We start from the raw sequence: 224,305 nt of genomic DNA, 5'->3' as shown, positions 1-224,305 counted from the left end.
GACGACGGACGAGGACGGCCGTCCGGACGTACGGATCGTGATGCTGCACGGCGCGGACGCCGACGGCTGGTCCTTCGCGACCCACGCCACGAGCCGCAAGGGCCGGGCCCTGAGCGCCCACCCGTACGCGGCCCTGGCCTTCTACTGGCCGGTGCTGGGACGGCAGGTGCGGGTGCGGGGCCCGGTGACGTCGGCACCCTCGCAGGAGAGCCAGGCGGACCTGCACGCCCGCTCGACCGGGGCCCTGGCGGCGGCGCTCACCGGGCGGCAGAGCGCGGAGCTGTCCTCGCTGGAGGAGCTGCGGCAGGCGTCGGAGTCGGCCTGGGAGCGGGCCCTGCAGAACCCGACGGAGCCGTCCGAGACCTGGACGCTGTACCGCCTCCAGCCGGAGGAGGTGGAGTTCTTCCAGGGGGACGCGGCGCGCAGACACGTACGCCTGACCTACCGCCGTACCGCGGCGTCGAACGCTTCGGGGTGGTCGCGGCAGTTGCTGTGGCCCTGAACGGCGACAGGCGGTCTCACCCCCCGAACTCCCACACCGCGAAGTCCGCCACGCCCCGGTAGCCGATCCGCTGGTAGAGCCCGTTGCTGGTCGGGTTCGCGAGGTCGGTGAAGAGGAGGATCTCCTCCGTCCCGGACTCCCGGGCCACCCGGCTCACCTCGCCGGTGACCGCGCCCGCGTAGCCACGGCCGCGCAGGTGCGCCGGGGTGTACACCGCCTGCACCCGCACCTGTCCGGCCGCCTCCGGTGTCACCCCGGCCATGGAGACGGGGGTGCCGTCGGGGGTCTCCCAGAGGGTGAGGCCGCCGTGGGCGAGGCGGGCGTCGGTCCACTCGCCCGCGTCCTGTACGGCGGGCAGGCCGACCGCCGCCATGAACTCGCCGTACCAGCGCATCAGCAGGTCCCGGTCCGCCGGCCCGGCCACCCTGGGGCTTCCTTCGGGCAGCCGCTCCGGCGCGGTCAACTCCGCCAGCCGGTAGAGCCGTTGACGCTGGTGGATCTTGCCCGCCGTGCCGGTGCGCCGCTGCCAGGCCGTCGCGAACGCGGCCGCCGTGTCCCGTTCGGCAGAGATACCGGAGACGCCGGAGACCGGATGGCCGAGGTCCACCAGCCGGGCCGCCAGCGCGTCGGCCTCCGCCGTGCCGAGCGGGGTGGCGTTGACCGGGAAGGGCGGGGTGTGCAGGAGCGTCGCCCGGACCCCGCCGTTCTCGTCCCGCAGGGTCGCGAAGAGCGGTGGCTCCTCGCTGTACGCCCGCAGCCCCCGCCTGCGCAGCGCGTCCGTCACCGTCAGCTGCACCGTGTGCAGGGCCGGCCGGGAGCGCAGGAAGTCGCCGGCGTGGGTGAGGAACTCGTCCAGGTCGTGGGTCAGGTGCCAGGCGTCCGGATGCATCCCCCCATGGTTCCGCTCAACCGCCCGGCCCGAACACCGGTTTTCCCTCCCGGAACGTCACCCGCAGGGGCATCCCGGCCACCATGTCCCGGCACTCCACCAGCTCCGTCATCATCCGCGGCCCCTCCGCCAGGTCCACCACCGCGGCCACGTACGGGGTGCGGTCGCCGAAGGGCGGGAGGTCGTTGCGGTGGACCGTGGACCAGGTGTAGAGGGTCGCCCGGCCGCTCGCCTCCTCCCAGATCACCTCCTCGCTCCAGCAGTGCGGGCAGAACTCGCGGGGGTAGTGGTGGGCCCGGCCGCAGGCACCGCAGCGGCGGATCAGCAATCGCCCCTCCGCCGCCGCGTCCCAGTACGTCCGTGTGAAGGCGTCCACCTCCGGTACGTCGAACCTCGCCGCCCCCATCAGAACCACCCCAGCGCGCTGTCCACCGACCACGTCTGCCACGCCATCCCGAACAGCCCCACCACCGAGATGAGCGCCATCATCGAGTTCTGCCCCTGCTCCGCCCAGTCGTGGATCATGAGGGTGAGGTAGACGAGGTTCAGCAGCAGACCGCCCACCAGGGCGACCGGGGTCAGGAAGCCGGCGACCAGGCCCAGACCCAGCGCCAGCTCCGCGTAGAGCACGACGTAGGCCATGACCCGCGGCCTCGGCTTCACCACGACCGCGAACCCCGAACGGACCGCGTTCCAGCGGTGCTTCTCCGCCACGTCCGCCGCCCAGGCGATTCCGCTGCCCTCGAACCACGTCTTCTTGTCCTTGTGCCGCCAGCTCTCCAGCCACCACAGGCCAAGACCTATGCGCAGCACCGCGAGCCACTCCGCGCCGTCGAGCCAGATCGCATCCATGGATCTGACGGTACGTCAGATGGCAGGGAAAGCCGAGGGGGCCGCCGTCGATTGGCTGTGCGTTCGCCGTGGGGCTATGGGCGCCCTGTGAATCACCCGCAGATTGTTGACGATTTTGTCGACGCCAAATTACGTTCACCGACGCAAGGCAAGAGTCGGCGATACGAGAGGGCAACATGGCCGAGCACAGGGCAGTAAGGCGCAGGACTGTAGTCATGGGCATCGGCGCCACGGCCGGTGTCGCGGCAGTGGGCGGTATCGCCCTCAGCGCGCAGGCGTCGAGCGACTCGGCGTCCTCGGGGGCGGCCGCGGACTCGCTGGTCTTCGACCCGGACGGCTACACCAAGCTGACGACGACGGTCACGGACACCGACGGCACCGACCACGCGGTCACGTACCACTTCTGGAAGGCGATCACCTACGTCGCCCATCCGGTCGACAAGACCTACCAGAGCCTCAACGTCAGCGTCCCCGTCGAGATCGACGGCACCGCCGTGGACGCCTCCGACGCCCCGATCCTGTTCGCGAACTCCGTCGGCGGGTACATGCCCTCCTCGGTGGCCGACGCGACCGGGATCGGCGGCGCGGGCATGGCCGGTGGCGGAGCGCCGGGAGGCACGCCCTCCGGCAGCGCCGCGCCGAGCGCCTCCGCCCCGGGCGCGAACGGCAACACCAACGCCACCGGCGGCGCCCTGAACAGCAACCAGCTCCTGGCCCTGGCCGCCGGCTACGTCGTCGTCGAGCCCGGCGCCCGCGGCCGTACCCTCAAGAACTCCGGTGGCGAGTACTACGGCACCGCTCCGGCCGTGATCGTCGACCTCAAGGCGGCCGTGCGGTACGTGCGGTTCAACAAGGGCCGCATCCCCGGCGACGTCGACCGGATCGTCTCGGCGGGCACCAGCGCGGGTGGCGCCGTGTCCGCGCTGCTCGGCGCGTCCGGCGACAGCCCGCTGTACGACAAGTACCTCAAGGAACTGGGCGCGGCCGACGCCGGCGACGCGATCTTCGCGACCGGCGCCTGGTGCCCGATCACCGACCTCGACCACGCCGACGGCGCCTACGAGTGGAACTGGGGCACGAACGTCACCCAGTCCACCGGCAAGGTCGTCGACCAGAGCGTCTCCAAGGACCTGATCTCCCAGTTCGCCGAGTACCAGGCCTCTCTCCACCTCAAGGGCCTGAACGGCTTCGGTCCGCTCACCGCCCGCAACCTGGACGACTACCTCGTGCAGCAGTACCTGGAGCCCTCGGCCACCAGGTACCTCACGGACCTGTCCGACTCCGACCGCGCGACCTACCTCGCCGCGAACACCTTCATCACCTGGAAGAACGGCAGGGCCACCTTCACCTGGGCCGACTTCCTCACCCACGTGGGCGCCCGCAAGAAGACCACCCCGGCCTTCGACGCCTTCGACCTGTCGGCGGGCGAGAACAACGAGTTCGGCGCCGGGACGACCGAGGCCCGCCACTTCACGTCGTACAGCCTGAAGCACGACACCACCGGTTCCGCCGGCACGCGCCTCGACAGCGACATCCCCGAGAAGCTGCGGCTGATGAACCCGATGCCCTTCCTGGCCGGGAAGGCCAACCCCGGCCGCTCGAAGCACTGGTGGATCCGCCTCGGCACCAAGGACTCGGACACCTCGCTGACCGTGTCCGCCAACCTCGCGGCGGCCGCCGCCGGCCTCGGCGACGAGGTCAATCACCTCTACTACTGGGACCAGGGCCACGGCGCCAACACCGACCCCGGCGACTTCATCAAGTGGATCGCCAAGGTCACCGGGTACCGGAAGGCCCGGTAGACCGGAAGGCCCCATAGACCGGCTGGACCGGCAGCAGACCGCGGTGTCCGTCTCCCGTCATGCTTCGGACACCGCCCCGCCGCGACGCCTGGCCCCTGCGCACCGGGGCCGGGCGTCGCGGTGTGCGCGCACCACCTCACCCACCACCTCGCGCACCACTTCCGACCATCCGAGACGACTACGACACCTGTCCCACCCACATCTCCCACCGATGTGATCAATCCGCAACCAATTCCGGTCTTGACCGAGACCCATCAACGGAGTGGGTGATTACGCTCGCGCTCATGGCCGTCTCCCGCCCCACCCCCGCGCATCTCTCCGCGACCCCCGCCGACCGTCCCGTGTACGTCATCGGCGCCGGCCCCGGCGGACTGGCCGCCGCGTACGCGCTGCGGGCGCGGGGCATACGGGCCGTGGTACTGGAGAAGGCCGACGAGGTGGGCGCCTCCTGGCGGCGCCACTACGACCGGCTCCATCTGCACACCACCCGCCGGCTGTCCGCCCTGCCGGGGCTCGCGATGCCGCGGAGGTTCGGCCGCTGGGTGTCCCGGGACAACGTGGTGCGGTACCTGGAGAAGTACACCGAGCACCACGAACTGGAGATCGTCACCGGTGTGGAGGTGTTCCGCGTCGAGCGGTCGGCGGACGGGCAGGGCTGGCTGCTGCACGCCTCCGGCGGGCGGGAACTGACCGGCAGCGCGGTGGTCGTCGCCACCGGCTTCAACCACACCCCGCGCGTGCCCGAGTGGCCCGGCCGCGACTCCTACACGGGCGAGCTCGTGCACGCCTCTGAGTACCGCAACCCCGCCCCCTACGCCGGCCGCGACGTCCTCGTCGTCGGCGTCGGCAACACCGGCGCCGAGATCGCCGTGGACCTGGTGGAGGGCGGGGCCTCCCGCGTACGGCTGTCCGTCCGCACCGCCCCGCACATCGTGCGCCGGTCGACCGCAGGCTGGGCCGCCCAGTACACCGGCGTGCTGGTACGACACCTGCCAGTGCCCGTCGTCGACCGGCTCGCCAAGCCGATGGCCAAGCTCAGCGTGCCGGACCTCTCCGCGCACGGTCTGCCCCGCCCCGGCACTGGCCTCTACAGCCGGGTCAACGAGGGGTCGATCCCGGTGCAGGACGTCGGCCTGATCGACGCGGTCCGCAAGGGCACGGTCGAGGTCGTGGCCGCCGTCGAGGGCTTCGAGGACGGCAAGGTGGTCCTCGCTGACGGCACCCGTATCGAGCCGGACGCGGTGATCGCTGCCACCGGTTACGCCCGCGCGCTGGAGAATCTGGTCGGCCACCTCGACGTGCTCGACGCCCGCGGCAAGCCGGTCGTGCACGGCGCCCGCACCCCGGACAACGCCCCGGGTCTCTATTTCACTGGCTACGCCAACCCCATTAGCGGCATGCTCCGAGAACTGGCGATCGACGCGGTGAAGATCGCAAAAGTCATCGCCAGGGACGGCGGACGGCAGGTCACCCGACTCCCTGCCTGACGACGGTCTCCGAAGCCCCGTCTGACGTAGGGCCCTCATTGGGCCGTAACGGCGTGGCGGGCAATTGAAGATCAGGGCGAGCCATCGGGGAGATCCGCCGTCTGCTCGCCGACCGTGGTTTCGCCGTCCCCGGCCGGCCGGGGCTTCGGCTGCGGACCCTGGCCGACGTCTTCGCCTACGCGGCTGCGGAAGGCGTGACGCTGCGGATCGACGGCACCGAGGCCCAGGTCCGTCGTCCCAAGGCCCACCGGCCCGGCCACTGCGCGTTCGTTTCCGGCAAGAAGAAGCAGAACACCTGCAAGACCACCACGATCAGCAAGGGCCAGGGCCGCACCCTGTGGCCCGGCGCTGACCGTCCCGGAAGAATGCATGACCAGACCGCGGTCCGCACCGAGGGCATTGCAGATGTTCACCACTTCGGGAGGCAGCAGAGGCACCATGGATTCGAACGGTCCGTGAGCTTCGGCTCGGGAGCAGGAGTGTGCGCGCTCGTCAGACGCCGCTGTGGTCAGGGGTCGGCCGACTCCGGGTCGGAGCGTGTGTCGATGACGTCCAGGTCCGCTATGTCCATCAGCCTTTGCATGAGCCGGCCAGAGAGGTCGGCTCTAGCCTGCCCCGCTTCGTCCAAGGCCTTCTGCGCCGACTCAAGTGCTCCTGAATAGCGAGAGTCATCCAGAGGCAGTCTGACCAGAGCACCCACGCGTGCGGTGGCGAGGTCGAGCGCATCCAAGATCAGCCTCTGCTCGGATTCGTTCAATCCAACGGCGCGATCGCTGACGCGGGCCCTCCTCGGCGGGCCCTCCGGGCGCCGAGCTGCGACGCGCAGCCTCCTCTGCACCCGCTGCTGGACATAGGACCCGTCGCTGCTCCGAGTAGCGACAATGACGACACCGTCACGAACGCCTTCGTAGACCGCCTCGGTTACGGCATCTCTGGCCTGACGAGCAGACGTCCGGAAGTCATGGTCGACGGCGTGGCCTTGTTGGACCTCATCCAACGTCACTTCCAACAGGTGGCACCAATCGCCGACCACTCTGCGTATGAGGGCCACACGCGCTACCCGGGCGCTTTGACGCTCATGTGCCCTCGCCGCTGCGGCCTCCGCCTGTGCCTGCTCACGCTGCCGCTCAGCTTCTTGGCGCGCTGCCTTCTGCACCTGTAGAGGACCCCAGTACGCCGCGGCTCCTGCGACCACAGCACCGCCCAACGCACCGAGCAGACCGTAGACCGCCTCCTGCATGCCCCCGCCTCCGGTCGCGCCGCAGCTCGCGCCAGACGTTGTCCAGCCGCTCAGTCATACGCTCCATCGTCATGCCGCACAACGCCCCGTGCGACAACCGAAGCCAATGAGGGATACCAGGGACTGGCCAACGAGTTCTTCGACCAGGTCAGCGCGCCGCCGAAGAAACCGAAGGACGACGACGCCTCGCTCGGCGAGCAGAGGGCAACAGTTCCGACAAGTCAGGCTGCGGTTGCACGAACCTCGATTCGACCGAGATCGAGAACGCTGTCTGGTCCAAGGCGACCAAGCTTCTCTCGGACGAGGCCCGCCTGAGGGCTCTTGCCGCGGTCGAGAAACTGCGGGAGGAAGTCGAGGGCTGGCGAAAGCAGCTCGAAGAGGTGCAGCACTGGCTGTCCGAGTATGAGCAGACACAGGCGGGGCGAACGCCATCGTCTCGTTCGCCCGCTCCTCCCCGGAGCGGCTGGCGAGCCTGGATGCGGCCGAGAAGGCCGAGATCTTCGACATGTTTCGCATCGTCGTTCTCCCCGAGAAGGGGACCCCGGCACTTCTCGATGACCAGCCTGGACCTGCGGCAGGCCCTGAGCGGGATGCTGCACCGCCTCCGCCATGGGGCGGAGTGGTCCGAGATCGAATCGTGGGGTCACGCAGAGGCGATCCGCCAGCGGCAGGGAGTCTGGTTCCGCAGCGGCGCATGGCAGGCCCTGACGGAACATCTGACCACCGACGGACGGGGGACGGCGGCGCACCGCCACCCGACGATTCCGCTCCTGCATGTGGTGGGTGAGATCCGTTCGGGTGTCCTGACCCTGGCGGGAGCCACGGAGGACGACCTCACGGAACTCACAGAAGGTGAATCAGGCAACCCGATCAGCTGGATGTTCCGCGAACTGGCCCTGGACGCCGGGAAGATCGCGCGGGCCATGGCCAAGGAGTTTCGCACCGGAGAGTAACTTTGCCGTTCCGACCCATTCCTGACGCTCCGTCAGTTCAAGTAATCTGACAGAGCGTCAGTTATGTGTGGCTGTCTCACAGGGCGGGCGGAACGATGCTTGGATCAACCCACGGCACCCTCACCACCGACTCCCGCCGGGCCCGGGTCATCGCCTGCGGCGAGCAGCGGCCCGGACCCGTCGTCCATGATCAGGTCGACGACCTCGACGTCAGCGGGCGGCCGCTGTACGCGGACGTACCGGATCTGGCGCGGTTCTTCCGGCCCGAGTCGCTCGCCGTGATCGGCGCCTCGGACGCCGAGGGGCGGCCGAACACCGGGATCACCCGGCAACTGCTGGGTTGGGCCGAGCGGGTGGGGGCGCGGGTGCACCCGGTGCATCCGACCCGGCCGTCGGTCTTCGGCATCCCGTGCACCGCCTCCGTCGCCGACCTGCCCGAACAGGTCGACCTGGCCGTGCTCCTGGTGGCCGACCCGCTGCCGGTGATCGAGGAACTCGCCGAGACGAAGGTGCGGTTCGCCGTCGCGTTCGCCTCCGGGTTCGCGGAGACCGGCGAGGCGGGGGCCGAGGCGCAGCAGCGGCTCGCGGACGCCGTACGGCGGTCGGGGCTGCGGCTGCTCGGTCCGAACACCAACCTGAACGCCTTCGAGCGCTTCCGCGACGACCTGGACGGACCGGCGATCGCGCTCATCACCCAGTCCGGACACCAGGGCCGCCCGCTCTTCGCTCTCCAGGAGCTGGGCATCCGGCTCTCCCACTGGGCGCCGACCGGCAACGAGGCCGATCTGGAGAGCGCCGACTTCATCTCCTGGTTCGCCGAGCAGCCCGAGGTGGGCGCCATCGCCTGCTACGTCGAGGGCATCAAGGACGGCCGCGCCTTCCTGCTGGCCGCCGACCGCGCCGCCCGCCGCAAGGTGCCGGTGGTCGCGGTGAAGGTGGGCCGCACGGAGGCGGGGGCCCGTACGGCCGCCTCGCACACCGGCAAGCTCACCGGTGCCGACGACGTGGTGGACGCGGCCATGCGGCAGTACGGCGTCATCCGCGTCGACGGCCTCGACGAACTCCAGGACACGGCGGCCCTGTTGGCCCGGGCGCGGACTCCACAGGCCGACGGGGTCGTCGTCTACTCCATCTCCGGCGGCACGGGAGCACATGTCGCCGACCTGGCCGCCGGGCTCGGCCTGCGACTGCCGACGCTGTCGCCGGACAGGCAGGCCGAACTGCACCAGTGGATCCCGGAGTACCTGAGTGTCGCCAACCCGGTGGACAACGGCGGGCATCCGGTGGGCGACTGGCGCGGTCGGAAGATCATCGACGCGATCCTGGCCGACCCTGAGGTCGGGGTGCTGATCTGCCCGGTCACCGGCCCGTTCCCGCCGCTCAGCGACAAGCTCGTACGCGACCTGGTCGAGGCGGCGGAGGAGACGGACAAGCTGGTGTGCGTGGTGTGGGGCTCGCCGGTCGGCACCGAGCCGGCGTACCGGGAGGTCCTGCTCGGCTCCTCCCGTGTGGCCACCTTCCGCACGGTCGGCAACTGCCTGACCGCGGTCCGCGCCTGGCTCGACCACCACCGCTTCGTCAGCGACTACCACTCCCCCTTCGACGAGGCCCCGCGCCACCCCTCCCCCTCCTTCCGCAAGGCCGACGCCCTGATGCGCCCCGGCCAGCAGCTCAGCGAGCACGCGGCCAAACAACTGCTGCGCGCCTACGGCATCCGGGTACCGCGCGAACAGCTGGTGACCAGCGCCGCGGCCGCCGTACGGGCCGCCGCCCAGGTCGGCTACCCGGTGGTGATGAAGGCGTCCGGCGCGCAGATCGCCCACAAGACCGAGCTGGGCCTGGTGAAGATCGGTCTCACCTCGGCCAGTCAGGTCCGGGACGCCTACCGTGAGCTGACCGACATCGCCCGCTACGAGGGGGTCTCGCTGGACGGTGTCCTGGTGTGCCAGATGGTCGAGCAGGGCGTCGAGATGGTCGTCGGGGTGACCCACGACGAGCTGTTCGGGCCGACCGTGACCGTCGGGCTGGGCGGGGTGCTGGTGGAGGTCCTGCACGACGCGGCCGTCCGGGTGCCCCCGTTCGGCGAGGAACAGGCCCGTGACATGCTCACCGAACTGCGCGGACGGGCCCTGCTGGACGGCGTCCGCGGACGCCCGCCGGCCGACCTCGACGCCCTCGTGGAGGTCGTGCTGCGCGTCCAGCGCATGGCCCTCGAACTGGGCGGCCAACTGGCCGAGTTGGACATCAACCCGCTGATGGTGCTGCCCCGCGGGCAGGGCGCGGTGGCGCTGGACGCGCTGGTGGTGTGCCGATGACCGACCTCGGGCACGACATCCGGGACCAGGTCTCCCACCTCACCCTCGACCGCCCCGAGTCCCTCAACGCGCTCACACCCGGGATGCGGGACCGCCTGATCGGACTGCTGGAGGAGGCGTCGGCGGATCCGGACGTTCGGGCTGTCGTCCTCACCGGGACCGGGCGGGGATTCTGCGCGGGAGCGGATCTGCGGGGTGGGAGTGTCGGGGAACGCCTCCCGGGAGACGTGGCGCGCACCCTCCGCCTCGGCGCCCAGCGGCTGATCGCCGCCGTACTGGACTGCGAGAAGCCGGTGATCGCCGCCGTGAACGGCACGGCGGCCGGACTCGGCGCGCACCTGGCGTTCGCCTGCGACCTGATCCTGGCGGCCGAGTCGGCCCGCTTCATCGAGGTGTTCGTACGACGCGGACTCGTACCGGACGGCGGTGGCGCCTATCTGCTGCCCCGGCTGATCGGTCCGCACCGGGCCAAGGAGCTGATGTTCTTCGGGGACGCGGTGTCGGCGGCGGACGCGGAACGGCTGGGCCTGGTCAACCTGGTGGTTCCGGACGGCGAGCTGGAGAAGACGGCCCGGGAGTGGGCGATCCGGCTGGCCGCCGGCCCGACCCGCGCGCTGGCCCTCACCAAACAGCTGGTGAACGCCTCCTTGGACGCCGACCGGGCCACCGCCTTCGCCGCCGAGGCGGCCGCGCAGGAGATCAACATGACGACCGAGGACGCCCGGGAGGGACTGCGGGCGTTCGTGGAGCGCAGGGGTCCGGAGTTCCGGGGACGGTGAGGCTCCTCAACCGCGGGTCGGCTTGAGGATGCGCAGTGAGCCCCCGTCCGGGTCGCCGAAGAGGACGAACAGTTCGGGGGTGTCCTCGCTGCCGCCGATGGACCAGAAGGTGTCCTCGCCGCAGGTGCCGTCGAGCTTGAGCAGGACGCCGTCGCGCTCGGTGCCGCCCGAGTCGTCGTCGGGCTCCCAGGTGCCGGATCCCCAGCACACGACGTAGTCCCGGAAGTGGTCGTCGGCGAACGGGGGCCGGGTGGGCAGCTTGACGGCCTCCGCGCTGCCGTCGGGGTGCAGCCGCAGCTCGGCTCCGCCCGGTCCGTGCCAGACCCCCGCCAGTTGGGCGCGGGTCAGCTTCGGGGGCTCGTACTCCTGGATCAGGCCGGTCTCGGTGGCGAGCACCCCACCGCCGAACGCCAGCACGAAGAGGACGACCGAGCCGACCGCCGCCCGCCACCACACCCCCCACTGCCGCCAGCCGCGTCGGCGGGCGAGGCCGACCCAGAGGGTGGGCAGGAGTCCGAGGGCGGCCAGGGCGGGGACCGCGGTGCCGAGCGGCCAGCCGAAGAGGGCGCCGGTCACTTCGGCCCAGAAGAGGGCGGGGGCAACCAGGGCCACCACATGCCAGACCCACCCCGGGCCGGGCAGATGCCGGCCCGCGAGCCGCGCGAGCACCACCGAGGGCAGGGTCAGCGCGAACGCCGACAGCACGCCGAGGATCGGAAGCAGGAGCGGTGCGAAGAGGAGGAAGCACAGCGCGCCGAGGGCTCCGCCCAGCCCGGCCCCATAGCTGTCGTGGGTGGTGGTGTCGTAGATCCACCACAGCAGTCCGGCCGCGGGCAGCTGGGCGCCGCCGAGGGCCGCCGCCGCGCTCAGATCATCGGGTGCCCAGGTCGGCCTGGTATTCGGCAGCGTTCCACGTGTCTCGTCCCACCCCATGGGCGCAGCGTACGGGCATGCTTTCGGCCATCGACCACCCCCTTCCCATCTGACGGCCCGTCAGCTTCAATGGAGGTGTGATGGGACACGCAGGGGCGGCGGCCGCAGCCGTCCGGTATCTCGGGTCGGCCCCGGCGCCGGGGCCCGTGGAGGCGCTGCCGCGCCCGGAGTTGCGGTGCGTCCGGGAGGACGAGCGGGCGCCGCTGGACCAGACGGAGTTCCGGCGCGTGCTGGGGAGCTTCGCGACCGGGGTGACCGTGATCACGGCTCCCGCCGCCGAGGCCTCGGCATCCCCCGCCGGCTTCGCCTGCCAGTCCTTCTCGTCCCTCTCCCTCGACCCGCCCCTGGTCTGCTTCATGGTCGGCCGTACGTCCACGACCTGGCCGCGCATCGCCCGCGCGGGCGTCTTCTGCGTCAACGTGCTCGGCGCCGACCAGGGCGAACTGTGCCGGGCCTTCGCGGTGAGCGGCGCGGACAAGTTCGCGGGGGTGCCGTACGACACGGCACCCGTCTCCGGCTCCCCGCGCCTCACCGGCGCCGCCGCCTGGATCGACTGCACGATCCATGCCGTACACACCGGCGGCGACCACCTCATCGTCGTGGGCCGGGTGGACGCCCTCGGCGCCGCCGAGCGGGGCGATCCGCTGGTCTTCCACCGGGGGCGGTTCGCGCGGCTGGGCGGCGACTCCGCATGAGCCGGGTCAGCTGGCGCTCATCCCGCGTTCCGGCCAGCTGCCCCTCTCCTCATACAGCGAGTTGATCTTTCGCGAGGCCTTGAGGAACAGGTGGTCGGCCTCGCCGTCGACCGGTTCCGATGAACGAGTGGCCGTGTTCAGGGAGAGTTGGCGGTCCATCTCCGCCGGGTCGGCGCCGAAGGAGTAGCGAATGGACCCCGGCTGTTCGGACTCCTTCTTGAAGTAGACCAGTGCGGCCACTACCACTCACCCTCGGAGTCTTCGCGTTTGTTCAACGGAATCCTTCAGTTCAGGACAGCGCGGGCACCGGAGCCGGGCTTCGCCTGATCACCAGGGCCATCAGGGCCGCCGCCGCGCACAGGGTGCCCGAGGCGTACCAGACCATGTCGTAGGTGCCGAAGACGTCACGGGCGACGCCGCCGAGGAAGGCGACTAGGGCCGCGCCGACCTGGTGGGAGGCGAGCACCCAGCCGAAGACGATGGCGCTGTCCTCGCCGTACTGCGCCCGGCACAGGGCCAGGGTAGGCGGGACGGTGGCCACCCAGTCGAGGCCGTAGAAGACGATGAAGAAGATCATCGGGGGGTGGACGGACGGCCCCAGCAGCATGGGCAGGAAGAGGAGCGAGATGCCGCGCAGGGCGTAGTAGACGGCCAGCAGACGGCGCGGTTCGAAGCGGTCGGTGAACCAGCCGGAGGCGATCGTGCCGACGACGTCGAACACCCCGATGACCGCGAGCAGCGAGGCCGCCGCCGTGACGGGCATGCCGTGGTCGTGGGCGGCGGGCACGAAGTGGGTCTGGATCAGGCCGTTGGTGGAGGCACCGCAGATCGCGAAGGTCCCGGCGAGCAGCCAGAACGGGCCGGTGCGCACGGCGGAGGAAAGCACCGAGAGCGTGCGGCGGGCGGCTCCGGTGACCGGCGCCGGCTTCGGTATGAACTCCTTCGCACCGTACGGCTTCAGGCCCACGTCGGCCGGGTGGTCGCGCAGCAGGATCCACACGAACGGGACGACGGCGAGCGCGGCGAGCGCGACCGTCACGGCGGCCGGGCGCCAGTCGTAGGACTCGACCATCCAGGACAGCAGCGGCAGGAAGATCAGCTGGCCGGAGGCGGAGGCGGCGGTGAGGATGCCGCTGACCAGCCCGCGCCGCTCGGTGAACCAGCGGTTGGTGACCGTCGCGGCGAAGGCGAGCGCCATCGAGCCGGACCCCAGGCCGACCAGCAGACCCCAGCACAGCAGCAGCTGCCAGGCCGCCGTCATCCACACGGTCAGGCCGGAGCCGAGCGCGATCACCGTCAGCGCCACGGCGACCACCTTGCGGATGCCGAAGCGGTCCATCAGCGCGGCGGCGAACGGCGCGGTGAGCCCGTACAGCGCGAGGTTGATCGAGACGGCCGCGCCGATCGTGCCGCGCGACCAGCCGAAGTCCTCGTGAAGGGGGTCGATGAGCAGGCCGGGCAGGGAGCGGAAGGCGGCCGCGCCGATGATCGTGACGAACGTGACGGCGGCGACGAACCAGGCGCGGTGCACACGGGAGCGCCGGGGACGCGGGGCCTGGACGGGGGCTGCTGCTTCGGTTGTCTGAGTCACGTCATAAAGAGTCCTGTTTTCGCTCCCGCACCTCGAGTGGCCCGAAGGACAGCATTCGCTAGGATCGGGCCATGGAGGATCGAGCTCTGAAGGATCGAGCCACGGAGGATCAGGTCATGAAGGATCAGGCCACGACTGCCGGCCAGGATTTCGGCCGCGACTTCGGCCGGGACTTCCGTCCGCACCGGGTCGCCGTCCTCGCACTGGACGGCCTGCTCCCCTTCGAGCTGGGCATCCCGCACCGGATCTTCGGCCGCCCGCGGGACGCCGAGGGCCGCCTCCTGTACGAGGTCGTGACCTGCTCGGCCCGGCCGCCCGGCCCGGTCGAGACGGACGCCGACTTCACCATCCACGTCCCGCACGGCCCGGAGGCGCTGGAGACCGCCGACACGGTGATCGTCCCGGCGTCCTACGAACTCGGCCCGGTGTACGAGGAGGGCAGGCTGACCGACGAACTCACCGCCGCCTTCGCCCGCATCCGCCCCGGCACCCGCCTCGCCTCCATCTGCACCGGCGTCTACGTCCTCGCCGCCGCGGGCCGGCTGGACGGCCGCCCGGCGACGACCCACTGGGCGGACGCCGAGCGCTTCCAGCACATGTTCCCGCGGATCAAGGTGGACGCGGACGTGCTGTTCATCGACGACGGGGACGTGCTGACCTCGGCCGGGGTGGCCGCCGGGATCGACCTGTGCCTGCACATGGTGCGCCGCGACCACGGCACGGCCGTCGCCAACGACGTGGCCCGCCGCACGGTCGTCCCGCCCCACCGCGACGGCGGCCAGGCCCAGTACATCCACCGCCCCGTCCCCGACCCCCAGCTCGCCACGACCACCGCGGCCCGCGCCTGGGCCCTCGGCCGCCTGCACGAGCCGATCCAACTGCGGGACATGGCCGAACAGGAGGCCATGTCGGTCCGCACCTTCACCCGCCGCTTCCGCGAGGAGGTCGGCGTCAGCCCCGGCCAGTGGCTCACCCAGCAGCGCGTCGAACGCGCCCGCCACCTCCTGGAGTCCACCGACCTCTCGGTCGACCAGGTGGCCCGCGACGCCGGCTTCGGCACGGCCCAGTCGATGCGGCAGCACTTGCAGCAGGCGTTGGGGGTGACGCCGACGGCTTATCGGCGGACGTTTCGGACGGGGGTCGCCGGGGCGGTGTAGGAGCGTGCCCTGTGCCCTGGCCCGGCTCCGGGACGACGCGCCCTGCGTATCTCCCCCCACCACCCGACCCCCGTCAGCGCCAGTGTCAGGCCCACGCCCGCCAGGATCGCCGTCGAGGGGGCCGTCAGTCTCAGCAACGCCCCGGCCAGGGAACCTGTCGCCGCGTAACCGGCGCTCACGGCTGAGTACATGACCGAGTAGCCGGCGGCCAGCGCACCGGGCGGCAGCGCTTCCCGCAGGGACAGGTTGCGGGTGAGCATCGCGCCCGACTGGAGCAGGCCGGCCACGGCGAGACCGGCACCGATGCCGGCGAGGTCCGGGGTGACGGCGACCAGGACCACGGCCGACGACATCCCGCACAGCAGCAGCACGCTGCGCGTGGGCAGCCGGCCCGGCCAGGAGCGCAGGCCGTACAGGAACGCGCCCACACCCGCGGCCGCCGACATGCCCAGGAGCAGCGGGCCCGACCAGCCGACGCCGATGCCCCTCTGCTCCAGCAGGGCAGGCAGGACCAGTTCGGCGAGGGCGAGCAGGGACAGCCCCGCCGCGCCGGTGACGTAGACCGGCCAGGCGGACGCCACCACCCGCAGCTGAGAGGTTCTCCCGGTCCGCTCCTCCGTCTGCCAGCCCTCCGGGAGCAGCCACAGGCCCGCCACCGAGACCCCCATCAGCGCCGCCGCGAGCAGCGGGGGCACGCCCGGGTCGACACCCAGCGCGAGGCCGGTCACCGCCGCCGGGGCGATGGCCCAGATGGCGGAGGTCAGCATGGACTCCACCGACAGGGCCTGCTCCGCCGCGTGCCCCGGGACCAGTGAGGTGAGCAGGGCGCGCAGGCCTCCCGAGACCGCCGACGGGGCGGCACCGGCGAGGAACGCGAACACCGCGAGTATCACCGGATGCGCTCCCGGCAGCGCGCCCAGTCCCGCGAAGCCCACGGCACCGCCGGCGAGTCCGGCAGCCAGGTGGGGCCGGGCCCGGCGGGCGTTCAGGCGCAGGCCCAGCACCGGGGCGCCGATGATCTCGCCGAGAACGTAGACCGCCGCCAGGGCCGCTCCCAGGGTGTAGCCGCCCGGTCGCTCGCGGACCAGGAACACCAGGGCCAAGGGAGCCATGGCCACCGGCATGCGTGCGGCCACGGCCACGAAGGCCCAGGTCAGGACCTGCTTCGAGGCGACATCGCGATAGCTCATGCGAAGACGGTAGGCGGCACCTCCGACAATCGGCCCGGCAATTTCCCCTGCCTGTGGATAACTCCCCGACGCAGCACCCCCGGCACGCACACCACTCGACCCCACGTACTCAGAACGTCAGCACCCCCCGCGCCACCCGCCCCGCCTCCGCGTCCGCCCGTGCCTTCTCGAAGTCCTCCACCGGATAGGTCGCCGTCACCAACTCGTCCAGGAGCAGGCGGCCTTGGCGGTACAGCTCGGCGTACAGGGGGATGTCCCGCTGGGGGCGCGAGGAGCCGTAGCGGCAGCCGAGGACGGACTTGTCGAGGAACATCGAGGAGACGACGAAGGACGCCTCAGCGGCCGCCCGGGGTACGCCGAGCAGAATGGCCTGGCCGTGCCGGTCGAGGAGGTCGATCGCCTGGCGGATCAGCTCCACGCGGCCCACGCACTCGAAGACGTGGTCGGCACCCGTAGGCAGGATGTCCCGGACGCCCTCCGCCGAGGTCAGGAAGTCGGTCGCGCCGAACTGCCGGGCCGCCTCCTCCTTCGCCGGGTTGGCGTCCACGGCCACGATCCTGACGGCCCCGGCAAGGCGCGCGCCCTGCAGGACGTTGAGGCCGATACCGCCCGTGCCGATGACGACCACACTGTCGCCACGGTCCACCCGGGCCCGGTTGAGGACCGCTCCGACCCCGGTCAGCACCCCGCAGCCGATCAGCGCCGCCGACGGCAGCGGAATGTCCTTCGGGATCCGGACCGCCTGCACCGCCTTCACGACCGTACGTTCCGCGAAGGCCGAGTTGCAGGCGAACTGGTGGACCGGCCGGTCCCCGCGGCTGAAGGGCCGGCCCGGGCGGCCGATCGCCCGGCGGCACATGGTCGGCCGGCCCCGGTCGCAGTCCGGGCACGTCCCGCAGTTGGCCAGCGTGGACAGGGCCACATGGTCGCCGGGCGCGACATGCGAGACGCCCGCACCGACCGCCTCCACCACCCCGGCGCCCTCATGACCCAGCACCACCGGCACCGGGAACGGGATGGTGCCGTCCACCACCGAGAGGTCGCTGTGGCACAGCCCGGCCGCCGAGATCGCCACCAGCACCTCGCCGGGCCCCGGGTCCCGTACCGCCAGATCGTCCACCACCTGCACCTGCTTGCCGTCGAACACCACACCGCGCATCACACGACCCCCTTCGGCTCTCTCGGCAGACCGAGCACCCGCTCGGCGATGATCGTGCGCTGAACCTGGTCCGAGCCGCCGTAGATGGTGTCGGCCCGGGAGAAGAGGAACAGGTGCTGGTCGGGATCGAGTTCGTACGGCGCCGACGCCGACCAGTCCGCAGGCCCCACGGAAGCCTCCGCACCGCGCACCGCCACGGCCAACTCCCCGAGCCGCTGGTGCCAGTTGGCCCACAGCAGCTTGGCCACACTGGGCGCGCCCGCGTCACCGGAGCCGCCGAGGGTGCGCAGCGCGTTCCAGCGCATGGCCCGCAGCTCGGCCCACTGCCGCACGAGCCGGGCCCGTAGGACCGGGTCGTCGACGGCACCGGTGCGTACGGCCGCCCGTACGACCCGCCCCAGCTCCTCGGCGAATCCGATCTGTTGGGCCAGCGTCGACACCCCGCGCTCGAAGCCCAGCAGACTCATCGCCACCCGCCAGCCCTGCCCCTCTTCCCCGACGACGTGCTCCTCGCGCGCGTGTGCCCCGTCGAAGAAGACCTCGTTGAAGTCGCTGGTGCCGGTCATCTGACGGATGGGCCGCACCTCGATACGCCCCGGCTGGTCCATGGGCACGAGCAGAAAGCTGAGGCCTTGATGGCGACGGGAGCCGGGATCGGTACGGGCCAGCACAAAGCACCAGTCGGCCTCATGGGCGAGCGAGGTCCAGATCTTCTGACCGCTGATCCGGTAGGACGCCCCCTCACGCACCGCCGACGTCCGCACCCCGGCCAGATCGGAGCCGGCACCCGGTTCGCTGTACCCCTGGCACCACAGCTCCTCCCCGGCGGCGATCGGTGGCAGGAAGCGGCTCTTCTGCTCGTCCGTACCGTGAGCGAGCAGCGTGGGGGCCAGCAGGTTCTCACCGATGTGCCCGGAGCGTGGAGGCGCCCCCGACCGCGCGTACTCCTCGGCCCAGGCGACCTGCTGAGTGAGGCCGGCGGTGCGGTTCCCGTACCCACCCTCGGGCCAACCGAGCCCGATCCAACCGGCTTTCCCGAGGGTGCGTTCCCAGGTACGGCGGTCCTGCGCGCTGTCGGCATGCGCCACCAGCCAGCCACGAGCCTCGGTACGGAACGCCTCATCCTCGGAGGTGAATTCAAAGTCCACGGGCCTCTCCTCTCAGCACCGACCGCGTAGCTCTTAGGCGTTAGGCCGCTCGCCATCCCGCGCAGCCCTCTCCATCGCCTCCAACTGCAAAAGCATCGGCATCGGATCCACCCCCACCGACCCCGGCAGAAACTCCGCGATCCGCTCCGGCGTCCAGGCGCCCTCCCCGTAAATCGCACGGAGTTCCCGCGGCTGAGCCCACACCGCGATCTTCGGACCGGCAACCGTGTACACCTGCCCGGTGACGCCATGCCCCTTCGCCGCGTCCGACAGCAGATACACCACCAGCGCGGCCACATCCTCCGGCTCCCCGATCTCCTTCAGCTCCATGGGAACACCGGCCGACATCCGCGTACGCGCCACGGGGGCGACCGCATTCGCGGTGACCCCGTACTTGTTCAGCCCCAGCGCCGCGCTACGGACCAGCGAGATGATCCCGCCCTTGGCCGCGCTGTAGTTGGCCTGCGACACGGATCCCTGATGGTTGCCGCTGGTGAACCCGATCAGCGTCCCCGCCCGCTGCTTCCGCATCACCGCCGAGGCGGCCCGGAACACCGTGAACGTGCCCTTGAGGTGGGTGGCGACCACGGGATCCCACTCCTCCTCGGACATGTTGAACAGCATCCGCTCACGCAGAATCCCGGCCACACACACAACCCCGTCGATACGGCCGTACGAGGACAGAGCCGTATCGACGACCCGCTGCCCGCCCGCCATGGTCGAGATGTCATCGGCAACAGCGACCGCCTCGCCCCCTGCCGCCTCGATCTCCTTGACGACGGCCTCGGCGACCTCGCTCGTGGGCGAGGTGCCGTCCGTGGAGACGCCGTAGTCATTGACGACGACCTTCGCCCCCTCCGCGGCGGCCGCCCGCGCCACCGCCCGCCCGATGCCCCGTCCGGCGCCCGTCACGGCGACCACCTTGCCTGCCAAGAAGTTCCCCACGTCCGGCCCCTTCCCGCGGTTTCTGACGGACCGTTAGATTTTATGGCGCGTCGGATGTGCGGACACAAGCCCCGGGGAGGCACCGGATGTCACTGCCCGCCGAGTTCCATGAGATCGCCAAGCGCGTGAACAACTGGGGGCGTTGGGGGGAGGACGACGAGATCGGCACCCTGAACCTGATCACCGACGAGGTCGTCCGTGAGGCCGTCGCCTGTGTACGCGCGGGCCGGCGGGTCCCCCTCGCCCTGCCGCTCCAGCAGGACGGCGTGCAGACCGGGATGATCCCGGGGCGGGTCAATCCGCTGCACGCGATGGTGCAGATCAACCAGGAGCTGTTCGGGCCGGGCACGGTGGCGTGCAGCGACGACGCGGTGACCATGGGGCTGCAGGCGGGCACCCACTGGGACGCGCTGACCCATGTCTCGCACTCGGGGAAGCTCTACAACGGCCGCCCGGCGCACACGGTCACCGCGCACACGGGCGCAGAGTTCAGCGGCATCGACAAGGCGCGGCACATCGTCTCGCGCGGGGTGCTGCTGGACGTGGCACGCGCGCGTGGCGTGGACCGGCTGGCGGGTGGGCACGCGGTCACGCCGGAGGACCTGGCGGCGGCGGAGGAGTTCGGCGGGGTGCGGGTGCGGGCCGGGGACGTGGTCCTGGTGCGGACCGGGCAGGTGCAGGTGTATCTGACGGGGGACAAGCACGGGTACGGCTATCCGTCGCCGGGGCTGTCGGTGCGCTGCCCGGAGTGGTTCCACGCGCGCGATGTGGCCGCAGTCGCGAACGACACGCTCACATTTGAGATCTTTCCGCCCGAGATCGAGAATCTATGGCTGCCGGTGCACGCGCTGGACCTGGTGGAGATGGGGATGCTCCAGGGTCAGAACTGGAATCTCGAAGAGTTGTCCACAGCCTGTGGAGAAGCGGGCCGGTACGCGTTCCTGCTGTCGGCGATGCCGGAGCCGTTCGTCGGCGCGACGGGGACACCCGTGGCACCGATCGCCGTGCTGTGAAATCCGGTTGGCGGCGCGCCCCCCTGTGTCGTCCACGCGCCGCCACCCGGTGCGACCCACACTCGACGAGGACCGCCGCCACCGGGCCCTCGCCGTCCCCTCGCGGCGAATCGTTGCCCACAAGCGTGTTCAAACAGTCACAAGCCGTCAACACCGATACGGCGATTCATGACGTACGCCCGATTCATGACGACCGCGCACGGATGCACCCCCGGCGCACGGCACACCGGGGCCTAGACCGCTTCGAACGCGAAGTCCTCGCACGCGGACCGTCCGCCCCCGTACGCCACCGCTGCGCCCTCCCGGGGCTGCGAACAGCGGTCCAGCTCGCACCAGATGCTCTTGCCGGAGCCCTCGGGACGCCAGCCCCAGCGGTCGGCGAGGCAGTCGACGAGCGCCAGGCCCCGGCCGCCGGTGGCGTCACCGCCGGCGCAGCGCGGGACGGGCGCGCGGGAGCTGGTGTCGGCCACCTCCAGGCGGACGGTGGCGGATTCGACCGCGCCCGCGGGCAGGGACAGCCGCAGCACGGCCGGACAGCCGGTGTGCACCACGGCGTTGGTGACCAGTTCGGAGACGAGCAGGATCAGCGTCTCGGCGAGCGGCTCGTCGGCCTCTATACCGGACCCGGCCAGGCGCGACCGGGCCCACCTCCGGGCTCGCCCCACCTCTGCGGGGTCGGGCCGGACTTCCAGCTGCACCTGAAGTACCTGCACCGCTCACACCATCCGAACCGGCGGACACATGACCTCGCGCCACGCACTCACCGCGACGAGGGCCACGATCGTAGCCATTTTCTGCATGGCCAGAACAACAGCCAGAGCAAGGGTCACGGAACGTGAATCCCTTGAAAGACAGCATGGTTGACGTACAGTCACCCCAACAAGCGCTTCGGGCATATTCCAGCGCGAAGGAGTACCCGTGCGGCATACTGTGCGACGCTCGTTGCGGGGAGTCGAACAGGCCAGCTCCGGCCTCACCCACGGGGCATCACCGGCACGGTTCGTGCTCGTGGCCACTCGCATCCCACAGAAGGTACCGGAGCGGGACGCCGACTCCAGGACGTGACGGGTCACGCATAGGACACAACCCGGTATCAACGCTCCGTGATTCCGGTACGCCACGATCCGCGACATCTTGGGCCACGGCTTTCCGGGCAGCCCAGTTGAGCGCGCCGCCCTGCGGTCAGGCCACCAGGTCGGCGGCAAGCACTTCCTCACTCTCCGTGCTCCCCCCGCCACGCTGGGCCCGCGCCCAGGCCCGTTTGAGATGCAGATGGACCTCGGCCTCCCAGGTGAAGCCCATGCCACCGTGCACCTGGAGGCAGTCGCGGGCCCCGCGCACGGCGGCCTCGTCGGCGAGCAGCCGGGCCGCGGCGATGTCGGCGGGGTCGGCGGTCAACGCGGCGGCGTAGACCGCCGCCCGGGCCGTCTCGGCACGCACCAGCAGGTCGGCGCACAGGTGTTTGACTGCCTGGAAGGCCCCGATCGGCTGCCCGAACTGCTCACGAGCCCGGGCGTGTTGCACGGCCAGCTCGCACGCGCGCGTGGCCGTGCCGAGCTGCTCGGCGGCGGTGAGGAGCACGGCCTCCGGGTCCGGCGCGCCGACGTCGTCGCCGCGGACGCGGTGCAGAGGCGTCAGCGGGTCCACCGAGCGCAGGGGTACGGCACCGGAGGCGTCCCCGCACACGGTGTCCGCCGCGCCCAGCCACTCCACCAGAGGGCCGTCCACGCGGGCCACCACGGTCTCCCCGGCGGCCGCCCCGGGTACGGTCCCGGCGGCGAGGTGGGTGGCCAGTACGGGCCCCGGCAGCAGGGCGCGCCCTGTCTCCTCGAAGACCAGCACCGCCTCCGGCAGCCCGAGGCCGACCCCGCCCGCCTCCTCCGGCAGCCGCAGCGCGAACAGGCCCGCCGCGCCCAGCTCCCGCCACAGGTCCCGGTCCAGGTGCCCGGGCCGGGCCACGGCCGCCCGCAGCGCGTCCGCGCCGAACCGGCGCTCCAGCAGCTGCCGCACCCCGGCCCGCAACGCCCGCTGCTCCTCGGTGAGTCGGAAGCGCACGGTCACCGTCCCTTCGGCAGGCCGAGGATGCGCTCGGCGACGATGTTGCGCTGGATCTGCGAGGTGCCGGCGGCGATGGTGTACGACAGCGAGGAGAGCCGGTCGAGGACCCAGGGCCGGTCCAGGTCGAGACAGTCGGGGCCGAGCACCTCGGCGGCGGTGTCGTACAGCTCCTGACGGGCGTGCGAGTACCTCAGTTTGAAAACCGAACCCCCGACGCCCGGCACCCCGCCGCTCGCCTCCGCCTCGCTCACGTTCCACTGGGTCAGCCGCCACAGCGCCCGGAACTCCGCGTTGAGCCGCCCGAGCCGCCGGCGCAGCACGGGATCGTCCCAGCGGCCGTTCCCCCGCGCGGTGCGGGCGAGTTCGCCGAGCACCCGGCGGCAGGCGACGACCTCGCCGACGAAGGCCGTGCCGCGCTCGAAGGAGAGCGTCACCATGGTCACGCGCCAGCCGTCGTTCTCCGCCCCGACCCGGTTGCCGACCGGCACCCGGACCTCGTCCAGGAACACCTCGGCGAACTCCGCCGACCCGGCGAGCGTGCGCAGCGGCCGTACGGTGATGCCCTCGGCGTCCATCGGCATGGCCAGCCAGGTGATGCCGCGGTGCTTCGGCGCCTCCGGGTCGGTCCGCACCAACAGCTCGCACCAGTCGGCTACCTCGGCTTGCGAGGTCCAGATCTTGGACCCGCTCACCACGTAGTCGTCGCCGTCCCTGCGCGCGCGTGTGCGCAGCGCGGCGAGGTCGGACCCGGCGTCCGGTTCGCTGAACCCCTGGCACCACACCTCGTCCCCGCGCAGGATCGGCGGCAGCCAGCGCTCCCGTTGCTCCCGGGTGCCCTCGGCGGCGATGGTCGGCCCGGCGTGCAGCAGCCCGACGAAGTTCGCGCCCACGTAGGGCGCGCCCGCCCGCTCCGTCTCCTCCAGGAAGATCAGCCGCGTGGTCGGGGAGGAGTCCCAGTGGACGTCGGCGTACCCGGCGTCGTACAACATCCGCTGCCAGCCGAGGTCGTGGGCGCGGCGGCCGGGCCAGTCGGCCGGGGACGGCGCCGCGGGCAGGGCGGGCAGCACCTTGGCCAGCCACTCCCGCAGCCGGGCCCGGAACTCCTCCTCCTCGGGCGTGTACGAGAGGTCCATCACGAGGTCTTCTTGTCGAAGTCCAGGTCCAGCATGCGGATGGCGTTGCCCCGCATCAGCTTGTACACGGTCTCGTCGTCGAGGCCCTTCACATGGTCGAGGGCGACCTCCTTGGTGTGCGGGAAGGTCGAGTCGACGTGCGGGTAGTCGGTCTCGAAGGTGGCGTTGTCGCGGCCGACGACGTCCAGGGACGCGACCCCGTGCTTGTCACGGAAGAAGCAGCAGAAGATCTGCCGGTAGTAGTACGTCGACGGCGGCTCCGGGATCAGATCGCGCACCCCGCCCCAGGCGCGGTGCTCCTCCCATACGTCGTCGGCGCGCTCCAGGGCGTACGGGATCCAGCCCATCTGCCCTTCGGAGTAGGCGAGTTTGAGGGTGGGGAACTTCACCAGCACCCCGCTGAATAGGTAGTCCATCATCGAGGCCATCGCGTTGTTGAAGCTGAGCGAGGCCTGGACGGCGGGCGGTGCGTCCGGGGAGGCGGCGGGCATCTGCGAGCTGCTGCCGATGTGCATGTTGACGACGGTCCCGGTCTCCTGGCACACCGCGAAGAACGGGTCCCAGTAGCCGGAGTGGATGGACGGCAGCCCGAGATAGGTGGGGATCTCGGAGAAGGTCACCGCGCGCACCCCCCGCGCGGCGTTGCGCCGGATCTCCGCGACGGCCAGCTCCACGTCCCACAGCGGAATGAGGCACAGCGGGATCAGCCGTCCCGCGCTGCCCCCGCACCACTCCTCCACCATCCAGTCGTTGTAGGCGCGCACACAGGCGAGCGCGACCTCCTTGTCGTGCGCCTCGGCGAAGGTCTGCCCGCAGAAGCGCGGGAAGGTCGGGAAGCAGAGGCTGGCCTCGACGTGGTTGAGGTCCATGTCCTCGAGGCGCGCCTTGGGATCCCAGCAGCCGCGCCGCATCTGCTCCCTGGTGATCCCCTCCAGGGTCATCTCGTCCCGGTCGAAGCCGACGGCGGCGATGTTGCGCTTGTACGGGAACTTCAGGTCCTCGTAGATCCACCAGTCCGTCGGCTGGCCGTCCGGGTCCATGGTGATCTGGTACTTCCCGGCCACGTACGCCAGCTCCCCGATCCCGGCGGTCAGCGGCTTGGGACCCCGGTCCCGGTACTTCGCCGGCAGCCAGGTCTCGAAGAGGTGGGCGGGCTCGATCACGTGGTCGTCGACGCTGATGATGCGGGGCAGTTCGTTCGCCATGGTCCCCTCCGCCGGACAGTACTTATCTGATGGTCCGTCAGATAGCATGGCACCTGACGAGTCGTCAGCCAAGCAGGGGGCACACGTGAACGAGAGCCCGCACTCCCTGAGTTCCTCCCGCACGCTGTGGGACCTGGTCGTACGCCGCGCCGACCTCACCCCCGACCGCCCCGTCCTCCTCCAGGCGGACCGCCGGCTGACCTTCGGCGAGCTGCGCGCGCGGGCCGAGCGGGTCGCGGCGGGGCTGTACGGCATGGGCGTCCGCCCCGGCACGGTGGTCGCCTGGCAGCTGCCCACCCGTATCGAGACGGCCCTGCTCTCCTTCGCCCTGGCCCGCCTGGGCGCCGTACAGACGCCGGTCATCCCCTTCTACCGGGACCGCGAGGTCGGCTTCGCACTGCGCGAGTCCGGGGCCGAGTTCTTCGCCGTACCGGGCGTCTGGCGCGGCCACGACCACACGGCGATGGCCCGCCGGCTGGGCGCGAAGGGCGTCTTCGAGGCGTACGACACCCTGCCCGACGGCGAGCCGTCCGCCCTCCCCGCTCCCCCCGCCGACGGCACCTCGGTCCGCTGGATCTACTGGACCTCGGGCACGACCTCCGACCCCAAGGGCGTCCTGCACACGGACCGTTCCCTGATCGCGGGCGGCTCCTGCCTCGCCCACGCACTGCGCCTCACACCGGACGACGTGGGCTCGATGGCGTTCCCGTACGCGCACATAGCCGGACCCGACTACACGGTGATGCTCCTGCTCTACGGCTTCCCGGCAGTGATGTTCGAGCAGTTCGCCCTGCCGGACGCGCTGGCGGAGTACCGGCGGCACGGGGTCACGGTGGCCGGCGGTTCGACGGCGTTCTACTCGATGTTCCTGACCGAGCAGCGCAAGCAGCCGGGCGAGAAGGTGATCCCCTCCCTGCGCCTCCTCGCGGGCGGCGGCGCCCCCAAGCCCCCGGAGGTCTACCACTCCGTCGTCCGCGAGATGGACGTCCAGCTCACCCACGGCTACGGCATGACCGAGGTCCCGATGATCACCATGGGGGACCCCGAGGACACCCCCGAGAACCTCGCGACGACCGAGGGACGCCCACCGCAGGGCATGGAGATACGGATCGTCGACGGCGAGGTCCGCCTGCGCGGCGAGGCCGTCTGCCAGGGCTACCTGGACCCGAGCCAGACGGCCGCGGCCTTCGACCCGGAGGGCTTCCTGCGCACCGGCGACCTGGGCCATGTCACCGACTCCGGGCACCTCGTGCTCACCGGCCGGCTCAAGGACGTGATCATCCGCAAGGGTGAGAACATCTCGGCCAAGGAGATCGAGGACCTGCTGGCCGCACATCCGGGCGTGGGGGACGTGGCGGTGATCGGACTGCCGGACCCGGAGCGCGGGGAGCTGGTCTGCGCGGTGATCGAACAACCGCCCGGATTCGTCGGATTGACGCTGCCCGAGGTCGTCTCGTACCTGCGCGCGCAAGGGCTGTCCGTCCACAAGCTGCCGGAGCGGCTGGAGGTGGTGGAGGCCCTTCCACGGAACGAGACGCTGCGGAAGGTGCTGAAGTACAAGCTGCGGGAGCGGTTCTCGCAGCCGCCGTCCCCTACTCCGGGACGGTGAAGTAGCGCGCGAACGCCGGGATGACCTCCGACTCGCCGATCCTGCCGTCACCGTCCGTGTCGAGTGCGGTGGCGGTGGTGCGGGCGATGTCGGCCGGTACGTGGAAGACGCGCAGGACGCGGGCGGTGTCGGTGAGGGTGGCGTGGCCGTCCGCGTCGGGGTCCGCGACGGCCAGGGCCGCGTGCAGGAAGGGGCGGGCGATCTCGGCGAAGCGGTCGGGGTTGTCACGCAGGCGCTTGACCGCGCCGGTGACGAACTCCTCGCGGGTGATGCGCTGGTCGCCGTCCCGGTCGGCGATGCCCGCCATTCCCTGCCAGAAGGCCTCCGCACCGGCGTACAGCGCCTGCCCCTTGTCGGAGCGGGCGGCGACGTCGAACTCGGCGAGCAGCGCCTTGGCCGCCGCGTTGAAGTCCTCGCGGTCGATGTAGCCGTTGCCGTCCTGGTCGAAGGTGGCGAACCGGGCGGCGATCCTGCGCTCGTACTCGGTGCTGACCATGTCTGTTCGGGCCGCCTTACGTTGACGTGGGGGTGGATCTGGCACGGAGCGTACGTCGCGGGAGGCGGGGAAGTGGCGAGAAAGCGAGGGTTGTGCCAAGACCGGGGGAATTCCGCGACAACCTTGTGGCGGCGGCGCGGCGGGGCTCAGGCCGAGAGGGGATCAGCCTCGTCGGCGGTGGCGGACTCGACGTCGGGGCGCACGTCGAAGAGGCGGCGGACACCGAGCGCGCCGAGGACCCGGTTGACGTGCGAGCCCTCGTCCGCGCCCCGGTCCGGCAGGATCAGCCGCAGCCGGCCCTGGCAGGAGCGGATCAGCCGCCGGGCGGCGACCAGGACACCGACCCCGCTGGAGTCGCAGAAGAAGACCTCGGAGAGGTCCAGGATCAGACTGTGGTGGCCCTCGGCGACCACGTCGTGCACCCGTTGCCGCAGCACCGGCGAGGTCATCAGGTCCAGTTCCCCGGACACCCGGAGGACGGCCCACTCGCCCTGTTCGACGCCGGTCACCTTGAATGCCACGGCCATGCCCCTCCGCTCGCCGGATCTCCCGGAACCGCCCGGAAACGGAAGCAGTTCCTACGTTTCTCTCCGCGCGGCTGCCCAGCGGCGGTTCCCTGAAACTTCGGGGAACAAACCGCGGGCGATCATCAAGAGGCTTGTTTCAGTCACTATCGATCCTGTTCGATCGAAGTTGGACACGCCTTGAGTGAAGAATGTGTGAAGAGGGCACTATCACCTGCGACGCCTCGGGGGGCGCACATTGACACAAAGGGGCGTGCGTAGTCAGGGGTGCCGACTACATTCGGAATGACGGTGCAGAGACGCTGGACGGGCCGGACGAGGCGAGGGGAGGGGCAGCATGGCGCAGAAGGACGTACCGCCCCGCTGGGACCGCAAGATGCAGCAGCGGCTCGCGCGCGGTGAGGCGGCTGCGCTCGGCGAGCTGTACGACCGGTTCGCCTCCCTCGTGCACAGCCTCGCCCACCGTGTCCTCGGCGACGAGCGGGCCGCCGACGGCGTCACCCGCGAGGTCTTCGCCCACGTCTGGGAACACCCCGACAGCTACGACCCCAAGGAGGGCCCGCTGCGCTCCTGGGTCGCCGGGGTGACCCACCGGCTGGCCGTGCAGCGGCTGCGCGCCACCGAGACCGCCGCGCTCACCGGCGGCGAGAGCGGCTCCGCGGAGGAACTGGAGAGCCTGGAGAGCAAGGTGCGCCGCGCATCTGTCGCCGCCCGCGCCGACTACATCGTCCACTCCATGCCCGCCCCGCTGCGCGCCGCACTCGAACTGGCTTATTTCCAGCGCCGCGACTACCGCCAGACCGCCACCGACCTCGGCGTCACCGAGGACGAGGCCCGCCGCCGGCTCCGCCTCGGTCTGCAGCTGCTCTCCACCGCCCACGACGTCGGCGCCTCGCCGGGATACGGGGGTGCGGTGTGAACGGGCCGGGCGGGTTCGAGGCGCACGACGGGGACGACAGCCGCGACAGGGACGACGCCTTCGAGGGCGCTCAGGGAACGGGCCCCGCTGACGGTGCCGGTTCCGGGCCGCCGGGTGCCGGTGGGCCCGGCCCCGACCGGTCGCCGCGCATACCGCTCCCCCGCGCCTCCGTCGAGGACAGCGGGCTGCCGCTGCCCGACCTCGCCGACCTGGGGGACCTTGCGCCCGTGCCGCTCGACCTGTCGCACGACGTCCTGAAGTCGCTCCTCGGCGCCTGGGCCCTGGCCGCCTGCTCGGCGGCCGAGACGGCGGCCGTGGAGGAACACCTCGGCAGCTGCGGCTCCTGCGCGGACGAGGCGCTGCGGCTGCGCGAGGCGGTCGGTCTGCTGCACCAGCCCGAGAGCCTCGACCTGGACCCCGCCCTGCGCACCCGTGTCCTGGAGAGCTGCCTGGACCGCCGGCCGCCGCGCATCCCGGTGCCCGAGTGGGCGGCTCCCTACGACGCCGAGAGCGCCCGACTGGACGCGCTGCTGCAGGACTTCGGCGACGCCGAGTGGCATGCGCCGGTGCGGCTGCGGTGGTTCGAGGGCGACGCCGCGACGAGTCGTCGTACCACCGTGGCCGGGGTGATCGCGCATCTGCTGTCGGTGGACGGGCTGGTCGCGGTGGCGCTCGGCCTGGAGGATCCGCTGGCAGAGATCTTCGAGAAGAGCGAGAAGGGCGAGAAGGGCGAGACCGGTAAGCAGGGGGCGGCGGGGCCGGCCGGGCGTACCGAGGCGTTCTGGCGGGCGTCCCACTTTCCGCCGACGCGGTCCGTGCGGGGGCCGTGGCGGGAGCAGAGCCACAACATCGTACGGACGGCGTCCTTCACCGGCAGCACCGCCGGCGGACTCGCGGTGCCGTACGGCGACTTCGAGCTGCCCTTGCACAACGCCATGTTGGACCGCGCCTTCGAGTGCTGGGTGCACGCGGAGGACATCGCGGAGGCGGTGGACTACCCGTACGAGCCGCCCGCACCGCGTCACCTGAACAAGATGATCGACCTCGCGGCGCGGATGCTGCCGGTCGCGCTGGCCGAGCGGCGCCGGGCGGGGCTGTCCGCGCCCGGGCAGGCCCCGCATCTCGTTCCCGCGGGGGCGCCGGGGCGCAGCCTGCGGCTGGAGATCGAGGGGGCGGCCAGCGCCGACACCCTCTCGGGGTCGGACGACAGCCGCGCGTTCAGGGGGGTCATCACGAACCCCGGGACGAGGGTGTTGGCGGTGACGCCGTACGGTGACCACGCCTCGGCCTGGGAGCGGGCCAGGGACTCCAGCGCCCCCTTGGAGACGCCGTACGCACCGCTCTGCACGAAGGCCCGGTGGGCCTGCTGGGAGGTGATGTGGATGATGCGGCCGTAGCCCCGCTCGGCCATGCCGGGCCCGAACCGCTGCCCCAGCAGGTAGGGCGCCTCCAGGTTCACGGCCATGGTGGTGTCCCACACCTCCTCGCCCAGCTCCCCCATCGGCGGCCGCAGGTTGATCCCGGCGCAGTTGACGAGGATGTCGGGCTCCCCGAACCTCCCGGCCGCCTCCTCGGCCGCCGCGCGCACCCCCTCACGCGTGCCCAGGTCCGCGCTGACCCAGGCGGCCCGGCAGCCGTCGGCGGTCAGCTCGTCGACCGTGGCGGCCAGTTGCGCCTCCTTGCGCGCCACGACCACCACGCTCGCCCCGGCCCGCGCCAGTGCCCCGCTGATGGCCCGGCCGATGCCGGAGCTGCCGCCGGTGACCACGGCGACACGGCCGTCCAGCGAGAACAGTTCGGAGAGGTACGCCTGTGAGGTCATGTCCGCAGCCTAGGGGGCACGGCTCAGGCGAAGATCACCGTCCGGCGCCCGTTGAGCAGGATCCTGCGCTCCGCGTGCCACTTCACCGCGCGCGCCAGCGCCTGGCACTCCACGTCCCGCCCGATGGCGACCAGTTGGTCCGGCGTCACACCGTGGCCCACCCGCTCGACCTCCTGCTCGATGATCGGGCCCTCGTCGAGGTCGGCGGTCACGTAGTGGGCCGTGGCGCCGATCAGCTTGACGCCCCGCGCGTGCGCCTGGTGGTACGGCTTGGCGCCCTTGAAGCTCGGCAGGAAGGAGTGGTGGATGTTGATGATCCGGCCGCTGAGCTGCTTGCACAGGTCGTCCGAGAGGACCTGCATGTAGCGGGCGAGGACGACCAGTTCGACGTGCTCCTCGCGCACGATCTCCATCAGCTGCGCCTCGGCCTGGGCCTTGGTGTCCTTCGTCACCGGGATGTGACGGAAGGGGATGTTGTACGAGCCCACCAGCTCTTTGAAATCGGTGTGGTTGGAGACCACGGCCGCGATCTCCACCGGCAGGGCGCCGATGCTGGCGCGGAAGAGCAGGTCGTTGAGGCAGTGGCCGAACTTGCTGACCATCAGGACGATGCGCATCTTCTCGTCGGCCCGGTTGAGCTGCCAGTCCATGTGGAAGGTGTCACCGATCGCCGCGAAGCTCGCCCGCAGCTTGTCCACGGTCAGCGGCGCGTCCGCCGAGAAGTGGACGCGCATGAAGAACAGTCCCGTGTCGTGGTCGCCGAACTGCTGGCTGTCCTCGATGTTGCAGCCGGTCATGAACAGATAGCTCGACACGGCGTGCACGATGCCCTGCTTGTCCGGGCAGGAGAGCGTGAGGACGTACTGGTCGGCCGGGGCGGCGGCCGGGGCGGACTGCTCGTTCATGCACCACAGGGTCCCATACGGCCACGCGCCGTGGGCAATCGTCCCGCAGGCCGGGACGGGCCGGACGGCCCACGGCACCGGGTGCCGCCCCGGGAAGGCCGCCCCTGCCTGCGCGACCCCCTGCCTACGCGACGCGCGTCATGATCCGCAGGACCTCCAGGGTCCGCGGCGGGGCGTCGGGATCGTCGCCGTCACTCGTCGCGAGGCGTATGTGCGCGTCCCGGGCCGCCCGCACCGCCTCCGGCCACCCGTGGTGGTCGAGGTAGGCGGAGACCTGCGCGTCCGGGCCGACCTGGTGCATGATCCGCAGCACCCGCAGTACGGCGGTGTCGACGAGCGCCGCCTCCTGCGAGTCCCGGAATATCGTGCCGACGTACTTCTCCGCGGACCAGTTGTCCAGCCAGGTGTCCTCGACCAGGCGGTACACCGCGTCGGTGACGTCGCCGTACCCGTCGACGCCGGCCAGCCAGACGTCGCGTTGGAACCCCGGGTCGGAAAGCATGTGCAGCGCGGAGCGCACATTGCTGCGCCAGCGCCACCACGGCATGTCGTTCAGTGGCATGCCGCCCATGGTGGAGGAGCGACGGCCGCGACGGGAAGAGTTCTCCGAACCTTGCACGGTCATCGATCGTACGTTCCTCGCCACAGGAGTCTCACCGGCCCCTGTAATTCACCTCGCTGTCACCTTTCGTTGACCGAGGGTCACTCCACGGTTAGTCGTGTGAGGGAATCGTGCGTGTCCATGACCGGCAGGCGACGCATCCGTAGCACCTTCCTTCCCCTCCTCTCCCGGCCCGTCAGAGCCACCGCGCTGTCCGCGGGGGCACTGGCCGCGTGTGCGTCGCTCACCGCCGGATGCGGGGTCATCCCCGGTGCCACGGGGGGCTCCGGGGATGACCCGATCAAGGTCATGACCTGGGCGCCCCAGAAGACGGACGCCACCAACAAGCCCGGCATGCCCGCGATGGCCCACGCCTACGGCGAGTGGATCAACTCCCGCGGCGGCATCAACGGCCGCAAGCTCGAAGTCCTGACCTGCAACGACCACAACGACAGCGTGGGCGCGGCGAAGTGCGCCCGGCGCGCGGCCGCCGAGGACGTGGTCGCGGTGGTCGGCTCCTACAGCCAGTTCGGCGACTCGTTCCTCGCCCCGCTGGAGAGCGCCGGCATCCCCTACATCGGCGGCTACGGCGTCACCAGCGATGAGTTCACCGGCCCCATGGTGTACCCGGTCAACGGGGGCCAGCCGGCCCTCCTGGCCGGCCTCGGCAGGGCGCTCGCCGCCACCTGCGGCCCGGTCTCCCTGGTCCGCCCCGACAGCATCGCCGGGGACCAGCTGCCCGCGCTGCTCGACTCGGGCCTGAAGGCGGGCGGGCACGCCGCGGCCGGCGACCAGCTCGCCGCCGAGAACGCCACCGAGTACGACGGCCAGGCGGACCAGGCGCTGAAGTACGCGACCAGGGACACCACCAGGAAGGGGTGCGTGGTGCCCGCGCTCGGGGACCGCACCGACACCTTCATGGACTCCTTCCGGCGGGCCCGCGACGGCTACCCCGCCGTGCGCACGGCGACCGTGCTGGGCAGCGTCGACCAGACGGTGATCAACGCGACGGGCGGGGCGTCGGGGCCGTACGAGGGGTCGTACATCACCGGCTGGTACCCGCCGGCCTCCGACGCGCGCTGGGACCTGATGAAGAAGGTGATCAACGAGGAGGCCTTCGGCGACAACCGCATCGACCCCGCGGACGCCGGAGTGCAGACCACCTGGATCGCCTACACCGTGCTGAAGGCCGTCCTGGAGAAGATCGGCGGCGGCGAGGTCAGCTCCGACAGCGTGCGGCGCACCCTCGACGACGGCCTGAAGGTGTCCACGGGCGGCCTCACCCCGACCCTGCACTGGCCCTACGAGAGCAAGCTCGCCGGGGTCGGCTTCCCGCGGCTCGTCAACGCCGACGTGACCCTCCAGGTCGTCCAGGACGGCCGGCTGGTCGCGGCAAAGAAGACCGCGGGCTCGGACTTCGACGGGATCACCGACATGACGGGCACGCTGGAGAACGCCGACCTGGACTGACCGGGCCCCCTGGGCCCGGTCAGGGGGCCGTCCCGGCGCCCGCCCGGCTCACAGCTGGGTCGGCTGGCGCTGGGTCAGGCCGTACTTCTTGGCGATGGTGTTCCACAGCGCGGCCGCCTTCACCTTCTGCTGGCTGGCGGTGCCGCTCTCCCGGTTGCCGGCCTGGGTCTGGCCGGTGGTGCGGGCGTGGCCCTTCTTGCAGCCCTTCCCGCTGCCGGCCTGGTCGGCCCAGGCCGCGTAGTGGTTGTCGGCGGCCGCGGACGCCTGCCAGGCCTTGGTGAGGGCGGCGGTCAGCGCGGCGTTGTCCGGCAGCTTGTCGACGGACAGCTTGCCGAGCCGGGTGACCAGGTCGGTGCGCTGCTTGGCCGCGTCACGCAGGTCGGAGGCGGCCTGGCCGAGGTTGTTGCACTGCCGGACGTTCGTCACCGCCTGGATCACCGAGGCGCGGCTGCTGCCGCTGTCGGCGAGCAGCTTGTCCAGGGCGACCGCCTGCTGCTGCGCGGGGTCGGCGGCGGCCGAGGAAGGGGAGTCCTGGGTGGTCGGGGAGGAAGCGGCGACGGTCTTGTTGTCGCTGCCCTTGTCCCCGCCGCCACCGCTGAGCATCGCGCCGGCACCCACGCCGACGATGATGATGCCGACGCCGACGGCGGCGATCAGCGGCACCCGCGAGCGGGTACGGCCGCCCTGGTGCCCGCCGTCGTCGTCCATGGGCGGGCTGTACGACTGCTGCGCCGGGCCCGGGTAGCCGTTCTGCGCGTAGCCGTTCTGCGGCTGGATGCGCGGCATCTGCTGCGTGGCGCCGGCCGGGCTCTCCCCACCCCCCGGCCCGCCGCGGAAGAGGTTGTCGAACTCGGCGGGCGGCTGCCTCTCCCCGCCCTGCGCCTGACCGGTGAACGGCGGGATGTACTGGGTGGCCTCGGCGTCGGAGTGCGCGGCCGGTGCGGCCTGCTGCGGCACCCGCCCCAGGTACCGCGTCTCCTCACCACCGGCCTCGGGCGGCAGCGCACCGGCCGCCACCGGCGGGATGTACTGCGTGGCGCCCTCGTCGACGGGGGCCGCCGGCACGGGCGGCAGGTACTGGGTCGCGCCCTCGTCCGCCGGGGGCAGGGGCGCGCCCTGCCCGGGGTAGGCCTCCGGCAGGGCGGGCGGCAGGGCCGTGCCCTGGACGCCGTTCTGCGCCGGGTACGCGTCCGCGCCGGCGGGCGGCAGGGGCGCGGAGGGGGCGGGCGCGGCCGGGTACTGCTGCTGGTACGGGGCCGGGGCGCCGTACGCGGGCTGCTGGCCTGCGCCGTCCTGGGGCAGGGGGCCGCCGCCGTACTGGGCGCCGCCGTACTGCGGCTGCTGACCCCCGTCGTACGCCGACGCCTGGGCGCCGGAGCCGTACGCCGAGTCGGGGCCGCCGGAGCCGTACGCCTGGCCGTAGGCCTGACCTCCGTACGACGGAGCCGGTGCGCCCTCCGGAGGGAGCGGGCCGGGGCCGTTGCCCGCGGGGGGCTGCTGGTCCGGGGTGCCCCACTGCTGGGCGGGCGCCGGCGGCCAGCCCTGGTCCGGCTGCGGCGGCTGCTGCGTGCCGGGGCCCCACGCGCCGCCCCACGCCTGCCCGCCGGCCGGGGCCGCGGGGGCGGGGGTGCCCGTCATGCCCGGAAGCAGGGGCTCGCCTCCGTCGGAGGGCAGCACGATGCCTTCGTGCGCGGGCCGCGCCGAGGGCTCCTCGCCCTGTCCACTCTGCGTCACCGGGACTCCTACGAATGGGGGACCTTCGGAATCGTCGGCTCACGCTACCGGGTCTCCCGAGCCGGGTGCCACGCAGCTCAGGGCGCGATCTTCTTCCCTGTGACAGCAGTAACAAAACAGCCCCGCGGTTCGCTGTACATGGCAACCACCGTGGATCCGGGTGTCGTTTCCCGTACGTTCACGCAACCGCGGGGCCGGTGTTCAGGCGGCCTGCTGGAGGTCGAGACGGGCCCCGAACTCCCGCACGACCGCTTCGTCCCGGAAGGGCTCCAGGCGCTGCTGCAGATCCTCCAGGTACTCGGCGCCCCGGTTGGAGCGGAGCGTCTCCAGCAGCTCCACCGCCTTCGTGCCGGTGCTGCAGGCCTGCTCGATCTCGCGCTGCTGCACCTGGGCCGTGGCGAGCAGCACATAGCCGATGGCGCGCCGCCGGGCCCGGGTCTCGGGGTGTCCGGCCAGCGACTGCTCGGCGTACCGCGCCGCCGCCTCGGCCTGTCCCAGGTCGCGGTAGCAGTGCGCCAGCTCGTCGGCCAGATAGGCCTCGTCGAAGTGCGCGATCCACACCGGGTCGTCCCCGGAGGCCGGGTCCGCCTCTTCCATCGCCGAGATCGCCCGCCCGGAGGCGTCCTGCGCGGCCCGGACGTCACCGAGCAGGGCGTGTCCGCGGGCCTCGGCCGCGTGGAACATCGCCTCCGCGCGCGGGGTGACCCGCCCGCGCGCCCCTTCCTGCGCGGCCCGTGCCAGCTGGGCGATCTCGCGCGGGTTGCCGAGCTGCGCGGCGAGGTGGCTCATGGAGGCGGCGAGGATGTAACCGCCGTAGCCACGGTCCCCGGCCGCCTGCGCCAGACGCAGCGACTGGATGTAGTACCGCTGGGCCAGACCCGGCTGCCCGGTGTCGACCGCCATGTACCCCGCCAGCTCGGTCAGCCGGGCGACGGTCGCGAAGAGATCGCGGCCGACCGCCTCCCGGTACGACCCCGCGAGCAGCCCGGAGACGACGCTGTTGAGGTAGTGCACGACGACCGGGCGCACATGCCCGCTGCCGTACTGGTGGTCGAGGTCGACCAGCGCCTGGGTCATGGACCGTACGGCGGCCACGTCGGACTGGCCCACCCGCGGACCCGCCTGCCGGGCCACCTGGGCGTCCGGCGCGGAGATCAGCCAGTCGCGGCTGGGCTCGACCAGCGCGGAGGCGGCGACGGAGGAGCCGGACAGGAAGTCCCGCCGGCCCACGTCGCTGCGCCACAGCTCACAGACCTGCTCGATGGCCCCCAGTACCGTCGGCGAGAACTGGAGACCGACCCCCGAGGCGAGGTTCTTGCCGTTGGCCATTCCGATCTCGTCGATCGTGACCGTACGGCCGAGCTTGCGCCCGAGCGCCTCCGCGATGATCGCCGGGGCCCGGCCCCGCGGCTGCTGACCGCGCAGCCAGCGGGCCACGGACGTCTTGTCGTAGCGCAGGTCGAGACCGTGCTCGGCGCCGCACATGTTGACCCGCCGGGCCAGCCCGGCGTTCGAGCACCCCGCTTCCTGGATGAGTGCCTGCAGCCGTTCGTTCGGCTGCCTCGCGACGAGAGGCCTTGCGGCCATGTGCTACCCCCTGCGAACCCCTGGAGCGTGACGATCCGGCCGGAAGGATCCGGTCGTGAAGATCACTGCCCAGCTGACATACCGTCAATGCGTGACATGTGCGGTTTGCCGGGGTAAAGGCAGATGCCACCCCCATCCCTGGCTACCCACTCCACGCCCTGCTTCCTCCCGCGCGCCCCCACCTGTGCACCCATGCGCCCCAGCTGGGGAGTCGATGCTCCTCCCCTGCACACGCCCGGGCCGTAACTCCAGGTGAGTGCGGGAGTTGAGTGAACCGTGGAAGAGACGATCGCCGGCCCCGAAGCCGCTCAGATTCCGCAGCAGCGCGGGGAATCGCTGCTGGAAACCGCCGTACGCTACGCCGAGGAGCGCCACTGGGACGTGTTCCCGGGTGCCTGGCTGGAAGCCGTCGACGGGGTGCAGCGCTGCTCGTGCGGCGATGCCTCCTGCCCCGCGCCGGGTGCGCACCCCACGCGCCCCGACTGGGCGACCCAGGCGACCGGCAGTGCGACCGTCGCCCGCCGGATGTGGCAGAAACAGCCAACGGCTTCGATCCTGCTGCCTACGGGACGTACCTTCGACGCGTTGTCCGTCCCGGAGAGTGCGGGGTTTCTCGCCCTGGCCCGTATGGAGCGGATGGAGTTGACGCTCGGGCCTGTGACGTTGACTCCTGACCGGCGTATGCAGTTCTTCGTGCTGCCGGGGGCCTCTGTGAAGGTTCCTGAGCTGGTGCGGAAGTTGGGGTGGTCGTTGGCCTCGCTCGACCTTGCGCCCCTGGGGGAGGGAAGTTACGTCGCTGCCCCTCCGACTCGATTTGGCTCGCGTGGTGCTGTGCAGTGGGCTTGTCGGCCCACCCCGGCGAATCGGTGGTTGCCGGATGCTGAGGAGTTGATCTCGCCGCTTGCTTATGCGTGCGGGCGGGACAAGTAACGTGCGCCCACGCGGCGGAGCCGCAAATTCAGGCACAGCCCCGCGCCCCTTCCGGGAGTTGCAGGCGCCGTAGGGTTCATTCATGGACGAGGCTGCAGTTCGTGTGCGGGGGCTCTGGAAGCGGTTCGGGCAGCAAGTTGCCGTGGGCGGGATCGATCTCGATCTGCCTGCCGGCAAGTTCATCGGGCTGGTCGGGCCGAACGGGGCCGGGAAGACCACCACGTTGTCCATGGTGACCGGGTTGCTGCGGCCCGATCAGGGGGCCGTCGAGGTCGTCGGGCATGACGTGTGGCGGGACCCGGTGGCGGTGAAGGCGCGGATCGGGGTGCTGCCCGAGGGGCTGCGGCTGTTCGAGCGGCTGTCGGGGCGGGAACTGCTGGGGTACTCGGGGCGGCTGCGGGGGCTGCCCGGTGCCGAGGTCGACAAGCGGGCCACGCAGTTGCTGGACGTGCTCGACCTGGCCGGGGCGCAGCACAAGCTCGTCGTGGACTACTCGACCGGCATGCGCAAGAAGATCGGGCTCGCGGCCGCTCTCCTCCACAATCCCGACGTGCTGTTCCTCGACGAGCCGTTCGAGGGTGTCGACCCGGTGTCCGCGCAGACGATCCGGGGTGTGCTGGAGCGCTACACCGCCTCCGGCGCCACCGTCGTGTTCTCCTCGCACGTGATGGAGCTGGTCGAGTCGCTGTGCGACTGGGTGGCCGTCATGGCGGCGGGCCGCATCCGGGCGACGGGCACGCTGGCCGAGGTGCGCGGGGAGCACCCCACCTTGCAGGCGGCCTTCCTGGAGCTGGTGGGGGCGCGCGGCCGGGACGCCGCCTCCGATCTGGACTGGCTGGGCGGTGGGGCGGCCCGATGACGAGCCTGACCTCCACCGTCGTACGGCTGAAGCTGTCGCTGCTGCGGAACGGGCTCAGGCAGTCGGCGGGCCGACGGGCCGCGTTCGTCGCCTCGGCCGTCGTCGCGCTGCTGTTCGCACTGCTGCAACTGCTCGGCCTGGTGGCGCTGCGCGGGCATGCGCACGCCGAGGCCGTGGCCGTACCCGGTACGGCCGTACTGGCGCTGGGCTGGGCGGTGATGCCGCTGTTCTTCCCGAGCGGTGACGAGACGCTGGACCCGACCCGGCTGGTGATGCTGCCGCTGCGCCCCCGGCCACTGGTCCGGGCCCTGCTGGCCGCCTCGCTGGTCGGCATCGGGGCCCTGTTCACGCTGCTGGTGCTGGTGGGGTGTGTGCTGTCGGTGGCGCAGGGGGCGGTGGGGTACGTCGTCGCCGTCGTCGCCGTCGTGCTCGCGCTGCTGGTCTGCGTGGCGCTCGCGCGGGCCGTCGCCGCCGCCAACGTACGGCTGCTGACCAGCAGGAAGGGGCGCGATCTGGCCGTGCTGAGCGGTCTGGTGATCGCCGTCGGGGCACAGCTGGTCAACTTCGGTGCGCAGCGGCTGGGTTCGGCGGGGCTGGGACAGCTGCAGCCGGCCGCGGACGTGCTGTCGTGGGTGCCGCCCGCGTCGGCCGTGGGGGCGGTGCGGTCGGCGAGCGAGGGGGCGTACGGCACGGCGCTCGGGCAACTCGCGCTGTCGGTGGGCGGGTTGGCCCTGCTGATCGTGGTCTGGGCGCGGAGTCTGACCCGGCTGATGACCTCGCCCGACGGGTCCACCCTCCAGGCCCCGGAAGGGGCGCGGGACCGTGCCCCCTCCGCCGGGCTGCGGCGGCTTCTCCCGGACGGGCGCACGGGTACGGTCGTGGAGCGCACCCTGCGCTACGTCTGGCGCGACCCCAAGACCAAGGCCGCATGGGTGACCTCGCTGGCCATCGGGCTGATCGTGCCGGTGTTCAACGCGGTGCAGGGCACCGGGTCGATCTACTTCGCGTGCTTTGCCGCCGGGATGCTCGGCATCCAGATGTACAACCAGTTCGGGCAGGACACCTCCGCCTTCTGGATGGTGGCCCTGACCATCTCCTCGGCGCGGGACGCGCACGCCGAGCTGCGCGGGCGGGCGCTGGCCCTGCTGGTGATCACCCTGCCGTACGCCGCCCTCGTCACCGTCCTGACGACCGCGCTGCTGGGCGCCTGGGCCCGGCTCCCCGAGGCGCTGGGACTCTCCCTCGCGCTGCTCGGCGCGATGCTGGCGACCGGCGCCTGGACCTCGGCCCGCTTCCCGTACTCCATCCCCCAGGAGGGCCACAAGAACGTGGCCCCCGGCCAGGCCGGCCTCGCCTGGATCTCGATCTTCGGCGGCATGGTCGCGGCCGCCCTGCTCTGCTCCCCCGTCATCACCGCCACCATCTGGCTGAACGTGAGCGCGGACGGCGATGCGTGGAGCTGGCTGCTGCTGCCGGCAGGCGCGGCTTACGGCGCGACGCTCACACTGCTGGGCCTACGCCTGGCGGCCCCCCGAACAGCGGCCCGCCTACCAGAAATCCTGGCGGCGGTAAGCAAGGGCTGACGGGACTTCTCGACGCAGGGCACCTGCAACTCGCCCAGGGGCGCGGGGAACTGCGCGACAAGCCACAACGCACCCGCACTCGCCAACGCACAGCACCACGCAGACGAACAGGCGTTCAAACACCCAGCACAGCCTCGAGAAACGGCTCGACAGCAAACCGCCAAGCCACCGGCTGGTCATAGTGAACAAGGTGCCCGGCGTCAGCCACCTCCGCATACTCCCCCCGAGGAAGCACCCGCACCATCTCCTGCGCCTCGGCCCGCCCCAGCTCACCGTCCAGGCCACGCACGACCAGCGAAGGACACCGAACCTGGGCCAGCTCCTCCCAGTGGGCGTCGTACACCCAGCTCTCCCGCGTCGCGAGCATCTGCTCCGGATCGAAGACGGGCCGCCAGCCGTCGGCGGACTCGTGCATGACCTCGGCGTAGAACGCGCCGCGGGACGGGTGGGGGCGCTCCACCCAGGGATCGTCCTCGCCGAACCACTTGCGGACGTCGGCGAGGGTGGCGAAGGGGACGGGCCAGGAGCGGAACCAGGCGTCCCACTCGCGCTGGGAGGCCGAGCCGAGCGCGGAGGCCCGCATGTCACAGATGACCAGACCCCGCACCAGATCGGGGCGCTTCGCGGCGAGCTGCCAGGCGGTCAGGGCGCCCATGGCGTGGCCGATGAGGACGGCGGGGGCGAGGCCGAGCTGTTCGAGCGCGGCCTCGGCGTCCTCGACGTAGGCCTCCCGGGTGTACGCGGCCTGCGGGAGCTTGTCGCTCTGGCCGTGGCCGCGCTGGTCGAGGGCGACGGCGCGGTGGCGCTCGGCGAGCCAGCGGGCGGTGGACGCCCAGTGCGAGGCGCGGCCCATCAGGCCATGGAGTAACAGCACGCCCGGAGCGGCGGGCTCCGCCTCCGGTTTGGGCGGGTCCGCGAACTCCCAGGCGGCGAGGCGCACCCCGCCCGCTCCCGTCACGTCGATACGCCGTGCCATCGGCCTGGCACCCCCCAGCTCCGCCTGCCTCGTACCGGTGTACTGCCGTTGTCGCCGTCGTACTGTCGCTCGTACTGCCGCCGCAGACTATCGAATACCTATTCGAAAATACTTCCTCTGCGGACAACACCCCTCATTCGAGTGACACCCCTCAAGGAATGATCGCCGCCGCCGAGGGGATCTTTCTGGCGGGAGGCGGACCGCTCGGGGAAAAACGGTCCGAGGGGGATGACCCTGAGAGCTCGGGGCTCCGGGTCAGCACAGGGGAGGACAGGCCCCGGCGCCACACGGCGCCGGGGCCCTCTCACGCTCAGCGCTTGGCCACGAACACATGCGAGGCGACATCCGCCTCCAGCTCGGCCGCCTCACCGCCGCTGCCCACCAGCACCCCGCCGGCCGACTCCGTCACACTCACCACCGAACCGGGCTGCACACCCGCACGGCGCAGCGTGTACATCAGCTGGGCGTCCGTCTGGATCGGCTCACCGATACGGCGCACCACGACCGTCTTGCCGTCGCTGCCCGGATCCAGATCGGCCAGCGACACCATGCCCTCGTCCAGGAACGGGTCGGCCCCGTCCTTCTCGCCCAGCTCCTCCAGGCCCGGGATCGGGTTGCCGTACGGCGACTCGGTCGGGTGCCGCAGCAGCTCCAGCACCCGGCGCTCCACGGCCTCGCTCATCACATGCTCCCAGCGACACGCCTCCGCGTGCACCTGCTCCCACTCCAGGCCGATCACGTCGACCAGCAGACACTCCGCGAGGCGGTGCTTGCGCATCACCCGCGTGGCCAGTCTGCGGCCCTCGTCGGTCAGCTCCAGATGCCGGTCGCTGGCCACCGACACCAGACCGTCACGCTCCATACGCGCCACCGTCTGGCTCACCGTCGGCCCACTCTGGTCCAGCCGCTCCGCGATGCGGGCGCGCATGGGGACGACGCCTTCCTCTTCGAGCTCGAGGATGGTGCGGAGATACATCTCCGTGGTGTCGATCAGTCCGGACATACGTGCCCCTCGATTACCTCTGCCGGATGCTCACCGCTCTCCGGCGCGTGCGCTGGCCCTGGATTCAATTCTGCCGGATACCACTGACAACCGTGCCGCACCGCGGAAACAGCCCGGTGAAGACTGCCCCGGCGCATGGCGCGTCCGCACGCCCCCGTATTGACACCGCACTGGTCCAGACCGCACGGTGATCCGCGACACAGACGCTGCGAAGGGGCACCGCATGAGCGACGGCACGCCTGCCGACCTGTTCTTCGACGCCGCCATCAGCCTGCTGCAACGGGTCCGGGCGGAGGAGGCCGAGGCGATCACCGCGGCCGGCACCCTGCTCGCCGACACCGTCGCCGCCGGCGGCCGCCTGTTCGCCTTCGGCGCCGGACACTCCTCGCTCGCCGCCCAGGACGTCGTATACCGCGCCGGCGGACTCGCCCTCATGAACCTGCTCACCGTCCCCGGAGTCGTCGGCGTCGACGTCACCCCGGCCACCCTCGGCTCCGCCCTGGAACGCGTCGACGGCCTCGCGAGCGCCGTCCTCGACACATCCCCCCTCCGCGCCGGCGACGCCCTCGTGATCATCTCCCTGTCCGGCCGCAACGCCCTGCCCGTCGAGATGGCCCAGGGCGCCCGCGCCCTCGGCGTGAAGGTCATCGGCGTCACCTCCGTGGCCTACGCCACGCACACCACGTCCCGGCACAGCTCCGGCACCTTCCTCAAGGACCACTGCGACATCGTCCTGGACTCGAAGATCGCCGTCGGCGACGCCGAACTCACCCTCGACACCATCCCGGCTCCCTTCGCCCCCGCCTCCACCGTCGTCACCAGCGCCCTCATGCAGGCCGTCATGGCCACCACGGCCGCCACCCTGGCCGACCGCGGCATCGAACCCCCACTGCTGCGCTCCGGCAACGTGGACGGCGGCCACGACTGGAACAAACGGATCATGACCGAGTACGGCGACCGGATCTTCTACCGGCACTGAGCACTGAGCACCGGGGGCTACTCCTCCCCCGGCCGCTCCCGCACCGCCTCCGCCAGATCCAGCGCCGCCGCGATCCGTACGGCCACATCCTCCGCGTAGACCGCGTCCACACGCTCGAAACGACTGCGACCGGCCCCCCGCAGGAACGTGACCACGCCCAGCGTCCGCCCCCGGCTGCGCAGCACCGCGCACAACGCGTGCGCCGCATCCTCGGGCCACTGCCGAGCCAGCGCCCACTCACGCGCCCGCTCGGCCGGAACCGACCCCGCATCCGCCCGCACGCTCCCGGCCCGCTCCACACAGCTCAACGCCGGATGCCCCTCCTCGTAGCGCAACGGCAGCCCGGCCATGCCCGAGAGCAGACTCGGCCCCGGTGCCCCCGCGGGCGTGGCCGCGAGCCGCACCAGCCGCACCGGAACCGCGTCATCGCCCTCCGCGCGCGGGGCACCCGCCACACGATCGAGCAGCGCATGATCGGCGAAACCGGCAAGCGCGAAGTCCAGATGAACCGTGGCCGCCTCCGCCGGATCCTCACACTCGGCGGCGGCACGAGCCGCCCGGTGCAGCTGATTGGCACGGAAGCGCAGCAGAGCCGCCTCCTGCTCCCCCTGCTTGGCCTCCGTGACGTCCTGGAACAGCCAGCCGACCCCGAGCGGCACAGGCTCCTCCGCGAGCGGCGAGGCCAACCGCACGAACCCACTGCGCCAACAGCGCCGCTTCTCACCCTCGGGCGTCCGCACGGTCACCCACATCTCGGCGGGCGCGGGCGGCGCACCCTCCGCCAGCACATGCGTCAGCGCACTCTCCAGCTCCTCCACACCCTGCGCCAGCAACTCACCCAGCGGCCGCCCGAGCGCGGACGTACGCCCGATACCCAGGGCCCGGGCCGCATGCGCATTGACGACGGCCGGCCGCAGATCGGCATCGACCAGCACCACACCCCAGGACGCGTCCTCGAACAGCGCCTCGCTCAGCGCGATGGACCGCTCCAGATCGATCTGCGCATGCACCTCACTGAACGCGCAGTACACCCCCGCCGGCTTCCCCTCCGGCCCACGCACCGCAGCGGACTGGGTCCGCACCAGCACCCGCCCACCATCCTTGGTGACCAGCGCGAACTCATGAACCTGCCGACCCGGCGCATGCATGACCGACATCAGCCGCGCCTGCACATCCTCGGCATCGGCACTGCGCACCGCCCACCCGGCGAACCCGTGCCGCCCGACCGCCTCCGCCGCGGTCCAGCCGAGAATCCGCTCGGCCTCCCGGTTCCAGTGCGTGACGACCCCGTCCGCGTCGAAGGCGCACAGAGCCGCGTCCATGCCGTCCAGCAGCGCGGCGAGCAGATCGGAGCCGCCGGACTCCTCCGGACCGTCAGGACCCTGCGGACCGTCCCGCTCGGGCTCGTCCGGCCCCAGCTCGTCGGTGGTCCCACTCCGCCGGGAAGCACTCACCTGGACCCCCTGGAGGCTGCGTCGGCGCACCTGCGGCACGCGGTTCGCTCACTGGCCTTCATTCAACTGGAACGTGACGCAGCCCACATCCTGTTCCCGCAGATTGAAGGAATCAATGCCCGGCACCAGAGTCCGCCGCCAACCGCAGATCGACCCACTCCTCGGTCTCCCCGTCCAGCACATACCGCTCGATCTCCACGAACCCGCACCGCTCGGCAAACCGCAGCCCCTCCACGTTCACCGCCAGCACACACGTCTCGACCACCCGCGCACCCAGCCCGCGCGCGTGGGCGAGCCCGTTCTCGTACAGCGCCGCACCGAAGCCCCGCCGCCGGAACTCGGGCAGCACCCGCGCGATGACGGTCGCGACCCCCTCCTCCCCGACGGGCGGCCGCACGGTGGAACACCCGACGAGCACATCACCCAGATACGCGTTCTCCAGCCGGTTCCGCTCCCGACGCTCCCGGGCGTCGTCCAGGGACATGGCGGCCGGAGGCACGATGACGTTGTGGACGTGGCGCCACTGCTCGAGCGTGGCGTCGCTGTCGACGGCTTGGATACGAAGATCAGTCACGCGAGCAGCGAATCGTCCGGGCGGTCGCGCGTCAACCGCATTCCGGCCTCCGAGTTTCGGCCCCCGAGTTTCGGCCCCCGAAAAAAACCCTTGAGGCGTTCCCGGATGCTTCTTAGGGTGTGGAGCACCGAAGAGAGGAGGTGGTTCGGAGCATGTATGCACACCGGACGTCGGAGGTGGCTGCGGGCTAGCGCCCGTCACCACACCCAGTGCGGTGCCGGACCAGCGTGTGTGCACACACGCAGCCGGCCAATCCCACGCAGTCACCCGACCCGCGAGCTCGCCGGTACGTCCGGCCGGCCCCCGCCGACAGGCGGAGGACCAGAGCTCGCGGGTCGTCTGCGTTTGTGCGGGGTTCGGACGGGGCTTCAGTGGGCGATGTCCGCGTACCCCTCGATCTCCTGCGGACCGCGCGCCGCCGGCCCCACGTACCGGGCGGAAGGCCGCACCAGACGCCCCGTCCGCTTCTGCTCCAGGATGTGCGCCGACCAGCCGGCGGTCCGGGCGCAGGTGAACATCGACGTGAACATGTGCGCCGGGACCTGCGCGAAGTCCAACATGATCGCGGCCCAGAACTCGACGTTGGTCGCCAGCACCCGGTCCGGGCGCCGGTTGTGCAGCTCCTCCAGAGCCGCCTTCTCCAACGCCTCGGCGATCTCGAACCGCGGCGCGCCCAGTTCACGGGCCGTGCGGCGCAGTACGCGCGCGCGGGGGTCCTCGGCCCGGTACACCCGGTGGCCGAAGCCCATCAGCCGCTCACCGCGGTCCAGGGCCTTCTTGACGTACGCCTCGGCGTCACCCGTCCGCTCGATCTCCTCGATCATGCCGAGTACTCGGGAGGGGGCGCCGCCGTGCAGCGGTCCGGACATGGCGCCGACGGCCCCGGACAGCGCTGCGGCGACGTCCGCGCCGGTCGAGGCGATGACGCGGGCCGTGAAAGTGGAGGCGTTCATGCCGTGCTCGGCGGCCGACGTCCAGTAGGCGTCGACGGCGGCGACGTGCTTGGGGTCGGGCTCACCCCGCCAGCGGATCATGAAGCGCTCCACGACCGAGTGCGCCTTGTCGATCTCTCGCTGCGGCACCATCGGCAGACCCTGCCCGCGCGCGGACTGGGCGACGTACGACAGCGCCATGACGGCGGCGCGCGCCAGGTCGTCGCGGGCCTCGGCGGCGTCGATGTCGAGGAGGGGTTTCAGGCCCCAGACCGGCGCCAGCATGGCGAGCGCGGACTGTACGTCCACACGGATGTCACCGGAGTGGACCGGGATCGGGAACGGCTCGGCGGGCGGCAGTCCGGGGTTGAAGGCGCCGTCCACCAGCAGCCCCCACACGTTCCCGAAGGAGACGTGCCCGACCAGATCCTCGATGTCGACGCCGCGATACCGCAGGGCGCCGCCCTCCTTGTCGGGTTCGGCGATCTCCGTCTCGAACGCGACGACTCCCTCGAGCCCGGGTACGAAATCGGACATCAGGCGGCTCCTCGTGAAAGTGTCGGCGGCGGTCACCCCGGTGATGCCCCGATCAGCCAGTGGTCACCCAAACCGCAGGGGGACCTGCACGATAACGCCGAGTGCCATAGTTGGGGAGCCCATACGACACTGAGTGCCACGCGCGTTCGATACGGCAAGATGACCGCGTGACCGACCGCGAGCTCAGCCCCGACCCCCTCGTCGATCCCGCCGCCATGCGCAAGCAGTACCGGGCCGCGGGCCTCGACGAGAAGGATCTCGCCGCGCACCCCATGGACCAGTTCTCCCGCTGGTTCGAGGACGCCGCCCGGGCCGCCCTGCACGGCACGCTCTACGAACCCAACGCGATGGTGGTCTCCACGGCGGACGCGGCGGGCCGGCCCAGTTCCCGCACGGTCCTGATGAAGCAGTACGACACCGACGGCTTCGTCTTCTACACCAACTACGACTCCCGCAAGGCGCGCGAGCTGGCCGACAACCCGTACATCTCGCTGCTCTTCCCGTGGCACCCGATCGCCCGCCAGATCATCGTCACCGGCGTCGCCCGCCGGACCGGCCGGGACGAGACCGCCGCGTACTTCCGCACCCGCCCGCACGGCTCCCAGCTGGGCGCCTGGGCCAGTGTGCAGTCCTCGGTGATCACGTCCCGTGACGAGCTGGACGAGGCCTACGCGGAGCTGGGCGAGCGCTACCCGGAGGGGGAGCAGGTGCCGGTTCCGCCGCACTGGGGCGGCTTCCGGATCGCGCCGGAGACGGTCGAGTTCTGGCAGGGCCGCGAGAACCGTCTGCACGACCGGCTGCGGTACGTGGCCCGGCCGGACGGCGACTGGGATGTGGAGCGGCTGAGCCCCTGAGGCTCCGGTGTGTGGCAATCAGGCCGGTGTCAGCAAGTTCCCGTGATGCCGTTCCGCCACCAGAGGGTGTGCCCTCAGCTTGCCCTTGAGTTCGTTGTAGCCGTACTCGGCGAAGAGGGGGTTGGCCGGGTCGGTGGTGATGCCGGGTGCTGTCGACGCGTGGGGGAAGGGCAGCGGCTCTACCCTCGCGTCGAGGCGGGGGTTGTAGAAGAACGGGACCGAGAAGCGTTCCGTTGCGCCGGGTGGGCTGACGACCCGGTGGTTGGTGGCGATCAGGTAGCCGTTGGTGGCTACTTCCAGGAGTTCGCCGAGGTTGACGACGAAGGCGCCCTCGAGTGGGGGTACGTCGTGGAAGTGGTCGTCCTCGCGTTGGACCTGGAGGCCGCCGACGGTGTCCTGCAGGAGCAGGGTGAGGAAGCCGTAGTCCTTGTGGGCGCCGACGCCCTGGTCGGTGCCGTCGTTGGCGCTGCCGGGGTAGCGGACGAGCTTGAGGTGCGGGTGGGCGTGGTCGCCGAAGATCGGGTCGTAGAAGTCGGCGGGGGCGCCGATGGCGGTGAGGAGTTCGTGCAGGAGGCGCTGGGCGACGCCGCTGAGTTTGTCGATCCAGGCCAGGGCGGCCGTGCGCAGTTCGGGGAGGGCGGTCGGCCACTGGTTGGGGCCTTGCAGCCACCAGTAGGGGGGCTCGCCGGGGCCGGGGATGTGGGCGGGGCGTTCGGCGCCTATGTCGAGCTGGTCGCGCCAGTCGCGGGCGCCGCCGGTGCGCTCGTCACCGGTGCGGGTGTAGCCGCGGAAGTGCGGGGAGTTGACGTTGTCGAGGGCGAGCCGGTCGGCCTGGGGGAGGTCGAAGAAGGCGCGCATGGCGGTGAGGAGGGCGTCGGTCTCCGCCTGGGTCACGCCGTGTCCGACGAGCTGGAAGAAGCCGACGTCGTGGGCGGCGCTGTGCAGCTGCGCGTGGAGCAGGGCGCGGGCCTGGGGGCCGCGGTCGGCGGCGGACAGGTCGATGATCGGGAGCTGGGCGTACTCGTCGTACGAGGGGGTCGTCGCGGGGTGCGTCGTCATGGGTGCGTCCACAGGGTGTGTGGGCACGGGCAGGCCGCCGAGGGTGGGGCGGCGCGCGCCCGGGATGCCGTGAGGGGAGAAAGAGGGGCTGAGGTCAGGCGGAAGGCCGACAGCCCATGCTCGTGACGCGCACGTAGTCCACGTGGCGGCGGCGAACGAGCATCGGAAGCATGGGCCCAAGGGTAACGCGCTCCCGCGGTGACCCGTTCAGCCCAGTGTTTCCTCCAGGAGCAGCGCCCACTGGGCCAGCACGCGCTCGCGGCGGGCGGTGTCGTCGGTGAGGAGGTTGGCGAGGCCGAGGCCGCGGGCCATGTCGAGGAGGCCCTGGACGGTCTCGCGGACGCCGGGGCGGGACTCGTCGGCGCCGAGCAGGTCGACGGCGATGCGGTGGGTCTCGCGGCCGACGCGGGCCTCCAGCTCGGTGACGCGCGGGCGGAGCTGTTCCTCGTCGGATGCGGCGACCCACAGGTGGAGGGCGGCGCGGAAGAGGGGGCCGGTGTAGAGGTCGACGAGGGCGAAGACGACGGCGCGGCGGTCGGCGGCGCCGTCCGGGAACAGGGCGCGCAGGGCGGTGGAGCGTTCTTCGGCGACGTACTCGACGGCGGCGGTGAAGAGGTCCTCGCGGGTCGGGAAGTGGTGCTGGGCGGCTCCGCGGGAGACGCCGGCGCGTTCGGCTACGACGGCGACGGTGGAGCCTGCCCAGCCGTGCTCGGCCAGGCAGGCCACGGCGGCTTCCAGGAGCCGCTGCCGGGTGGCCCGGCTGCGGTCCTGCTTGGGGCTGCGGTCCGGCTTGGGGTGCTGCCCCGGCACGCGGTCGCGTTCCGCCGTCGTGCTCACGTCCTCACACCACCCATGCCGCGTCCCGTCTTTCCAGGAAGGCTGTCATCCCCTCCCGGGCCTGGGTGGTGGAGAACAGCCGGGCCGAGAGCGCGGTCAGGTGTGCCGCGTCCCGGTCGAACGTCTCCAGCACCCTAGCCGTGAGCAGCTGTTTCGTCTCGGCCAGGGCCTGGGGGGAGGAGCGGCGCAGGCCGTCGAGGACGGGGGCGAGGGCTTCGTCCACGTCGTCGGCGGTGGTGGTGAGCAGGCCCAGGTGTACGGCCTCGGCGGGGGCGAAGCGTTCGCCGGTGAGGTAGTAGCGGGCCAGGGCGCGGGGGTCGGTGCGCGGGATGACCGGGAGGGAGATCACCGCGGGGGCTACGCCGATGCGGACCTCGGTGAAGGCGAAGGTGGCCGTGGTGGAGGCGGCGGCGATGTCGCAGGCGGCGAGGAGGCCGAGGCCGCCTGCGCGGACGTGTCCGGTGATCCGGGCTAGCACGGGTTTGGGCAGCTCGACGATCTGCCGGAGCAGGCCCACCAGGGCGTCCGGGTCGGGTGGGTCGCGCAGGTCGGCGCCGGCGCAGAAGGTGGTGCCGGTGTGGGTGAGGACGACCGCCCGGACGTCCTCGTCCTTGCCGCAGTCGGTGAGGGCCTCGGCCAGTTGGGAGACGAGGGCGGTCGAGAGGGCGTTGCGGGTGTCGGTGGCGTCCAGGCTGAGGGTTTCGACGCCGCGCGCGCGTGTGCGTCCGATGAGTGGGCTCATGTGTGCTCCCTGAGCTGCCGTCGCAGGATCTTCCCGCTGGCCGCGCGGGGGACGGTGTTGATGAAGGTGATCCGGCGGACGCGTTTGTAGGGGACGACGCGTTCGGCGACGTACAGCATGATCTCGTTCTCGCCGAGGTCGGCGGCGGTGGGCTGGCGGACGACGAAGGCGTGCGGGATCTCGTTGCCGTCGTCGTTGTAGGCGCCGATGACGGCGGCGTCGGCGATGCCGGGGTGGGTGAGCAGGAGGGCCTCCAGTTCGGCGGGGGCGACCTGGAAGCCCTTGTACTTGATGAGTTCCTTCACCCGGTCGACGACGAACAGCCAGCCGTCCTCGTCCACGTGGCCGATGTCTCCGGTGTGCAGCCAGCCGTCGGTGTCGATCATGTCGGCGGTGGCGTCGGGGCGGCCGAGGTAACCCTTCATCACCTGGGGGCCGCGGATGAGGATCTCGCCGGGGTCGCCGGGCGCGAGGTCCTTGCCGGGGTCGTCGAGGGAGACGATCCGCATCTCGGTGCCGGCGATGAGTTTGCCGACCGTGCCGGGGGGCGCGTGGTGCAGGGCGTCGAGCGGGACGACGTGGGTGCCGGGCGACAGTTCCGTCATGCCGTAGGCCTGGCCGATCGGGGGCAGGCCCAGGCGTTCGGCGCAGGCGGCGGCGAGGGTGGCGTCCAGGGGGGCGGCGGCGCTGATGACGTACTTCAGGGAGGAGAGGTCGTAGCGGGCGACCGCCGGGTGCTTGGCGAGGCCGAGGACGATCGGCGGGGCGACGTACAGGCCGGTGATGCGGTGGTTCTCGATGGCGGCGAGGAAGGTCTCGAGGTCGAAGCGGGGCAGGACGACGACGGTGGCGCCCTTGCGCAGGGGCGCGTTCATCAGGGCGGTCAGGCCGTAGATGTGGAAGAAGGGCAGCACGGCGAGGATGCGGTCGCCGGGTCCGGCCGGGACGGGGGGTTCCAGCTGGGCGAGGTTGGTGGCGATCTGCCGGTGGGTGAGCATGACGCCCTTGGGGATGCCGGTGGTGCCGGAGGAGTACGGCAGCGCGGCGATGTCCTCGGCCGGGTCGAAGTCGATCTGCGGTTCGGGTGCGGCGGAGGCGAGCATGTCGATGAGCGAGCGGTGTCCGGGTGCGTTGTCGCACACGAATATCTCCCGTATTCCGCCGGCGAGTTCGGCGGCGCGGCGGGCGGATTCCAGCAGTGGGGAGACGGTGATGATCCAGCGGGCGCCGCTGTCGGCGAGCTGTTTGGCGAACTCCTCGGGTGTGGCGAGCGGGTGCACGGTGGTGACGGAGGCACCCGCGCGCGTGGCGGCGTAGAAGGCGGTCGGGAAGGCGATCGTGTTGGGGCTGTGCAGGGCGAGGACGTCGCCCTTGCGTATTCCGGCGTCGGCGAGCGCGGCGGCCAGTCGCCGGTGGAACCGGTCCACTTGTTCGTACGTGAGGGTGGTGCCGTCCGTGCCGTCGATGAGGGCCGGCTGGTCGCCGAAGTCGGCGGCGCGGCCCAGGACGGCCTCGTGGATGGGGAGTTCTACGGGCGGAACGTCTGCGTACTCGCTGCGGAACACGGTTCCTCCAAGCGGCTGCCGATGCTGCCCTAGTACGACTTGGGCAGGCCCAGGGTCTGGTGGGAGACGTAGTTGAGAATCATCTCCCGGCTCACCGGAGCAATACGAGCCACACGCGCGGCCGTTATCAACGAGGCGAGCCCGAACTCGCGCGTGAGGCCGTTGCCGCCGAGGGTGTGCACGGCCTGGTCGACGGCCTTCACGCAGGCCTCTCCGGCCGCGTACTTGGCCATGTTGGCGGCCTCGCCCGCGCCGATGTCGTCGCCGGCGTCGTACAGGTGGGCCGCTTTCTGCATCATCAGCCGGGCCAGTTCCAGGTCGATGTGCGCCTGCGCCAGGGGGTGTGCGATCGCCTGGTGGGCGCCGATGGGGGCCTTCCAGACGGTACGGTCGCGGGCGTACTCGATCGCCTTGGCAAGCGCGTAGCGGCCCATGCCGATCGCGAAGGCGGCGGTCATGATGCGCTCGGGGTTGAGCCCGGCGAACAGCTGCAGCAGGCCGGCGTCCTCGTCGCCGACGAGCGCGTCGGCGGGGAGGCGTACGTCGTCCAGGACCAGCTCGAACTGCTTCTCGGCGGCGTTGAGTTCCATGTCGATGGGGTTCTTCTGGAAGCCCTCGGCGTCCGTCGGGACGATGAACAGGCAGGGCTTCAGGCGTCCGGTACAAGCGTCCTCGGTGCGGCCGACGATGAGGACGGCGTCCGCCATGTCCACGCCGGAGATGAAGACCTTGCGGCCGGTGAGGAGCCAGTCGGTGCCGTCTTTGCGGGCTGTGGTGGTGATGCGGTGGGAGTTGGAGCCGGCGTCGGGTTCGGTGATGCCGAAGGCCATGAGGCGGGTGCCGTCCGCTAGCGCGGGCAGCCAACGGGATTTCTGGTCCTCGGTGCCGAAGCGGGAGATCACCGTGCCACAGATGGCGGGTGAGACCACGAGCATGAGGAGCGGGGAGCCCGCGGCGCCCAGTTCTTCGAGGACGATGGAGAGTTCGGCTATGCCGCCGCCTCCGCCTCCGTACTCCTCGGGGAGGTTGACGCCCAGGTAGCCGAGTTTTCCTGCCTCGGTCCAGAGCTCGGTGAGGGGCTTCCCTTCGGCGACGGTACGGGTGAGGTAGTCGCGGCCGTAGCGCTTGCCGAGGGCGGCTACTGCGGACCGTAGAGCCTTGTGCTCTTCTGATTCGATGAGGGTGGTCATGCGATTCCTCCGCGTGCGGCTTGTGTGTGGTTGCTCGCGCAGTTCCCCGCGCCCCTAGGTTTCTTGCACCACCGCCAGCAACATTCCCGGCTCTACCTGCTGTCCCGGTTTGGCGTGCAGCGCGCTGAGCGTGCCTGCGACGGGTGCCGTGATCTGGTGCTGCATCTTCATCGCCTCGAGCCAGATCAGGGGCTGGCCGGCCTGTACGGCCGCTCCCTCGGTCAGGTTCTCGGCGATCCGGACGACCGTGCCGGGCATCGGGGCGAGCAGGGAGCCGGGGGCGAGCTGCGCGGTGGGGTCGGGGAAGCGGGGCAGGGCGGTGAGGCGGGCCCGGTTGACGTACACCTGGTCGCCGTAGCGTGTGACGTCGAACCTGCGCTGTACGCCGTCCACTTCGAGTACGACCCTGCGCGCGTCGGCATGCACGATCCGTACCCCGTCGGCCGCCAGGCCCTGCCGGGTGTGCCGGTAGTGGACCTCGTGCTCCTCTCCCGCCATCTCGTACCGCTTGGCCTGCGGCTGTGAGGGAACGTTGCGCCAGCCGCCGAAGCGGGAGCGGCCGTGGGTGTCGGCGAGGGCGGCGGCCAGGGGGGCGTACGGGTCGGGGGCGAGGGCGGTCAGGTCGGTGAGGTGGCGGTCGTAGAAGCCGGTGTCCATGTGGCCGGTGGTGAACTCCTCGTGCCGCAGAGAGCGTACGAGCAGCTCCCGGTTGGTGAGCGGGCCGTGGAGTTCCGCTCGCTCCAGGGCTCCGGCGAGTTTGCGGAGCGCCTGCGCGCGTGTGGGGGCGTGGGCGACGACTTTCGCGAGCATCGGGTCGTAGTGGACGCCGATCTCGTCGCCGTCGGTGTAGCCCGTGTCGAGGCGGACGGCGGCGGGTACGGCGAGGCGGTGCAGGGTGCCGGTCTGCGGGGCCCAGTCGCGGGCGGGGTCCTCGGCGTACAGGCGGGCCTCGACGGCGTGGCCACGCGCGCGTGGAGGGGTCTTTTCGAGGGCCGCGCCTTCCGCGACGCGGAGTTGTTCGGCGACCAGGTCGAGGCCGAAGACCGCCTCCGTGACGGGGTGTTCGACCTGGAGGCGGGTGTTCATCTCCAGGAAGTGGGCCCTGCCGTCGGCGACCAGGAACTCAACGGTGCCGGCGCCCACGTAGGACACGGAACGGGCGGCGCGTACGGCCAGCGCGTGCAGCTGGTCCGTGAGCCTCTCGGAGAGTCCGGGGGCCGGGGCCTCCTCGATCACCTTCTGGTGGCGGCGCTGCAGGGAGCAGTCGCGGGTGCCGAGCGTCCAGACCGTGCCGTGGGTGTCGGCGAGGATCTGCACCTCGACGTGGCGGCCGTGCTCGACGTACGGCTCGACGAAGACCTCGCCGTCGCCGAAGGCGCTCGCGGCCTCGGCGCCCGCGCCCTCCAGTGCGGCCTGCAGCTCCTCCAGGCGGCGCACGATCCGCATCCCGCGCCCGCCGCCGCCGGCGGCCGCCTTCACGAGCACCGGCAGGTCGGCCTCGGTGACCTCGACCAGGGGCGCGATCCCCATCAGCTCCTTGGCGCGCGTCTTGGACGCCATCGCCTCGATCGCCCCGGGCGGCGGCCCGATCCAGACCAGTCCGGCGTCGAGGACGGCGCGGGCGAAGTCGGGGTTCTCGGAGAGGAAGCCGTACCCGGGGTGCACGGCGTCCGCGCCGGCGGCCAGCGCCGCCTTCACGATCAGGTCGCCGCGCAGATACGTCTCGGCGGGCGTCGCGCCCGGCAGCCGTACCCCCGTGTCGGCCGCGCGCGTGTGGAGCGCGTTCTGGTCCGCGTCCGAGTGCACGGCGACCGTTCGGATTCCCAACTCACCGCAGGTGCGGAAGATCCGGCAGGCGATCTCGCCCCGGTTGGCGACGAGCAGAGTCGAAATCATGAGCCTCACATCCGGAAGACGCCGAAGCCGCCGCGCGCGCCCTCGTAGGGGGCGGTGTGGATCGCGGACAGGCACAGGCCGAGGACGGTGCGGGTGTCGCGCGGGTCGATGACGCCGTCGTCGTACAGCCGCCCGGACAGGAACATCGGCAGCGACTCGGACTCGATCTGCTGCTCCACCATGGCGCGCAGGGCCGCGTCCGCGTCCTCGTCGTACGGCTGCCCCTTCGCCGCCGCCGACTGCCGGGCGACGATCGACAGCACGCCCGCGAGCTGCTGCGGGCCCATGACGGCCGACTTGGCACTGGGCCAGGCGAACAGGAAGCGGGGGTCGTAGGCCCGCCCGCACATGCCGTAGTGGCCGGCACCGTACGACGCCCCCATGAGGACCGAGAGGTGGGGGACGCGGGAGTTGGACACCGCGTTGATCATCATCGCGCCGTGCTTGATGATCCCGCCCTGCTCGTACTCCTTGCCGACCATGTAGCCGGTGGTGTTGTGCAGGAAGAGGAGCGGGATGTCGCGCTGGTTGGCGAGCTGGATGAACTGGGCGGCCTTCTGCGACTCCGCGCTGAACAGGACCCCTTGGGCGTTCGCCAGGATGCCGACCGGGTAGCCGTGCAGGCTCGCCCAGCCGGTCGCGAGGCTCGTGCCGTACAGCGGCTTGAACTCGTCGAAGTCGGAGGCGTCGACCAGGCGGGCGATGACCTCGCGCGGGTCGAAGGGGGTCTTCAGGTCGCCGGGGACGATGCCGAGCAGTTCGTCCTCGTCGTACTTGGGCGGGGTCGCCGGGCCTGGATCGCCGTACGCCTTGCGGTGGTTGAGGCGGGCCACGACCCTGCGGGCCTGGCGCAGGGCGTCCTGCTCGTCCACGGCGAAGTAGTCGGCGAGGCCCGACACGCGCGCGTGCATCTCGGCACCGCCGAGGGACTCGTCGTCGCTCTCCTCGCCGGTCGCCATCTTCACCAGCGGCGGCCCGCCGAGGAACACCTTCGCCCGCTCCTTGACCATGATCACGTGGTCGGACATGCCGGGGATGTACGCCCCGCCGGCGGTGGAGTTGCCGAAGACGACGGCGACGGTGGGGATGCCGGCGGCGGAGAGCCGGGTCAGGTCCCGGAAGATGGCGCCGCCGGGGATGAAGATCTCCTTCTGGGAGGGCAGGTCGGCGCCGCCGGACTCCACCAGGCTGATGCAGGGCAGCCGGTTGGCGAGCGCGATGTCGTTGGCGCGCAGGGCCTTCTTCAGGCTCCAGGGGTTGCTGGCGCCGCCGCGCACGGTCGGGTCGTTGGCGGTGATCAGGCATTCCACGCCCTCGACCACGCCGATCCCGGTGACCAGGGAGGCACCGACCGCGTAGTCGCTGCCCCAGGCGGCCAGCGGGGACAGTTCCAGGAACGGGGTGTCCGGGTCGAGGAGCAGCTCGATGCGCTCGCGGGCGAGCAGCTTGCCGCGTTCGCGGTGCCGTTGGATGTACTTCTCGCCGCCGCCCGCGAGCGCCTTGCCGTGCTCGGCCTCCAGGTCGGCGAGCTTGGCGAGCATGGCCTCGCGGTGGGACCGGTAGTCGGGACTGCCCGTGTCCAGGGCGGAGGTCAGGACGGTCACAGAAGAACCTCCGGGATGTCCAGGTGGCGGGAGCGCAGCCATTCGCCGAGGGCCTTGGCCTGCGGGTCGAAGCGGTGCTGGGCGGCGACGCCGGCGCCGAGGATGCCGGTCACGACGAAGTTGAGGGCGCGGAGATTGGGCAGGACATGCCGGGTGACGGGCAGGTCGCGGCTCTCGGGGATCAGCTGCCGGAAGGTGTCGGCCGACACCGCGTGGGCGAGCCACCGCCAGGCGTCGTCGGTGCGGGCCCAGATGCCGACGTTGGCGTTGCCTCCCTTGTCCCCGCTGCGGGCGCCGACGACGAGACCGAGAGGGGCACGGCGGACGGGCCCGGGCGGGAGCGGCTCGGGCAGCGGTGGCTGGGGCAGCGCGTCGGGTACGAGGGTGTCCTGGGCCGGCGCCACAGGCACCCGGCGCCCGTCATGGAGGACCGCCACATGGTCGACGGCACCATGGGGTACGTACACATCCTCGAAGACCCCATAAGGCGCGCCCTTTCCGGGTGGCGCCAGCACATGGAAGCCCGGGTAGCTGGCCAGTGCCAGCTCGATGGCGGCTCCGCTCAGCGCACGCCCGACGACCTGCTGGTCCGGGTCCCGTACGACGAGTCGCAGCAGGGCGCTGGCCGTCTCCTCGGTGTCCGCGTCGGCCCGATCGGTGCGGACGAGATCCCAACGGACTTCGGCGGGAGGCGACTTGGCGAGGGCGTCGGACAGCTGCTGCCGGACCAGTTCCGCCTTGGCCTCGATGTCGAGTCCGGTGAGGACGAAGGCGACCTCGTTGCGGAAGCCGCCGAGCCGGTTGAGTCCGGCCTTGAGCGTCGGTGGCGGAGCCTCCCCGCGCACGCCCTCGATCCGCACCCGGTCGGGCCCGTCCTGGCTCAGCCGTACGGTGTCCAGCCGGGCGGTGACGTCGGGGCCGAGGTACCGGGCGCCGGCGGTCTCGTAGAGCAGTTGCGCGGTGACCGTGCCGATGTCGACGAAGCCGCCGGTGCCGGGGTGCTTGGTGATGACGCTGGTGCCGTCCGCGTGGATCTCGGCGAGCGGGAAGCCGGGACGGCGTACGTCCCCCTCCTGGAAGAAGGAGTAGTTCCCGCCGGTCGCCTGCGTCCCGCACTCCAGCACATGCCCGGCGACGACGGCACCGGCGAGGCGGTCGTACTCCCCCGGCTGCCAGCCGAAGTGGGCGGCGGCCGGGCCGGTGACGAGCGCCGCGTCGGTCACCCGGCCGGTGATCACGACGTCGGCGCCGGCCCGCAGACACTCGGCGATACCGAAACCGCCGAGGTAGGCGTGGGCGGCCAGGGTGCCCGGGTGGGCGGCGGTCAGGTCGTCGCCCTCGACATGGGCCACCCGCACGGGGATACCGAGCCGGTCGGCCAACTGCCGTATCGCGGCGGCGAGTCCGGCCGGGTTGAGACCGCCCGCGTTGGTGACGATCCGCACCCCGCGCTCGTGGGCGAGGCCGAGGCAGTCCTCCAGCTGGCGCAGGAAGGTGCGGGCGTATCCGGCGGCCGGGTCCTTGAGGCGGTCGCGGCCGAGGATGAGCATGGTCAGCTCGGCGAGGTAGTCGCCGGTGAGGACGTCGAGTTCGCCGCCGGTGAGCATCTCGCGCAGGGCGTCGGCGCGGTCGCCGTAGAAGCCGGAGAAGTTGCCGATGCGCAACGGGTTCACCGGGTGCCGTCCTTCGGCGGGCGGCCGGTGCCGGGCGGGCCCGCGAAGGCCTGCGCGATGTCGAGCCAGCGGTCGGCGTCCGGGCCCACGGTGTGCAGGGCGAGGTCGGTGCGGTGGGCGCGCTGGGTGACCAGGAGGCAGAAGTCGAGGGCGGGGCCGGTGACGCGCTGGGGGGCGTCGGGCGGACCGTAGGTCCACAACTCGCCGGAGGGTGAGGTGAGTTCGATGCGGAACTCCTCTGCGGGCGGGGTGAGTCCGTGGACGCCGAAGGCGAAGTCCCGTGTGCGCACACCGAGCCGGGCGATGTGCCGGAGCCGGTCGGTGGGGGCGCGGGTGACACCGAGGGCCTGCGCCACGTCCAGTGCGTGGGCCCAGGTCTCCATGAGGCGGGCGGTGGCCATGGAGGCGGCCGACATGGGTGGGCCGTACCAGGGGAAACGCGCGCCGGGTGCTGCCGCGCGCAGGGCCTGGTCGAGGGCGGCACGTCCGTCGCGCCATGCCGAGAGCAGGTCGGCGGCCGGGAGCCGGGCGCCCTCCTCCGCGCCCTCGTCCACGAAGGAGTCGGGGCTGGCGAGCGCCTTCTCGACCAGCGCGCGGAACGCGTCCGCGTCGGTGACGGAGAACAGCGCGGACCGGTCGGTCCAGGCGAGGTGGGCGATCTGATGGGCGACGGTCCAGCCGGGAGCGGGCGTCGCGAGGGCCCACTGCTCCGGGGTCAACTCGGCTACGAGTCGGTCCAGTTCGTCGCTCTCGGCACGCAGGTCGTCGATGACGGGCGTCGGGTCGGCCATGGGGGGAGCATGGCAGTGGGGGCAGAAACAATCAAGCGTGCTTGCATTAATTTGGCTCGGAGGGCTCTGTCTCAGTGGCTGTGCGGGGTCGCCGCCTCGCCGGTCTCACACGGCTTGCACCGGCGGACTCACACGGCTTCCACCGGCGGATAGACCGGCTCCCACCGCGCCGCCCGCACCGCCGCCTCGATGTCGTCCACGCCCGCCCGGGCCACCCCCTCCTCCATCGCCGTACGAGCCACGGCCACGGCGACCGCCTCCGAGGTGGCGCGCAGGTCGCGGATCGGCGGGAGCACCGGCGCGTTCAGCCGGGCGACGTCCGTGTCGTCGGTTCGGCGGGCCACGGCGTCCGCCGCCGCGCGGAGCATGCGATCGGTGACCCGGGAGGCGCGTGCGACGATCACGCCGAGGCCGAGACCGGGGAAGACCAGGGCGTTGTTGGCCTGGCCGATCTCGTACGTCGTACCGTCCCGCTCGACCGGCGCGAAGGGGCTGCCCGTGGCCACCAGTGCCTTGCCGCCGGTCCAGTCGAGCAGGTCGGCGGGGGTGGCCTCGGCGAGATCGGTCGGGTTGGACATGGGCAGGATGATCGGGCGCCCGGTGTGCCGGGCCATCTCGCGGACGATCGCCTCGGTGAAGGCGCCGCCCTGCCCGGAGGTGCCGATGAGGATGGTCGGGCGGACCCGGCGGACCACCTCGTCGAGGGGGATGCCGGGAAGACCGGCGTCGTGCCGCCAGTCGGCGACCTGATCGGCGGGGCGGGCGTACGGCACCTGGAAGTCGCGGAGCTTGTCGCCCTGGTCGGCGGTGAGGAGGCCGTAGCGGTCGACGCACCAGAAGCGGGCGGTGGCCCCCTCGGCGGACAGGCCCTCGGCGACGAGGGCGTCCCGGAGCTGGTCGGCGATGCCGATGCCGGCCGTACCCGCGCCGAAGACCACGATCCGGTGCTCGGTCAGGGGCACGCCCGCGGCCCGTACGCCGGACAGGACGGCGGCGAGGTTGACGGCGCCGGTGCCCTGGATGTCGTCGTTGAAGGTGAGGACCTGGTCGCGGTAGCGGTTGAGGACGCGACGGGCGTTGGCGGTCCCGAAGTCCTCCCAGTGCAGCAGGGCGTTCGGGAAGAGTTTCGTCGCGGTGGTGACGTAGGTGTCGATGAAGGCGTCGTAGGTGTCGCGGTCGACGCGAGGGTGCCGGTTGCCGAGGTAGAGCGGGCTGTCGAGTAGTTCCCGGCGGTTGGTGCCGACGTCGAGCATGACGGGCAGAGTGCGCAGCGGGTCGATCCCGGCGGCGGCCGTGTAGACGGCGAGCTTGCCGACCGCGATGTCGATGCCGCCCACGCCCCAGTCGCCGATGCCGAGGATGGCCTCGCCGTCGGTGGCCACGATCAGGTCGACGCCGTCGGCACCGAGGCCGCTCGCGCGCAGGGAGCGTTCGATGTCGTCGGGCGCGTCCACGGAGAGGTAGATCCCGCGCGGACGCCGGTACTCGTAGCTGTAGCGCTCGATGGCCTTGCCCACGGTGGGCGTGTAGACGATGGGCAGCATCTCTTCGAGGTGGTCGCCGACGAGCCGGTAGAACAGCACCTCGTTGCGGTCGTGCAGGTTGGTCAGGTTGAGGCTCTTGGCCAGGTCGTTCGGCTGCTCCCGGAACTGCGTGTAGGCGCGTTCGGCCTGTTCGTCCTGGGTGAGCACGCCGGGGGGGACCAGTCCGACGAGGTCCAGGGCCCGGCGTTCGGCCTCGGTGAACGCGGTGCCCCGGTTGGTTCGGGGGTCGGCGAGTACGGCCCGGCCGCGCGCCGCGGTCCTCAGGGGGCGGGGGGTGGTGTCGCGAGCGTCGGTCATGGGGTCCGCCTTCCGTCCGGCTCTGCCCTGCTCTGCCCCCTTCAGGAGTGTGCCGGAGGCGTGGGGGATCCGCAGGGAAGGGCGCGGTCGGGGACGGCGATCTGCCACGCATGTCGTCGGAAAAGCGCGCGCGTCGCTGCTGGTTGCCGCAGTACCGTCGGCCCGTGCTCGATGAAGACGGTTACTTCGGAGAAGCGGTCGCGGCGCGGTACGACGAGTCGTCCGCGGGGATGTTCGAGCCGGAGGTCGTGACGCCGGCCGTCGACTTCCTGGCGGAGCTGGCGGGTGCGGGCGGCCGGGCGCTGGAGCTGGGTGTTGGTACCGGGCGGGTCGCGTTGCCGCTGACGCGGCGCGGGGTCGAGGTGCACGGGATCGAGCTGTCCCGGGCGATGGTGGAGCGGATGCGGGCCAAGCCGGGCGCAGACGCGATCGGGGTGTCGATCGGGGACTTCGCGGCGACGAGGGTGGACGGCACCTTCTCCGTCGCCTACCTGGTCTACAACACGATCATGAACCTGACGTCACAGGACGCCCAGGTCGAGTGCTTCCGCAACGCCGCGGACCATCTGGAGCCCGGCGGCTGCTTCGTCGTCGAAGTCATGGTGCCCGATCTGCGCCGGCTGCCGCCCGGGCAGACCGCGGTGCCGTTCCGGGTGGACGACGGACGGCTGGGCTTCGACCTGTACGACGTGGCGACGCAGTCGATGAGTTCACACCATGTGGAGGTCGCGGACGGCCGCGGTTCGTACCTGGCCGTTCCGTTCCGGTACGTGTGGCCGGCGGAGCTGGATCTGATGGCCCGGCTCGCGGGGCTGCGGCTGCGTGAGCGGTGGGACGGCTGGAGCCGGGAAGCCTTCACCGGTGAGAGCCGGCAGCACGTGTCGGTGTGGGAGAAGCCGGGCGACTGAACCCGTCGGGGAGAGCGGGTGTCAGGCCTCCGGGGTTTGCGCCCGCGCCTTCCCCCGCCCCACCTGGGTCCGCACCGCGCCGATGCTCGCCGCGATGACCAGCGTGATCGCCGCGGCCTCCGTGGCGGACAGGGCCTGGCCGAGGATCAGGAAGCCGGCCGTGGCCGCGATCGCCGGTTCCAGGCTCATGAGGATGGCGAAGGTGGAGGCGGGCAGGCGGCGCAGGGCCAGGAGTTCGAGGGTGTAGGGCAGCACCGAGGAGAGCAGGGCCACCGCCGAGCCGAGGGCGAGGGTGGTGGGGTCGAGGAGGCGGGTGCCCGCCTCGGCGATGCCCAGGGGCAGGAAGAGCAGGGCCGCCACCGCCATCGCGAGGGCCAGTCCGTCCGCCTGCGGGAAGCGACGGCCCGTACGGGCGCTGAAGACTATGTAGGCCGCCCACATGGCGCCGGCGCCCAGGGCGAAGGCGACACCGGTGGGGTCGAGGTCGCTGAAGCCTCCGCCTCCGAGCAGGAAGACGCCCGCGAGGGCGAGGCCCGCCCACACCGCGTTGACCGCCCGGCGGGACGCCAGGACGGACAGGGCCAGCGGGCCGAGGACTTCGAGGGTGACCGCGGGGCCCAGCGGGATACGGGCCACCGCCTCGTAGAAGAGGCCGTTCATCGCGCCCATGGTGATGCCGAAGACGACCACCGTGACCCAGTCGGTGCGCGAGTGGCCGCGCAACCGGGGCCGGCACACCAGCAGGAGGACCACGGCCGCCGCGAGGAGCCGCAGGGCGACGACACCGAGCGCGCCGGCCCTCGGCATCAGGGTCACCGCGAGCGCCCCGCCGAACTGGACCGAGATCCCGCCGGCCAGCACCAGCCCCACGGGGCCGAACGAACCGAGGCGGCCCGGTGCACCACCCGGGGGTACGGGCGCGTGCTGCGTCGAGGGTGCGGTGGCGCTGGGCGTGCTCACGGGCGGTCCTGGGGGCTGGCTCGGATCAGATCATGTTCATCTCGATGTACTACCGAGTCCAGGGTAATAGACCCCGTCAGGAGTGTGAACCCCTTATGTAGCTGTCCTGGATGCTGAGATTCGTCGCGCTCAGATGCCGGGCCAGGGCTCCTCGTCCCGGAACAGGGGGCGGCCGTCGGGAAGCGTGGTGGGGACCGACATATGGGCCTCAGACATATGGGCCTCATACACAGGCTGGGGCCAAGAGGTGGCTTCGGCGGCGTACGGGTCGTAGCCGCCGTACTGCTGCTGGTACCCCGGCGTGTACTCGTACACCGGTGCCGGCTCGGGCTCCTCCTCGAACAGCGGCAGCCGCAGCTCGGCCGTGTCCATGGACGCGTTGTTCTGCGAGCGGTGCAGCCGCGCGTAGGCCCCGCCCCGCGCGAGCAGTTCCTCGTGGCGGCCGGTCTCGACGATGCGGCCGCGGTCCACGACGAGGATGCGGTCGGCGTCGGGGGCGAGGTTGAGGTCGTGGGTGATCATGATCGTCGTACGGCCCGTCATCAGCCGGCGCAGCGGCTTGACCACCCGGCGGGCGGCCATCGCGTCCAGTCCGGTGGTCGGCTCGTCGAGGACCAGGACCGGGGTGTCGCGCAGGATGGCGCGGGCGATGGCCAGGCGCTGGAGCTGGCCGCCGGACAGCCAGGCGGAGTTGGGGTCGACCCTGGTGTCGTAGCCGTCGGGGAGCCGGACGATGAAGTCGTGCGCGTCGGCCGCCCGGGCCGCCTCCTCGATGGCCTGGTCGCTGGCGCCGGGCCGGCCGCAGGCGATGTTGGCGCGGACCGTGTCGTGCAGGACGAGGGTCTCCTGGGGGAGGAGCGTGACGTACTCGCGGAGGCGGGCCAGCGGGAAGTCGCGCAGGGGGACGCCGTCCAGCAGGAGCTCGCCCGCGTCCGGGTCGTAGAAGCGGAGCAGGAGCTTGGAGACCGTGGACTTTCCGGCGCCGCTCGGGCCGGTGACGATCACCAGTTCACCGGGGCTGACGGCGAAGGACAGGCCTTCGAGGGCCGTACGGTCGGCGCCGGGGTAGCGGAAGGAGACGTCCCGGACCTGGACCGTGCCGTCCGGGCGGCCGGGCGCCGTGCCGTGCCGGGGGTCGGTGACCGAGGGCCGCACGTCCAGGATCTCGATCAGCCGCTCGGCGCCCGCCGTGGCCGCCGTGACCGTGAGCCCCAGCTGGGCCAGGCCCCGCACCGGCGGGTAGAGGTAGCCGAGGAACGCGGCGAAGGCGAGGAGCTGGCCGAGGGTCATCCGGCCGGTGGAGATCTCCCAGGCGCCGATGCCGATCACGGCGAGCACGCAGACCGTCTCGATGACCTGGACGAGCTGCTCGTAGGCCTCGTTGAGCCGGGTCGAGCGGACGGAGGCGCGGAACCAGGCGTTCGCCTCCTCGCTCAGCCGCCGGCGTTCGGCGTCCCGGCGGTCGTAGGCCTGGGTGAGCACGATGTTGCCGAGGGACTCCTCGACGACGGAGGTGATCGCGCCGTCGGCGACCCGGCCCTCCCGGGAGACGTCCTTGATGGAGCCGGAGAAGCGGCGGGCGGCCAGCCAGAACAGGGGCGCGAGGACGAAGGTGGCGGCGGCCAGGTCCCAGCGCAGCCAGAACGCGGCGGCCGCGTAGAAGAGGGCGGAGAAGGCGGCCGAGGCGGCGCCCACCAGACCGGACACGACCATCGTCTCGATCGCCTCGACATCACTGGTCAGGCGGGAGAGCAGGTCGCCCTGGCGGTGGCGCTGGAAGAAGTGCGGGGGCAGCTGCTGCACATGGTCGAAGACGTGCTCGCGCAGCCGCATCACGAAGCGCTCGGTCGCCCACGCGGCAAGGGAGTTGCCCGCGTACGCGATCAGCGCGCCGACCACGGCGATGCCCAGCCACTTGACGGCCGGACTCCAGAACGCGGCCAGCGAACCCTTCTGCAGGGCGTGGTCGGTGAGGTCGCCGAAGAGCAGGATGGCCTCGGTCTCGGCGAGCGCGGCGAGCACTGTGCACACCCAGACGAGGATCAGCCAGCGGCGCAGTCCTCTGGTCAGCGGCCAGAAACGGCGGAACGCGGTGCGGGCGGGAATGGTCGGGGTGTCCTCGTGCTCGAGTTCCTCGCCGTCATCGATCTCATCAATCTCATCGATTTCCATTCACATTCCCTCCGCTTTCTCCGACCCGTCCCACTGGAATTCAGGAACTCATGGGAAAAGGGGCCGACGGTGCACCATCGACCCCTTTCAGCTCAGCGTCGGATCAGCGGTCCTGGCCGGGCAGCGGCTTGGGCAGCGGCTTGGGCGCGTGCTTCTTGGGCTTCGGCTTCGGCGGCGGCGGGAGCTGCTTCGACTTGGGCTTCGGGGGCAGCGGGGCAAGCTTCTTGAAGCTCATTCCGACTCCTAGTGTTTCGCAGTTCTATGGTCCGTGAATTCCGCGTCCGGAACCCGACATCGAAGAACCTACACGCCACCCAAGCCCCCGAACGGCAAAAATGGCAAAGGGGCGCTGTGAGTACCTAGGAGTACCTTGGTGATTCCTGAGGGACGCCCCCGAACCTGAGAGTTCTCTTATGAACCCGATACGAACCTGAGAGCAGCCTTATGAACCGGGGCTCAGCGCCGGGCCATGTAGACGTCGAAGGCCTTGTGCAGCAGCCGGTTGAGCGGGAAGTCCCACTCCCCCAGGTACTCCACGGCCTCACCACCCGCGCCCACCTTGAAGCGGAGCAGCCCGAGCAGGTGGTTGGACTCCTCCAGGGTGTCGGTGATGCCCCGGAAGTCGTAGACCTGGGCGCCGAGTTCGTGGGCGTCGGCCATCATCCGCCACTGCATCGCGTTGTTGGGCTGAACCTCGCGCTTACGGCTGGTGGAGGCGCCGTAGGAGTACCAGACATGGCCGCCGACGATCAGCATGGTGGCCGCGGCGAGCACCTCACCCTCGTGGTGGGCCAGGTACAGCCGCATCCGGTCGGGGTGTTCGGCGGCGAGCGCCGTCCACATGCGCTGGAAGTACGGCAGCGGGCGCGGGATGAACCGGTCGCGCTCGGCGGTCTCCGTGTAGAGGTCGTAGAAGACCGGCAGGTCCTCGTATCCCCCGCGTACGACCTTCACGCCCGCCTTCTCGGCCTTCTTGATGTTGCGCCGCCACTGCTGGTTGAGCCCGCGGTGGATGTCCTCCAACGACCGCCCGGCGAACGGCACTTGGCACACATACCGGGGCTGCCCGGCGGCGAAGCCCTCCTCGCTCCCCGCCTCGGCCTGCCGCCAGCCCATGCGGCGCAGCCGGTCCGCCAGCTCCAGGGCACGCGGCTCGTACGACGTCGCCTCCGCGTCCCGCAGCCGGTGCGCGCCCGGGTCGGCGATCGCGGCCTTGACCGCCTCGGGACTCCACCGCCGCACGACGACGGGCGGCCCCATCTTCACGGAGAAGGCACCGCGCCCCTTGAGGTAGGCCAGCATCGGATCCAGCCAACGCTCCGGATCAGCCGCGTGCCAGTCGATGACGGGCCCTTCGGGCAGGTAGGCCAGATACCGCTTCACCTTGGGCAACGGCCGCAACAGCACCAGCCCCGCCCCGACCAGCCGCCCGCCCTCGTCGAACCACCCCAGACTCTCCGCCCGCCAGTCGGGCTTCACGTCTCCCCAGGACGGCAGTTGCATGTGGCTGACGGAGGGCAGGGAGGCCGCGAAGGCCAGGTGTTCGGGGCGGGTGATGGGGCGGAGGGTGAGGGGCATGGGCGGGGCTCCTTCGCGATCATTGGTCTCCTCACCCTACGAAGCCACCCCTCCCGTCCCTCGGCCCGAACGCCCCCAGCGCCTCCGTGTCCGTCACGCGGGAGTTGAGGTAGAAGTCGGCCCACTCCGCGATGTCCGGGTAGGCGCACTCGGAGGTGAGCCGGGTGATCGCCGCTGGTATGTCGTACGACGTCACGCGCAGGTCGGCGCCGGGGCCGAGGAGGCACCAGTGGGCGCCGGGGCGGCCGTACGGCATGCCGACGCTGCCGGGGTTGACCACCAGCCTGCCCTGGGCCAGGCGGACGTAGGGCATGTGGGTGTGGCCGCAGACGATCGTGCCTGTGTCGGGGGCGAGGTCGGTGAAGACCTCCGCCCAGCGCTCGGGGCGGGAGTCCACCAGCACGACCTCCTCGTCGTCGCGCGGGGTGGCGTGGCAGAACAGGACCTTGCCGAGGCCGCGGACGCGGAGGGTGAGCGTTCTGGGGAGGGCCGCGAGGAAGTCGACCTGCTCCTCGCTGAGCGCCTGCGCCGCGAAGGGGCCGATGGGGTCCGGGATTTCTGTGCGCTCACCCCGTCGGTACTCCACCAGCTCCCGGTCCGCGTTCCCGCCGACCCACCGCACCCGGTCACCCAGCGACCGCAGCAGGTCCAGCACTTCGGATGGCTGCGGGCCCGCCGTGATGTCCCCGGTGAGGACGATCCCGTCGGCGGCGGCCACCTCGGGCTCCGCGAGGACGGACTCCAGGGCGGGGAGTACGCCGTGGATGTCGGAGAGGACTGCCAAACGGTCGTATTCCTCTTCCTCAGTCACTTCTCAACCCCCGGTTCCTTCTCCAGTTCTTCCGCCAGTACTTCCGCCAGGTGCCGCCCCCGCACCCCCGCCAGTTGCTCCAGCTGTGTGCGGCAGGAGAAGCCGTCCGCCAGGATCACCGTCCCCTCGGACGCGTCCCGCACCGAGGGCAGCAGCTGTTCCTCCGCGCACGCCTTCGACACCTCGAAGTGGCCTTGTTCGAAGCCGAAGTTGCCCGCCAGGCCGCAGCAGCCGCCGCTCAGCTCGCCGGTCAGGCCCGCGGACTCGCGCAGGCCGCGGTCGGCGGTGTCGCCCAGGATCGCGTGCTGGTGGCAGTGGGTCTGGCCGGCGACCGGGCGGTTGACGCCGGGCGGGATCCAGTCGGGGGCATGGCGCTCCAGTGCCTCGGCGAAGGTGAGGACCGCTGACGCCAGCCGGGCCGCGCGCGGGTCGTCGTGCAGGAGTTCCGGGAGGTCGCCGCGGAGGGCCGCCGCACAGCTCGGCTCCAGGACGACGACCGGGGTGCCCCTGCGCAGCACCGGTTCCATCAGGTCCAGGGTGCGGCGCAGCACCGCGCGGGCCCGGTCGAGCTGGCCGGTGGAGACGTAGGTCAGGCCGCAGCAGACGCCGCCGGCGGGCGGGCGGGACGGCGGCGGTACCGGCCTGAGGCCGGCGGCCTCCAGCACCCGTACGGCCGCCTGTCCGACCGAGGGCGAGAGGTGCTCGGTGAAGGTGTCGGGCCACAGGACGATCGGGTCTCCCACCGTGCGCTGCTTCCGCCGCCGCCACCAGTGGGTGAACGTCTCCGGCGCCACCCGAGGGATCTGCCGTTCCGGTGCGATTCCGCCCAGCCGTTTCCCCGCCCGTGCCAACAGCCTTACGGAGGCGAGTCTGTTGAGGAGGGGGGCCGTGCGGGTTCGTGCCACCCAGCGCAGCCATAGCGGGAGCCGGCCCATCGTGTAGTGGGCGGCCGGGCGGCGTCGGCCCTCGTAGTGGTGGTGCAGGAACTCGGCCTTGTAGGTGGCCATGTCGACGCCCACCGGGCAGTCCGAGCGGCAGCCCTTGCAGGACAGGCAGAGGTCGAGCGCGTCCCGGACCTCCGTGGAGCGCCAGCCGTCCGTGACCAGCTCGCCCGCGAGCATCTCGTGCAGCAGCCGGGCGCGTCCCCGCGTGGAGTGTTCCTCCTCGCCGGTCGCCCGGAAGGAGGGGCACATCACGGCGGGGCCGGCCGCCGTGGTCGTACGGCACTTGGCGACGCCGACGCAGCGGCGGACGGCCGCACGGAAGTCGCCGTCGTCGGCCGGGTAGCCGAAGGCCACGTCCACCGGGCGGCGGGGCAGGACGGAGAAGCGGAGGTTGGTGTCGAGTGGGGCGGGGCGGACCAGCATGCCGGGGTTGAGGAGGTCGTCGGGGTCCCAGAGCGCCTTGGCCCGCTCGAAGAGCCGTACCGTCTCCGCGCCGTACATCCGCGGCAGCAGCTCCGCGCGGGCCTGGCCGTCGCCGTGCTCCCCGGACAGCGAGCCGCCGTGGGCGACCACCAGGTCGGCCAGCTCCTCGGAGAAGCGGCGGAAGCGGCCGACGCCCGCCGCGGTGAGCAGGTCGAAGTCGATGCGGACGTGGATGCAGCCGTCGCCGAAGTGGCCGTACGGAGTGCCGCGCAGGCCGTGGGCGGTGAGCAGGGCGCGGAAGTCGCGCAGGTAGGGGCCGAGCCGGGCGGGCGGTACCGCGCAGTCCTCCCAGCCGGGCCAGGCCTCGCTGCCGTCCGGCATGCGGGTCGCCGTACCGCTCGCGTCCTCGCGGATGCGCCACAGGGACCGCTGGGCCGCCGCGTCCGTCACCACCAGGGAGTCGACGACGTCGGCCGCGCGGACGATCGTCTCCGCACGCGCGCGTGCCTCGGCCGGTGTCTGCCCGCCGGTCTCCACGAACAGCCAGGCACCGCCCTTGGGCAGGCCGGCCGGCGAGCGCACCAGGTCGGCCGCCATGCCCTCCACCGTCAGCGGGCCGTGCGGGAGCAGACCTGCGGCGGCCTCGGCGGCCGCGCTCTCGTCGCCGTACGCGAGCACCGCGAGGGCCCGCGCGCGTGGGGCCTCCACCAGCCGTACGACCGCCTCGGTGAGGATGCCGAGGGTGCCCTCGGAGCCGCAGAAGGAGCGGGCGACGTCGGCGCCCTTCTCGGGCAGCAGGGCGTCCAGGGCGTACCCGGAGATGCGGCGGGGCAGGTCGGGGAAGCCGGTGCGCAGACGGGCCAGGTCCCCTTCGACCAGGTCGCGCAGCCCGTCCGGGGCGCCCGCCCAGCCCTGCCCGAGTCGCAGCCGCTGCCCGCGCGCGGTGATGACGGACAGCTCCCGGACACTGTCCGCGGTCGTCCCCCAGGCGACCGAGTGGGAACCGCAGGAGTTGTTGCCGATCATTCCGCCGAGCGTGCACCTGCTGTGCGTGGCCGGGTCGGGGCCGAAGCGGAGGCCGTGCGGGGCGGCGGCCTCCTGGAGGCGGTCGAGGACGAGCCCCGGTTGGACGACGGCCGTACGGGTGCCCGGGTCCAGCTCCAGCAGGCCGTTCATATGCCGGGTGAAGTCCAGCACCACGCCCGTGCCGGTCGCCTGCCCCGCGATCGACGTGCCCCCGCCGCGCGCCACCACCGGCACCCCGCGCGCCCGGCACACCTCCAGCACCCCGGCCACGTCCTCGGCGTCCCGCGGGGCCACCACCCCCGCCGGGACCCGCCGGTAGTTGGACGCGTCCATGGTCACGAGCGCCCGGGCGGTGGCATCGAAGCCGACCTCACCCCGGACGACCCCGCGCAGCTCCGCCTCAAGGCCCGAGAGACCCGCCAGATCCGTCATGCGTCCAGGATGCATCCGATCACGCACAGTCACCGAGACTTTTCCACAGCCCCGCACGTTTCGTCGTACAACCTCACAAGTCCACAGTTCAGCGATCTCGTCTCATCGGACGGACACGGTTCCGTCCCGTTTCACGTGGGCGATACCCTCCGACTCGTGGCCGACATCCAGATTCCCGCTGACATCAAGCCCGCCGACGGACGATTCGGCGCGGGCCCCTCCAAGGTGCGCACCGAGGCGCTCGACGCGCTCGCCGCGACCGGAAGCTCTCTGCTCGGCACCTCCCACCGCCAGGCCCCGGTCAAGAACCTGGTGGGCCAGGTCCGCGAAGGCATCAGCTCCCTGTTCTCGCTCCCCGAGGGCTACGAGGTCGTCCTCGGCAACGGCGGCTCCACCGCCTTCTGGGACATCGCCACCCACGGACTGATCGAGAACAAGTCGCAGCACCTCAACTTCGGCGAGTTCTCCTCCAAGTTCGCCAAGGCCGCCAAGCTCGCCCCCTGGCTGGCCGAGCCGACCGTCATCGCCACCGACCCGGGCACCCACCCCGAGGCGCAGGCCGAGGCGGGCGTCGACGTCTACGCCTTCACGCACAACGAGACGTCCACCGGTGTCGCCATGCCGATCAACCGCGTGGCCGGCGCCGACGAGGGCGCGCTCGTCCTCGTGGACGCCACCTCCGGCGCGGGCGGCCTCCCGGTCGACATCGCCGAGACCGACGTCTACTACTTCGCCCCGCAGAAGTCCTTCGCCTCCGACGGCGGCCTGTGGATCGGCGTCTTCTCCCCGGCCGCGATCGAGCGCGCGGAGCGTATCCACGCGTCCGGCCGCCACATCCCGGAGTTCTTCTCGCTCCCCACCGCGATCGACAACTCCCGCAAGAACCAGACGTACAACACCCCGGCCCTCGCCACCCTCTTCCTGCTCAACCAGCAGCTGGAGTGGCTCAACAGCCAGGGCGGCCTGGCCTTCTCCACCGGCCGCACCAAGGACTCCTCGACCCGCCTCTACACCTGGGCGGAGGAGTCCAAGTACGCCACCCCGTTCGTCTCGGACCCGGCCAAGCGCTCGCAGGTCATCGGCACGATCGACTTCTCCGACGAGATCGACGCGGCGGCCGTCGCCAAGGTGCTGCGCGCCAACGGCATCGTGGACACCGAGCCGTACCGCAAGCTCGGCCGCAACCAGCTGCGCATCGCGATGTTCCCGGCGATCGACCCGGCGGACGTCGAGGCGCTGACGAAGTGCATCGACTTCGTGATCGAGAAGCTCTGACCTCCTTCCTTCGACGTCGATAAGGGGCGCCCCGGTTCTTGCCGGGGCGCCCCTCGTCGTACGACGGTCACGCCCGCCTACGCCTTCGCAGCCCGGCCCGTCATGGGTGCGGACGCTCGATGGCCAGGTGGCCGGAGTCGCAGATGGTGAAGAGGTGTGCCGGGGCCGTGGGCATCTGCCCGCCGCCATGGTCGAGGTAGCCGGCGTCGAACTGGTCGGCAACGGACTCGCTGCCGTTCTCGCTGGCGTCGACGGGCAGCATGACCAGCGCGGTCGTACCACCGGTGCCGGAGGGGCGCAGCTGGATGCGGATGCCGTGGCGCTGGGACAGCCAACCGACCACGAACAGACCCATGCGGTGGGCGACCGACACATCCATGGAGGGCGGCGAGGCGAGCCGCTCGTTGATCTCGGCGAGGTCCTCGGCGGTGAGACCGAGACCGGAGTCGTGGATCTCGATCATCGCTCGGCCGTCGGGGAGTGCGTGCCCGGTGACCTTGACCCTGGTCTGCGGCGAGGAGAAGGACGTCGCGTTCTCGAGCAGTTCGGCGAGCAGGTGCACGAGGTCGGTGACCACACGGCCGGCGATCGCGGCGGTGGGCACGGCGGCCAGTTCGATGCGCTCGTACTGCTCCACCTCGGACGCGGCGGCGCGGAGCACGTCGACCAGCGCGACCGGCTGGGTCCAGCTGCGGCCGGGCTCTTCACCGGCGAGAACGAGGAGGTTCTCGCAGTTGCGACGCATCCGGGTGGCCAGGTGGTCCAGTTTGAACAGCGACTCCAGCCGGTCCGGGTCGGCCTCGCGGGACTCCAGCTCGGCAAGGAGTGACAGCTGGCCTTCGATGAGCCCATGGGAGCGATGCGAGAGGTTGATGAACATCGCGTTGACTTTGCTCCGAAGGAGGGCCTCCTCAACAGCCAGTTGCGCGGCCTCCGTCAACTGGCGCCTCGCGGCCGATCTCCTGAGCGCCTGCGGCCGGACCTTCGCGGCTCTGCGCGCTGCTTCCTGCAGCAACTCGTCGGCCTTGGTCTGGGCCTCCTCCAACTGAGCCGCGGCCTCCCGGGCGGCTGCCAGGCGTACCTGTTCGGCCTCCTGATGTACGCGTTCCAGGTCCGCCAGCCGATGCTCGGCCACCTCGGCGGCCTTGGCCAGCCGCAGCCGTTCCTCCCTCGCCCGCCGCTCCAGCTCCGCTCGCTCAGCGGCCTCCTGCGCCACGGCCAGTTCGGCTTCCAGCTCCCGGCAACGCGTCCGCGCGACGTCCCGTTCCCGCTCCGCGTCCTCGAGCGCCTTCTCCAGACGAGCGACCTTGTCCCGCAGCCGCGCGCACGCCTCCTCCAGCTCCTCCTTGCGCATCCGGTGCCGTTCCAGATCCGCCCGTAACAAGCCCCGCTCGTGGTGCTCCGCCGCCTCCAGCTGACGAAGCTGTGACTCCAGTGCCCACAACTGCTGCTTCTGCCCCTCCGCGGCCCTCCTCAGTTCCCGGATCTCCAGCTGCGCCTCCTCCGCACGCAGAACGGCGTCCTCCAGCCGGTCGCTGGCCATCTGCTCCCGGTACCGGGCCGGGTCATCGGCCAGCAACGCGTCCCGATGCAGCCGGTACATCCGGCCCTGCAGCGCCGCACTGACCTCCGTGCCGTGAGCCTTGCAGGCCGACTTCATCAACCCGTCGAGAAAGTGCTTGTCCGGGATGCGCTCCCCACTCAGATAGCGCGAGACCGTGGAGACCCCGATGTGGTGATAGACCGCGAACTGCCGCTGCGACTTCCCCGAGCCCTTCAGCAGCCGGCGCAACGCCTCGGCCAGATCCCGCACTTCAGGACGCAGTTCTCCCGACAGCGGCTTGAAGCCCTCCGCATCACCGAAGGCCGTATCACCGAAAGCCGTATCACCGAAAGCCGCGTCATCGAAGGCCGCTTCCTCGCGGTCATCGTCCCCCACCACCGTCTCCTCTCCCCGGACGCATCCGGGATGTACCTACAGGAACCCGACAGGCCGCCTGGCCCTCACCGTCTTGTCAACGACGGCAACCGGTCTCGGTCAGTGCGCCTGATCGATGATGGAGTTGAAGAACGCCACGGCGGCCGCGAAAGCGGTCGCGCCCACCATGACCGACCGCGCGTCGCCGCCACCGTCGGCACAGGCGGTCAGCACCCCTGCTCCCACGCCGACGAGCACACCCAGCAACAGAATCAGCGCCGAGCGCATGGTCAGCAGTGATCGATTCACGTGAGCCCTCCTGGAGACGGCGGCACTGTGCACGGCCTCTCTCAGTGTGCCGAGACGGGAGGGTGTTCCCGGCCGGGAACAGGGTGTTCCCCAGCAGGTGGGAACACATATCGAGGGGCGCCCGGCGCACCCCCGAAGCCGAGGCTCACCGAACCGCCAGACATCGGGACCCGCCGGTTCAACCCCTGCGCCGCAGCCGCCGCAGCCCGAAGAACGCGGCCGCGCCGACGGCGACGATGACGGCTCCGACCTTGATGCTCCCGCTGTTGCCGGCGCTGCTGCCGCTGCCGCCGGCGGAGGCGGAACTCCCGCTACTGGACGGCTCCTTGCTCGTCGCCCCGGCCGGTGCGTCCTGCGCCTCCACCGAACTGTCGGCGCCCTCGCTGCCGTACATCAGCTTGGTGCCGTCGACGGAGTACGAGACGGACTCCCCCTGCCCCTGCAGGGGGACGTCGAGCCGCCCTTCCTTCTTGATCTTCCCGCCGTTCCAGTCGTAGTAGAGGCCACCGAAGTACCCGCGCACCGCGAGCTGCCGGCCGCTCGGCGAGAAGGCGGCGTCGGTGGCCCAGAGGTCGATGGCGGCGACGGGCTTGAAGATGTTCGCGCCGGAGGTGGAGAGAGTGGCGGGCCCTTCGTACAGATGCCCGCCGTCCTCCTTCTTGTCGATGATGTACACGCGCCCGGTCTTGGGGTGCACCACCAGCGACTCGGCGTTCCTCGCCCCGTCGGAGTACTTCACGACGTACTGCGTGGCCCTGACCGTCTGGTCCTTCAGCACCTTCGGCTCGGGCAGCCGGTAGATCCAGACGTACGGCCACTTGCCGTCCAGGTTGTCGCCGATGTCGCCGACGTAGATCTGGTTGTCCGGTCCGATGGAGATGGCCTCCACGTCACGCGGGGAGCCGATCCCGCGCAGGGTCACCGTGGCGACGGTCTTCCCGGTCGCGCTGTCCACGGCGTAGATGTACGGCCCGTCGTCGCTGTCGTTGTGCGTCCAGTAGATGCCGGGGTGCAGATGGGAGGCGGCCAGGCCGCTGGACTCGGTGATCCGGGGGTCCTTGATGGTGAACCCCTGGTCACCGGTGCTGTCACCATCGGCGGCGGAGGCGGGCAGCGCGCAGGCACCCGCGAGCAGGACCCCGGCGAGCAGGGCGAACGGTCGACGCATGCACCCAAGCCTGCCATTCCCTCCGGAGGTTCACGGGGCGTGGTGGGCCTCACACTCCACATGCAGCCGTGATCGTCCATCATGACCGGATGCTTAGGTTCATGCCCGTGGGCGACTCCATGACGATCGGGAGCGCGGGCGAGCACACGTGGCGTTACCGACTGTGGCGACACCTGTGCGAGTCGTACGGCGGCCCGTTCACCTTCGTCGGCCCGCGCGAGGAGCTGTACGACAAGACGGCCGAGGCACCGACGTCGTACGAGTACGCCGAACCCGGCTTCCCCCGCGCCCACCTGGCCGGCTGGGGCGAGGGCTGGCAGCACATGGCTCCGCTGATCGGGGAGGCCGTGCGCGCGCACCGGCCGGATGTGCTGCTGGTGTCGTTGGGCCTGATCGACCTGGGCTTCTACACGGACGCCGAGCAGACGGCGGAGAACGTACGGGCCTTCGTCGCGGGCGCCCGTGCGGCCCGCCCGCGCATCCGCATGGTGCTGCTGCCGGTGATACCGAACATCCGGGCCACGGCGGACGCCCCCTTCGCCGAGCAGGTGGACCGGTTCAACGTCCTGCTCGCCAAGGCGGTCGCCGACCTGGACGAACCCCGGTCGCCGATGCTGCTGGCCTCGCCGCCGGAGTCGTACGACATCCACGCCGACACGTACGACGGGACGCATCCCAACGCGAGCGGGGAGCACCGGATCGCGGGGGCGTTCGCGGGGGCGATGTGGGAGGCGTGGGGGGTCGGACAACCGTACGAGGCCGGAACAAACTGACCGAATTCCGGCGTCTCCTGGTCACCGTGCGTATCGTTGAACCGCGCGGCTGCACCTGTCCGTGGGGCAGCCGGGGAGGAGCGCCACGATGACCGTCCTGGAAGACAGGATCGAGATGGCCGACGCCGACGCCAACACCAAGCGCTTGGACGAGTGGTTCGAGCGCCTTGAGCGGATGCCCGTCCCCGAAGGATTCAGGGTCGAGATCGTCGGGGGCAACGTCCACACGACGCCGCAGCGGAACACGCATTGGCAGATCACTCGCCAGATCCTGTGGGCCGTCGAAGACAGGTTCGGCAGGGATGTCATGGTCTTCACCGACGTCCGCGTCGATTTCCCCGGCTTCGAGAACGGCTTCTGCCCCGACATCGCCATGCTCAAGGACGCGGCGAAGCCCGACGACACGGGCCACTGGCGCTATCAGGACGTGGAGTTCGTCGCCGAGGTGATCTCCAAGGGCACGGCCGCGAACGACTACGGCCCGAAGAGGACCGCGTACGCGGAAGCCGAGGTCCCGGTCTATGTCGTCGCCGACCCCTATCAAGGGCGCTGCCACGTCTACACCGACCCCAAGGACGGCGACTACGCCGACCCCGTGCGAGTGGACTTCGGCACCGACGTCGACCTGACCGGCACAGTGGTCGACCTCGTCCTCAAGACCGACATGTTTCCCCGCGACTGAGCCTCGCCCTGCCGGGATGTGGCGAACCGGTGTTGCCAAGTCGCTGTGGGACGCCCGGAGAGCAGTCGGCGACTTGGGCCCGCTGGCCCCTTGAGTGGGCTGCGTTCGCATCGTCGGCGAGGGGGCGCGGTCGCGCCTCGCCAGCACGCCGGGTACCGCCTCAAGCAGTGGCACGGTATCGCCACCCGCTACGAGAAGACCGCGACCATCTACCTGACCGGGCTCCACATCGCCGGCATCTTCCTCTGGTCCGCCCGATGATCCAAACGAGAATCCTAGGCGCCCGCCGCCCCGTACTACTCCCCTCGCCGCTCGCGCTTGCTCTCCTCTACTCCTCGACGTCCGGTGTGCAGAACGGGTTGGGGTCGCAGCTCTGCGGGCACGTGTCCGGCTCACAGCTCTGCGGGCAGCCGTCGGGAACACACCTGGGGGTGGGTTCGTCGCCGCCCTGCGGGCAGTCGCCCGGCCCGCAGGGCCCGACGTCCGGTGCGCAGTACGGCTCGGGTTCGTGGTGCTCCGAGGGTTCGCAGGTCTTCGAGCGGTCCGCGTGGGACTGCGCCCGGGGAACCCACACCTCCTCGCGGATGGTCTGACGCATCCGGTCGAGCGGGACACCCCGGAGAATCTGCGCGAGCTCCTCCTCCAGGACGTTGCCGACCGGCCACTCCCGTGCCATGACGCAGGCGTACGCCGTACCGTCGGGGCTCACGCAGAGCCGTCCCCGCCAGCAATGGCCGCACAACCCCGAAAGCTGCGCGTTCTGCGACATGACGTCCTGCGCGCGGCCGAACTCCCGGATGTCGCCCACGCGCACGGAATCGACGCCCATGCCGTGCAGGAAGTCCTTCGTGCGGTCGATGTCGTCCTGGCCCTGGTCGATGGCAATCACCGCGGCGCGGACGGTCACTCCGCGCTCGACGATCCTGCGGAGGTTCCGGACGGTGCGCTCGTGGCTCGACCGCACCTTGGTCACGCGGTCGTGCACCGCTGGGTCGTACGAGTACACCGACGTCGCGAAGGCAACGTCGTGCTCCGCAGCGAAGTCGAGCGTCTCGTCGCTGAGGTGCGTCAGATTGGAGAACACCTCGACGAACTCGTAACCGATGTGCTTCGCCCTAGCCAGGAGGTGGCCGAAGTGCGGGCTCAGCTGCGGCTCCCCGCCGATGAGCTGCACCCTCCGGCACCCGAGCGCGTAGGCGTCCGTCATAACCTTGTCGTAGTCGTCCTTCGATAGAAGGTCGCGGTGGCCGCTCTGCGGGTGGGAGTCCGTGTAGCAGTGCACGCACTGCAGGTTGCAGCGATTCGTCAGCTCCAGCCAGAGGAAGTCCAGCCAGACCGAGTCCTCCTCGCGGACCGGTTCCGCGCAGACCTGACCGCCCATTTCGACCCACACTTCCTAACGTCGGGACCTGCCGCCAGCCCACACCCGCGCCACTGTCTCACCGGTCTCCCGCCGCGGTCCGCGCACATGTACCGGCCAGACAGGTGTTTCGCGGTACCACACCGCGCCACGTCCCTCAACGCGCGGTGCCGGACGCCACGAGCCCATCGTGATCCACAAGAAACGGCCGAAGCGGCTTGCGACGCGTGGTGGGTGAGGCGCGGGAGCAGGGTGGCGGCACGCCGGGTGAGCTAAGCGGCGGGCGGCGGGCGGCGGGTGAGGCGCGGGAGCGGGAAGGCGGCACGCCGGGTGAGTGTGGCGGCTTACGGCCGGCGGGTGGAGGCGTGGGGAGGGGGTGCAGAGCGGTTGGTGTGGCTGGTGCGGTGGCGTGCGGCCGGGCACCCTCCCCGCCGAATGCCACATCAGCCCCTCTGGTCACGCGAGGGCGGAGAGTGGTGCATCCGTCCCAGCCGAAGCCCCATCCACAGGCTCGACCGGCGGTAAGGGCGGTGCACACCTCCGGAGCGTGGGACGAACGCACCACTCACGACCTTACGGAGCGCTTGGGCGGGGCGAATGAAACGGATGGGGCCGATGGGACGGGCGGATGGGACACCACCGCCGACGGCCAGGCCACCACGGCCCACCGGCCGTAAGCCGCCAAGCCCACCCGGCGTGCTGGCGAGGCGCGGCCGCGTCCGCCAACCCCGCCCCGCGACGCAACCAACAGGTGACCGCGAACCCCCTCGGCCACCCGTCTTTCCGGGCCGCTCGCTCGCTTCTCACCCGTGCTGGAGCGGACCGGGTCATGGGTGGCCCGGAGGGCCATCGCCGAAGGCGACGCGCAGCGCCCTTGAGGCGGGCCGTGGAAGCACGACACTGGCCAAGAAGCGAGTGGCCCCAACGGTCACCTCGTAGCGCCGGCCATCTGGCTCACCACCTCGTGCAGCAACTCCCCTGCCACGAAAGGGACTCCCTCCGTCGGCGTCGACCTCCAGTCCAGCGGCCACGTGTCGCCGGTCAGCGCCGGTACCCCCACGTACGCTTGCCAGCCGTTCCCTCGCGTCAGGGTCTGTACGACGGGCGGCCAGCGGTACGACGCCGCGGTCTGCGGGGGCAGGAGGAAGTACATGTTCCGGTCGCCCTTGAACTCGCGGACGATCGGGCCCGCCTCGAAGTCCGTGCCCAGGATCAGTTCCGAGGCGACGCGTTCGCCCAGCGGGCCTCCGATGCGTACGGCGTCGAAGTGGATGCCTGCGTGGCGGAGGGCGTGGCCCCTGTCGGGGATCCAGGTCGGGAGCCAGGGGCTGGAGATTCGCTCGTTCATGCCCTTGATGCTTCCGGCCGCTCACATACTGTGACCAGGGGTACACAGTGTTGGTGCGGGGCTGTGCAGTTGGGGAGGTCGGTGTGCACGCCGGTGAACAGGGCTCGGGAAACCTGGAGATGTTCGGCTCGTTGCTGCGGTTCTTTCGCGAGCGGGCCGGGATGACACAGGAGGGATTGGGCGGGTACGTCGGCTATTCCAAGTCCCAAGTCGCCATGGTGGAGCGGGGAGAGCGGGCTCCGAAGGGGAAGTTCGTAGAGGTCGCGGACGAGACACTGGGTGCACAAGGTGCACTGGTCGCGGCGGGGCGGAAGCTCAAGGTCAGCCGTTTTCCGTCGTGGTTCGAGGACTACGCGGACTTGGAGGCCAAGGCCGTCGCTATCCACATGTACGCGAACCATGTGGTCCCAGGCATGCTTCAGTCTGCGGCGTACGCGCGGGCGATCTTCGTGGCTCAACGCCCGCCCCTGGCGGACGAGGAAATCGAGTCCAGGCTGGCGGCTCGCCTGGACCGACAGCGTGTCCTCGAACGCACACCCTCACCGCTCGTCAGCTTCGTACTGGAAGAGCACACGCTGAAGCGTCCCCTCGGGGGCAGGTGGGCTCTCAGGGATCAGCTGGAGCACATCCTCGACATCGGAAAGCAGCGCAACGTCGAGATCCAGGTGATGCCGACAAGCCGGCAGGACCATGCTTCGCTGAACGGCCCGATGATCCTGCTGGAGACGGACGAGCACAAACAGCTCGCCTACGTCGAAGGGCCAGGTGGCGGCTACTTCGTCAGCGAACAACCGCAGCTGGGTGAGCTGTTCGCGCAATATGGCATTCTGCGAGCCCAGGCTCTCAACCCCGAAGAGTCAGCGGACCTGATCGACAAGGTGGCACGAGATTTATGAGCACCGACCTGGACTGGTTCAAGAGCAGCTACAGCGGTGGCCAGGGTGGCGAGTGCGTAGAGATAGCCCTGACCCCCACCACCATCCACATCCGTGACTCGAAGACCCCAGCCCCCGCCCTCAAAGTCACCCCCACCACCTGGACGACCTTCCTCGCGTCGCTTGCCTAGAGCGCACTCCAAGCCGTTGGCTGGTTACCCATGAAGTACACGCAGCTAGGACGCACGGGACTCAAGGTCAGCCGACTCGTCCTCGGCACCATGAACTTCGGCCCGCAGACCGACGAAGCCGACAGTCACGCGATCATGGACGCGGCGCTGGACGCGGGCATCAACTTCTTCGACACCGCGAACGTGTACGGCTGGGGTGAGAACAAGGGCCGTACCGAGGAGATCATCGGCAACTGGTTCGCCCAGGGCGGCGATCGGCGCGACAAGGTCGTGCTGGCCACCAAGGTGTACGGCAACATGGCCGCCGACGGTGACTCCTGGCCCAACCACGACAAGCTGTCCGCGCTCAACATCCGACGGGCCGTGGACGCCAGCCTGAAGCGGCTGCAGACCGACTACATCGACGTCTACCAGTTCCACCACATCGACCGCCGGACCCCCTTCGAGGAGATCTGGCAGGCCATCGACGTGCTCGTGCGGCAGGGCAAGATCCTCTACGTCGGCTCCTCCAACTTCCCCGGCTACAAGATCGCCCAGGCCAACGAGATCGCCGCCCGGCGCGGCGGCACCATCGGGCTGGTCAGCGAGCAGTGTCTGTACAACCTCGCCGAGCGGCGGGCCGAGATGGAGGTCATCCCGGCGGCGCAGGAGTACGGCCTCGGGGTCATCCCGTGGTCGCCGCTGCACGGCGGTCTGCTCGGCGGTGTGATCAAGAAGGAGGCGCAGGGCGGGCGCCGTGCCTCCGGGCGGGCCGCCGACTCGCTCGCCAACACCGGCATCCGTGCGCAGATCCAGTCGTACGAGGATCTGCTCGACAAGCACGGTGTGGAGCCCGGCGAGGCCGCCCTGGCCTGGCTGCTCACCCGCCCCGGCGTGACCGGCCCGATCGTCGGCCCGCGCACGCCCGAACAGCTGGAGTCGGCCCTGCGGGCCGTGGAGCTGGAGCTGGGCGAGGAGCTGCTGGCGGGCCTGGACGACATCTTCCCGGGTCCGGGTCCGTCCCCGGAGGCCTTCGCCTGGTAGCCGTAGCCGACGGTACGTACAGCGGTGTCGGCGGCGGTCTACCTCCCGACCGCCGCCGACACGGCGACCACCACGAACATCAGCACAAGCACACCGGCCATGATCCGGTTCCGGGTTTTCGGGTCCACGTACCCGAGCCTAACCGGCCCCGCCGAGAGCCCAGCGGGCGACCGTCTCGTACCGGGGCTGCTCGCCGGGCACCCCGGATCTGGGCAGGTTGCTGCGCACCAGGTGCAGCTCGTCCACGGTCCAGGTGCGGCTGGTGAAGTCGCGGAGGCTCTCGACGTACGGCCGTACGTCCACCGAGTCCCGGCTGCGCGCCACCGTCAGGTGGGCCTTGTAGCGGCGGTGCTCCCCCATCGGCACCCCGGCCTTCCGTGCCGCCGCCTCCGTGCGGTCGGCCAGCAGGCGCAGGGTCTCCAGGTCGCCGTCGGCGCCCGTCCACAGGGCCCGTCCGTGGCCGAACTGGCCGCCGCCGGCCAGCGCCAGCGCGAAGGGCTCGGTGCGGTGGGCGGCGCGCTCCAGCCGGTCCGACAGGTCCGGTACGAGTTCGTCGTCGACCTCGCCGTAGAAGGCGAGGGTGAAGTGCCAGCCGGGGCGGCCGGTCCAGCGCAGTCCGTCGGCGCCGGGCAGCCCGCGCAAGACGGCGACCTCGGCGGCGAGTTCGTCCGTCACGTCCTCCGGGGGCAGCACGGCGGCGAAGAGTCTCATGTCGTCACCCTCCCAGGGAACGGATCACCGGGCCATACGGCTGCCCGGAGGCGCCCGGGCCCGGCATGATCAGGTGCATGGAGAAGAACGGGAAGATCAGCATCCGAGAAGGCGGGCCGGACGACGTCCCCGTGATACTCGGCATGTTCGACAGTGCCGTGGAGTGGCTGGTGGCGCAGGGGCGCACCCGGCAGTGGGGCACCACGCCCTGGTCGGAGAACCCGAGGGCGGTGGCCATGGTCACCCGGTACGTCACCGAGGGAGTCCCGTACATCGCCGAGTACGACGGTGTCCCGGCGGCCACGCTGACCCTCACCGACGCGCCCGGCGAGTATCTGCAGCCCGCCGACGAACCCGAGCGCTTCATCCACATCCTCGCCTCGGACCGCCGCTTCAAGGGCCTCGGCACGGGCGCCGCCCTGCTCGCCCACGCGGCCCGGGAGACCCGCCGGGCCGGGATCTCGCTCCTGCGGGTGGACTGCTACGCGGGCGACGACCGCAAGCTGGTCGCCTTCTACGAACGTAACGGCTTCATCCCGACCGAGCCCTTCACCGTCCCCGTCGGCGGGGACGACTGGCCGGGACAGGTCCTGGCCCGGAGGGTCCTGTAGGGACCCCCGGGGGCCGTACGTTCACGCCGCCGTGGCCAGCCGCTCCCGCTCGCGCGGTACGAACCGCACCCGCGGGTGACCGTGGTACCAGCCCACCGCCAGCCGTAGGCCGCCGATGCGGGCCAGGACCAGGCCGATGGTGGCGGCCGCGGCGGTGGAGATGATGCCGCCGACGGCGAAGCCGACGCGGGGGCCGTAGGTGTCGGTGATCCAGCCGACGATCGGTGCGCCCAGTGGCGTACCGCCCATGAACACCATCATGAACAGGGCCATCACCCGGCCGCGCATGGCCGGGTCGGTGGCCATCTGCACGGCCGTGTTCGCGGTGACGTTGACCGTCAGGCCGAAGATGCCGATCGGGACCATGAGCAGCGCGAACAGCCAGTACGACGGGGCCAGCGCGGCCACGATCTCCAGCGCGCCGAAGGCCACCGCGGCGGCGATCAGGACGCGCAGGCGGGCCGTGCCGCGGCGGGCGGCCAGCAGGGCGCCGCCGAGGGAGCCGACGGCCATCAGCGTGTTGAAGAGGCTGTAGGCGCCGGCACCGGCGTGGAAGACGTCGTCGGCGTAGGCCGACAGCCACACCGGGAAGTTGAAGCCGAAGGTGCCGATGAAGCCGACCAGGACGATCGGCCAGATCAGCTCGGGGCGGCCGGCGACATAGCGCAGGCCCTCGCGCAGCTGGCCCTTGCCGCGCGGCGCCCGCTCCACCGCGCGCAGGTCGCGGGCGCGCATCAGCAGCAGGCCGGCGATGGGCGCGGCGAAGGACAGGCCGTTGGCGAGGAACGCCCAGCCGGTGCCCACGCCGGTGATCATCAGGCCCGCGACGGCGGGGCCGACCAGACGGGCGGACTGGAAGTTCGCGGAGTTCAGGCTGACCGCGTTCTGCAGCTGCTCGGGGCCGACCATCTCGGAGACGAAGGACTGCCGGGCCGGGTTGTCCACCACCGTGGCGAGGCCGACGGCGAAGGCGGCGACGTAGACGTGCCAGACCTGGACGTGGCCGGTGAGGGTCAGCGCGGCGAGCGCGAGGCCCGTGACGGCCATGGCGGTCTGGGTGACGAGCAGCGTGGGGCGCTTGGGCAGGCGGTCGACCAGGACACCGCCGTAGAGGCCGAAGAGCAGCATCGGCAGGAACTGGAGGGCCGTGGTGATGCCCACGGCCGCGGAGGAGCCGGTGAGGCTGAGGACCAGCCAGTCCTGGGCGATGCGCTGCATCCAGGTGCCCGTGTTGGACACGACCTGGCCGATGAAGAACAGGCGGTAGTTCCGGATCTTCAGCGAGCTGAACATCGAGGATCTACGAGGGTTGTGGGTGGATGTCGGTGCGGGGGCGGAAGGTGTTCCGGATCCCGTACTCAAAAGGGTTCGCCTCCTTGCGAAACGTGCTTACAGATGGGCGAGCTTCTCCAGCACGGGGGCGGCGGCGCGCAGTTTGGCCCACTCGTCCTCGTCGAGGCCGTCGACCAGGCCGGCCAGGAACGCGTTGCGCTTGCGGCGGCTCTCCTCGAGCATCGCCTCGGCCTGCTCGGTCTGGGTGACGACCTTCTGGCGCCGGTCCTCGGGGTGCGGCTCCAGGCGGACCAGCCCCTTGGCTTCGAGCAGCGCGACGATGCGGGTCATCGACGGCGGCTGGACGTGCTCCTTGCGGGCCAGCTCGCCCGGCGTGGCCGAGCCGCAGCGGGCCAGGGTGCCGAGCACCGACATCTCGGTGGGGCTCAGCGACTCGTCGACCCGCTGGTGCTTGAGCCGACGGGACAGCCGCATCACGGCGGAGCGGAGTGCGTTCACGGCGGCAGCGTCGTCGCCATGGGTAAGGTCCGGCATGTTCTTTAGCGTAACTCATTACTCTCGCTAAAGACCACCGCGACACGCCCGAATGCCCGTGACGCCCGCCACTGAACCGTCTGATCACTCATATGAGTGAGTAGGTTCCAGAAAGTGACGCGCGGGACGGCCCGATGTGGCGACCCTCATACGCATGGGGACCACTGTGCTCAGCCTGCGGATAGACGGGGAGCTTCTCGAAAGGCTCCGGCATCACGCGGCCAGAAGGGGAATGAGCGTGCAGGACTATGTGGTCCGCACGCTCATCCGGGACGACTTCGACGAGCGGTTCCAGGCCGCCGTCGAGGAGACGGAGAAGTTCTACGCGGGGTCACCTGACCCCGGGTGATCAGGTCAGGCCCAGGGCCGGCATCAGGTAGTAGAAGAGGAAGACGGCCGAGACGACGTACATCGGCACCGGGATGTCCTTCCCGCGGCCGGCCGCCAGGCGCAGCACCACGAAGCTGATGAAGCCCATCCCGATGCCGTTGGTGATCGAGTAGGTGAACGGCATCATCAGCATGGTCACGAAGGCCGGGATCGCGATCGTGTAGTCGGCCCAGTCGATCTCCTTGACGGAGTTCGACAGGATCAGGAAGCCGACCGCGATCAGCGCAGGCGTGGCCGCCTGGGACGGGACCATCGTGGCGACCGGGGTGAGGAAGAGGGCCACCGTGAAGAGGCCGCCCGTGACGACGTTCGCGAGACCCGTGCGGGCGCCCTCGCCGACACCCGCCGTGGACTCCACGAACGCCGTGGTCGCCGAGGAGGAGCTGGCGCCGCCCGCCGCGACCGCGAGGCCGTCGATGAAGAGGACCTTGTTGATGCCCGGCATGTAGCCCTGGGCGTCGGTCAGCTTGGCCTCGTCGCTGACGCCCATGATCGTGCCCATGGCGTCGAAGAAGCAGGACAGCAGGACGGTGAAGACGAACAGGACGCCGGTCAGCACGCCGACCTTGGAGAAGCCGCCGAACAGGCTGAACTGGCCGATCAGGCCGAAGTCGGGGGTGGACACCGGGTTGCCCGGCCACTTCGGGACCGTCAGACCCCAGGTCGTCACATGGGCGACCGAGTTGATGATCAGCGCGAGGACGGTCATCCCGACGATGGAGATCAGGATCGCGCCCGGCACCTTGCGCACGATGAGGGCGAAGGTGAGCAGCGCGCCCAGGATGAAGACCAGCACCGGCCAGCCGTTGAGGTGACCGTTGCTGCCGAGCTGGAGCGGCACGGTGGTCTGGGCGGCGTCGGGGATACGGCTGACGAAACCGGAGTCGACCAGGCCGATCAGCATGATGAACAGGCCGATACCGATGGAGATCGCCTTGCGCAGGCCGAACGGCACGGCGTTCATCACGCGCTCGCGCAGACCCGTGGCGACCAGCAGCATCACCACGAAACCGGCCAGCACGACCATGCCCATGGCGTCCGGCCAGGACATCCGGGGCGCCAGCTGGAGCGCGACGACCGAGTTCACGCCGAGACCGGCGGCGAGCGCGATCGGGACGTTGCCGATGACACCCATGAGCAGGGTGGCGAACGCGGCCGTCAGGGCGGTCGCCGTGACCAGCTGGGCGTTGTTCAGGTGATGCCCGTACATGTCCTTCGCGCTGCCGAGGATGATCGGGTTCAGCACGATGATGTACGCCATCGCGAAGAAGGTGGCGAAACCGCCGCGGATCTCACGGGCGAGGGAGCTGCCACGCTCGGAGATGCGGAAGTAACGGTCGAGGGCGCCGAAGGCGGGGGTGCCGCCCGGCTGCTCGGGGGCGGGGACCTTGGCGGGTGCCGAGGTGGACATGCGGAACCTCATCACCTACGGGGTTCCCCCGAGCCCCGTTGGAGTTTCATACGAACAGAAGTGGTCAAAGGCAAACGGTTTCAGTATGAACGTATGACTCTCACATCGCCATCTCCGCGCGTAGACCATTCAGCCCTGGCATCGCCTCGTAAGCTGTGCCCCATGGCTAAGTGGACCCCGAAGCACGAGGCGCCGGAGCCCCTGGAGGGCCCCGTGGTCGCCACCATCACCGGCGGCACGATCGTGTGGTTCGTCCTCTTCCTGGTCCAGCTCCCCTTCTACGGCTGGTACGCCGACCACGACCGCACCTGGTGGCTGTGGACCTGCCTGGCCGGGGCGGGTCTCGGGCTCATCGGCATCTGGTACGTCCGCAAGCGGGACGCGGCGATCAAGAGGGACGCGGCACTGAAGGCGGCCACCGCCGCGGAGTAGCCGGCGGCCCGGCTCTACAACCAGCGCACGACCCGGCTCCTCCCCAGGTCGGAACTTCCGCGCACTCGGCAGGTGAAGGCGCAAATCCGCACGTACCGTCGAATGCATGACCCACATAGACGCGGGCGCGGAACTCGACCCCGTCCATCCCGTGGCCCTACCGGCGACCAGGCCGGCGGGGCTGACCGCCGCCGAAGTGACGGAGCGCCTCGCGCGCGGGCAGGTCAACGACGTGCCGGTGCGCAGCAGCCGCTCCCTGGGCGAGATCGTCCGTGCGAACGTCTTCACCCGCTTCAACGCGATCATCGGCGTGCTGTGGCTGGTCATGCTGTTCGTCGCGCCGATCCAGGACAGCCTGTTCGGCTTCGTGATCCTCGCCAACACCGGCATCGGCATAGTCCAGGAGTGGCGCGCCAAACAGACCCTGGACTCGCTCGCCGTGATCGGCGAGGCCCGGCCCACCGTCCGCCGCGACGGAACCGCCGTCGAGGTGGCCACGAACGAGATCGTCCTGGACGACCTCATAGAGACGGGCCCCGGGGACAAGATCGTCGTGGACGGGGTGTGCCGGGAGGCCGACGGGCTGGAGATCGACGAGTCGCTGCTCACCGGTGAGGCCGATCCGGTCGTCAAACGCCCCGGCGACCAGGTGATGTCCGGCAGCTTCGTGGTCGCGGGCGGCGGCGCCTTCCAGGCGACCAAGGTGGGCCGTGAGGCGTACGCGGCCCAGCTCGCCGAGGATGCCTCCCGCTTCACCCTCGTCCACTCCGAGCTGCGCTCCGGCATCTCCACGATCCTCAAGTACGTGACGTGGATGATGGTCCCGGCCGCGATCGGACTCGTCGTCACCCAGCTGGTCGTGAAGAACAACGACCTGAAGGACGCGATCGCCCGCACGGTCGGCGGCATCGTCCCGATGGTCCCGGAGGGGCTGGTGCTCCTCACCTCCGTCGCCTTCGCCATCGGGGTCATCCGGCTCGGCCGGAAACAGTGCCTCGTGCAGGAGCTGCCCGCCATCGAGGGCCTCGCCCGCGTCGACACCGTCTGCCTGGACAAGACCGGCACGCTGACCGAGGGCGGCATGGACGTCACCGAGCTGCGGACCCTCGACGGTTACGACGAGACGTACGTGCGCAGGGTCCTCGGCGCCCTCGGCGAGTCCGACCCGCGCCCCAACGCCTCCCTCCAGGCGATCATCGACGCCTACCCGGACAGCGAGGAGTGGCGCTGCGTCGAGTCGCTCCCCTTCTCCTCGGCCCGCAAGTACAGCGGCGCCGCCTTCAGCGAGGGCGACGGCGAGGCCAGCACCTGGCTGCTGGGCGCCCCCGACGTCCTGCTCGCCCAGGGCGACCCGGCCCTGGCCGAAACCGAGCGCCTCAACGAACAGGGTCTGCGGGTCCTGCTGCTCGCCCGCGCCACCCGCGACCTGGACGACCCCGAGCCGGCCCGGGGCGCCCGCCCCACCGCCCTCGTGGTGCTGGAGCAGCGGCTGCGGCCCGACGCCGCCGACACCCTGCGCTACTTCGCGGACCAGAACGTCCGCGCCAAGGTCATCTCCGGTGACAACGCGGTCTCCGTCGGCGCGGTCGCCGCCAAGCTGGGCCTGTCCGGTACGACGGTGGACGCGCGCCGGCTGCCGGCCGACCCGCGGGGCATGGCCGAGGCGCTGGACGAGGGGACCGTGTTCGGCCGGGTCACCCCGCAGCAGAAGCGGGACATGGTCGGCGCGCTCCAGTCGCACGGGCACACGGTCGCGATGACCGGCGACGGCGTGAACGACGTCCTCGCCCTCAAGGACGCCGACATCGGTGTCTCGATGGGCTCGGGCTCGGAGGCGACCCGGGCGGTCGCGCAGATCGTCCTGCTGAACAACAGCTTCGCCACGCTGCCCTCGGTGGTGGCCGAGGGCCGCCGGGTCATCGGCAACATCACGCGGGTGGCGACCCTGTTCCTGGTCAAGACGGTCTACTCGGTGCTGCTCGCGGTGCTGGTGGTGTGCTGGCAGGTCGAGTACCCCTTCCTGCCGCGCCACCTGACCCTGCTCTCCACGCTCACCATCGGCGTACCGGCCTTCTTCCTGGCCCTGGCGCCCAACAAGGAACGGGCCCGGCCCCACTTCGTCCGCACGGTCATGCGGTACTCCGTTCCCGGCGGGGTGGTGGCCGGAGTGGCGACCTTCGTGACGTACCTGATCGCCCGGCACCACTACACCGGGCCCGGCGCTCTGGACGCGGAGACCAGCGCGGCGACCCTGACCCTGTTCCTGATCTCCATGTGGGTCCTGGCGATCATCGCCCGCCCCTACACCTGGTGGCGCGTCGCCCTGGTGGCGTCGATGGGCGTCGCCTTCCTCTTCGTGCTCGTCGTCCCGGCCCTGCAGAGCTTCTTCGCGCTGAAGCTGGTGGGCGTGGCGATGCCGTGGACGGCGGTCGGGGTGGCGGTGGTGGCGGCGGCCGCCCTGGAGTTCCTGTGGAAGTGGGTCGACCGCCGCTTCGCGGTGTGAGCGTCAGACGGTGGGCCACATGGTCTTGCCCGGTGCCAGTCCGCCCTTGCCGTTGCCGGCGAACCAGCTCAGCTGGCCGTTGACCTCCATGGAGGCGATGTCGGCCTTGCCGTCGCCGTTGAAGTCGCCGCTCAGCAGGGGCCGGTAGCTCGTCCAGTCGTCGCCGGACCACATCGAGCGGGCCTTGTCGAAGGTGCCGTCGGCCTTGCCCGGGTAGAGGGCCAGGGACCCGCCGGAGGCGGCCGCGGCGATGTCCTCCCGGCCGTCCCCGTTGAAGTCACCCGTGGCGATGTGCTCCTTCTTCCAGGTCTTGTCCGGCCACATCGACTTCTTCTGGTTGACCAGGTTGCCGTCGGCGTCCCGCTTGAAGCTGTACAGGGAGCCGTCGGTCCACTGGACCAGCAGGGTGTCGTGTCCCGGGGTCGAGCCGTGGAGGACGGCGGCCGCGCCGAGTTCCTTCCAGGTGGCGTCGGTCCAGAGCTTCTTCCGGGTCCACATGGGCAGCCCCGGCAGGCGTCGCTGCCCCAGGATCACGTCGCCGTTGTCCTGGACGGTGATCACCTCGAGCCCCGCCTTCGTGTCGAAGTCGCCCGCGAAGACCTGCGACGTCCCGGGGCGCCCGAGCGCGGACAGGTAGCTGCCGAACTCCAGCGTGCCGTCGGGGCGGCTGTAGAAGACCTGGATCGAGTCGTTCGCCATGACCGCCACGACGTCCGTGCGGCCGTCGCCGTTGAAGTCGCCGGTCGTCATGGGGTCCTTGATGTACTTCTGGCGGTTGGTCATCCGCACCCGCTGGACCCAGTCCGCGATGTCGTCCACGCGCGTGGCGACGGCCCCGGTCCGGGTCTCCTGGGAGTTGAGGCAGCCGCCGCTCCAGGAGGCGGTGACCACGGCGGTCAGGTTGCCGCGGGCGTCGAGCACCGGGCCGCCGGCGTCTCCGGGGCACAGGGCGCCGCCGGAGGTGGGCGAGATCGCCAGCGTCGTGGCGCCGACGGAGTCCACGCCGAAGGCACCGGCGTGGGCCTTTCCGGGGGTCCACTCGGTCTTGGTGCGGCCGTACCCGACGGCCCTGAGCTGGTCGCCCTGGGCCGGTGCCGCCGCGTCGAGCTTGGCCGCGGCGATGTCGGGGAACGGACCGTCCAGCGGGTCCTCGATGCTCGGGTCGTCGATGCGCGCCATGACCAGGTCACGGTCCGGGTGCGGCACCAGCTGCAGCACCTTCTGCTTCTCCGGCGCCGTGGCGGGCCGGTTGCCGTCGGCGGTCACCACCGTCGGGTACGGCGGCTTCCCCGCCGGGATCTTCGTCGCGTGCTGGGGGTCGGCCGCGAAGCAGCTGGCGGAGGTGAGCACCCACTGGGGGTCGACCAGGGTGCCGGAGCAGCCGCGTTCGTTGTCCTTGCCGAAGTCGATGTGCAGCTTCACGGTGAACTGGTCGGCGTCATCCGCGACCTGGTCGCCGACGACGGACTGGGCCGGCGATGCGCCCAGGAGTCCGGCCGCGAGACCGGCCGCCAGGACCCCGGCGGTCCACGCCGTGCGCTTCCCGCGCGAACGGGGGTGTGTCACGTTTCCTCGCATCACAAGACGTGCTCTGCGGGTGCAGAGGCCAGTTGGGTCCGTGCGGGGTGTCACGCACGGACGGGGAGATCGGCCGATCAGCCGGTCACGCGGAGTTCGACCAGCACCGACCTGGCACCGCCGACGGTGCCCTCACCGACGGACTCGAAGCCGCCCTGGGGGACGTTGACCGTCGTGGTCCTGCCGTCGGCGGTGAGGTCCGCGCTCACCGGGTGATCGGGGGCCTCCACCGCGAAGACACGCGGGAGTTCGAGGGTGAGGCGGCCGGTCTTGCCCATCGCCTTGAAGCAGTAGGTGCCCTGGCGGCCGACGGAGTCGTCCTTGACCGTGAGCACGCGGATCTGCTGGGCCGTCTGGTCGCAGTCGGCCAGCAGGATGCGGCCGTCGCCCTTCTTCAGCTTGATCCCCTGCTCGGCCAGGATGTGGTCGGCGCCGGGATAGCCGTAGTCCTCGACCGCGACGGGCGGTGTCGACGGGGACGGGGCGGGCGGCGGGTCGTCCGCCGAGGCCACGGATACGCCCGCGAGTGTGGCGATCCCGGCCACGCATATGGACACCACGATTTTTCGGGCATGGAAAGGCACTGAAGGATCCCTTCAGAAAGATTTGCTCGAAATTAGAGATGACCTCAATTGCAGGCGGGCAGGCACCGCTGGAGACGTCGCAAAATAACCCCCGCAATTAAAAGGAAAAGGGGCAGAAGAGGGCCCCGACAAGAGACACTGCTGGTCAGGCAGTGGCAAAGACAGGCCATAGGCTAGTCAAAGACCGGCCATACGTCAACGCGCCATCTTCACGCTTCCCCCAACGAACACCCTTGAGTCCGGGCCGATTTGACGCCATAGAGCGACAAAGAGGGCATGCCGCCTCGGGGTGCCCCGTCGCACCGATTCGGCGGCAGAATCCGATTCGATTTGCAAAGATGAGGGGCGCTACGCTGCCTTCTCCCATATTCGGCGACACACATTCGGGGGCGTCGCCGATGACCGAGACAGGTGTTCAGTGAATCGAAGAACTGACCAGCTCGATAGCGCCGGAAAAGCGGCGCGTCTGATACGCCGAACGGCATTCACCCTGCTCCCCCTGGCCCTGACCGCCGGCCTGCTGGGCACGGCACCCGGCGCGAGTGCCGCACCGGCCGCGAGGAGCGTCCAGGCCGCCGTACAGTCGGCGCAGACCACGGCCGAACAGCGCGGCCGGGTCGTCGACTACTGGAACGACGGCGGCCCCGGCGTCAGGGCGGCGGCCGAGGCGGCACTCACCGGCAGCGACGCCGACGTCCAGGCCTTCCTGGCCGCCGTGGCCGACCTCTCCTTCCAGGACGAACGGGTCAGCGCCGCCCAACTCGCCTCCGTCGGAGGCCCGGAGCTGCTGACCGCGGCCCGCCAGGCGCTCGCCGGAACCCCTGACCAGCTGGCCGACTTCCTGGACGACGGCTGGGAAGACCCCATGGAGCAGGACAACCGGGTCCGGGTCGCCCAGATCATCGACACCTCGGGGCCCAACGTGCAGAGCGCCGGACGGGCCGCTCTCGCCGGCAGCGCCGACGACGTCCGGAAGTTCCTCAACGAGGGCCAGTTCACCCAGCAGGACGAGGACGAGCGGGTCCAGCTCGTCCAGATCATCAGCGTGGGCGGCACCAACGTGAAGGCCGCCGGGCGCATCGCGCTGAGCGGCAGTGCGGCGGACATCCGCGAGTTCCTGGAGGTCGGCCAGTTCGTCGCCCGGGCCAAGGACGAGGAGCACGCCTCGGTCGCCGAACTCGCCGAGCAGGCGAAGGAAGCCGGCCGGCAGGCCGCTAAGGAGACCGCGGCCGCCAAGACCGAGTCCGCCAAGGCGGTCAAGGCCGCCGAGCTGGCCAAGGACGCCGCCCTGGAGGCCCAGGCGGAGGCGAAGGCCGCCAAGGACGACACGGACCGCGCCGCGCGCGCCGCCAAGCGGGCCGCCACGGCGGCGTCCCAGGCCGCGGCCTCCGCGCAGCGGGCGATCGAGGCGGCCAACGCCGCGAACACCTCGGCCCGCGTCGCCGCGAACGCGGCCGCGCAGGCGGCCGCCGCGGCGGCCGGCGCCTCACAGGCCGCCTCCCGCGCCCGCAACTCCGCCGCCGACGCCGCGGTCGACGCCAAGAAGGCGGACGCCGCGCGCAAGGCGGCCGAGGACGCCGACAAGGCCGCCCAGGGAGCCGAGAAGGCAGCCGAAGCCGCCGACCAGGCGGCCAAGGCCGCCGACGCGGCCGGTGACGCCGCCCACTCGGCGGCCAGCGCGGGCGCCAACGCCAAGGCCGCCGCCGACGCGGCCGCCGACGCCGGCACCTACGCGGGCCAGTCGAGCGCCGAAGCCGCCGAGGCGCGCGCCGCCGCGGCCGCCGCGCGGCGCCACGCCGCCGAGGCCAACCGTGCCGCCGACGCGGCCGAGTCGCTGGCGCGCAAGGCGGGCAAGGCCGCCCGCGAGGCCCGGGACGCCGCGACGTCCGCGGCCACCCACGCACGGAACGCCGGCAAGGCGGCCCGGGAAGCGGCCGAGCACGCCGGTGAGTCCGCGAAGGCCGCGACCCGGTCCACGGAACACGCCAACGCCGCGACCGAGGCCGCCAACGCAGCCACCGCCGCCGTGACCAAGGCCCAGGAGATCTACACCCTCGCCCGTCAGGTCGAGGCCGAGGAACTGCAGGGCCGCACCAACGCCGGCATCGAACGCGCCCGGGACGACAAGGAGCAGGACGACGCCCGGGTCGCCGCGCAGGCCGCGCTGGAGAAGGCCGCGAAGGACCGGCAGACCGAGCGGGACCGGCTGGTGGCCGAGGCCGCCAAGCCCGACGCGGACCGCGCCGCCGTCGCCAAGCAGGGCCGCGTTCTCGCCGTACGCGTGATGAAGGGCGGTACGGCCTGGGGCCGCGGCGCGGCCGAAGCCGCGCTCGGCGGGACCGACGAGGTCGTCGTCGACTACCTGCGCAACGGCTGGAAGACCGCCGAGCAGCAGGACCAGCGGTCGTACGTGGAGCGCCTCGCGGAGGAGAGCGAGGACAAGACCGTACGGGACGCGGCCGAGACCGCTCTGGACGGCGACGCCGCCGCCATCAGCGCGTTCGTGGACAACGGCCAGTACCAGGTGGGCGCCGAGAGCATGCGCGTCGCCATCGCCCAGGTGCTGGACGGGGCCGGTCCCGTGCTCAGCGACGCGGGCCGCAAGGCCCTCGGCACCGGGGACCCGAAGAAGTTCAGCGAGTTCCTGATCACCACGCAGCACACCGCGCGGACGCAGGACGAGCGGGTGCGGGCGGCGCAGCTGATCGACAGCGGCACCCCCGAGCTGAAGTCCGCCGCGCGGATCGCCCTGGAGGGCTCGCCGCAGGCCCTGCACGCCTTCATCGTCTCCGGCCAGTACAAGGCGCTGCGCAAGGACTACCTGGCCGCCACCCACGTGGCCCAGGTGCAGAAGCTGATCGCGGACGCGTCGAAGGTGGCCGCCACCGCACGGCAGAACGCCGCCACGGCCCAGAAGGTGGCCGCGACCGCCCGCAAGGCGTCCGACAAGGCCACCGAGTGGGCGAAGGAGGCGAATACCGCGCAGAGGGACGCGGAGAACTACGCCAAGAAGGCCGACCAGTACGCCAAGGACGCCGAGACGTCCGCAGCACAGGCCGCCGCCTCCGCCAAGACGGCCCGCGACGCGGCCAAGCGCGCCGACGCCGACGCGGCCGACGCGGCCAGGTCGGCGGCGGACGCCACGCTCTCCTCTGAGTCCGCCCAGGCGGCCGCGTCGAACGCCTCGTACTACGCCGACCAGGCGTGGAAGTCCGCGGTCGCGGCGGGCAAGGACGCCGACGCCGCGATGAAGGCGGCGACCGACGCGTTCAAGGTCTCGGTGAAGAAGTACCAGGAGGAGGCGGAGGCCCGGCGCAAGGCCGCCGTGGAGGCCAAGGAGAAGGCCAAGAACGACAACGGGGCGCGCGCCCGTGAGCTGTACCGCTGCCAGCAGGGGCTCATCCCCTGCGACCCGCAGGGCTTCGCCCGCTGGTGCCAGCACCAGGAGGTCTACTGCGACATCCTCGCCCACGGCAAGGAGTTCGGTGAGGCCGCGGAGGCGCTGTGGAACGTGGAGAAGGAGCTGCTGGGCCTCGGCCAGTACGAGGCCTGCATGGAGCAGAAGGACCTCGGCGCCTGCGGCAACCTCGCGGTGGACGCCCTGCTCAGGAGCAAGTTCAAGGTCCTGGACCGGATCTACGAGGAACTGAAGCTGCTGAAGAAGGGCTGCAAGCTGGTCTCCAAGGCCTCCTTCGCCCGCCCCGCTTCGCTGCGGACGTCGGCACGGGCCTCTGCCGCCGGGAGCAATCCCGCCAAGTGCCTCGAAGGCCTGAAGGACCACGACGTCTACGACCCCGTCTCCGGGAACCGGATCACCGACATCGACCTCTTCGAGAACGGTGTGATGTGGGAGCTGAAGACGGCGATCTACGCTGACGACAAGTGGCTCGACGACAAGGTCAACAAGAAGCTCGCCGCCTATCTCAGGTGCCGCGAGCTGCTCCCCGGCTACGAGGGCGCGCCCATCGGGTTCCGCTTCACCAGGTCGGGGATGGACCCACGGTTCCGGACGGCTCTGCAGGAGCGGTTCAAGCAGCTCAGGGAGAAGTACCCGGACCTCGACCTCAGGCTGGAGATCGCAGATTGAGTTACCCCTTCGAACGCGGCGACGAGACACTCTGGGACGCGGGCTACCACAGCGGGCAGCTGTACTTCGCGCTCGCCCGGGGAGCGGCCGAGTTCCTCGACGTGGCGCCGGGGCTGACCCCCACGCCGCAGGGGAGCTGCGCGGTGGACGGCGAGGTGTTCCAGGTCTTCGTGCAGCGCCTGTACGAGCTGTACACCTCAAGTCCCAACGAGGTCCTGCGGGGACTGGGGCACGGCCTGCTCGTCACCTCGCTCGTCCTGCTGGACCGGACGGGCGGACGGATCGCCGTACGACCCCAGGACGCGGCGGCCCTCGATGAGGCGAAGGCGGCTCTCGCCCGGACCATGGCGTCGTAGGAGCCGCACGACCACCACGTGACCGGGGGCCGCCTGCCAAGGCGGCCCCCGGTCTCATGTGTACGGCGGAGGGTTACTGCACGTCGACGTAGTCCCACGCGGCGCTGACGCCGGACGTGGTCGTCGTACCCGCGAAGCTGTAGCGGTAGGAGCCGTCGGAGCCGGCCGTGACGGTGGTCTTCAGGGCGCCCGTGGAGGACGACGTGATGGTCTTGACGGTGGTGTAGGTGGTGGTGCCCGCCTTCTTGAACTGGAGCTTCACCGACTGGCCGCCGAAGGCGACGTACTTGCCGGACTCCCAGTTGGCGCGGGTCAGCTTGCCGGTGACCGTGAGGGTCGCGCCCTTCTTGACCGGCTCGGGGGTGGCGTCGGCGGTGAGCTTGGCGGCGCGGCGGACCGGGATGGTGCCCAGGTCGCTCTGCCACTTCATGGCGTGGGTCGTCTTGTCGACGGCGAGCCCGCCCTCCTTCCAGGTGCCGGCGTCCGAGTTGTACAGCTCGGCGGCGGGGAGGGTGATCGTGGCCGAGCAGTTCAGGGTGGTCGAGGAGACCTTGGTGCAGGTGCCCGGCTCGTCGCTGATGACCTGGGTGTCGGCGTCCTTGGCCGAGGTGCCGCGGTAGAGGACCGGGCCGGTCTCGATGTTGCTGACGGAGACGGTGGAGGGGTGCGTCAGGGTGTAGGTCGCCTTCACCTCGACCGTGGAGGTCGCGCCGATGGTGATCGCCTTGCCGCTGTTGACCTTCATGTTCGAGAAGGTCACGTTCGGGGCCGCGGTGGCCGCGTGCGCGGCGGGGACGGCGAAGGCGGAGAGGGCCAGGGCGCCGGAGACGGCGGCCACGGTGGCACGTATGCGCATGTGCGTTCCCCTGGAGGGAGAAGTGATCGTGGAGTCGGTTGACTCACGCGATCAGATCCGTGAGGGGAGTGGCTGGTTGTACGTCAAGAGCTGCTCCCGGCCAGATTTTGGCCGCGTATTGCCAGCTCATGGCTCAAGTGAGAGGAAACGTTCCGGCTCCGGAAACGGCAGGTGTCCGGAGCCGGAACTCGGTGCTTACTGCCCGCGAAGGGGAAGTCGACCTTCGGGTCGATCGTCACCGAGGCGGTGCGGGTGAGCTTGCCGGTCGTCTGAATGCCGTTGTCGGGGCCGAGGTCAGTCGAACCACCGGTCCCGCGCCAGCTCCTCCGTCCGCGACGGGTCCTCCAGCAGGGCCGCCACCTCGAAGCGGCGCGGCCACTGGCCCGCCGCCCAGGCCAGGCCCGCGGCGACGCCCTCCAGGGTGGCCGCGTGCAGGACGCCGTCGCCGGTCAGCCGCCAGTCGATCTCCACGCCGTCGACGACCAGTTCCTCGTGCTCGACGTAGGTGTCGGGGGTCCGCGGACCGAGCAGCACCCGCACCGGGTCCGGCACGTCGTGCTCGGCGCCCTCGGAGGTCACCTCGCCGGTGACGGACTCGCTCAGCCGCCGCACCTGGAACAGCTCGGCCAGCTCGGCGGCCCGGGACGGGCGGACCGGCAGCAGCGGGACACCGGAGGTGAAGGGCAGCAGATCGGGCGAGTCGACCACGACCGCGTCGGCCGCGTCCACCACCGTCACCCGCCCGTCGGTCACGGCCCGCAGGTCGTCCGGCAGGGTCACCTGCTCCGGCTCCAGCTCGGCCAACGCACCGTACAAGCCGTGCAGTTGGGCTGCGGTGACCGGCCGCTCCGGCTCGGCGAGGCGCTCCAGCAGCTCGGCGGCGCCGCCGGGTTCGTCCAGCAGGGCGGCCACCGAGGTCCGCACGCCCAGCGCGCGCAGCACCTGCTCGTCGTCGAAGCCGGTCGCGTCGGCCTCGTCGTACAGGCCGCGCAGCAGCGGGTCCCCGCCGGCCGCGAGCAGACCGGCCGGACGGCGGCCGTCGAGCACCGGGTGCCCGCGCAGCCACCACGCCGTGTACGGGCGTACGACCTCGTGGGTGCCGTCGGGCAGCAGGATCCGCACCGGCTGGGTGAGCGCGTCACGCAGCGGCGGGCGGGCGAGCAGGGACAGGGCCTCGGGCCAGTGGTCGTCGTCCACCAGGTCGAGGTCCCGTACGGCGACGAGTTCGGTGGCGACCGGAGGCACCGGGCTGTCCGGGAAGCGGTCGAGGATGTCCTCGCACCACACGTCCACGGCGTCCAGCAGACCCGCGTCGTCCGGCTCGGCGAAGTCGCCCTCCCGGGGCTCCAGTTCGTCCGGGTCGAGGACCACGTCCGTGGCCCGCACCAGCGCGAAGTCCGCGAGGACACCACAGGCGGTGAGCGGCTGCTCGCCCCACTTCGCAGCCAACTCGGCGTCCACGGCGGCCAGTTCGTCCTCGCGGATCACCCGGGCGAAGGGGCTGCCGGGGAAGACCAGCTCGCCCGCCGGGGCGAGTTCGCCGTCCTCGTCGGGCAGCGCGAGGGCACCCAGCCAGGGCTCGTCACCGGGCTCCAGACCCGCGTCGCGCACCAGGGCGAGGACGGTGTCGGCCAGCTCCTCGGCGTCGGGAGCGTCCTCCTCCCACAGCGCCCCGCCCTCGTCGTCCAGGGAGTTCGCCACCGCGGCCCGCACCTGCGGGGTGGTCAGCACCGCGCGCGGGGACGCGGGCAGCGCGCCCAGCTTCTCCAGCAACGGGTGCGCGGCGTCCTCGTGGGCGACCTTGAGCCCCAGTCGGCCCAGGATGTCCGGATCGATGGGCGCGGCGTCCGCCGTGGGCAGCAGGACCTGCCGGGGCCCGATGGTCGTACGACCGTCCGCGAGGGGCACCGGAAGTCCCGAGAGCCGGTCGGGGTCGACCCCGGCGAGGCTGTCGTAGAGCCGCCACCACCACTCGGGGTCCTTCTCCAGACCGGCGAGCCGGTCGACGGCGTCGGCGAGCGGGAGCCGGGCGACCCCGAGGGTGCGCAGCTCCACGCGGCGCTCCAGCCCCGCCGGGAGCAGCGTGGGCAGCACCTCGGCGAGAACCCGAACGGTGTCCGCCCCGGCGCCCTCCACCACCTCGGCGTCCCGCGGCCGCAGCGCGTGCGGAAGCTCGTCGTCGGTCTTGGAGTCGACGGCCGGTGGCAGGAACGCGGTACGCGGCAGCCGCTCCAGGACGGCCTGCCGCAGCGCGCCGTCCAGCTCGCCCTTGCCCAGCGGCCCGGGTACGAGGTCGATCACGCCCTCCGTCACGGGCCGCCATTCGGCGAGCAGTTCGGCGTAGGCGTCCGCCGCCCGCTGCACCAGGAAGTCGGTCAGCGGACCGGGGGCCGCGTGCCGGCGGGTGGTGTCCAGCGGGAAGGAGGCGATGAGCAGGGCGGGGACACCGAGGGGCTCGTCGCTGGGCGTGGGGGCGTGCACGACCGGGCTGGTGCGCGGCCGGACCGGGCGGCCGTCGGCGTCCGCCGGTACGGCCCAGGTCACCGACCAGTGCGGGCGCAGGCGCTCCTCCACCGGGCGGTCGGCGAGCAGGTCAGGGGTGAGCGGCCCGTGCGCGGAGACGGTACGCCAGTGCGTGGTCCCGTCCCGTGAATCCTCTACGACGGTGACGTCGCCCTCGGTGCGGCGGCGGAGGGTGCGCGGGGCGCCGCCGTCGACCTCCACCACCACTTCCTCCAGGCCGGGCAGAGCGAGGAGCAGGGCGTCGTCGACGGCGCCCAGGAGGCGCTCGGCGAGGTCGGCGGCGGCGGTGTCCCGCAGGGGCAGGATGACGGCGGTGTCGTACGGCTCCGGGGCGGATCCCTCGGCGGCGAACGGGAGGCGGAGCAGCGGGACGTGTCCGTCACGGCGGCGGATCTCGTCACCGAGGCCGGGGCTGTGCCGGGCCGTGTCGGCGGCCAGCTCGCGCGCCTCGGCCAGGGCCCAGCGGACACCCCCGTGCCGGCCGACGATCGCGGGCTCGTCGGTGACGGAGAGTACGGCGGCGAAACCGACACCGAACCGGCCCACGGCGCCGTGGGTGTCCTGGGCGTCCCGTTTGGCCGAGGCCCGCAGGGTGGACAGCGACTCGACACCGGTCGCGTCCAGGGGGGCGCCGGTGTTCGCCGCGACCAGGACGCCGTCGCGGAGGGTGAGACGCAGCCGGCCCGGTGTCCTCGCCCGGGCTGCGGCGTCGGCGGCGTTCTGGGCCAGCTCCACCACGAGCCGGTCCCGGTAGCCGCCGAGGACCAGGTCCTCCTCGGCGTTGGCGTCCTCACGGAACCGGGCGGGACTGGTGGCCCAGGCGTCGAGGACACCGCGGCGCAGACGGGCGGTGCCGAAGGGGTCGGCGCCCTCGGCCGCCGGCCGCACGTACTTGCTCACGTTCACTCTCCTCGTCGACGTGAGGACGAAGGTACAGCGAGTACGGCAGGGGGACCGAAGGCACAGGTCAGGACCCGGAGACGGAGGAAAGGGGCGCCCGGACCGCTGCGGCTACGAGTGGCCGAGTTCCGCTGCCTCCGCGTCGCCCGCCTCCGGGACCGAGCCCGAGTCGGGGGCCGGGCGGAGCGGGAAGACGTCGACCTTCAGCTCGTCGATCACCGGCGCGGCGGGCTGGGGCGGCTTCGGCATGACCGCGGCCTCCGAGTGGCCGCCGCAGCCGTACGCCAGGGAGACCACGCGGCCGTCGGCCGGGGAGAACTCGTTGGCGCAGACGCCGAAGGCCTGGCCCAGGGAGCCGCCGATGGGGTTGAGGAAGCCACAGGTCAGACAGGTCGCCGGGGCCGCCTGGGCCATCGGGGTCTTGGGGCCGAAGCCCTCCTCCCAGCGGTCGGCCGCGGTGTGCAGGCCGTAGCGGGACAGGACGCGGGCGCGGCGCAGACCCAGTTCCTGGGCCACCGCGGCGATCGAGCCGCGGGTGGGGACCGTCGGCTGGGTGGCGGGCGTACCGCGCGTCACGTCGGCGTCCTCGGCATCCGCCAGCTCGACCATGTCCTGCGACATCACGGAGTTCGGCAGGGGCTGCTCCTCGCCCGTGTAGCCGGGCTCCAGGCGGAGGTCCTCCTGGTCGGTGGGGAGCAGGTCGCCGGGGCCGAGGTCGCCGGGGCGCAGGCGTTCGCTCCACGGGACCCACTCGGGGGCGAGGAGGGCGTCGGGGCCGGGGAGGAGGACCACCTCGTCCAGGGTCACGATCTTCGCGCGGGAGGCACGGGCCACGGTCGCCGCCCAGCGCCAGCCGCGGTAGCCCATTTCCTTGCACTCGAAGAAGTGCGTGACGACTCGGTCGCCCTCCGCGACCAGGCCGACGTGCTCACCGACAACTCCGGGCGCGGCGGCCTCCTCGGCGGCGGCGCGGGCGAGGTCCATGGCCTCGGCGCACAGACGGTCGGGGGTGCGGCTTCGCGTTGTCGCTGCGCTCACAGGTATCGCTTCTCTCCTACGCCGTCTGCAATGAGTGCGGCTGCCTCCGGCGGTCAGGCGGACGGAGCGGACCGGGGGACCGCATCAACGTCTGCATCCGACTCGCGCTCGGGCGCACCTCTGCCATCCATTGTGCGTTATGGCTGAGATACGCACGCTACCTCGTCGTCGGTGGTCGGGAACAGTCCGGCGCTACGCGGCGATGTTTCCCACCCACCCACCCGCCTCGGTCAGCTGCGAAGTGGACGCGGTGTTCCGGCTCGGTCGGCGGCAAGGTGACCCCCCTCGTTCCGCCTCGGTTCGGCGGCGAAGCGGCCCCCGCGTTTTGGCTCGATCGGCCGCCAAGAACCCCCGGCATCCCGCCTCGATCAGCCGCCAAAAACCCCGCATCCCGCCTCGGACAGCCGCCAAAAACCCCCGACGTTCCGGCTCAGTCAGCTGCCAAAAACGCCCCGCACCCCGCCTCGGACGGCCGCCAAGAACCCACGGCGTTCCGGCTCAGTCGGCTGTGAAGCGACCCCGGCGCTGCGACTCGGTCGGCTACGAAGCGATCCCCCGCGTTCCGGCTCGACCGGCCGCCAAGAACCCCCGGCATCCCGCCTCGGACAGCCGCCAAGAACCCTCCGCACCCCGCCTCGCAGGGCCACCAAGAACCCCCGGCACCCCGTCTCGGACAGCCGTGAAGCGACCCCGGCGCTGCGGCTCGGTCGGCTGCGAAGCGATCCCCCGCGTTCCGCCTCTGTCGGCGGCGAAGCGGCCCCCCGCGTTCCGGCTCGATCGGCCGGCAAGAACCCCCGGCATCCCGCCTCGATCAGCCGCCAAAAACCCCCGCCGTTCCGGCCCAGTCAGCTGCCAAGAGGCCCCGCGTTCCGTCTCGGACGGCCGCCAAAAACGCCCCGCACCCCGCCTCGCAGGGCCACCAAGAACCCCGGCACCCCATCTCGGACAGCTGTGAAGCGACCCCGGTGCTGCGGCTCGGTCGGCTGCGAAGCGGCCCTGGCATCCCGCTCGGTCGGCTGCAAAGAGGCTCCCGCGTTCCCGCTCGGTCAGCTGTGAAGCGACCCCGGTATCCCGGCTCCGGCGGCTGCCGAGTAGCCCCGGCATCCCCGCTCGGTCCCCCGCGTAGTCGGGCCCGCAACCGACTCGCTTGGTTTCAAACCGCACTATCGGGCGGTGTCTCGGGGCACTATGAACCACGTGGCAGCCGCGGACAGGGGGAGCGTTCGAGGTGGCGGTTCGGGCCGGGTCGGCGGTGCCGTCCGCGCGGTGGGGCGTGCCCTGCACTTCCCGGTGACCGGTACCGCGCGCGGGATCCGGAAGGCCACGCACGCCCATGGTGCGGGCGAGTCGGGGCTGGGCAAGCTGATCGAGCTGCACGCGGTGAACGGCGCCGGGGATGTCATGATCACCATCGCGCTGGCCTCGACCGTGTTCTTCTCCGTGCCGACGGATGAGGCGAGGGGGCGCGTCGCGCTCTATCTCGCCATCACCATGGCCCCCTTCACCGTCCTGGCCCCGGTCATCGGGCCGCTCCTCGACCGGCTGCCGCACGGGCGGCGGGCCGCGATGGCCGCGGCGATGTTTGCCCGGGCGCTGCTCGCGCTGATCATCTCGGGTGCCGTGGCCAGTGGGAGTCTGCAGCTGTATCCCGCCGCCCTGGGGGTGCTGGTCGCGTCGAAGGCGTACGGGGTGGTCCGCAGCGCGGTCGTGCCCCGGCTGCTGCCGCCCGCGTTCTCTCTGGTGAAGGCCAACTCCCGGGTCACCCTCGCCGGACTCCTGGCCACCGGCGTGGCCGCGCCGATCGGGGCGGGGCTGCATGCCGTCGGGGACCCCTGGCCGCTGTACGGCGCCTTCGTGATCTTTGTTGCAGGGACGTTCCTGTCCTTCTCCCTGCCGCCCAAGGTGGACTCCGCCAAGGGCGAGGACCGGGCCCTGCTCGCCGCCGACGAGGAGCATCTGCACGGGCCGCACCGCAAGGAGACGATCAGGCGACGGCCCGGCCTGCGGACGGTCGGGCCCGCCGTCACCCATGCCCTCGGCGCCAACGCCGCTCTGCGCTGTCTGTCCGGCTTCCTGATCTTCTTCCTCGCCTTCCTGCTGCGCGAGCACCCGCTGACCGGAGAGAGCGCGGCGGTCTCGCTGGGGATAGTGGGGGTCGCGGCGGGGGCGGGGAACGCGCTCGGTACGGCCGTCGGCGCCTGGCTGAAGTCGAAGGCGCCGGAGATCATCATCGTGACCGTCGTCGCCGTGGTGCTGGGGACGGCGATCGTGGCCGCCGTGTTCTTCGGGGCCTTCCTCGTGGCCTGTCTGGCCGCCGTCGCCGGGTTCGCGCAGGCGCTGGCCAAGCTGTCCCTGGACGCGCTGATCCAGCGGGACGTGCCCGAGCTGGTGCGGACGTCGGCGTTCGCGCGGTCCGAGACGCTGCTCCAGGTGGCCTGGGTGTTCGGCGGCGCCGTCGGCATCGTGATGCCCCTCAACGGCACCCTCGGCCTCACGGTCGCCGCCGTCATCGTGGCCGCCGGCTGGCTGACCACGCTGCGCGGGCTGCTCGCCTCGGCACGGCACGGCAGCAGGCCGCGGGCGCGAGTGGCGTAACGAACCGGGCACGCCGCACCCCACATGGGCGGCGGGCTCCGGGTGCCCGATAGCCTTCGGCCATGACCACGCTGCAATCCGCACTGCGACGCCGCCGCGCCGTCGCCGCCGCCGGCGCCGTTTCCGCCGGACTGCTCGTCCTGTCGGCCTGCGAGAAGCCGTCGCCCGTCGCGACGATCACCGTCGGCCGGAACTCGGTCAACTCCGAGGCCCTCTGCTACAACGACGGCAAGGCCCTGGACGCCGCGTCGCTGGCGAAGTGCGCCAAGAAGGCCGAGGACATCGAGTCCATCAAGGTGGACCCGGACGAGACCGTCCGCTTCGGCGTCGACCCGAAGATCGCGGACGCCGGCTGGATCCTGCTGGTGAACGGCCGTCAGTTCACCGACGTGAGCAAGAAGACCTACACCACCATCCCTGGCAGCGCGTTCTTCAATGCCCAGTACGGCACCCAGGGCAACAGCAACACCGTCTCCATCCAGATGGGCCAGCAGCCGGCCAAGGGCCTGTGGTCCTTCAAGCTGAAGAAGGCCTGACCACGCCCTCCGTACGCGTTCTCGTAGCCACCGCCGTCCCGGCCGAACGGGATGCGGTGGCCCGGGCGTTCCCGCAGGCGGGTGAGGAGGTACGGCTGCCGGGGGTCCGTCTGGTCCGGACCGGCGCCGGGTACGACCTGCTGGCCGCCGGTGTCGGGCCCGCACTCGCCGCCGCCTCCACCGCCACCGCGCTCACCGCCGCCGCCCTCGACGGCAGCCCCTACGACGTCGTCGTCTCGGCCGGGATCGGCGGTGGCTTCCAGCCCGGGGCACCGGTCGGCTCGCTCGTCGTCGCCGACGCGATCACCGTGGCCGATCTGGGCGCCGAGACCGCCGACGGCTTCCTCCCGGTCACCGAACTCGGCTTCGGGACCGTCACCCACCGGCCGCCGATATCACTCGTACGAGGCGTGTCCGAGGCCACCGGCGCCCGTCCCGGCACCGTCCTGACCGTCTCCACCGTCACCGGCACCGCCGCCCGCGCCGCCGAGCTGCGCGCCCGCCACCCGCAGGCCCTCGCCGAGGGCATGGAGGGGTTCGGCGTGGCCGAGGCGGCAGCCGCGCACGGGGTGCCCGTGCTGGAGATCCGCGCGGTGTCCAACCCGGTCGGCCCGCGCGACCGCGCCGCCTGGCGCATCGGCGACGCGCTCGCCGCCCTCACCGAGGGCTTCGGGAAGCTCGCGCCCGCATTGGAGAGTTGGAACACGCATGACCAGTGATGCGATGCAGATCGCCTACTCGCCCTGTCCGAACGACACGTTCGTCTTCGACGCCCTCGCCCACGGCCGGGTCCCCGGCGCCCCCGCGCTGGACGTGACCTTCGCCGACATCGACATCACCAACGGCATGGCCGAGCGCGGCGAGTTCGACGTGCTGAAGGTGTCGTACGCCGTGCTGCCGTACGTCCTGGACGAGTACGCGCTGCTGCCCTGCGGGGGCGCGCTGGGGCGGGGCTGCGGGCCGCTGGTGCTGACCCGGGAGGCCGGGACCGACCTGACGGGCCGTACGGTCGCGGTGCCGAGCGAGAAGTCGACCGCGTACCTGCTGTTCCGCCTCTGGGCCGCGGACACGCTGCCGGCCGGGGTCGGCGAGATCGTCGTGCTGCCTTTCCACGAGATCATGCCGGCGGTGCGGGACGGCAAGGTGGACGCCGGACTCGTCATCCACGAGGCACGCTTCACGTACCAGAACTACGGGCTGCACAAGCTCGCCGACATGGGCGAGCACTGGGAGCGCACCACCGGGCTGCCGATCCCGCTCGGCGCGATCATCGCCAAGCGGTCGCTGGGCGCCGAGACCCTCGGCCGGCTCGCCGACTCCGTCAAGGCGTCCGTCCGGGCCGCCTGGGACGACCCCGAGGCCTCCCGGCCGTACGTCATGGAGCACGCCCAGGAGATGGACCCGGCCGTCGCCGACCAGCACATCGGGCTGTACGTCAACGAGTTCACCGCCGACCTCGGCGAGGACGGCTATGCGGCGGTCCGCGGGCTGCTCACCCGCGCGGCGGCCGAAGGGCTGCTGCCGCCCCTCGGCCCGGATGCGCTCGACTTCCCCTGAGCGGTCGGGCCGGCTCAGGCCTCCGGGCCGGCGGGCTCCCCATCGCCGTCGGCGAGGGGTGTGGCGGCCGGCCACTGGGCCAGCGACAGCATCCCCAGGACTTTGCGGATGAGGAAGCCGGCCAGGGGCAGTTCGACGAGCACCGCGAGCGCCGCCGCCAGCCACACGTCCGGGGTGCCGAGCGCGAGCGACACGTCGAACCAGGCGTCACAGACCAGCAGCGCTCCCGTCGCGACGGCCGCTATGACGACGGCCCGGTGCCGACGCCAGCCGAGGAAGGCGGTGGACGCCATCGCGAGCACGAGCAGGACGTCGAATCCGACCCAGGTCGCGCGCCACTGGCGGACCGTGTACCCGCTCGGCAGCGTGCACGCCAGCAGGATCGTCCACGGAACGAGACCGACGGCGCAGACGGTGAGCAGTTCCAGGGTGTGCCGCCGCTGCCGCCGTATCCGCTCCAGCAGCTCGGGGGCCGGGGTCCTGGCCGCGGCCCCGTCGCGGGAGTCGGTTCGTATGTCGCTCAAGTCGGCTGTTCCAGGGGATTACACATCCAGCTGGTCGGCGACCGCGCGCAGCAGCCCGGCGATCTGCTTGCCGGAGGCCTTGTCCGGGTAGCGGCCCTTCTCGAGCATCGGCGTGATGTTCTCGAGAAGAGTCGTCAGGTCCTGCACGATCGAGGCCAGCTCGTCCGGCTTCTTGCGCTGCGCGGCCGCGACGGACGGCGTCGGGTCGAGCACGGTCACGGAGAGGGCCTGGTCACCGCGCTGACCGGCGACGACGCCGAACTCCACGCGCTGTCCCGGCTTGAGCACATCGACTCCGGCGGGGAGAACCGAGGAATGGACGAAGACGTCACCGCCGTCGTCGCGGGAGAGAAAGCCGAAGCCCTTCTCGCTGTTGAACCACTTGACCTTGCCGGTAGGCACGTCTGTCCTCGTCCTCGTACTCGTCGGAAAACTACTCGGAAACGGCTCTTGATAGCACTAGAGCGGGTCGACCATGACCCGCCGACATCAAGGCTAATGGTCTTCGGGCGGGTGACAAGACGTCCCCCGGTTGTTCTCTTGCGCTGGGAACTACCCTGGTCCGGTGCGTGACAAAACCCAAACGAATTCCGCCGGGCCCGGTGACCGACTGATCCGCGCCGGTGCCGTGGTGTTCTTCATCGGGGCCGTGGCCACCCTCGTCACGGTGGCCCCGCTGTTCCTCGGTGCGAAGCCTTTTCCGACGTACATGTTCGGTCTGAGCATGCTCATGGCCGTCGGCTTCCTCGTCGCCGGCGCGGGTGTGCTGCGTTCCGTCGCCGCCGGGCGGCGTCAGGCGCGGGGCGCCTCGCGGTAGGCGGCCAGCCAGGCCGGGAAGGCGGAGAGGTCGTCCAGCACGACGTCCGCCCCCGCGGCACGCAGTTCGTCGCCGTCGCACGGTCCGGTGGCCACGGCGACCGACAGCGCGCCCGCCGTACGGGCCCCGCGGACGTCTCCGACGTGGTCACCGACGTACACGCCCGCGCCGTACTCGCGCAGAGCCTCCGCCTTCCGCTCGGCCCACAGGTCGCCCACGACCACGTCGGGTTCGATGCCCAGGTGGGCCAGGTGCAGCTTGGCGTTCGGCTCGTACTTCGCCGTGACCACCATCGTGCGCCCACCGGCCGCCCGTACCGCGTCCATCGCCTCCCGCGCGCCCGCCATCGCGGGCGTCGCGGCGATGGCTATCGAGGGGTACATCTCGCGGTACAGATCGGCCATCGCGGCGACCTCCTCCGGCGGGAACCAGTTGACCAGCTCCTCCACGAGCGGGGGTCCCAGCCGGGTCACCGCGAGGTCGGCGTCGATGTACGTCCCGGTCCGCTCCGCCAGCGCCAGGTAGCAGGCGTGGATGCCCGGGCGGGAGTCGATGAGGGTCATGTCGAGGTCGAAGCCGATGGTGAGGGCGGGGGCCGGGGTGGGCGTCATGGGGGACATTGTGCCGGGTGCCGCCGACACCCCTCTAACGCTTTCTCTGTGACCGCCAGACCAGGAACAGGGCCGAGGCCACGGCCGCACCCCGGACCACCCAGGGCCAGGTCTCGGCCAGGGCGTCGTTCATGTGGCCCTGGGGAATGGGGGTGCCCCAGCGGCCGGTGTTACGGCCCCACAGCCAGAGCAGGCCTGACGCCAGGGCCAGGCCGGGGACGCCCAGTACGGCCCACTTGGTCTCCGCGGGGGTGAGGCGGCGCGAGCCGTAGGCGATCAGCCAGCCCAGGACGAGCGCGAACCAGTTGCCGAGCACGGCACCGGCGACCAGTGCGGCGGCGGCCAGCAGGAGGAGGGGGTTGGTCCAGCCGGCGGCGGGTCGTGGGAGCAGGCGGCGGGCATGTGAGGAGGCCGGTGCGAGTGCTTTGCGGGCGAAGAGGCGGCGGCGTGGGGCGGCTGCCTGCTCCGTCACCTCCGGCGGCTCTTCCTGCTGGGGCTCCGGCTCCTTCCCCTCCGTCTCCTTCTGCGGGCGCTTGAGGAGATCGGGGATCTCCACCCCGCCCACGAACCCGGGTACGACGTCACCAGCCGCCGTACCGAACGGGCTGCCCTCCACCCGCCACCAGTCCGGGTGCGTCGCGCTGTCCCCCAGCTCGTCCGCGGCGGCGAGATGCGGCGGGGACGGGGTGGTGCGCGGCTCCGGCTCGGCGGGGCGCGGCCGGGGTACGACCCGGCGCAGCCCCTTGGGGCGTTCCTGCGGCCGTGGCTCCGGCTCCCGCTGTACGGGCACGGCGGCGGGCGACGACTGCGGCACCCCCGTGGTGCCTCCCGCGGCCTCGACCACCTCGTCCGGGGTGCCCAGCCGGTCCAGGATGCGGCGTACGGCGGTGGGGCTGTCCACCGCCACCTTGGCCCGGTGCCGGTCGATCTCGTTGCGCAGCTCCGACACCAGCCGCATCCGCGCGGACGACGGCAACTGCCGCTGCTGAGCGATGTCTCCGACGCGGCTCAGATACTCGTAGACGACCTGATCGCTTTCGATCCCCACGGAAACCCCTCCGGGGCAACGGCGATGACACCCCGTTGGACGACGGTACCGCGTGCGTGTGGGTGCCCGGCGCCGCGCCTTCAACCGGCCGTCCGCCGGTACCACTTCGGTGCTCCCTCGCCCAAACAGCCGTTCAGGTGGACCTAGGTGAAATGTTCGCTAGGTCGCCAAGTTTCTGAATGTCCTTTCTCTCATGCTGTGCGTGATCTTCTCGCCGGCCACCCAGGCCGCGGAGCGAAGAGAGGAAACCTGTCTTGACGACCAGACGGAGAGCGCGCCGCGTCCTGCCGGCCATGCTGGCCGCGCTCGCGCTGACCCTGGGCCTGCCTCAGGCTGCCGGGGCGGCCGCTCAGCCCAGGATGGAAGGGAAGCCGCTCAAGGCGACCCACAAGATCCACCTGTCCCGACCGAAGTTGGTCAACCCGACCGGGCACGCCGAGCCGAAGGTTCACAAGAGCCAAGGGCCCCTGCCCACCATCCCCCGCAAGAAGCTCGCCGAGCTGAAGGCCGAGGCCGCGAAGAAGCCCGGGGTGCGCAAGCCGGAACAGAGCGGCAAGAACAGCGCCAAGAAGCTGGCGCCACCGCCGAGCCAGGGCAGCTTCGAGGGCCTGAGCCAGCCCTGCTGCGTCCGGCCGCCGGACACGCACGGCGCCGTCAGCCGCGGTTACTTCGTCGAGGTCACGAACGGCGCCGGGGTCGGCGTGTACAACAAGTCGGACGGCAGCCTGCTGAAGAACGTGTCGCTCGCCAGTTTCTTCGGCTACACCGCTCAGGAGATCTTCGACCCCCGGGTCGTCTACGACAAGAAGTGGAACCGCTGGGTCATCTCGGCCGAGGCGTTCCAGGAGGACCAGGACGTCCAGAAGGTGTTCTACGCGGTGTCCACCAGCTCGAACCCGCTGGGCTCGTGGTACATCTACACGTTCGACCCGCCGGAGGAGCCCGGCACCGGCGACTTCTACGACTTCCCGCAGCTTGGGTACGACCAGGACGCCGTGATCGTCACGGCGAACATCTTCCGCCCCGGGGAACTCGGGTTCAACTACATCGGCTCCCGCGCCTTCGGCATGGCCAAGGCCGACCTGTACAACGGCCGCTTCACCGACTTCCGGTACTTCGACGTGGGCCTCACGGGCACGGTCGCACCTCCCATCGTGGAGGACGACAACGCCAACGCCTTTCTGGTGGCGGCCTACCCTGGGGCCGACCACCTGACCTTGCTCAAGGCCACCGGCCTGGGCCGCAGCAACGGCACCATCGTGCAACAGCCCGACGTGCCGGTGACCAACTACTTCGTGCCGCCGAACGCCCGCCAGCCCGGTACGGACAACGTTCTGGACACCCTGGACGCCCGGTTCCAGAACGCGAGTACGCAGATCGGCAACCAACTGCTCAACATCCACACCGTCAGTGGCGGGGATTACCCGCTGCCGAAGTGGTATCAGATCAACACCGACACCAGCACCGTGCCCAGCGGTCAGTTCGGTTTCGTGTTCGAGGGCGGTTCCTCGGAGGACTTCAACCCGTCGGTGGCCGGCTCGGCCGTGGGCGGCACCGCGGAGAACCCGATCGGCCGGATGTTCTTCACATGGACCTCGACCGACGCGTTCGGTGCCCCCCACCAGGCGCGGGTGAAGAGCGGCGGCCGGCTCGCCACCGACCCGGTCAATGTCGCCGGAGGCAACACCCACGCCGAGGCCTCGACGTTCTACGACCCGTCACCCGACACCGTCGAGCGCTGGGGCGACTACTCCTCAGTCACCATCAACCCGTCCGCGACCAGCACCTGCCCCGTCGGCAACCGTGCCTACGTCGTGAACGAGCGTCAGATCAACACCACCGACTGGGGCTCGCGCATCGGCAGGCTCGGCTTCTGCGGCTAGCCGGCGAACAGGCGGCGGCGTGGAGCTGCCGCCTGTCCCCCAACAGCCGTTCAGGTGGAATTGGGTGAAATATTCCCGAGGTCGCAAAGTTTCCGAATGTTCTCTCTCATGCTGTGCGTGACCTGCTCGCCGGCCGCCGAGGCCGCGAAGCGAAGAGAGGAAGTCTGTCTTGACGACCAGACGGAGAGCGCGCCGCGTCGTACCAGCGATGCTGGCCGCGCTCGCGCTGAGCCTGGGCCTGGCCCAGGGGACCGGGGCGGCGGCTCAGCCCAATCATGAGGGGAAGCCGGTCAAGGCATCCCAAAGGGTTCACCTGTCCAAACCGAGGTTGGTCAACCCGACCGGGCAGGCCAAGGCGAAGGTTCAGAAGAGCCAAGCTCCCCTGCCCACCGTTTCCCGCCAGAAGCTCGCCGAGCTGAAGGCCGAGGCCACGAAGCATGGCGCGAAGAACCGGCCGAACATGCACGGCGGGAACAGCGCCAAGATGCCCGGCGGGAACAGCTCGAAGATGCTGAAGCAGCCCTCGCAGGGCAGCTTCGAGGGGCTCAGCCAGCCCTGCTGCCTCCGGCCGCCGGACACGACCGGCGCCGTCGGCAAGGGCCAGTTCGTCGAGGTCGTGAACGGCGCCGGCTTCGGCGTGTTCAGCAAGTCGGACGGCAGCCTGCTGAAGCAGGTGTCGTTCGCGAGCTTCTTCGGCTACAGCGCTCAGTCGATCTTCGACCCCCGGGTTCTCTACGACAAGAAGTGGAACCGGTGGGTCATCTCGGCCGAGGCGTTCCCGGAGAGCAGCACGGTCCAGAAGGTGTTCTACGCGGTGTCCACCAGCTCGGACGCCACCAAGTCGTTCCTCATCTCCACGTTCGACCCGCCGGAGAACCCCGGTGACTTCTACGACTTCCCGCAGCTGGGGCTCGACCAGGACGCCGTGATCGTCACGGCGAACATCTTCGACTCCGGGCTGAACTACGTCCGCACCCGCGCCTTCGGCCTGGCCAAGGCCGACCTGTACAACGGTATCGGCACCGGCTTCCTCTACTTCGACCTGGGCACGCCGGGCACGACTGCGCCTCCCGTCGTGGACGACAACAACGCGAACGACTTCCTGGTGTCGGCCAAAACCTCGGACAACCATCTGAGCCTGTTCAAGGCCACCGGCCTGGGCCGCAGCAACGAAGACATCGTGCAACTGCCCGACGTGCCGGTGACCGCCTACACCGTGCCGCCGGCCGCCCGCCAGCCCGGGACGGCCAGCCTGCTGGACAGCTCGGACTCCCGCTTCTCGCAGAACAGCACGCAGATCGGCAACCAGCTGCTCAACATCCACACCATCAGTCTCGGCGGGCTCCCGACCCCGAGGTACTACCAGATCAACACCGACACCAGCGCGGTGACCACTAGTGGCATCGTGACCGAGTCCGCGACATCGGACGACTTCAACGCGTCGGTGGCCGGCTCCCCCGTGGGCGGCAGCGCGACGAACGCGATCGGCCGGATGTTCTTCACCTGGTCCTCGACCCAGGTGAACAGCCCCACCCACCAGGTGCGGGTCAAGAGCGGCGGCCGCCTCCGCACCGACCCGACCGACGTCACCGGAGGCAACACCCACTCCACGGCCTCGACGTTCTACGACCCGACGGGCGACCCCGTCGAGCGCTGGGGTGACTACTCCGCCGTCACCATCAACCCGTCCGCGACCAACACCTGCGCCGTCGGCAATCGTGCCTACGTCGTGAACGAGCGCCAGATCAGCACCACCTCGTGGGGCTCGCGCATCGGCAGGCTCGGCTTCTGCAGCTAGCAGGCAGGACCGGACACCGCTGACACACCCCAGGGCGGAGGGGGTGGCCACCGTGCCATCCCCTCCGCCCTTTCGTGCTGTCTGCCTACAGTGGAACCGTGCTCCCGCATCGCCGCCGCTCCGCCCGGCGGCCGCCGGGCGGTCTGGTCCTCGCGCTCGTGGCGCTGACCGTGCCGGTGGCGCTCGCCGCGTGCTCCGAAGCGGTCCCGAACGGGCCGGGCAGCGCCTCGGCGGACGCCCGGTCCGGGGTGAAGGGCGTTGTCCTCCTGTGGCCGACCTGCCCCGTGGAGGGCGCTCCCGGGAGCCGGGACTGCGGCAGCAAGCCCGCCGACGCGACCGTGCGGGTGCGGGACCGGTCCTCGGACACCGAGGTGGCAAGCGTGCGCACCGGTCCGGACGGCCGGTTCCGGGTGCCGCTGCGGGCCGGTACGTACGAGGTACGGGCGGCCCGGGCCTCCGGTACCGGGTACTGCGCCCCGGTCGACGTCACCGTCCGCCCCGACGCGTACACGGAGATCACCATCAGGTGCGACACCGGTCTGCGCTGACTCGGCGGGCACCTACGACACCGCTGTGCCCGCCCCGGCGGCTGCCCTGTCGGCTACCGTTGGCCGGATGAGCCCCGAGGCCCCCTCAGCCCCCCGGTCCCTGGCGGAAGCGCTCCGCGCGAGGGACGACGCCTCGCTGGCCGCGCTGCTGCGCAGCCGACCCGACCTCATCACCCCCGTCCCCACCGACCTCACCCAGCTCGCCACCCGTGCCGGCACCCGCGCCTCGGTCCTGCGGGCGCTGGAGCGCCTCGACCGGTTCGCGCTGCAGACCGCGGAGGCACTCGCCGTGGCCCCGGAACCGGCGTCGTACGACACCCTGCTCGGTCTGATGGCGGGGGACGTCCGGGACGACACCGTCGCCGCCGCGCTGCCGCGCGCGGTGGCCACCCTGCGCGAACAGGCCCTGGTGTGGGGCGACGACGAACGGCTGCGGCTGGTGCGGACCGCGCGGGAGCTGCTGGCGCCGTCCGCGCAGCACCCCTCCCCGACCGGTCTGGGCCCGAGTGTGCAGGAGGCCACCGCGGGCATGTCCCCGGGGCGGATCCAGGAGATCGTCGGCGCCGCCGGGCTGGCATCGACGCACGACTCGGTCTCCGCCGCGGCCGGGCTCACCGCCCTGTTCACCGACCGGAAGACGATGGCCGCGCTGCTCGCGAAGGCCCCGGAGGCGGCCCGCGAGGTGCTGTCCCGGCTGGTGTGGGGGCCGCCGTACGGGCAGGTCACCGCCGAGCCGGCCGCCCATCTGCGCTGGCTGCTGGACCGCGGCCTGCTGCTGCCCACCGCGCCCGGCACGGTCGTCCTGCCCCGCGAGGTCGCCCTGCACCTGCGCGAGGGCCGCGCGCACCGGGAACCCGAGCCGCTGCCGCCCGCCGTCGAACCGGCCGGCACCCATGCTCCGCAGATCGTGGACGCCACCGCGGCCGGGCAGGCCTACACCGCGCTGGCCACCGTCGAGGAGCTGCTGAAGGACTGGGACGAGGGCGGCCCGGCCGTGCTGCGGGCCGGCGGGCTGAGCGTGCGGGACCTGAAGCGGACCGCCGTCGCCCTCGACGTGCCCGAGCCGGTCGCCGCCTTCTGGGTCGAGCTGGCGTACGCGGCCGGTCTGCTCGCCTCCGACGGCGAGGCCGACGAGCGGTACGCGGCCACCCCCGCCTACGACGAGTGGCTGGAGCGGCCCCCCGCCGAGCGCTGGGCCCGGCTCGCCGAGGCCTGGCTGGCGGCCACCCGGACACCGGGGGTGGTCGGCGGCCGGGACGCGAAGGACCGTACGTTGTCCGCGCTGGGGCCGGGACTCGACCGGTCCGCCGCGCCCGAGGTACGGCACCGGGTGCTGACCCTGCTGGCCGGGCTCCCGCACGGCGCCGCCCCCACCGCCGAGTCGGTGCTGGCCCGGCTGCGCTGGGAACGGCCGCTGCGCGGCCCGCAGCGGGACGGCGACGGTGCCGACGACCTGCGCTCACGGCTCGCCCGCTGGACCCTCTCGGAGGCGGAGCTGCTCGGCGTCACCGGGCGCGGGGCGCTGTCGGCGCAGGGGCGGGCGCTGCTCGGCGCACCCGCGGCCGCCCCGGCCGCCGCCCCGGAACCCTCCGGGCCCGGCGACAAGCTCCCCGTCCACCACCGCCCGGCCGCCCTCCACGAACCCCTCTCCACCACCGAGCAGGCCGTCGCCACCGCCGCCGCGGCCCGGCTCCTCGCGCCCCTGCTGCCCGAACCCCTGGACCACGTCCTGCTCCAGGCGGACCTGACGGCGGTGGCCCCCGGCCCGCTCCGGCGTCCGCTCGCCGACATGCTCGGGGTCCTCGCGGACGTCGAGTCCAAGGGCGGGGCGACCGTCTACCGCTTCACCCCGGCCTCGGTCCGCCGCGCCCTGGACGCCGGCCGGGCCGCCGCCGACCTGCACGCCTTCCTCACCGCCCACTCCCGTACGCCGGTCCCGCAGCCGCTCGCCTATCTGATCGACGACGTGGCCCGCAAGCACGGCCATCTGCGGGTGGGCGCGGCCTCGGCGTACGTCCGCTGCGACGACGACGCCCTGCTGAACGAGATCCTCGCCGACAAGCGGGCCGCCGCCCTGCGCCTGCGCCGCCTGGCCCCGACCGTCCTGGCCGCCCCGACGGACCCGGCCACGCTGCTGGAGGGCCTGCGCGCGATGGGCTTCGCGCCCGCCGCCGAGTCCGCCGAGGGCGACGTCCTGATCACCCGCGCCGACGCCCACCGCACCCCGCCGCGCACCGCGCCCGAGCCGGTGCCGGACGGACCGCCGCCGCCCGACACCACGCTGCTGTCGGCCGCGATCCGCGCGATCCGGGCGGGCGACCTGGCCGCCACCGCCCCGCGCAAGCCGTCGGGCAGCGCGCTCGCGGGCGGTGAGCTGCCCCGCACCAGCTCCGCCGAGACCCTGGCCACCATGCAGGCCGCCGTCCTGACCGGCGAGTCCCTGTGGATCGGCTACGTCAACGCCGAGGGCACCGCCAGCCAGCGCGTCATCGCCCCGATCCGCGTCGAGGGCGGTTTCGTGACGGCGTACGACCACACGGCCGACGAGGTACGGACGTATCCGCTGCACCGGGTCACGGGGGTCGCGGAGCTGGCGGAGGAGTAGGGCCTGTCCCGGCCGGTGCGGGCCCGGTCAGCAGTCCTTGACGGGAGCGTCGGCCGGCAGGCCGAAGTGCTTGCGGGCGGCGGCCTCCAGGTCGCCGGCCGGCACCGAGTCCGCGGGGTCGGGCTCGGCGAAGAAACTGAAGTGGTCCGCCACCCACTCCGCGTTCCTCTCGCCGTCCGGCGCCTCCTCCCGCGACAGCACGCGATAGCCGCCGTGCGCGTCCCGCCGCAGGCGCACCACCTGCGGAACGTCGTCGCCGGCGCAGTCCACCAGAGCGCCCTTCCGCACCCCGTACTCCATGCAGAGCGTGGTCACGCCGGCCCGTACGACGCCGTCCTTCTCGTCGAGGTCCCGCATCCTGGCCCCGCAGAACCACCGCGCCCGGAGAGCGGGCTGTGTCTCGCCGTACCCGTTGCCCTTCGAGTCCGCCACCAGCCGGGCCTCGATCACCGGCCGCACCTCGCTCCACAGGTGCTGGTCGACGCCCGCCGGCCACACCGCCCAGGCCCCGGCCGCCACCAGCACCGCCGTGGCTCCCAGGCCGATCCCCCACCTGCGTACCGACATCGCCCCGCGCTCCTCACCGCCGCCGCGGCCCCGCGCCGCTCCCGCGCTTCAAGACCCGCGTCGGGGGCACATGGTTGCGGCGGCCCCGCCCTGATCATCCGCCGGTAGGGCACACTGGACGTTTGGCCGTGCTGAAGGGAAGTCGCTAGGTGAACGGACCGCTGATCGTCCAGTCGGACAAGACCCTGCTCCTGGAAGTCGACCACGAGCGGGCCGACGACTGCCGGCGTGCCATCGCGCCCTTCGCCGAGCTGGAGCGGGCCCCGGAGCACATCCACACCTACCGGGTCACGCCGCTCGGCCTGTGGAACGCGCGGGCCGCGGGGCACGACGCCGAGCAGGTCGTGGACGCGCTGGTGCAGTACAGCCGCTACCCGGTGCCGCACGCGCTGCTCGTGGACATCGCCGACACGATGGACCGGTACGGGCGGCTCACCCTCAGCAAGCACCCCGCGCACGGACTCGTCCTCACCACCACCGACCGGCCGGTGCTGGAGGAGGTGCTGAAGTCCAAGCGGATCGCCCCGCTGGTCGGGGCGCGGATCGACCCGGACACCGTGATCGTGCACCCCTCCGAGCGCGGGCAGATCAAGCAGACGCTGCTGAAGCTGGGCTGGCCGGCCGAGGACCTCGCCGGGTACGTGGACGGCGAGGCGCACCCGATCGAGCTGCTGGAGGACGGCTGGGCGCTCAGGCCGTACCAGAAGCAGGCCGTGGAGAACTTCTGGCACGGCGGGAGCGGTGTGGTCGTGCTCCCCTGCGGCGCCGGAAAGACGCTGGTCGGCGCCGGGTCCATGGCGCAGGCGAAGTCCACCACCCTGATCCTCGTCACCAACACCGTCTCGGCCCGGCAGTGGAAGCACGAGCTGGTGAAGCGGACCTCGCTGACCGAGGACGAGATCGGCGAGTACAGCGGGACGAGGAAGGAGATCCGCCCGGTCACCATCGCCACCTACCAGGTGCTGACGACCAAGCGGAAGGGCGTCTACCCGCACCTGGAGCTGTTCGACTCCCGCGACTGGGGTCTGATCGTCTACGACGAGGTGCACCTGCTGCCGGCCCCCGTCTTCAAGTTCACCGCCGACCTGCAGGCCCGCCGCCGCCTCGGCCTGACCGCGACCCTCGTGCGCGAGGACGGCCGTGAGTCCGACGTCTTCTCGCTCATCGGGCCGAAGCGGTTCGACGCTCCCTGGAAGGAGATCGAGGCGCAGGGCTACATCGCGCCCGCCGACTGCGTCGAGGTCCGGGTGAACCTGACCGACGCCGAGCGGCTCGCGTACGCCACCGCCGAGACCGAGGAGAAGTACCGCTTCTGCGCCACCACCGAGACCAAGCGGAAGGTCACGGAGGCGATCGTCCGCCGGTTCGCCGGGCAGCAGATCCTCGTCATCGGCCAGTACATCGACCAGCTGGACGAGCTGGGCGAGCATCTGAACGCCCCGGTGATCAAGGGCGAGACGTCCAACGCGCAGCGCGAGAAGCTCTTCGACGCGTTCCGTGAGGGCGAGATCAGCGTGCTCGTGGTGTCGAAGGTCGCCAACTTCTCCATCGACCTGCCGGAGGCCACGGTCGCCGTCCAGGTGTCCGGCACCTTCGGCTCCCGCCAGGAGGAGGCCCAGCGCCTCGGCCGGGTCCTGCGCCCCAAGGCCGACGGCCACCAGGCCCACTTCTACTCGGTCGTCGCCCGCGACACCATCGACCAGGACTTCGCCGCCCACCGCCAGCGCTTCCTGGCGGAGCAGGGGTACGCGTACCGGATCGTCGACGCGGACGAGATCCTGGCGGGGGGCTAGGCGAAGGCCGGGCTGGGGACTCGGGACGCGCGGTCCCGAAGGGGGAGTACGGCCTAGAAGAAAGCGTGCTCCTCCATCCAGCCCTTGGTCTTGCCGAACTTGCCGTAGTACCAGCTGCCGTGCTTGGCGGTGCAGTACACGCGCACCTTGTTGCCCGCGAACACGGACTTCTTCACCTTGGACTTGAAGCTGGGGCTGGTGTACATGTCGGCGTGGTCCCACTGGACCACCGGCAAGGTCGCGTCCTTGATGTTCTCGGTGCACGCGGAGGAGCCGACGGCCGATGCGCTGGGCGCGGCCATGAGGGTGGCTCCGAAGGCGAGCGCGGTGACGGCGGTCAGACCGCTCACCGCCTTTCGGAACGGAAGCGTCGAGAAAGGCATGCCAGTTTCCCCGTTTGCTCGGTCGAATCGATCTGACGGCTGATCATGCTGTCATACGAGCCGATCAAGCCCAGCGCCAGGAGGGGGTAAGCGGCCGCCAACGGCTGCTGCCACCACGGGAGTTCCAGGTCCAGGTCGCCCTCGTGCGGCACCAGCCACATGGTGCGGGCGGTGAAGACGAGGGCCACCAGTGCCGCCGTACGGGTACGGCCCTCCGCCAGCAGCACGGCCAGCAGCGGGACGCACCACACCCAGTGGTGGGTCCAGCTGATCGGGCAGACCAGCAGGGCCGTGAACGCGGCGAGCAGGACCCCGTGGCCCTCCCGGCGGGCGCGGGCGGCCAGCGACAGGCCCACCACGGCCGCCAACGCCGCCGGAAGTGCCCAGGCAAGGCCCGGCGTGGAGTCGCCGAGGACCCGTGCGACCAGCCCTCGCAGGGACTGGTTGTCCACGATCCATGCCTTGCCCACCCGGCCGGTCTCGTACAGGCGGCGGGTCCAGTAGTCGGTGCTCGCGGACGGCAGCAGCAGGGCGCCGAGCAGGACCGTGCCGGCGAAGCCGGCCGCCGCCGTGGCCGCCTCCCGTTTGCGTCCGCGCAGGAACACGTAGACCACGAACACCGCCGGGGTGAGCTTGATCCCAGCCGCGACGCCGAGGGCCAGGCCCTTGGCGCGGGCGCCCGGCGGCCGGGTCAGGTCCCACAGGGCCAGGCAGGCCACGGCGAGGTTGACCTGGCCGAACAGGAGCGTCTGGAAGACCGGCTCCAGCCAGAGGGCGAGGGCCGTGCACGCGCAGAGGAGGGGCAGGGGCAGAGGGCGGGCCGCCAGACGGGCCGAGAGGGTGACCAGGCCGGCGAGCAGGAGCGCGTTGCCCGCCAGGAAGGCCGCCTTCAGCGCCGGGACGGGGAGCCAGGTGGCCGGGACGAAGAGGATCGCCGCGAAGGGTGGGTAAGTCGCCGGGAGCCGCCACTCGGTGACCGTGAAGCCGTACAGGTCGCCGCCGTGCGACGCGGCAGCGCCCTCGGCCCGGTAGACCAGCAGATCGGACATCGGGGCCCGCTGCAGGACGCACAGGGCCGTGAAGGAGCAGAAGGAGACCGCGAGGAGGAGCAGGGACAGCAGGACGGGGGACAACAGGGCAGGGCGGGACGCCACCGTCCGTTTCGGCACGGAGGTGACCCTATGCCGCTACTTACGGTGTATGCCCGCTTCCTCGCCGTACTCGCCGAGGATCACGACGCTGAACGCGGCCTCCACGAACACCTTGACGGCGCGCAGGGCGTTGCCCAGGGGGTGGTGATGCGGGCCGTCCACGGCCGTGGCGCCGGACGGGGGGCGGACAGAGGCTGGATGGATGGTTGCTGCGCTCATGTCTCCATGGTGGAACTTCGGACCCCCCTCGCGCATCGGTCTGCGGAGCCAATCCCGGAGGCCTCCGCGTAGCTCTCCGGGTGGACCCCCACCCCTACGCCGGGCGGGCCCCATCCCCTAGGGGTCGCCACCTCCGGAGGACCCGCGAGGAAATTCATTGGCCTCCTCCTGTCCACCCCACCTACAATCTCCGCTCTTGCCCGCCTCCCCACGGAGTGCCGCCGCCCGGACGGAAACCGGGCGGCCCCCAGTCATGCCAAGAGGCTCCCCGCCACGCCCAGAGCAGATCCGGAGGCACCCCCTTGTCCACGCCCGCCCACGAACCGCTCGACGCCCCCCTCGGCGACCCGCTCACCCGGGAGCGCACCCACCTCGCCTCGTCCCGGTCCGCGCTGCGCGCCATGCGCGAGGACGTCGAGGCGCTGGACATCCGCGACGTCACCGCGAACTGGGTCAACGCCGAGGTGCTCGCCCACCAGATCGACGAGCGCATCAAGGCGCTCGCCGACCTCAGCGACACCCCCCTCTTCTTCGGGCGGCTCGACTACCTGCACACCCCGGGCGCCGACCGGGCGGAAGGGGCCGAGGGCGAGAGGTTCTACATCGGGCGACGGCATGTGCACGACGCCGACGGCGACCCCATGGTCATCGACTGGCGCGCCCCGGTCTCGCAGCCGTTCTACCGCGCGTCCAAGAAGGACCCGATGGACATCGGGCTGCGCCGCCGCTTCGGCTACACCGGCGGCGACCTGACCGCGTACGAGGACGAGCACCTGTCCGACCCGGCTGAGGCGGCCGCCACCAGCAAGCTGCTCCAGCGGGAGATCGAGCGGCCGCGCGTCGGCCCGATGCGGGACATCGTGGCGACCATCCAGCCCGAGCAGGACGAGATCGTCCGCAGCGGCCTCGGCGGGACCGTGTGCGTGCAGGGCGGCCCCGGCACCGGAAAGACCGCCGTCGGCCTGCACCGCGTCGCCTACCTCCTCTACGCCCACCGGGAGCGGCTCGCCCGCACCGGCACGCTCGTCATCGGGCCGAACAAGTCCTTCCTGCACTACATCGAGCAGGTCCTCCCCGCGCTCGGCGAGCTGAGCGTGCAGCAGGCGACCGTGGACGACCTGGTCGCGCACGTCGAGGTGCGCGGCACGGACGAGGCGGCCGCCGCCGTCGTCAAGGGCGACGCCCGGATGGCCGAGGTGCTGCGCCGGGCCCTGTACTCCCACGTGAGCATGCCCACCGAGCCGGTCGTCGTCGTACGCGGCTCGCGGCGCTGGCGGGTTCCGGCGTACGAACTGGAGGACCTGGTCCGCGAGTTGCTGGAGCGGGACATCCGGTACGGCGCCGCCCGCGAGGCCCTGCCGCAGCGGATCGCGCACGCGGTGCTGGTGCAGATGGAGCGGGCCGGGGAGGCGCCGGACGACCGGGTGCAGGACGCGGTCGCCCGCAACAGCGCGGTGAAGACGGTCGTCAAGGAGGCCTGGCCGGCCGTGGACCCGGCGAAACTGGTCCTCCGCCTGCTGGCGGACGCCGACTTCCTCGCCGAGCACGCCGAGGGGATCCTGGACGAGGACGAGCAGAAGACGATCCTGTGGGCGAAGCCGGTGCGCAGTGTGAAGTCGGCGAAGTGGTCGGCGGCGGACGCGGTGCTGATCGACGAGGCGGCCGACCTGACGCAGCGCACGCACTCGCTCGGGCACGTGGTCCTCGACGAGGCGCAGGACCTGTCCCCCATGCAGTACCGGGCCGTCGGCCGCCGCTGCACCACCGGCAGCGCGACCGTCCTCGGCGACCTGGCGCAGGGCACGACGCCCTGGGCGACCCGGAGTTGGGACGAGGCGCTGGCCCACCTCGGCAAGCGGGAGGGCGTCATCGAGGAGCTGACGGCGGGCTTCCGCGTCCCCACGGACGTCATCACCTATGCCTCCCGCCTCCTCCCCCACATCGCACCCGGCCTCACCCCGGTCGCCTCGGTCCGTGAGAACCCCGGCTTCTTCGACCTTCGTACGAGCACGGAGACGGCCGAAGTGGTCGCCGCCTGCGAGGAGTTGCTGCGCAACGAGGGCTCGACCGGCCTGATCGCGGCCGACGCCCGCGTCCCGGCACTCGCCGAGGCCCTGACCGCGGCCGGGATCACCTACCTGGCCCCCGGTGAGGAGACCACCCGCGAGACCCGCCTGACCCTCGTCCCGGCCTCCCTCGCCAAGGGCCTGGAGTACGACTACGTGGTCCTGGACGAGCCCCAGGCGGTGGTGGACGGCGAGCCGGACGAGCGGACGGGGCTGCGGCGGCTGTACGTGGCGTTGACCCGAGCGGTGTCGGGCCTGATCGTGACGCACGCGGCGCCGCTGCCGTCACAACTCGCCGAGTAGGGTGCTGCGCCGTCCCCGTCATGGTTCCGCTGCTCCTACGCACCGGCGCGCTGGCCGGGTCGAGCGGCGGTGACCATCCGACGCGGCTCCACCGAGGCACAGTTCCGCGTCACCCACCCGCCGGGCGGCGCGTGTGCGTCCGGGGACTACCTGGCCTACCCGGAGTACAGCAAGAGCGGCGACATCTCGCTCTGCCTGCACCCCCTCAAGTGAGGCAGCGCGAGGCGGGCTGAAGGGGGGCGCTAGTCGGCCTCGCCGTCCAGCACCGCCCGCCACTGCGCGACCGCGTCCACCGAGACCGGCCCCTCCCAGCCCCGCGGCCGGGCCGCGCCGCCGATGTGGAAGGCGTCGATGCCGGCGTGCCGGAGGGCCGGGACGTGGTCCAGGCGCAGGCCGCCGCCGACGAGGATCGTCTGGTCGTAGCCGGGCTCGCCCCGTCGGCCCGCCTCGGCGACCAGGGTCGGCAGGCCCTCGTCGACACCGGAGGACGAGCCGGCGGTGAGGTAGGTGTCCAGGCCGGGCAGGTCGGCGAGCTGTTTGCGCAGGGCGTCGCGGTCGGCGGCGCGGTCGATGGCCCGGTGGAAGGTCCAGCGGCAGCCGTCCAGCGCGGCCACCACCCGCTCCACCGCGGCCAGATCCACCGCGCCGTCCGCCTCCAGGAACCCGAGCACGAACTGGTCGGCGCCGGCCGCCCGCAGCTCGCCCGCCGCCCGGACCAGGCTCTCGGGGTTTCCCGCCGCGAACCCGTCCGTCAGCCGCAGCATCACGCGCAGGTCGATGTCGACGGCGGCCCGGATCCCGGCGACCGTGGCCGCCGACGGGGTGAGCCCGTCGGCGGCCATCTCGGTGACCAGCTCCAGACGGTCCGCGCCTCCGGCCTGGGCGGCGACCGCGTCCTCGACGTCGAGGGCGATCACCTCCAGGACTGCACGCTTGCTCATGGCACCCCATTCATCGGCGGCTACAGGTCTAGTCCAATTCAAGACTACGCCGGTTCCGTACCCGCCCGGGCCACCGCTTACCCGAAGATGTTCAGTTCCCCCGCCGCCGCGCCCGCCAGCTCGTACGCGGCCCCGTCCAGCGGACGCCCCGAGTACAGGCGTACGAGGGTGGCGGCGTCGCCGATGTACCGGGCGGGCGGACCCCCCGCCGCCGCGTCCCCCAGCCGCAGCGGCTCGTCCACGTCGTCGAGGTCGGCGTGCAGCGGCACGTGCTTCTTCTCCCGCGTGACGCGGACCAGCAGGGTCAGCGCGTCCGGCAGACCGGCCCCCGCGTACGCCCCCGGCGCCCCGAAGACCTCGCGCACGTCACCGGCATGGACCCACTCCCCCAAGGCGATCATGTCCAGCACCCCGCCCGCCTTGGCGATCACCGGCCCCGCCTCGGTCATCCCGCGCTCCAGCTCGTCCACGACCTGCGCGTTCGTCCACCCGGCACGCTCGGCGATGTCCCGGTCGTTCGACTCGGGCGAGAACACCCCCTTCTCGTACCGGCTCTCCACCACCCGCATCAACGCGGCGGAACAGTGCGCCAGCACGTCCCGTACGGTCCACCCCGGACACGCGGCGGTCGGCAGCGCGAAGTCCGCGTCCGCGCGCGAACGCAGCAGCGGTATCAGCGCGTCCCGCTCGACCGCCAGCAGCCGACCGGGGAGTTCGGGGTCACGTGGTACCTCGCGTATGTCAGTCATGGGCCCCAAGCTAGGGGCCTGCCCCGCGCACGTCACGGAAGAATGAGCACATGGACGATCTCGACGCCCTGCGCCTCCGCTTCACCCGCGCCCTGGAAGGAACCCGCGCCCGCGGCGGCGGCCCCGACCCCGCCCCGTACGCCGACAACCTCCTCACTCGCTGGCAGGAGCCGCAGCGCCACTACCACACGCTGGCCCACCTCACCGCGGTCCTCGACCACGTCGACGTGCTGGAGGAGTACGCGGCCGACCCGGACGTCGTACGCCTGGCCGCCTGGTTCCACGACGCGGTCTACCTCCCCGACCGGTCCGAGAACGAGGAGCGGTCCGCGCACCTCGCCGAGCGCGCCCTGCGCGAGGCGGGGGTGCCCGAGGCGAAGACCGCCGAGGTCGCCCGCCTCGTCCGCCTCACCGTCACCCACGACCCCGCCGACGACGACCGCGACGGCCAGGTCCTGTGCGACGCGGACCTCGCGATCCTCGCCGCACCCCCGTCGGCGTACGCCACCTACACCGCCGAGGTCCGCGAGGAGTACCACTTCGTCCCCAACGACGCCTTCCGCGAGGGACGTTCGGCGATCCTGCGCCAACTGCTCGACCTGCCCCGCCTGTTCCACACCCCGTACGGGCAGGAGCACTGGGAGCCCACCGCCCGCTACAACCTCGCGGCCGAGCTGGAAATGCTGTCGACCTGAGGGAACCGGCACCCTAGGGTTCGCCCATGCGACCGATAAACGGGGATGACGTGATCGCGGCCGTCGAGGGCAGCGCGACGACACTGGGCACCGCGGTGGACCGGGACTGGAAGGACGTCAAGGCCTGGCGGATGGAGTGGAGTTGCCAGGAGACGGCCGAGCACGTCGCGCAAGCCCTGTTCGGGTACGCGAGCCGCCTGGTCACCGGCTCCCAGGAGTGGCTTCCCTGTGACCTCACCTTCGACGAGGACGCCGGCGGCGCCGGTGCGCTGAAGGTGATCCGGTCGACCGGCGGCCTGCTCGCCGCCACCGTCCGCACCACCCCGCGCGAGGTGCGTGCCGTCCACCCCTACCCCTTCGGCAGCGCCGACCGCGAGGGCTTCGCCGCGATGGGCATCGCCGAGGTGCTGCTGCACACCCACGACATCGCCCGCGGCCTCGGCATCGCCTACGAGCCGTCCGAGGACCTCGCCGAGTCCGTCCTGAGCTGGATCTTCCCGCACGTCCAGCCCGGCCCCGCGCCCTGGCCGACCCTGCTGTGGGCGACCGGCCGCGGCGAGCTGCCGGGCCGCGCCCCGGTCACCGAGTGGCGCTGGCGGAACAACCTCGTCATCCCCGCCGAGCGCTTCACCCTGGTCGGCGTCCGCCCGGCCGCCGCCCGCGACCTCCGCATCGGCGGCGACGGCGGCTTCGAGTGGATCGAGAACGGTCCGTACGAGGGCACGCGGGAGGCCTCCACCTACCTGGTGAAGGCGTACGAAGCGGGCGTGCACCGGCCCGAGTTCGGCGTCTTCGCCCTCGTACGCCACGAGGACGGCCGCGCCATCGGCGGCATCGGCTTCCACGGCGTCCCGGACGAGGAGGGCCGGGTCGAGGTCGGCTACGACCTCGTCGAGGGCGCCCGCGGCCACGGCTACGCGACCGAGGCCCTGCGCACGCTGACGGAGTGGGCACTGACCCGCGACGACGTCGACACGGTCTTCGCGACCATCGAGGGGGACAACCTTCCCTCGCAGCGGGTGGTGTCCCGGGCGGGGTTCACCCGGGCGACCGTGGAGGAGGAGCGGACCGCGCAGGACGAGCACGGCATGGAGAGCGGGCTCCAGCTCTACACCCGCCGGGGCTGAGCCAGAAGACATCCGTCGGGGCCGAGCCGGCAGCCGGGACCTGGTTCAGTCCCGCACCGAAGGAGCCGGCCGCCCCTTCGGACGCCGCAGGCCCGCCTCGGTGAGCCTGCGGACCAGTTCCTTGGAGCCGATCTCCACCGCCCCGGCGGCCACCGCGTCCGCGTACCGGTGCGACGGGATGTCGTAGTGGTCGCGCTCGAAGGCCCGCCGGGGTGCGCCCAACTCCGCGGCGAACGAGTGCAGTTCGTCGTACGAGACGTCGCTGACCAGGTGCGACCACATGCGCCCGTGGCCGGGCCAGGACGGCGGGTCGATGTACACCGTCACGGGAGCCTCACGAGGACTGCATCCCGCCGCCGGCCCGCCCCAGCGCGCCCACCGCGGCGACCTTCACGCCCGCCTTGTGGCACACCCAGTGCGGGTCGGGCCCCAGCTCCGGCTCGACGTCCAGCGCGTGCGGGTCGCCCGAGCCGCACACCGGGCACAGCGGCCAGCGGCCGTACCGCTCCAGCAGCGCGTCCTGGACGTCCTGCGCGACCAGCCCGGCCACGTAGTCGACGCCGTCCGGCCACTGCTCGACCCACCAGCGGCGCTGTGCGACGGAGTCCTCGACCAGCGAGACCACGTCGGCCTCGGCGACGTCGCCCGCGACCAGATCGGCGAGCACCAGCGCGCGGGCGGCGTGCAGCGCCTGCTCAAGCGGGGTTAGAGGCTCCATGGTCCCATTGTGCGCACTCTTGACCGCGAGACCGAAACGAAAATATCTTTCATTGGTGACCCAGGACGTGAAGGAAATTTTCGGCAGTCCGGGCGGCTCGCTCGCCGCCAAGGTGCGCACCCTCGCCCCTTCCATGACCCGGTCCATGCAGCGCGTCGCCGAGGCGGTCGCGGGCGACCCGGCCGGCTGCGCCGCCCTCACGGTCACCGGCCTCGCCGAACTGACCGGCACCAGCGAGGCGACCGTCGTACGCACCGCCCGGCTGCTCGGCTACCCCGGCTACCGCGATCTGCGCCTCGCCCTCGCCGGCCTGGCCGCACAGCAGCAGTCCGGCCGCGCGCCCGCCATCACGACGGACATAGCGGTGGACGACCCCATCGCCGACGTCGTGACCAAGCTCGCCTACGAGGAGCAGCAGACCCTCGCCGACACCGCCGCCGGACTCGACACCGCCCAGCTGGGCGCCGCCGTCACCGCGCTCGCCGGTGCCCGCCGCACCGATGTGTACGGCATAGGGGCCTCCGGTCTGGTCGCCCAGGACCTCACGCAGAAGCTGCTGCGAATAGGGCTCATAGCCCACGCGCACAGCGATCCGCATCTCGCGGTGACCAACGCCGTGCAGCTTCGGGCGGGAGACGTGGCGATCGCCATCACGCACTCCGGGTCGACGGGGGACGTCATCGAGCCCTTGCGGGTGGCGTTCGAGCATGGGGCGACGACGGTGGCCATCACCGGGCGGCCGGACTCTCCGGTGACGCAGTACGCCGACCATGTGCTGACCACGTCCACGTCCCGGGAGACCGAACTGCGACCCGCCGCGATGTCCTCTCGGACCAGTCAGCTGCTGGTGGTGGACTGTCTGTTCGTGGGAGTCGCCCAGCGGACCTACGAGAGCGCGGCTCCTGCGCTGGCCGCGTCTTACGAGGCGTTGGCCCATCGGCACCGGAGTTCGCCTCGATAGAACGTACCTAGGGAACTGACCAGCCCTGAACTGGAGAAGAGCCGCCCCCCATGACCTCCACCCCCCGTCGGCTCCAAGCCGAACTCGCCTCCCTGACCACCGAAGCCTTCCGGCCGGAACTCTCCGAGATCGACCAGTTGCCCACCCTCGACATCGCCCGCCTCATGAACGGTGAGGACGCGGGTGTGGCCGCCGCCGTCGGCGCGCGGCTGCCGAGGATCGCCGCCGCCATCGATGCCATCGCCGAGCGCATGGCACGCGGCGGACGGCTGGTGTACGCCGGTGCCGGTACCGCCGGGCGGCTCGGCGTGCTCGACGCCTCCGAGTGCCCGCCCACCTTCAACACCGACCCCGCCCAGGTCGTCGGCCTGATCGCGGGCGGGCCCGAGGCCATGGTCACCTCGATCGAGGGGGCCGAGGACTCCAAGGAGCTGGCCCGCGCGGACCTGGACGCGCTGAAGGTCGGCGCGGACGACACCGTCGTCGGCATCTCCGCCTCCGGCCGCACCCCGTACGCCATCGGCGCCGTCGAGCACGCCCGTGCGCTCGGCTCCCTGACCGTCGGGTTGGCCTGCAACGAGCACAGTGCGCTCGCGGCCGCCGCCGAGCACGGCATCGAGGTCGTCGTCGGGCCCGAGCTGATCACCGGCTCGACCCGGCTGAAGGCGGGCACGGCACAGAAGCTGGTGCTCAACATGCTGTCGACGATCACGATGATCCGTCTGGGCAAGACCTACGGGAACCTGATGGTCGACGTCCGCGCCTCCAACGACAAGCTCCGGGCCCGGTCGCGGCGGATCGTCGCCCTGGCCACGGGAGCGAGCGACGGGGAGATCGAGAAGGCGCTCACCGAGTCGGGTGGCGAGGTGAAGAACGCGATCCTGGCCATCCTCGCCGGTGTCGACGGCCCGACGGCTGCCCGCCTTCTGGAGGAGTCCGGCGGTCATCTGCGTGCCGCGCTGGCGGACGCGGGCACCTGACCCGCACGCTCGGGTCGTGCGCAACGACCCCGCCTCCACCGCAGCCGCCGTCCTCACCCGGGTCGGCGGCCCCGCGAACGTCACATCCGTCGCCCACTGCATGACACGGCTCCGGCTGACCGTCGCCGATCCGGGGGCGGTGGACGAGGAGGGGCTGCGCGGGCTGCCCGGGGTGCTGGGGGTGGTCACGGACGGGGGGTCGTCGGTGCAGGTCGTGCTGGGGCCGGGGGTGGTCGGGGAGGTCACGGAGGCGGTACGGGAGCGGGTCGGGGCGGCCACGGAGGCGGTGCGGGAGCGGGTCCGGGAGGTCCCGGAGGCCGTACGGGAGCGGGTCACCGAGGAACCGGGCGGCGGCGCGGGCGCGCAGGCCGCCGATCAACCGATCCGCACCGGCGCCCAGTTGAAGGAGCAGCTCAGGCAGCGCAACGCCACCCCCTTCAAGACCGCCCTCCGCCGCCTCGCCGCCGTCTTCGTACCGCTCATCCCCGCCCTGATCGGCTGCGGCATCCTCGCCGGGGTCAACGGGCTGCTGGTCAACGCCAGTTGGCTGCCCGGCCTGACCCCCGCCGTGGCCGCCGTCGCGTCCGCCTTCATGGCGCTGATCGCGGTGTTCGTCGGGTACAACACGGCGCAGGAGTTCGGCGGCACGCCCGTGCTGGGCGGGGCAGTGGCGGCCGTGGTCGTCTATCCGGGCGTGGCCAGGGTGACCGTGTCCGGGGTGCACCTGGCCCCCGGCCAGGGCGGGGTGCTGGGCGCGCTCGCGGCGGCGCTGCTGGCGACCCGCGTGGAGAAGTGGTGCCGGGGCCGGGTGCCGGGCGCCCTGGACGTGCTCCTGACCCCGACCGTGACCGTCCTCGTCTCCGGCCTGGTCACGCTGTACGGCCTGATGTACGCGGCCGGCGTGGTCGCCTCGGCGATCGGTACGGCGGCGAACTGGCTGCTGGCCACCACCGGAGCCGTGGCCGGACTGGTCCTCGGCGGCCTGTTCCTCCCCCTCGTCATGCTGGGCCTGCACCAGGCCCTGATCCCCATCCACACCACCCTCATCGAGCAGCAGGGCTACACCGTCCTGCTCCCGCTGCTGGCCATGGCGGGCGCGGGCCAGGTGGGCGCGGCGCTGGCGGTCTACGTCCGGCTGCGCCACGACACCTCACTGCGTTCGACGATCAGGTCGGCGCTCCCGGCGGGCCTGCTGGGCGTGGGCGAGCCGCTGATCTACGGCGTCTCGCTCCCCCTGGGCCGCCCGTTCGTGACGGCGTGCGCGGGCGGGGCGGCCGGCGGGGCCTTCGTCGGGTTCTTCGCGATGCTCGGTGACCAGGTCGGGGCGACGGCCATCGGCCCGTCGGGCTGGGCCCTGTTCCCGCTGCTGGCGGGGAACAGGGGCGCGGGGGTGGCGGCGGCCGTCTACGGGGGCGGCCTGCTCACCGGGTACGCGGTGGGTTTCGCGGCGACGTACCTCTTCGGCTTCCCCCGCCGCCCGCGCTCCCGTGCCCGATCCCGCTCCGACTCCGGCTCCCGTGTGGCCGCATCGGCGTGACGGACCGTCGGGACCGTTCGTTTCCCCGGGCATGATGAAGAAGCTCCTGGCCACCGCCGCCCTGACCGCCTCCGCCGCCGTCCTCGCGGCCCCCGCCGCCCAGGCCGACGACCACTGGACCGCCACCGGCACCGCCCTGTGCGCCGGTGACCTCGTGGTCGCCCCGGCCGCCAAGGCCGTCTCACCCCTGCCGCTGGCCGACGCCGCCCCCGCCTGCGGCAAGGGAAGCCTCATCCACAACGGCGGCTGACGGCCTCGACAGCGAGACCTTCGCGATCCAGGTGATGAAGTCCCCGGGGTCGTTGTCGGCGCCGTGTCCGGCGTCCCACGAGGCCCCACGTTGGCCGGATTCAGCGGCTGGGGGCACGCCAGACGAGGGTGTAGCGCCAGAAGAGCCGCCGGCGCAGGCGAGCACCCGGCAGGAGTCGGCGGGCTTCGCTGACGATCTCGGCGAAGGTCATCTCGGGTTCACGGACGGGAGCGGTCATGGACACGGGCCGCGCCGCCGTCCGCCCCCGGTTCTTCAGCCACCCGGCCGCCATGTTGAGCGGCACGGCGAGCAGACCCAGCGCGTGATCCCCGCGACTCGCGGCCCGGGCACAGCCGACGACCACCAGGGTGCCGCCCGGCGCGAGTCCCCGCCGGAACCGGGCGAGGGTCTCGGCGAAGGGGAGGTGGTGGAGCACGGCGACGCAGGTGATGACGTCGTGGGGGCCGGCGGGGAGGCCGTGCGGCGCCTCGGCCAAGGTGTAGCGGACGGCGGCGGACGACTCGGTCGCCTCCCTCGCCCGCTCCAGGATCTCCGCGTCCGAGTCGACCCCATGGACCACCTCACCCCGCCCGGCCAGCAGCCGCACCAGCTCGCCACTCACACCGGCATCGTGCCCGACGGCCTGGACGATCTCGGGCTTGACGACGTCGACTGGGCCGGTGAGTCGACGATTCTGCTCTCCTACATCAAGCGCCGCACGGCTGAGGAGAGCCGAACCCTGACCAGGAGGGCCACCCGGCTTCTGGAGCAGTGGCTGGACCACTCCTCCCTCACTCGGAAGTTCGCGCCCACGAACATGCGTTACGCCTTGTGGGTGCGCTACGTACCCCGAGGCCGGGTCACATGGGTAACCACGGTCCCGCACGAGGAGACGACGAAGAGATGGATTACCGCGCAAGGACTCCTGGCCGACAGCGGCAAGCCACTGCGGGTGCACCTGCACAGGATCAGGACGACATACGACTCGATGCGTGACCGCCGCGCCTGGGCCGGAAGCCGACGCGCCACACTGGATCCCAACCGAAGCCCGCAGGTCGAAGCCGACCACTACCTCGGCGCCGGCACTCCCGAGCAGCGCGCATTGGTCGACGACATCATCGTCGAGGCCCAGCACGACATGCTGCGCAAGGCCGAGCCGCCGATGGTGCTCACCACCGAGGACACCGCCTCCCTCGTACGGGAGTACCCCGAGCGCGTCGCCGGCCTCAGTCTGGACGACACGTCGCTCACCGAACTCGTCAACGGCGAACGGGACGTGTTCAGCGCCGCCTGCGGCGATCACCTTTCGGGCCTGCACGGTCCCAAGGGGAAGCCGTGTCCGGCCCGCCCGTGGGTGTGCCTGCTGTGCCCGCTGGCACTGTTCACCCCCCGGCACCTGCCGAACCTCATGCGCCTGCGCGCGTTCTTCGCGCGCCAGTGGGACCAAATGCCCTCCGTGGAGTTCATGCGGAACTTCGGCCCGTACGACCAGCGGGTGGCCGAGATCCTCACTCCCGGCGTCTATTTCCCCTCCCCGATGCTGCTGGAAGCCGCTGCCCAGGTGGCCGACTCCGACGACGAACTGCCGCTGCGGCCGGAAGAGACAACGCGATGATGAACCGCCCCAAGACCGCCGCGCCGGACCAAGCCCAGGCCAACCACGGCCCGCTGGCGCGCGTCGACATCTGCGAGGCGGTGGGTCTCGCGGTGCGCCCGGGCGGGAAACGTCCCCTGGTCGGCGACCTGATCTGGGACTTCGCAGACCTGGAGGATCTGCCCGTCCACCTGCAACCGGGCCGGGTCCGCCTGGACTTCACCAGCATCCGCAACCCGAAGTGGCGCCCCCTCGCCCAGGAGTACCTGTTCGCGCGCATGGCCCCCGGACACGAAGCCGTGCGGCACCTGCCCAGCGCCTTCCGCATCCCGCTGCACTTCGACACCTGCCGGAGCCGCCTGGCCGAGCTGGCGCGGTGGTTCAACTGGCTCACGCGGCGCCGCGTCACGACCCTGGAGGATGCGACGCACCAGCACTGCCAGGGTTTCTACGAGACCCGCAAGCACACCCGGGGCACACACGGCGGGCCACTGCGGCCGACCAGCTGGCACACTCGCATGACCGCCGCTCAGGCCGTGCAGGAACCGGTCTTCTACAACGACCTCTTCACCACCGACCGCTTCACCGAAGGATTCATCCCCTGGGCCGGCCGAACCCCCTATGAGGTCGCGGGCCGCACACGGTCCACCGAGAACGTCGTGCAGCCGCTACGCGACGAGGCACTACGCCCCTGGCTGGCCGCGGCCCTGTACATCGTGCAGACCCTCGGCCCCCACGCACTCGACCTGATCCGCACCGTGCGCCAGTACGACGACGGGGCGCCTTGGCCGGGCCAGGGCACGCTTCTGGAGCGTCTTGAGACGGTGATACACACCCACCTCGCCCAGGGCCTTCCTTTGGAACCGGTCGGCTCCCGGGAGATCAGCTCACGGCTGGTCGAGGGCTGGTCCGCCGAGGACCCCCTGCTTGCGGTGAACGTGCTCTCCATCGCCCGGGAGGCAGGGATCTCAGCATTCTTCTACAGGCACCTGCCCCCGCTGCGTCCGCTGCTGGAACGGACCGTCGCGGCGGTGGGACTGCGGCCGAGATGGGCGTGGAACGCCGCCACAGTGGAACGCGCCGACGGCGCCGGAACCGTTCCTTGGACCGAAGGTTTCGCCACTGCCGAAGAGGCAGGCCGCATGGTGGAGCGGGTACGGACCGCCTGCCAGGTTGCCGTCGCCCTGCTCGCCGGCCTACGCAACAGCGAGCTGGCGGCGATGCCTCTCGACGCGTGTGTCCCGCCGCAGGACCTCGGCGCGGGACGCATGCGCTACCGGCTGCGGACCAAACTGGTCAAGGGGCAGGAACAACTGGGCGGCGTCTGGGACGAGTGGGTCACCGTGGCCCCCGCCTTTGACGCGGTCGCCCTGGCCATCGAGCTCCTGGACCCCCGCCGACCCAGCAAGCACGTCTTCGGCCGCACCGCCATGGCCAAACGCTGCCGTTCACTGCGCGCGTGGGTCAACGGCCCCGAGGGACAGCGGCTGGGCCTCGCCCCGATTCCCGACGACCAGATCAACATGCGCATCACCCGACGCACCCTGGCCATGGCGCTCGCCCACCGCCCCGGCGGACTACTGGCCGCCAAGATCCACCTCAAGCACGTCTCCATCGTCACCACCGAGGGCTACGCCGCCAGCCCCTGCGGCTCCCAGGCCAAGTTCATGTCCGAGGTCAGCGCGGAGGAGCAGGTCCGAAACAAGGACCTGACCCTCGCGGCGTTCCGTGACTACCAGAACGGAATCCGCCCGGCCGGACCCGGAGCCCGCGACCTGATGGCCCACTTCAAGTCCGTCGACGAGACGATCCGCGAACTGCAGGCATCGTCCCTCGGTGTCCGCCCCGGGGACGAGGAAGTGATCCAGCTACTGGCCCGCCGAGCGAAGACGCTGCACCTGGGCGTCGCGAACTACTGCTGGTTCGCCGACCCCTCCAGGGCATTGTGCCTCCTCTTGGCCGGCACACCAGGTGCGGACAAGCCGCTGGTCGGCATGTGCGACTCCGCCCGGTGTCCGCAGGCCACCCACCACATCGGACACCGGACAGTGTGGGCCTCCGCCGCAGAGAGCAAAAAGGTGTTCATCGGCAACATCGGACGCGGGCAAAAGGATGAGAAGGCCCGCCTGCAGAAGGAACTCGACCGCGACCTGCGGGTCTTGGCCGAAATCGACGCCGCGACCGGAACGGCAGTGTGACATGGGACGTATCAGCGAGGACACCCGAGCCCATAACGAGGAGGCGATCCGCGCGGCGATGGACCGGCTGCTGCGCGGCGACTTGCCGCCCGGCGGCAAGTGCGACCTCCGAACCCTGGCGAGCGAGGCCGGGGTGCCCCGCACCGCCTTCTACGCCAAGAAGAACCGCGACGGCACTGCCAGAAAGGGCCCGTATCAGCACCTGGCCCAAGAGTTCGAACGGCGCTTGACCGCCCTCAGGGATGCCGGAACGGTCCCCGACCCCCGAACCGTGCAGATCGAGCGGCTCAAGGAGGCCAACGCCACCCTCAAGACCCGGCTCGAACAGCGGGACGCCGAACTTGAGACGCTCAAGGACCTCAAACGACGCGCCCTGTCTCAAATTGCTGCCCAGCACCTGGAAATCGAGCGCCTACGGGAACAGAGCACGGGCCTCGGCAACGTTCGCAGGATCCCGCCCGGCCGAGTGGGCACGGCGCCGTAGGGGTCATGCAGCTGACGACATTCACATACAGGGGGCGGCTGCCTGGCCGATGAATGCCGGCCAGCCGCCCCCTGGTGCTGCGCTAGGGATCTACTCGTCTGGACGAGGACGCGCTGCCACCTACCGCGTTCTGGGTCGTCACCAGCCGATGGTCAGGCGGGTCTCGGGCCGCGTGACGCGGACACCGGCGGCGAGCCGGTCGTCGGGGGCGCTTGCGGGGTAGGCGGTGACGACGGGCTGCTGGAACCTCTCCTGACCTCAGCGCCGCAGGAGGTCGTTGACCTGGCCGATGAGTTTGCTGCTGTCCGGGCCGTGCACGATGAGACCGAGCTCGTTGGCGTCCTCGCCAGCCGGGCGGGCGGTCACGTAGACGGGGGTGCCGCCGTCGTACAGGCCCCCACATGGGAGACCCTCCCGTGACGCCGCGACTTCCTGCTGAGCGCGCTGGTCGCGACCGGCCTGCTGGTCATTCTCGCCTCCACCGTGTTCGCCGCGTGATGTGCAACCGCTGCGTGGGTGATGGCTGTTGTGATCCGTCGGTTCCGTGTCCGGCGAGGGCCGCCCGCAGGAGCCCGTTCGTGAGCACCATCCCCGCAGCGGCCAGCACGAATGCCGCGGGCGCACCGAACGGACCGAGGGCGGCGGCCAGCACCAGCAGGAACACGGTGCTGCCGGCCGCCGCGGTCAGCGCACCGTGGGTCAGTTCCACCGCCGCCCGCGGTCCGGTCGACCGGTGCAGGCCGGGAGCCATCACCGCCAGCAGTACCGGCAGCGACGAGAGCATGCCGCCCAGCGTCGGCCCCAGAGTCTGCGAGGCAGCGAGGGCTACGGTGACCGCCGCTCCCGATACTGCCATCCGTATCGGCAGCTCCCTGCTGCCCTCCCGGCGCGGTGTACGCGCCTCGGCACCGGACTCGGGCCAGGTCCACAGCCCGGCCGCGATCGCCGCACCGGCCAACGCGGCCGTCAGCCACGCGTCGTCCACGGCGATGCCCAGCGCCGCTGCCGCGCCACTGGCCGCAAGGGCCGCCCCGAGGGCCTGCCGGGGCCGCACCCTGGGCGCGAACTGCCCGTAGGCCAGGGCGAAACACACCACCACCAGCTGCCCTGTCACCGCTCCGAGTGCCGCTCCGGCAGCCGCCCGGTGCCCGGAGGTCAGACACATCAGCACCAGGAACGGCCCCGTCGTCGTCGGAGCACCCAGGAGCTGCCCGCCGAAGCGCGGACCCAGCCTTCGGGCGAGGACGGAGGCGAGCAGAACAACCGAAGGCGCCAGAGCGACACGGAACAGCAGCATTTCCATGACCTCGACCCTGCCGGAAGAACTCCCGATTCAGATTCGGATATAGACCCGCTTACGGACATGGGGCCGATTAATCCTCGGCAGATGCGCGATGGGGCCGAGGAATCCTACGATCCCTGCATGGACCGTATCGACCGGCAGCTCCTCGTCCTTCTCCGGCGGGACGGCCGCGCCACCTACCAGGACCTGGGGCAACACGTGCGCCTCTCGGCGAACACCGTGGCCGACCGGGTCCGCAGACTGCAGAAGGCCGGCATCATCCGCGGCTACCGAGCCGACATCGACCTGGCCGTCCTCGGCCGCACCATGGAGATGCTCAGCGACATCCGGCTGCGCGACGGCGTCGACCGTGCCGCCTTCGAGCAACAACTCACCCAGATCCCGCAGGTGGTCGGCGCGATGCGGCTCACCGGCGAGTACGACTACCAGCTGCGCGTGGTCTGCACCGACGCCCACGAGTTCGAGAGCGTCATCGACCGCCTCAAGGGGGACGCGGGCGTGCGCGAACTGCGCAGCCGACTGCTCCTCCACGAAGTGCCGCTGGGCCCCGACAACCTGATCGACCACACCACCCCCACCCGTCCCTGAGCCGTGCAGGTCCTCATCACCCTCAAGGCCCGGCACGCCGCGCTCTGCGGCATCTCTGCGCGTGTATGGGGCGGCACGACGCTTTCCGCCAATACCTCTGTTTGAATCGGCGCAGCGATTGAAAGGTGGACCAACCGATGCAGCCACGACAGCACCCGTCTGGGCCGGCGCGATGACCGCTTCCGATCGCCGCCGAAGCGCGCCAGAGCATCCTTGGCGTGGGATTCACCTCGACGTGTACGAGCGGCACATGGGCGACCCGAGGGTCGGGCAGCTCCAGCGGCTCCGCGATATCACCGGGGAACAGCTCGCGGCGTACCCGTTCCGTGCGATCGGGGTGCTGGGAGTCGCGGGAGGCAACGGACTCGACCTCATCGACCCGGAGACCACGGATGCCGTCTACGGGTACGACATCAACCCCGACTACCTCGACGCCTGCGAGACCCGGTATCGCGACACCCTCGGCGCTCGCCTCCAGCTGATCGAGACGAGCATCGACCGTTCCGTGCGGATCGAGCGCGTCGACCTCCTCATCGCCAACCTCATCATCGAGTACGTGGGCGCCGAAGAGTTCGTCGCCTTCTCGGCCGCGAACGCCCGCTCCATCGGCGTGCTGTCGTGCGTGATCCAGCGCAACGACGCGGCAGGCTTCGTCAGCTCGACGGACTACTCATCGTCGTTCGACGCTCTCGCCTCGGTGTCATCGGACATCGACCCCGAGACGCTGACCTCAGCGATGTCGGATGCAGGGTTCGCAGACCTGGGTCGCTGCGAGTATCCCTTGCCGAACGGTAAAACCCTGGTGCGACAGGACTTCCGGACGACCCCGCGCCCATGAACAGCCAGATCCCTGCGCCCGCGTCGTCGTACTTCGAGACGGTGCCGGAGGATCTAGTGGCCGGGTTCCAGCAGGCCGTAACCAGGACCGGGTGACAGTTCGACAGGGCTGGGGTCAGCTCAGGGCTTTGGCCAAGCGGTTCAGGCCGTCCGCGATCTCGGCGGGGGTGTGGGTGGTGAACGACAGGCGCAGCGTCGCCGGGTCCGGGTGGCCGGCGAAGAAGGGGGCGCCGGGGACGTAGGCCACGTTGTGGGCGACCGCTTGCGGGAGCAGGGCGGTCGCGTCGTGGCCGGAGGGGAGGCGGGCCCAGAGGAACATGCCGCCGTCCGGGCGATTCCAGCTGCTGCCGGCGGGCAGCGCGTCCGGGAGGCCGGCGAGCAGGGCGTCGCGGCGCTCGCGGTAGGCGTCGCGGACGGTGGCGAGGTGAGCGTCCAGGTCGCAGTCGGCGAGGTAGCGGGCCGCGGCGGCCTGGTCGACCGTCGAGGTGTGCAGGTCGGCGGCCTGCTTGGCGATCACGCAGGCGCGCCGGAGTGCGGCCGGGCCGCGCAGCCAGCCGAGCCGCAGCCCGGGGGCCAGCACCTTGGAGAAGCTGCTCAGCAGCACCGTGCGGTCCTCTGCCCCGGCGCAGCCCGCGACCCACTGCACCGGCTCGCCGCTGAAGCGCAGTTCGCCGTACGGGTCGTCCTCGATGATCCAGAGCCCGCGCCGCGCCGCGACCTCCGCGACCGCCCTGCGGCGGGCGAGCGGCAGCGTCCGGCCGGTCGGGTTCTGGAAGTTGGGCACCAGATACAGCAGCTTGGGCCGTTCCGCCGCGACGAGCGCGTCGAGCGCGTCCGGCATGATGCCGTCCGCGTCGGTGGGGGCCGCGATGATCCGCGCGCCGGCGAGTCCGAAGCACTGCAGCGCGGCGAGGTAGGTCGGGTCTTCGACCAGGATCGTGTCGCCGGGTTCCAGCAGGGCCGAAGCCAGCAGCGACAGTCCCTGCTGCGAGCCGCCGGTGACCAGCAGCTCCTCGGGTCCGGTCGGGAGGCCGCGCGTGGTGAGCCGGGCGGCGACGGCCGCGCGCAGCGACGGATCGCCTTCGGTGGTCGAGTACTGCAGCACTTGCCGCGGTGACTCGCGCAACACCGCGTCGTAGGCCGCGCGGATGCCCTCCGCGTCGAAGAGCTCGGGGGCGGGAAGGCCGCCCGCGAACGAGATGACGTCGGGGCGGGCGGTCAGCGCCAGGATCTCCCGGACGGGCGATCCGCCCACGGCAGAGGTGCGGGCGGCGAGAGCAGGGACGGCGGCGGCGCCGCTGTCGGCAGTGGTCATCTCATGGGGCCTTTCGGAGTGCGCGGACTGGCGGACTAGGAGAAGAGAGGCAGGGTGGAGGCGATCGCGACGTGCACGGTCGTTCCGCCGACGACGCTGAGGACGGCGTTCTTGCGCCAGATGTGCAGTGCCGCGGTGGTCACCAGGGCGGCCGCGGCTGCCGCGGTCTGCGGCGCGATGTCGACCGGTGTGTGGCGCAGGGTGTAGAAGGCCAGAATCGTCAGCACGCCGACGGGCATGCTCTCGTTCAGGTACGGCAGCAGTGCGCTGTGACGGATCGGCGCGAGGAAGGCGAACGGCGCTGCCCGAAGCGCCCAGGTGACGGCCGAGGAGACGAGTACGGCCGTGATGATGTACGTCGGCTCAGGCATGCGCGCTCCTGCGCTTGACGCGGGTGAGCGCGTACTGGATGAGCAGGATCGCGACGAAGGCGGTCATGGCGGCCACGAGCATTCCGTCCCCGAACAGCAGGTACGAGCCCAGGGCGCACAGCAGCGCGATGACGGGCGCAGGGACACTGCGCCGGACGCGGAACGCGTCGATGGTCAGGACGAGGAAGAACGCCGTGACCGCGAAGTCCAGCCCGACGACGCTGTCCGGGATCAAGGTCCCCACCAGGGCGCCGACGGTGACAGCAGCTACCCACATGACCTGAAGCGCCGCCTGAATCGTCAGGATGCGCCGCCTGCTCCAACGCTGCGCCTGGGGACCGGTGGTCAGTGCCCACGCCTCATCTGTGAGCGTGAACGTGGAGTACACCTTCGCCCCGCGCCCGTGCACTCGATGCAACGGGAACGACAGCGCGTAGAACACATGGCGGAAGTTCACCAGGAACGCCGTTGCCGCGATCTGCGCCAGCGGTGCCACGGCCACCACCATCCCCAGAACCAGGAACTCCAGCGAACCCGCGAAGATCACCGTCGCGAATACCGGGCCCCACCACCATGCCAAGGGCGACTGGGACACCACGACGCCGAAGGCCAACCCCATCGGCAGGGCGGCCAGCGCCGCAGGCGTGACGATGCGCAAGCCTTCCCGAACCTCGTTGCCGAGGCCCGTGGTCGGTGAGGGAGGAGGGCTCGTGGAAGGGGCGACCGCCGGGGAAGTCATTCGACAATTTTATGTCAGTATCGGGAGCAAATGATTGCCATAGATGGGTGCATAATGCTCGAATGGGCAACGCCAGGAAGCTTGATGCCACTGACAGAGCAATTTTGTTTCAACTCTCCAAGGACGGTCGATTGAGCAACGTCGAGCTGGCCGCTCGGGTCGGTCTGACTCCGGCGCCCTGTCTGCGCCGCGTCAAACGCCTGGAGGAGGAAGGGGTGATCACCGGCTATCGGGCCAGGATCGATCCCGTTGCCGCGGGCCGGCCCTTCTGCGTGGTCATGTCTGTGGAGATCACCATGACCAACAGGCAGACGGTGGAGCAGTTCGAGCGAGCTGTCGCCGCGTTCGACGAGGTCACAGAGGTCCGTCGAGTCTTCGGTGTGCCCGACTACATCATCCGCGTCGACGTCGCAGACGGGAACGCGTACGAGCGGTTCCAGACCGAGAAGATGACGCAGCTCCCCGGCGTGCACCGCATCGTGTCGCACCAGACCATGAAGCTGATCAAAAGCTTCGAGTGAGCCTCGCTCGCTGCTGCACATGGAAAGCGGGCGGTCCACCGGCCCTCCTGGCGACGGCCGGAGTCGGTCATTCCCCAGCGGTACCGTTCGGTTCGCACAGGGAACGCCACCGACTCGTCCTGCTGGTGCTCGGCGGCACGGTCGCCGCTGGCGGCTGACGCCCGTCGCCAACCAGGCACTGCGGCGGGCCGGGTGCCGTCAGCGTCACTACACTCGCTGAAACCCGCCCACCAGGAGTCAAGGACCGATGCAGCACACGATCACGCCTGACGGGGTCCGTATCGCCTACCAGGTCCAAGGTGCAGGAGCGCCGCTCGTTCTGCTCGCGGGCCAGGCGAACAACCACCAATGGTGGGACGGGGTACGCGAAGACTTCCACGCCGACCGCAGCACCCTCACGCTCGACTACCGCGGTACGGGCGAGAGCGACAAGCCCGACAGGCCCTACAGCACCGAGGTCTTCGCGCAGGACGTGATCGCGGTGCTCGACGAGCTCGGTGTCGACCGGGCCGACGTCTACGGCACGTCCATGGGCGGACGCGTGGCCCAGCAGCTCGCGGCCCGTCATCCGCACCGGGTGCGCGCCCTGGTACTCGGCTGTACGTCGCCCGGCGGCCAGCACGGCGTCGAACGCGACAACGACGTGCGCAGGTCGCTGGTACAGACGCAACCGGGTGCGGCGCGACAGGCCCTGCTCGACCTGATGTACACCCCGGCCTGGCTGGCGACCCACCCCGGCCCCTACCGGACACTCGGCGACCCGGCCATGCCCGCCTACGCCCAGCGCCGCCACCTGGCGGCCAGTAACCAGCACGACGCGTGGCACCTCCTGCCCGGCATCAGCGCACCCACTCTGGTCGTGCACGGCAGCGACGACCTGCTCAACCCCGCAGCCAACGCTCCCCTGCTCGCCAGCCGCATCCCCGGTGCCCGGCTTCACATGATCCCCGGAGCGCGGCACGCCTATTTCGAGGAGTTCCGCGCCGTCGCAAGCCCGCTCGTCCTGGACTTCCTCACCACACTGCCGCACCAGTGACAGGGAACCGGCAGTCTCCGCAGGGCAGCCGGTCAGCGACGGTCGTGGCCTCTACACCACCACCAACGAGGTCGAGTCGAACAGGTGACGGGCCGGCCGCGCAAGGCTGCAAGATCATCTCGTGGCCCCTTTTTGCCAGCGCCGATCTGCCGCTCATGTTCGCTGGACCTACTGCTGCAGATGAACGGCGGCTCGTCGGAGCCAGCCCAACCTGATCATCCCCACCGCCAAGAGCTAGGGGCAGAGCCCCCGCGCGGCCAGCATCTGCCGGGCCCTCGCCGAGCAGGAGAAGGCGCAGGCGCACTCCGAGGCCATCGAGGCGGCCCACGCCGACTTCGCAGTCCTCCAGTCTGCCGCCGATGTCCTGCGGGCCCGCGCAACCCGGGGGCTGGCCGAGCGGCGCTGGCCAGGGGGCAAAGCTGAAGTCAGCTGTCCAGCCCACAGTACGAGGGCTCCACGTCCGAGTGATGATGCTCTGCGACAACATGCTCTGCTGAGACACCGCACTCTGCCTAACTCAGGCGTCTCCGGGTGGCCAGCGTGACTCGGTCGGCCAGATCGGGCGGTGCCGCCGGGTTGCGCACGAACGCCGTGACCGAGTCGCCGGACCGTAGGGTCACGTCGACGACGTGCCGACCGGTGAGCCCGGTCGCGCCAAGGACGAGCAGCTTCAAAGCAGCCATGAAGTTTCCCCGGTCGGCGAGTTCAGCGAGACGTGATGTCCGCCACAGGCCGCAGCTGGGAAGGGGACACGATGGCGTGCCGTAACGCGACACGCACCAGATGCTCAGCCCTGGTGCAAAGCGACACGACCTGCGGGGGACACGATCTCTGCTGAAACAACCATCGCCACATCCCACGTCCAGCGCACTACGGAAACGGCGAGGCAACTGCCGTAGCAGCCAGGGGTGGTAGTGGGCGTTGTGATCCCAGGGATGGGCGGCGTTGAAGCGGTGGAGGGCACTGAGAAGGCGGGCCGTGAAGGTCATCGTCATGGACCCAGTCAAAACCAGCAACAGCGCCGAAGGCCGGGCGCCCACCCACCGGCCGGAGGCAACCGCGCTACCGTCGACACCATGAACCACGCCCAGCTCACCGCCCTAGGCCGGGCCCTGCGGCTGCTCGGGGAGCACGGGGAAGCGCTCAACCCCGACACCCCGGACGCCCGGCTGCACGAGGTCAAGGCCGATCTGCGACGGGCCCTCGACCTGCTGGACGAGACCGTCGGCACCGGCGCGCCCACCACCCGCTGCCCCGAGCATCCGCACGGGCCCGTCGACGAGAGCGCCCCCGATCTCTGTCTGCTCTGCGAGACCCGGCGCCGGGCCGCCCGGCGGTCGGAGTACCAGAGCGGCAGGCCGCAGTCGGCCGAGGCCGCCGCCAAGGCCCCCTCCCGTTACGGCGTCCGCGCCGACCGCCCCCAGCCCCAGCAGCGATGGCTGCCGGAGGCGTGGAACGGGCGCGAGTGGGAGCTGTGCGGGACGCCCCGGCGGGACCGGCACGAGGCCGAGGCGTATCTGGCCGCCCAGCGACGCGGATCCCGGCCCGCCATGGCGTACCGGCTCGTGCACGAGTTCACCGACTACGAGGTGCTCCGGATCTGGGGGACGCCGGTACAGGTCGACATCGAGCCCTTGGGCAACCTCTAGCCGAGAAGGGGCAGGGGCGGGAAGTCGTACCCCTCCCACAGGAGCCTGCTGCGCTCCTCCGGGTAGGCCGTGACCTTCGGCTCCGCGTCCAGGACCTGCACCAGGCGGGCCTCGGTGTCGTACGCCGGCCAGCCCGGGTCTCCCGTGCGGGCGAACGACGTCCACGCGCGGCGGAAGCGGGCGGACAGCTCCTCCGCCTCGGCGGGTATGTCACCCCTGGCGAACAGGAGATTCCCGAGGTCGGCGCGGAAGGTGCCGAACAGCAGGGCGATGTCCAGGGCGTGGCAGGCGCCCAGGGCGCCGCCGTTGCCGGGCGCCTCCCAGGTGAGTTCGTAGACGTGGGCCCGGCCGCCGCCCGCCAGCTGGGCCTGGGCGAGGTGCAGGGTCGGTATCGCGAACAGCCAGTCCGTCTGGACCCGTTCGTACAGCTCGGAGGCGGACGCGTCCGGGAAGGCCGCCCGGTAGGCCCGCTCGCCCGCCTCGCCGCCCGGGGCCAGCAGGCGCAGGGTCGCCGTCGCCCGGTCCTCCGTGATCTTGCCGAGCATGGCGCCCAGGACCAGGAACAGGCGGTACTCGTCACGGTTGTGGCCGGTCAGCAGGTCCACGTCCCTGGCCGCGCCCGCCGCCAGGGCCTGCCAGGGGGTGGTGGGCAGGACATCGCCGTCCACGACCGGGGAGAAGGGCGTGACCGTCGGGGCCGCCTGGCCCCACCGGTCCGCGTACTGGAGCATCTTGGCGCTCAACGCCTGCCCCGCGTCCGGCAGCCGGCGGGGGTCCACCGCGGCCAGATCCGCCGCCGTGGGCCGTCTGCCCGCCTCCGCCGCGAGCGCCTCGGCCATGTCGCGCGCCAGCTCGGCGGAGAAGTACGTGCCCGGCACGCTCTGTGCCACCGCCCGCCGGAACAGGCCGCGGGCCCTCGGCATCGCCAGCAGCGAGGCCACCGACCCCGCTCCGGCCGACTCGCCGAAGACGGTGACCTGGCCGGGGTCGCCGCCGAACGCCCCGATGTTCTCCTGCACCCACTCCAGGGCGGCCACCTGGTCCAGCAGGCCCCGGTTGGCCGGCGCGCCCTCCAGCAGGGTGAACCCTTCTATGCCCACCCGGTAGTTGAAGGTGACCACGACGACGTCACCGTCCCGGGCGATGCGCTGTGCGTCGTAGCCGGGCTGGCCGGAGTGGCCGGCCTTGTAGGCGCCGCCGTAGATCCACACCATGACCGCGCGGGCGGCGGACGGGTCCGCGTCGGGCGTCCACACGTTCACCGTCAGCCAGTCGTCGCCCGTGGGGCCGGTCGCCTCGCCCGTACGGCCCAGCAGGCCCGCCTCCTGGGGAGGAGGGGGCCCGAACGCGTACGCCTCCCGGGTGCCGTCCCAGGGCCGGGCCGGGCGCGGGGCCTGGAACCTGGCCTCGCCGACCGGGGGTTCGGCGAAGGGGATGCCGCGGAAGACCGCCAGACCGTCCTCGTGGCGGCCGCGCACCGCTCCGGAGGCGGTGCGCACCACGGGTCCGGCGGTCTCCGCCGCCCGGGCCCCGGACTCGCTCGTCGTCATGCTCGCTCCTCACTGGTCATCAGGGGAACGGACGGGAACGATCACAAGTGCCCGGCCGGCTCAGCCACTTCAGCTCAGCGTCTGCAGCGCGGCCGCGTCGTAGGGCTTCAGCTCGTCGAAGCGGTCCGCGAGCACCTTCGCCGCCCACTCCGGGTCCTGGAGCAGCGCGCGGCCGACGGCGACCATGTCGAACTCGTCGGCCTCCAGGCGGTCCAGGAGGTTGTCGATGCCCTTGACCGGGGAGCCCTCGCCCTGGAAGGCGTTGATGAAGTCGCCGTCGAGGCCGACCGAGCCGACGCTGATGACCTGCTTGCCGGTGATCTTCTTCGTCCAGCCCGCGAGGTTCAGGTCCGAGCCGTCGAACTCGGGCAGCCAGTAGCGGCGGGTGGAGGCGTGGAAGACGTCGACGCCGGCGGCGGCCAGCGGGGTGAGGATCGCCTCCAGCTCCTCGGGGGTCTCGGCGAGACGGGCGCCGTAGTCCTGCTGCTTCCACTGCGAGTAGCGGAAGAGAATCGGGAAGTCGGGGGAGACGGCCTCGCGGACCGCCGCGACGATCTCCGCCGAGAACTTGGTACGGGCCACCGGGTCGCCGCCGTAGGCGTCGGTACGGCGGTTCGTGCCGGCCCACAGGAACTGGTCGAGAAGGTAACCGTGGGCGCCGTGGATCTCCACGCCGTCGAAGCCGATGCGCTCGGCATCGGCCGCCGCCTCGGCGTACGCGGCGACGACGTCGTCCAGGTCCTGCTGGGTCATGGCCTTGCCGGTCCGCTCGGCACCCTCGGTGACCAGCCCGGACGGCCCGACAGCGGGAGCGTCCGGGTAGGGGGCGTCGCCCTGCTTCCGGACCATGCCGATGTGCCACAGCTGCGGCACGATCGTGCCCCCCGCCGCGTGCACCGCCTCGGCGACCTTCGCCCAGCCGGCCAGCTGCTCCTCCCCGTGGAACCGGGGCACACGGTCGCTCTGCCCCGCCGACTCGTGCCCGACGTACGTCCCCTCGGTGACGATGAGCCCGACACCGGCGGCGGCACGGCGCGCGTAGTACGACAGCACGTCCTCGCCCGGGACGCCGCCCGGGGAGAACATCCTGGTCATCGGCGCCATCACGATCCGGTTGGGGACGGTGAGGCCGTTGAGGCTGATGGGGCGGGACAGTATCTGGGCCGCGCGGGAGGCGGGGGGCGTGACGGTCACGTGGGGGGCTCCTCGTGAGTGACTCTGCTAACCGACTGGTATGTGTGCACGCATTGTTGCAGCTTCTTAAGTAATCGCCTATGCGGTACCCCACATTCCGCACCCGGTGAGGTCTTCATGTGATCCCGGGCACACGAAGCCGGGTCTCCCGGTTCAGCCGCCGCACCCGTTCCCGCAGCACATCGCCGGGCGACGCGGGTCCGGCAGCCTCCGGTGGACAGTCCCACTCACACCCGCCACCCACGGGCCGCAGCTGCACGTAGCCGCCCACGCGCCCCATCACCTCGCCGAGCCGGCCGTTCCGCGCGTCGACAGCGTACGAGCCGACCGCGGGCCCGCCGCCCGTCATGCCCCACCGCCACTGGCCGCCGTGCGCAGGGCAGCCGCCAGCCGCGACGCCACGCCCAGGTTGCAGCGGCCCAGGCTGACCAGGGCGTACGGGTGGCCGGACGCGCCTGTCACCGGGTCGATGCCGAGCGACGGCAGGACGATGCCGACATCGTGCAGAGCCACACGCAGTTGTTCCACGGCCTCCTCGGCCGTCCGGGCCGGCCGGTGGCTCTCCGTCATCTCCGTCATGTCTGCGCCTCCACGGTGAGTGTTCGGGTTCACCACACAGCGTGGTCACAGCGTCGCTAGCCTGGCCAGATACGGCGCCCCAACAACCCCACGTGTGTGACAGGGAGTTGCGCATGGCAGGACCGAAGGACCTCGACCCGTCTTCATCGCCGCGCGCTCTGCTGGGAGCGGAGTTACGCCACGCGCGCGAGAAGGCCGGGCTAAGCCAGGAGGAACTGGGCCAACGGCTGTTCGTGAGCGGGTCGTTCATCGGGCAGTTGGAGGCGGGGACTCGGCGGATGCAGGTGGAGTATGCACGGATGCTGGATGAAGTCCTGGGGACGGAGGATTTCTTCCAGCGGAACTGCGCGGCAGTGGCCAAGTCGAAGTATCCGGAGCACTTTGCGGAGGCCGCCGAGGCGGAGGCGGTGACTACGGCGATCAGGCAGTACGCGCCGCTGCTCATTCCGGGGCTGCTCCAGACGTCCGCCTACGCACGAGCGGTATGCCGGGCGTACCAGCCGACGGCACCCGAGGAGGACATCGACAAGCTGGTGACCGCCCGGATAGAGCGCGCCCGCATCCTCGACAACCCAACAGAACCTTTGTTGTGGGCGGTCATTGACGAGGCCGCGTTACGCCGGGTGACGGGCGGACCCAAGGTGATGGCGGAGGCTCTGCGCCACATCGCCGACTTGTCGCGCAGAGGCCGCGCCATCGTTCAGGTGCTGCCGTTCGGCGCGGGGGCGCACGCGGCGATGCAGGGCGCGATCAAACTGATGGACTTCGAGGACGCCCCTCCGCTGGTGTACTTCGAAGGGGTCGGCACCGGAAGGCTGGAGGACGACCCGGCCATCACCAGGCACCAGCGGTTCACCTATGAACTTCTCACGGCCTGCGCACTCTCGCCGCAGAACTCCCTGGTCCTCATCGAGACGATGGCGCAGGATTACGCACATGAGGACCATGCCTGAGTGCGATCTGGACGGGGCCGTCTGGTTCAAGTCCAGCTACAGCGGCGGCGACGGCGGCGACTGCCTCGAAGTAGCCGACGGCCACCCCACCCTCGTCCCCGTCCGCGACTCCAAGACCCCCCACGCCCCGAAGCTCGTGTTCCGGGCGGAGGCCTGGTCGGCGTTCGTCGAAAACCTCAGGAGTCTCGGCGCTTGAGCCTCGGGCGTCGAGCCCCGAGCCCTCTTTTCAAGGAACGGGTGGAGGGCCTCAACCCACCCTCCCACCCGGCGAGTTGACCCGACGCATTCGGCTTGCCACACACGGTGACGATCCTCTAGCGTGCCCGCATAACGAACAGCCCCCGTCAGGTGCTACCAACACCTGCGGGGGCTTGACCAACGAGACCGGACAGGACCCGATCCCGTGGCTGACGCCAAGCTTAGTGCTGCCCTCCTGCCCGCGCACGCCTCCCCGCACCCGATGGCCAATCCGGGCTACGGCAAGCGCTCCACGCCGGACCAACTCCCCCGTACCAACCACGACTTCGCACACTTACCTCCCCGTGAAGCCGCCATCGCCGCGTACATCGACCGCCTTCCCGCCGGCGCCGACATCTCCGTGAAGACGCTGGCCAAGACGCTCCCGTACGGCCAGTGCGCGCTGGGCACGGCCCTCAACCGACTCCAGGCGGCAGGGCACTTACGGCGAGGAAGGGAGCGGCTGGAGACAGAAGGCGGCGGCTCCCGCTGGATCACCCGATCGTGGTGGTCCCGTACGGCACGTAACGACACCTGGTGGGCAGCGTTCACACGCGGCGACGTACCGGAACCGGAGCAGCCACCGGACGAACGCGCCCGCCCCACCCGCTCCCGCGCCCACATCCTGCTCGCCGCCCTGGGTCGTACGGCCCCGGCCCTGTCCCTCTCCGCCGCCGACTGCGCGGCTCTCGCCCCGCTGGTGGAGGAGTGGTTCGCGCGCGGGGCCACCGAAGAGACGCTCCTGGCCGCGCTGACCGCAGGCCTGCCGACGCCCGTTCATAGCCCGGCGGCCCTGCTCCGTCGCCGGTTGACCGACAAACTCCCGCCGGAACCGCCCGCCCCACGCCCACCCCGCCGAGTCCTGGAGTGCGCGGAGTGCGGAGTACCGGGGTGCCCGGAAGCACTGCCGGGGGGCGTGTGCGGCGGCTGCCGAGGCGAACGCGCGCCGACGCACTCCAACGCGCCCCTGCCCGCTTCAGCGGTCCAAGTCCACGCTGCCGAGATCCGCGCTGCGATGTCCCTCAAACGACGAGAAAGGGCACCCGTATGACGGCTTCCACGGTCCGACAAGACCACTCAGGGGCACGATGGAGGGGAGGAGGCGACGCCATGACCCCTGACACCGAAGAACGCCCGCAGATGTCCGTCGAGGACTTCGAGGAACTCGTCCGCAGGGCTCCGAGGGAGCTGCGGAACCGTCTGGAGTTCCTCGGCGGAAGGCTGTGTATCCGGCACGGCCCGCTCGATGTCGAGGAGTTCGAGGAGCTGGCCGAGGCCGCACCCGAAACCGTGCGGCTTGAGTACATCAACGGAAAGGTAGTCGTAAAGGCCATGCCGGATGGCAACCACGGCGAGATCTTCATGTGGCTGCTACGTCAGTGCATGCAGCAGCGCCCCGAGCTGAACCTCATGCCCGAGAGGGGCGTCAAGGCCGAGGCCTACCGCAAGGGCCGCGCCATCACGGACGGTTTCCTCGCACCCGTAGGCCACTTCAGGGGCCACGGCAACTGGTCCGACACCGACGGCGCCCTCATGGCCGTGGAGATCACCTCCCGTGACCGCGACACGGACAAGCGCGACCGCATCGACAAGCCCGTCGGCTACGCAGAAGCCGACATCCCGGTCTACCTCCTCATCGACCGCGACAACAACGCCATCACCGTGTACAGCGACCCCAAGGACGGCCGCTACCAGCAGTCCCCGTCCTATGCCTGGGGCGCCACCGTCGAACTCCCACCGCCGGTGATCATCACCCTGGACACCGAGGAACTCAAGGACTACGCCGACTGACCTCAACAAACGCCCGAGGGCGGCACCCCCAGCCAGAAGCTGGAAGCACCGCCCTCGGTCCGAAGGACAGGCGATCAACCGTCAGGTCGATCAGAAGTCCATGTCACCGCCCGGCATGCCGCCCGGAGCGGCCGCGGCGGCCTTCTCCGGCTTGTCGGCGATGACGGCCTCGGTGGTGAGGAACAGCGCGGCGATGGAGGCGGCGTTCTGCAGGGCAGAGCGGGTCACCTTCGCCGGGTCGATGATGCCCTCGGCGACCAGGTCGACGTACTCGCCGGTCGCGGCGTTCAGGCCGTGGCCCGGGGTCAGGTTGCGCACCTTCTCCACCACGACACCGCCCTCGAGGCCGGCGTTGACGGCGATCTGCTTCAGCGGGGCCTCCAGGGCCAGCTTCACAGCGGCGGCACCGGTGGCCTCGTCGCCCTCCAGCTCCAGCTTCTCGAAGACACCCGAGGTCTGCAGCAGGGCCACGCCACCACCGGCGACGATGCCCTCCTCGACGGCGGCCTTCGCGTTGCGGACGGCGTCCTCGATGCGGTGCTTGCGCTCCTTGAGCTCCACCTCGGTGGCGGCACCGGCCTTGATGACCGCGACACCGCCGGCGAGCTTCGCCAGGCGCTCCTGCAGCTTCTCGCGGTCGTAGTCCGAGTCGCTGTTCTCGATCTCGGCGCGGATCTGGTTCACCCGGCCGCCGACCTGCTCCGAGGCACCGGCGCCGTCGACGATGGTGGTCTCGTCCTTGGTGATGACGACCTTGCGGGCGCGGCCCAGGAGGTCCAGGGTCGCGTTCTCCAGCTTGAGGCCGACCTCCTCGGAGATGACCTCGCCGCCCGTGAGGATGGCGATGTCGCCGAGCATGGCCTTGCGGCGGTCACCGAAGCCCGGGGCCTTGACGGCGACGGACTTGAAGGTGCCGCGGATCTTGTTGACGACCAGGGTCGACAGGGCCTCGCCCTCGACGTCCTCGGCGATGATCAGCAGCGGCTTGCCCGACTGCATGACCTTCTCGAGGAGCGGGAGCAGGTCCTTGACGGAGCCGATCTTGGAGTTCGCGATGAGGATGTACGGGTCCTCGAGCGACGCCTCCATGCGCTCCATGTCGGTCGCGAAGTAGGCGGAGATGTAGCCCTTGTCGAAGCGCATGCCCTCGGTGAGCTCGAGCTCCAGACCGAAGGTGTTGCTCTCCTCGACGGTGATGACGCCTTCCTTGCCGACCTTGTCCATGGCCTCGGCGATCAGCTCGCCGATCTGGGTGTCGGCGGCGGAGATGGACGCGGTGGAGGCGATCTGCTCCTTGGTCTCCACGTCCTTCGCCTGCTCCAGCAGGGCGGCGGAGACGGCCTCCACGGCCTTCTCGATACCGCGCTTCAGAGCCATCGGGTTGGCGCCCGCGGCGACGTTGCGGAGGCCTTCCTTGACCAGGGCCTGGGCCAGGACAGTCGCCGTCGTCGTGCCGTCACCGGCCACGTCGTCCGTCTTCTTGGCGACTTCCTTGACCAGCTCGGCGCCGATCTTCTCGTACGGGTCCTCGAGCTCGATCTCCTTGGCGATGGAGACACCGTCGTTGGTGATCGTGGGGGCGCCCCACTTCTTCTCGAGGACGACGTTGCGGCCCTTGGGGCCGAGCGTCACCTTCACGGCGTCCGCGAGCTGGTTCATGCCGCGCTCGAGGCCGCGCCGCGCCTCCTCGTCGAACGCGATGATCTTGGCCATGTGAAGTGGTCCCTCCAGGACTGGGGGTGATTCCTTCGGACCGCGCCCGCGCCCGCGACGGACGGCTCGCCGACCTGTGGTTCCTTGCCCCACCTGGCCTGCGGGCCTCACCGACCCGGTCCTTCTTTGTCACTCTCACCTTCAGAGTGCTAACGCCAATGATTAGCACTCGGCACCCCCGAGTGCAAGCGCCTCGGGCATGCCGGAGGGGGCCTCAGCCGCGCGCGAACAGGGAGCGGCGGGCACGACGAAGGGCCCGTACCCCAGGAGGTACGGGCCCTTCGAAGATGAACAGAAGAACGTCGCTGTCAGTCGACGCGTGCTTCAGCTGGTCGCCAGACGGACCATGTCCGCCTGCGGGCCCTTCTGACCCTGCGAGATCTCGAAGTCGACCCGCTGTCCCTCTTCCAGGGTGCGGTAACCGTCCATCTGGATCGCGCTGTAGTGGACGAAAACATCCGCACCACCGTCGACCGCGATGAAGCCGTACCCCTTCTCCGCGTTGAACCACTTGACGGTGCCCTGAGCCATGCCTAACTCCCCTATTACTGGCCCTTGCACAGATCCACACTTCGCGGACCCGGGTCAGACCTCACCCCCCATTGGTCGGGGGCGTGCGCCGGAACGCGTCGACCGCGGCTGAATGTATCTGTCCAACTGCCGTCTGCAACAGGTCAATCGGACGAGAATTCTGGACGAGTCCGGTCCGGAATCTGCCGAGAATTCGTCCGAATTCAGGGCAAGTCGGGCCCTATAAAAGCCACAAAAACGGCATATAACCAGCACACTTTGGCTGTTTCTCGCCGGGGCGTAGGGCATGATTCCGGGGCCTGCGACCCGCAGGTCCGGAACGCGTTCCCCAACTGTACCGCGCTCAATCACACAGAATGGCCCCCTCCGCTTCTCTCACGGAGGAGGCCATTCGATGAACAATCGGTAACCGGCATTACCGACGGTAATGATCTGTCATTCGGTCAGCCGCCGGCGACGGCCGGAATGATGGAGACACCGGCACCGTCCGGGGTCGCGGTCTCCAGACCCTGCTCGAAGCGGACGTCGTCGTCATTGACGTACACGTTGACGAAACGGCGCAGCTTGCCCTGGTCGTCGAGAACGCGGGCCGCGATGCCCGTGTGGTTCTTCTCCAGGTCCCCGATGACCTCGGCGAGGGTCGCCCCCTCAGCGGCGACCTCGGCCTGGCCCCCGGTGTAGGTGCGCAGGATGGTGGGGATGCGAACGGTCACGCTCATGCGAGGCCAGCCTCTCGGAAGGAGTCCAGGGTCGGGCGGATCGTCGCGGTGAGCCCCGTACCGGCCACCGCGTCGAGGGTCTTCAGGCCGTCGCCCGTGTTGAGGACGACCGTGGTGAGCGACGGGTCCAGCACACCGCTCTCGATCAGCTTCTTCGTCACGCCGACCGTCACACCACCGGCGGTCTCCGCGAAAATACCCTCGGTACGGGCCAGCAGCTTGATCGCGTCGACGACCTGCTCGTCGGTCACGTCCTCCACCGCACCACCGGTGCGACGGGCGATGTCGAGGACGTACGGGCCGTCGGCCGGGTTGCCGATCGCCAGCGACTTGGCGATGGTGTTCGGCTTCTGCGGGCGGACCACGTCGTGGCCAGCCTTGAAGGCGGTGGACACCGGCGAGCAGCCCTCGGCCTGGGCACCGAAGATCTTGTACGGCTTGTCCTCGACGAGCCCGAGCTTGATCAGCTCCTGCAGACCCTTGTCGATCTTCGTGAGCTGGGAGCCGGAGGCGATCGGGACCACGATCTGGTCCGGGAGCCGCCAGCCGAGCTGCTCGCAGATCTCGTACGCCAGGGTCTTGGAGCCCTCCGCGTAGTACGGCCGCAGGTTGACGTTGACGAAGCCCCAGCCCTCGCCGGCCGGGTCACCGATCAGCTCGGAGCAGAACCGGTTCACGTCGTCGTAGTTGCCCTGGATGCCGACCAGCTCGCCGCCGTAGACCGCGGCCATGACGACCTTGCCCTGTTCCAGGTCGTGCGGGATGAACACACAGGAGCGGAAGCCGGCGCGGGCGGCGGCGGCGCCGACGGCACCGGCGAGGTTGCCGGTGGAGGAGCAGGAAAGGGTGGTGAAACCGAAGGCGCGGGCGGCCTCCAGGGCCTGGGCGACGACGCGGTCCTTGAAGGAGTGCGTCGGGTTGCCGGAGTCGTCCTTCACGTACAGCCCGCCGGTGACGCCCAGCTCGCGGGCCAGGTTGTCGGCCTTGACGAGCTTGGTCCAGCCCGGGTTGATGTTGGGCTTGTCGGCCACGTCGGCGGGGACGGGCAGCAGCGGCGCGTACCGCCAGATGTTCGCGGGGCCGGCCTCGATCCGCTTGCGCAGCTCTTCGGTGTCGTAGGCGGAGAAGTCGTAGGCGATCTCCAGCGGGCCGAAACACTCCTCGCAGGCGAACACCGGCCCGAGGGGCACCTGGTGACCGCACTCGCGACAGCTCAGCGCTGCGGCGGGGCCGAGGTCTACGGTGGGATTGCTGGTGCTTGCAACTGTCTGCACAGCCATGGAGGCGAGGCCCTTTCTCCTCATCTTCCTCACGACGCATCTCGCCGTGAGACGGATTTGGCACCTTCCCTAGCCGGGAGCCTCGCTGGAGAACGAGAACCGACTGGAGGGTTGCCGGGGCTTCATCGGGCCGTTTCCCTCTGCCCCTCTGGATGAGCTGTATGTGGTTGTCAACGCTCGTTGACCCGGACATGCGATGGTCACCGGCGTTGTTCAAGACTGTAACCGAAGGCCAGGACAGTTGAGATAGTCGTCCGAACCGCGAGATGGATCACACGGTCACCCCCTGTGATCACGACAGTGAGGAGCCGCAGACCGTGCTGGAAGAAGTCGACCGCTGGCTGGCCACCCGCTCCTGGTCCGTGACCGATCGTCCGCTCCACCGGATACTTGCAGCCAAGCAGCGCACCGGTCAGTCCGTCTCCGTCGTCCTGCCCGCGCTGAACGAGGAGGAGACGGTCGGCGACATCGTCGCGATCATCCGTCACGACCTCATGCAGCAGGCCCCGCTCGTCGACGAGATCGTCGTCGTCGACTCCGGGTCCACCGACCGTACCTCCGAGATCGCCGCCAGGGCCGGCGCGCGGGTCGTCCACCGCGACGACATCCTGCCGCGCGTCCCGGCCGTCCCCGGCAAGGGCGAGGTGCTGTGGCGCTCCCTGCTGGTGACCAGCGGGGACATCGTCTGCTTCATCGACGCCGACCTGAAGGAGTTCTCCTCCGACTTCGTCTCCGGCATCGTCGGCCCGCTGCTCACCGAACCGGGCGTCGACCTGGTCAAGGCGATGTACGACCGCCCGCTCGGCGGCGCCGCGGGGCAGGGCGGCCGGGTCACCGAACTCATGGCCCGCCCGCTGCTGAACATGCACTGGCCGCAGCTGGCCGGTTTCGTGCAGCCGCTCGGCGGCGAGTACGCGGCCCGCCGCTCGCTGCTCGAACAGCTCCCCTTCCCCGTCGGCTACGGCGTCGAACTGGGCATGCTGGTCGACGCCCTGCACCTGGTGGGCCTGGACGCGCTCGCCCAGGTCGACGTCGGTGTGCGCAAGCACCGCCACCAGGACGGGCAGGCCCTCGGCCGGATGGCCGCGGCGATCTACCGCACGGCGCAGCTGCGGCTCGCCCGCGGGCATCTGATCCGGCCGTCGTTGACCCAGTTCGAGCGGGGTGAGGACGGGTTCGAGCCGCGCACCTACTCGGTGGACACCGAGGAGCGGCCGCCGATGGCGGAGATCGCGGAGTACGCGGCGCGCCGGGTGGCGTGAGGGGCGCACGAGAACGGCTGTATACAGCCCCCTTCCGGGGCAGACCGTACGTTTGAGCGTTTCCGGGCCGGGCTAGGTTGAGGACCATGGCTTCCACCCACGGTGCTGAGGTGCTGGTCGCGTCCAATCGCGGCCCGGTTTCGTACGAGGTGATCGAGGACGGCTCGCTGCTCGCCAAGCGGGGCGGCGGCGGGCTGGTCTCGGGTCTGTCGGCCATCGGGCCGGAGACCAACGCGGTCTGGGTGTGCGCCGCGCTGGGCGGCGGCGACCGTGAGGCGGTACGGCGCGCGGGCGGCGGGCTGCTGCCGGCCGAGGAGACCGGCGGGCAGCGGGTGCGGATGCTCGACATCGACGCGACCGTGTTCTCCGACGCGTACAACGGCATCGCCAACTCGGTGCTGTGGTTCGTCCACCACATGCTGTACCAGACCCCGCTGGAGCCGGTCTTCGACGCGGAGTTCCGGCGGCAGTGGGCGTCGTACGAGGCGTACAACCGCGCCTTCGCCGAGGCGCTGGCCGAGGAGGCGGCGGACGGCGCCGCGGTGCTCATCCAGGACTACCACCTGGCGCTCGCCCCCCGGATGCTCCGCCGGCTCCGCCCCGACCTGCGCATCGGCCACTTCTCACACACCCCGTGGGCCCCGCCGGACTACTTCCGCCTGCTGCCCGACGACATCGCGGCCGAGCTGCTGACCGGCATCCTGGGCGCGGACCGGGCGGCGTTCCTGACCCAGCGGTGGGCGGACGCCTTCACCGACTGCTGTCACGCGGTGCTGGGCCCCGGCATCCCGTCCGGGACCCGGATCGGGGTGCACGGGCTGGGGGCCGACGCCGACTTCCTGCGCGAGCGGGCGCACCGGCCGGACGTGGACGAACGGATGGCCGCGCTGCGGGAGGAGATCGGCGAGGGGCGCCGGACGATCGTCCGGGTGGACCGCACCGAGCTGTCCAAGAACATCGTGCGCGGCCTGCTGGCGTACCGGCAGCTGCTGGAGGACCACCCCGAGTGGCGCGAACGGGTGGTGCATCTGGCGTTCGCCTACCCGTCCCGGCAGGATCTCGCCGTCTACCGCGAGTACACGGCCGAGGTGGAGCGGGTGGCGGAGACGATCAACTCCGTGTTCGGGACCGAGGGTTGGACACCGGTCGTGCTGCACGTCAAGGACGACTTCGCCCGCTCCCTGGCCGCGTACCGGCTCGCGGACGTGGCGCTGGTCAACCCGATCCGGGACGGCATGAACCTGGTCGCCAAGGAGGTGCCGGTCGTCTCCGACGAGGGGTGCGCGCTGGTGCTGTCGCGGGAGGCGGGGGCGTACGAGGAGCTGGGCGAGGACGCGATTGTGGTGAACCCGTATGACATCGGGGGGACGGCGAGGGCGTTGCACGAGGCGCTGAGCCTGGCGGGAGGTGAGCGGGCGGAGCGGTCGAAGAGGCTGGCGGCTGCTGCTACCGCGTTGCCGCCGGCGCAATGGTTCCTGGATCAGCTGGGTGCGCTTGAGCGGTGATGGCGTTGTCACGCCATGTGTGCTGCCAGTGCTCGTAGGAGGGCTACGACTCCCTCCGGGCCGTCCACCACCATGTCCGCCCGCTCCGCCAGTTCCGTGACCTCTGTGCTGCCGCTGCAGATCAGGAGGCCGGGGATGCCGTCGGAGCGGAGTTTGTCGATGGCCGCGTAGGCGGGGAGGTCGCCGAGGTCGTCGCCGGCGTAGACCACGCACTCGGCGCGGGTGGTGCGGGCGTGGTCGAGGAGGGCGACGCCCTTGTCCATGCCGGGCGGGCGGAGTTCGAGGACCAGCCGGCCGGGCTCGACGATCAGCCCGTGCCGGGTGGCGAGGTCGGCGAGGGGGTCGCGGAGGGCCTCGAACGCGGCCTGGGGGTTGTCGGCGCGGCGGGTGTGGACGGCTACGGCGCGCCCCTTCTCCTCGATCCAGGTGCCGTGCCCGGCGCCGACGCGGTCCAGGAGACCCGGCAGCTCGGCGCGGACCGCGGCCACGCCGGGGTGGGGCGGGGGTGCGGTGACGGTGCCGGTGGCGGCGTCCCAGCGCTCGGCGCCGTAGTGGCCGAGGACGACGAGGTGCTCCAGGCCGGGGACGCCGGCGAAGCCGCCGTGCCGTACCGCCACGTCGGCGGGTCTGCCGGTGACCACGGCCACCGAGGCCACCTTGGGGGCGAGGGTGGTGAGTGCGGGGACCGCGTCGGGGTGGGCCCGGGCCTGCTCCGGGTCGGCGACGATGGGGGCCAGCGTGCCGTCGAAGTCGAGGCCGATCACCGCGGTGTGCGGCTTGGCGAGCAGTGCGGCGAGTCCATCCCGGCCGGCCTGGGTCACCGGGGTCGGCAGAAGGTCCATACACCGACAGTATCCAGCGCGGGCCGGGGTCACTCCTGGCGGAGAAAGCTCAGCGCTCGGAGCGTCGTGCCTCCCGTACGCGCCGCAACCGGTTCACCGTCACCGGATCCAGTGCCAGTGCCCTCTCGTCGTCCAGCAGGGCGTTGAGGAGCTGGTAGTAGCGCACCGGTGCCAGGCCCAGTTCCTCGCGTATCGCCCGTTCCTTCGCGCCGGGGCCGGGGAAGCCCCGGCGCTCCAGCGCGAGGACGGCTTTTTCGCGGGTGCCCAGTTCCATGGGGGCCACCGTAACGCCGGGCACTGACAGGCGGCGGCTCAGTTCACGTCGTCGCTGTCGGCCTCGGTCGCCGTCGCCTGGAGGCCGGTCAGGACGCCGGCGGGGCTGCCGGCGGGGGTGACCGCCTGGCCGATCTGCTTCTTCACGGCCGCGCTGACCGCCGCCCAGGAGGTCTTGCCGACGGGATACAGCTCGGACGTCGGGAGCTGGTCGAGGAAGGGGTGCAGGGCCTGGTCCGGGGCCGAGTCCGACTCGGTCATCGTGTTGGACGCGGAACCGGTGACCGGGAGGAGTCCGTACGCGCGGGAGAAGGCGAGGACGTTCTTCTGGTCGTAGACGAAGTCGAGGAAGTCGCCTATCTGATCGGCGTGCCCGTGCTGCTTGAAGCCCATCATCCAGTCGGCGACGCCCATCGCGGCCCTGGCCTCGCCGGTGCGGCCCGGCATCGGGACCATGCCGAACCGCACGCCCTTCTTGGCGGCCTGCTGGATCAGTGTGGGATGCCCGTTGAGCATGCCGACCTGGCCGTCGGCGAAGGCGGCGAAGGCGTCCGCGCGGTTGAGCTTGCCAGGGGCGACCGGACCGGTCAGGCCCTTACCGACCAGCTCGTCCTTGAGCCAGGTGAAGGTCTGGACGTTCTCCGCCGAGTCGATGGTGTAGGTGCCGATGTCGTCGGTGTAGCCCTTGCCGCCGCTCAGCAGCCACTGCATGGTCTCGGCCTGCGCCTCCTCGGGGCCGAGCGGCAGCGCGTAGGGGTACTTCACCCCCTCGCCCTTGAGCGCCTTCGCGTCGGCGGCCAGCTCGCTCCAGGTGGTGGGCGGGGTGATGCCGGCCTTGGCGAAGAGGGTCTTGTTGTAGAAGAGCACCCGGGTGGAGGCGGCGAACGGGATGCCGTACTGCACGTGCTTCCACTCGCCCGCGTCGGCGAGCTGGGAGAGGAAGTCGGCCTGGGTGCGGATGGAGAGCAGGTCGGAGGCCTGGTAGAGCTTGCCCGCGGCCGCGTAGTCGGCGTAGGCGCCGATCTGGGCCAGGTCGGGTGCGTCTCCGGCGTCGACCATCTCCTTGACCTTGCGGTCGACGTCATTCCAGGAGTAGACGCTGACCTCGACCTTCACGCCGGAGTGCTGGGACTCGTACGCCTTGACAAGGTTGTCCCAGTACTTCTTCGAGCTGTTGGCGGCCGAGTCGCCGTAGTCGGCCGCGACCAGTCTGAGGGTCACGTCGGAGGAGCCCGTACTCCCGCAGCCGCCGAGGACCGCCGTCATGCCCAGTGCGGACACCACCGCGATCGTTCCTGCCGTACGCCGACGCACCGTCAAAGCCCCAACCCTGCTGTCTGACCGTTCAATATGTGGACACATAAGGTCTACACCACGTGAGTGGACTAGACCTCTTGTGGGTCCGCGGGCCACACTGTCCCCCGTGAGACATGTCATCGCCCTGGACGTGGGCGGTACCGGGATGAAGGCGGCCCTCGTCGGAGACGACGGCGCGCTGCTGCACCGCGCCCGCCGGGCCACCGGCCGCGAGCGCGGGCCCGAGGCGGTGGTCGGGACCATCCTCGACTTCGCCTCGGAGCTGCGCGCGTACGGCATCGAGCGCTACGGCGAACCGGCCGCCGCGGCCGGCCTCGCGGTCCCCGGCATCGTCGACGAGGAGCACGGCATCGCCGTCTACGCGGCCAACCTCGGCTGGCGGGACGTACCGCTGCGCGCCCTGCTCGCCGACCGGCTCGGCGTGCCCGTGGCACTCGGCCACGACGTGCGCACCGGCGGCCTCGCCGAGGGCCGGATCGGCGCGGGCAAGGGCGCCGACCGGTTCCTGTTCGTGCCGCTGGGCACCGGCATCGCCGGCGCCATCGGCGTGGACGGGCGAGTGGAGGCGGGCGCGCACGGCTTCGCCGGCGAGATCGGCCACGTCGTCGTACGACCCGGAGGCACCCCCTGCCCCTGCGGGCAGCGCGGCTGCCTGGAGCGGTACGCCTCCGCGTCCGCCGTCAGCGAGGCGTGGGCGGCGGCCTGCGGGGACCCGGACGCGGACGCCGCCGACTGCGCGAAGGCCGTCGCGTCCGGTGACCCGAACGCCGTCCGGGTCTGGCAGGAGGCGGTGGACGCGCTGGCCGACGGCCTGGTCACCGCGCTCACCCTGCTGGACCCGCGCACGCTGATCATCGGTGGCGGCCTGGCCGAGGCGGGGGAAGTGTTGTTCCAGCCACTGCGGGACGCCGTCCGGCGCCGGGTCACCTTCCAGAAACTGCCGTCCATCGTCCCGGCCGCCCTGGGCGACACGGCCGGCTGCCTGGGCGCGGGGCTGCTTGCGCGGGACCTGCTCACGACCACTTCTACGACTCCGGAGGTAAGCACCTGATGGCCACTGAGCGGGACTGCCCAACTCCGGAGGCGCCACGAGGGGCGCGGGGAACTGCGCGACCAGCCCCCACCGGCCGGCAGGTACTCACCGGCGCAAACGTGGTCCTCCCCACCGGCACGGTGAAAAACGGCCAGGTAGCCATCGAGGGCAAGCGCATCGCCGGCACCACCCCAGCCAACGCCCAGATGATCGACGTATCCGGCCACTGGCTAGTACCCGGCTTCGTCGACATCCACAATCACGGCGGCGGCGGAGCCTCCTTCTCCGGTACGGCCGAGGACATCCTGACCGCCATCCACACCCACCGCCTGCACGGCACCACCACCCTGGTCGCCTCCACCGTCACCGACGAGATGGACCTGCTGGTGCGGCAGGCCGGGCTGCTCAGCGAGCTGGCCGAGCAGGGCGACATCGCCGGGATCCACTTCGAGGGGCCGTTCATCTCCCCGTGCCGCAAGGGCGCGCACTCCGAGGAGCTGCTGCGTGACCCGGAGCCGGCCGAGGTGCGCAAGCTGATCGACGCGGGGCGCGGCAAGGCGACGATGGTCACGCTCGCCACGGAGCTGCCGGGCGGCATCGACTCGGTACGGCTGCTCGCGGAGCACGGAGTGATCGCGGCGATCGGGCACACGGACGCCACGTACGAGCAGACGGTCGAGGCCATCGACGCGGGGGCCACGGTCGCCACCCACCTCTTCAACGCCATGCCGACTCTCGGCCACCGCTCCCCTGGCCCGATCGCCGCGCTGCTGGAGGACGAGCGGGTCACGGTCGAGCTGATCAACGACGGCACCCATCTCCACCCGGCCGCGCTGGAGCTGGCGTTCCATCACGCGGGCGCCTCCCGGGTCGCGTTCATCACCGACGCGATGGACGCGGCCGGCATCGGCGACGGCCGCTACATGCTCGGCCCGCTGGAGGTCGAGGTCAGCGAGGGTGTGGCCCGCCTGGTGGAGGGCGGCTCGATCGCGGGGTCGACGCTCACCCTGGACCGCGCCTTCAAGCGGGCGGTGACGGTCGACAGGCTGCCGGTGGAGGACGCGGTAGCGGCGCTTTCCGCCAACCCGGCTCGCCTCCTGGGCCTCTCCGACCGCATCGGCTCCCTGGAGCCCGGCAAGGACGCCGACCTGGTGCTGCTGGACCAGAACTTCGACCTCAAGGGCGTGATGCGCCGGGGCGAATGGGTGGTAGCACCCCAACTGCCCTGATCCGTCCCCCTCTTCGCCGGACGGCGGCCGATCCTCGTACTGGGCCGGCCGCCGTCTCTTTGGCATGATCGGGGCCCCGGAACCGAGGCGCACGTACTTCGAGGGAGGTCGGCCCGGGTGATCCTCACGGTCACACTGAACACCGCTCTCGACATCACCTATCGCGTACGGTCCCTGCGGCCGCACGCCTCGCACCGCGTCTCGGACGTCATCGAACGGCCGGGCGGCAAGGGTGTGAACGTGGCCCGGGTGCTGGCCGCCCTCGGGCATGAGGTGACGGCCACCGGGTTCGCGGGCGGCGCCACCGGCCAGGTGCTGCGCGGGCATCTGTCGGCCACGCCCGGGGTGACGGACGCGCTCGTCCCGATCGCGGGTGCCACCCGCCGCACGATCGCGGTCGTGGACGATCTCTCCGGTGACACGACCCAGTTGAACGAGCCGGGCCCACAGATCTCCCCCACCGAGTGGGGCCTCTTCCTGGACCGCTACGAGGAACTGCTGGCCCCCGCCTCGGCGGTGGCCCTCTCCGGCAGCCTGCCGCCGGGGGTTCCGGTGGGCGCGTACGCGGGCCTGATACGCACGGCCCGCGCGTTCGGCGTCCCCGTGCTCCTGGACACCAGCGGCGAGCCCCTGCGCCGGGGGGTGGCAGCCCGCCCCGACATCATCAAGCCCAACTCGGATGAACTGGCCGAACTCACCGGCTCCCACGAGCCGTTGCGCGCCACCCAGGACGCCCGCCGCCGTGGCGCCCACGCGGTGGTCGCCTCCCTCGGGCCGGAGGGCCTGCTCGCAGCAACCCCCGAGGGCCGCTGGCACGCCACCCCACCCGCTCGCATCCACGGCAACCCGACCGGCGCGGGCGACTCGGCGGTCGCGGGCCTGCTGTCGGGGTTGGTGGAGCGCCTGCCGTGGCCGGACCGCCTGGCCCGCGCGGTCGCGCTGTCAGCGGCGACCGTACGGGCCCCGGCGGCGGGCGAGTTCGACGTGGCGGCGTATGAGGAGCTGGTGGGGCGGGTGGCCGTGAACGGGGTGGTCAGCGCGGCCTAGCTGTCCCGCTTGACCTGGCCCTTCTTCAGCCAGAGCTGGTCCAGCAGGACATCGCACTTGTCGCCGGGCTGGCAGGAGAGCGAGATGGTGTTCGAGCCCTTGTTCAGCGTCGGCCAGGCGTAAGTCTCCGTCCAGGCCTCCGCCGGGTCGTTCTTGTGGGTGAAGTTGCCGAGGTTGAACTTGCCGCCGAACGGCTTGCCATTGACGGTGAGGGTCATCGACTGATCCTCACCGGCGTTGCTGAACCGCGCGAAGATCGTGTACGTGCCGTCCTCGGGGACGTTGTCGAACGTCCAGGTCACCGAGGAACCGACCGTGTTCAGCCCGCCCACATACGTACCACCCGCCGCCTGCGCACCCTTGACGTCCGACGCCTTCGTCGCCCCGCCGGCCAGCTGGAGAGCGCTCGCGTCCGCCTTCGGCAGGTCGCCCGACGCTGCCGAGTTGCTGCTGGACGGGCTCGGCTTGCTGCTCTGGGACTGGGTCGGGGAGGTGCCCACCTGGCTGCTGGACTTGTTGTCGTCCGAGCCGCCGTTGAGCATCGCGACGCCGATGCCGATGACGACCGCGGCGACCACCGCGATGGCGCCGATCAGCAGACCCTTGGTGTTCGGGCCGCGGCGGCCGGGGGTCGGCTGCAGGGGCTGGCGGCTGGTCGGGGCGCCGCCGGCGAGGGTCTCGGGGGCCTGGTAGTGGGCGTTCGGCTGGCCGTAGGCACCCTGCTGCTGCTGCGGCGGGACGCCGGGCTGCTGGCCGTACTGCGGCGCCTGCTGCCCGCCGTAGGTACGCTCGCCGACCGCACGCACTCTGCTGACCGAGTTCGGGTAGCCGTAACCACCGGACGGCGGCTGGGCTCCTCTGGCCTGGCCGTCGGCGTACAGATAGCCGAACGGGTCGTCGTCCTCGGGCGTGCTCGGGCTGTTTTCGCCGGGCGTCATCCCTTGGTCTCCTCAGCAGGTGCGGGTGGATCCGGTACAGGTCTGGAATGGCGAGCCTACCCGCTCCAGCTGGCCCAAACGGGTGACCCAGACCGCATCAACTCACTGACCTGCGGATCATCCGGCGCGTCGGTGCTGTTTGGGACGAGATCGTTTCTCTACGTACATCCGCTCGTCGGCTGACTTCAACACTTCGTCCGCAGTCATGCCGCAGTGTGCCCAGCCGATGCCGAAGCTGGCGCCCACCCGGACGGCCCGGCCCTCGGCGCGGATCGGCTGGATGATCTCGTTGCGCAGACGTACGGCGAGGTCCTGGGCGTCGGCCTTGCCGAGGCCGTCGGCGAGGATCACGAACTCGTCGCCGCCGAGCCGGGCCACCGTGTCCCCGTCGCGCACGCCCCGGGACAGCCGTCGGGCGACCTCGATCAGGACCGCGTCGCCCGCGTTGTGGCCGAACCGGTCGTTGATCGACTTGAAGCCGTCCAGGTCGCAGAAGAGCACCGCGAGGCCCTTGGTGCCGTCGTCGTGGCCCTCCTCGGGGGCCGCGATGTGGACGTGGTGGTCGTACCCCTCGTACGCCTCCGCACCCGGTGCGAAGTCGAAGCCGTGGCCGACGGGGCTGTCGTAGGCGGGGTGGCCGTAGGCCGCGTCCAGGGACTCCAGCGCGCCGGCGTGGGCCTGCCGCTGGCAGAGGCGGCCCGACAGGCGGGAGCGCAGCTCGGCGGAGTTCGGCAGGCCGGTGAGGGAGTCGTGGGAGGCGCGGTGGGCGAGCTGCAGCTCGCGGCGCTTGCGCTCCTCGATGTCCTCGACGTGGGTGAGCAGGAAGCGGGGGCCGTCGGCGGCGTCCGCGACGACCGAGTTGCGCAGGGACACCCACACGTACGTGCCGTCGCGGCGGCCGAGGCGGAGTTCCGCGCGGCCTCCCTCGGCGGAGGTCCGGAGCAGGGTGCCGATGTCCTCGGGGTGGACGAGGTCGGAGAAGGAGTAGCGGCGCATCGCGGAGGCGGGGCGGCCCAGCAGACGGCACAGCGCGTCGTTGGTGCGCAGGATCCGGCCGTGCTGGTCGCCGCCCATCTCGGCGATCGCCATGCCGGAGGGGGCGTACTCGAACGCCTGCCGGAAGGATTCCTCGCTGGCGCGCAGCGCCTGCTGGTCGCGCTCCAGGCGGACCAGGGCGCGCTGCATGTTCGCACGTAGACGCGCGTTGCTGATCGCGATGGCGGCCTGGAAGGCGTACATCTGCAGGGCCTCGCGGCCCCAGGCGCCGGGGTGGCGGCCGTTGCGCGGCCGGTCGACGGATATGACACCGAGCAGCTCACCGGAGGAGCCGCCCTGCACGCCGGGTGTGTACATGGGCGCGAAGAGCCGGTCGGAGGGGTGCCACTCGTCCTCGAAGCGGGGCGCGGGCCCGTCGGTGTACCACTGCGGGACGTCGTCGTCGTCCAGCACCCAGCCCTCGGTGTGCGGTATGAACACCAGGTCGCCCCACTGCTCACCCATGCTCAGCCGGCGCAGCCAGGAGTCGCGAGAGCCGACCCGGCCGGTGATCAGGGCCTCGGCGGCGGAGTTGCCGGAGAAGGCGGCGACGACGAGGTCGCCGTCGGGGCGCACGAGGTTGACGCAGGCCATCTCGTACCCGAGGGCGCCCACGACGCCGTCGGAGACGGTCTGCAGTGTGTCCGCCAGGCTGCGTGCCGTGTTCATGTCGGCCATAACCTGGTGCAGCTGTCGCAGGGACGCAAGACGGACATACGGCTCCGACTCGGTCTCCATGCTCGCCCTCCCCCCGAGACCTCGCAGCGAATCAAGGGTTCTCATCGGCGTATCGCCCTTACCAGCTTCCGCCACTGAATCACAGCGCGCTGCTCACTCGGTACACAGGGTCAACAATTAACGGGCCTTGTGACTCAAGTCACAGAAGAACGTGAACAATTGAGTGGAGTTTCTGCGTTCTCCTTGTGTGTTTCCTGGACGCAGGCTTTGTGATGTGTCCTTCCCTGGTCCTAGGACCCGGCTAGGGCGCAGGCCCGATGCGCCGCGCACGGTGCGGAGATTAGCGTCACCGGCGTGCTGAACACTCCCTCACCCACCGCCACAGCCGCTTCCGGGCATGCTGAGGGGGTGAGCAACGACGAGTTCCGGGCCGCGATGTCCCGGCTGGCCGCGGGCGTGGTCCTGGTGACCGCGCAGGAGCCGCCGCTGGACCCGGACGACCCGACCGCGCCGGGCGGCGAGGACGTCGGCATGACTGCCACGGCCTTCATGTCCGTCTCGCTGGACCCGCCGCTGGTGCTGGTCAGCCTGCGCACGGGCGCCCGCATGGACGACCTGCTCGACGAGCAGCCGCTGTGGGCGGTCTCGGTGCTCACCGAGAGCCAGCGCCACGTCGCCGGCCGCTTCGCCATGAAGGGCCGTATCAGCGACCGCCTGCTCTTCGAGGACCTGCCCTACGTCCGCGGGGAGGCCTCCGGCGCCCCGCTGGTGGGCGGCGCGCTGGCCACCCTGGAGTGCCGCACCGAGCAGCGGGTGACGGCCGGGGACCACACGCTCGTCATCGGCCGGGTGCTGACCGCGCGGGTGCCGAGCGCGGAGGGCGGGCCACTGATGTATTTCCGCGGCCGGTACCGGCAGTTGGGGTGAACGGGCGCCCCGGAATTCCATAGCCGTGCCGTCTTCGATCTGCTTAATGTGCGCGGATGACTGCCGATCCGACTGCTCATCCGACTGCGCATCCGACTGTTCGTCCGACTGTTCGTCTGGAAGAGATAACGCCCCGGAATCTCGAAGCCGCTCTCGCCATTCGCATCCGCCCCGACCAGGAACACGCGGTCGAGCCGGTGGCCCACTCCCTCGCCGAGGCGTACGTCCACCGCGCCGGTCTCGCCTGGCCCCGGCTGATCGTGGACGGCGACCGCCCGGTCGGCTTCCTGATGGCCTTCCTCGACATCGACTGGCACGAAGACGGCAGCGCGATCCGCTCCGGCCTGTGGCGGCTGAACATCGCCGCCGAGGAGCAGGGCAAGGGGTACGGCCGCTTCGCCGTCGACTCCGTCGCCGCGGAACTCCGCCGCCGGGGTGCCCAGGAGATGTACGTCACCTGGCATCCCGGCCCGGACGGCCCCGAGGAGTTCTACCTCCGCCTCGGCTTCCGCAAGAACGGCGAGACGAGCGGAGACCAGACGGTCGGCGTGCTCGACCTGCCCTAGGGGGTGTCTTCTGCGGGTCGGCTCATGACAGCCGGTCCCGGCTAGCCCCAGTCCCGGCCCGAGCGGCCCCGCTTCGTGTCCGAGCGCTGCTTCTTCTCGCGCAGTCGGCGCTCGTTGATGCCGCGGGGGATGCGGGTCGGTCTGCGGGGCTTGGGCGGGGGTGCGGTGGCCTCGGCGAGGAGGGCGGCGAGGCGTACGGCGGCGGTCTCGCGGTTGCGCCACTGGGAGCGGTGCTCGGAGGACCGTACGACCACGACCCCGTCGACCAGGCGCCCTGCCAGCCGCTGCAGCGCCCGTTCCTTCCACACCTCGGGAAGCGCCTCGGTGGCCGCGAGGTCGAAGCGCAGCTCCACCTGCGAGTCGCTGGTGTTCACATGCTGGCCACCGGGCCCGGAGGATCTGGAGAAACGCCACGTCAGCTCGGCCTCGGGTAGCGAGACCGAGCCACGGATGAAGTAAGGCCCGGACATGCATCCCATGTTCCCGGTCCGGCCCGCCTCACGTCACCCGGTTTTCCTTATGGGTAAAAAAGGTAAAGGGATCCGGAACCATCGGGACCCCCCTCGACGTTCTCCCCGGTGACGGTAGCTTCGTCGGCACAGAAACCTAAAAGGGAAGGGACTCCCAATCATGGCTGTAAGCCTGTCCAAGGGTGGCAACGTCTCGCTCACCAAGGAGGCTCCGGGCCTGACCGCCGTCACCGTGGGCCTCGGCTGGGACGTCCGCACCACCACCGGCACGGACTTCGACCTGGACGCCTCCGCCATCGCGGTCAACGGGCAGGGCAAGGTCTACTCGGACGGCCACTTCGTCTTCTTCAACAACAAGCAGACCCCGGACAACTCGATCGTCCACACGGGCGACAACCGCACGGGCGAGGGCGCGGGCGACGACGAGGCGATCAACGTCAACCTGGCCGCCCTCCCGGCCGACATCGACAAGATCGTCTTCCCGGTCTCCATCTACGACGCCGAGAACCGCGGCCAGAACTTCGGCCAGGTCCGCAACGCCTACATCCGCATCATCAACCAGGCCGGCGGCGCCGAGATCGCCCGCTACGACCTCTCCGAGGACGCGGCCACCGAGACCGCGATGGTCTTCGGCGAGCTGTACCGCAACGGCGCGGAGTGGAAGTTCCGCGCGGTGGGCCAGGGCTACGCCTCGGGCCTGGTGGGCATCGCCCAGGACTTCGGTGTGAACGTCTGACGGACGCTGCGCTGTGCGGGGACCCCTGGCTTCGGCCGGGGGTCCCGGCATACGGGGCCGTGAAGCGGCTCTACCAGCCCGCCGGCCGGTAATAGCCCAGCACGGCGGCCAGTTGGGCGAACCACTCCCCCAGCCGCGCCCTCGGCTTCGCCTCGACCACGCACTCGTAGAACCGGCCGTCCGGGAGCACCACCGCCACCATCAGGGCCTTGCCGGACGGAGTCGCCTTGTAGTGGACGCTGCGGATCTCCTGCCAGGGGAAGTCGACGGACATGCCGTGGTCCTCGAAGGCCACGCCCTGGGTGTCGACCACGATCGAGTTGTGGCGGTCGACCGCCATGAACTCCGGGCCACTGACCTGCGGCTGGGGTGGGGTCGGGGCGTAGGCGTACTGGGGTGGCGGGGGGCCGAAGCCCGGTTGAGCGGTGGCCGGCGGAAGCGGTGGCGGTGGCTGTTGGCCGTAGGGGGGCTGGTTGCCGTACGGCGGTGGCTGGGTGGTCATCGTCTTCCGTCTCCCCGGACATGGTGTGGCTCCTGCGGAAAACTATCCAGCACCCCGGCGCCCCCAGAAGGACCCGGTCAGTGGATAGGGTCCCGTCATGCTCCTCGAACGGCTCTCGTCGACCGACGGCTCCCTCCCCGCCGAGCTGCTCACCGAGCTGACGGCGCTGTACGCCTCCCACCACGAGTTCCACGCCCTCAGCGGCGAGTTCCCCGACCCGGACGACATCCGCCCCGAGCAGGTGGCGGTCGCGCTGGCCGACGACCTGGCCCACCCGGACGCCGAGGTGCTGCTGGCCCGGGCCGAAGGGCGACCGGTCGCGATCGTGATCACGCTGGCCCACCACCCCGACCCGGCCGACCCGGACCCGTGGATCGGGCTGCTGATGGTCGACGCGGCCGAGCAGGGCAAGGGGTACGGCCGGCGGGTCGCCACGCTGGTCGAGGAGCGCTTCCGTGCCGCCGGGCGGCACGCCGTACGGCTCGCCGTCCTCGACAACAACCCCAAGGGCCTGGCCTTCTGGACCGCCCTCGGCTACGAGGTCGTCGACCACCGCCCCGACCGCGACCTCGGCCGCCCCTGCGCCGTGCTGCGCAAGGTGCTGCGAACCCCCCGGCAGGCAGCCCGAGTCGCCGTCATCGACCCGGAGGGCTCCGTCCTCCTCTTCCGGTACGACAACGTCGAGGTCGGCGTCCACTGGGCCCTGCCCGGCGGCGGCCTGGACCCCGGCGAGGGCCCACGCGAGGGCGCCCTACGGGAACTGGCCGAGGAGACGGGCTGGACCGACCTGAAGCCCGGGCCTCTCCTGTGCACCTGGGAACACGACTTCACCCGCTTCGACATCCCCGTCCGCCAGCACGAGCACATCTACGTCACCCACGGCCCCCACCGCGAACCGACCGGTCCCGCCCTCGCCGCCGCGCACGCCGCCGACGGCATCCTCACCTGGCGCTGGTGGAGCAGGCAGGAGCTGGCCGAGGAGGCGGAGCCGGTGTGGCCGCCGGACCTCGCCCGACTGCTGGACGAGTGGGAAGGCTGAGCGGGCTGTGGAGTGGACGGCGCCGGCCGGTACGTGACGCCCGGGGCATCAAGTTCGCTTGAATCAAAGGGAGTTGACCGCACTCGCCGCGTCCGGATAGCGGATTTCGCAGCACGTCTTTCGGATACGAACACGTAAAGTCTTGTCGGCACCCTGTCAAACAGGCCGTTCTCGGTGTCACTCTCTCCTCGCCGCCGCAACTCTGTGCATCCCCTGTGTCCCGTCTGTGTCTCCAACCCCACGGAGACCAGCCTGAAGGAGATCGAGTGAGACAGCAGCCCCACGCTCCCCGCACCTCCCGCAAGACCGCCGTGCGCGCCGCCGCCCTGGTCGGCTCGGCCGCGATGGTCGTCCTCGCGCTGCAGAACGGCGCCGCGACCGCCGCCCCCACACACACCTCTGGCGCCACGGCCCTCCCGCTCGGCGTCACGGCCCGTGCCGCCGCCATCGAGTCGGCCCAGCGGCACGCCGGTGCGGCGGCCCGGGAACTCGGCCTCGGTGCCAAGGAGAAGCTGGTCGTCCGGGACGTGGTGAAGGACGTGGACGGTACCGTCCACACCCGTTACGAGCGGACGTACGCCGGTCTCCCCGTCCTCGGCGGCGACCTCGTCACCCACGCGGCGAAGAACGGTTCGCTCAAGGGTGTCAGCAAGGCGACCAAGGCCCGGATATCCGTGCCGACCACGACCGCGGCCGTCTCCCCCGCGAGTGCGAAGAAGAGCGCCCTCAAGGCCGCCGGCAGCGACGCCAAGGCCACCGCCTCGACCTCCCGCAAGGTCGTCTGGGCGGCCGGTGCCAAGCCGGTCCTCGCCTACGAGTCCGTCGTCAAGGGCCTCCAGCACGACGGCACCCCGAGCGAGCTGCACGTCATCACCGACGCGCAGACCGGCAAGAAGCTCTACTCCTACCAGGGCATCGACACCGGTACGGGCACCAGCCGGTACAGCGGCACCGTCACGCTCGGCACCACCCCCTCGGCCTCCGGCGGCTACGACCTGATCGACGGCGGCCGCGGCGGCCACAAGACGTACGACCTGAACGGCGGTACGTCCGGCACCGGCGCCCTCTTCCACGACGCCGACGACGTCTGGGGCGACGGCACCGTCACCAACCGCCAGACCGCCGCCGTCGACGCCGCCTACGGCGCCGCCGTCACCTGGGACTTCTACAAGTCCGCGTTCAACCGCAACGGCATCGCGGGCGACGGCAAGGCCGCCTACTCCCGTGTCCACTACGGCAACGCCTACGTCAACGCCTTCTGGGACGACAGCTGCTTCTGCATGACGTACGGCGACGGCTCCGGCAACGCCGACCCGCTGACCTCCCTCGACGTGGCCGGCCACGAGATGAGCCACGGGCTGACCGCGGCCACGGCGAAGCTCAACTACAGCAAGGAGTCCGGCGGTCTGAACGAGGCCACCTCGGACATCTTCGGCACCTCGGTGGAGTTCTTCGCGAACAACTCCTCCGACCCCGGTGACTACCTCATCGGCGAGAAGATCGACATCAACGGCAACGGCACCCCGCTGCGCTACATGGACAAGCCCAGCAAGGACGGCGGCTCCGCCGACTACTGGTCGAGGACGGTCGGCCGGCTCGACGTGCACTACTCGTCGGGCGTCGCCAACCACTTCTTCTACCTGCTGAGCGAGGGCAGCGGCGCGAAGACCATCAACGGGGTCTCCTACAACTCGCCGACGTACGACGGCTCCACGGTCACCGGCATCGGCCGGGCCAAGGCCGACCAGATCTGGTACAAGGCCCTGACCACGTACTTCACCTCGACGACCACCTACGCGGGCGCCCGCACCGGCACCCTGCAGGCCGCGGCGGACCTGTACGGCTCGGGCAGCGCGGAGTACAACGCGGTGGCGGCGGCCTGGAAGGCGGTCAACGTCAAGTAACCGCACGCGTACGGCAGTACGACGGCCGGGCCGCCCGTCACGGGTGGTCCGGCTTGCCGTTGCCGTACAGCCAGTCCTTCCAGATCTCGCCGAAGTCCTTGTCCGGGGCCTTCTTCTCCACGTACGCGGTGAAGTCGGCGGTGTCGACGGTGCCGTAGCGGTGGGCGGCGGCCCAGCCCTGGATGATGTCGTAGAAGGTGTCGTCGCCGACCTTCTGGCGGATCTTCTGCAGGACCATCGCGCCGCGCTGGTAGACCGGGCTGTCGGAGATGTGCGCGGCGCCGGAGGGCTTGGCCGGCGGGAAGGCCCAGATGTCCTCGTCGTCGCCCTCGTACAGCTCGGTGAAGGTCTGCTGGGCGCTCTTGCCGCCGTGGTCCTCCGCGTACAGCCACTCCGCGTACGTCGCGAAGCCCTCGTTGAGCCACATGTCCTGCCAGGTCTTCGGGGTGACCGAGTCGCCGTACCACTGGTGGGCGAGTTCGTGCACGAGGGTGCTGGTGTCGAGCTGGTCGGCGGGGAAGACGGGTCGGGTCTGGGTCTCCAGGGCGTAGCCGGCGTCGCCCGGGCGGTCGACGATCGCGCCGGTGGAGGAGAAGGGGTACGGCCCGAAGTTGTACTCCTCCCAGTCGATGATGTCGGGGATCTTCGCGAGCACCTTCGCGCTCGCCTCGGCCTGGGTGGGGTCGACGGCGGTGAAGACGGGCAGGCCGTGCGGGCCCGTGGTGTGGGTGATGTCGTAGTGGCCGACCGCGACGACGGCGAGATAGCTGGCCATGGGCTGGGCGGAGTGCCAGGCGAAGGTGGTCCGGCCGCCCTTGGTGCTCTGGCTGGTCAACTCACCGTTGGAGACGGCCTGGAGGCCCTTCGGGACGGTGACCGTGATGTCGTACGTCGCCTTGTCCGAGGGGTGGTTGTTGCCCGGGAACCAGGCCATGGAACCGACCGGCTCGCCGAGGGCGAGCGCGCCGTCGGCGGTGGGCAGCCAGCCCTCCTTCGAGCCGTCGGGGTCGGTGAGGGTCTTCGGGGTGCCCGCGTAGCGGACGGTGGTGCGGAACGTCTCGCCCTTGTCGAGGTCGTCATGGGGCCGGACGGTGAGTTCCTGGCCGGCGCGGTTCCAGCGGGCGCGCTTGCCCTCGACGGTGACCGAGTGGACGTCCAGTCCGGCGAGGTCGAGGTCGAAGGCGGACAGGTCCTTCGTGGCGCGGGCGGTGATGACGGCCTTGCCGGTGAGGTGGCGGGTACCGGGGGTGTAGTCGAGGGTGAGGGCGTAGTGGGTGACGTCGTAGCCGCCGTTGCCCGCCTTCGGGAAGTACGGATCGCGCACGCCGGAGCCGCCCGGGGTGCCGTGGACCCCGCCGCCGCACGCGGTGCCGGTGAGGGCGAGCAGAGCGGCAGCTGCCGGGACAAGGCGCGCGGATCTGGACATGTCAGTGATCCTAGGCGGGTGAGGGGCATCGCAGCAGGGCCGGGGCTGTGGGCGTGACACCATCTCTCCCGTGCTCGACATCGGCTACGCCCTCTCCAACCGCTTCCCGGACCCACCGCAGACCGACTACCGCCGCGCGGACGTCCACACGCTGCGGCACGACCTGTTCTGCGGGGACGTCTATCTCGCGGACACCAAAACGGACCGGGAGCTGTCCACAGCCTGGGGATGGGTACCGGTGCTGGACTTCGCGTGGGCGCTGTGCGACATCGCGGAGCAGCTGGACCGGGACCCGATGGGCTCCCGCGCCTCCCGGCCGCAGCACGCGGAGCTGGACTTCACCGAGTCCACCGACCGGATGCTGTTCGAGCGCCGCTTCGGCTGGGTGGACATCGAGGCCGACTGGATGCCGGCCGAGGAGCCCCCGCTCGCCTTCTCCCACACCGAACTTCGCCGCGAGGCCCGCGACTTCCTCCACGACCTCCTCGCCGACCTGACCGACCTCCACGAGGACCTGGCGGAGAACCCGGCGATCTGGACGCTCCAGGCCCGCTTTCCCCGCGTGTCCTGAGCATCGCTTCAGCCGACCCACCGACCCGTCACCCCTCCACCCGGATCCCCAGCTCCCCCGCCAGCACCGGCGCCAGATCCAGCAGCTGCCCGGTGCTGATCACCGCCCCCGAGAGCCGGTCGAGACCCCGCGCGATCTCCAGCGGAGCGGCCCCGCGCAGGTCCACGTCCTTCAAGGTCGCGGCGCCGAAGTCGGCCTTTCTCAGGGCGCAGTCGACGAACTCGACCCGCTCCAGGTGGGCGCCGGAGAAGTCCGGTTCGACCAGGACGCAGGACTCGAAGACGACGTCCTTGAGGCGGGCCTGGCGGAGGTTGAGGTAGTCGATCTTGCCGCCTCTGATCACGACCCGTTCCAGCACGGCGCCGTGCAGCTGGGTGCCGCCCAGGCGGGGGTCGGCCAGCTCGACGTCGCGGAACGTGGACTCGGCCAGGTCCGTGCCGACGCCCCGCAGGCCGGTGAGGACCGAGTCGAGGAAGCGGGCCCTGCCCAGTGCCGTCTCGTCCACCGCGCAGCCCGTCAGCGCGCAGTCCATGAAGCGGGCGCCCACCCCGTCCTGCCCGGCCAGGTCCGCCTCCCGGAACTCCAGCCCGTCGTAGTCACCGTCCGGCGCCAACTCCCCCTCCGTCCAGGGTTCCAGGGGTGGCAGCCGCAGCTCCGGCCGCCGTGCGCCCTTCACCGCCGCCTTGCCCATGCCCCCGCCCGCGCCCGTCGCTCTCCTCGCCATGCCCCCATGCTGCACCCCGCCACTGACAATCCGCCTGAGCTGCGGACATCGGATCCGCGGCCGGCCGATGTCACATTTCAGGGCGCTCGAACGGTCGTACTCACGGACAAGGTGAACCGACCAGAGGGAGAGCGCACCCCATGCATCGCATCACCGTCGTCGGCGGCGGCTTCGCCGGGCTCACCGCCGCCATCACCGCCGCCGAGGCAGGCGCCAAGGTCACCGTGTACGAGGCCCACCACACCCTGGGCGGCCGGGCCCGCACCGCCGAGGGGCCGTACCGGACCAACGAGGGCCCGCACGCCCTCTACAACGGCGGCCCGCACTGGATCTGGCTCAAGCAGCGGGACCTGATCGGGCCGCTCGCCCCGATCCCGCCCCTGGAGGCGGCCCGGCTGCGGCTGCGCCACCACGGCGTCCTGCGCCGCACCCCGCCCTTCGCCCTGCTCAAGCTGCTGCGCCCCAGCGTCCGTCAGGCCCCCGTCGACACCGACTTCCTCAGCTGGGCGACCGGCATCGCCGGCGAGGAGGGCGCCCGGGCGGCCGCCAACTACTCCGCCGTCGCCCTCTTCCACCACGACCCCGGCGCCCTGTCCGCCGCCTTCGTGCAGGAGCGGCTGCGCCGGGCCACCAAGCTGCCGCCGGAGGCGCACTATCCGCGGGGCGGCTGGGCGAGCGTCATCGACCGGATGGCCGCGCGGGCCTGGAACCTCGGCGTGCGGATCGAGACGCTGGCCCGCGTCGACACCCTGCCGACCGACACACCCGTGGTCGTCGCCACCTCCCTGCCCGCCGCCCGGCGGCTACTCGGCGACGACTCGCTGACCTGGCCCGGCGGCCGTACCGTCCTGCTCGACCTCGCCCTGCGCACCCGGCGCGGGGACGCCTTCGCCGTCTCCGACCTGGACGCACCCGGCTGGATCGAACGGTTCACGGCGCAGGACCGGACCCTCGCCCCGGCCGGCGAGCAACTACTTCAGGGACAGATCCCGATCGGGCCCGGCGAGGTGCGCGCTGACGGTCTCGCCCGGGCCGAGGAGCTGCTCGACCTGGCCTTCGAGGGGTGGCGGGAGCGGGTCACCTGGCGGCGGGAGGCCGTGGCGGACGGTCGTACGGGCGCCGTGGACCTGCCGGGCAGCAGCTGGCGGGACCGGCCCTCCGTGGACCGCGGCGACGGCGTCTACCTGGCCGGCGACCAGGTGGCGGCGCCGGGCGTGCTGTCCGAAGTCTCCTTCAACAGCGCGGTCACGGCGGTGTCGCTGATCCTCGGCCGGACCGCCCTTGACCTCAAGCATGCTTGAGGTCGAAGAGTGGCCTACGGAGATGGAGACCGAGACACGATCACTGGGGGATGCCATGCACGCCGTACGCCTGTACGCCTTCGGGCCGGCCGAGAACCTGACCTATGAGACGGCCGCGGACCCGGTGCCGGAGCCGGGCGAGGTGCGGATCGCCGTGGCGGCGGCCGGGGTGCACCTCCTCGACACCGCCCTGCGGGAGGGACAGCAGGGCCCGCTGCCCGAGCCGCCCACGCTGCCGACCGTGCCCGGCCGTGAGGTCGCGGGGGTCGTGGACGCCCTCGGCGACGGCGTGGCGGAGGCCTGGCTCGGCCGGCGGGTGGTCGCCCACCTGGGCTTCGCGCCCGGCGGCTACGCCGAACTCGCCGTCACCGGCGCCGAACGCCTGCACGAGATCCCGGACGGACTGGGCTTCGCCGAGGCCGTCGCGATGATCGGGACGGGGCGTACGGCGCTGGGGATCGCGCAGTTCGCCGAGCCCGGGCCGGACGACGTGGTCGTCGTACCGGCGGCCGCGGGCGGCATCGGCACACTGCTCGTGCAGCACGCCAAGAACGCCGGAGCGACGGTGATCGGCCTGGCGGGCGGCCCGGAGAAGACCGCCCGGGTGCGTGCGAACGGCGCCGATCTCGCCGTCGACTACACCGACTCCGGCTGGCCCGCCAAGGTCCGCGCCCACCTCGGCGGGCTCCCCGCCACGATCGTCTACGACGGTGTCGGCGGCGCGGCCGCCCGGGAGGCCGTGGCGCTGCTCGGGCCCGGCGGCCGGCATCTCGTCTTCGGCTGGTCGGCGGAGGGCATCGGGGAGGGACGTCAGGGCTACTTCGTCGACGGGCTCTCCGAGTCGGTGCTCGGCCCGGCGATGCTCCAGCGGGCCGGCGGCCTGCGCGCCCTCGAACTACGCGCCCTCACCGAGGCCGGCGAAGGCCGCCTGCGCCCGGCCGTCACCCGCTTCCCCCTCTCCGAGGCAGCCGCCGCGCACCGCGCGCTGCAGAACCGCGGCACGATCGGGAAGGTGGTGCTGGAGCCATGAGGCACAAGCGGTGGGCTGCCCCCGGCTGCCGCCGGTGCCTCACCACCGCCGGTGCCTCAGTGCCGCCCCGCCACCCGGTCCGCGACACGGGCCAGCCGTGAGGACTCCGTGCTCGGGTGGAGGAGTTCGTTGCGGTCGGCGGCGCGGTAGGTGGCGTACATGCCCTGGACGCCCAGCCAGCGGAAGGGTTCCGGCTCCCACTTGCGGACCTTGTGGTTCACCCAGGGCAGGTCCGTCAGCTCGGTGCGGCCGGCCTGGCCCGAGTCCTGCTGGACGAGGTCGCGCAGGGTGCGGGCGGCGAGGTTGGTGGTGGCGACGCCCGAGCCGACGTAACCGCCCGCCCAGCCGAGGCCGGTGGCCCGGTCGAGGGTGACCGTGGCGCACCAGTCGCGCGGGACGCCGAGGACGCCGGACCAGGCGTGCTCGATACGCAGGCCGGCGAGGGCGGGGAAGAAGCGGGTCAGGATCTCCCGCAGGGCCTCGATCGTCTCCGGCTGGGTGCGGCCGTCGTTGTCGGTGCGCGAGCCGAAGCGGTACGGCACCCCGCGCCCGCCGAGCGCGATCCGCCCGTCGGCCGTGCGCTGCGCGTACATGTAGGCGTGCGCCATGTCGCCCAGCGTCTCCCGGCCGTCCCAGCCGATCGCCGCCCACTGCTCGTCGGTGAGCGGCTCGGTGGCGATCATCGAGGAGTTCATCGGCAGCCAGGTGCGCCGCTGGCCCTTCAGGGAGGCGGTGAAGCCCTCCGTGCAGCGCAGGATGTACGGGGCGCGGACCGTGCCGTAGGGGGTCACGGCGTGCTTGGGGCGGATCTCGGTCACCGGGGTCGACTCGTGGATGGTCACGCCGAGCGCCTCGGCGGCCGCCGCGAGGCCCTTGACCAGCTTCACCGGGTGCAGCCGGGCGCCGTGCGGGGTCCAGGTCGAGCCGACCGCGCCGGCCACCCTGATCCGCTCGGCGGTCTGCCGGGCGCCGTACAGCTCGCGGTCCTTCTCGCCGTACGACAGCTCGTGCTCGTGGAACGCCTTGAGACGGGCGAGCTGGGCGGGTGTGGTCGCCACTTCCAGTACGCCGCCCCGGTGCACGTCGGCGTCGATGCCCTCGGCCTCGGCGATCGCGACGACCTCGGCCACGGTGTCGTTCATCGCCTTCTGCAGCCGTACGGCGGCCTCGTGGCCGTGCAGCTTCGCGTACCGGTCGCGGCCCGCGATGCCGTTGTACAGCCAGCCGCCGTTGCGGCCGGAGGCGCCGTAGCCGCAGAACTTCTGCTCCAGGACGGTGATACGGAGGAAGGGGGCGGCCTTCTTCAGGTAGTACGCCGTCCACAGTCCTGTGTAGCCGCCGCCGACGATGACGACGTCGGCGGACGCGTCCCCGGGCAGCGGCTCCCGCACCGCCGGAAGACCGTCGTCCGCGTACCAGAAGGAGATGCCGCCGTTGACGACATCGCTTGCCGAGGTGCTCATGCGCGGACGTTAACCCACGCAGCAGCCGGTGTCTCCTTCGGATTCCGTGCTTTTCCGGGGACGCCGAGTAGTTGACGTGGAGACTTAGTGGAAGTGGTCCTACGGGGCGAGGCACGCGCACGGCGGGGGAGCCGATGGGCAGCGAGGTTCGACGGGACGAGGGCGGGGCCGGGGCGGCCGAGCGGCAGAGGGAGCTGGCCGAGGCCCTCCAGGAGGCCCACCAGGTGTTGGACGACGACGCCACGGGCCGGTCCGCCGAGGCACTGAGTCCGGTGATCGAGCGGCTGGCCCGTGTCGAGGCCGCGTTGGTGGAGCACGGGGAGGACGTCTCCGCCGTCTTCGTCGTCCTGGGTCTCGTGCTCGGCGCGCGCTGCCTGAGCAGGGGCGAATACACCTCGTCGGGCTCCGGTTCCCAGGACCGGACCGAAGCGTTACGGCGCCTGCGGTGGGCGGACCGCCACGGGCCGCCGGCCGACCTGCTCGTCGTGCAGGCCCGCATGGCGCTGATCTTCCTGCTCGCGCCCTGGAACCTGCCCCGCGCCGACGGCACCAGAACCGTGCTGCGCAACGCGCTGCTCACCGGCGGCCACGGGGAAGACCTGCTGACCGAGTCGTTGCGGCAGGATCTCACCGAGGCCAAGGAGGTCGTCGACCGGATCGCGGCGGCCCCGCTCGACGCGGAGTTCCAGCAGCGGACCGCGAGGGTCAAGCGGGTCATCGAGCGGATGCTGGCCCCGGGATCCGGCCTCTCGGACACGGCTGCGGCCGACGGCGGGCCGGACGTCGACGACACGGCTGCGCCCAGCGGCGGGCCGGACGTCGACGACACGGACGACCCCGAGGACACGGACGACCCCGAGAGCGCGCTGCTCGACGCCGTACGCGGCCTGGTGGCCCTGGCCCGCACGCGCAGCACGGCGAAGTTCACCCGCATTCTGGTCTGGCTGATGACAGCGGTGCGGCCCGGGACCCGCAGCCTCCCGGGCGTGGACCTGGAGCTGGACTCGCAGGCCACGGCGCTGCTGCGCCGGGCCGCCGCCGACGGCGCGGCCGGCGTCGACGGCATCCGCCGCGCTGCCGACCTGGCACTGCGGGCGCTCCACGCGCTGCCACCGGACGCACCCGAACGGGGCCGGGTCGCCAGGCTCCACGCCTACCTGCTGGTCGAGGTGGAGGCGCTCGAACCCGGATCGGTCGACTTCCGCACCGTCGAGCGGCCCGCGCCGGACCCGGCCGACGACAACGGCAACCGTCTCGACGACTGGCCGGCCGGTCTCACCCTGGAGCCCGGTTTCGACGCCTATCTCTACAACTTCGACAACGCCGTACGGGACTTCTCTCTTGAGCTCGGCGTGCGCGAGCGGCGCCACGCGGCCCGCGTCGAACGGCTGCTGGCCTACCGGACCGGCGATACCGGCTACCTGGAGGACGCGGCCACCCTGCTCACGGAGGCGATCGACGCGAGCCCGGACTCCTGGTGGGTCATGGCCCTGCGGGCGGAGCTGGCCGGGATCCAGGAGCAGGCGGCCTCGTACGGCGGCAGCTTCCACGACGCGGACAGCTCCCTGGCCACCATGCGAGATCTGGGCACGGCCCTGCGACACGACGGCTCGCTGCCGCTCGACGCGCCGTTCACCCTGGACCTCCTCCTCTCCACCGTGGACAGCGAGCTGCGCCATGCGCAGCGCACCGGAAACCACGAGGCCCTGCCGCGCCTGATCGAGGAGCTGCGCGCCCGGTACGCCGCCCTGCCCGAGGACAGCGAGTGGCGGGGCAAGGTCGCGGAGCGGCTGAACCAGCTCGGTCAGCTGGGCGCGGAGGGCGAGCCTGCGGTGCCCGGGGCGGCCGAGGCGGTGGATCTGGTCGCCGAACGGGCGGACCTGGAACGCGTGGTCGCCGAGACCCACCGCAAGCTGGGCGAGCCGGAGGTGTACGCCCAGCACGAGTACGACCAGCGCGTCATGCTCGGCATGCGGATGTACCTCTCCTTCCTGCGCGGCCTCAAGGATCCCGCGCTGGTGGACGGTGCCATCGCCGAGCTGAGCCGCGCCCGTGAGCTGCTCGCCGAGGGGCGTGGCGGAACGCGACGCGTGGACGTCCTGATGAGGCTGGCCGAGCTCCACACGATCCGTGCCGCCCGGGGCGGCCCGCGTGCCGCCGAGGACTTGCGGGCGTTCGTGGAGATCACCCGCGAGGCGTTGGGTGAACTGGCCGCCGACGTCCTGCTCCAGATCGGCGCCGACCACGGCCTGTCGGCGGCACTCCTGGGCGCCGTACTGTCCCGGCGGCTGGCGCTCGTGGCCCACCGCACCGGCCGACCGGCCGACGAGGTGGCCGATCTGGAGAAGGGGCGCGCCCTGGTGCTCCAGGCCGCCTCCGCATCCCGAAGGAGCATCCCCGAGCTTCTCGACGCCGCCGGCCACCCCGAACTGGCCCGGCAGTGGCGCGCGCAGGTCCACGCGAACCCGCTACGGCCGGCACCCGAAGCCGACCCACCACGGCCGACGACCGCAGACGCACCACGCCCGGCAACCGACGGCCCCCCGATCCCCAGCGCGCTGCGCCGCAGGGCACTGGCCGCGCTGGGCGTTCGCCCCGGCACGGCGGAAGGCCCGGGCATCCGGCAGTTGGTGGGCGCCGCCGACGTGGCCCAGCTGACGGCGGGCCTCGCCGCCACGGACACGGACGCGCTGGTCTACCTGGTGCCCGGGGTGCCCCTGGCCAACGGCTCGTGGTCCGGCCACGCGCTGATCCTGCGCCCAGGCGTCGGCCCCACCACACTTCCCCTGCCGGAGTTGACCAACCCTGACAGCGGGCCGCTGGAGCGTTACCTCGACGCCGCGGTGCAGCGCTCCCGGGCGCTCACCGACCCGAACCTGCACGCTTCGTGGAAAGCCGCCTGGGACGCGCATTGGCAGGCCGTGCTGCGCGAGCTGTGCCGGTGGGCCTGGAAGGCGGTGATGGGCCCGGTGCTCGCGGCCGTACGCCCGCTGTCGGCGGCCCTGGGGCCATACGCCCGGCTACCGAGGATCGTGCTGGTGCCCAGCGGCCGGCTCGGTGTCGTGCCCTGGCACGCCGCGCACATTGGGGGTGTCGGCGAGCACGGCCACCGCTACGCCTGCCAGGAGGCCGTCCTCAGCTACGCCCCGTCCGGTACCCAGTTCCTCGTCGCGGCCGCCCGGCGGCGGATGCCTCCCGCCGACGGGCCGCAAGTGCTGGTCTCCGACCCGGAACTGACCCTGCCGTGGGCCGAGGTGGAGACGACCGCGCTGCGTGCCGCCTGCTATCCCGACGCGCTCCGGTACGGCGAGTTCGTCACCACCGACGAGGTTCCGGACGCCGAAGGCACGCCGGCGGAGCTGCTCGCCGTCCTGCCCGGCGGCGCGACGCCGGCTTCCGTGGTCCACCTGTCCTGCCACGCCGTCGCCGCGCCGCGCCCCACCGACTCCGCGCTGTGGCTGGCCGCACCGCCCGGCGCGGGCCAGGACGCCGGCCGGCTCACCGTGGCCGGCATCCTCGACGGCGCGTCGGGCCGCCGGCCGGACTCCGCGGGTCCGCTGGTCGTGCTCAGCGCCTGTGAGACCGACCTGAGCACGCGCCACCACGACGAGGCGCTGACCCTCACCACCGCGCTGGTCACGGGCGGCGCCGCCGACGTCGTGGGCTCCCGCTGGGCCGTGCACGACAGCGCGACCGCCGTGATGATGGCCGTCTTCCACCACCACCTCACCGCCGGCGGGCTGGCCCCGCCCGACGCCCTGCGCGCCGCCCAGTTGTGGATGCTCAACCCGCACCGCAAGGCCCCGCGCACCCTCGACGGCCTCCTCCGCCGCGAGGCCACCCGCCCCGACCTCCACCGCCTGCACAACTGGGCCGCCTTCACCCACCAGGGCAACCCGGCGCCCGCGCCGACGGGGTGAGGGGCGCGTCAACCGGTCAAGGCGCCCCGCAGAGCGGCCAGTGTCTCCCTCGGATTCCACACCTTGCCGCAGCCTCGGACCAGCGGATAACAGCCGAGCCCGATCAGCACGGACAGGAAGTGCCCGAAGTCGGTGAAGGTACGGCTGGTGGCGAGCGGGACCGTGTAGATCGCGAGCAGGACGGCCAGGTACAGGTACCGCCAGGGCGCCGCGATCCGGTAGGTGAGCACCGCCACCACGCCCGCCAGGGCGTAACTGACGCCGATGTCGAGGGTGTTGACCGCCGAGTGCGGGGCCATGCCGTCGCGGATCGCCTTCAGCAGGGCCAGCTCGCTGATCAGTGTGGCGAACACGTGCGCAGACACGCACACCGCGAGCCAGCGCAGGGTGCCGAGCCAGCGTTCGGCCTGGGCGTGGAAGACGGAGTACAGGACGGCGTACGGCAGCCAGCGCCCGCCGTCGATCCACATCGCGCTGGTGATCAGCACCCGTACCGGGTTCTGGGACAGCTCGTGGATGTTGGTCGACCGCTGCCGCAGGAAGTCCTCCTCGAAGTCCGGCGACATGTGGTGCAGGGCGACGGTGGTGAGGAACAGGATCAGCAGCCAGACGTAGGTGCCCGGGGCGCTGCGGACGTAGTCCGCGGCCGCCCGGAGCCCACGCCGAAATCGGATGATCCGGTTCACAGATGTCAGTATGGTCGGCAAGGTGATCGAGGTGCCTGGCGAGCTGGCCGCTTCTCAGGAGAAATTCAACGGGGAGGCGGGGCGGGCGTTCATCGCGGACCTGCCGCGGCGGGCCGGGGATTTCCTCGGGCGCTGGGAGCTGCGGGTCGACGGACCCGCGATGTACGGGGTGACCGCGCTGGTCCTGCCGGTCGTGCGGGGCGACGGCAGCCCGGCGGCACTGAAGCTGCAGCTGCTCGACGAGGAGAGCGCGGGCGAGCCGGTGGCTCTGCGGACCTGGGCCGGGGACGGGGCCGTACGGCTGCTGGAGCACGACGAGCCGACCTGCACGCTGCTGCTGGAGCGGCTGGACGAGAGCCGCGTGCTGACCGGTCTGCCGGACGCGCGCGAGGCGGTCCTGGTCATCGCCGGGCTGCTGGAGCGGCTGACGTCCGTACCGGCTCCGGCGGGACTACGCCGTCTGGGCGATGTCGCGCGGGCGATGCTCGACCAGGTCCCCTGGGCGCTCGGCCGGATCGCGGACGCGGCGGACCGCCGTCTGGTCGCGGACTGCGCGGCCGCGGTGCGCGAGGTGGTCGCCGAGCCCGGCGACCGGCTGCTGCACTGGGACCTGCACTACGACAACGTCCTGGCGGCCGACCGGGCGCCGTGGCTCGCCATCGACCCCAAGCCGCTGGCCGGCGACCCCGGCTTCGACCTGCTGCCCGCGATCGACAACCGGTACGACCCGGCCGAGACCCGCTGGCGCTTCGACGCGCTGACGGCGGCGCTGGGCCTGGACCGGGAGCGGGCGCGGGCGTGGACGCTGGGGCGGGTGCTGCAGAACTGTCTGTGGGAAGTCGAGGACGGCAGGCCGCTGGAGGACGTGCAGCTGGAGATCGGGCGGGAGCTGCGCGGCGGCTGACACGCCGCCGGATGGCCTATCCGGACATCAATGAATAAACCAGTCATACCGTATGCGATATGAAGAGATGTCACATCGCATATCTCGCGTGCACCGCGGCCCTCGTCGGCGCGGGACTGGGCGCGGCCCCCGGTGCGGCCGCCCACAAGACTCTCGTGGTCCACCCGGGCGAATCCATCCAGAAGGCCGTGGACGCCGCACAGGCCGGGGACACCATTGTCGTGCTCGGCGGCACCTACCACGAGAGTGTCAAGATCACGACGCCCCGGGTGACCCTGCGGGGTATCGGTGCCGGGACGGTGATCAAGCCCGTCAACAAGAAGTCCGGGCAGACGGCCGCCAACAGCTGCGCCGAGGGCGGCTACGGCATCTGCGTGGTGGGCACCAAGACCAAGAACGTCGAGGACGTCACCGTCGAGGACCTGGCCGTGACCGGCTTCAGCCGGACCGGTGTGTTCGGCATGGCGACGGACACCATGACCGTCCGCCGGGTGTACGCCTACAAGAACGGCGTGTGGGGCATCGCCATGGAGCGGTCCGTGCACGGGCAACTCCTGTACAACTACGCGCACGACAACGGCGACGCGGGCCTGCTCCTCGCCAACACCATCACGGAGGAGGCGGGCGCCTACGACGCGAAGCAGACGCTGGTCGCGCGCAACCGCCTGGAGGGCAACCGGGTCGGCGTCACCGTCCGCCGGCTGCGCAACCTCACCGTCGCGGAGAACTACGTCACCGGCAACTGCGCCGGCGTGTTCGTCGTAGGTGACGAGAACAAGCCCAAGGCCGGCGCCCTGGAAGTGGCCTCCAACCGCGTCGTCAGGAACAACAAGTCCTGCCCGAAGACCGACCGGCTGCCCGCCCTGCAGGGCTCCGGCATCGTGCTGACCGGCACCGAGAAGGTCTCGGTCACCGGGAACGTGGTCACCGGGCACGCGGGCACGTCCCCGCTGTCGGGCGGCATCGTGCTGTTCAAGAGCTTCGTGGGCGCCACCAACGACAAGAACCGGGTCAGCGACAACATGCTGTCGAACAACTCCCCGGCGGACCTGGTCAACACCGAAACCGGCAAGACCAACGCCTTCGCGCACAACGCCTGCCGGGCCTCCAAGCCCGCGGGCCTGTGCTGACCGCACGCCCATTGCCCCTGCTGGACCGACGAAGGCCGAAGAGAGAGAGGGCAGCAGATGACGTCCGCTGAAACAGCCCCACCGCCACCCATGCGGCTGCGCGAACTCGTGTTCGGCGCGGCCTGTGCCGCCGCCGTCCGGGCGGCGGCCCGGCTGGGCGTCGCCGACGCCCTGGAGAACGCGCCGATGGCCGTCGAGGACCTCGCGGCCGCGGTGAAGACCGAACCGAAGCCGCTGCGCCGGCTACTGCGGGCCCTGTCCTGCTACGGCGTCTTCGCCGAGCAGCCGGACGGCACGTTCGCGCACACCGAGATGTCCCGGCTGCTGCGCGAGGACGACCCGAACAGCCTGCGCGCCATCGCCCTGTGGTGCACCGAGCCATGGACCTGGGACGCCTGGCCCAGGCTGGACGAGGCGGTGCGCACCGGAAAGAACGTCGTGGAGGACCTCTACGGCAAGGAGTTCTTCACCTACCTCAACGAGGACGCCCCCGAGTCCGCGGACGTCTTCAACCGCGCCATGACCCGCTCCAGCGAGCAGTCGGCGCGGGAGGTCGCGGCCCTGCTCGACCTGTCCGGAGCCAGGTCCGTCGCGGACATCGGCGGCGGCCAGGGGCACGTGGTGGCGTGCCTGCTGGACAAGTACCCGGAGATGCGCGGCAGTCTGCTCGACCTGCCCCGGGTGGTGGAGAACGCCCTGCCGCGGCTGCGCGAGGGCGGCGACCTCGCCCACCGCGCGCGGATCGTGCCCGGCGACGCCAGGGAGGCGATCCCGGTCCCGGCCGACGTCTACATCATCAAGAACATCCTGGAGTGGGACGACGAGAGCACGGCCCGGCTGCTGCGCAACGTCGTCGAGGCGGGCGGGCCCGGCACCCGGGTCGTCGTCATCGAGAACCTGGTGGACGACACCCCCTCGATGCGCTTCAGCACCGCCATGGACCTGCTGCTACTCCTCAACGTCGGCGGGGCCAAGCACACCACCGACTCCATGGTGAGCAGGCTGACCGCGGCGGGCCTCAGGGTGGAGGACATCCGCCCCGTCAACCCGTATCTGCACGCGTTCGACTGCCACGTTTCCGGGTGACGGGGCACCCGGACACACAGCACCGGCCGCCGGGCCCGCGACGCTGCGGGCCCGGCGGCCGGTGGCCGTCCGGCGGGTGCCGTACGGCTCAGTCGCGCTCCCAGACGTAGAAGCGCTGGGCCATCGCGTCCTTGGGGGACCTCCAGGTCTCCGGGTCGTACGCGCTGACGTACGCCTGCAGCCGCTCGCTGACGTCACGGAACTCGGGGTGGTTCGTCACCTTGGCGATGGCGGGTCCCGGCTCGCGCTCGGACTCGATCAGGTGCATGTACACATCGCCGAACTGGAAGAGGCTGCGCCGCACGACACCGACGAGGTGGGGCAGCTCTCCGCGGTCGGAGTCCGCGAACACCTTGGCGATGTCCGGGGCGGAGCCCGGTGCCATCCGGGCGACGATCAGGGCCTGGTGCATGGGACGGCTCCTCCTTCCGGTTCAGTCGGCCAGGGCCGGTGCGGGCCGGTGTCCGGCGGCGGCCTTCTCGATCTTGTTCCGGATGAGGTCCAGCTGGACCTTGGAGTTCTTGTTGATGTTGTCGGTCATCCAGGCGTCGTCGACCGGGGCGTCGGGCTTCATCGCGAAGTCCTGCGTCCAGATCATCCGGGTGCCGGCCGGGGCCTCCTCGTACCGCCAGTGGATGTCCATGTGGGCGAAGGGGCCGGTCTCGACGCGGCGGGCCTTCACGGTGAGCGTGTCGCGGTCGGGCGTGCGCTCGGAGACCCAGCTCCAGACGGTGCCGTTGTCGTCGGGGTGCATGGTCAGCCGGAACGTCGTCTTCTTCCCCTCCCGGGAGAGGATCTCGACGGACGCGTACTCGCTGAACAGCTGGGGCCAGCGCTCCAGGTCGTTGGTCATGTCCCAGACCAGGTCCAGCGGCGCGGCGATGGTGATCTCGTTCTGCGTGTGTCCTGCCATGTCAGGCTCCTGCCATCAGAGTGCTGTTGACGAGGTCGAGGAACTGCCGGGGCGTCTTGCAGCGCTCCGCGTCGGGCGGCATCGGGGTGCCGTGCCGGTTCTCCAGCTCGCCGACGATGCCGAGCAGGCCGAGCGAGTCGACGCCGAGGGCGTCGAAGCCGGACTCGCCCTGCTCCAGCAGCAGGTCCGGGGCCACGGTGACCCCGGCGGCCTTCTTCATCAGCGCGGCCAGTTCTTCCACGGTGATCTGTGCGGTCATGCGATTCCCTCCTGTACTGCTAGGCGTTCACGGCGCCGTGCCGGAGCACCAGCGCCGAGTTCGACCCCATGAGTCCCCGGCTGAGCACCAGCGCCGTACGCAGCTCGGCGACGCGGGCACGGCCGGTCACGAGGTCGAGGTCGTGGCAGACGTCGAAGACGTTCGGCGTCGGCGGGATCAGCCCGTGCTCCATCGCGAGCACGGCCGCCGCGGTGTCCAGCACGGGCGCCGCGCAGTAGCCCCGGCCGATGCCGGTCTTCGGCGCCGTGACCGGTACCCGGGTGCCGTGCGCGCCGAGGGCGTCGGCGAGCGCCAGCGCCTCGGCCCGGTCCGCCTCCGGCACCCCGAGGGCGTCGGCGAAGACGACGTCGACCTCCTCGGGCGCACAGCCGGCCTCGGCCAGGGCCTGCCGGATCGCGTGCGCCAGGCCGTCCCGGGACTCGGCCCAGCGGGAGGCACCGGTGAAGGTGGCCGCATGCCCGGCGACGAAGGCCCGGATGTCCGCGCCGCGCTCGCGCGCGGAGCGCTCCGCCTCGACCACGAGCATCGCGCCGCCCTCGCCCGGCACGAAGCCGCAGGCGGCGTCCGTGAACGGGCGGTAGGCACGGGCCGGATCCTCCTCACGGCTCAGCTCCTCGTAACCGAGCTGGCAGACCATCGAGTACGGCGCCAGCGGCGCCTCGGTGGAGCCGGCCACGATCACATCGGTGCCGCGCCGTACCGCCCGCGCCGCGTGCGCGAGGGCGTCCAGACCGCCGGCCTCGTCGGAGGCGACGACCGAGCAGGGGCCCTTGAACTTGCGGCGGATGGAGATCTGGCCCGTGCTCGCGGCGTAGAACCAGGCGATGGACTGGTACGGGCCGACGAACCGGCTGCCCTTGCCCCACAGCTGCTGCAACTCGCGCTGGCCGAACTCGCCGCCGCCGGACCCGGCGGCGGTGACCACCCCGATGGAGTACGGCTCCTCGGAGGTGTCGGCCTGCCCGAGCCGGGCGTCGTCCAGCGCGAAGTCGGCCGCCGCCATGGCGAAGTGCGTGAACCGGTCGGTCTGGACCAGGAACCGCTCCTCGATCGTCACGGACGGATCGAAGGCGCGGACCTCGCCGGCCACCTTCAGCGGAAGGTGCTCACAGCCCTCGCGGGTGATCCGGTCGAGGACGCTGAGACCTCCCTGGGTGGCCTTCCAGAAGGTGTCCGTGCTGGTGCCGTTGGGCGCGACCACCCCGATGCCGGTGACGGCCGCGCGCCGGTCATGCGGTTCGCTCATCGTGTCCTCTCCCTAGTCCGGTCCCTCGTCCGGGTCAGGACCACCGCGGACTGGAAGCCTCCGAACCCGCTGCCCACGGACAGGACGCTGGTCAGCTTCCGTTCGCGGGCGACGCGCGGGACGTAGTCCAGGTCGCACTCGGGGTCGGGGGTCTCGTAGTTGGCGGTCGGGGGTACGACCTGCTTGGCGAGGGCCAGCACACACGCGACCACCTCGATCGCCCCGATCGCCCCGAGGGAGTGCCCCACCATCGACTTGATGGAGCTCATGGGGGTGTCGTAGGCGTGGTGGCCGAGCGCCCGCTTCACGGCCGCCGTCTCGTGGCGGTCGTTCTGCCGGGTGCCGGAGCCGTGGGCGTTGACGTAGTCGATCGCCGTGGGGTCGAGCCGGGCGTGGTCGAGCGCGGTGTCGATCGCCCGGGCCATCTCCAGGCCCTCGCTGGTCAGGCCGGTCATGTGGTAGGCGTTGCCGAAGGTGGCGTAGCCGCCCAGCTCGCAGTACACGTGCGCGCCGCGGGCCCGGGCGTGTTCCAGCTCCTCCAGGACGAGCACCGCACCGCCCTCGCCCATGACGAACCCGTCACGGTGGTTGTCGAAGGGCCGGGAGGCGTGTGCGGGATCGTCGTTGTTCGGGGACGTGGCCTTGATCGCGTCGAAGCACGCCATGGTGATCGGGGAGATCGGCGAGTCCGACGCGCCCGCTATGCAGATGTCGGCCCTGCCCTCCTCGACGGTGTGGAAGGCGTACCCGACCGCGTCCAGGCCGGAGGTGCAGCCGGTGGAGACGGTCTGCACCGGACCCTGAGCACCGAACCGCTCCGCCACCGCGGCGGCGACCGTGCTCGGCGAGAACGCCCGGTGCAGATGCGGCTCCGCCTCCCGGTCGTCGACGTCCCAGCGCTGCCCACGGTGGCTCACCAGGACGTAGTCGTGCTCCAGGCGGGTGGTGCCGCCGACCGCGGTGCCCACCGAGACCCCGACCCGCCAGGGATCCTCCCGGGCCAGGTCGAGACCCGAGTCCCGGACCGCCTCCTCCCCGGCGACCAGGGCGAACTGGATGTACCGGTCCGCCCGGGCGACCTGGTCCACGCCCAGGCCGTGCGCCACCGGGTCGAAGTCGCACTCGGCCGCGATCTGCGACCTGAGCCCCGAGGGGTCGAAGAAGGTTATGCCCCGCGTCGCGGTCCGGCCGTCGGCAAGCAGATCCCAGAATGCCGGTACGCCGATGCCGCCCGGAGCAACGATGCCTATGCCAGTGACCGCCACGCGCCGGGTCATGACCGAACCCGACCCCGGTCGGCCGCCTGCGCGGCACCCGCCTCGGTGACCACCGCGGCAGCCCCGATGACCTCGGTCTCCTCGGTGTCGACATGGCCCAGCTGAGGCCGCGGGGCCAGCGGCCCCAGATGGAAGACCATCCGCGCCTCCACCTTGCCGACGTTGCGGAAACGGTGCCGCATGTGGGCCGGGATCATCAGACCCTGCTCGGGCCTGAGCGCGTGCGGCTCACCGTCCAGGTCCACCTCCAGCTGCCCGCAGACGACGTAGACGAACTCCTCGGAGTACGGGTGGTAGTGCTCCCCGATGCGGTCACCGGGCTGCACGATGGCCACGCCCATGAAGCCGCTGGTGGAGCCGACCGTGGCAGGGGTGAGCATGGCGCGCAGGTCGCCACCTCGCCGGACGTTGGGCTCGACCTCACTGAGGTCCACGATTTTCGGACGGGGTTTGATGGACAACGTTTCCTCCGTTGGATGTCTGCGTCGGCGCGCGGCGCTGGGGAGACCCGGCCGCCGGATCAGGCGTCCGGCGAACGGCGGTCGGTGATCAGATCCATACGGGCGACCTCGGCGTCGAGCAGCTCCCGCACCTCGGCGGCCACCCGGGCCTCCCGCGGCAGCACCTCGGCCTCCTGGTCACCACGCATGTCGACCAGGCGCACCACCACGTCGTCCCGCTGGAAGACCGTGCTGCGCAGCACCGGGCCCGCCGGGTCGTCCACGGACGCCGAGTCGGCCTGCGCGATCAGCTCGGCCAACCGCATCCCGCAGTCGGGCCGGGCCGGGTAGTACAAGGCCTGCCGCCTGCCCTCCGACCGGTCCTCCGTGCTCACGTGGTGCACGGCCGGCAGCGCCGCCCGGGTGAAGAACATCCGGGCCGATTCCTGGTCATCGAGATCCCGGTCCTGCTCCAGATACGGGTTGATCGCCTCCTCGACAGCCCGCACCTCCGGCTGGCTGGCCACGTGCCGGAGCGCCGCCAGCAGATCGCCGCGCACCTCGATGGCCCGCACCACCCGGTTGCCGTGCATGAACAGCGAGGTCCGGCACAGCCGCGTCGTGTCGTCGACCCGGGCCTCGGGCGAGGCGTAGTCCGCGAGAATCCTCGCGACCTTCTTCTCGCTGCCCGGCTTGACCGTGAACGTCAGCGCGTGCCGGATCACCCCGTCGCCGATGCGCGGGTGAGCCTGCAGCCGGCGCTCCGCCGACCGGTGCTGCTCGGCACCGCCGGTCTCCCGCACGATGTGGAAACGCAGCGACCGGGTGTCCCGGACACAGCTGTGCAGCGGCTGCACCATCCGCACGTGCTCCTCGCTGTTCACCCAGGTGAGGAACGGCGGAGCACTCTCCCACTCACTCGTGATGAGCCATTGGGACGGATTCTCGATCGACTGGCACAGTTGGTCGCTGACATGGCCGGGCACCGACGCAACCTGCTTGCACAGCTGCTCGTACGCCTCGAGGAACTGCTGCTGTGCGCCGTCGTAGACGTCGACCAGGAGGACGACCCGGAGCCGGGAGCCGTCGAACACGGACTGGGAGACACGCTTCGACACCTCGCGTGTCAGCTTCTCTGAAAGACGTTCAGACGTCGTGGTCATCCTGCACACATCTCCTTCGCGGGGCAGAGCCGTCGCCGGCCGCGAGTGACGCGACGGCAGCGTTCCTTGATCCTGTGCCGGACCCCACAAGCCCGCGACTCGTATGAACCACGCGGGTGATTGGGCACGCGGAGCGGGCGCCACCGGGCAAGAGAACTCACAGGCGCCCCACACGCGCACCCCTGCCTCTGGAGGCCTCGATGCAGCAAAGAGCCGACCACCGGATCCCCGTCCTCATCGTGGGCGGCTCCCTGGTGGGCCTGTCCATGTCCGTGTTCCTGGGCCGTCTCGGTGTGCGGCACCTGCTCGTCGAACGGCACTCCGGGACCTCGGTCCACCCACGCGGACGCGGCAACAACGTGCGGACGATGGAACTCTTCCGGGTGGCCGGCATCGAACCGGACATCAGGGCAGCGGCCTCACTCCTCGCCGACAACCACGGCATCCTCCAGACACCCACCCTTGTGGGTGATGCCGGCGAATGGCTCTTCAAACACATCGACCCCGGCGGCGGACTCGCGAGGTCCAGCCCCACCAACTGGTGCCTGTGCAGCCAGAACGACCTCGAACCCGTCCTCCTCGACAACGCCCGGGAACTCGGCGGCGACCTGCGCTACTCCCACCAGATGGAGTCCTTCGAACAGGACGACTACGGAGTGACCGCGGTGATCCACGACCGCGCCGCCGACGAGCGCTACACCGTCCACGCCGACTACCTGATCGCCGCCGACGGCCCCCGCAGCCCCGTCCGCACCGCGCTCGGCATCCGCCAGACGGGCCCCGGCGACCTCTTCGCCAACGTCAGCGTCACCTTCCGCTCCGCGGCCCTCGCCGACGTCGTCGGCGACCGCCGCTTCATCTGCTGCTACCTCACCCACCCGGACGCCGACGGCGCCCTCCTGCCCGTCGACAACAAGGAACACTGGGTCTTCCACGCCCCCTGGCACCCCGAGCACGGCGAAACCCTCGACGCGTTCACCGAGGAACGCCTCCAACACCACATCCGCCAAGCCGTCGGCGTCCCCGACCTCGACGTCAAAATCACCGGAAAGGCGTCCTGGCGCGCCGCCGAACGGGTCACCGACCGCTACTCCTCCGGCAGGGTCTTCCTCACCGGCGACTCCGCCCACGAGATGTCCCCGACCGGCGCCTTCGGCTCCAACACCGGCATCCAGGACGCCCACAACCTCGCCTGGAAACTGGCCGCCGTCCTGGCCGGCTGGGCCGGCCCCGGCCTCCTCGACTCGTACGACACCGAACGCCGCCCGGTCGCCCTCGCCACCAGCGCCCGCGCCTCCGCCCGCTCCGTCGAACACAGCCACCCCGGCTTCGCCCCCGCCCCCGGCGTCGGCGGCGGCAAGCGCGGCGGCATCCTCAACGTCGTCCTCGGCTACCGCTACCCACACGACACCGACCCCGACCACCCGGTCGTCCCCGACACCCTCGACCTCACCGGACAGCCCGGCACCCGCGCCCCCCACCTCTGGCTGCGCCGCGCCGGCACCCGCCTGTCCACCCTCGACCTCTACGAACGCTCCCTGGTCCTGCTCACCGACGCCCCGGACGACGCGGGCTGGCACGCGGCGGCCCGCCGCATCGCCGACACGGACGGAGTACGCCTCGACGCGTACCGCATCGGCCCGGGCGCCGACGCGGACCTCACCTACGACACCGAGCCCACCGACTGGGCCCAGGCCCACGGCACGACCGCCGACGGGGCGGTTCTGGTACGGCCGGACGGGTTCGTGGCATGGCGCGCGACAGGCGCCGTCCGGGACCCGGAGGCGGAGCTACGAAAGGTCCTGCGAACCCTGCTCCACACGGCCTGACCTGCACAGACGACGAAGGCCACCCGCACTGTGAGGTGCGGGTGGCCTTCGCCCTGCCGAGCCCCCTGTCGGATTCGAACCGACGACCTTCGCTTTACAAGAGCGGCGCTCTGACCAGCTGAGCTAAGGAGGCGTGCGCTTGCGCGCCCGTGCAGTGTACCCAGGTCCGAGGTGCCCCTTGTCGAAAATTTCCGCGAAGTTCACAGTCGCCCGGGTACTGACAGACCGAGTGAACGCCAGGTACCGTCCTGACCCAGTTCACTCGTGTGGACTACACCAACCACCTTCCTACAACGGATCGTCCGGCACGTTCCTGCCGGTAGAAGGGGGCCCATCACCATGGCCACAGTCACGTTCGACAAGGCGACCCGGATCTACCCGGGTTCCACCAAGCCCGCCGTCGACGGTCTCGACATCGAGATCGAGGACGGCGAGTTCCTCGTCCTGGTCGGCCCGTCCGGTTGCGGAAAGTCCACCTCCCTGCGGATGCTCGCGGGCCTGGAGGACGTCAACGGCGGCGCCATCCGCATCGGTGACCGAGACGTCACGCACCTGCCGCCCAAGGACCGGGACATCGCCATGGTGTTCCAGAACTACGCGCTCTACCCGCACATGACGGTCGCCGACAACATGGGCTTCGCGCTCAAGATCGCCGGCGTCAACAAGGCGGAGATCCGGCAGAAGGTCGAGGAGGCCGCGAAGATCCTCGACCTCACCGAGTACCTGGACCGCAAGCCGAAGGCGCTCTCCGGTGGTCAGCGCCAGCGTGTCGCCATGGGCCGCGCCATCGTCCGTGAGCCGCAGGTCTTCCTCATGGACGAGCCGCTGTCCAACCTGGACGCCAAGCTCCGCGTCTCGACCCGTACGCAGATCGCGTCCCTGCAGCGCCGCCTCGGCATCACCACCGTCTACGTCACCCACGACCAGGTCGAGGCCATGACGATGGGCGACCGGGTGGCGGTCCTCAAGGACGGTCTGCTCCAGCAGGTCGACTCGCCGCGCAACATGTACGACAAGCCCGCCAACCTCTTCGTCGCCGGCTTCATCGGCTCCCCCGCCATGAACCTGGTCGAGGTCCCGATCACCGACGGCGGTGTGAAGTTCGGCAACAGCGTGGTGCCGGTCAACCGGGACGCGCTGAAGGCCGCTGCCGACCGGGGTGACCGCACGGTGACCGTCGGCGTCCGGCCCGAGCACTTCGACGTGGTCGAGCTGGGCGGCGGTGCCGCCGCCTCCCTGTCCAAGGACACCGAGGACGCCCCGGCCGGTCTCGCCGTCTCCGTGAACGTCGTCGAGGAGCTGGGCGCCGACGGCTACGTCTACGGCACCGCCGAGGTCGGCGGCGAGGTCAAGGACCTGGTCGTCCGCGTGGGCGGCCGCCAGGTGCCGGAGAAGGGTGCCACGCTGCACGTCGTACCGCGTCCGGGTGAGATCCACGTGTTCTCGACGTCGACGGGCGAGCGACTCACCGACTGACCGGCCTGATCGCCCTGAGCAGGGCGTTTTCACGCAGGTTGACGAACAGGGCCCCGCGGACCGCCGCGGGGCCCTGTTCATTGCCCTTCATTGCCGCGAAATACCCCGGCACAGCGATCATTTCGGGCACCGCGCGTCAACCCCTTACCCAGAAAGCGGCACTACTTCATCCCCCATAAGGGTGACTAAATGTCGCCAAATCATCACCGGGCGCTACCCTCACACGCGTGAAGCACTCCACCAACCCTCAGACGCGAAGCGGCCACCGGGGCGGCCCTGCCCGCCGGGTCGGCCGCACTCTCGCCCTCGTCCTGCCCGTCGTCCTGGTGCTCTCCGGAACCCTCGCGGTCACCCGGGTCAACTGGACGGGAAGCCCCTCCAGCTCGGTGCTCACCGCCTCGGACATCTCCTCGGCGGAGGTCTCCAGCAAGGCGGTCTCCCACGCCCCGCAGGACGTGCTGCGCGACCAGCTGATGACCGAGCTGCAGGACAAGAACCCCGGCGTGGTCCTCACCCACCTCCAGGAGGCCGTGAACGGGCACCCCGCGCTGGCGAAGCACTGCTCCTCCATCGCCCGCGCCCTCGGCAGGGCGGCGGTGCGCATCTACGGCGCCTCGCGCGCCCAGTCGTACGCCCGCCCGGTCTGCGACACCGCCTTCGCCACCGGTGTCCTGGCCGCGCACAGCTGAGTGCAGGTTGGGAACTCGGTAACGGCTCCTTAAGGAGCCGGTTGCGGTCGGAATTCCGGCCGGGGCGCCACGTACAGTTCGGGGCATGACCCATCCGAGCGCGGCGTTGCGCCCCACTCAAGCCGTTGTCCTGGCCGGGGGCCAGGGCTCACGGCTGCGTCCCTACACCGACGACCGGCCCAAGCCGATGGTCGAGATCCCCGGTACGGGCACTCCGATCATCGGCCACCAGTTGGCCTGGCTCGCCGAGGAGGGCGTGACGGACGTGGTGGTCTCCTGCGGCCACCTCGCCGAGGTCCTGCAGAAGTGGCTGGACTCGGCCGACCTGCCCGTGTCCGTCACCACCGTCGTCGAGACGGAGCCCCTCGGCCGTGGCGGCGGCCTCAAGTACGCCGCCGCGCACCTCCCCCACCCCGACCGGCCCTGGTACGCCACCAACGGCGACATCTGGACCCGCTTCTCCCTGCGGGACATGGCCGACTTCCACACCGAGCGGGACGCTGTCGCCACGTTGGCGCTGGCGCGGCCTCGGATTCCCTGGGGTGCGGTGAAGACCGACGGGTTCGGGCACATCACCGACTTCATCGAGGCGCCGCCGTCTCCGTTCGAGATCAACGCGGGTGTGTATGTGTTCTCGCCCGAGTTCGAGGCGATGCTGCCCGAGCGGGGGGATCACGAGCGGACGACGTTTCCGCGGTTGGCTCGGGAGCGGAAGCTTTTCGGGTTCCCGATTCCGCAGGGGGCGTATTGGCGGGCTATTGATACTGCTAAGGACCTGACTGAGGCGGCTAAGGAATTGGCGGCGCTGGGTCGCTGACAGTTCCGCGGGGTCGGTTGTGGGTTGTCTGCGGCTGAGTGGGGGCTTGTCGCGCAGTTCCCCGCGCCCCTGAGTAAGTCACCGCTGCGCACGTCAAAAGGGCCCCGTACCTTCTCTGGTACGGGGCCCCTTGTTGTCTCGTGCGGCTAGCCCAGGATGCCGCCCACCAAGCCCGGCTGGCCGGAGGAGGTGCTGCCGCCGGTGCTGGGGCCGCCGGAGGAGGTGCCGCCAGACGTCGTGCCGCCGGTGCTGGTGGGGCCGGCCGTGGTGCTGGGGGCGCCGCCGGTCGGGGAGGACTGGTGGGGCGGGACCTGGCCCGTGGTGCCCTGGGTCTGGGTGGGCGTCGTGGTGGTGGTGCCGGCGCTGTGGCTGGCGCCCGGGGTCGCCGCCGCACCGGAGGGGCTCGCGCCGGCCGTGGCGCCGCCCGTGGGCGAGCTGGAGACCGACGGGGTCGTCCGGTGCCGCTGACCGGGTTCCTGCGGCAGCGCGGAGCCGGGCAGGTTGTTGCGCGGGGCCTCGCCGGGGCCGGGGACGACCACGCGGCTGGAGTCGCGTACGGCGCCGCCCAGCAGGGAGCCGGCGAGCAGGGTGAGGCCGACGGTGACGGCCGTGATGAGGGAGCCGCGGCGCAGGACGTAGCGGCGCAGTTCCCAGATGTCGGAGCGGGGGCCGAGCCGGCGCCAGGCGCTGCCGGCGAGGCGGCCGTCGACGGAGTAGACGGGGGCGCCGGCGATGATCAGCGGGGACCAGGCGGCGAGGTAGATGATGTCGGGGGCGTCGTAGGCGGGGACCGTCTTCCAGCTGACGGTGACGATCAGCGCGGCGGAGAGCAGGGCGCCGACCACGGCGGCGACGCGCTGCCAGCAGCCGAGGATGGTCAGGACGCCGACGACCACCTGGAGGAAGGCGATGACCAGGCCGGAGCCGACCGGGTGGTGCAGGGCGAACTGGCGCAGCGGCTCGGCGACTTCCCAGGGGTGCAGGGTGTTGAGCCACTTGACCATGGAGCCGCGCTTGCCGCCGTCGAAGTAGACGGGGTCGCACAGCTTGCCCATGCCGGCGTAGATGGAGATGAAGCCGAGGAAGATGCGCAGGGGGAGCAGGACCACGCCGAGGTTCATCCGGCGGCCGGGGTAGTAGGCGTGCCGGGCGGGGTCGTCGCCGTGGCGCTTGGCGGGGCGTTCGCCCGCGTACCCGGCGCTCTCGTCGTAGTCGTCGTAGGCGTCGTAGGCGTCGAACTCGTCGTCGGCGTAGGCCGGTTCGTCGTAGGCGCTGCCGGCCGTGCGCATGTGGGGCAGGAGCCGGGTGCCGTCCTCGGGGGCGGTGCGCTGGTGGCCGACGACGGGGGTCTCGACGGTCTGGTCGAGGTCGTCGTAGCCGTCCGCGTACCCGGTCCCGACGCGTGGGATGACCTGGGTGGCGCCGGCCTCGGCGGGTTCGTCGGCGTGGCGGACGCTGCTGCCCCGCACGGCCTGGAGCAGCCGGTGGGCTCCGGTGTCGTCGGGGGCGGACTTGCCGCTCCACACGACGGGGCGGCGGCGGCCGGCCGCGGCGCCGGCCCGGCCCGCCGTGCCCATGACCGGCATACGGGCGGTGTCCTGGGTGGCGCTCAGGTGCCCGGCGATCCGCGGGGATTGGCTGCGTTTCGCCGACGCGCCCAGCTGCACGCGGAAGCTGGCGTGATTGACGATGACCTGCGCCGGATCGCTCGGCACCTTCACCATGCTCAGCGCGGGAGCGTCGTCGAATCCCGACGAGCGGTCCCCCGTGGGTGTGCGGGGTGTTCTGGTGTCCACACTCATCTAACCGAGTGACGTGGAGTTAGGACACTGCTTTGACCGGGCGGATGTGTCCGGACCGCGTCAAAGCGGCCCGGAACGCCATATGGACCCCGGAATTACCCCGTACGGGTGAGGTTACGGACGCCTGTTCAGGCGCGTCGGCGCGCCGCCTCGTACAGGACGATGCCCGCTGCCACACCGGCGTTGAGCGACTCGGCGCCACCCGGCATCGGGATGCGGACGCGGAAGTCGCAGGTCTCGCCGACCAGGCGGGACAGGCCCTTGCCCTCGCTGCCGACCACGATGACCACGGGGCCTCCGATGGCCTCCAGCTCACCGAGTTCGACCTCGCCGTCGGCGGCCAGGCCGACGACCGCGATGCCGGCCTTCTTGTAGGCCTCCAGGGCCCGGGTCAGGTTGGTGGCACGGGCGACCGGGGTACGGGCGGCCGTACCGGCGGAGGTCTTCCAGGCGCCGGCGGTCATGCCGGCCGAGCGGCGCTCGGGGACGACGACGCCGTGGCCGCCGAAGGCGGAGACGGAGCGGACGACGGCGCCGAGGTTGCGCGGGTCGGTGACGCCGTCGAGCGCGACGATCAGCGGGTCCTCGCCCTCGTCGTAGGCGGCCGCGGCGAGGTCCTCCGGGTGCGCGTACTCGTACGGCGGGACCTGCAGGACCAGGCCCTGGTGGTTGAGGCCGTTGGTCATGCGGTCCAGCTCGGGGCGCGGGGCCTCCATGAGGTTGATGCCGCCGCGCTCGGCGGCGAGCTGGAGGGCCTCGCGGACGCGCTCGTCGTTGTCGATGAACTGCTGGACGTAGAGGGTCGAGGCGGGCACGCCCTCGCGGAGCGCCTCGACGACCGGGTTGCGGCCGACGACCAGCTCGGACGGCGACTTGCCGCCCCGGCCTCGGGGCGCCGGGCGGCGCACGGACTGCTTGGCCTTGGCGTTGGCGATGCGGTTCTTCTTGTGACCCTTGCGCATCTCGGCGGGCGGGGTCGGCCCCTTGCCCTCCAGGCCCTTGCGTCGCTGGCCGCCACTGCCGACCTGCGCGCCCTTCTTGCCGGACATGCGGCGGTTGTTCGCGGCCATGACCTACCTGTCTTCGTGAGCTTCGTACGTACGTCTTATGCAGTGTGCCGCCCGGAGGGCCGGGCGGCACAATCGATCAAGCGGGGGCTAGCGCGGGCCGAGGGTCCAGCGCGGGCCCTGCGGGCTGTCCTCGATGACCAGACCGGACTGGTTGAGCTGGTCGCGGATGGCGTCGGCGGTGGCCCAGTCCTTGCGGGCGCGGGCCGACTCGCGCTGGTCGAGGACGAGCCGGACGAGGCTGTCGACCACACCGTGCAGGTCCTCGCCGCGGTCGGCGCCCTCGCCGGCCCAGTGCGCCTCCAGCGGGTCGAGGCCGAGGACGCCGAGCATCGCCCGTACCTCGGCGAGGCGGGCGACGGCGGCCTCCTTGTCGTCGGCGGCCAGCGCGCTGTTGCCCTGCCGGACGGTGGTGTGCACGACCGCGAGCGCCTGCGGGACGCCCAGGTCGTCGTCCATCGCCTCGGCGAAGGCGGGCGGGACCTCGGCCGCCGGCTCGACGACTCCCCCGGCCTTCTCCACCACGCGCTGCACGAAGCCCTCGATGCGCGCGAACGCGGACTCGGCCTCGCGCAGGGCGTCCTCGCTGTACTCGATGGTCGAGCGGTAGTGCGGGGTGCCCAGGTAGTAGCGCAGGACGATCGGGCGCCACTGCTTGACCATCTCGCTCACGAGGACCGAGTTGCCGAGCGACTTGGACATCTTCTCGCCGCTCATGGTGACCCAGGCGTTGTGCACCCAGTACTGGGCGAAGTCGTCGCCGTAGGCCTTGGCCTGGGCGATCTCGTTCTCGTGGTGCGGGAAGATCAGGTCGAGGCCGCCGCCGTGGATGTCGAAGGCCGAGCCCAGGTACTTGTGGGCCATGGCGGAGCACTCCAGGTGCCAGCCCGGGCGCCCGCGGCCCCACGGCGTCTCCCAGTCGGGCTCGCCGGGCTTGGTGGCCTTCCACATGGCGAAGTCGCGCGGGTCCCGCTTGCCGGTGATGCCCTCCTCGGCGGGCTGCCGCATCTCGTCCAGGTCCTGCTTGGACAGCTCCAGGTAGGAGGGCCAGGAGCGGACGTCGAAGTAGACGCTGCCGTCGGCCTCGTAGGCGTGACCGCGCTCGATGAGGACGCGCATCATCTCGACCATCTCGGTGATGTGGCCGGTGGCGCGGGGCTCGTAGGTGGGCGGGAGGCAGCCCAGCGCGGTGTAGCCGTCGTCGAAGGCGCGCTCGTTCTCGTACCCGATGGACCACCAGGGGCGGTCCTGGTCGGCCGACTTCCAGATGATCTTGTCGTCGATGTCCGTGACGTTGCGGATGAACGTCACGTCGTAGCCGCGGTACGCGAACCAGCGGCGCATGATGTCGAAGTTCAGGCCCGAGCGGATGTGCCCGATGTGGGGTGCCGCCTGCACGGTGGCGCCACACAGGTAGATCGAGACACAACCCGGCTTGAGCGGGGTGAAGTCACGGATCTGCCGGGCGCTGGTGTCGTACAGGCGAATAGTCACCACTCCAGGGTAGTGGGCCCGGAGTAATGCCTCGTGCCGCTTGCCTCACATCATCCCGACGACCTTCTCGGGCGTGATCCTGACGATCACGCGGTCGGCGTCCTCGGCGGAGGCCGGGTTGAACTCGGCGTACTTCTTGCCGGTGTACTTCAACGACAGTTCGTCGATCAGTTCCCTCGCGCCCTGGGTGCTCAACTCCGCGGTGCCCCGGATCTCGGCGTAGACATAGGGCATCTGGGGGTCCTGGACGACGACGCTGACCCGGGGGTCGCGGTCGAGGTTCTTCTTCTTGCGGCGGTCGACGGTCGTGGAGAACAGGACCTGGTCCCCGTCCCGCTTCACCCACACCGGGGACAGCTGCGGGCTGCCGTCGGGCTGGACCGTGCCGACCACGATGAAGACGGGACCGTCGAGCAGGGACTTGAGCCGGTCGGACAGGGCGGCGGGCATGGGGGTACCTCCGGGACCTCGGGGTGGTCACTGGTCGCTCTGCAGGCACCCTCGCACGCGCTCAGCCCACCCGCACCACGAGCGCCGTGGCCACCGCCATCAGCCCCTCCTCGCGGCCGGGGAAGCCGAGGCCGTCCGTCGTCGCGCCGGACACCGACACGGGTGCGCCCGCCGCCTCGGAGAGGATCTTCTGGGCCTCGTCCCGGCGCTTGCCGATCTTCGGGCGCGGGCCGACGACCTGGACGGCGATGTTGCCGATGGCGAACCCGGCCGCGCGGACGATCCGGGCGGCCTCGGTGAGCAGGGTGACCCCGGAGGCGCCGGACCACTCGGGGCGGCCGGTACCGAAGTGCTGGCCGAGGTCGCCGAGCCCGGCGGCGGAGAAGAGCGCGTTGCAGGCGGCGTGCGCGACGACGTCGGCGTCGGAGTGCCCGGCCAGGCCGGGACCCTCGCCCTCCCACTTCAGGCCGGCGCACCACAGCTCGCGGCCTTCCTCGAAGGCGTGGATGTCGGTGCCGATGCCGACCTGGGGAAGCAGGGGGAGCTGCTCAGAAGCCATCGTTGAGCCTCCTGCGGGCCAGGACCGCCTCGGCGAGGACGAGGTCGAGGGGGCGGGTGACCTTGAAGGCCTCCTCGTGGCCGGGGACGGTGACGACCCCGAGGCCGAGCTGCTCGACCATGCTCGCGTCGTCGGTGACGTCCTCGGTGACGGTCTCGTGGGCGCGGACCAGGGTCTCCCGGTCGAAGCCCTGGGGCGTCTGCACGGCCCGCAGCCGGGCCCGCACGGGCGTGGCCACGACCGGCTCGGGGTCGCCGGGGACGGCCGCGGGCTCGACCTCCTTGACGGTGTCGGCGAGCGGCAGCGCCGGGACCACGGCGGGGGCGCCCTCGCGCACGGCCTCGATGACCGCGTCGACGGTGTCGACGGGGACGAGCGGGCGGGCCGCGTCGTGGACGAGGACGATGCCGTACTCGGGCGGCAGGGCGTCGAGGCCGAGCCGGACCGACTCCTGGCGGCTGTCCCCGCCGGGGACGACGAGGAAGTCGGTGCGCTCGGGCAGCGCGTGCACGTCGAGCAGGGACTTGACCTCGGCGGTGCCGTCCGGCGGTGCGACGACGACCACCAGGGAGACATGGCGGGACGCGGCGAGGGCGCGGAGCGCGTGGATCAGCATGGGCGTGCCGTTGAGCGCGCGGAGCGCCTTGGGGGCGCCCGGGCCAAGGCGTACGCCCCGGCCGGCGGCGGGAATCACGGCGGCGACGGGGATCTGCGCGGGTGCGGGGCGCGAATCGTCAGACATCGGTTCCTGTCAGGTTTGTGTGCTCGACCTAGGTGGGTATGGCCTGGAGGAGTGCCGGGCGCGACGCCTTGACCGGACCCTTCCGTGACCCTGGTCGAGCCATCTGCCCGGGCCCGGCACACCAAGTATCGGGGGGCTTCCCCCGAGATGAACGACAGGCGTTCCGGCGGCCTCGCGGCGGCTGGATTCTTCTGGGGACGTACGGCCGGATTCTTCCGGGTACGAACATGCCGCAGCGCCCGGCGACAGGGTCAGTGTCATCGGGCACCGCGGCAGTTCACTGTGCTGAGCGTGCTGAGGGCAGCGGGTGCTGCCGGTGGCGCGTCAGGAGGCGAGCACCTCGTCGAGCAGGGCCTCGGCCTCGTTCGTGTTCTCCGCGAGAGCGAGCTCGCTCACCAGGATCTGGCGAGCCTTGGCGAGCATGCGCTTCTCACCGGCGGAGAGACCACGCTCGCGCTCGCGACGCCACAGGTCACGCACGACTTCCGCGACCTTGATGACATCGCCGGAGGCGAGCTTCTCCAGGTTTGCCTTGTAGCGACGGGACCAGTTCGTGGGCTCCTCGGCATACGGCGCGCGCAGCACCTCGAAGACCCGGTCCAGCCCGTCCTGACCGACCACATCACGCACGCCCACGAACTCCGCATTGTCCGCTGGCACACGCACCGTCAGGTCACCCTGGGCGACCTTCAGCACCAAGTAGGTCTTGTCCACGCCTTTGATCTGGCGAGTTTCGATGGCCTCGATCAGCGCGGCCCCGTGATGGGGATAGACCACGGTGTCGCCAACCTTGAACGTCATGTGACAGGTACCCCTTCCGTGGCTATCCAGGGTAACACGGATTCGGCGTGTTCTGAATGGCGTTTTCGCAGGTCAGGGCATATCTCGGGGCTTGACAACCGCAACAGGAACGTGCTTCGAAGGCACTCCCCGAGCCGGGACGCAACAGGTATTCGCAGGTCGGAGCAGCTCTCCGGGCGAGGTGAAACGCGTACGTTACAACCTCGCGGAGTCTCGCCCAAGAGGTTGAACGTCCCGATTTGTCCACTTCCAAGCGTACGACTTCCGCTACTCCGTTCGGTGGCAGGAGGCGGGTACGAGACGAATCCGGAATTGATCACAGGAGCCCGGATGGGGAGTGGATGATCAATATCCGGGGTGGCCATGCATTCCTTCACGGAAAATTTGCGGACCGTGTTGCGGGGATGCGGACTGCGGTGTTGCGGGCGCGTTATGTGAATGGCGGACGAGCGCCTCGGCAATGTGACTCGTGAGTCACTTGTGGGCGGCGAGGTACCCCCACCCGGAGGGAAGCCCGGTGCTTGGGGGAGGGTCGGGTGCGGCCACGCGGGAACGGCTCGGTAACCTAAGGCCGCTGACAGACACTTAGGGCGGCTTTATAAGTGGAGCCGCCCCTGCGTTCAAGGAGTTGCCGCCGCCGTGAGCAGCAGCCTTCGACGCGGCGCCCTCGCCGCGTCCGCCATCGTCTTCTCGATCGCCTCGCTCGCCGCCTGCGGCGCCGGCAACAACTCCCAGACCCTGGAGATCAAGCCGGACAACGCGGCGACCAGCGTCGGCGACATCAAGATCCAGAACGCCACGATCATCACGCAGCCCGACCTGAAGGCGTCCGGCCCGGCCGTCATCTCCGGCACCGTCTTCAACGTGGGCAACACGAACCAGACCCTGCAGTCGATCTCCGTCGAGGGCAGCAGCGAGCCGGTCAAGCTGTCCGCCGCCAAGGGTCAGAGCCTGACCGTCCCGGCGCACGGCTCGCTCGTGCTCGGCGGCAAGGACAACGCGTCCGCCGTGATCGCCAGCGGCCGTGAGGCGGTCCAGGACGGCAACGCGCAGAAGGTGACCTTCACCTTCAGCAAGACCGGTCCGGTGAACCTGCGCGCGTTCGTGGTCCCGGCCACCAGCTACTTCAGCGGCTGGGGCCCGAGCGAGATCCCGACCGCCTCGGCGACCACCACTGCGGCCCCGGGCTCGACCGCGTCCAGCAACGGCAAGCCGGGCAAGGGCGGCAAGTCCAGCCCGTCGGCGACCGCCACCGACACGGCGACCACGGGCGCGACCCCGAGCGACTCGGCGTCGCAGTCGGCCGCGGGTCACTGAGCAGTCGTACACAGCCGTAAGCCGAAGGGCGGNNCCGCCCTTCGGCTTACGGCTACGGCTGTGGCTGCCGTACGGCTTACGGCTTACGGCTTACGGCTCGAACTTGTAGCCGAGGCCGCGGACCGTCACCAGGTACCTGGGCGCACCCGGGTACGGCTCGAGCCTCTTCTTGACGCGCCTCTCGCACCGCTGCGCGGGCTTCGAGACGCTGCGCCGGACTCCGTCCGTCGACTGACGCCAACCTCGGCTTACGGCTCGAACTTGTAGCCGAGGCCGCGGACCGTCACCAGATACCTGGGCGCGCCCGGGTCCGGCTCGATCTTGGCGCGGAGGCGCTTGACGTGGACGTCGAGGGTCTTGGTGTCGCCCACGTAGTCGGCGCCCCAGACCCGGTCGATGAGCTGCATGCGGGTCAGGACGCGGCCGGCGTTGCGCAGGAGCATCTCCAGGAGGTCGAACTCCTTGAGGGGGAGGTCGACCTTCGAGCCCGACACCGTCACCACGTGGCGGTCGACGTCCATGCGGACCGGGCCCGCCTCCAGGGCGGCCGGGGTGACCTCCTCCGGCTCGCCGCGGCGGCGCAGGACGGCCCGGATGCGGGCCACCAGCTCGCGGGACGAGAAGGGCTTGGTGACGTAGTCGTCGGCTCCTATTTCGAGGCCTACGACCTTGTCGATCTCGCTGTCCTTGGCGGTCACCATGATCACGGGGACGTTGGAGCGGCCGCGCAGCTGGCGGCACACCTCCGTGCCGGGCAGCCCCGGCAGCATCAGGTCGAGGAGGACGAGGTCGGCGCCATTGCGCTCGAACTCGTCGAGTCCGTCGGGGCCGGTGGCCGCGACGGCGACCTCGAAGCCCTCCTTGCGGAGCATGTAGGACAGGGCGTCGGAGAAGGACTCCTCGTCCTCGACGACGAGCACTCGGGTCACGGAAGGACCTCCGGGGCGGGAAGCGGTTCGTACGGGGTTGGGTCGGCGGTGCCGCCGGCCTCGTCGTCGAGGTCGGGGTGCTGCTGTGCACGGTCGCGGGCCGCACCCGCCTCCGGCAGTCTGAGGGTGAAGGTGGAGCCCTGGTTCTCGGCGCTCCAGACCGTGACTTCCCCGCCGTGCGAGGCGACCACGTGCTTCACGATCGCGAGACCGAGACCGGTGCCTCCGGTCTGCCGGGAGCGGGCCGGGTCCACGCGGTAGAAGCGCTCGAAGATGCGCTCCTTGTCCTTGTCGGAGATGCCGATGCCCTGGTCCGTGACGGCGAGCTCGATCATGTCGCCGCCGGGGGCGTTGACCCGGCGGGCGGCTATACCGACACGGGTGCGGGCCGGGGAGTAGTTCACGGCGTTCTCGACGAGGTTGCCGAGGGCGGCGGCGAGCTGGCCGCGGTTGCCCCAGACGTGCAGGTCGGCGGTGCCGCCCGCGGCCATCGTGATCTGCTTGGTGCCCGCCTGGTGGCGGCAGCGGTCGACGGCCTCGGCGACGAGTTCGTCCACCCGGACGGGCTCGGCGTCCTCGAGGGGGTCGTCGTTCTGCACCCTCGACAGGTCGATCAGTTCCTGGACCAGGTTGGTCAGCCGGGTCGCCTCGATCTGCATCCGGCCCGCGAAGCGCTGTACGGCCTCGGGGTCGTCCGAGGCGTCCATGACGGCTTCGGAGAGCAGGGAGAGCGCGCCGACGGGCGTCTTCAGCTCATGGCTCACATTGGCCACGAAGTCGCGCCGTACGGCCTCGATCCGGCGGGCCTCGGTGAGGTCCTCGACCAGCAGCAGGACCAGGCGGGAGCCGAGCGGGGCCACGCGCGCGGAGACGGCGAGGGCCTCGCCCCGTCCGGTGCCGCGCCGGGGCAGGTCCAGCTCGACCTGTCGTATCTCCCCGTCCCGTCTCGTGTCCCGGGCCATCTGGAGCATGGGCTCGATGGCGAGCTTGCCGCCGCGGACCAGCCCGAGGGCGTAGGCGGCGGAGCTGGCCTTGACGACGGCGTCGGCCTCGTCGAGGACGACGGCCGAGGAGCGGAGGACCGACAGAACGGTGTCCACTCCGGGCGGGAGTACGGGATCGGTGTGCAAAGAAGTCCTGGTCGGTCGCTTCTGGTCGCGTTCGCTCCAGCGGAACGCCAGCATGGCGATGACACCGGTGAGCACCCCGGCGATCGCTGCCGCTGCGGCGACCGCCGCGTTCACGTCCATGCATCCAGGTTAGGCATGGGGTACGACATGACCACAGCCGTCGGAGTGCGACCTCGGACACTCGTCGCCCAGAGTTCACCTTGGAGCCAGTAGTGGTTCATTTGGGGTGGAAGAAACGGACGCGTGCGAGGCTGAACGTGGGAGCGTGGGGTTCGCACCGCCGGTTTTCGCCACGGGGCGCGTGGTGTCACGGCCCCCGGAAACCCCCGAAGCACACGTACGAGAGGGAACCCTGATGCGGGACGCGTACCACGAGGAACTGGATTCGATCGGCGACGGTCTGGTGGAGATGGCCCGGCTGGTCGGGTCGGCGATCGGGCGCGCCACGACGGCCATTCTCGACGCCGACCTGAAGCTGGCCGAGAGCGTGATCGAGGCCGACCAGAAGGTCGACGAGCTCCAGCACGACCTGGAAGCTCGGGCCATAGCCCTGCTCGCCCGCCAGCAGCCGGTGGCGACGGACCTCCGTATCGTCGTCACGTCGCTGCGCATGTCCGCCGACCTGGAGCGCTCCGGCGACCTCGCCCAGCACGTGGCGAAGCTGGCCCGGCTGCGCTTCCCCGCGCGCACGATCCCGCACGACCTGCACGCGACCATCCTGGAGATGGGCCAGCTCGCGCAGCGCCTGATGGCGAAGGCCGCCGAGGTGATCGTGACGAAGGACGTCGACCTCGCCCTCCAGCTGGAGTCGGACGACGACGAGATGGACCTGCTGCACCGCACCCTCTTCCAGCACCTGATCGACGAGCGCTGGAAGCACGGCATCGAGACGGCCGTCGACGTGACCCTGCTGGGCCGCTACTACGAGCGGTACGCCGACCACGCGGTGGCCGTCGCCAAGCGCGTCGTCTTCCTGGTCACGGGTGAGCACGCGGACGAACTGCAGCCAGACATCCAGCCCGCCACCGGGGTCGACGGAGCCTGACACCGGCCTTGCCTCGGGGGCTCGAAGGCCGTTGGGCGGGGCGCGCGGGCGCCTCTGTGCGCCGTTGATGCGCCCAGTAAAACGGGCATGGAATGGGCGAGGGCATCTGGCCCCAGTGTCGAGGAGGGACCCATGGCCGAATCCCCCAGCACCACGCCCGACCCCACCCAGGAGCGCGAGACCGACCAGCCCGCCGAGATGAGGAGCCTGCAGCTCGTGGCCGCGTGCGGCTGCGGTTCGGGCTGTGGCTGCGGCTGCCAGTCGGGCGCTCCCTGCCAGTGCGGCTGACGGCGTACGACCGTGAGGGGCCCCGGTGACTCCGGGGCCCCTCACTTCGTCCACGGGCTGCTGGCCACTGCTTGCCGGACGTGGCTACTGGAAGCGGATCTTGCGGGCCAGGACCTTCCGGGCGACCTGGGTGACCGTACGGCCCTCGGCGAAGGCGCGGGCGCGCATCCGGTCCAGGGCCTGCTCGGGGTCCACGTCGAGCTGCACCATCACCATGCCGACCGCCTGGTGGACCTCGGTGTGATCGGCCTGTGAGCCGTGCACCCAGGACGCCACGTCGCCCTCTTCTCCCGTGGGCCGCAGCCCCGTCAGGGCGTCCGTCATCGCGTCCCGCACCCACAGTGCGGTCCGCAGATCCGGCTCGGACAGTCCGCCGGCCCGGTCGCAGTACAGGTCGAGGGTGCCGATGGCGGTGCCGCCGACGCCGAGGGGCAGCGCGAACACGGCGGCCGCGCCGAGCCCGACGGCTTCGTGGGCGAAGATCGGCCAGCGGCAGCTGTCGCGCCGTCCGGCGAGGTCGGCCGCGAAGACCGGGGTGCCCCGATCGAGGGCGGTCTGGCAGGGCCCGTCCCCCACGGTGTACTGCAACTCGGCGAGCCGTGCGGCGACGCGGTCACTGGCGCACCAGGTCACCCGGATCCCGCGCCCGCCGGAGATCGACACGGAGGCCCCGGTGACGGGCAGCAGCCGCACACACGCCACGCACAGCGCGTCCGGGATCCGCCGCGGATCACCGGCCCCCCGCGCGGCAGCGGCGAGCACCTCGTCGACCCGCGACCGCCCCTCCACCTCCGGCGGCACACCACCCCCGGCCGCCTGCTGGGACTGCCCGGACTTCATGGTCATCACCCCCGGCGTGGCGTGCGGTGAGCGGGTCCCGTGCATGCCGGGTTCCCCCGTTACGGGGAGGTAGTGCACGGAGCGGCGGAGTGAAGCTCACATCTTCCTCAGGAATGGCACGGAAGCTCGTAGTCCGCCTCCCGGCGCTGACAGGATCCGTTGCCATGCCTCGCCGAACTCTCACAGGACTGGCCGTCGCCTGTGCCGCGCTGCTCGTTCCGCTCGCCGGCTGTTCCTCGGATCACCCTGAGGCCGCGAAGCCTGCGGAGACGACCGGCCAGGAGCGCAGCGCACGACTCCCCGTCCCCGCCCCCGATCCCACGGGTCCCCCGGAGCTGGACGCGGACGAAACCCTCGCCGGCCGCCAGAAGGCGACCACCGGGAACGCGAGCATCGCCTTCCGCGAAGGGAAGAAGGGGGACGCGCTGATCGTCGCGGTGCGCTGCCAGGGCGCGGGCAAGATCAAGGTCGCGGTGCGGCCCGTGCGTATGTCCTTCCCGCTGGAGTGCCGCGCAGACAAGGCCGACACCATCTACAACCAGGTGGCGGTCGGCGGCGCGGACCGCAGTGGAGTCGTCTCCGTCGAGGCTCCCTCCTCCGTCCGCTGGTCGATGACGATCGGCCGCGGTGCGCCTGTCCAGGAGGAGCCGCCCATCGAGGCGGCCGGCAATCCAAAAGGGCGCCTCTGACGTATCGGAATAGTAGGGCCGCAACCTGGGGTACGCCCTTGGTCGGCTCGTTCCGGAAGGAAGAGTGCATCCATCATGCGAGCACACTGCGCGGGGCGTCTCCTCGCGGCGTCCGCGGCCGGCGTTCTGCTGGCCGGCGGCGCTGCGATCGGCACGGCGGGCACTGCCGCGGCGGCCCCTGCTGTGCACACCCATGTGACCACCGACTCGTGCTTCGGCCACGACGACGGGCGCTGCTTCGACCACGGTGGGTTCCGCTTCGACCACCGCGGGTTCTGCTTCAACCACCCCGGGTTCTGCTTCGGCCACCGCTTCGATCACCGCTTCTTCGACAACCGCTTCGACCGCTTCGACAACGGATCCGTCGTGGTCATCGTGATCGGGTGACGGCGGGTGGGCCCGGGACCACCCTGAAAGAAAACGGGAGCAAGCAGAAGGCCCGGGTACTCCGACCCGGGCCTTCTCCTGGCTTCACCTCCGGTTACGCGCCGGGCGCACGGAAGGCCACCTGCCGACGGGCGGCCTCGTCGATCTCGTCGAGGGTGAGCAGTGGGGTGGCCCGGGTGTGAAGGGCGCCGCTGGCCTTGACGGTAAGGCTGGCGGCGGCCATGGAGACCGGGTCGGGAAAGTCGACGATGATCACGAGGTCGTCCTCCCCGAAGACGAAGTACATGGCCTCGACCGTCCCACCGAGGCCGGTGACGACCTGGTCGACGGCAGCGCGCCGGCCACTCGCGCCTTCCCTGAGCAGCCCCTTCGTGCCCTCCGCCGTGTAGCTGGCCTGGATGAGGAATTTCGGCATGGGAACACTCCCTACCCATCGCTTGTCCGATACGCAGGAGGGGTTCCCCGCTGTCGCATCGGTCGCCGCTTGCCGAACCGCATTCACTCGTTAGCCGCGCTTGCTTCTTCTTCCCCTGGCTGCTGTACAGCGTCATCAACCTCACGGGCACGAGCGACGTTTTTGCGGGCGGTGAGGGTGCGGGGGTGGTCGGAGCCAAGCAGGCGTTCGCAGTCGGTCAGCACTCGCTCGTGCAGGTCGAGGGCTTCTTGGGTGCGCCCGGCGTCGCCATAGGAGATGGCGAGGTTGCCGCGAGCGGTGAGGGTGCGGGGGTGGTCGGGGCCGAGCAGGCGTTCCATGTCGGCCAGCACCTGTTCATCGAGTTCGAGGGCTTCCTGGGTGCGCCCGGCGTCGCTGTAGATGATGGCGAGGTTGCCGCGAGCGGCGAGGGTGTCGGGGTGGTCGGGGCCGAGCAGGCGTTCGCGGTCGGCCAGCACCTGCCTGTGCAGGTCGAGGGCTTCCTGGGTGCGCCCGGCGTCCCTGTAGGTGATGGCGAGGTTGTTGCGGGCGCTGAGGGTGCTGGGGTGGTCGGGGCCGAGCAGGCGTTCGCAGTCGGCCAGCACCCGCTCGCGCAGGTCGAGAGCCTCCTGGGTGCGCCCGGCGCCCCTGAAGGAGATGGCGAGGCTGCCGCGGGCGGTGAGGGTGTTGGGATGGTCGGGGCCGAGCAGGCGTTCCATGTCAGCCAGCACCCGTTCCTGCAGGTCGAGAGCATCCTGGGTGCGCCCGGCGTCGCTGTAGGAGTTGGCGAGGTTACCGCGGGCGGTGAGGGTGTTGGGGTGGTCGGGGCCGAGCAGGCGTTCGCGGTCGGCCAGCACCCGCTCGTGCAGGTCGAGGGCTTCCTGGGTGCGCCCGGCGTCCCTGTAGGAGTTGGCGAGGTTGCTGCGGGTGATGAGGGTGTCGGGGTGGTCGGGGCCGAGCAGGCGTTCCATGTCAGCCAGCACCCGTTCCTGCAGGTCGAGGGCTTCCTGGGTGCGCCCGGCGCCCCTGTAGGAGTTGGCGAGGTTGCCGCGGGCGGCAAGGGCGCGGGGGTGGTCGGAGCCAAGGAGACGTTCGCAGTCGGCCAGCACCTGCTCATCGAGTTCGAGGGCTTCCTGGGTGCGCCCGGCGTCGCTGTAGGAGTTGGCGAGTTTGCCGCGGGCGGCGAGAGTGTCGATGTGGTCGGGGCCCAGGGTTTCGTAGTTTTGCTGAAGCACCCTTTGGTCGTAATCAACGGCCTGTTCGTAAAGGCCCACTGACGTCAGGCTGCTGCTGACCCGGTACACGCACGCATGTGGAGCGGGCTTCCACAAGCTCGGGAAAGTGTGCTGGTCAAGCAGCATGGTGGTGGCGCGCAGGGTGGCGGACAGGTCTCGGTCGTTGTGGTCGAGGCCGGGCCAGAGGCTGAGGATCGCGTCCGCCGCCGTGCGTGCCATCGCGGGCAGGGCTTGCGGAGGGATCGTCTCGCGTATGGCCCGCGCGGTAAGTGCGTGGATGCGGATCGGCGCCTTGGCAGTGTCCTGGGCGATGAGGGCGTAGGTACGCAGGCACTCCAGCGCAGCGTGAATGTCCTGCTCGGTAACGGCCGGCTGGTGGCTGCGCAGCCAGCGACGACGGCCGGGCCGCGATGTGCGCAGATGTGCCCTCACGGGCGGCGCCGTCCACAGGGCGCTGGGGTGGCCGAGTGGGTCCATGAGCGCGATGAATTCCAGAAGCGGACGGGCGAGGCGGGTGGTGTCGGCGGCCTGCAAGGCGTTGAGGGAGACCAGGAGGGCCGTGGTGACAGGACGTCCGTAGCCCTCGGTATCGGCATTCGACGGCATGAGTTCGCTCAGCTTGTTGCTGGTGTCGCAGAAACGCTCCAGATAGTCAGCGATTCCGCACCGTTTGTTGATCATGTAAGCGGCGGCGTGGCCAAGGGCCAGTGGCAGACGGCCGAGTTCCTCGGCAAGGCGGTCGGCCTGATCGGCGTCGTAGAGGTGGGGGTGTCCGGCGTCGGTGAGGCGGTGGTGAAGGTAGGCGCGGGCTTCCTCGATGGTGTAGAGGTCCAGGCGGATCAGCTTGCGACCCTGGCCGCTGAGCAGGGCGTCACTGCGCCGGGTCGTGGCGAGAACCCAGCCGTTGCGGTGGCTGCCGTCGGGCCACCAGGGATCGACGGCTTCCGGGTCGGTGATGTCGTCCAGCACGATCAGCCAACGCCGCTCGGTGGCAGGCAACCAGGCCAGGAATGCTTTGGCCGCGGCAGCGACATCGCCCGGGGCGGCGCCCGGAAGGCCGAGTCTGTCGGCGGCATCCGCATAGGCCGTGATGATCTGGTCGGGCTCGGTCGCATTCGCCCACACCAGGAGGTCCAATCCGCTGTATTGCGATCGTTCCTGGTCGCGCAGCTCACGTGCCAGCGCGGCGGCGAGTTGGCTCTTGCCGACCCCGCCGTCGCCGGCCAGCACCTGCGAGAGCACCACGCTGCCCCCCGCGGAGCGGGCCTGTGTGACGGCCTCGCGGGCCTGGGCGCGCGGCTGAAAAGCCGCGGCCAGCCGCGGGACGGTGCCCACCCATATCGGCCACTCGGCCTCGGGCTCCCTCACCGGCGGCACCTGGACATTCACGTCACCCGTGATCTGGGTGATGTTCCCCTGCGTGCGGGCGCTCTGCCGCGTGCGGCGCTGGGCCCGGTCCTGCTTCACTGCTGCCGTCCCCCACTACGCCTACGCGCGGTTGCCGCCGACCTGGTCGATGTCACCGCCGCCACGCGCCTTCTGCCGGATACTCTCCGGCCGAACACGACGACGGGCCGCAGGCGTGCCACCTTGGTCGCCTCCCGTCTGCGTGATGTTCCCCTGCCCGCGCGCTGCCTGCCGCACCCTGCGCGGGTAGGCGACCGTTGGGGCGGTACCGGCCTGGGACGCCCACCAGCCGACGGCCGCCAGAACACCGGCCGCAACCACTCCCGCGACGGGCCCGATGACCTCCCACGGGTCCTTGCCGCCGTCGGACAGCAACGCCCAGGGCACCGCGACAACGAAAAAGGCCAGAACCGAAGTGGCCACCGCCACCAACCACCGCACCACTGCCTGCATGCCAGCCCCCAAGACCCGCCCTCGCCAACGCGCCCTAGAACAGCCCATGCTGGCACGGAACGCCCGGTCTGCAGGCACACATGTAGGGAACCGATGCAGACAACGCGAGGCTGTGGCTGCCTAAAGCCGTGGAGCCGACCGGCCTCAGCCACAGAGGGAGGGAAGGCGGTCTGCTCGTCGTAGGTGATGCAGTGAGTGAGGCAGTGGTGGAGGCAGCCGAGCCCCAACACAGCGACAAGCCCCCCACCCGCAGAGAACCCGCAGGCAGAGGGCTTGATCAGTGGGACCTACTTCTTCTTCCCCTGGTTCTTGACCGCCTCGATGGCCGCCGCAGCAGCCTCCGGGTCGAGGTACTTGCCGCCGGGGGTGACCGGCTTGAAGTCGGCGTCCAGCTCGTAGGAGAGGGGGATGCCCGTCGGGATGTTCAGGCCCGCGATGTCCGCGTCCGAGATGCCGTCGAGGTGCTTGACCAGGGCGCGGAGGCTGTTGCCGTGGGCGGCGACCAGGACGGTGTGGCCGTCGAGGAGGTCGGGGACGATGCCGTCGTACCAGTAGGGGAGCATGCGGACGACGACGTCCTTGAGGCACTCCGTGCGGGGGCGCAGCTCCGGCGGGATGGTCGCGTAGCGCGCGTCGTTCGCCTGGGAGAACTCGGAGTCGTCCGAGAGCGGGGGCGGCGGGGTGTCGTACGAGCGACGCCAGAGCATGAACTGCTCCTCGCCGAACTCCGCGAGGGTCTGCGCCTTGTCCTTGCCCTGGAGGGCGCCGTAGTGGCGCTCGTTCAGGCGCCAGGAGCGGTGGACCGGGATCCAGTGGCGGTCGGCGGCCTCGAGGGCCAGCTGCGCGGTGCGGATCGCGCGCTTCTGGAGGGACGTGTGGACCACGTCGGGGAGAAGGTCGGCGTCCTTCAGGAGCTCGCCACCGCGGACTGCCTCCTTCTCGCCCTTCTCATTCAGGTTCACGTCCACCCAGCCGGTGAACAGGTTCTTCGCGTTCCACTCGCTCTCGCCGTGGCGGAGGAGGATCAGCTTGTACGGTGCGTCGGCCATGACTGAGAGCGTAATCCACGCATTCGGCCCCCAGGGCGGACGCCCAGCAGCCGGACAGTTGACGGCATCTGTTAATTGAGTGGCCTCCGTCAACCCTGCCCTTGTAAGTTGCGCTTGCCTGTTGAGCCGCTTACAGCACCGTGGGGGTCCCGCCATGTCCGTCGCCCGTCTGAGACGAGCCGCTCGGGAGACCGTCTCCGGGCTCCCCCGCGAGTTCTGGTGGCTGTGGACCAGCACCCTCGTCAACCGGCTGGGCGCCTTCGTCGCCACCTTCATGGCGCTCTATCTCACGCTCGACCGCGGGTACTCGGCCTCGTACGCCGGTCTAGTCGCCTCCCTGCACGGGCTCGGCGGGGTCGTCTCCTCGCTGGCCGGTGGCGTGATGGCCGACCGGCTCGGGCGGCGGCCGACCCTGCTGATCGCGCAGACCGCCACCGCCGGGTCCGTCGCGCTGCTCGGGTTCATGCAGGACCCCGTCACCATCGCCGCCGTCGCCTTCCTCGTCGGCATGGCCTCCAACGCCTCCCGGCCCGCCGTGCAGGCGATGATGGCCGACATCGTGCGGCCGGAGGACCGGGTGCGGGCCTTCTCGCTCAACTACTGGGCCATCAACCTCGGCTTCGCCGTCTCCTCGATGGCGGCCGGCTTCATCGCCGAGTTCAGTTATCTCGCCGGGTTCCTCATCGAGGCCGGGATGACCCTGGCCTGCGCGGTCGTCGTGTTCCTGAAGGTGCCCGAGTCCCGGCCCGCCGCCGCGGCCAAGCAGGACGGCGGCGACGTCAGCCTCGTGACCGTGCTGCGCGACGGGCGGTACATGGCCGTCGTCGGGCTGTCCTTCCTCGTCGCCCTCGTCTTCCAGCAGGGCTCGGTCGGGCTGCCGGTGGCCATGGGGCGGGCCGGGTTCACGCCCGCCGACTACGGCCTGGCCATCGCCGTCAACGGCATCCTGATCGTCGCCCTGCAGATCCCGGTCACGCGCTTCATCGAGCACCGCGATCCGCGCACGCTGCTGGTCGTCTCCTCGGTCCTCGCGGGCTACGGCTTCGGGCTCACCGCCTTCGCCGGGTCGGTCGGCGTCTTCGCGCTCACCGTGTGCGTGTGGACGCTCGCCGAGATCGTCAACGCGCCCACCCAGACCGGGCTCGTCGTCCGGCTGTCGCCCGTGCAGGGCCGTGGGCGCTATCAGGGCGTGTACACGCTCTCGTGGTCGGTCGCCGGCCTGGTCGCGCCGCTCATGTCCGGTGCCGTCATCGACCGGTTCGGGGCGGAGTGGCTGTGGGCCATGTGCGCGGCCGTCGGGACGGCGGCGGGAGTCGGGTACGGCGTGCTCATGCGGCGGCTTCCCCCGGAGGAGGACGCGGCCGTGTCCTCGCGGCGGCGGCAGCGGGCACAGGCGTCCGAACAGGCCGCCTGACCCCCACCAGCTCAGTGACGCAGGTCACATTCAGTCCTGTCACGTCTTGCCGAGCCGCTCCGTCAAGGAGGTGTAGCCAACAGCAACCACACAGGAGCCCACGATGGAAGCTCGCCTGAACCTCTTCGCCAACCCGGTCGCCGGCAAGTTCATGCGGTACATCAACTCCGCGGGCAAGGCGGTCTCGGACTCGACCCTGCCGGCCGCGACCCAGGAGCTGGTGAAGATCCGCGCCAGCCAGATCAACGGCTGCGGCTTCTGCACCGACATGCACACCAAGGACGCCGCCCACGCCGGCGAGACCGCCCAGCGCCTCCACCTGGTCGCGGCCTGGAGGGAGGCCAAGGTCTTCACCGACGCCGAGCGCGCCGCCCTGGAGCTGACCGAGCAGGGCACCCGGATCGCCGACGCGGCCGGTGGCGTCACCGACGAGGCCTGGGCCGACGCCGCCAAGCACTACGACGAGGACCAGCTCGCCGCCCTGGTGTCCCTGATCGCCCTGATCAACGCCTACAACCGCCTCAACGTCGTCGTCCAGCAGCCCGCCGGCGACTACGAGCCCGGCATGTTCGGCTGAGCGACCAGCGCATCGACGCATGCACACGCGCCCCCTTCGGCAGCTCTGCGGGAGGGGGCGCGGGCGCGAGCATCTAATTCCAGTATTCGCGGAATGTAATTGCCTGGGTATTCGGAATTCCTTCAAACATATCTTGACAGGCGCTCAAAAATTCCCCTTTCGAGCGACCCGCATCCCCCGAACGCCTCACAACCCCGCCTCCGGTGACCGTCGTTAGGTGACCGTGACGCGATTCCACTGGTGCGCAAGGGAAGATCATCAGACGACCACTCTTCGCTGGGACGGCGATGTGGGTCCCAAGTCGTGCTCGGAGCTGCTCGATGATTTCCTGAAGAATATCAACAGAATGGAAAACGAATATAGGCGCGCGATGGCGGATCTGTGCGGAGCGTCCTGAGGCGGGGTGCGGAGGTCTATCGATGGACAGGATTCACGACGAAGCCGGTCTCTACGACCATGCCTGGGCCGTCCCGGAGCCGGACATCCCGCCGAACGACTGGGATCCGGTCGAGGAGCTGGCCCAGATGCTGTCCACGACGGCCGGCGCGCCTCCCGCTCCCACACCGCTGAACATCCCGGCCCCCCGCCGGAGCAGCCGTCGACGGATCCGTCAGGAATCGCATTTCCTCGACGGAGGTCGGCGCGTCACGCACATCTCGTTGCTGATCGCCACGGTCTCGCTGTGCGCGGTGTGCATGCTGGGCTGGTCCGTCTGCTATTCCTACGGCCAGCTGCGCGGGATCGCCGCGTCGGTGCTGCCCGGGAGACTGGCGCAATGCTGGCCGCTGACGGTGTACGGGCCGTGGTTCGTGGCCGCTCTCTCGGTTCTGCGGGCGACCGCTCAACGGCGGAGTGCGCGGCGTTCCTGGTGCGTCGTGGTGGCTGCCTCCGCGATGGCCGTGGCGCTGTGTGTCAGCCACTCGTCACACGCGCTGCTCTCCTTAGTGATTTTCGGAATTCCGCCGGTCACCGCGCTGGTGTGCTTCTGGGAACTCGTCGGCCAGATCTCGTCCAGGAGCCGGCCCCGGCACGCCACCCACGCCGATCGGCCTGCGGCCAAGCCGTGAAGGCGGCATCCGAGCCGTGAAGGGGCGCGCGGCCGGCGGCCTCACGGATGCATCCGCGCCCCCTTCAACAGCTTGTCGACCCCGTTCCGCGGGCCGTACACCGCAAGGCCCACCAGGTCCAGTTCCGCGGTCGGTACGGCCCGTACCGCGGCACGGTTGTCGCGGTCGTTGCCCGTCGTGAAGAGGTCGGCCGTGAACACCGCGCGGGGCAGGGCCCGCGCGAGGGCCCGGGCGTGCGCCGCCTTCAGGGTCTCCTTGCCGCCCTCGAAGACCAGCACCGGCTGGCGGAACATCGGCAGGTACGACACGCCGTCCGCGTCCTCGTACGGGTCCCCGATCACCTCGGGGACCTGGCTGCCCAGGCCGCTGACCAGGAACGCGGTGACGTTCAGGCGCTGCCAGGGCTCCAGGTCCTCGCGGAGCAGTACGGCGATCTTGGTGTCGAAGCGCGGTTCAGTGCTCATGGAGTGAGACTGCCGGTCGGTCCATGGCCCCGTCTTGTACGTTTTTTGCATGGCCGCCCGGCAGGAAGTCACCGCGTGGCGCCCTCGTGTCCCGGGCGTCACCGAGGTCTTCCACGCCCACTTCACCGAGTACGCCTACCCGATGCACGTCCATGACGCCTGGACGCTGCTGATCGTCGACGACGGAGCCGTACGGTACGACCTCGACCGGCATGAGCACGGCACTCCGCACGACACCGTCTCGCTGCTGCCGCCGCATGTTCCGCACAACGGCTCCCCGGCCACCCCGCACGGCTTCCGGAAGCGGGTGCTCTACCTCGACAGCAGCCTGCTCGGGGACGAGCTGATCGGGCCGGCCGTCGACGGGCCCGACCTCAGGGATCCCGTGCTGCGGCGTCGGGTCGGGCAGGTGCACGGCGCGCTCGGGCGGCCCGGGGACGAGTTGGAGGCGGAGAGCAGGCTGGCCCTGGTCGGGGAGCGGCTGCGGGAGCACCTGCGACGCCGGGCCGCCCGACAGCGGCCCGATCCGGCCCTCGCCCGCTCGCTGCGCGAACTCCTGGACGAGCACGTCACCGAGGGGCTGGTGCTCGCCGACGCCGCCCGGCTCCTGCACGCCCACCCCGCCCACCTCGTACGGGCGTTCAGCACCGCTTACGGCATCCCCCCGCACCAGTACCTGATGTCCCGCCGCGTCGGCCGCGCCCGCCGGCTGCTGCTGGACGGGCTGGCCCCGGGCGAGGTGGCGGTGGCGACCGGGTTCTGCGATCAGGCCCATCTCACGCGGCACTTCAAGAAGTTGGTGGGGGTCACCCCGGGGCGCTACCGGCTCAGTTCGCGCTGAGCGTCGTACAGGTTGCGCGGGCGCACCGCGTCCGTGGTGCCGTACAGCTCCAGGCGGGAGTGCAGGTCGCCGGTGAAGTCGGGGACGTCGGTCTGGTCGAACTCCCGTACCTCGTCGATGCCCACCGTCGCCGAGTACGGCGCCAGGCCGTCGATCTTCATCAGGCCCGCGCGGCCGTTGGTGACCCGGATGTTCCAGTGGGTGAAGCGGGCGCCGAAGAGCGGGCCGGCGCTGGCGTCCCCGCCGTGGCGGCCGTCGTTGTTCACCGTGATGTCGGTGCGCACGTCGGCGAAGGGCAGACCGCGGTGCGAGTCGAAGGTGCCCATCTGCATCTCGCCGCGCGACCAGACGTTGTGGGAGGACAGGCCCTCGACGTTGATGCCGTGGAGCTGGGTGCCGGCGGGCGCGGGCACGGTCCGCTGTTCGATGGTGAAGTCCTCGATCAGGTTGTCGTGGGAGCCCTCGCGGCAGAAGTACGGGTGGTGGGAGCCGCGGCCCGCGACCCGGGTACGGCGCAGGGTGCAGGCCGAGGCCGCGACCAGGCCGAAGCCGTTGTCCACGTGCCGGACCGTGACGTCGTCCACGAAGCAGTCGTAGGCGCACTGGAGGACGACCCCGTTGTAGCCCTTGTCGAGGAGGTGCGGGGACTGCGGGGTCTCCCTCGCCTCCAGGGTCAGGCCCGCGACGGCCGAGCCCGTCAACTCCTGGACGTGCGTGGTCAGTCGGGGGTCCCACTCCGGGCGCAGGTCGAGCGGGAGCGGGCGTTCGAGGGTGATGCGGCGGCCGTGGACGCGGGTGATGCGGACGGGCCACTCGTAGGGGACGTAGGAGGTCAGCTTGGTCTTGTCGGCCCAGGAGTAGGCGGCGGGGCCCGGGCCGCCGCCCGCCATGTGCTGCAGGAGGGTGTGGGCCGGGTCGTCGGCCAGGCGCAGGAGGACCAGTTGCCCCGGCGCCAGGCGGTCCGCGTCGGCCACGGTCACCGTCCATGAGCCCTGGCGGGCCGGCTCGATGGTCGTGAGGGTCGTCCACTCGTTCCGTCTGTTGCCGGTCCAGCCCTCAAAGGGCCAGGCCTTCGACCTGATCGCCGCCACCAGGGAGTCCCAACGGGCCCTCGGCGCCAGCCAGATGAGGCCTCCTGCCCAGGACCAGGACGACTTGTCGCCGCCGTATCGGGAGCCGTAGGCGCCGATCAGTTCGGTGAGGTTCTTCGTGGCGTACAGGGTCGTACGGCCGCTGCCGGCGCCGCGTAGGACGACGTTCGGGTCGGCTATGCGGATCACGTCGTCGATGCGGAAGGTGCCGGGCGGGATGGTGACCGTGCCCCCGCCGGCCCTTCCGGCTGCGGCGAGGGCACGGTTGATCGCGGGGGCGCAGTCCGTGGTGCCGTCGGGGACGGCGCCGTAGTCGGTGACGTCGGCGAGAGTGCGGGGGCGGGGGAAGCGGCGCGATCCGGCGCGGTGGCCCGCCCGGCCGACGTACGGGATCTGCGGGTGGGTGAAGGGGGTGCGGGTGAACTCCCGCCAGAGGGAGGGGACTTCCGTCGGTGCCGCAATCGCCGTGCCGGTTGCCGCACCCAGGGCCACGGCGGTGGCGCCGGTGAGGAGTGTCCGTCTGCTGAGGTGGCCGTTGCTCATGTCCGCCCGCCCTTCCATATTCATGGATATGAACGACGTTCAGGAATGCGTTGGCGGTGAGCGTGCCACTGCCCCTGCCGTGGAGGGAAGGGGTCCGACCGTCAGTCGGTCGGGCGCTCGATCAGATGCTTGAACGCGTCCAGGTTCCGCGTCGACTCGCCGCGGGACACCCGCCACGCGTACTCCCGGCGGATCGCGGAGGCGAAGCCCAGCTCCAGCAGGGTGTTGAAGGCGCCGTCCGCCGCCTCCAGGACCTGGCCGAGGAGGCGGTCGATCTCCTCGGCGGTGACCGCGGTCAGGGGCAGGCGGGCGGTGACGTAGACGTCGCCGAGCCGGTCGACGGCGTAACTCACGCCGTACAGCTTGAGGTTGCGCTCCAGCAGCCAGCGGTGGACGCCGGCCTCGTTCTCGTCGGGGTGACGGACGACGAAGGCGTTGAGGGAGAGGGTGTGGCGGCCCACCCGGAGGGAGACCGTGGTGGAGAGCTTGCGGGTGCCGGGGAGCTTGACGACGTAGGTGCCGGGCTCCGGGCTCTCCCACTCCAGTTCGGCGTCCTTCAGGACCCCCTCGATGACCTGCGCCGCCTTGTCCACATCACCCATGCTGGGAGCGTACGCGACGGCGGTGGGCCTGGGTCGCGGCCATGTACACGTCGGCGGTGGCGGCCGCCGCGGTGTCCCAGCCGAAGGACCGCGCATGCCGGGCGGCGGCCGCGCCCATGCTGTCCGCGAGGGACGGCTCGTCGGCGAAACGGCGCAGCACGCGCGCGTACTCGGCCGGATGGTGGCCCTTGACCAGGAAGCCGGTGGCGCCGTCGCGCACGGCCACCGGGAGGCCGCCGACCGAGGCCGCGAGCACCGGGGTGCCGGTCGCCTGCGCCTCTATGGCGACCAGGCCGAAGGACTCACTGTAGGAGGGCATGACGAGGACGGAGGCGGCCCGGAACCAGTCCGCCAGCTGCTCCTGGCCGACCGGCGGGCGGAACCGTACGACGTCGGCGATGCCGAGCCGGGCGGCGAGCTTCTGCAGGCCCTCGGGCTTGGCCAGACCACTGCCGCTGGGGCCGCCGACGACGGGTACGACGAGCCGGGAGCGCAGCTCGGGGCGCTCCTCCAGCAGGACGGCGACCGCCCTGAGCAGCACGTCGGGAGCCTTCAGGGGCTGTATGCGGCCCGCGAAGAGCGGGATCAGCGCGTCCTGGGGCAGGCCGAGGCGGGCGCGGGCTGCGGCCCGGCCGTCGGCGGGGCGGAAGCGGTCGAGGTTCACCCCGGGGTGCACGACGGCGACCTTGGCCGGGTCGGCGGCGTAGTGCCGTACCAGCTCGTCGGCCTCCTCGGCGGTGTTGGCGATGAGGCGGTCGGCGGCGGCGACGATCTGGGTCTCGCCGATGACCCGGGCGGCGGGCTCGGGGGTGTCGCCGTCGGCCAGGTTGGCGTTCTTGACCTTGGCCATGGTGTGCATGGCGTGCACCAGCGGGACGCCCCAGCGCTGGGCGGCGAGCCAGCCGACGTGGCCGGAGAGCCAGTAGTGGGAGTGGACGAGGTCGTAGTAGCCGGGGCGGTGCCCGGCCCAGGCCTGCATCACGCCGTGCGTGAAGGCGCACAGCTGGGCGGGCAGGTCCTCCTTGGCCAGGCCCTCGTAGGGGCCGGCGTCGACGTGCCGGACGAGGACGCCGGGCGCGAGCTGGACCGTGGGGGCGAGGCCGCCGGCCGTGGCCCGGGTGAAGATCTCCACCTCGATGCCGATGGCGGCCAGGCGCTGGGCCAGCTCCACGATGTACACGTTCATGCCGCCGGCGTCGCCGGTGCCGGGCTGGTGGAGCGGTGAGGTGTGCACGGAGAGCATGGCGACGCGGCGGGGCCTGCGGTGGAGCCTGAGCCGCGAGGGGGCCGCCGGGGAGCGACGCCCGAGCCTGCTGACGTACTGGCTCACGTGGCGTTCCTCCTTGCTGCGGGCATGCCTGCCGGAGGACCGACCTCGCCCTCCAAGGGGGTGCAACAGCGGCGGGGGCGGCTCGAATTCCCTTGCGGCAGGCTTTACCTAATCATTACCGTGATCCGCTCAACCGTTCGACAGGTACCGCGCGCCCGAGGAAGACACCCGATGACGACGCCGTCCAGCTCCGCCATCCGCACCTGGCCCCCTAGAAGCCGCCTACCCTCATAGGTATGACAGCCCGCGCGACTTCCCGCCCCGTGGGAACGGTGACACGCGGGACCACCAACCCCAACCGGCTGCGGCGCATGGACCGCTGGATCGCGGCCACGCACGGCGCCGAGCTGCGGCGTGCCGGGGATCCGGTGGCGGTCGACCTCGGGTACGGGGCGGCGCCCTGGACCGCCGTCGAGCTGCTCGGCCGGCTGCGGACCGCCGCGCCCCGCGCGCGTGTGGTCGGCGTCGAGATCGAGCCGGCCCGGGTCGCGGCGGCGAGGCCGTACGAGCGCGAAGGGCTGACCTTCCGGCACGGGGGCTTCGAGATCCCGGTCGCCGGGCGCCCGGCGCTGGTCCGGGCCGCCAATGTGCTGCGCCAGTACGACGAGGACGCGGTCGCCGCCGTGTGGGAGCGGCTGTGCGCGCGGCTCGCGCCGGCGGGCGGTGGCTCGCGCGGCGGACTGCTGGTCGAGGGGACCTGCGACGAGATCGGGCGCCGGCACGTGTGGGTGGCGCTCGGCCCGGAGGGCCCGCGGACGGTGACCTTCGCGACCCGGCTGGGCTCCCTGGAGCACCCCTCGGACCTCGCCGAGCGCCTGCCGAAGGCCCTGATCCACCGCAATGTGCCCGGCGAGCCCGTCCACACCTTCCTCCGCGACTTCGACCGCGCCTGGGCGGCCGCCGCCCCCTACGCCTCCTACGGCGCCCGCCAGCGCTGGATCCGCACGGTCCGGGACCTTCGCGCCGACTGGCCGATAACGGACTCACCGACGCGCTGGCGCCAGGGGGAAGTGACGGTGGCCTGGGGGGCGTTGGCGCCGCGGGGGTACTGAGCACCCCAGGGAACGATCTCCGTGCGTCGTTCGTCACATCGGCGCGGGGATCGTCGTATTCGGTGCGGGCAGGGGGAAGTGCGCCCGGAGGACCGGGGGCAGAGGGGGCGCGCCGGGCGGGTGGGGGGCGAAAATCCGACTTCCCGTGACCTCTGTCGTTTTGCGCGTCACCGTGGCACGATCCCTCAGGCGATCGTAAGTTACTGACGGTAAATCAGCTTGGGGGACCTATGGGTACGGGCAAGCGCGGTCTGCTCACGGCCGCCGTGACGGTGGTCTGCGCCGTGACCGTGCTGGCGGCGCCCGGCACGGCGTTCGCCGCCCCCTCCCGCACACCGAGCCCGACCTCGTCCCCGAGCGCGTCCCCGACTCCCCCGCCCAGCAAGGACCTTGAGAAGGTCCGCGAGAAGCTCGACAAGCTCTACCACGACGCCGCCGTCGCCACCGACGTCTACAACGCGGCCGAGGAGAAGACGAAGGAACAGTCCGCCCTCATCGTCGAGCTGGCGAAGAAGATCGTCGAGGGACAGCAGAAGCTGGAGCGGCTCAAGAACCAGGCCGGCGCGGCGGCCCGGGCCCAGTACCGCACCGGCGGACTGCCGCCCACCGCCCAGTTCCTGCTCAGCGACGACCCGCAGCAGTTCATCGACGGGGCCGGCACGGTGCTGAACGGCCAGCGGGCGACCACCAAGCTGATCACCGAAATGACCCGCACCCAGAAGGACTTGCAGGGCTACGCCGACGACGCCTCCGCCCAGTGGCAGAAGCTGGAGGCCAACCGCAAGGCCAAGGCGGCCGCCAAGAAGAAGATCAAGCAGCAGATCTCCGAGGCGGAACAGCTCGAGTCCCGGCTGGAGAAGAAGGAGCGGGAGCGCCTCGCCGAACTGGAGCAACAGGCCGCCTACCAGGCCCAGACCAAGTGGCTGGACACCGGCATCCTCGACGAGATCAACGGCAAGGCCTCCGCACAGGGCAAGAAGGCCGTCGAGTTCGCCAGCGCCCAGCTGGGCAAGCCGTACGTGTGGGGCGCCGAGGGCCCCAAGTCCTACGACTGCTCGGGCCTGACCTCCCAGGCCTGGGCGAACGCCGGCCACCCCATCCCGCGCACCTCGCAGGAGCAGTGGAAGCAGCTCAAGCACGTCGACATCAAGGACATGCGCCCCGGCGACCTCATCATCTACTTCGACGACGCCAGCCATGTCGCGATGTACGTCGGCGACGGCGCGATCATCCACGCCCCGCGCCCCGGACGCACGGTGACGGTCGCGGGCGCGGGTTCGATGCCGATCCTGGGGGTCGTACGGCCGGACGCGTGAGCGTCGTACGGCCGGACGCGCCAGCGCCGTACGGCCGCACGGGTGAACGTCGTACGGCCGCACGGGTGAGCCAGGTCATGTGACCGCCCCCACGTGCCGTCTCGACCCCTCCCGTGTGACCCACCGCACGCCCAACCCCCGCCCAAACCCCGGCCGTGCGTGAGCTTCGTCATCCCCGCCCGCCAGGCGTCCTGTCCAACTGCGGTACGGATCGCGGCATATGACAGGGGACTGCGCCCGAGCGACGCGGCTCACACCATTCCATCGGGGTGGGCAGTACCGCTATGGTCACCCGACGGTGGGTCGAGGTCCCTCGCCCCGCCTGCCCTCGGGGGGAGGGAAGGAACCAAGACGATGCCCGTACCCGTACCGCGGCAGAGAGCGATCCCGGCCGTGGAGAGTGGTCAGGCGCAGGCCGTCTCCCATGGCGGCCCCCTCAAGGAAGAGGCTCACCGCAGCGCCACGGCCGGCGGCGCCACCGGCGCCACTCTCACCCTGCTGCTGATCGAGGACGATCCGGCAGGCTCGCCGATCGTGCCCGACCTGCTGGACGCCTCCGGCAAGCCGGTCCGCGTCCGCACCGCCCGCAACCTCACCGAGGCCGGGCGGCTGCTCACCGACGACGTCCACTGCATCCTGCTGGACCTCGCGCTCCCCGCGCCCGGCAACGCCGAGGGCGACGACGAGCTGGCCGTGCTCAAGCATGTGCTGGAGCTGGCGCCCCGGCACGCCGTGCTCGCGCTGACCGCCTCCGGCGACGCCGAGCGCGGCGCCGAGGCCGTGCGCGTCGGCGCCCAGGACTACCTGTTCCGGGACGAACTGGACGGCCGCCTGCTCAGCCGCGCCATTCGCTACGCGGTGGAGCGGAAGCGTTCCGACACCGCCGAGCGGCGCCTGGCGGAGGGCCGGCTGCGCGCCCAGGAGAACCGCCGGCTGGAGCGGGGCCTGCTGCCCACGCCCCTGCTGGAGGGCTCCTCGCTGCGGTTCGCCGCCCGCTACCGCCCCGGCCGCTCCCGGGCCCTGCTCGGCGGCGACTTCTACGACGCCGTCCGCACCCCCGACGGCACCGTGCACGCCATGATCGGCGACGTCTGCGGCCACGGCCCGGACGAGGCCGCGCTCGGCGTGGAGCTGCGCATCGCCTGGCGCGCGCTGACGCTGGCCGGACTGTGCGGGGACGAGCTGCTGGGCACGCTCCAGCAGGTGCTGGAGCACGAGCGCGCGGACGAGGAGATCTTCGCGACGCTGTGCACGGTGGACATCGCCCCGGACGGCCGCTCGGCGGGCCTGTGCCTGGCCGGCCACCCGGCCCCGCTGCTCGCCCGCCCCGGCCGCACCGCGAAGCTGCTGCCGTACGACAAGAACGGCCCCGCCCTCGGCCTGCTGCCCGGCGCCCGCTGGCCGCGGATGCAGGTGGAGCTGGGTGCCGAGTGGAGCCTGATGCTCTACACCGACGGTCTGATCGAGGGCCGGGTGGGCACGGGTGGGGAGCGGCTCGGCCAGGACGGCATGGTGGACC

At 71.2% G+C, this 224,305-nt stretch carries 213 protein-coding genes, 1 tRNA gene, 4 pseudogenes and 1 riboswitch (2 of these 219 running past the window's edge); of the genes and pseudogenes, 96 read left to right on the top strand and 122 right to left on the bottom strand.

Annotation, left to right across the window (positions count from 1 at the left end):
• A protein-coding gene (locus tag BEK98_RS16350) for a pyridoxine/pyridoxamine 5'-phosphate oxidase (RefSeq protein ID WP_094217243.1) crosses the window boundary here: on the top strand, nt 1-502 show its 3' portion. 176 nt of this gene lie to the left of the window's left edge; only the last 502 of its 678 coding nucleotides appear in the window; its start codon lies off the left edge, out of view; it ends in the stop codon at nt 500-502.
• Nucleotides 503-518: 16 nt separating this feature from the next.
• Here the strand turns inward: BEK98_RS16350 and BEK98_RS16345 are convergent, their stop codons facing one another.
• From BEK98_RS16345 to BEK98_RS16335, 3 genes are read right to left on the bottom strand one after another with little or no spacing between them, the layout of a single operon-like run.
• Nucleotides 519-1,391 (bottom strand): GNAT family N-acetyltransferase, encoded by an 873-nt coding sequence (locus tag BEK98_RS16345; protein WP_094217242.1) that lies wholly within the window; start codon nt 1,389-1,391, stop codon nt 519-521.
• Between the two features lie 16 nt (nt 1,392-1,407).
• Complete coding sequence (locus BEK98_RS16340; protein WP_094217241.1) at nt 1,408-1,797, bottom strand: Zn-ribbon domain-containing OB-fold protein; 390 nt, start codon at nt 1,795-1,797, stop codon at nt 1,408-1,410.
• On the bottom strand, nt 1,797-2,243 hold the full coding sequence (locus BEK98_RS16335; protein ID WP_094217240.1) for a DoxX family protein: 447 nt from the start codon (nt 2,241-2,243) through the stop codon (nt 1,797-1,799). Before BEK98_RS16335 ends, BEK98_RS16340 begins: the two co-directional genes overlap by 1 nt.
• Nucleotides 2,244-2,458: 215 nt before the next feature.
• Between BEK98_RS16335 and BEK98_RS16330 the strand changes: the two genes are divergently transcribed.
• The 3 genes and pseudogenes from BEK98_RS16330 to BEK98_RS16320 all read left to right on the top strand — a co-directional run.
• Nucleotides 2,459-4,045: a subtype B tannase gene (locus tag BEK98_RS16330; protein WP_094217239.1), complete on the top strand. Its 1,587-nt coding sequence runs from the start codon at nt 2,459-2,461 to the stop codon at nt 4,043-4,045.
• Nucleotides 4,046-4,329: 284 nt separating this feature from the next.
• On the top strand, nt 4,330-5,532 hold the full coding sequence (locus tag BEK98_RS16325; protein WP_094217238.1) for a flavin-containing monooxygenase: 1,203 nt from the start codon (nt 4,330-4,332) through the stop codon (nt 5,530-5,532).
• A gap of 77 nt (nt 5,533-5,609) precedes the next feature.
• Nucleotides 5,610-5,936 (top strand): annotated as a pseudogene (locus BEK98_RS16320) (transposase family protein); the annotation flags it as partial.
• A gap of 104 nt (nt 5,937-6,040) precedes the next feature.
• Here the strand turns inward: BEK98_RS16320 and BEK98_RS48560 are convergent.
• Nucleotides 6,041-6,583 carry a hypothetical protein gene (locus BEK98_RS48560; protein WP_143684119.1) on the bottom strand — a complete coding sequence of 181 codons (543 nt, stop codon included), beginning with the start codon at nt 6,581-6,583 and terminating at the stop codon, nt 6,041-6,043.
• A 743-nt stretch (nt 6,584-7,326) separates the two neighbouring features.
• Here BEK98_RS48560 and BEK98_RS16310 point away from each other — a divergent pair.
• From BEK98_RS16310 to BEK98_RS16300, 3 genes are all read left to right on the top strand, one after another.
• Nucleotides 7,327-7,725 (top strand): transposase, encoded by a 399-nt coding sequence (locus tag BEK98_RS16310; protein ID WP_167444180.1) that lies wholly within the window; start codon nt 7,327-7,329, stop codon nt 7,723-7,725.
• 95 nt (nt 7,726-7,820) lie between these two features.
• Nucleotides 7,821-10,040 carry an acetate--CoA ligase family protein gene (locus tag BEK98_RS16305; protein WP_094217235.1) on the top strand — a complete coding sequence of 740 codons (2,220 nt, stop codon included), beginning with the start codon at nt 7,821-7,823 and terminating at the stop codon, nt 10,038-10,040.
• Complete coding sequence (locus BEK98_RS16300; protein ID WP_208643119.1) at nt 10,037-10,819, top strand: enoyl-CoA hydratase/isomerase family protein; 783 nt, start codon at nt 10,037-10,039, stop codon at nt 10,817-10,819. The genes BEK98_RS16305 and BEK98_RS16300 overlap by 4 nt, the downstream gene beginning before the upstream one ends.
• 6 nt (nt 10,820-10,825) lie before the next feature.
• Here the strand turns inward: BEK98_RS16300 and BEK98_RS16295 are convergent, their stop codons facing one another.
• Nucleotides 10,826-11,752: a YybS family protein gene (locus tag BEK98_RS16295; protein WP_244201874.1), complete on the bottom strand. Its 927-nt coding sequence runs from the start codon at nt 11,750-11,752 to the stop codon at nt 10,826-10,828.
• Nucleotides 11,753-11,832: 80 nt separating this feature from the next.
• Between BEK98_RS16295 and BEK98_RS16290 the strand changes: the two genes are divergently transcribed.
• Complete coding sequence (locus BEK98_RS16290; protein WP_094217233.1) at nt 11,833-12,447, top strand: flavin reductase family protein; 615 nt, start codon at nt 11,833-11,835, stop codon at nt 12,445-12,447.
• Nucleotides 12,448-12,453: 6 nt separating this feature from the next.
• On the opposite strand, the gene BEK98_RS16285 is transcribed toward BEK98_RS16290, so the two are convergent.
• Both BEK98_RS16285 and BEK98_RS16280 read right to left on the bottom strand, forming a co-directional pair.
• Nucleotides 12,454-12,687, bottom strand: coding sequence for a hypothetical protein (locus BEK98_RS16285; protein WP_094217232.1), 234 nt, complete (start codon nt 12,685-12,687; stop codon nt 12,454-12,456).
• Nucleotides 12,688-12,736: 49 nt separating this feature from the next.
• On the bottom strand, nt 12,737-14,038 hold the full coding sequence (locus tag BEK98_RS16280) for an MFS transporter (protein ID WP_094217231.1): 1,302 nt from the start codon (nt 14,036-14,038) through the stop codon (nt 12,737-12,739).
• 116 nt (nt 14,039-14,154) lie between these two features.
• On the opposite strand from BEK98_RS16280, the gene BEK98_RS16275 reads away from it, so the two are divergent.
• On the top strand, nt 14,155-15,195 hold the full coding sequence (locus BEK98_RS16275; RefSeq protein WP_094217230.1) for a GlxA family transcriptional regulator: 1,041 nt from the start codon (nt 14,155-14,157) through the stop codon (nt 15,193-15,195).
• Here BEK98_RS16275 and BEK98_RS16270 read toward each other — a convergent pair.
• The 4 genes from BEK98_RS16270 to BEK98_RS16255 form a co-directional block, all read right to left on the bottom strand.
• Nucleotides 15,153-16,385 (bottom strand): MFS transporter, encoded by a 1,233-nt coding sequence (locus BEK98_RS16270; RefSeq protein WP_244201873.1) that lies wholly within the window; start codon nt 16,383-16,385, stop codon nt 15,153-15,155. The genes BEK98_RS16275 and BEK98_RS16270 overlap by 43 nt on opposite strands.
• Before the next feature lie 109 nt (nt 16,386-16,494).
• Nucleotides 16,495-17,544 carry a Zn-dependent alcohol dehydrogenase gene (locus BEK98_RS16265; RefSeq protein WP_094217229.1) on the bottom strand — a complete coding sequence of 350 codons (1,050 nt, stop codon included), beginning with the start codon at nt 17,542-17,544 and terminating at the stop codon, nt 16,495-16,497.
• Nucleotides 17,544-18,692, bottom strand: coding sequence for an acyl-CoA dehydrogenase family protein (locus BEK98_RS16260; RefSeq protein WP_094217228.1), 1,149 nt, complete (start codon nt 18,690-18,692; stop codon nt 17,544-17,546). The genes BEK98_RS16265 and BEK98_RS16260 overlap by 1 nt, the downstream gene beginning before the upstream one ends.
• 33 nt (nt 18,693-18,725) lie before the next feature.
• Nucleotides 18,726-19,637 (bottom strand): SDR family oxidoreductase, encoded by a 912-nt coding sequence (locus tag BEK98_RS16255; RefSeq protein ID WP_094217227.1) that lies wholly within the window; start codon nt 19,635-19,637, stop codon nt 18,726-18,728.
• Nucleotides 19,638-19,723: 86 nt separating this feature from the next.
• Between BEK98_RS16255 and BEK98_RS16250 the strand changes: the two genes are divergently transcribed.
• Complete coding sequence (locus BEK98_RS16250) at nt 19,724-20,650, top strand: cyclase family protein (RefSeq protein WP_094217226.1); 927 nt, start codon at nt 19,724-19,726, stop codon at nt 20,648-20,650.
• A 233-nt stretch (nt 20,651-20,883) separates the two neighbouring features.
• Here the strand turns inward: BEK98_RS16250 and BEK98_RS16245 are convergent, their stop codons facing one another.
• The 4 genes from BEK98_RS16245 to BEK98_RS16230 all read right to left on the bottom strand — a co-directional run bounded on the left by BEK98_RS16245 (nt 20,884) and on the right by BEK98_RS16230 (nt 25,046).
• Complete coding sequence (locus BEK98_RS16245; RefSeq protein ID WP_094217425.1) at nt 20,884-21,348, bottom strand: ATP-binding protein; 465 nt, start codon at nt 21,346-21,348, stop codon at nt 20,884-20,886.
• A gap of 484 nt (nt 21,349-21,832) precedes the next feature.
• Nucleotides 21,833-22,705, bottom strand: coding sequence for an acyl-CoA dehydrogenase family protein (locus BEK98_RS16240; protein ID WP_094217424.1), 873 nt, complete (start codon nt 22,703-22,705; stop codon nt 21,833-21,835).
• A gap of 2 nt (nt 22,706-22,707) precedes the next feature.
• The gene (locus BEK98_RS16235) at nt 22,708-23,841 is read right to left on the bottom strand and encodes an acyl-CoA dehydrogenase family protein (protein ID WP_094217225.1); all 1,134 of its coding nucleotides are present in this window, start codon (nt 23,839-23,841) and stop codon (nt 22,708-22,710) included.
• On the bottom strand, nt 23,841-25,046 hold the full coding sequence (locus BEK98_RS16230; protein ID WP_094217224.1) for an amidohydrolase family protein: 1,206 nt from the start codon (nt 25,044-25,046) through the stop codon (nt 23,841-23,843). Before BEK98_RS16230 ends, BEK98_RS16235 begins: the two co-directional genes overlap by 1 nt.
• Nucleotides 25,047-25,131: 85 nt before the next feature.
• Here BEK98_RS16230 and BEK98_RS16225 point away from each other — a divergent pair, with 85 nt between their 5' ends.
• Nucleotides 25,132-26,655: a class I adenylate-forming enzyme family protein gene (locus BEK98_RS16225; RefSeq protein WP_094217223.1), complete on the top strand. Its 1,524-nt coding sequence runs from the start codon at nt 25,132-25,134 to the stop codon at nt 26,653-26,655.
• On the opposite strand, the gene BEK98_RS16220 is transcribed toward BEK98_RS16225, so the two are convergent.
• Together BEK98_RS16220 and BEK98_RS16215 are read right to left on the bottom strand one after the other, a co-directional pair.
• Nucleotides 26,639-27,151: an EF-hand domain-containing protein gene (locus BEK98_RS16220; RefSeq protein ID WP_094217222.1), complete on the bottom strand. Its 513-nt coding sequence runs from the start codon at nt 27,149-27,151 to the stop codon at nt 26,639-26,641. The two genes, BEK98_RS16225 and BEK98_RS16220, sit on opposite strands and share 17 nt — an antisense overlap.
• Before the next feature lie 146 nt (nt 27,152-27,297).
• The gene (locus BEK98_RS16215) at nt 27,298-27,678 is read right to left on the bottom strand and encodes an STAS domain-containing protein (protein ID WP_094217221.1); all 381 of its coding nucleotides are present in this window, start codon (nt 27,676-27,678) and stop codon (nt 27,298-27,300) included.
• Between the two features lie 334 nt (nt 27,679-28,012).
• On the opposite strand from BEK98_RS16215, the gene BEK98_RS16210 reads away from it, so the two are divergent.
• Entirely contained in the window at nt 28,013-28,594 is a 582-nt protein-coding gene (locus BEK98_RS16210) for an RNA polymerase sigma factor (protein ID WP_094217220.1), read from the top strand.
• A pseudogene (locus BEK98_RS51280) lies at nt 28,591-28,902 on the top strand (MDMPI N domain containing protein); the annotation flags it as partial. The gene BEK98_RS16210 and the pseudogene BEK98_RS51280, both read left to right, overlap by 4 nt.
• A 713-nt stretch (nt 28,903-29,615) precedes the next feature.
• Here BEK98_RS51280 and BEK98_RS16200 read toward each other — a convergent pair.
• The 3 genes from BEK98_RS16200 to BEK98_RS16190 all read right to left on the bottom strand — a co-directional run bounded on the left by BEK98_RS16200 (nt 29,616) and on the right by BEK98_RS16190 (nt 31,946).
• The gene (locus BEK98_RS16200) at nt 29,616-30,416 is read right to left on the bottom strand and encodes an SDR family NAD(P)-dependent oxidoreductase (protein WP_094217218.1); all 801 of its coding nucleotides are present in this window, start codon (nt 30,414-30,416) and stop codon (nt 29,616-29,618) included.
• 23 nt (nt 30,417-30,439) lie between these two features.
• Nucleotides 30,440-31,321 carry a formyltetrahydrofolate deformylase gene (gene purU / locus BEK98_RS16195; protein ID WP_094217217.1) on the bottom strand — a complete coding sequence of 294 codons (882 nt, stop codon included), beginning with the start codon at nt 31,319-31,321 and terminating at the stop codon, nt 30,440-30,442.
• 124 nt (nt 31,322-31,445) lie between these two features.
• A complete protein-coding gene (locus tag BEK98_RS16190; RefSeq protein ID WP_094217216.1) occupies nt 31,446-31,946 on the bottom strand; it encodes an SCO4402 family protein in 501 nt (166 codons plus the stop codon).
• Between the two features lie 117 nt (nt 31,947-32,063).
• On the opposite strand from BEK98_RS16190, the gene BEK98_RS16185 reads away from it, so the two are divergent.
• Nucleotides 32,064-33,392 (top strand): ABC transporter substrate-binding protein, encoded by a 1,329-nt coding sequence (locus BEK98_RS16185; protein ID WP_094217215.1) that lies wholly within the window; start codon nt 32,064-32,066, stop codon nt 33,390-33,392.
• A 48-nt stretch (nt 33,393-33,440) separates the two neighbouring features.
• Here BEK98_RS16185 and BEK98_RS16180 read toward each other — a convergent pair whose 3' ends face one another.
• Both BEK98_RS16180 and BEK98_RS16175 read right to left on the bottom strand, forming a co-directional pair.
• Nucleotides 33,441-35,126 carry a hypothetical protein gene (locus BEK98_RS16180; RefSeq protein WP_094217214.1) on the bottom strand — a complete coding sequence of 562 codons (1,686 nt, stop codon included), beginning with the start codon at nt 35,124-35,126 and terminating at the stop codon, nt 33,441-33,443.
• Nucleotides 35,127-35,327: 201 nt separating this feature from the next.
• Entirely contained in the window at nt 35,328-36,713 is a 1,386-nt protein-coding gene (locus tag BEK98_RS16175) for an NsdA family TPR-like regulatory protein (protein ID WP_094217213.1), read from the bottom strand.
• Nucleotides 36,714-36,989: 276 nt separating this feature from the next.
• On the opposite strand from BEK98_RS16175, the gene BEK98_RS16170 reads away from it, so the two are divergent.
• The 3 genes from BEK98_RS16170 (at nt 36,990) to BEK98_RS16160 (ending at nt 40,085) form a co-directional block, all read left to right on the top strand.
• Nucleotides 36,990-37,643 (top strand): bifunctional DNA primase/polymerase, encoded by a 654-nt coding sequence (locus BEK98_RS16170; protein ID WP_094217212.1) that lies wholly within the window; start codon nt 36,990-36,992, stop codon nt 37,641-37,643.
• A gap of 82 nt (nt 37,644-37,725) precedes the next feature.
• Nucleotides 37,726-38,502 carry an ABC transporter ATP-binding protein gene (locus tag BEK98_RS16165; RefSeq protein WP_094217211.1) on the top strand — a complete coding sequence of 259 codons (777 nt, stop codon included), beginning with the start codon at nt 37,726-37,728 and terminating at the stop codon, nt 38,500-38,502.
• Nucleotides 38,499-40,085, top strand: a complete 1,587-nt coding sequence (locus BEK98_RS16160; RefSeq protein WP_094217210.1) for a transporter — start codon at nt 38,499-38,501, stop codon at nt 40,083-40,085. The genes BEK98_RS16165 and BEK98_RS16160 overlap by 4 nt, the downstream gene beginning before the upstream one ends.
• A gap of 115 nt (nt 40,086-40,200) precedes the next feature.
• On the opposite strand, the gene BEK98_RS16155 is transcribed toward BEK98_RS16160, so the two are convergent.
• Nucleotides 40,201-41,061 (bottom strand): alpha/beta fold hydrolase, encoded by an 861-nt coding sequence (locus BEK98_RS16155; RefSeq protein ID WP_094217209.1) that lies wholly within the window; start codon nt 41,059-41,061, stop codon nt 40,201-40,203.
• Between the two features lie 310 nt (nt 41,062-41,371).
• Nucleotides 41,372-42,064, bottom strand: coding sequence for an iron-dependent transcriptional repressor DtxR (locus BEK98_RS16150; protein ID WP_067120881.1), 693 nt, complete (start codon nt 42,062-42,064; stop codon nt 41,372-41,374).
• A gap of 223 nt (nt 42,065-42,287) precedes the next feature.
• Here BEK98_RS16150 and BEK98_RS16145 point away from each other — a divergent pair, with 223 nt between their 5' ends.
• Complete coding sequence (locus tag BEK98_RS16145) at nt 42,288-43,043, top strand: SIS domain-containing protein (RefSeq protein ID WP_094217208.1); 756 nt, start codon at nt 42,288-42,290, stop codon at nt 43,041-43,043.
• A gap of 17 nt (nt 43,044-43,060) precedes the next feature.
• On the opposite strand, the gene BEK98_RS16140 is transcribed toward BEK98_RS16145, so the two are convergent.
• The 3 genes from BEK98_RS16140 to BEK98_RS16130 form a co-directional block, all read right to left on the bottom strand.
• The gene (locus BEK98_RS16140) at nt 43,061-44,497 is read right to left on the bottom strand and encodes a PAS domain-containing protein (RefSeq protein ID WP_094217423.1); all 1,437 of its coding nucleotides are present in this window, start codon (nt 44,495-44,497) and stop codon (nt 43,061-43,063) included.
• Between the two features lie 112 nt (nt 44,498-44,609).
• Complete coding sequence (locus BEK98_RS16135) at nt 44,610-45,071, bottom strand: GNAT family N-acetyltransferase (RefSeq protein ID WP_244201872.1); 462 nt, start codon at nt 45,069-45,071, stop codon at nt 44,610-44,612.
• Nucleotides 45,072-45,439: 368 nt separating this feature from the next.
• Nucleotides 45,440-46,540: a citrate synthase 2 gene (locus BEK98_RS16130; RefSeq protein ID WP_094217207.1), complete on the bottom strand. Its 1,101-nt coding sequence runs from the start codon at nt 46,538-46,540 to the stop codon at nt 45,440-45,442.
• Nucleotides 46,541-46,707: 167 nt separating this feature from the next.
• Here BEK98_RS16130 and pdxH point away from each other — a divergent pair, with 167 nt between their 5' ends.
• The gene (gene pdxH, locus BEK98_RS16125) at nt 46,708-47,394 is read left to right on the top strand and encodes a pyridoxamine 5'-phosphate oxidase (protein ID WP_094217206.1); all 687 of its coding nucleotides are present in this window, start codon (nt 46,708-46,710) and stop codon (nt 47,392-47,394) included.
• A gap of 18 nt (nt 47,395-47,412) precedes the next feature.
• Here the strand turns inward: pdxH and BEK98_RS16120 are convergent, their stop codons facing one another.
• The 10 genes from BEK98_RS16120 to BEK98_RS16075 all read right to left on the bottom strand — a co-directional run bounded on the left by BEK98_RS16120 (nt 47,413) and on the right by BEK98_RS16075 (nt 60,592).
• Nucleotides 47,413-48,453: an isopenicillin N synthase family dioxygenase gene (locus tag BEK98_RS16120; RefSeq protein WP_094217205.1), complete on the bottom strand. Its 1,041-nt coding sequence runs from the start codon at nt 48,451-48,453 to the stop codon at nt 47,413-47,415.
• A gap of 207 nt (nt 48,454-48,660) precedes the next feature.
• Nucleotides 48,661-49,290 (bottom strand): TetR/AcrR family transcriptional regulator, encoded by a 630-nt coding sequence (locus tag BEK98_RS16115; RefSeq protein WP_244201871.1) that lies wholly within the window; start codon nt 49,288-49,290, stop codon nt 48,661-48,663.
• Between the two features lie 4 nt (nt 49,291-49,294).
• A complete protein-coding gene (locus BEK98_RS16110; RefSeq protein WP_094217204.1) occupies nt 49,295-50,032 on the bottom strand; it encodes an enoyl-CoA hydratase family protein in 738 nt (245 codons plus the stop codon).
• A complete protein-coding gene (locus BEK98_RS16105) occupies nt 50,029-51,597 on the bottom strand; it encodes a 4-coumarate--CoA ligase family protein (protein ID WP_094217203.1) in 1,569 nt (522 codons plus the stop codon). The genes BEK98_RS16110 and BEK98_RS16105 overlap by 4 nt, the downstream gene beginning before the upstream one ends.
• A 29-nt stretch (nt 51,598-51,626) precedes the next feature.
• The gene (locus BEK98_RS16100) at nt 51,627-52,787 is read right to left on the bottom strand and encodes an acyl-CoA dehydrogenase family protein (RefSeq protein ID WP_094217202.1); all 1,161 of its coding nucleotides are present in this window, start codon (nt 52,785-52,787) and stop codon (nt 51,627-51,629) included.
• Between the two features lie 54 nt (nt 52,788-52,841).
• Complete coding sequence (locus BEK98_RS16095; protein WP_094217201.1) at nt 52,842-54,683, bottom strand: acetyl/propionyl/methylcrotonyl-CoA carboxylase subunit alpha; 1,842 nt, start codon at nt 54,681-54,683, stop codon at nt 52,842-52,844.
• 5 nt (nt 54,684-54,688) lie between these two features.
• A complete protein-coding gene (locus BEK98_RS16090) occupies nt 54,689-56,287 on the bottom strand; it encodes an acyl-CoA carboxylase subunit beta (RefSeq protein WP_094217200.1) in 1,599 nt (532 codons plus the stop codon).
• Complete coding sequence (locus BEK98_RS16085) at nt 56,284-57,960, bottom strand: acyclic terpene utilization AtuA family protein (protein ID WP_094217199.1); 1,677 nt, start codon at nt 57,958-57,960, stop codon at nt 56,284-56,286. Before BEK98_RS16085 ends, BEK98_RS16090 begins: the two co-directional genes overlap by 4 nt.
• Nucleotides 57,957-58,751 carry a TIGR03084 family metal-binding protein gene (locus BEK98_RS16080; RefSeq protein WP_094217198.1) on the bottom strand — a complete coding sequence of 265 codons (795 nt, stop codon included), beginning with the start codon at nt 58,749-58,751 and terminating at the stop codon, nt 57,957-57,959. The genes BEK98_RS16085 and BEK98_RS16080 overlap by 4 nt, the downstream gene beginning before the upstream one ends.
• A gap of 128 nt (nt 58,752-58,879) precedes the next feature.
• Complete coding sequence (locus BEK98_RS16075; protein WP_094217197.1) at nt 58,880-60,592, bottom strand: NAD-dependent malic enzyme; 1,713 nt, start codon at nt 60,590-60,592, stop codon at nt 58,880-58,882.
• A 164-nt stretch (nt 60,593-60,756) separates the two neighbouring features.
• Here BEK98_RS16075 and BEK98_RS16070 point away from each other — a divergent pair, with 164 nt between their 5' ends.
• Nucleotides 60,757-61,500 (top strand): class I SAM-dependent methyltransferase, encoded by a 744-nt coding sequence (locus tag BEK98_RS16070; RefSeq protein WP_094217420.1) that lies wholly within the window; start codon nt 60,757-60,759, stop codon nt 61,498-61,500.
• Nucleotides 61,501-61,521: 21 nt separating this feature from the next.
• Here BEK98_RS16070 and BEK98_RS16065 read toward each other — a convergent pair whose 3' ends face one another.
• The 6 genes from BEK98_RS16065 to BEK98_RS16045 form a co-directional block, all read right to left on the bottom strand.
• Nucleotides 61,522-62,460, bottom strand: a complete 939-nt coding sequence (locus tag BEK98_RS16065; RefSeq protein ID WP_094217196.1) for an EamA family transporter — start codon at nt 62,458-62,460, stop codon at nt 61,522-61,524.
• A gap of 129 nt (nt 62,461-62,589) precedes the next feature.
• The gene (locus tag BEK98_RS16060; protein WP_094217195.1) at nt 62,590-64,632 is read right to left on the bottom strand and encodes an ABC transporter ATP-binding protein; all 2,043 of its coding nucleotides are present in this window, start codon (nt 64,630-64,632) and stop codon (nt 62,590-62,592) included.
• Between the two features lie 103 nt (nt 64,633-64,735).
• On the bottom strand, nt 64,736-64,867 hold the full coding sequence (locus tag BEK98_RS50860) for a hypothetical protein (protein WP_279635467.1): 132 nt from the start codon (nt 64,865-64,867) through the stop codon (nt 64,736-64,738).
• Between the two features lie 221 nt (nt 64,868-65,088).
• Nucleotides 65,089-66,210 carry a lipid II:glycine glycyltransferase FemX gene (locus BEK98_RS16055; RefSeq protein WP_094217194.1) on the bottom strand — a complete coding sequence of 374 codons (1,122 nt, stop codon included), beginning with the start codon at nt 66,208-66,210 and terminating at the stop codon, nt 65,089-65,091.
• Nucleotides 66,211-66,241: 31 nt separating this feature from the next.
• Nucleotides 66,242-67,021, bottom strand: a complete 780-nt coding sequence (locus BEK98_RS16050) for a metallophosphoesterase family protein (RefSeq protein WP_094217193.1) — start codon at nt 67,019-67,021, stop codon at nt 66,242-66,244.
• Entirely contained in the window at nt 67,018-69,846 is a 2,829-nt protein-coding gene (locus BEK98_RS16045; RefSeq protein WP_094217192.1) for an FAD-binding and (Fe-S)-binding domain-containing protein, read from the bottom strand. The genes BEK98_RS16050 and BEK98_RS16045 overlap by 4 nt, the downstream gene beginning before the upstream one ends.
• 156 nt (nt 69,847-70,002) lie before the next feature.
• Between BEK98_RS16045 and serC the strand changes: the two genes are divergently transcribed.
• Nucleotides 70,003-71,121 carry a phosphoserine transaminase gene (gene serC / locus BEK98_RS16040; RefSeq protein ID WP_094217419.1) on the top strand — a complete coding sequence of 373 codons (1,119 nt, stop codon included), beginning with the start codon at nt 70,003-70,005 and terminating at the stop codon, nt 71,119-71,121.
• A 226-nt stretch (nt 71,122-71,347) separates the two neighbouring features.
• On the opposite strand, the pseudogene BEK98_RS16035 reads toward serC, so the two are convergent.
• From BEK98_RS16035 to BEK98_RS16020, 3 genes and pseudogenes are all read right to left on the bottom strand, one after another.
• Nucleotides 71,348-72,055: pseudogene (locus BEK98_RS16035) on the bottom strand (sensor histidine kinase); the annotation flags it as partial.
• A gap of 1,104 nt (nt 72,056-73,159) precedes the next feature.
• Complete coding sequence (locus BEK98_RS48555) at nt 73,160-73,348, bottom strand: hypothetical protein (RefSeq protein WP_094217190.1); 189 nt, start codon at nt 73,346-73,348, stop codon at nt 73,160-73,162.
• Between the two features lie 178 nt (nt 73,349-73,526).
• Nucleotides 73,527-74,516 carry a hypothetical protein gene (locus tag BEK98_RS16020; protein WP_094217189.1) on the bottom strand — a complete coding sequence of 330 codons (990 nt, stop codon included), beginning with the start codon at nt 74,514-74,516 and terminating at the stop codon, nt 73,527-73,529.
• A gap of 89 nt (nt 74,517-74,605) precedes the next feature.
• Between BEK98_RS16020 and BEK98_RS16015 the strand changes: the two genes are divergently transcribed.
• The 3 genes from BEK98_RS16015 (at nt 74,606) to BEK98_RS49010 (ending at nt 76,232) form a co-directional block, all read left to right on the top strand.
• The gene (locus BEK98_RS16015; protein WP_094217188.1) at nt 74,606-75,289 is read left to right on the top strand and encodes a GDSL-type esterase/lipase family protein; all 684 of its coding nucleotides are present in this window, start codon (nt 74,606-74,608) and stop codon (nt 75,287-75,289) included.
• Between the two features lie 88 nt (nt 75,290-75,377).
• Entirely contained in the window at nt 75,378-75,971 is a 594-nt protein-coding gene (locus BEK98_RS16010; protein ID WP_094217187.1) for a Uma2 family endonuclease, read from the top strand.
• Between the two features lie 90 nt (nt 75,972-76,061).
• Entirely contained in the window at nt 76,062-76,232 is a 171-nt protein-coding gene (locus tag BEK98_RS49010; protein WP_167444179.1) for a hypothetical protein, read from the top strand.
• Nucleotides 76,233-76,299: 67 nt separating this feature from the next.
• Here the strand turns inward: BEK98_RS49010 and BEK98_RS16005 are convergent, their stop codons facing one another.
• Together BEK98_RS16005 and BEK98_RS16000 are read right to left on the bottom strand one after the other, a co-directional pair.
• Nucleotides 76,300-77,352: a radical SAM/SPASM domain-containing protein gene (locus BEK98_RS16005; protein ID WP_094217186.1), complete on the bottom strand. Its 1,053-nt coding sequence runs from the start codon at nt 77,350-77,352 to the stop codon at nt 76,300-76,302.
• 907 nt (nt 77,353-78,259) lie between these two features.
• Nucleotides 78,260-78,679, bottom strand: coding sequence for a hypothetical protein (locus BEK98_RS16000; RefSeq protein ID WP_094217185.1), 420 nt, complete (start codon nt 78,677-78,679; stop codon nt 78,260-78,262).
• A gap of 83 nt (nt 78,680-78,762) precedes the next feature.
• On the opposite strand from BEK98_RS16000, the gene BEK98_RS15995 reads away from it, so the two are divergent.
• From BEK98_RS15995 to BEK98_RS15985, 3 genes are read left to right on the top strand one after another with little or no spacing between them, the layout of a single operon-like run.
• Nucleotides 78,763-79,575, top strand: coding sequence for a helix-turn-helix domain-containing protein (locus BEK98_RS15995; RefSeq protein WP_244201870.1), 813 nt, complete (start codon nt 78,763-78,765; stop codon nt 79,573-79,575).
• Nucleotides 79,572-79,745 carry a DUF397 domain-containing protein gene (locus tag BEK98_RS15990; protein ID WP_094217184.1) on the top strand — a complete coding sequence of 58 codons (174 nt, stop codon included), beginning with the start codon at nt 79,572-79,574 and terminating at the stop codon, nt 79,743-79,745. The genes BEK98_RS15995 and BEK98_RS15990 overlap by 4 nt, the downstream gene beginning before the upstream one ends.
• A gap of 30 nt (nt 79,746-79,775) precedes the next feature.
• Nucleotides 79,776-80,768 carry an aldo/keto reductase gene (locus BEK98_RS15985; RefSeq protein WP_094217183.1) on the top strand — a complete coding sequence of 331 codons (993 nt, stop codon included), beginning with the start codon at nt 79,776-79,778 and terminating at the stop codon, nt 80,766-80,768.
• A gap of 138 nt (nt 80,769-80,906) precedes the next feature.
• On the opposite strand, the gene thpR is transcribed toward BEK98_RS15985, so the two are convergent.
• The gene (thpR, locus tag BEK98_RS15980) at nt 80,907-81,479 is read right to left on the bottom strand and encodes an RNA 2',3'-cyclic phosphodiesterase (protein WP_094217182.1); all 573 of its coding nucleotides are present in this window, start codon (nt 81,477-81,479) and stop codon (nt 80,907-80,909) included.
• Nucleotides 81,480-81,556: 77 nt separating this feature from the next.
• On the opposite strand from thpR, the gene BEK98_RS15975 reads away from it, so the two are divergent.
• Nucleotides 81,557-82,090, top strand: coding sequence for a GNAT family N-acetyltransferase (locus BEK98_RS15975; protein ID WP_094217181.1), 534 nt, complete (start codon nt 81,557-81,559; stop codon nt 82,088-82,090).
• 21 nt (nt 82,091-82,111) lie between these two features.
• On the opposite strand, the gene BEK98_RS15970 is transcribed toward BEK98_RS15975, so the two are convergent.
• A complete protein-coding gene (locus BEK98_RS15970; protein WP_094217180.1) occupies nt 82,112-83,383 on the bottom strand; it encodes an MFS transporter in 1,272 nt (423 codons plus the stop codon).
• 96 nt (nt 83,384-83,479) lie between these two features.
• Nucleotides 83,480-83,917 (bottom strand): MarR family winged helix-turn-helix transcriptional regulator, encoded by a 438-nt coding sequence (locus BEK98_RS15965; RefSeq protein ID WP_094217179.1) that lies wholly within the window; start codon nt 83,915-83,917, stop codon nt 83,480-83,482.
• 154 nt (nt 83,918-84,071) lie between these two features.
• Between BEK98_RS15965 and BEK98_RS51275 the strand changes: the two genes are divergently transcribed.
• Nucleotides 84,072-84,266 carry a ribbon-helix-helix protein, CopG family gene (locus BEK98_RS51275; protein ID WP_094217417.1) on the top strand — a complete coding sequence of 65 codons (195 nt, stop codon included), beginning with the start codon at nt 84,072-84,074 and terminating at the stop codon, nt 84,264-84,266.
• On the opposite strand, the gene BEK98_RS15955 is transcribed toward BEK98_RS51275, so the two are convergent.
• Entirely contained in the window at nt 84,267-85,718 is a 1,452-nt protein-coding gene (locus BEK98_RS15955) for an NCS2 family permease (RefSeq protein WP_094217178.1), read from the bottom strand.
• A gap of 162 nt (nt 85,719-85,880) precedes the next feature.
• Here BEK98_RS15955 and BEK98_RS15950 point away from each other — a divergent pair, with 162 nt between their 5' ends.
• Together BEK98_RS15950 and BEK98_RS15945 are read left to right on the top strand one after the other, a co-directional pair.
• Nucleotides 85,881-86,150: a DUF2530 domain-containing protein gene (locus BEK98_RS15950; protein ID WP_094217177.1), complete on the top strand. Its 270-nt coding sequence runs from the start codon at nt 85,881-85,883 to the stop codon at nt 86,148-86,150.
• 106 nt (nt 86,151-86,256) lie between these two features.
• On the top strand, nt 86,257-88,653 hold the full coding sequence (locus BEK98_RS15945; protein WP_094217176.1) for an HAD-IC family P-type ATPase: 2,397 nt from the start codon (nt 86,257-86,259) through the stop codon (nt 88,651-88,653).
• A gap of 3 nt (nt 88,654-88,656) precedes the next feature.
• Here BEK98_RS15945 and BEK98_RS15940 read toward each other — a convergent pair whose 3' ends face one another.
• Complete coding sequence (locus BEK98_RS15940) at nt 88,657-90,219, bottom strand: FG-GAP-like repeat-containing protein (RefSeq protein ID WP_167444178.1); 1,563 nt, start codon at nt 90,217-90,219, stop codon at nt 88,657-88,659.
• Nucleotides 90,220-90,308: 89 nt separating this feature from the next.
• Nucleotides 90,309-90,776 (bottom strand): hypothetical protein, encoded by a 468-nt coding sequence (locus tag BEK98_RS49980; protein ID WP_244201869.1) that lies wholly within the window; start codon nt 90,774-90,776, stop codon nt 90,309-90,311.
• A 457-nt stretch (nt 90,777-91,233) separates the two neighbouring features.
• Here BEK98_RS49980 and BEK98_RS15930 point away from each other — a divergent pair, with 457 nt between their 5' ends.
• Together BEK98_RS15930 and BEK98_RS15925 are read left to right on the top strand one after the other, a co-directional pair.
• The gene (locus BEK98_RS15930) at nt 91,234-94,902 is read left to right on the top strand and encodes an ALF repeat-containing protein (protein WP_167444177.1); all 3,669 of its coding nucleotides are present in this window, start codon (nt 91,234-91,236) and stop codon (nt 94,900-94,902) included.
• Nucleotides 94,899-95,258: a DUF6086 family protein gene (locus tag BEK98_RS15925; RefSeq protein ID WP_094217173.1), complete on the top strand. Its 360-nt coding sequence runs from the start codon at nt 94,899-94,901 to the stop codon at nt 95,256-95,258. Before BEK98_RS15930 ends, BEK98_RS15925 begins: the two co-directional genes overlap by 4 nt.
• Nucleotides 95,259-95,331: 73 nt before the next feature.
• On the opposite strand, the gene BEK98_RS15920 is transcribed toward BEK98_RS15925, so the two are convergent.
• The 3 genes from BEK98_RS15920 to BEK98_RS15910 all read right to left on the bottom strand — a co-directional run bounded on the left by BEK98_RS15920 (nt 95,332) and on the right by BEK98_RS15910 (nt 100,575).
• The gene (locus tag BEK98_RS15920; RefSeq protein ID WP_094217172.1) at nt 95,332-96,114 is read right to left on the bottom strand and encodes a hypothetical protein; all 783 of its coding nucleotides are present in this window, start codon (nt 96,112-96,114) and stop codon (nt 95,332-95,334) included.
• A gap of 294 nt (nt 96,115-96,408) precedes the next feature.
• Nucleotides 96,409-99,537, bottom strand: a complete 3,129-nt coding sequence (locus BEK98_RS15915) for a sacsin N-terminal ATP-binding-like domain-containing protein (RefSeq protein ID WP_094217171.1) — start codon at nt 99,535-99,537, stop codon at nt 96,409-96,411.
• 111 nt (nt 99,538-99,648) lie between these two features.
• Entirely contained in the window at nt 99,649-100,575 is a 927-nt protein-coding gene (locus BEK98_RS15910) for a DUF3027 domain-containing protein (protein WP_094217170.1), read from the bottom strand.
• A 1,188-nt stretch (nt 100,576-101,763) separates the two neighbouring features.
• Here BEK98_RS15910 and BEK98_RS15905 point away from each other — a divergent pair.
• The 4 genes from BEK98_RS15905 to BEK98_RS15890 all read left to right on the top strand — a co-directional run bounded on the left by BEK98_RS15905 (nt 101,764) and on the right by BEK98_RS15890 (nt 105,263).
• On the top strand, nt 101,764-103,170 hold the full coding sequence (locus BEK98_RS15905) for an MFS transporter (RefSeq protein ID WP_094217169.1): 1,407 nt from the start codon (nt 101,764-101,766) through the stop codon (nt 103,168-103,170).
• Nucleotides 103,171-103,232: 62 nt separating this feature from the next.
• The gene (locus BEK98_RS15900) at nt 103,233-103,706 is read left to right on the top strand and encodes a DUF2771 domain-containing protein (protein WP_094217168.1); all 474 of its coding nucleotides are present in this window, start codon (nt 103,233-103,235) and stop codon (nt 103,704-103,706) included.
• The gene (locus BEK98_RS15895) at nt 103,679-104,425 is read left to right on the top strand and encodes a futalosine hydrolase (RefSeq protein ID WP_094217167.1); all 747 of its coding nucleotides are present in this window, start codon (nt 103,679-103,681) and stop codon (nt 104,423-104,425) included. The genes BEK98_RS15900 and BEK98_RS15895 overlap by 28 nt, the downstream gene beginning before the upstream one ends.
• Entirely contained in the window at nt 104,415-105,263 is an 849-nt protein-coding gene (locus tag BEK98_RS15890) for a 1,4-dihydroxy-6-naphtoate synthase (RefSeq protein WP_094217166.1), read from the top strand. Before BEK98_RS15895 ends, BEK98_RS15890 begins: the two co-directional genes overlap by 11 nt.
• A gap of 14 nt (nt 105,264-105,277) precedes the next feature.
• On the opposite strand, the gene BEK98_RS15885 is transcribed toward BEK98_RS15890, so the two are convergent.
• Entirely contained in the window at nt 105,278-105,787 is a 510-nt protein-coding gene (locus BEK98_RS15885) for a hypothetical protein (RefSeq protein ID WP_094217165.1), read from the bottom strand.
• 18 nt (nt 105,788-105,805) lie between these two features.
• Complete coding sequence (locus tag BEK98_RS50855; protein ID WP_094217164.1) at nt 105,806-106,189, bottom strand: cold-shock protein; 384 nt, start codon at nt 106,187-106,189, stop codon at nt 105,806-105,808.
• Between the two features lie 163 nt (nt 106,190-106,352).
• Here BEK98_RS50855 and BEK98_RS15875 point away from each other — a divergent pair, with 163 nt between their 5' ends.
• A complete protein-coding gene (locus BEK98_RS15875; RefSeq protein WP_094217163.1) occupies nt 106,353-106,604 on the top strand; it encodes a hypothetical protein in 252 nt (83 codons plus the stop codon).
• On the opposite strand, the gene BEK98_RS15870 is transcribed toward BEK98_RS15875, so the two are convergent.
• The gene (locus tag BEK98_RS15870) at nt 106,580-107,215 is read right to left on the bottom strand and encodes an HAD family hydrolase (RefSeq protein ID WP_094217162.1); all 636 of its coding nucleotides are present in this window, start codon (nt 107,213-107,215) and stop codon (nt 106,580-106,582) included. The genes BEK98_RS15875 and BEK98_RS15870 overlap by 25 nt on opposite strands.
• A gap of 34 nt (nt 107,216-107,249) precedes the next feature.
• Nucleotides 107,250-108,263 carry a hypothetical protein gene (locus BEK98_RS15865; protein WP_094217161.1) on the bottom strand — a complete coding sequence of 338 codons (1,014 nt, stop codon included), beginning with the start codon at nt 108,261-108,263 and terminating at the stop codon, nt 107,250-107,252.
• A gap of 254 nt (nt 108,264-108,517) precedes the next feature.
• Between BEK98_RS15865 and BEK98_RS15860 the strand changes: the two genes are divergently transcribed.
• The 4 genes from BEK98_RS15860 to BEK98_RS15845 all read left to right on the top strand — a co-directional run bounded on the left by BEK98_RS15860 (nt 108,518) and on the right by BEK98_RS15845 (nt 115,097).
• Entirely contained in the window at nt 108,518-110,146 is a 1,629-nt protein-coding gene (locus BEK98_RS15860; protein ID WP_143684116.1) for a hypothetical protein, read from the top strand.
• Between the two features lie 169 nt (nt 110,147-110,315).
• Complete coding sequence (locus BEK98_RS15855) at nt 110,316-111,944, top strand: hypothetical protein (RefSeq protein WP_143684115.1); 1,629 nt, start codon at nt 110,316-110,318, stop codon at nt 111,942-111,944.
• A gap of 98 nt (nt 111,945-112,042) precedes the next feature.
• A complete protein-coding gene (locus BEK98_RS15850; RefSeq protein ID WP_167444176.1) occupies nt 112,043-112,492 on the top strand; it encodes a carboxypeptidase regulatory-like domain-containing protein in 450 nt (149 codons plus the stop codon).
• 67 nt (nt 112,493-112,559) lie between these two features.
• A complete protein-coding gene (locus BEK98_RS15845; protein ID WP_094217157.1) occupies nt 112,560-115,097 on the top strand; it encodes a helicase C-terminal domain-containing protein in 2,538 nt (845 codons plus the stop codon).
• A 27-nt stretch (nt 115,098-115,124) separates the two neighbouring features.
• Here the strand turns inward: BEK98_RS15845 and BEK98_RS15840 are convergent, their stop codons facing one another.
• Nucleotides 115,125-115,664 (bottom strand): hypothetical protein, encoded by a 540-nt coding sequence (locus tag BEK98_RS15840; protein WP_094217156.1) that lies wholly within the window; start codon nt 115,662-115,664, stop codon nt 115,125-115,127.
• A gap of 149 nt (nt 115,665-115,813) precedes the next feature.
• Here BEK98_RS15840 and BEK98_RS15835 point away from each other — a divergent pair, with 149 nt between their 5' ends.
• A complete protein-coding gene (locus BEK98_RS15835; protein ID WP_094217155.1) occupies nt 115,814-117,457 on the top strand; it encodes a DNA repair helicase XPB in 1,644 nt (547 codons plus the stop codon).
• A 53-nt stretch (nt 117,458-117,510) separates the two neighbouring features.
• Here the strand turns inward: BEK98_RS15835 and BEK98_RS15830 are convergent, their stop codons facing one another.
• Genes BEK98_RS15830 through BEK98_RS15820 form a run of 3 tightly spaced genes read right to left on the bottom strand, consistent with a single transcriptional unit; the run spans nt 117,511 to nt 119,210 of the window.
• Entirely contained in the window at nt 117,511-117,807 is a 297-nt protein-coding gene (locus BEK98_RS15830; protein ID WP_094217154.1) for an SH3 domain-containing protein, read from the bottom strand.
• Entirely contained in the window at nt 117,804-119,009 is a 1,206-nt protein-coding gene (locus tag BEK98_RS15825) for a glycosyltransferase 87 family protein (RefSeq protein ID WP_425276607.1), read from the bottom strand. Before BEK98_RS15825 ends, BEK98_RS15830 begins: the two co-directional genes overlap by 4 nt.
• A gap of 18 nt (nt 119,010-119,027) precedes the next feature.
• On the bottom strand, nt 119,028-119,210 hold the full coding sequence (locus BEK98_RS15820) for a hypothetical protein (protein WP_094217152.1): 183 nt from the start codon (nt 119,208-119,210) through the stop codon (nt 119,028-119,030).
• Nucleotides 119,211-119,512: 302 nt separating this feature from the next.
• Between BEK98_RS15820 and BEK98_RS15815 the strand changes: the two genes are divergently transcribed.
• Together BEK98_RS15815 and BEK98_RS49005 are read left to right on the top strand one after the other, a co-directional pair.
• Nucleotides 119,513-121,579: a HelD family protein gene (locus tag BEK98_RS15815; protein ID WP_094217151.1), complete on the top strand. Its 2,067-nt coding sequence runs from the start codon at nt 119,513-119,515 to the stop codon at nt 121,577-121,579.
• Nucleotides 121,580-121,648: 69 nt separating this feature from the next.
• Nucleotides 121,649-121,792, top strand: coding sequence for a hypothetical protein (locus BEK98_RS49005; protein ID WP_167444175.1), 144 nt, complete (start codon nt 121,649-121,651; stop codon nt 121,790-121,792).
• 29 nt (nt 121,793-121,821) lie between these two features.
• Here BEK98_RS49005 and BEK98_RS15810 read toward each other — a convergent pair whose 3' ends face one another.
• Nucleotides 121,822-122,520, bottom strand: coding sequence for a copper homeostasis protein CutC (locus BEK98_RS15810; protein ID WP_094217150.1), 699 nt, complete (start codon nt 122,518-122,520; stop codon nt 121,822-121,824).
• Nucleotides 122,521-122,597: 77 nt separating this feature from the next.
• Entirely contained in the window at nt 122,598-123,269 is a 672-nt protein-coding gene (locus tag BEK98_RS15805; RefSeq protein ID WP_208643118.1) for a maleylpyruvate isomerase family mycothiol-dependent enzyme, read from the bottom strand.
• 50 nt (nt 123,270-123,319) lie between these two features.
• Here BEK98_RS15805 and BEK98_RS15800 point away from each other — a divergent pair, with 50 nt between their 5' ends.
• Together BEK98_RS15800 and BEK98_RS15795 are read left to right on the top strand one after the other, a co-directional pair.
• Nucleotides 123,320-123,964 carry an HD domain-containing protein gene (locus BEK98_RS15800; protein ID WP_094217148.1) on the top strand — a complete coding sequence of 215 codons (645 nt, stop codon included), beginning with the start codon at nt 123,320-123,322 and terminating at the stop codon, nt 123,962-123,964.
• 26 nt (nt 123,965-123,990) lie between these two features.
• Nucleotides 123,991-125,091 carry a GNAT family N-acetyltransferase gene (locus BEK98_RS15795; protein WP_094217147.1) on the top strand — a complete coding sequence of 367 codons (1,101 nt, stop codon included), beginning with the start codon at nt 123,991-123,993 and terminating at the stop codon, nt 125,089-125,091.
• A 45-nt stretch (nt 125,092-125,136) separates the two neighbouring features.
• Here BEK98_RS15795 and BEK98_RS15790 read toward each other — a convergent pair whose 3' ends face one another.
• A complete protein-coding gene (locus BEK98_RS15790) occupies nt 125,137-125,418 on the bottom strand; it encodes a DUF4031 domain-containing protein (RefSeq protein WP_094217146.1) in 282 nt (93 codons plus the stop codon).
• Nucleotides 125,419-125,425: 7 nt separating this feature from the next.
• Entirely contained in the window at nt 125,426-125,809 is a 384-nt protein-coding gene (locus BEK98_RS15785; RefSeq protein WP_094217145.1) for a hypothetical protein, read from the bottom strand.
• A gap of 55 nt (nt 125,810-125,864) precedes the next feature.
• Here BEK98_RS15785 and BEK98_RS15780 point away from each other — a divergent pair, with 55 nt between their 5' ends.
• The 4 genes from BEK98_RS15780 to BEK98_RS15765 are packed head-to-tail and all read left to right on the top strand — an operon-like array spanning nt 125,865 to nt 129,537.
• A complete protein-coding gene (locus tag BEK98_RS15780) occupies nt 125,865-126,770 on the top strand; it encodes a MurR/RpiR family transcriptional regulator (protein ID WP_094217144.1) in 906 nt (301 codons plus the stop codon).
• A gap of 50 nt (nt 126,771-126,820) precedes the next feature.
• Complete coding sequence (murQ, locus tag BEK98_RS15775; RefSeq protein WP_094217143.1) at nt 126,821-127,750, top strand: N-acetylmuramic acid 6-phosphate etherase; 930 nt, start codon at nt 126,821-126,823, stop codon at nt 127,748-127,750.
• A gap of 16 nt (nt 127,751-127,766) precedes the next feature.
• On the top strand, nt 127,767-129,287 hold the full coding sequence (locus BEK98_RS15770; protein ID WP_094217415.1) for a PTS transporter subunit EIIC: 1,521 nt from the start codon (nt 127,767-127,769) through the stop codon (nt 129,285-129,287).
• Between the two features lie 31 nt (nt 129,288-129,318).
• Complete coding sequence (locus BEK98_RS15765) at nt 129,319-129,537, top strand: hypothetical protein (protein WP_094217142.1); 219 nt, start codon at nt 129,319-129,321, stop codon at nt 129,535-129,537.
• A gap of 100 nt (nt 129,538-129,637) precedes the next feature.
• On the opposite strand, the gene BEK98_RS15760 is transcribed toward BEK98_RS15765, so the two are convergent.
• Nucleotides 129,638-130,159 (bottom strand): class I SAM-dependent methyltransferase, encoded by a 522-nt coding sequence (locus BEK98_RS15760; RefSeq protein ID WP_341868972.1) that lies wholly within the window; start codon nt 130,157-130,159, stop codon nt 129,638-129,640.
• On the opposite strand from BEK98_RS15760, the gene BEK98_RS49000 reads away from it, so the two are divergent.
• From BEK98_RS49000 to BEK98_RS15745, 3 genes are read left to right on the top strand one after another with little or no spacing between them, the layout of a single operon-like run.
• Nucleotides 130,109-131,152, top strand: a complete 1,044-nt coding sequence (locus tag BEK98_RS49000) for a hypothetical protein (RefSeq protein WP_167444165.1) — start codon at nt 130,109-130,111, stop codon at nt 131,150-131,152. The genes BEK98_RS15760 and BEK98_RS49000 overlap by 51 nt on opposite strands.
• Nucleotides 131,149-133,329, top strand: coding sequence for a site-specific integrase (locus tag BEK98_RS15750; protein WP_143684114.1), 2,181 nt, complete (start codon nt 131,149-131,151; stop codon nt 133,327-133,329). Before BEK98_RS49000 ends, BEK98_RS15750 begins: the two co-directional genes overlap by 4 nt.
• Nucleotide 133,330: 1 nt before the next feature.
• On the top strand, nt 133,331-133,813 hold the full coding sequence (locus BEK98_RS15745) for a hypothetical protein (protein ID WP_094217139.1): 483 nt from the start codon (nt 133,331-133,333) through the stop codon (nt 133,811-133,813).
• Between the two features lie 466 nt (nt 133,814-134,279).
• Here the strand turns inward: BEK98_RS15745 and BEK98_RS15740 are convergent, their stop codons facing one another.
• On the bottom strand, nt 134,280-135,116 hold the full coding sequence (locus BEK98_RS15740) for a hypothetical protein (protein ID WP_143684113.1): 837 nt from the start codon (nt 135,114-135,116) through the stop codon (nt 134,280-134,282).
• A 120-nt stretch (nt 135,117-135,236) separates the two neighbouring features.
• Between BEK98_RS15740 and BEK98_RS15735 the strand changes: the two genes are divergently transcribed.
• Both BEK98_RS15735 and BEK98_RS15730 read left to right on the top strand, forming a co-directional pair.
• Entirely contained in the window at nt 135,237-135,704 is a 468-nt protein-coding gene (locus BEK98_RS15735) for an Lrp/AsnC family transcriptional regulator (RefSeq protein WP_094217137.1), read from the top strand.
• A 250-nt stretch (nt 135,705-135,954) separates the two neighbouring features.
• Nucleotides 135,955-136,542: a hypothetical protein gene (locus BEK98_RS15730; RefSeq protein WP_208643117.1), complete on the top strand. Its 588-nt coding sequence runs from the start codon at nt 135,955-135,957 to the stop codon at nt 136,540-136,542.
• A 114-nt stretch (nt 136,543-136,656) separates the two neighbouring features.
• On the opposite strand, the gene BEK98_RS15725 is transcribed toward BEK98_RS15730, so the two are convergent.
• Genes BEK98_RS15725 through BEK98_RS15715 form a run of 3 tightly spaced genes read right to left on the bottom strand, consistent with a single transcriptional unit; the run spans nt 136,657 to nt 138,885 of the window.
• Nucleotides 136,657-137,856, bottom strand: coding sequence for an aminotransferase-like domain-containing protein (locus BEK98_RS15725; RefSeq protein WP_094217135.1), 1,200 nt, complete (start codon nt 137,854-137,856; stop codon nt 136,657-136,659).
• A gap of 35 nt (nt 137,857-137,891) precedes the next feature.
• Nucleotides 137,892-138,227 (bottom strand): branched-chain amino acid transporter permease, encoded by a 336-nt coding sequence (locus BEK98_RS15720; protein ID WP_094217134.1) that lies wholly within the window; start codon nt 138,225-138,227, stop codon nt 137,892-137,894.
• The gene (locus BEK98_RS15715) at nt 138,220-138,885 is read right to left on the bottom strand and encodes an AzlC family ABC transporter permease (RefSeq protein WP_244201868.1); all 666 of its coding nucleotides are present in this window, start codon (nt 138,883-138,885) and stop codon (nt 138,220-138,222) included. The genes BEK98_RS15720 and BEK98_RS15715 overlap by 8 nt, the downstream gene beginning before the upstream one ends.
• A 143-nt stretch (nt 138,886-139,028) precedes the next feature.
• Between BEK98_RS15715 and BEK98_RS15710 the strand changes: the two genes are divergently transcribed.
• On the top strand, nt 139,029-139,487 hold the full coding sequence (locus tag BEK98_RS15710; RefSeq protein ID WP_094217132.1) for an Lrp/AsnC family transcriptional regulator: 459 nt from the start codon (nt 139,029-139,031) through the stop codon (nt 139,485-139,487).
• 247 nt (nt 139,488-139,734) lie between these two features.
• Nucleotides 139,735-140,523: an alpha/beta fold hydrolase gene (locus BEK98_RS15705; RefSeq protein ID WP_094217131.1), complete on the top strand. Its 789-nt coding sequence runs from the start codon at nt 139,735-139,737 to the stop codon at nt 140,521-140,523.
• Nucleotides 140,524-141,035: 512 nt separating this feature from the next.
• Here BEK98_RS15705 and BEK98_RS15700 read toward each other — a convergent pair.
• Nucleotides 141,036-141,206: an NAD(P)H-binding protein gene (locus BEK98_RS15700; protein WP_341868974.1), complete on the bottom strand. Its 171-nt coding sequence runs from the start codon at nt 141,204-141,206 to the stop codon at nt 141,036-141,038.
• 147 nt (nt 141,207-141,353) lie between these two features.
• Nucleotides 141,354-141,512, bottom strand: a pseudogene (locus tag BEK98_RS49970) (SAM-dependent methyltransferase); the annotation flags it as partial.
• An 87-nt stretch (nt 141,513-141,599) separates the two neighbouring features.
• On the opposite strand from BEK98_RS49970, the gene BEK98_RS15690 reads away from it, so the two are divergent.
• Nucleotides 141,600-142,172 (top strand): hypothetical protein, encoded by a 573-nt coding sequence (locus tag BEK98_RS15690; RefSeq protein ID WP_094217130.1) that lies wholly within the window; start codon nt 141,600-141,602, stop codon nt 142,170-142,172.
• Here BEK98_RS15690 and BEK98_RS15685 read toward each other — a convergent pair.
• From BEK98_RS15685 to BEK98_RS15670, 4 genes are all read right to left on the bottom strand, one after another.
• Nucleotides 142,169-143,722 carry a carboxylesterase/lipase family protein gene (locus BEK98_RS15685; RefSeq protein ID WP_094217129.1) on the bottom strand — a complete coding sequence of 518 codons (1,554 nt, stop codon included), beginning with the start codon at nt 143,720-143,722 and terminating at the stop codon, nt 142,169-142,171. The genes BEK98_RS15690 and BEK98_RS15685 overlap by 4 nt on opposite strands.
• 69 nt (nt 143,723-143,791) lie before the next feature.
• Nucleotides 143,792-144,916: an NADH:flavin oxidoreductase gene (locus BEK98_RS15680; protein WP_094217128.1), complete on the bottom strand. Its 1,125-nt coding sequence runs from the start codon at nt 144,914-144,916 to the stop codon at nt 143,792-143,794.
• A gap of 115 nt (nt 144,917-145,031) precedes the next feature.
• On the bottom strand, nt 145,032-145,265 hold the full coding sequence (locus BEK98_RS49965; protein WP_094217127.1) for a hypothetical protein: 234 nt from the start codon (nt 145,263-145,265) through the stop codon (nt 145,032-145,034).
• Nucleotides 145,262-145,495 carry a hypothetical protein gene (locus tag BEK98_RS15670; protein ID WP_094217126.1) on the bottom strand — a complete coding sequence of 78 codons (234 nt, stop codon included), beginning with the start codon at nt 145,493-145,495 and terminating at the stop codon, nt 145,262-145,264. The genes BEK98_RS49965 and BEK98_RS15670 overlap by 4 nt, the downstream gene beginning before the upstream one ends.
• Before the next feature lie 113 nt (nt 145,496-145,608).
• Here BEK98_RS15670 and BEK98_RS15665 point away from each other — a divergent pair, with 113 nt between their 5' ends.
• The 4 genes from BEK98_RS15665 (at nt 145,609) to BEK98_RS15650 (ending at nt 148,476) form a co-directional block, all read left to right on the top strand.
• Nucleotides 145,609-146,448: a helix-turn-helix domain-containing protein gene (locus tag BEK98_RS15665; protein WP_094217125.1), complete on the top strand. Its 840-nt coding sequence runs from the start codon at nt 145,609-145,611 to the stop codon at nt 146,446-146,448.
• Nucleotides 146,432-146,644 carry a DUF397 domain-containing protein gene (locus tag BEK98_RS15660; RefSeq protein WP_094217124.1) on the top strand — a complete coding sequence of 71 codons (213 nt, stop codon included), beginning with the start codon at nt 146,432-146,434 and terminating at the stop codon, nt 146,642-146,644. Before BEK98_RS15665 ends, BEK98_RS15660 begins: the two co-directional genes overlap by 17 nt.
• Nucleotides 146,645-146,908: 264 nt before the next feature.
• Nucleotides 146,909-147,736 carry a hypothetical protein gene (locus BEK98_RS15655; protein WP_094217413.1) on the top strand — a complete coding sequence of 276 codons (828 nt, stop codon included), beginning with the start codon at nt 146,909-146,911 and terminating at the stop codon, nt 147,734-147,736.
• Nucleotides 147,737-147,795: 59 nt separating this feature from the next.
• On the top strand, nt 147,796-148,476 hold the full coding sequence (locus BEK98_RS15650) for a Uma2 family endonuclease (protein WP_244201867.1): 681 nt from the start codon (nt 147,796-147,798) through the stop codon (nt 148,474-148,476).
• Between the two features lie 90 nt (nt 148,477-148,566).
• Here BEK98_RS15650 and groL read toward each other — a convergent pair whose 3' ends face one another.
• The 4 genes from groL to thrC all read right to left on the bottom strand — a co-directional run bounded on the left by groL (nt 148,567) and on the right by thrC (nt 152,719).
• Entirely contained in the window at nt 148,567-150,189 is a 1,623-nt protein-coding gene (gene groL / locus BEK98_RS15645; RefSeq protein ID WP_094217123.1) for a chaperonin GroEL, read from the bottom strand.
• 324 nt (nt 150,190-150,513) lie between these two features.
• A complete protein-coding gene (locus BEK98_RS15640; RefSeq protein WP_019057200.1) occupies nt 150,514-150,720 on the bottom strand; it encodes a cold-shock protein in 207 nt (68 codons plus the stop codon).
• A 443-nt stretch (nt 150,721-151,163) separates the two neighbouring features.
• The gene (locus BEK98_RS15635; RefSeq protein ID WP_094217122.1) at nt 151,164-151,439 is read right to left on the bottom strand and encodes a MoaD/ThiS family protein; all 276 of its coding nucleotides are present in this window, start codon (nt 151,437-151,439) and stop codon (nt 151,164-151,166) included.
• Complete coding sequence (thrC, locus tag BEK98_RS15630; protein ID WP_094217121.1) at nt 151,436-152,719, bottom strand: threonine synthase; 1,284 nt, start codon at nt 152,717-152,719, stop codon at nt 151,436-151,438. The genes BEK98_RS15635 and thrC overlap by 4 nt, the downstream gene beginning before the upstream one ends.
• 17 nt (nt 152,720-152,736) lie before the next feature.
• A riboswitch (SAM riboswitch) is annotated at nt 152,737-152,878 on the bottom strand.
• 158 nt (nt 152,879-153,036) lie between these two features.
• Here thrC and BEK98_RS15625 point away from each other — a divergent pair.
• Together BEK98_RS15625 and BEK98_RS15620 are read left to right on the top strand one after the other, a co-directional pair.
• On the top strand, nt 153,037-153,981 hold the full coding sequence (locus BEK98_RS15625; RefSeq protein ID WP_094217411.1) for a glucosyl-3-phosphoglycerate synthase: 945 nt from the start codon (nt 153,037-153,039) through the stop codon (nt 153,979-153,981).
• An 86-nt stretch (nt 153,982-154,067) separates the two neighbouring features.
• Nucleotides 154,068-155,486, top strand: a complete 1,419-nt coding sequence (locus BEK98_RS15620) for an alpha,alpha-trehalose-phosphate synthase (UDP-forming) (RefSeq protein ID WP_094217120.1) — start codon at nt 154,068-154,070, stop codon at nt 155,484-155,486.
• Between the two features lie 8 nt (nt 155,487-155,494).
• Here BEK98_RS15620 and otsB read toward each other — a convergent pair whose 3' ends face one another.
• The 3 genes from otsB to BEK98_RS15605 are packed head-to-tail and all read right to left on the bottom strand — an operon-like array spanning nt 155,495 to nt 157,915.
• Nucleotides 155,495-156,328: a trehalose-phosphatase gene (otsB, locus tag BEK98_RS15615; protein ID WP_094217119.1), complete on the bottom strand. Its 834-nt coding sequence runs from the start codon at nt 156,326-156,328 to the stop codon at nt 155,495-155,497.
• A 49-nt stretch (nt 156,329-156,377) separates the two neighbouring features.
• Nucleotides 156,378-156,602, bottom strand: coding sequence for a DUF3263 domain-containing protein (locus BEK98_RS15610; RefSeq protein ID WP_094217118.1), 225 nt, complete (start codon nt 156,600-156,602; stop codon nt 156,378-156,380).
• 38 nt (nt 156,603-156,640) lie between these two features.
• On the bottom strand, nt 156,641-157,915 hold the full coding sequence (locus BEK98_RS15605; protein ID WP_483027326.1) for an extracellular solute-binding protein: 1,275 nt from the start codon (nt 157,913-157,915) through the stop codon (nt 156,641-156,643).
• A gap of 109 nt (nt 157,916-158,024) precedes the next feature.
• On the opposite strand from BEK98_RS15605, the gene BEK98_RS15600 reads away from it, so the two are divergent.
• The 3 genes from BEK98_RS15600 (at nt 158,025) to BEK98_RS15590 (ending at nt 161,227) form a co-directional block, all read left to right on the top strand.
• Nucleotides 158,025-158,969, top strand: a complete 945-nt coding sequence (locus BEK98_RS15600; RefSeq protein ID WP_094217410.1) for an ROK family protein — start codon at nt 158,025-158,027, stop codon at nt 158,967-158,969.
• Nucleotides 158,969-160,180, top strand: coding sequence for an N-acetylglucosamine-6-phosphate deacetylase (gene nagA / locus BEK98_RS15595; RefSeq protein ID WP_244201866.1), 1,212 nt, complete (start codon nt 158,969-158,971; stop codon nt 160,178-160,180). The genes BEK98_RS15600 and nagA overlap by 1 nt, the downstream gene beginning before the upstream one ends.
• A 117-nt stretch (nt 160,181-160,297) precedes the next feature.
• Entirely contained in the window at nt 160,298-161,227 is a 930-nt protein-coding gene (locus BEK98_RS15590; protein WP_094217115.1) for a 1-phosphofructokinase family hexose kinase, read from the top strand.
• Here the strand turns inward: BEK98_RS15590 and BEK98_RS15585 are convergent.
• Both BEK98_RS15585 and cdgB read right to left on the bottom strand, forming a co-directional pair.
• A complete protein-coding gene (locus BEK98_RS15585) occupies nt 161,224-162,165 on the bottom strand; it encodes a carbohydrate-binding protein (RefSeq protein WP_094217114.1) in 942 nt (313 codons plus the stop codon). The genes BEK98_RS15590 and BEK98_RS15585 overlap by 4 nt on opposite strands.
• Nucleotides 162,166-162,282: 117 nt before the next feature.
• Complete coding sequence (gene cdgB / locus BEK98_RS15580) at nt 162,283-163,938, bottom strand: diguanylate cyclase CdgB (RefSeq protein ID WP_094217113.1); 1,656 nt, start codon at nt 163,936-163,938, stop codon at nt 162,283-162,285.
• A gap of 294 nt (nt 163,939-164,232) precedes the next feature.
• Here cdgB and BEK98_RS15575 point away from each other — a divergent pair, with 294 nt between their 5' ends.
• Entirely contained in the window at nt 164,233-164,805 is a 573-nt protein-coding gene (locus BEK98_RS15575; RefSeq protein ID WP_094217112.1) for a flavin reductase family protein, read from the top strand.
• A 56-nt stretch (nt 164,806-164,861) separates the two neighbouring features.
• Nucleotides 164,862-165,371 carry a GNAT family N-acetyltransferase gene (locus tag BEK98_RS15570; RefSeq protein ID WP_094217111.1) on the top strand — a complete coding sequence of 170 codons (510 nt, stop codon included), beginning with the start codon at nt 164,862-164,864 and terminating at the stop codon, nt 165,369-165,371.
• Nucleotides 165,372-165,412: 41 nt separating this feature from the next.
• Here the strand turns inward: BEK98_RS15570 and arfB are convergent, their stop codons facing one another.
• The gene (gene arfB, locus BEK98_RS15565) at nt 165,413-165,850 is read right to left on the bottom strand and encodes an alternative ribosome rescue aminoacyl-tRNA hydrolase ArfB (protein WP_094217110.1); all 438 of its coding nucleotides are present in this window, start codon (nt 165,848-165,850) and stop codon (nt 165,413-165,415) included.
• A 151-nt stretch (nt 165,851-166,001) separates the two neighbouring features.
• On the opposite strand from arfB, the gene BEK98_RS15560 reads away from it, so the two are divergent.
• A complete protein-coding gene (locus BEK98_RS15560; RefSeq protein WP_094217109.1) occupies nt 166,002-166,577 on the top strand; it encodes a TerD family protein in 576 nt (191 codons plus the stop codon).
• A 70-nt stretch (nt 166,578-166,647) separates the two neighbouring features.
• Here the strand turns inward: BEK98_RS15560 and BEK98_RS15555 are convergent, their stop codons facing one another.
• Entirely contained in the window at nt 166,648-167,079 is a 432-nt protein-coding gene (locus BEK98_RS15555; RefSeq protein WP_094217108.1) for a hypothetical protein, read from the bottom strand.
• A 97-nt stretch (nt 167,080-167,176) separates the two neighbouring features.
• Between BEK98_RS15555 and BEK98_RS15550 the strand changes: the two genes are divergently transcribed.
• Nucleotides 167,177-168,118, top strand: a complete 942-nt coding sequence (locus tag BEK98_RS15550) for a bifunctional GNAT family N-acetyltransferase/NUDIX hydrolase (RefSeq protein WP_094217107.1) — start codon at nt 167,177-167,179, stop codon at nt 168,116-168,118.
• Nucleotides 168,119-168,462: 344 nt separating this feature from the next.
• Nucleotides 168,463-170,022, top strand: a complete 1,560-nt coding sequence (locus BEK98_RS15545; RefSeq protein WP_208643129.1) for a M4 family metallopeptidase — start codon at nt 168,463-168,465, stop codon at nt 170,020-170,022.
• Nucleotides 170,023-170,059: 37 nt separating this feature from the next.
• Here the strand turns inward: BEK98_RS15545 and BEK98_RS15540 are convergent, their stop codons facing one another.
• Nucleotides 170,060-171,448 carry a M1 family metallopeptidase gene (locus BEK98_RS15540; protein WP_167444174.1) on the bottom strand — a complete coding sequence of 463 codons (1,389 nt, stop codon included), beginning with the start codon at nt 171,446-171,448 and terminating at the stop codon, nt 170,060-170,062.
• 70 nt (nt 171,449-171,518) lie between these two features.
• On the opposite strand from BEK98_RS15540, the gene BEK98_RS15535 reads away from it, so the two are divergent.
• On the top strand, nt 171,519-172,019 hold the full coding sequence (locus BEK98_RS15535; protein WP_094217105.1) for a hypothetical protein: 501 nt from the start codon (nt 171,519-171,521) through the stop codon (nt 172,017-172,019).
• A gap of 28 nt (nt 172,020-172,047) precedes the next feature.
• On the opposite strand, the gene BEK98_RS15530 is transcribed toward BEK98_RS15535, so the two are convergent.
• Nucleotides 172,048-172,743, bottom strand: a complete 696-nt coding sequence (locus BEK98_RS15530) for a pentapeptide repeat-containing protein (RefSeq protein ID WP_094217104.1) — start codon at nt 172,741-172,743, stop codon at nt 172,048-172,050.
• A 140-nt stretch (nt 172,744-172,883) separates the two neighbouring features.
• Here BEK98_RS15530 and BEK98_RS15525 point away from each other — a divergent pair, with 140 nt between their 5' ends.
• Entirely contained in the window at nt 172,884-174,044 is a 1,161-nt protein-coding gene (locus tag BEK98_RS15525) for an NAD(P)-binding protein (RefSeq protein ID WP_094217103.1), read from the top strand.
• Between the two features lie 55 nt (nt 174,045-174,099).
• Nucleotides 174,100-175,074 (top strand): zinc-binding dehydrogenase, encoded by a 975-nt coding sequence (locus tag BEK98_RS15520; protein WP_094217102.1) that lies wholly within the window; start codon nt 174,100-174,102, stop codon nt 175,072-175,074.
• Between the two features lie 56 nt (nt 175,075-175,130).
• Here BEK98_RS15520 and BEK98_RS15515 read toward each other — a convergent pair whose 3' ends face one another.
• Nucleotides 175,131-176,537 carry an NAD(P)/FAD-dependent oxidoreductase gene (locus BEK98_RS15515; RefSeq protein ID WP_094217101.1) on the bottom strand — a complete coding sequence of 469 codons (1,407 nt, stop codon included), beginning with the start codon at nt 176,535-176,537 and terminating at the stop codon, nt 175,131-175,133.
• A 134-nt stretch (nt 176,538-176,671) separates the two neighbouring features.
• Here BEK98_RS15515 and BEK98_RS15510 point away from each other — a divergent pair, with 134 nt between their 5' ends.
• Nucleotides 176,672-180,457, top strand: coding sequence for a CHAT domain-containing protein (locus BEK98_RS15510; RefSeq protein WP_094217100.1), 3,786 nt, complete (start codon nt 176,672-176,674; stop codon nt 180,455-180,457).
• An 8-nt stretch (nt 180,458-180,465) separates the two neighbouring features.
• On the opposite strand, the gene BEK98_RS15505 is transcribed toward BEK98_RS15510, so the two are convergent.
• Nucleotides 180,466-181,143, bottom strand: a complete 678-nt coding sequence (locus BEK98_RS15505) for a rhomboid-like protein (RefSeq protein WP_244201865.1) — start codon at nt 181,141-181,143, stop codon at nt 180,466-180,468.
• Between the two features lie 10 nt (nt 181,144-181,153).
• Between BEK98_RS15505 and BEK98_RS15500 the strand changes: the two genes are divergently transcribed.
• From BEK98_RS15500 to BEK98_RS15490, 3 genes are read left to right on the top strand one after another with little or no spacing between them, the layout of a single operon-like run.
• A complete protein-coding gene (locus BEK98_RS15500) occupies nt 181,154-182,047 on the top strand; it encodes an aminoglycoside phosphotransferase family protein (protein ID WP_094217099.1) in 894 nt (297 codons plus the stop codon).
• A gap of 59 nt (nt 182,048-182,106) precedes the next feature.
• Nucleotides 182,107-183,177 carry a right-handed parallel beta-helix repeat-containing protein gene (locus tag BEK98_RS15495; protein WP_094217098.1) on the top strand — a complete coding sequence of 357 codons (1,071 nt, stop codon included), beginning with the start codon at nt 182,107-182,109 and terminating at the stop codon, nt 183,175-183,177.
• A 57-nt stretch (nt 183,178-183,234) separates the two neighbouring features.
• Entirely contained in the window at nt 183,235-184,263 is a 1,029-nt protein-coding gene (locus tag BEK98_RS15490) for a methyltransferase (protein WP_094217097.1), read from the top strand.
• An 88-nt stretch (nt 184,264-184,351) separates the two neighbouring features.
• Here the strand turns inward: BEK98_RS15490 and BEK98_RS15485 are convergent, their stop codons facing one another.
• The 7 genes from BEK98_RS15485 to BEK98_RS15455 form a co-directional block, all read right to left on the bottom strand.
• Entirely contained in the window at nt 184,352-184,675 is a 324-nt protein-coding gene (locus BEK98_RS15485) for a TcmI family type II polyketide cyclase (protein WP_094217096.1), read from the bottom strand.
• A 21-nt stretch (nt 184,676-184,696) separates the two neighbouring features.
• Complete coding sequence (locus BEK98_RS15480; protein ID WP_094217095.1) at nt 184,697-185,176, bottom strand: SRPBCC family protein; 480 nt, start codon at nt 185,174-185,176, stop codon at nt 184,697-184,699.
• A gap of 1 nt (nt 185,177) precedes the next feature.
• Complete coding sequence (locus tag BEK98_RS15475) at nt 185,178-185,435, bottom strand: acyl carrier protein (protein ID WP_094217094.1); 258 nt, start codon at nt 185,433-185,435, stop codon at nt 185,178-185,180.
• Nucleotides 185,436-185,454: 19 nt separating this feature from the next.
• Nucleotides 185,455-186,702, bottom strand: coding sequence for a ketosynthase chain-length factor (locus tag BEK98_RS15470; RefSeq protein ID WP_094217093.1), 1,248 nt, complete (start codon nt 186,700-186,702; stop codon nt 185,455-185,457).
• Nucleotides 186,699-187,979, bottom strand: a complete 1,281-nt coding sequence (locus tag BEK98_RS15465; RefSeq protein WP_094217092.1) for a beta-ketoacyl-[acyl-carrier-protein] synthase family protein — start codon at nt 187,977-187,979, stop codon at nt 186,699-186,701. Before BEK98_RS15465 ends, BEK98_RS15470 begins: the two co-directional genes overlap by 4 nt.
• Nucleotides 187,976-188,413, bottom strand: coding sequence for a cupin domain-containing protein (locus tag BEK98_RS15460; RefSeq protein WP_094217091.1), 438 nt, complete (start codon nt 188,411-188,413; stop codon nt 187,976-187,978). Before BEK98_RS15460 ends, BEK98_RS15465 begins: the two co-directional genes overlap by 4 nt.
• Before the next feature lie 86 nt (nt 188,414-188,499).
• The gene (locus BEK98_RS15455) at nt 188,500-189,582 is read right to left on the bottom strand and encodes a SchA/CurD-like domain-containing protein (RefSeq protein ID WP_094217090.1); all 1,083 of its coding nucleotides are present in this window, start codon (nt 189,580-189,582) and stop codon (nt 188,500-188,502) included.
• Between the two features lie 200 nt (nt 189,583-189,782).
• Between BEK98_RS15455 and BEK98_RS15450 the strand changes: the two genes are divergently transcribed.
• Complete coding sequence (locus tag BEK98_RS15450) at nt 189,783-191,411, top strand: FAD-dependent oxidoreductase (RefSeq protein ID WP_094217089.1); 1,629 nt, start codon at nt 189,783-189,785, stop codon at nt 191,409-191,411.
• Nucleotides 191,412-191,470: 59 nt separating this feature from the next.
• Here BEK98_RS15450 and BEK98_RS15445 read toward each other — a convergent pair.
• A tRNA-Thr gene (locus tag BEK98_RS15445) sits at nt 191,471-191,544 on the bottom strand.
• A gap of 206 nt (nt 191,545-191,750) precedes the next feature.
• On the opposite strand from BEK98_RS15445, the gene msiK reads away from it, so the two are divergent.
• Complete coding sequence (msiK, locus tag BEK98_RS15440; protein WP_094217088.1) at nt 191,751-192,887, top strand: diacetylchitobiose ABC transporter ATP-binding protein MsiK; 1,137 nt, start codon at nt 191,751-191,753, stop codon at nt 192,885-192,887.
• Here msiK and BEK98_RS48995 read toward each other — a convergent pair.
• On the bottom strand, nt 192,877-193,017 hold the full coding sequence (locus BEK98_RS48995; RefSeq protein ID WP_167444172.1) for a hypothetical protein: 141 nt from the start codon (nt 193,015-193,017) through the stop codon (nt 192,877-192,879). The two genes, msiK and BEK98_RS48995, sit on opposite strands and share 11 nt — an antisense overlap.
• 97 nt (nt 193,018-193,114) lie before the next feature.
• Here BEK98_RS48995 and BEK98_RS15435 point away from each other — a divergent pair, with 97 nt between their 5' ends.
• Together BEK98_RS15435 and BEK98_RS15430 are read left to right on the top strand one after the other, a co-directional pair.
• A complete protein-coding gene (locus tag BEK98_RS15435) occupies nt 193,115-193,576 on the top strand; it encodes a hypothetical protein (RefSeq protein WP_094217087.1) in 462 nt (153 codons plus the stop codon).
• Nucleotides 193,577-193,661: 85 nt separating this feature from the next.
• Nucleotides 193,662-194,393 carry a nucleotidyltransferase family protein gene (locus BEK98_RS15430; protein WP_094217086.1) on the top strand — a complete coding sequence of 244 codons (732 nt, stop codon included), beginning with the start codon at nt 193,662-193,664 and terminating at the stop codon, nt 194,391-194,393.
• 146 nt (nt 194,394-194,539) lie between these two features.
• Here the strand turns inward: BEK98_RS15430 and BEK98_RS15425 are convergent, their stop codons facing one another.
• From BEK98_RS15425 to BEK98_RS15390, 7 genes are all read right to left on the bottom strand, one after another.
• Nucleotides 194,540-196,195, bottom strand: coding sequence for a DoxX family protein (locus tag BEK98_RS15425; RefSeq protein WP_208643115.1), 1,656 nt, complete (start codon nt 196,193-196,195; stop codon nt 194,540-194,542).
• Between the two features lie 128 nt (nt 196,196-196,323).
• Nucleotides 196,324-197,265, bottom strand: coding sequence for a 23S rRNA (guanosine(2251)-2'-O)-methyltransferase RlmB (rlmB, locus tag BEK98_RS15420; RefSeq protein WP_094217084.1), 942 nt, complete (start codon nt 197,263-197,265; stop codon nt 196,324-196,326).
• A gap of 87 nt (nt 197,266-197,352) precedes the next feature.
• Nucleotides 197,353-198,756: a cysteine--tRNA ligase gene (gene cysS / locus BEK98_RS15415; RefSeq protein WP_094217407.1), complete on the bottom strand. Its 1,404-nt coding sequence runs from the start codon at nt 198,754-198,756 to the stop codon at nt 197,353-197,355.
• Between the two features lie 45 nt (nt 198,757-198,801).
• Nucleotides 198,802-199,206, bottom strand: a complete 405-nt coding sequence (locus tag BEK98_RS15410; RefSeq protein ID WP_094217083.1) for a PPOX class F420-dependent oxidoreductase — start codon at nt 199,204-199,206, stop codon at nt 198,802-198,804.
• A gap of 61 nt (nt 199,207-199,267) precedes the next feature.
• The gene (gene ispF, locus BEK98_RS15405; protein ID WP_094217082.1) at nt 199,268-199,765 is read right to left on the bottom strand and encodes a 2-C-methyl-D-erythritol 2,4-cyclodiphosphate synthase; all 498 of its coding nucleotides are present in this window, start codon (nt 199,763-199,765) and stop codon (nt 199,268-199,270) included.
• Nucleotides 199,755-200,507: a 2-C-methyl-D-erythritol 4-phosphate cytidylyltransferase gene (gene ispD / locus BEK98_RS15400; RefSeq protein WP_094217081.1), complete on the bottom strand. Its 753-nt coding sequence runs from the start codon at nt 200,505-200,507 to the stop codon at nt 199,755-199,757. Before ispD ends, ispF begins: the two co-directional genes overlap by 11 nt.
• A gap of 324 nt (nt 200,508-200,831) precedes the next feature.
• Nucleotides 200,832-201,308, bottom strand: coding sequence for a CarD family transcriptional regulator (locus BEK98_RS15390; RefSeq protein ID WP_094217080.1), 477 nt, complete (start codon nt 201,306-201,308; stop codon nt 200,832-200,834).
• 639 nt (nt 201,309-201,947) lie between these two features.
• Between BEK98_RS15390 and BEK98_RS15380 the strand changes: the two genes are divergently transcribed.
• Nucleotides 201,948-202,625 carry a DUF461 domain-containing protein gene (locus tag BEK98_RS15380; RefSeq protein WP_094217079.1) on the top strand — a complete coding sequence of 226 codons (678 nt, stop codon included), beginning with the start codon at nt 201,948-201,950 and terminating at the stop codon, nt 202,623-202,625.
• Nucleotides 202,626-202,873: 248 nt separating this feature from the next.
• Here BEK98_RS15380 and phoP read toward each other — a convergent pair whose 3' ends face one another.
• Together phoP and phoR are read right to left on the bottom strand one after the other, a co-directional pair.
• Nucleotides 202,874-203,545 (bottom strand): two-component system response regulator PhoP, encoded by a 672-nt coding sequence (gene phoP, locus BEK98_RS15375; protein ID WP_018568744.1) that lies wholly within the window; start codon nt 203,543-203,545, stop codon nt 202,874-202,876.
• Nucleotides 203,546-203,550: 5 nt separating this feature from the next.
• Nucleotides 203,551-204,804, bottom strand: a complete 1,254-nt coding sequence (gene phoR / locus BEK98_RS15370; protein WP_094217078.1) for a two-component system sensor histidine kinase PhoR — start codon at nt 204,802-204,804, stop codon at nt 203,551-203,553.
• A 235-nt stretch (nt 204,805-205,039) separates the two neighbouring features.
• Here phoR and phoU point away from each other — a divergent pair, with 235 nt between their 5' ends.
• Nucleotides 205,040-205,729 carry a phosphate signaling complex protein PhoU gene (gene phoU, locus BEK98_RS15365; protein WP_094217077.1) on the top strand — a complete coding sequence of 230 codons (690 nt, stop codon included), beginning with the start codon at nt 205,040-205,042 and terminating at the stop codon, nt 205,727-205,729.
• 132 nt (nt 205,730-205,861) lie between these two features.
• Nucleotides 205,862-206,017 carry a hypothetical protein gene (locus BEK98_RS48990; RefSeq protein ID WP_167444171.1) on the top strand — a complete coding sequence of 52 codons (156 nt, stop codon included), beginning with the start codon at nt 205,862-205,864 and terminating at the stop codon, nt 206,015-206,017.
• Nucleotides 206,018-206,101: 84 nt separating this feature from the next.
• On the opposite strand, the gene BEK98_RS15360 is transcribed toward BEK98_RS48990, so the two are convergent.
• Nucleotides 206,102-206,902 (bottom strand): GAF and ANTAR domain-containing protein, encoded by an 801-nt coding sequence (locus tag BEK98_RS15360; RefSeq protein ID WP_244201864.1) that lies wholly within the window; start codon nt 206,900-206,902, stop codon nt 206,102-206,104.
• Between the two features lie 119 nt (nt 206,903-207,021).
• Here BEK98_RS15360 and BEK98_RS15355 point away from each other — a divergent pair, with 119 nt between their 5' ends.
• Nucleotides 207,022-207,546, top strand: a complete 525-nt coding sequence (locus tag BEK98_RS15355) for a hypothetical protein (RefSeq protein WP_094217076.1) — start codon at nt 207,022-207,024, stop codon at nt 207,544-207,546.
• Nucleotides 207,547-207,621: 75 nt separating this feature from the next.
• The gene (locus tag BEK98_RS15350) at nt 207,622-207,933 is read left to right on the top strand and encodes a hypothetical protein (RefSeq protein ID WP_094217075.1); all 312 of its coding nucleotides are present in this window, start codon (nt 207,622-207,624) and stop codon (nt 207,931-207,933) included.
• 94 nt (nt 207,934-208,027) lie between these two features.
• Here the strand turns inward: BEK98_RS15350 and BEK98_RS15345 are convergent, their stop codons facing one another.
• The 4 genes from BEK98_RS15345 to BEK98_RS15330 form a co-directional block, all read right to left on the bottom strand.
• Nucleotides 208,028-208,348 (bottom strand): GYD domain-containing protein, encoded by a 321-nt coding sequence (locus BEK98_RS15345; protein WP_094217074.1) that lies wholly within the window; start codon nt 208,346-208,348, stop codon nt 208,028-208,030.
• A gap of 83 nt (nt 208,349-208,431) precedes the next feature.
• Nucleotides 208,432-211,047 (bottom strand): FxSxx-COOH system tetratricopeptide repeat protein, encoded by a 2,616-nt coding sequence (fxsT, locus tag BEK98_RS15340; RefSeq protein ID WP_208643114.1) that lies wholly within the window; start codon nt 211,045-211,047, stop codon nt 208,432-208,434.
• Nucleotides 211,048-211,068: 21 nt separating this feature from the next.
• On the bottom strand, nt 211,069-211,440 hold the full coding sequence (locus BEK98_RS15335; RefSeq protein WP_094217073.1) for a hypothetical protein: 372 nt from the start codon (nt 211,438-211,440) through the stop codon (nt 211,069-211,071).
• Between the two features lie 287 nt (nt 211,441-211,727).
• Nucleotides 211,728-212,489: a phosphoglyceromutase gene (locus BEK98_RS15330; protein WP_094217072.1), complete on the bottom strand. Its 762-nt coding sequence runs from the start codon at nt 212,487-212,489 to the stop codon at nt 211,728-211,730.
• Between the two features lie 154 nt (nt 212,490-212,643).
• On the opposite strand from BEK98_RS15330, the gene BEK98_RS15325 reads away from it, so the two are divergent.
• The 3 genes from BEK98_RS15325 to BEK98_RS15315 all read left to right on the top strand — a co-directional run bounded on the left by BEK98_RS15325 (nt 212,644) and on the right by BEK98_RS15315 (nt 215,547).
• Nucleotides 212,644-213,903: an MDR family MFS transporter gene (locus BEK98_RS15325; RefSeq protein ID WP_094217071.1), complete on the top strand. Its 1,260-nt coding sequence runs from the start codon at nt 212,644-212,646 to the stop codon at nt 213,901-213,903.
• A 103-nt stretch (nt 213,904-214,006) separates the two neighbouring features.
• On the top strand, nt 214,007-214,480 hold the full coding sequence (locus BEK98_RS15320) for a carboxymuconolactone decarboxylase family protein (protein ID WP_094217070.1): 474 nt from the start codon (nt 214,007-214,009) through the stop codon (nt 214,478-214,480).
• Nucleotides 214,481-214,899: 419 nt separating this feature from the next.
• Nucleotides 214,900-215,547: a DUF2637 domain-containing protein gene (locus BEK98_RS15315; protein ID WP_094217069.1), complete on the top strand. Its 648-nt coding sequence runs from the start codon at nt 214,900-214,902 to the stop codon at nt 215,545-215,547.
• 41 nt (nt 215,548-215,588) lie between these two features.
• Here BEK98_RS15315 and BEK98_RS15310 read toward each other — a convergent pair whose 3' ends face one another.
• Nucleotides 215,589-216,062, bottom strand: a complete 474-nt coding sequence (locus BEK98_RS15310) for a DUF2000 domain-containing protein (RefSeq protein ID WP_094217068.1) — start codon at nt 216,060-216,062, stop codon at nt 215,589-215,591.
• On the opposite strand from BEK98_RS15310, the gene BEK98_RS15305 reads away from it, so the two are divergent.
• Nucleotides 216,061-216,852: a helix-turn-helix transcriptional regulator gene (locus BEK98_RS15305; RefSeq protein ID WP_094217067.1), complete on the top strand. Its 792-nt coding sequence runs from the start codon at nt 216,061-216,063 to the stop codon at nt 216,850-216,852. The two genes, BEK98_RS15310 and BEK98_RS15305, sit on opposite strands and share 2 nt — an antisense overlap.
• Here BEK98_RS15305 and BEK98_RS15300 read toward each other — a convergent pair.
• From BEK98_RS15300 to mshA, 3 genes are all read right to left on the bottom strand, one after another.
• A complete protein-coding gene (locus tag BEK98_RS15300; RefSeq protein ID WP_208643113.1) occupies nt 216,831-218,486 on the bottom strand; it encodes a glycosyl hydrolase family 28-related protein in 1,656 nt (551 codons plus the stop codon). The genes BEK98_RS15305 and BEK98_RS15300 overlap by 22 nt on opposite strands.
• Before the next feature lie 101 nt (nt 218,487-218,587).
• Entirely contained in the window at nt 218,588-219,088 is a 501-nt protein-coding gene (locus BEK98_RS15295; RefSeq protein ID WP_094217065.1) for a type III secretion system chaperone family protein, read from the bottom strand.
• Complete coding sequence (gene mshA / locus BEK98_RS15290; RefSeq protein WP_094217064.1) at nt 219,081-220,418, bottom strand: D-inositol-3-phosphate glycosyltransferase; 1,338 nt, start codon at nt 220,416-220,418, stop codon at nt 219,081-219,083. Before mshA ends, BEK98_RS15295 begins: the two co-directional genes overlap by 8 nt.
• A 236-nt stretch (nt 220,419-220,654) precedes the next feature.
• On the opposite strand from mshA, the gene BEK98_RS15285 reads away from it, so the two are divergent.
• The 3 genes from BEK98_RS15285 to BEK98_RS15275 form a co-directional block, all read left to right on the top strand.
• Complete coding sequence (locus BEK98_RS15285) at nt 220,655-221,470, top strand: class I SAM-dependent methyltransferase (protein WP_208643112.1); 816 nt, start codon at nt 220,655-220,657, stop codon at nt 221,468-221,470.
• Nucleotides 221,471-221,700: 230 nt separating this feature from the next.
• Entirely contained in the window at nt 221,701-222,786 is a 1,086-nt protein-coding gene (locus BEK98_RS15280) for a C40 family peptidase (protein WP_094217062.1), read from the top strand.
• A 354-nt stretch (nt 222,787-223,140) separates the two neighbouring features.
• A protein-coding gene (locus BEK98_RS15275) for a PP2C family protein-serine/threonine phosphatase (RefSeq protein WP_094217061.1) crosses the window boundary here: on the top strand, nt 223,141-224,305 show its 5' portion. Its footprint extends 134 nt past the window's final position; 1,165 of the gene's 1,299 nt are visible here — the first part of the coding sequence; it begins with the start codon at nt 223,141-223,143; its stop codon lies off the right edge, out of view.

This window comes from Streptomyces diastatochromogenes (assembly GCF_002242805.1).
Taxonomy (GTDB): domain Bacteria; phylum Actinomycetota; class Actinomycetes; order Streptomycetales; family Streptomycetaceae; genus Streptomyces; species Streptomyces diastatochromogenes.
Note: the sequence above shows the minus strand (reverse complement) of the source record. Positions and strands in the feature narration are given on the sequence as shown.

Bases quoted from the DNA above. Each gene is read 5' to 3' on its own strand.
- BEK98_RS16345 (WP_094217242.1), bottom strand. From the start codon at position 1,391: ATGCATCCGGACGCCTGGCACCTGACCCACGACCTGGACGAGTTCCTC.
- BEK98_RS16340 (WP_094217241.1), bottom strand. From the start codon at position 1,797: ATGGGGGCGGCGAGGTTCGACGTACCGGAGGTGGACGCCTTCACACGG.
- BEK98_RS16335 (WP_094217240.1), bottom strand. From the start codon at position 2,243: ATGGATGCGATCTGGCTCGACGGCGCGGAGTGGCTCGCGGTGCTGCGC.
- BEK98_RS16330 (WP_094217239.1), top strand. From the start codon at position 2,459: ATGGGCATCGGCGCCACGGCCGGTGTCGCGGCAGTGGGCGGTATCGCC.
- BEK98_RS16325 (WP_094217238.1), top strand. From the start codon at position 4,330: ATGGCCGTCTCCCGCCCCACCCCCGCGCATCTCTCCGCGACCCCCGCC.
- BEK98_RS16310 (WP_167444180.1), top strand. From the start codon at position 7,327: ATGACCAGCCTGGACCTGCGGCAGGCCCTGAGCGGGATGCTGCACCGC.
- BEK98_RS16305 (WP_094217235.1), top strand. From the start codon at position 7,821: ATGCTTGGATCAACCCACGGCACCCTCACCACCGACTCCCGCCGGGCC.
- BEK98_RS16300 (WP_208643119.1), top strand. From the start codon at position 10,037: ATGACCGACCTCGGGCACGACATCCGGGACCAGGTCTCCCACCTCACC.
- BEK98_RS16295 (WP_244201874.1), bottom strand. From the start codon at position 11,752: ATGGGGTGGGACGAGACACGTGGAACGCTGCCGAATACCAGGCCGACC.
- BEK98_RS16290 (WP_094217233.1), top strand. From the start codon at position 11,833: ATGGGACACGCAGGGGCGGCGGCCGCAGCCGTCCGGTATCTCGGGTCG.
- BEK98_RS16275 (WP_094217230.1), top strand. From the start codon at position 14,155: ATGAAGGATCAGGCCACGACTGCCGGCCAGGATTTCGGCCGCGACTTC.
- BEK98_RS16270 (WP_244201873.1), bottom strand. From the start codon at position 16,385: ATGAGCTATCGCGATGTCGCCTCGAAGCAGGTCCTGACCTGGGCCTTC.
- BEK98_RS16265 (WP_094217229.1), bottom strand. From the start codon at position 17,544: ATGCGCGGTGTGGTGTTCGACGGCAAGCAGGTGCAGGTGGTGGACGAT.
- BEK98_RS16250 (WP_094217226.1), top strand. From the start codon at position 19,724: ATGTCACTGCCCGCCGAGTTCCATGAGATCGCCAAGCGCGTGAACAAC.
- BEK98_RS16235 (WP_094217225.1), bottom strand. From the start codon at position 23,841: ATGGACCTCTCGTACACGCCCGAGGAGGAGGAGTTCCGGGCCCGGCTG.
- BEK98_RS16230 (WP_094217224.1), bottom strand. From the start codon at position 25,046: ATGGCGAACGAACTGCCCCGCATCATCAGCGTCGACGACCACGTGATC.
- BEK98_RS16220 (WP_094217222.1), bottom strand. From the start codon at position 27,151: ATGGTCAGCACCGAGTACGAGCGCAGGATCGCCGCCCGGTTCGCCACC.
- BEK98_RS16215 (WP_094217221.1), bottom strand. From the start codon at position 27,678: ATGGCCGTGGCATTCAAGGTGACCGGCGTCGAACAGGGCGAGTGGGCC.
- BEK98_RS16210 (WP_094217220.1), top strand. From the start codon at position 28,013: ATGGCGCAGAAGGACGTACCGCCCCGCTGGGACCGCAAGATGCAGCAG.
- BEK98_RS16200 (WP_094217218.1), bottom strand. From the start codon at position 30,416: ATGACCTCACAGGCGTACCTCTCCGAACTGTTCTCGCTGGACGGCCGT.
- purU (WP_094217217.1), bottom strand. From the start codon at position 31,321: ATGAACGAGCAGTCCGCCCCGGCCGCCGCCCCGGCCGACCAGTACGTC.
- BEK98_RS16190 (WP_094217216.1), bottom strand. From the start codon at position 31,946: ATGACCGTGCAAGGTTCGGAGAACTCTTCCCGTCGCGGCCGTCGCTCC.
- BEK98_RS16185 (WP_094217215.1), top strand. From the start codon at position 32,064: ATGACCGGCAGGCGACGCATCCGTAGCACCTTCCTTCCCCTCCTCTCC.
- BEK98_RS16175 (WP_094217213.1), bottom strand. From the start codon at position 36,713: ATGGCCGCAAGGCCTCTCGTCGCGAGGCAGCCGAACGAACGGCTGCAG.
- BEK98_RS16165 (WP_094217211.1), top strand. From the start codon at position 37,726: ATGGACGAGGCTGCAGTTCGTGTGCGGGGGCTCTGGAAGCGGTTCGGG.
- BEK98_RS16160 (WP_094217210.1), top strand. From the start codon at position 38,499: ATGACGAGCCTGACCTCCACCGTCGTACGGCTGAAGCTGTCGCTGCTG.
- BEK98_RS16155 (WP_094217209.1), bottom strand. From the start codon at position 41,061: ATGGCACGGCGTATCGACGTGACGGGAGCGGGCGGGGTGCGCCTCGCC.
- BEK98_RS16150 (WP_067120881.1), bottom strand. From the start codon at position 42,064: ATGTCCGGACTGATCGACACCACGGAGATGTATCTCCGCACCATCCTC.
- BEK98_RS16145 (WP_094217208.1), top strand. From the start codon at position 42,288: ATGAGCGACGGCACGCCTGCCGACCTGTTCTTCGACGCCGCCATCAGC.
- BEK98_RS16130 (WP_094217207.1), bottom strand. From the start codon at position 46,540: ATGTCCGATTTCGTACCCGGGCTCGAGGGAGTCGTCGCGTTCGAGACG.
- BEK98_RS16120 (WP_094217205.1), bottom strand. From the start codon at position 48,453: ATGACGACGCACCCCGCGACGACCCCCTCGTACGACGAGTACGCCCAG.
- BEK98_RS16110 (WP_094217204.1), bottom strand. From the start codon at position 50,032: ATGAGCCCACTCATCGGACGCACACGCGCGCGCGGCGTCGAAACCCTC.
- BEK98_RS16100 (WP_094217202.1), bottom strand. From the start codon at position 52,787: ATGACCACCCTCATCGAATCAGAAGAGCACAAGGCTCTACGGTCCGCA.
- BEK98_RS16095 (WP_094217201.1), bottom strand. From the start codon at position 54,683: ATGATTTCGACTCTGCTCGTCGCCAACCGGGGCGAGATCGCCTGCCGG.
- BEK98_RS16080 (WP_094217198.1), bottom strand. From the start codon at position 58,751: ATGGCCGACCCGACGCCCGTCATCGACGACCTGCGTGCCGAGAGCGAC.
- BEK98_RS16075 (WP_094217197.1), bottom strand. From the start codon at position 60,592: ATGACCGACGCTCGCGACACCACCCCCCGCCCCCTGAGGACCGCGGCG.
- BEK98_RS16060 (WP_094217195.1), bottom strand. From the start codon at position 64,632: ATGGAAATCGATGAGATTGATGAGATCGATGACGGCGAGGAACTCGAG.
- BEK98_RS50860 (WP_279635467.1), bottom strand. From the start codon at position 64,867: ATGAGCTTCAAGAAGCTTGCCCCGCTGCCCCCGAAGCCCAAGTCGAAG.
- BEK98_RS16055 (WP_094217194.1), bottom strand. From the start codon at position 66,210: ATGCCCCTCACCCTCCGCCCCATCACCCGCCCCGAACACCTGGCCTTC.
- BEK98_RS16045 (WP_094217192.1), bottom strand. From the start codon at position 69,846: ATGACGGATCTGGCGGGTCTCTCGGGCCTTGAGGCGGAGCTGCGCGGG.
- BEK98_RS16020 (WP_094217189.1), bottom strand. From the start codon at position 74,516: ATGCGTCGACCGTTCGCCCTGCTCGCCGGGGTCCTGCTCGCGGGTGCC.
- BEK98_RS16015 (WP_094217188.1), top strand. From the start codon at position 74,606: ATGCTTAGGTTCATGCCCGTGGGCGACTCCATGACGATCGGGAGCGCG.
- BEK98_RS16010 (WP_094217187.1), top strand. From the start codon at position 75,378: ATGACCGTCCTGGAAGACAGGATCGAGATGGCCGACGCCGACGCCAAC.
- BEK98_RS16005 (WP_094217186.1), bottom strand. From the start codon at position 77,352: ATGGGCGGTCAGGTCTGCGCGGAACCGGTCCGCGAGGAGGACTCGGTC.
- BEK98_RS16000 (WP_094217185.1), bottom strand. From the start codon at position 78,679: ATGAACGAGCGAATCTCCAGCCCCTGGCTCCCGACCTGGATCCCCGAC.
- BEK98_RS15990 (WP_094217184.1), top strand. From the start codon at position 79,572: ATGAGCACCGACCTGGACTGGTTCAAGAGCAGCTACAGCGGTGGCCAG.
- BEK98_RS15985 (WP_094217183.1), top strand. From the start codon at position 79,776: ATGAAGTACACGCAGCTAGGACGCACGGGACTCAAGGTCAGCCGACTC.
- thpR (WP_094217182.1), bottom strand. From the start codon at position 81,479: ATGAGACTCTTCGCCGCCGTGCTGCCCCCGGAGGACGTGACGGACGAA.
- BEK98_RS15975 (WP_094217181.1), top strand. From the start codon at position 81,557: ATGGAGAAGAACGGGAAGATCAGCATCCGAGAAGGCGGGCCGGACGAC.
- BEK98_RS15970 (WP_094217180.1), bottom strand. From the start codon at position 83,383: ATGTTCAGCTCGCTGAAGATCCGGAACTACCGCCTGTTCTTCATCGGC.
- BEK98_RS15965 (WP_094217179.1), bottom strand. From the start codon at position 83,917: ATGCCGGACCTTACCCATGGCGACGACGCTGCCGCCGTGAACGCACTC.
- BEK98_RS51275 (WP_094217417.1), top strand. From the start codon at position 84,072: ATGGGGACCACTGTGCTCAGCCTGCGGATAGACGGGGAGCTTCTCGAA.
- BEK98_RS15955 (WP_094217178.1), bottom strand. From the start codon at position 85,718: ATGTCCACCTCGGCACCCGCCAAGGTCCCCGCCCCCGAGCAGCCGGGC.
- BEK98_RS15950 (WP_094217177.1), top strand. From the start codon at position 85,881: ATGGCTAAGTGGACCCCGAAGCACGAGGCGCCGGAGCCCCTGGAGGGC.
- BEK98_RS15945 (WP_094217176.1), top strand. From the start codon at position 86,257: ATGACCCACATAGACGCGGGCGCGGAACTCGACCCCGTCCATCCCGTG.
- BEK98_RS15920 (WP_094217172.1), bottom strand. From the start codon at position 96,114: ATGCGCATACGTGCCACCGTGGCCGCCGTCTCCGGCGCCCTGGCCCTC.
- BEK98_RS15905 (WP_094217169.1), top strand. From the start codon at position 101,764: ATGAACCACGTGGCAGCCGCGGACAGGGGGAGCGTTCGAGGTGGCGGT.
- BEK98_RS15900 (WP_094217168.1), top strand. From the start codon at position 103,233: ATGACCACGCTGCAATCCGCACTGCGACGCCGCCGCGCCGTCGCCGCC.
- BEK98_RS15890 (WP_094217166.1), top strand. From the start codon at position 104,415: ATGACCAGTGATGCGATGCAGATCGCCTACTCGCCCTGTCCGAACGAC.
- BEK98_RS15870 (WP_094217162.1), bottom strand. From the start codon at position 107,215: ATGACGCCCACCCCGGCCCCCGCCCTCACCATCGGCTTCGACCTCGAC.
- BEK98_RS15845 (WP_094217157.1), top strand. From the start codon at position 112,560: ATGAGCCCCGAGGCCCCCTCAGCCCCCCGGTCCCTGGCGGAAGCGCTC.
- BEK98_RS15840 (WP_094217156.1), bottom strand. From the start codon at position 115,664: ATGTCGGTACGCAGGTGGGGGATCGGCCTGGGAGCCACGGCGGTGCTG.
- BEK98_RS15820 (WP_094217152.1), bottom strand. From the start codon at position 119,210: ATGAGCGCAGCAACCATCCATCCAGCCTCTGTCCGCCCCCCGTCCGGC.
- BEK98_RS15810 (WP_094217150.1), bottom strand. From the start codon at position 122,520: ATGAGCAAGCGTGCAGTCCTGGAGGTGATCGCCCTCGACGTCGAGGAC.
- BEK98_RS15805 (WP_208643118.1), bottom strand. From the start codon at position 123,269: ATGACTGACATACGCGAGGTACCACGTGACCCCGAACTCCCCGGTCGG.
- BEK98_RS15800 (WP_094217148.1), top strand. From the start codon at position 123,320: ATGGACGATCTCGACGCCCTGCGCCTCCGCTTCACCCGCGCCCTGGAA.
- BEK98_RS15795 (WP_094217147.1), top strand. From the start codon at position 123,991: ATGCGACCGATAAACGGGGATGACGTGATCGCGGCCGTCGAGGGCAGC.
- BEK98_RS15785 (WP_094217145.1), bottom strand. From the start codon at position 125,809: ATGGAGCCTCTAACCCCGCTTGAGCAGGCGCTGCACGCCGCCCGCGCG.
- murQ (WP_094217143.1), top strand. From the start codon at position 126,821: ATGACCTCCACCCCCCGTCGGCTCCAAGCCGAACTCGCCTCCCTGACC.
- BEK98_RS15765 (WP_094217142.1), top strand. From the start codon at position 129,319: ATGATGAAGAAGCTCCTGGCCACCGCCGCCCTGACCGCCTCCGCCGCC.
- BEK98_RS49000 (WP_167444165.1), top strand. From the start codon at position 130,109: ATGGACCACCTCACCCCGCCCGGCCAGCAGCCGCACCAGCTCGCCACT.
- BEK98_RS15750 (WP_143684114.1), top strand. From the start codon at position 131,149: ATGATGAACCGCCCCAAGACCGCCGCGCCGGACCAAGCCCAGGCCAAC.
- BEK98_RS15745 (WP_094217139.1), top strand. From the start codon at position 133,331: ATGGGACGTATCAGCGAGGACACCCGAGCCCATAACGAGGAGGCGATC.
- BEK98_RS15740 (WP_143684113.1), bottom strand. From the start codon at position 135,116: ATGGAAATGCTGCTGTTCCGTGTCGCTCTGGCGCCTTCGGTTGTTCTG.
- BEK98_RS15735 (WP_094217137.1), top strand. From the start codon at position 135,237: ATGGACCGTATCGACCGGCAGCTCCTCGTCCTTCTCCGGCGGGACGGC.
- BEK98_RS15730 (WP_208643117.1), top strand. From the start codon at position 135,955: ATGGGCGACCCGAGGGTCGGGCAGCTCCAGCGGCTCCGCGATATCACC.
- BEK98_RS15725 (WP_094217135.1), bottom strand. From the start codon at position 137,856: ATGACCACTGCCGACAGCGGCGCCGCCGCCGTCCCTGCTCTCGCCGCC.
- BEK98_RS15720 (WP_094217134.1), bottom strand. From the start codon at position 138,227: ATGCCTGAGCCGACGTACATCATCACGGCCGTACTCGTCTCCTCGGCC.
- BEK98_RS15710 (WP_094217132.1), top strand. From the start codon at position 139,029: ATGGGCAACGCCAGGAAGCTTGATGCCACTGACAGAGCAATTTTGTTT.
- BEK98_RS15705 (WP_094217131.1), top strand. From the start codon at position 139,735: ATGCAGCACACGATCACGCCTGACGGGGTCCGTATCGCCTACCAGGTC.
- BEK98_RS15700 (WP_341868974.1), bottom strand. From the start codon at position 141,206: ATGGCTGCTTTGAAGCTGCTCGTCCTTGGCGCGACCGGGCTCACCGGT.
- BEK98_RS15690 (WP_094217130.1), top strand. From the start codon at position 141,600: ATGAACCACGCCCAGCTCACCGCCCTAGGCCGGGCCCTGCGGCTGCTC.
- BEK98_RS15685 (WP_094217129.1), bottom strand. From the start codon at position 143,722: ATGACGACGAGCGAGTCCGGGGCCCGGGCGGCGGAGACCGCCGGACCC.
- BEK98_RS49965 (WP_094217127.1), bottom strand. From the start codon at position 145,265: ATGACGGGCGGCGGGCCCGCGGTCGGCTCGTACGCTGTCGACGCGCGG.
- BEK98_RS15670 (WP_094217126.1), bottom strand. From the start codon at position 145,495: ATGACGGAGATGACGGAGAGCCACCGGCCGGCCCGGACGGCCGAGGAG.
- BEK98_RS15665 (WP_094217125.1), top strand. From the start codon at position 145,609: ATGGCAGGACCGAAGGACCTCGACCCGTCTTCATCGCCGCGCGCTCTG.
- BEK98_RS15660 (WP_094217124.1), top strand. From the start codon at position 146,432: ATGAGGACCATGCCTGAGTGCGATCTGGACGGGGCCGTCTGGTTCAAG.
- BEK98_RS15655 (WP_094217413.1), top strand. From the start codon at position 146,909: ATGGCCAATCCGGGCTACGGCAAGCGCTCCACGCCGGACCAACTCCCC.
- BEK98_RS15650 (WP_244201867.1), top strand. From the start codon at position 147,796: ATGACCCCTGACACCGAAGAACGCCCGCAGATGTCCGTCGAGGACTTC.
- groL (WP_094217123.1), bottom strand. From the start codon at position 150,189: ATGGCCAAGATCATCGCGTTCGACGAGGAGGCGCGGCGCGGCCTCGAG.
- BEK98_RS15640 (WP_019057200.1), bottom strand. From the start codon at position 150,720: ATGGCTCAGGGCACCGTCAAGTGGTTCAACGCGGAGAAGGGGTACGGC.
- BEK98_RS15635 (WP_094217122.1), bottom strand. From the start codon at position 151,439: ATGAGCGTGACCGTTCGCATCCCCACCATCCTGCGCACCTACACCGGG.
- thrC (WP_094217121.1), bottom strand. From the start codon at position 152,719: ATGGCTGTGCAGACAGTTGCAAGCACCAGCAATCCCACCGTAGACCTC.
- BEK98_RS15620 (WP_094217120.1), top strand. From the start codon at position 154,068: ATGGCTTCCACCCACGGTGCTGAGGTGCTGGTCGCGTCCAATCGCGGC.
- otsB (WP_094217119.1), bottom strand. From the start codon at position 156,328: ATGGACCTTCTGCCGACCCCGGTGACCCAGGCCGGCCGGGATGGACTC.
- BEK98_RS15610 (WP_094217118.1), bottom strand. From the start codon at position 156,602: ATGGAACTGGGCACCCGCGAAAAAGCCGTCCTCGCGCTGGAGCGCCGG.
- nagA (WP_244201866.1), top strand. From the start codon at position 158,969: ATGGCCACTGAGCGGGACTGCCCAACTCCGGAGGCGCCACGAGGGGCG.
- BEK98_RS15585 (WP_094217114.1), bottom strand. From the start codon at position 162,165: ATGACGCCCGGCGAAAACAGCCCGAGCACGCCCGAGGACGACGACCCG.
- cdgB (WP_094217113.1), bottom strand. From the start codon at position 163,938: ATGGAGACCGAGTCGGAGCCGTATGTCCGTCTTGCGTCCCTGCGACAG.
- BEK98_RS15570 (WP_094217111.1), top strand. From the start codon at position 164,862: ATGACTGCCGATCCGACTGCTCATCCGACTGCGCATCCGACTGTTCGT.
- arfB (WP_094217110.1), bottom strand. From the start codon at position 165,850: ATGGGATGCATGTCCGGGCCTTACTTCATCCGTGGCTCGGTCTCGCTA.
- BEK98_RS15560 (WP_094217109.1), top strand. From the start codon at position 166,002: ATGGCTGTAAGCCTGTCCAAGGGTGGCAACGTCTCGCTCACCAAGGAG.
- BEK98_RS15555 (WP_094217108.1), bottom strand. From the start codon at position 167,079: ATGACCACCCAGCCACCGCCGTACGGCAACCAGCCCCCCTACGGCCAA.
- BEK98_RS15550 (WP_094217107.1), top strand. From the start codon at position 167,177: ATGCTCCTCGAACGGCTCTCGTCGACCGACGGCTCCCTCCCCGCCGAG.
- BEK98_RS15545 (WP_208643129.1), top strand. From the start codon at position 168,463: ATGGTCGTCCTCGCGCTGCAGAACGGCGCCGCGACCGCCGCCCCCACA.
- BEK98_RS15540 (WP_167444174.1), bottom strand. From the start codon at position 171,448: ATGTCCAGATCCGCGCGCCTTGTCCCGGCAGCTGCCGCTCTGCTCGCC.
- BEK98_RS15530 (WP_094217104.1), bottom strand. From the start codon at position 172,743: ATGGCGAGGAGAGCGACGGGCGCGGGCGGGGGCATGGGCAAGGCGGCG.
- BEK98_RS15525 (WP_094217103.1), top strand. From the start codon at position 172,884: ATGCATCGCATCACCGTCGTCGGCGGCGGCTTCGCCGGGCTCACCGCC.
- BEK98_RS15520 (WP_094217102.1), top strand. From the start codon at position 174,100: ATGCACGCCGTACGCCTGTACGCCTTCGGGCCGGCCGAGAACCTGACC.
- BEK98_RS15515 (WP_094217101.1), bottom strand. From the start codon at position 176,537: ATGAGCACCTCGGCAAGCGATGTCGTCAACGGCGGCATCTCCTTCTGG.
- BEK98_RS15510 (WP_094217100.1), top strand. From the start codon at position 176,672: ATGGGCAGCGAGGTTCGACGGGACGAGGGCGGGGCCGGGGCGGCCGAG.
- BEK98_RS15500 (WP_094217099.1), top strand. From the start codon at position 181,154: ATGGTCGGCAAGGTGATCGAGGTGCCTGGCGAGCTGGCCGCTTCTCAG.
- BEK98_RS15495 (WP_094217098.1), top strand. From the start codon at position 182,107: ATGAAGAGATGTCACATCGCATATCTCGCGTGCACCGCGGCCCTCGTC.
- BEK98_RS15490 (WP_094217097.1), top strand. From the start codon at position 183,235: ATGACGTCCGCTGAAACAGCCCCACCGCCACCCATGCGGCTGCGCGAA.
- BEK98_RS15485 (WP_094217096.1), bottom strand. From the start codon at position 184,675: ATGCACCAGGCCCTGATCGTCGCCCGGATGGCACCGGGCTCCGCCCCG.
- BEK98_RS15480 (WP_094217095.1), bottom strand. From the start codon at position 185,176: ATGGCAGGACACACGCAGAACGAGATCACCATCGCCGCGCCGCTGGAC.
- BEK98_RS15475 (WP_094217094.1), bottom strand. From the start codon at position 185,435: ATGACCGCACAGATCACCGTGGAAGAACTGGCCGCGCTGATGAAGAAG.
- BEK98_RS15470 (WP_094217093.1), bottom strand. From the start codon at position 186,702: ATGAGCGAACCGCATGACCGGCGCGCGGCCGTCACCGGCATCGGGGTG.
- BEK98_RS15465 (WP_094217092.1), bottom strand. From the start codon at position 187,979: ATGACCCGGCGCGTGGCGGTCACTGGCATAGGCATCGTTGCTCCGGGC.
- BEK98_RS15455 (WP_094217090.1), bottom strand. From the start codon at position 189,582: ATGACCACGACGTCTGAACGTCTTTCAGAGAAGCTGACACGCGAGGTG.
- BEK98_RS15450 (WP_094217089.1), top strand. From the start codon at position 189,783: ATGCAGCAAAGAGCCGACCACCGGATCCCCGTCCTCATCGTGGGCGGC.
- msiK (WP_094217088.1), top strand. From the start codon at position 191,751: ATGGCCACAGTCACGTTCGACAAGGCGACCCGGATCTACCCGGGTTCC.
- BEK98_RS15430 (WP_094217086.1), top strand. From the start codon at position 193,662: ATGACCCATCCGAGCGCGGCGTTGCGCCCCACTCAAGCCGTTGTCCTG.
- BEK98_RS15425 (WP_208643115.1), bottom strand. From the start codon at position 196,195: ATGAGTGTGGACACCAGAACACCCCGCACACCCACGGGGGACCGCTCG.
- rlmB (WP_094217084.1), bottom strand. From the start codon at position 197,265: ATGGCCGCGAACAACCGCCGCATGTCCGGCAAGAAGGGCGCGCAGGTC.
- BEK98_RS15410 (WP_094217083.1), bottom strand. From the start codon at position 199,206: ATGCCCGCCGCCCTGTCCGACCGGCTCAAGTCCCTGCTCGACGGTCCC.
- ispF (WP_094217082.1), bottom strand. From the start codon at position 199,765: ATGGCTTCTGAGCAGCTCCCCCTGCTTCCCCAGGTCGGCATCGGCACC.
- ispD (WP_094217081.1), bottom strand. From the start codon at position 200,507: ATGTCTGACGATTCGCGCCCCGCACCCGCGCAGATCCCCGTCGCCGCC.
- BEK98_RS15390 (WP_094217080.1), bottom strand. From the start codon at position 201,308: ATGACGTTCAAGGTTGGCGACACCGTGGTCTATCCCCATCACGGGGCC.
- phoR (WP_094217078.1), bottom strand. From the start codon at position 204,804: ATGGACGTGAACGCGGCGGTCGCCGCAGCGGCAGCGATCGCCGGGGTG.
- phoU (WP_094217077.1), top strand. From the start codon at position 205,040: ATGCGGGACGCGTACCACGAGGAACTGGATTCGATCGGCGACGGTCTG.
- BEK98_RS48990 (WP_167444171.1), top strand. From the start codon at position 205,862: ATGGCCGAATCCCCCAGCACCACGCCCGACCCCACCCAGGAGCGCGAG.
- BEK98_RS15360 (WP_244201864.1), bottom strand. From the start codon at position 206,902: ATGCACGGGACCCGCTCACCGCACGCCACGCCGGGGGTGATGACCATG.
- BEK98_RS15355 (WP_094217076.1), top strand. From the start codon at position 207,022: ATGCCTCGCCGAACTCTCACAGGACTGGCCGTCGCCTGTGCCGCGCTG.
- BEK98_RS15350 (WP_094217075.1), top strand. From the start codon at position 207,622: ATGCGAGCACACTGCGCGGGGCGTCTCCTCGCGGCGTCCGCGGCCGGC.
- BEK98_RS15345 (WP_094217074.1), bottom strand. From the start codon at position 208,348: ATGCCGAAATTCCTCATCCAGGCCAGCTACACGGCGGAGGGCACGAAG.
- BEK98_RS15335 (WP_094217073.1), bottom strand. From the start codon at position 211,440: ATGCAGGCAGTGGTGCGGTGGTTGGTGGCGGTGGCCACTTCGGTTCTG.
- BEK98_RS15330 (WP_094217072.1), bottom strand. From the start codon at position 212,489: ATGGCCGACGCACCGTACAAGCTGATCCTCCTCCGCCACGGCGAGAGC.
- BEK98_RS15325 (WP_094217071.1), top strand. From the start codon at position 212,644: ATGTCCGTCGCCCGTCTGAGACGAGCCGCTCGGGAGACCGTCTCCGGG.
- BEK98_RS15320 (WP_094217070.1), top strand. From the start codon at position 214,007: ATGGAAGCTCGCCTGAACCTCTTCGCCAACCCGGTCGCCGGCAAGTTC.
- BEK98_RS15315 (WP_094217069.1), top strand. From the start codon at position 214,900: ATGGACAGGATTCACGACGAAGCCGGTCTCTACGACCATGCCTGGGCC.
- BEK98_RS15305 (WP_094217067.1), top strand. From the start codon at position 216,061: ATGGCCGCCCGGCAGGAAGTCACCGCGTGGCGCCCTCGTGTCCCGGGC.
- BEK98_RS15310 (WP_094217068.1), bottom strand. From the start codon at position 216,062: ATGCAAAAAACGTACAAGACGGGGCCATGGACCGACCGGCAGTCTCAC.
- BEK98_RS15300 (WP_208643113.1), bottom strand. From the start codon at position 218,486: ATGAGCAACGGCCACCTCAGCAGACGGACACTCCTCACCGGCGCCACC.
- BEK98_RS15295 (WP_094217065.1), bottom strand. From the start codon at position 219,088: ATGGGTGATGTGGACAAGGCGGCGCAGGTCATCGAGGGGGTCCTGAAG.
- BEK98_RS15285 (WP_208643112.1), top strand. From the start codon at position 220,655: ATGACAGCCCGCGCGACTTCCCGCCCCGTGGGAACGGTGACACGCGGG.
- BEK98_RS15280 (WP_094217062.1), top strand. From the start codon at position 221,701: ATGGGTACGGGCAAGCGCGGTCTGCTCACGGCCGCCGTGACGGTGGTC.